Origin of the sequence: Bacillus sp. PSXD-155, from assembly GCF_049310765.1 — a bacterium.
Taxonomy (GTDB): Bacteria; Bacillota; Bacilli; order Bacillales; family Bacillaceae_G; genus Bacillus_A; species Bacillus_A cereus.
Genome location: NZ_JBMOWC010000006.1, coordinates 115,064 through 288,559, shown reverse-complemented (window position 1 = coordinate 288,559; position 173,496 = coordinate 115,064). Strand labels below are relative to the sequence as shown.

Here is a 173,496-nt window from a genome sequence, read left to right as displayed (position 1 = left end):
TTGTCTTCGGCATAAATTACGATATGGATATCGAAGAGTGACCGCAACTCTTCGGAAAATGGGACTGTGTGTGAATCATAAAAAAGTATTACGAATCATGAGACAAAATCAGATTCTCTCAAAAGTTCGTCGAAAGAAAAAGAAATATATCAGTGGTGCGGAGCCAGTAGTAGCGCCTCATCGATTGGAACGCCAATTCGATGCATCCGCACCAAATGAAAAGTGGTTTACGGATGTGACATATCTATTATTTGGAGAGCGTACCTTGTATTTATCAACGATTATGGATGCCTTTAATCGTGAAATTATTAGTTATGTCATCAGCGAGTCCCAAGCACTGCCATTAGCAATGAAGACATTAAAACAAGCAATGAGAGGGCGAAAAGTAAAAGATGTCCTTCTTCACTCAGATCAAGGAAGTATTTATACAGCGAAGGAATTTCAAGCATATGCCAAAGAAAACGGCATTATCACCAGCATGTCCCGGAGAGGAAATTGCCATGATAATGCCGTCATGGAAAGCTTCTTTAGTCATTTAAAAAGTGAAGCTTTCTATTCACAAGAGATAACAAAAGTATCCAACACAACTGTGCGAAAGATTGTGCTAGAATACATTCATTACTACAATTGTGTGCGAATTCAAGAAAAATTAAACCACCTATCCCCTAAAGAATTTAGGGAACAAGTGGTTTAGGTGTTTTGATAGGTGTCCCGTTTTCGGGGTTCACTTCAATTGAGGGCGGTTTTCATTATTATACTAGGGCTTCTACTGTATGAAATGATTGTCCTTTCGTGCCAATAATACCGAAAATCGGTAAATCACTAAGCACCACTTCTTCTTGCTGTTTCATAAAAGATGACGTTAATTGTTTTATCTCTATCCAAACGTCATTAATACAAAGTACATTGGAATCGTTCTCTTGTTGGCGAGAAAAAATAGAATCTATTTTATATAAACCAGCATTTTGAAAAAGCATGTCAATGCGACTGAATGCATTCAAAGTAATGCTAATAACGCGTTGCCAATCTCCTTGCTTTTCCATATCATAGAATACAAAAAGGGCTTCTCCGCCTAGATTCGTAATTTCCTCCACTGTTGCTTGTCCACTTTCTTGATCAATGTCCGTCACAATTACTTTTGAGCCTTGTTTAGCCAACAAAAGAGCTGTATTACGTCCAATACCGATGCCACCGCCAGTTACGATAGCAACTTTTCCTGCAAGCTTCATTTTCATTACCCCTTCTATAAGTCTTACCGTCATTCAGTATACTCCTTTATGAGATTATTCTGCAAGCAAGAAAAATTGCTATTCGATTTGTAAACGTTTACTTTTTATCCTTCTTTTTTCTTACTCTTACGCTGATCAAGAACTAGACCGATAAAAATGAGAATGCCCCAAAAAATTATGCTACCTCCTGTCATCTCAACTTCCCCCTTATTATATAAAGTAAAACTTTAATCAGCCCCAAATGGTGAGATAAAGATATTATTTTTAATCATTATACCATTATCTTAATTTTCAATCTATTATAAATAGAAATGACACATTTTAGCTTTTCCTCACTGTGAATATTCACAATATACTTATAAAATAAAAAAAGACCCTTATATATATAAAAAGGGTTTTTTTTATTTTATTATACAAGACTTATTATTTTCGTCTTTGTAATTAAGTCCTGAAAACCGCAATTGTCTTTGCGGAACAACATCATATATACGTTACATATTAATGGAATTCCTAATAGCAATACGTTCGGTAATAACACTACAAAAAATCTTATAATTAATGTTTGCAACGTTAGCTTTTCACTCTTCAATGAAATTAATTTTATTCTCGTTACCTTTTTGCCAAGTGTAACACCGTTCCAAATAAAGGGTAATACAATAAAATATATCGCCATTAATATGAAAACTACTGCGAAATCATATCTAAAATCACCTAAGCTTATATTAAAGCGCTTAAACATAGCACTATAGTTTCCGGTCATAATAGCTACTACTGCACCATACATAACCGAGATTAAAAACATGTCAATTAGGGAAGCACCTATGCGATTCATTACAAGCGCTGGACGATGCATCTTTAACTTCATTTTATGTCGACTCCTTCATATCCTTCTTTACCCGTCTCATCGTACCACTTCTAAAAAACATTGTAAACTAGCGTTTCTCTTACTTTTCTTGTACAATTTGTTACAATAGCATTATAAAGGAGGTTCCCATATTGAAAAAATGGATAATCCTATTCATCGCCTTCCTATTAACTGGTTGTGCAGGAAACACAAGTCACTTAACTTATACGGTTAACGATGAATACGAACTCATACGTACTTCTGGAAATGCATTTGAACTTTTCCCCTCGCAAGATGCTGTATATGCCACACAATACATCCCTGCAAAAATTACAGACATTGCTTGGGATGATAAATACATTATTGCAAAACAAACTGAGGAAAAATCAGATCCAAATAACCCTGACGCAGCAATTGCAAATAAAAAAAGTGAACATTATTGGATTATTGACGTAAAGCACAATAAACGTTTCGGTCCCTACAATGAAAAGCAATTTAACGAACAAAAAGATGCGTTTAAAATTAAGGTGCCTTTTCAAAATGTAGATTCATACATAAAAGAAATAAAAAAACAGTCAGCATAATATTTGAGTGCTGACTGTTTTTCTTACATTATTTTAAAAACACCTTACTCCGAAAGTGAGATATTAAACGTTTGTGACTCTTTTACAACATCTTGTGTTTCAGAATCTCCTGCAAGTAAATCATCAGTTGTAAACTGAATATCCTTTACTTTGTCTTTTCCATCGTCAAGTATTAAACCAATAATACCATCTCTTGTTTCACCAGGCTTATAGTCTTCTCTTGACACATTTTTTGTACCAACTAACGTATCTTCATCATATAAAAAGTTTTGAGTCGCTACTTTAAAATGTTGCTTACCATTAATCATAACATCATTCATAGAGAAAAATTGCATATTTTTATTCCCGCTATTCTCCACTTTATATGTAATCTCAACATAACGAATTGTATTACTAATCTCTGTTCCACTTAGCGATGCATATAATTCTGCATCTTCTTGGCTTACTTTATCCCCTAATCTACGTTTTACTTCTTCAGGAGTTAGTGCCGTGTATACTTTCAATGTATTTTTTGCTTTTTCACTCATCTGTGATAAAGAGATTACTTTCACATCTTGTACGTGAATTTTCATTGGCGCTACTTCAAATGTTTGATTCACAGAGTGCATCTGCTCTAACTTGAAAGTACCCCATCCTGTTTCTTTCACTTTTTGTCCTACTTTTTTCAGCTCACGCCCACCATATTCTTTCGTTTCAGGAATAGATTCTTTCTTCTTCGGTTCAGCTTTCTTTTCTTCTTGATGGAAGCAACCACTTAACATAAGAAGAAAACTACATAAAACAAAAATACTTTTCCATGCTTTCATCATTTCATTTCTCCTAACACTATCATTCATGAATATAAAATTAGTCCCTTGCCTTGTAAACTATAGAAACAATGAAAAGTCCACAAAATGAACTTGTCAGTCCAGATACTATTATACCTCCAATTTGGAAAATATGAAAATAGGGATCTAGGAACGCATGCACGATAAATATAATAGTTGCCACAACAATTACTGAAATCCAATACTTTCTTTTTTCCGAAGCTAAAATAAGATCTTTACCCATTCCATTTCTATACTTCCATAAAACGTATACTAATAATAGAAAACCAATACATGTACTTCCATGTTGCATATATTTATAAACAGGGATACCGTACCATTCTCTTTGCAATAATGGTATTTTCATAACAAAATAGCCTGTCTTATGAGTGAATGCATCCCAAACAACATGCGTTAACATACCGAATAATGCTGAATAACAAAATACAAAAAGATCCTCCCATGTATGAAGCCCCCATCTCTTGTCTATTGCATATGTATAGTAGCCAGCAAATGGTTTAGGTAAATGTGTTATAAAAGGCTTTTTTAAAACGTAATGATATATACATGCTAATAAGAAGACAAGTGGTAAATTTAAATATAAGAACCCAAGCCACGTATGCCCAATAACACCATACGGTCTAAAGTGTAAAAAATATTCAAAGTCAGGCGCCATACTACCTAATATAAGAGCCGTTACGGAAATATGTTTAGAATGCTTTTTAGCCAAAGGAAGAACCGCTGCTGGATGTGCAAATGTAAACGGCATGTTTTAACTCCTTCTCACATTTTCAATAGAATACCATCTATCATAACGAGAGAATAGATCTTCATGCAATATTTATTTTCACATTGGAATATGATAGTTTAAATGATATAATCCACATAAAATATTCAGAAAATAAGGAAGGGATTCAGGTGTCATTAACACTTGTATTTGCTGCCTTTTTAGATTCAAAATCCGTTATGAATTGAGGTTTATATATTGATTGACGTACCCTTTTTACAAAATGTCACATTAAAAAAAGAAAATATCCCTAGTTTTTCCGCATATCCTTACTGCTTACCCGCTATCCGAACATTACAATCACTAGCTTTCCATCCAAATGTAACATTCATTATTGGAGAAAACGGAACGGGTAAATCAACATTACTTGAAGGAATTGCAATTGCGTTAGGTTTTAATGCAGAAGGTGGAACGAAGAATTTCCGCTTTAGCACAAACGATTCACATTCATCTTTACATGAATATCTACGAATTTCCAAAAGTTTCAATACACCAAGCGACGGTTTCTTTCTTCGCGCTGAATCATTTTATAACGTCGCTTCTTATATTGATGAAATAGATGCTATAAAATCTTATGGCGGCGTTTCACTTCACGAGCAATCACATGGTGAATCATTCTTTTCCTTATTTATGAACCGTTTTTCAGGACAAGGTTTATACATTTTAGATGAGCCTGAGGCCGCTCTATCACCTATGAGACAACTTTCCATGCTCATTCGAATGCATGAACTAGCGGAACAAGGTTCACAATTTGTTATTGCGACGCATTCTCCTATTTTAATGGCTTACCCTGAATCTACTATATACTCTTTAACACAAGAGGGGATTCACGAATCCACATTAGAAGAAACCGAGCATTATCAAACGACGAAACTTTTCTTTGAAAATCGTGATCGATTATTTCATCATCTATTTGAGTCATAAAAAAAGAAGCAGCAATAGCTGCTTCTTTTTTATAGTGCTTCTATAAATAAGGCAACCCCGATACCGCCACCGACGCATAAAGAGGCAATTCCTTTTTCTAACCCACGTCTTTTTAATTCGTGAATTAAACTTACCGTAATACGAGCCCCTGTACAACCAATTGGATGCCCAAGTCCTACGCCACTACCGTTTACGTTCACTTTTTCACGGTCTAAGCCTAACTCTTTCTCTACAGCTAAATATTGAGCCGCGAAAGCTTCATTAATTTCAAGTAAATCTGCATCTTCCAATGACCAATCTACTTTTTCTAAACCTTTACGAATTGCTGGTGCTGGTCCAATACCCATAATTTTTGGATCTACTCCAGCTACTGAATATCCAACAATTCTAGCTAACGGTTGTAAACCTTTTTCTTTCGCTTTTTCTTCGCTCATTAATACTAGAACTGCACTCCCGTCATTAAGGCCAGATGCATTTCCCGCAGTCACTGATCCATCTTTACGGAATGCCGGCTTCAATCCAGCTAATTTTTCAGCTGTAATATCTGCACGTGGATGTTCATCCTTCGAAAATACAACTTCTTTTCTACGCTCTTTTATTGTAATAGGAACAATTTGATCGTCAAAGTATCCAGACTCGATTGCCTTCAGTGCCAATGTATGACTGCGAAGAGCAACTTCATCTTGTTCCTCTCTTGTAATTTCATATTGTTCAACTAAATTTTCCGCTGTTTCACCCATCATAATATGGTGAATCGGATCTTCTAACACTTCCCACACCGTGTCACGAATTTCTCCGTGCTGTAGACGTTGTCCCCAGCGGTGCTGTTTCAATGCATAAGGGCTCGAACTCATCGCTTCTACTCCACCTGCAACAACAACATCACTTACACCTAACTGGATTTGCATTGCAGCTGACATAATTGCTTGCATACCTGAAGAACATTGACGTTGGATTGTATATCCCGTAACTGTGTCAGGAAATCCTGCCGCTAATGCAGCTGTTCTCGCCGTATTTGCTTCATCAGTTCTTTGAATACAATGACCTAAAATTACTTCATCAACTTCATGTGGTTCTACCCCGCCTCGTTTTACAGCTTCCTGAAGTACAGGAACAGCTAATTCTACTGGCGTTACATTTTTTAGCGCTCCTCCAAAAGTTCCAATTGGCGAACGAACTGCAGCTGTAATAACAACATTATGCATTTTGTACTTGCCCCTCTCTTATGTACCCTAGTAAGTTTTTAGGTGAAATTCCATAAGATGTATATCTACAACTATCATACTATAAACATACTAAAAAATCAAAATATTTAATATAATAAAAATAGAAGGAATTAACCTTCTATTCTGTCAGTGCATATAAAAACTTTTGTAAAATTTTCTCTGTCGTTTCATTCAATTTTGGCAACTTATCTACTGGAAAATATTGAAGTTTCAACCCTTCATGATCGAGCTTTAATTCCCCACTCACATGATGTGCCTGATACAGATGAATGACATTGAAAATTTCATCGCCATTCGGATAACGGAAATATACTTCTTTTCCTGATAGAACACCAAGAAATTGCATTATTTTTGCAGTTAACCCCGTTTCCTCAAATAACTCTCTACGTGCCGTTTCTTCTGTCGTTTCACCCAGTTCCATCGCCCCGCCAGGTACACCCCAATCATATGTATCTGAACGATATTGAAGCAATACTTCTTGATTATCATTTAATATAATGATTGCTGATCCTACGAGAATAAGCGGTCTTGTACCAACGACTTTTCGTAACTCTTCAATATACCCCATATGTAAATTCCCCTTTCCCTAACCTCCCTTATCATAACAAAATTTCTCTCTTTTTGTTCATGTAATTTTAAAGAAAAAAAGGAAGCTTTCGCCTCCATTTTTTCACCTTTATTTCTTAAAACTTTCATATTTTACAGCTTCAAAAGCTTCCTCAATTTCATCATTACGATAATGGACATATGTAAAACGGCCCAATTCTACTAACCTTGCTATTTCCTGTAACGCTTTATGCTGCTCATATGTTTCTTTCAGCTTAATATGTACATAAAACTTCATTAAAGGATGTTCATATAAAGGTTCTCCCACCTCTACATATACATCTTCAACCCCTTGTACAACTCTTACATAACTCGCAAATTGATAAAGTGCTTCTCTGTCTGAAACGATTTTTAATGTATACATATATTCTCCCCCTTTCCTTTACTATATCAAAAAGACGACCACACAATGTTATAGAACTATGAAATTTTTTCGACTTGTCATCTATATATTCAATAAAGAAGGCGTTTATCCATACATGACATCTTTTTCCCACATATATTATAGGAAGAACTTTTTTCATTTGAGGTGTTCCTTATGGATCCATACGTCAATATATGTATTTGTATTACTCCCGGTGCCGATATTTCTGATGACCGCATCGCAAAAGATTTAGCTGTTGCAGAATCAATTTGGCACCCCATTACATTTCAAATTCAAGAAGTAATTGTATTAAATGAACTTTTCCGTTTTTTTGACCGTGAAATCAGTTATAAAAATTCCATTCAAAGTCAAGAAAAGTTGGCATCCTTTTTCCAAACATGTGTAAATGAAGCTCCTGAATGCGACCTTTATATTTGTTATATTGGCAGTGATTATTTCAAAGAAACAGCAGTAATTGCCTGCGCTTATTCTTTAGCAAAACAACAGCAACTTACTGGCTATATCGTTTTAACAAATTCGGCTGCCCCTATGAAAAATATATATACGCTCGCTCACGAAATCGGTCATATTTTATTTACAAGACGTATTCATGGAAAACTTACTCATGCAGATCCTCATTCTCCAACCGGCTCGGAGCACCACCCTTCTCCAACAAATCTTATGTATCCGATAGTCCCTCGTCCAGAAAACGTTCATATTCATTCCTTATTAACAACAGAACAAAAAGCGCTCTCTTTACAAAGCTCTTTACTACAAAGAAAAAAACAGTAACCCTCATGTTACTGTTTAAAACAACTTGTTCCAATCAACAAACCAAATTCCGGCTGCTAGAAATAAAAATAGACAACTAAATGTAAATGTAAATGTAATCCCTCTAAAAATCCCTATATAATATTTCTTTGGAAATAATTTTTGGTATATCCAGAGCAGCCGCTTTCCTATTAAACCGAAAAACAGAATATATCCTGATGTGTAATCTAATATATTAATAAAATAGTCAACATATATCCTTTTTATAAAAGAGTTATTGTTAGGTTAACCTTAGAAAACTACTACTCAATTTACCTATAAATAATACTGTCTCTCTTTTTATTCGTATACTTTCCTTTTTCTAATTTTATATGAATTTTCAAAAGCATATAAATAACAATGAAAAGAATTATTTGTTGTACATACATTCCAATAATACTTGATAAATCTATCATTACGAATACATATTCCAATGCAATTGGAACTAGTAAATACGCCAAAGTAAACCAACCACCAAATTTAATATTTACAATAGCTGCAAATAGAACTACTATTCCAACAAGAATGAAGCTTTCTGTCGCAGTAAATTTAATAAATGTTGTACCATAAAAATTATTTAATAATGCAATACTGAAAATTGATAAAAACCATATCGCACCACTTATATACATAATTAAAAATTCAGTTCTTTTACGCTTAAATGAGGCTGTTCTCATGCCACATATTAATAAACTAATTCCTACAAAAATCATAATTGGATATCCGATTAATTCAATTAAAGAATAAGACAAACGATGGTCGACTTCACTAAAAAATACACTCTTCATCATCGTGAATGCTAATAAATTTATAATGAAATAAAGCAATAATTTATAATTCCCTTTTTTATCAACTTCCATCTCTTTGGCAAGTTGATTTGCATACTCTTTTGGAGCATGACCGAATATATCATTTACACTCTTCCCTCTCTTTTCTCCTTCTATTAAATGAACTTCCGCATCTTCTATAAAGAAAATAATATCAGCTTCTCTAATGCCCTTTGTTCGTAAATACCCTTGAGTATCATCTAAAAACTTTTGCCCTTCATTCGATAGCACTTTTATCACCCCCTTATTTAACCATTTCTCTTCTATTCGTCTTCATCATAATTTCAAAGAAAATTAAAATAAACAAACTTCCGTATAAACATATAATTTGAAATAACATTGGCATGAGATCTTCAGATGTAAATGTTTTAAACATTAACATAATAGAAAGCGGAATGATTAAATATAAGTTTTTAAACCATCCTTCAAAATATATATTTATAGCTACTGTGATCATAAAAATCCCACCAGCTACTATATAACTTTGGACTTCGGTGAATGTGAGCATTTTTGTAGGATATATCACATCTAATATCGTAACAGCTCCTAATAAAAACAATGGAGCAATCATAACTAAAGACCACATGGAAAACCATGTTTTTGTAAAGCTTGTGACGAAGGTCATTTTGCGAAGTAGAAAATTAGGACCTATAACAACTAAAATCAATGAAAAACTGTAACCGATACACTGAATAAGTGAAATCTGTAACATTCCATTATTCACTATTAAGATAGAAGCAATAATCCAAAAAGATACGATATTCATTACTGTAAAACCAATTTGCTTCCGCGTTTCCTGTCTATCTCTTTCCATCACTTTTACAAGTTCATTTGCATATTCTTTCGGTGAGCTTCCGAAAATATCTTCTACACTCTTCCCCTCACTCTCACCTTCTATTAAATGAAGTTCTGCGTCTTCTAAAAAGTTTTCAATATCACTTTCTTTCACACTCTTTGCCGTCAAAAATAATCTCATATCTAACAAAAACTTTCGTGCTTCACTTGATAACATTATTTTCTCCTTCCCTTCCCTTCAAGTAGACGTTCTACACTACTTTGCATCGCTTCCCAGCGATCCATAAATTCATCAAGTGCTTCCTCGCCTTTTTCTGTTAATGTGTAATATTTTCTCTTTGGACCAGATGGAGATTCCTTCATTACGCTTGTTATTAATCCTTCTTTTTGCATTCGTATTAATAACGGATAAATACTTCCCTCACTCGCCATTGTAAAACCATACTTTGCTAGCTTCTCACTCATTTCATAACCGTATATTTCGCCTTCAGAAATAATAGCAAGTAAGCATCCTTCTAAGATCCCTTTCAGCATTTGACTTGTCGACATAATTCAAATCCTCCTACTATCTTGTTTTACAAGATAGATAAGCGTAAGTATCTTGCTTTACAAAATAGTATAGCAAAGACTATTTTGCAAAACAAGATAGCTAACGATATTTTTTCCAAATGTTTGCAGGATTTTCATTATAACCTCTCTAAATAGAGCACTATGAAAACTTTATTATGAAGGGATGTTTTTCATCATGGTTACAAATCGAGTTGTCTTTTTAACAGGTGCTGCGAGTGGTATTGGATATGAAATGGGAAATGCTTTTGCAAAAGAAGGTGCAAAAGTTGTGATTACTGATCGTCTTGAAGAACGTGCGAAAGAAGCTGCTGAGCAATTGCAAAGTGAAGGTTTTCAAGCTATCGGTTTAAAATGTGACGTTACATCTGAAGAGGAAATTACAGCATCAATTTCTCAAACAGTTAGTCATTTCGGTTCATTAGATATATTAATTAACAACGCAGGAATGCAACACGTTTCACCCATTGAAGACTTTCCAACGGAAAAGTTTGAGCTACTAATTCAAATTATGCAAATTGCTCCGTTTATCGCAATTAAGCATGCCTTTCCGATTATGAAACAACAAAAATATGGTCGTATTATTAATGTCGCTTCTATTAACGGCCTTGTCGGGTTTGCTGGAAAAGCTGCCTACAATAGTGCAAAACATGGCGTAATTGGATTAACAAAAGTTGCCGCTTTAGAAGGTGCTACGCATGGTATTACTGTTAATGCCCTTTGCCCTGGTTATGTCGATACCCCTCTTGTACGTAATCAACTACAAGACTTAGCTACTACACGAAATGTACCACTTGAAAATGTTTTAGAAGATGTTATTTATCCACTCGTCCCACAAAAGCGCTTATTACAAGTACAAGAAATCGCTGATTATGCTATGTTTTTAGCGAGTGAAAAAGCTAAAGGTATAACTGGTCAAGCTGTCGTTATCGATGGTGGCTATACTGCTCAATAAAAAATAAAGTTTGCTCAAGAAGAGCAAACTTTATTTTTTATTGCGAGGATCTTCGTACTTTAGTAATTGTCGCGGGAGCTTCTCAATTGCAACAATTACCCCCTCTAATTTACTTTCAATACGGTGGAGTAAATATAATGTTACAACAATTGGAAACCCTACATTACCTATCATCTTGATCCACTCTTCCATCCTCTTCTCCTCCTTTCATTATATAAGTAAGAGAAAACAATGCATTTAGGCATAAAAAAACAAGCTATTATGTATTAGCCTGTTTTTCAAATAATGATGCAATTTCTCTTTTATAATCCCCGCTTATAATACCTTTCTCAGTAATAATTCCTGTAATTAATTCGTTCGGTGTTACGTCAAATGCAGGGTTATAAACATTCGTTCCAATTGGTGCTACTTGTTTTCCAAAGATTTTCGTAACTTCTGTTTCATCTCTTTCTTCAATAATTATTTCGGCTCCAGTTTCTTTCCTAACATCAAATGTTGACAGTGGTGCAGCAACATAAAATGGGATATCAAAGTGCTTTGCTAAAATAGCTAAATTCATTGTCCCTATTTTATTTGCCGTATCTCCATTTGCGACAATTCGATCCGCCCCTACAATAATTGCATTTATTTCTTTCGTTTGAATAGCATGAGCTGCAGTATTATCTGTAATAAGGGTCACATCAATATTTGCTTGCTTCAATTCCCAGGTCGTTAAGCGACCACCTTGTAAAACTGGTCTCGTTTCACACGCATATGCATGTAAACGCACACCTTTCTCTTTTCCAATATAAAAGGGAGCTAATGCAGTTCCATATCTGGCAGTTGCGATACTTCCAGCGTTACAGATTGTTAAAATATTATCGCCATCTTTAAAACATGTTAACGCATATTCCCCAATATTTCGGCACACCTCTTCATCTTCCTGCTGAATGCGAAGCGCTTCTTCTTCTAATGTTTTTTGTGCTTCTTTTATTGTAGTAATCTCTCGAATAGATTCTCTCATACGATCAATTGCCCAAAATAAATTTACTGCTGTCGGGCGTGACGTTCCTAAATAATTACAATCTCTATTAAACTTCTTTTGAAATTCTTCAATATGTACAGTTTTATATTTTTTTGATGCAAGCGCCAAGCCAAATGCAGCTACAATTCCAATTGCAGGCGCTCCTCGTACTTCTAACATTACGATGCTTTTCCAAACCTCTTCAATAGTCGTCAATGTTTTGTATTCTGTGCTATGCGGCAATTTCGTTTGATTTAATACCGCAATTGCATCACCTTTCCAGCTTACAGATCTCGGAACAGTAACAATTGTACTCACGCTTTTACGCCCCCTGAAACTGTCTGTTGAAATAATGTTCGAAACAGTTGAATATCAGCACTTTTAGATTCATATTTTATTAGTTCTTTACCTAAGGATAGCGCTTGTTTCTTAGCTTGAATTCTTGTTTCTTTATTTTCTATTTCATCTAAATCTGCTACATGAGCTAAACCAATTGTTCTACGAATCAGTTCACATCCGGCAAATCCAACTGCATCAGTAAAGATATTTTGCAAAATAATTGGTAACCATTGTTTTTCTTTCGTATATGCTTCTACACCTTCTCCAATCCATAATTTTGTAAAAGTTTCTACAAAATAACTCCACGTCTTTTCTATATGGAAAAATAGTACACTTCTTTTTTCTTCTTCTCTAGATAAAGCATTTAGTAATAGATTTGCAATAAATTGACCTATGTCAAATCCAAATGGGCCATATGTCGCAAATTCTGGATCAATCACTTTCGTTTCAGAAGGTGACGAAAAAATACTACCAGTATGTAAATCACCATGAATAAGAGTTTCTTTCCTTGTTAAGAACTTATATTTATATTGTGCTACTTTTAGTTTTAAAGTTTTATCACTCCAAAGTTCATCAACCACGAGCTGTAAATCTGGCTCATAATCATTTGTATCATAATGTCCAAACGGATCTGTAAACACTAATTCCTCTGTAATTTTACAAAGGTCCGGATTTACAAAGGTACCTTCTAGTACCCTCTTCTCTTCTGACTGTAAACCAAAATCTGAAGTGTAAAATAAAACATGTGCTAGAAAACGGCCGATATGCTGGGATAAAAGCGGATATTCTTCTCCGTCTATTAATCCTTTTCTTGTAATTGTTAGTCTTGATAAGTCTTCTATTACCGTTATCGCTAACTCTTCATCATGACTGTACACTACTGGAACATAATCCGGTACATACTGCGCAAAAATTTGTAATGCCTTGCTTTCAATCGTTGCTCTTTTTATAGACAATGGCCAGCTTTCACCAACTACTTTCGCATAAGGCAGTGCTTGTTTTATTATAATTGATTTCTCTCCATCATCTAATTTGAACACGTAATTTAAGTTTCCGTCTCCAATTTCATGACAAACTACATTTGCCTTCGCTTCAAAATAGCCATGATCTTTCGCATATTGTACAGCTGTTATTTCTGTTAATGAATAATATCCCATCGTCTTCTCCCCCTTTTTAAATTCAGAGGTTTTTCTAACATAGAAAAACCTCTTTCCACTAAGAAAGAGGTTTGAAGTTTATCTTCTCCCCTCTTATCTGCCAGAAAGTTTTACTTTCTGCTGGAATTAGCACCGTGCCTTTTGGCGTAATAAACGCCCCATTTCACAATGGTATTACGGTCGGTTGCTGGGCTTCATCGGGCCAAATCCCTCCACCTGCTCTTGATAAGAGTTGTATAATTTTTTGAATTTTTAACTTTATGTTGAAGACTATACCAAGAATAAAAATCACTTGTCAACATTTTATTTGTATAATTCTGGACGGCGATCCGCAAAAACTGGAATTCCTTTACGTACTTCTTTAATTTTCTCGAATTCAAGCTCTCCAAATAAAATTGATTCCTCTTCATTCGCCTCTACTACAACTTCACCCCAAGGGTCCACAATTAAAGAATGACCCGCAAATACATTATTTGGATCCTTTCCTGCTCTATTACATGCAACAACATAACACTGATTTTCAACTGCTCTTGCTTGCAATAGCAAACGCCAATGTGCTAAACGAACTAATGGCCATTCAGCTACAACAAATAATACTTTTGCCCCTTTAGCAGTATGGACACGCATCCACTCTGGAAAACGAATATCATAACAAATTGTTCCAGCGCATTCAACATCATCCAGCTTAAATTCGCCCGTACCATTACCGGCTATTAAATATTTATGTTCATCCATAAGCTGAAATAAATGTACTTTACTATATTCGTTGACTAGCTGTCCTTCATTATTTACAACATACATCGTATTTGTAACGCCTTGCTCTGTTTGCTTTGCTATAGAACCACCAACAATATGTACATCATATTGCTTCGCCCATTCTATTAACTTTTCTTTCGTTTCCACTCCATCCCTATCTGCAATTTCAGAAAGTCTCGTTAAATCATATCCTGTTGTCCATAGTTCTGGTAAGACGATAACATCTGGCCTTTCCTTCATAGCTTCGCTTATTTTATTTTTAGCATTCTCAATATTTTTTTCTACATCTCCAAAAACAATATCCATTTGAATACATGCGACTTTCATTTTTTCAGCCCCATTCTTATTTTTTTCTTTACAAAATACTGGAAAGATTATATCATTTGTCACTAGAATTGTAACAACTTTCAAAAGAGGTGGAAAGTATGAAATTATTTCAACCTTCTGAGATAGTAACATCATTGCCAACACAATTTTTCGCTTCACTTGTTGCAAAAGTTAACAAAGTCGTTGCAGCTGGTCATGATGTTATTAATCTAGGTCAAGGTAATCCAGATCAACCAACACCGCAGCATATCGTAAAAGCTTTACAAGATGCTGCCGAAAAGACCATTCATCATAAATATCCGCCATTTCGCGGACATGAAAGTTTAAAAGAAGCCGTGGCAACATTCTATCAACGTGAATATGATGTAGTAGTAAATCCGAAAACTGAAGTTGCTATATTGTTTGGTGGAAAGGCTGGATTAGTAGAATTACCAATTTGTTTTACAAACCCTGGTGATACGATTCTCGTTCCAGATCCAGGCTATCCAGATTATTTATCTGGGGTTGCCTTAGCAAAGGCACACTTTGAAACCATGCCGCTTATTGCAGAAAATCATTTTTTACCGGATTATAAAAAAATTGACGACTCTATCGCTGAACGGGCAAAGTTAATGTTTTTAAACTATCCAAATAACCCTACAGGTGCTACTGCATCAAAAGATTTTTTTGATGCAACTATTCATTTTGCTAATAAACATAATATATTAGTCGTTCATGATTTTGCTTACGGCGCTATCGGATTTGATGGTCAAAAACCTGTTAGTTTCTTGCAAGCAGACGGTGCTAAAAATACAGGTATTGAAATTTACACTCTATCGAAAACTTTCAATATGGCTGGATGGCGTATTGCTTTTGCAGTAGGGAATGAAAGTGTCATTGAAACCATTAACTTATTACAAGATCATATGTATGTTAGTATTTTTGGTGCAGTTCAAGATGCTGCCCGCGAAGCACTATTAAGTTCACAGTCTTGCGTAATAGACCTTGTAAATAGTTACGAATCTCGACGAAACGCTCTTATTTCGGCTTGTCAATCAATTGGTTGGAATGTAGACATTCCAACAGGGTCATTCTTTGCATGGCTTCCTGTTCCAAAAGGATATACCTCTGAGCAATTTGCTGATATTTTACTAGGAAAAGCACATGTTGCAGTTGCTCCTGGTGTTGGATTTGGTGAACATGGCGAAGGGTATGTCCGTGTTGGTCTCTTGCATACAGAAGATAGATTACGAGAAGCCATTAATCGAATTGATAAATTAAATTTTTTCAAAAAGTAATTGACAACATGAAAAATATCTGACAAAATTCAGTTATCTTAAAAATTTAAACATTTCTAAATACTTCTTATCAAGAGCAGGTGGAGGGACGAGCCCGACGAAACCCGGCAACCGATCTACAATCGTAGACACGGTGCTAATTCTCGCAGCATTATGCTGACAGATAAGGAGCTGGTTGTAAAAAAACCTCTCCTTAGCTGAGAGGTTTTTTTATTTAACTAGGAGGTTATAACAATGAGCGGAATTATAGCGACGTATTTAATCCATGATGATTCACATAACTTAGAAAAAAAGGCTGAGCAAATTGCACTTGGTTTAACAATTGGCTCTTGGACTCATTTGCCACAATTATTGCAAGAACAATTAAAGCAACATAAAGGCAACGTCATTCATATTGAGGAATTAGCTGAACATGAACATACGAATTCGTATTTACGTAAAAAAGTAAAACGCGGAATTATTAAAATCGAATATCCGTTATTAAACTTCAGTCCAGATTTACCAGCAATTTTAACGACTACATTTGGAAAGCTATCCCTTGATGGCGAAGTAAAATTAATTGACTTAACTTTTTCAGAAGAATTGAAAGAACATTTTCCTGGTCCAAAATTCGGGATAGATGGGATTCGAAACCTTTTACAAGTGCATGATCGTCCCCTTTTAATGAGTATTTTTAAAGGAATGATTGGACGAAATATTGGGTATTTAAAAACGCAATTACGTGATCAAGCAAGTGGTGGTGTAGATATAGTAAAAGATGATGAAATATTATTTGAAAATGCATTAACACCACTTACGAAACGCATTGTATCTGGAAAAGAAGTTTTACAATCCGTATATGAAACATACGGACATAAAACGTTATATGCCGTAAATTTAACAGGACGAACTTTTGATTTAAAAGAAAATGCGAAACGTGCAGTGCAAGCTGGAGCTGATATTCTATTATTTAACGTATTTGCTTACGGACTAGATGTACTGCAATCACTTGCAGAAGATGATGAAATCCCAGTTCCTATTATGGCACACCCTGCTGTAAGTGGTGCTTATTCAGCATCTAAGTTATATGGAATTTCATCTCCATTATTACTCGGAAAGCTACTACGCTATGCTGGGGCTGACTTTTCATTATTCCCATCTCCATACGGAAGTGTTGCGCTAGAAAAAGAGGAAGCTCTTGCTATCTCAAAATATTTAACTGAAGACGATGCATTTTTCAAGAAGAGCTTTTCTGTTCCATCTGCTGGTATTCACCCTGGTTTCGTTCCCTTTATTGTACGAGATTTCGGTAAAGATGTTGTTATTAATGCTGGCGGCGGGATACATGGACATCCAAATGGAGCGCAAGGCGGTGGTAAAGCTTTCCGTACTGCAATTGATGCTACTTTGCAAAATAAACCACTCCATGAAGTAGATGACATAAATTTGCATAGTGCACTACAAATATGGGGAAATCCCTCTCATGAGGTGAAATTATGAGTATTCAAGTATTTTGTGATTTCGATGGCACGATTACAAATAATGATAACATTATGTCCATTATGGAAAAATTCGCACCACCAGAAGCTGAAGAAGTAAAGAATAGAATTTTATCACAAGAGCTATCTATTCAAGAAGGTGTTTCTCAATTATTTCGATTAATACCTACTCATCTGCACGATGAAATTATTCAATTTTTAATAGAAACTGCTGAAATTCGTAATGGTTTTCATGAATTTATACAATTTGTAAATGAAAATAACATTTCTTTTTACGTTATATCAGGTGGAATGGATTTCTTCGTCTATCCACTCTTACAAGGACTCATTCCAAAAGAGCAAATTTACTGTAATGAAACAGATTTTTCAAATGAATACATTACGGTGAATTGGCCTCATCCTTGTGATCATCATTGTCAAAATCATTGCGGATTATGTAAATCATCACTCATCCGAAAATTAAGTGATACGAATGACTTCCATATTGTGATTGGAGATTCAATTACTGATTTACAAGCTGCGAAACAAGCAGATAAAGTATTTGCTCGTGACTTCCTTATTACAAAGTGTGAAGAGAATTATATTGCTTATACACCGTTTGAAACATTCCATGATATTCAAAATGAATTAAAACATTTGTTGGAGGTGAAATCATGAAACAACTTTTTCGTCAATGGTATGACTTAAGCGAGATAAAAAAAGAATTAACAACTCGAAATTGGTTCCCAGCAACAAGTGGTAATATTTCTATAAAAGTTAGTCATGAGCCACTTACTTTTCTCATTACAGCAAGCGGTAAAGATAAAACAAAAACCACTCCAGATGATTTTCTATTAGTAGATCATGTAGGAGTTCCCGTTTTAGAGACTGAATTACGCCCTTCAGCAGAAACAATATTGCATACACATATTTATAACAATACGAATGCCGGGTGCGTACTTCATGTTCATACAACTGATAATAATGTCATCACAAATTTATATAGTGATGCAGTTACCCTTCAAAATCAAGAAATTATTAAAGCTCTCGATATTTGGGAAGAAGGTGCAACAATTCACATTCCTATTATCGAAAACCATGCCCATATCCCAACGCTTGGAGAAAACTTCCGAAAGCATATACAAGGTGATTCGGGAGCGGTATTAATCCGTAACCACGGTATTACCGTATGGGGCCGAGATAGCTTTGATGCAAAGAAGAGATTAGAAGCTTATGAGTTTTTATTCCAATTTCATATAAAACTATTATCAATTCAAGGAGGCGTTTCTAATGGCGCAAATTCGTATTCATGAAGTAAATACTCGTATTGAAAATGAAGTGGAAGTATCTAAATTTCTACAAGAGGAAGGCGTTTTATATGAGAAATGGAATATTTCTAAACTTCCTACTCATTTAAATGAAAATTATTCTTTAACAGATGAAAACAAAGCTGAAATATTAGCTGTTTTTTCAAAAGAAATCGCTGATGTTTCAGCACGTCGAGGTTATAAAGCACATGATGTAATTTCACTTTCAAATAGCACACCTAACCTTGACGAATTATTAATTAATTTCCAAAAAGAACATCATCATACAGACGACGAAGTCCGCTTTATCGTCAGTGGTCATGGCATTTTCGCTATTGAAGGCAAAGATGGGAAATTCTTTGATGTTGAACTTGAGCCAGGCGATCTAATATCTGTTCCAGAAAATGCAAGACATTATTTTACCTTGCAAGATGATCGTCAAGTTGTAGCTATTCGTATTTTTGTGACAACTGAAGGCTGGGTTCCAATCTATTAAGGTAGTTAGTTGAATAAAAGGACTTGGATCCCCTTTTCCAAACTTTTATTCACTCTACATATATACATCCTCCTATGGAACAGGCTTATTTCACTTTTGAAATAAGCCTGATTTTTTATTTACTCAAAAGTACCATTTCATCACAAATTTAACGTCTTGATTTTTCAAGTGTATTTTTCGAACATTTATTGAAATTTTTCTGAAAATTCTGTTTTACATGTGATATACTACAATTAACTAAGAAGGAAAATAATATCGCAAACAGAGGGGGATAATCATGAGCTTACTTATCGCACTTATACTTGGAGTTACATGTGGAGCATTTCCTGTTATTTTAGGAGCTATTATGGAAGAGTTAGAAATTGGTGTTTTAGGATTTGTTGCATCTTGTGTAAGCGCTTTATTTTTTGGTTTATTCGGCGCTATTCCTGTTTCAATTCTGTGTGCTTTTTATATAATACGCCATGCTCGTACAAAACAATTTGGTCCTAATCACATCGCACAAATTATCCCATTCCCGGTTGAACGATGTCGCCGCGCTTCTAACTTATAATGACTAAATAAATAAAAGTCCTCAAATGAGGACTTTTATTTATTTTCTTCTAGAAATTGAAACAATTCTTGTAGATGTAGGGCATCTTCACCATAGCTAACAGATACATGAAATATACCGTCAATCTCAGCTTGCATATAAAGATCCACTCCATCACGATCATATTTCAATGCCAAATAAAACTCCATTTCTTCTAACATCTTTTTAGAGGTTCGAATTACATAATGCCCCTTCTCATCTCTTCCATATTCAAAGTCTGGTTCAAAATCATATTTTTGTTTAAAAGCTTCTTTTTGTTTTTCATTAATTTGCATACAAGTAGCTCGCTGTACAGTATCAATCATCTCATCAAACTTTTGAAGGTCCACCTCGTTTACCCCCTTATATATTTTTTATATAATACTTGTGTTCCACTATTTTCTTCGCCATCCTTAATTAACTCTTCATACAATTCTTTCGCCAAACTTAAGCCTGGGACTGGTAATTGTAATTTTTCTGCTTCCTCTAAAGCAATTTTCATATCTTTCATAAAATGCTTTACATAAAATCCTGGCTCAAAGTCTCCTTTTAACATTCGAGGAGCTAAATTACTTAATGACCAACTACCTGCTGCCCCTGTTGAAATACTCTCTAACACTTTATCTGGATTCAATCCAGCCTTCTTCGCGTAAGCAACAGCCTCACATACTCCAATCATATTGGAAGCAATCGCAATTTGATTGCACATTTTTGTATGTTGTCCACTCCCAGCTGGTCCTTGTAATTGAATGTTTGTTCCTAACTTTTCAAGTAAAGGTAAGCATCTATCATATATTTCTTTCTCTCCACCTACCATAATTGCGAGTTTTGCTTCTTTCGCACCAACATCTCCTCCTGAGACAGGTGCATCTAACGTATATATATTTTTGCTTTTTGCAACTTCATTAATACGTTTTGCTAAAGTAGGTGTAGATGTCGTAAAGTCAATTGCTATCGTACCTTCTTTTGCATGTTCTATAATTCCTTCTATACCAAAATACACTTCTTCTACATCATGTGGATATCCAACCATTGTCATTACAATATCAACTTGCTTCACTAACTCTTTTGGCGTATCACACCATTGTGCACCATCTTGCACTAAAGAATCTGTTTTTGCTTTCGTTCTATTATATACATATACTTTATGACCATCTTGCATTAAGTGATAAACCATACTTTTTCCCATTACGCCAATACCAATGAAACCTATTGATAAAGTTTTATGTTCCATTTTCTCATCCCCTTTGTTCTAATAAATCATTTACCATCTTTCGGAACTCTTTATTAAAGTCATCATCCATACTATTTTTTACATTTGAAAATAACATAACAAAAATTCCTTTTTCTTTATTAAAATTATTGAAAGTGTTCCAACCAGATAATACACCATGATTATGAAAATAATCTGGATATATATAAAAACTAAATGCATATTTCCGTTCTGCTGAAGGCGAAAACATTGCTTGTATACTTTGTTCAGAAAGAAGTTTTCCATTTATAATTGCTTCGTCTAACTTCTTCATATCTCCAACTGTCGTATACATCTCACCACAACCATATAGCCAATCCATGCCTAACTTCTGCGCTGGTACAAGCTCTTGATTTTTTTTCACATAACCCTTTGTAAAATTTTTATCTCCAGGTACCATATTTCCCATACCGGATTCATGCATATCTGCTTTTACAAATATGTTTTCTTTTATGTAATCTCCTAAAGGTTTTTTCGAGATATGTTCTATTATATAAGCAAGAACCATATAATTATAATCTGTATATCTCCAACCTGTTCCTGCAGGAAATTCTAAATTTTGACGTCCAATCCAATTAATTAACTGTAAACGGGAAGTAGCATTCACATTTCCTTTCGCATGTTCAGGTAAACCAGAGGTATGGGTTAATAAATGATATAGTGTAATATTTTTATTCTCCGGAAATGAAGGAATATATTTATTTACATTATCTTGAATATTCAATTTACCTTGTTCTTGCAACTGTAAAATAGATGTGGCAACAACTGTTTTCGTAATAGAACCAATACGATATTTTGTTTGAGGCGTATTTTCTATTTTATTTTGAACATCAGCATACCCATATCCTTTATTCAATATAACACGCTCTTTATCTGTTACCAAAACTGTTCCATTAAATTGCTTTCCGACTAAATATTGATCTAATTTTTGAGATATGCTAGCATAATCAATTTGTTGCTCTTCTTTTTCTTCTATATTCCCTTGTACTTCTGATTCAATAGTAGGATTCACTTTAGTTGTTAATACAGTGTTTTCCTTTATATTGGGGCTAACAAGAAAATAGTATACTCCGCCGCCAACTATAGCAGACAGTGAAGCCATCACCATTACTTTTTTTATCATATTGATCCTCCATAATTCCTTCGCTAAAAATTGTCCCCCTATTCTATTATCAAACAATAAAAAAAAATCGCAACAATTTGTTGCGAAAAATTACATTTTTTCTTTTCTATACACACATACTTGATTCTTCCCATTTTTTTTCGCTTCATATAATGCAATGTCCGCTCGTTGCATTAATTCTTCTCTTGTAGTTCCTTGTTCATATAACGCAACTCCAAAGCTAGCTGTTAGCTTCGAAATTCCAGTGAATTGCTTTGTTTCAATGAAGAATCGTAATGACTCCGCAACTTGAAACGCTTCCTTTTCTACTGTATTTGTCACTAATATAATGAATTCTTCTCCTCCCCATCTTGCAAATACATGTTGTTGCTCCACTTTAGATTTCATAAGCTCTGCAAGTTGTATTAATGCCAAATCACCAAAATCATGACCATATGTGTCATTAACCGTTTTAAAATTATCTATATCAAATAAAATGATAGCTATTTTCTCATCACTACGTATTACCTTTTCCCACTCTACCTCTAGTATTTGTTGAAACTTTAAACGATTATAAATCTCTGTCAATGAATCTACCATAGCAAGTCTTTCTTGCTCTTGATAGATTTCATCTAATTCTGTAATTTCCGTGCACTTTACAATAAATCTTGATAAATCTTCTGGCAATGGTGTCGCACGTAATAAAAAAGTGGATACTACCCCTTCATAATTTAGCATCTTAATTCTTCTACCATTTGATAAAGTATCGTCTAACCATGTTATATCATGCGTCGTTGAATAGTATCCACTTTCTCTAATAAAATGTTCAGCAAATACTAAATGTTGCTCACGATAGGCAAACAGATTTTCATATCCAAAAAAAGCTAAAAAATTTGTATTACAATCAACAATCTCATCATCTTCTACTATAAATAATAGATCATTTTGAAAATCAAACATCGTTTGAAGCAATTCCTGCTGCAAACCGACTTGCCTTACTAAAGAAAGTTGATACAAACTCTTATTCACTTCCTCTAACACTGCTTGCGGAGTTACAGGAGCTATTACAATATTACGTATTCCTAATGCAAGTACATCTGTGAATTCTTTTGTTATTTGTTGATCCCAAATGACAATGAATGTACTGTGCGGAGTATACATATTCTTTATATATTTTATTTGAGAATAATCTGTTACATACGTAATGATAATGTGTGGTTTCGTTCTTTGAAATAATAGTTCGCCCTCTTCAAAACTATTTGCTATAAACATACATTTTGGATGGATATTTTCTACCGTTTGTTGATGCTTACATCCATTTTCTATATAAAGGACATTTAACTGCAGATCTTGTAACACATTTTGGAAAACCGTATTCTCTAATAAAAAATGTAGTATGTTCATCACTAGTCTTCACTCACTTCATATATCTTGTTCTACTGAATTCCTCACAAACTTTTTTAAAAGACTGTTCTCCAATAAACTTTAATTTGTGAGAGATACATATTAACAAGCTAATTGAGAATGTTATCTTCGCTTTTCACTCTATAAATTCCTTTTTTAGTGTATGATTGTAGGAATTGTATCGTTTGTATGAATGCCCTAGCTTATTTTTAAAACTTGACAATTAAAATAAAGATATTATATTCTTAAATTCGATAACTTACAAAATGTAAGTAGTGTATATTATTTTTTTGAAAATAATTCGATATACAATTTGGAGGATATACAATGACAAACGACAACTTTTTTAACGTTCTATATGAACGCACATCTACACGTGCATTCAACCCAAATAAAGAAATCTCATCTACAGAATTACATGAGATTTTAAAAGCCGCAGCACAAGCACCTTCCGCTTGGAACTTGCAACACTGGAAATTCCTCGTTTTTCAAGGTGAAGATGTACAAAAACGATTACACCCAATAGCTTATAACCAACAACAAATTCTTGATGCTTCTGCAGTAGTCGCTATTTTAGGTGATTTAGAAGCTTATAAAAATGTTGAGCCAGTATATGGTCCAATTGTAGAACAAGGATTTATGAAAGAAGAAGCAAAAGAACGCTTAGCTAAAAATATTGAATCTGCATATGCTCGTGAACAATTCCCAAGAGATGCTGCCTTTTCAAATGCATCTTTAGCAGCAATGCAACTTATGCTTGCAGCTAAAGCAACTGGTTGGGATACTTGTGCTATTGGTGGCTTCAATCCACAAGCACTGACAGACGAATTTAACGTTTCATCTCGTTACGTTCCAATTATGCTTATTACAATTGGTGAATCAACTTTAAAAGGCCACCCTGCACCTCGTATGAGCGTAGAGCAAGTGAGTGAGTGGGCAAAATAATAAAAAACGAAGGTAACTACATTGCCTTCGTTTTTTTATTTCCTGTCATACTTTTGTAATATTACTACAAATCATTCGACATTTATACTTATGGAAAAGTATATTCTATTCCCTTATCATAAATAAACTTGACGTTTTGTGTCGAATTTTGTTTAGGTGTTGAAATATACCCGTGTATTTTTGTTACAATTATGATACAATGATAACAAATAGATAACAAGAGAGGGATTTTCATTGAGTTCATACGGAAGCTTTATCGCACTTTTATGTTACATAGTAACTGTACTGCTTCTATATTTTATTGGTGATGCCGCAAACATCTCCATTTTACAATTCCCAAAAGAAGAAGCATTCCAATTAGAATCAGAAAAACATACTGCACGATCCATTGTACCACTACTCCTAGCTCTTCCTGTATATATCATCGTTTTATATAAAAGTAAAAAAGTGTAAAGGCTACCTATTTCATTTATTTTGGTGGTTTTTACATTTTTTGTTATATTTCCCCTATTTTAAACATCATTCCATACTAAACACCCAGCTAGTCATTTAAAATGAGAAAATCCCCTAGAAAAAATTCCACTCTCTGTCCAGTCACTCACTACCGAACTTACATAGATTATAAGTGTGAAGGGGGTGATGAGGATTATGTTTGGATCATTTGGATGCTGTGATAACTTTAGAGACTGTCATCATCATGAAAGAGAGTGCAGACATCATGAGAAAGAGAAAGAGAAAGAAGTAGTTAGACCACAACAACCAGCTGTATGTAACGTACTTGCTAGCATTTCAGTTGGAACAGAACTTTCTCTTTTAAGCATTAAAGGTATCGGATCTTTCAACAATGTAATTTTTGAAGGTTTCGCTAACGGTGTTGCTCTTTTCTCTGCTTTAGCTCGTAACAATAATGATAAAGATAATAAAGACGACAACAAAGATGATAAGAACCGTCAACGTAATACTTTTAATGGCATTTTACGTGTATGCCCAACTGATATCGTTGCAATCGCTATCTAATTCTGTCTCTTATCCTCGATAGTAAGCAAATAAGATTTACTTTTCTCATAGAAAAAACCTGAGACCGATTTCAAATCGACTCAGGTTTTTTTATTGATTATATGCTTTTAACTAGTTCAACAACTTCTTCAGCAGTTGACATCATTAATGCTTTTTCTGCTAATGTTTCCATTTCTGCTTTTGACAACTTGCTTAGCTGTGTTCTTGCAGGAAGAATAGATGTTGCACTCATACTGAACTCATCTAATCCTAATCCTAATAATAATGGGATAGCAAGTGAATCGCCCGCCATCTCACCACACATACCAGCCCATTTTCCTTCTTTATGAGCAGCATCGATAACCATTTTTACAAGACGTAAAATAGATGGGTTATATGGTTGGTATAAGTATGATACTTGTTCGTTCATACGGTCTGCAGCCATTGTGTATTGGATTAAATCATTTGTTCCGATAGAGAAGAAGTCAACTTCTTTCGCGAATTGATCTGCTAATACTGCTGAAGCTGGGATTTCAACCATCATACCAACTTCAATAGAATCAGAAACAGTTGTACCCGCTTCTACAAGTTTCGCTTTCTCTTCTAATAAAATCGCTTTCGCTTGACGGAACTCATCAAGAGTTGCAATCATTGGGAACATAATTTTTAAGTTACCGTATACGCTAGCACGAAGTAATGCACGAAGTTGTGTACGGAACACATCTTGCTCATCAAGACATAAGCGAATTGCACGGTATCCTAAGAATGGGTTCATTTCTTTTGGTAAATGTAAGTATGGAAGCTCTTTATCTCCACCGATGTCAAGTGTACGAACAACGACTGGTTGACCTTCTTTTACACCTTCAAGAACTGCTTTATACGCTTCGAACTGCTCTTCTTCTGTTGGAAGATTGTCACGGCCCATGTATAAGAATTCTGTACGGTATAAGCCAACGCCTTCTCCGCCATTATCGATAATGCCTTGTACATCATTTGGTGTTCCGATATTTGCAACAAGCTCAACGTGATGTCCGTCACTTGTTACAGTAGCTTGGTCTTTTAATTTAGCCCATTCAGCTTTTTGCTCTTCAAATTTCGCTTTCTTTTCTTCAAACGAACGAAGAGTTTCTTCTGATGGGTTTACAATTACTTCTCCATCTAAACCGTCAATGATAACGATATCGCCGTTTTGGATTTTTTCCATAACAACTTTCGTACCAACAACAGCTGGAATTTCCATAGAACGAGCCATAATTGCAGAGTGAGATGTACGTCCACCAATATCAGTAGTGAAACCTTTTGCATACTTACGGTTTAACTGAGCTGTATCAGATGGTGTTAAATCTTCAGCAATGATGATTACCTCTTCAGAAATTGTACCAGGATTTGAGAAGTTAATTCCTAGTAAATGTGCAAGAACGCGTTTTGTTACGTCACGAATGTCCGCAGCACGTTCTTTCATATATTCGTTATCCATGTTTTCAAACATAGAAATAAACATTGATGCAACTTCATCCATTGCAAATTCAGCATTTACTTTTTCGCTATTTACTTTATCTTTTACTGGGTTTACTAGTTCTGGATCATTTAACACTAATAAATGTGCTTCAAAGATTGCAGCTTTGTCAGCACCTAGCTCAGCAAATGCGTGGTCCTTAATAGCTTCTAATTCAGTTTTTGCTTTCTCAAGCGCAGCGTCTAAGCGTGCAATTTCTGCAGCTTCGTTTGTAATTGATTTCTTTTCGATGTTAAATTCAGGATTTTCAAGTCTGAAAGCCTTTGCAATAGCAATCCCACTTGATGCAGCGATCCCTTGAATGTTAAGAGTCATTATTCTCCTAATCCTTCGTTTTTCATAGTTTCTTCGATAGCTGCTAGTGCTTGAGCTGCATCATCACCATTTGCAGTGATTTTAATTTCTGCGTTTTGTTGAATGCCTAAAGACATAACGCCCATGATTGATTTTAAGTTAACGTTCTTTCCGTTATACTCTAAGTTAATGTCAGAACCGAATTTGCTTGCAGTGTTTACAAGTAGAGTTGCTGGACGAGCATGAATTCCTGAGTCGCTAGTTACTTTAAAGATTTTTTCCATGATTATTTATCTCCTTTAAATTACAGTTTTTTTTAGTTGTATAGACGTGAGTACTACATCATCTATTGTATATAATAGGCGATGTTCGGTCAACCACATCGCCTATTATAATTATAAACATTTTGCGTCAAATTCCTACTGAATGTCAATAATAGCAGTTTCGCCCTTCTTAACATTTCCATCTTTTTTCAATTCGACTTGTTGCCCTTGTTGTAAGTTTGTAAATACAATTGGTGTAATGATAGATGGTGCATTTTCTTTTACAAATGCAAGATCTACTTTTAATAATGGTTGGCCTTGCTTCACTTTATCACCTTGTGCTACAAGTGCCTCGAATCCTTCACCATTTAATTTTACAGTATCAATACCAAAGTGGATTAAAATTTCTTTTCCGCCTTCAGATTGAATACCAATCGCATGTTTTGTAGGGAATACATTGACAATTTCACCGTTAACTGGAGAAACTACTGTTCCTTCAGTTGGCTCAATTGCAAATCCGTCTCCCATCATTTTTCCTGAGAATACTTGGTCAGGTACTTCTGTAATTGGTAATATTTTCCCTTCAATTGGTGATACAATTGTTTCATTTTCATCAACTTTTTGAGGAGTTTCTTCCACTTTTACAGGTTCTTCTTTTTCAACATGAGGTGTACGACCTGACATTATATCATGAATTTGTGATTTTAATGTGTCAGATTTCGGTCCGAAAATAGCTTGAATGTTATTTCCAACTTCAAGTACACCAGCTGCTCCAAGTTCTTTTAAGCGGTCTTTGTTTACATTCTTTTGTTCGTTAACTTGAACACGTAAACGAGTAATACAAGCATCTAAAGAAGCAATGTTTTCTTTACCACCAAGTGCTACTAATACTTCACGAGGAAGTTCGCCTGCTTCTGTTTTTCCTGCACCGTCATTCGCATTTGCCTCTTCACGACCAGGTGTTTTTAGATTCCATTTACGGATTGCAAAGCGGAATCCGAAGTAGTAAATAACTGCTAGTACAAGACCAACAATAATTACCCACCACCATGCTGTACGGCCTGGTAGTACACCGAATAATAGGAAGTCAATTAAACCACCAGAGAATGTCATACCAATTTTAACACCTAAAATTTGCATTGTCATAAATGATAGACCAGCAAATACAGCGTGAATTCCGAATAATACTGGCGCTACGAATAAGAATGAAAATTCAAGTGGCTCTGTAATACCTGTTAAGAAAGATGTTAATGCTGCAGAACCTAAAATACCTGCTGCTAATTTTTTATTTTCTGGACGTGCTTCATGGTACATTGCTAAAGCTGCTGCTGGAAGACCGAACATCATGAACGGATACTTACCAGTTGTAAATGTACCTGCTGTTAATTCTACACCGTCTTTTAACTGTGCCATAAAGATTTTTTGGTCACCACGGATTAATTCGCCAGCTGCATTTGTATACTGACCGAATTCGAACCAGAACGGTGAATAGAAAATGTGATGTAGTCCAAATGGAATTAATGAACGTTCAATTAAACCGAATATAAATGCTGCGATTGTTCTATTTGCATCAATCATTTGATGTGAGAACGTGTTTAAGCCACCTTGAATGTATGGCCAAACGAAGCACATGATAATACCTACTATTAAAGAGAATGTTGCAGTTGCGATCGGTACGAAACGCTTACCTGCAAAGAAACCTAAGTATGATGGTAATTCAATGTTGAAGTATTTATTATAGCAATATGCCGCTACTATACCGACGATAATACCACCAAATACCCCTGTTTGTAGCGTTGGAATACCTAATACGTTTGCATACGCTGGATCTGCAAATCCAATTTTTACTGGGTCTGCTCCAGAACTTGTTACTTTCACTAGCTTATCTACTTCTAAGAACACACTCATCGTTTTGTTCATAATTAAGTAGCCGACGAATGCTGCTAAACCAGCTACTCCATCTCCACCAGCTAAACCAATTGCTACCCCAACTGCGAATAATAATGCAAGGTTAGCGAAAATAATATCACCAGATTGTTCCATAATTTTTGCAACCATTACGAACCAATCTGCTTTTAAAGCAGGAATAACATTTGTTAACTGTGGATTTTGAAATGCATTACCAAATCCAAGTAAAATACCTGCTGCCGGTAAAATCGCTACTGGAAGCATTAACGCTTTTCCGACTTTTTGAAGAACACCAAAGATCTTCTTAAACATGGAAACCCTTCCTCTCTTATCTATATTGATACCTTCCGACAAACGCCAAAAAGACATGAGGAAAAAAAGATAGAACGATAGCTATACAAAGGGTAGTATATCCCTTTCTCTAGCTTACATTCCTTACTTTTCTCCACTCATGCCTGATCGAATCAGTAACACGTGTCAAAAATAGGTTTACGTATAAGTTCACTATAATTAAGGCAAACGTTTTCGTTACTCACCTTAATGTGTTTGTCGAAATTTGTATAACTTTGCAATAGTTATTATACATAACTATTGTAAGCGATTCAATCATTTTTTTTAACGTTTTCATTTTAGACAAAAATATATGACTTATTACACATGCTCTGCCTTGACTAAGCGTTGCAAGTGCATCGTTAAATAAATACTTTCAGCTTCATATACAGGTAGTTGCAACTCTTTTTGCATGACCTTAACTAGCTTCCAAGCTACGTTATAGCAAACTGGATACTCCGCCTTTAATAAATCAGCAAAACTTTGCGATTCTTCTACTTTTTCTCCTTTTTTCACCCTCTCAATAGCATATTGGAGATGACGAATAAGGCGTAAATAATGAATGCTCTCTTGATCTAATGTAATTTCTAAGTTTGTCTCAATTAAAGATACAAGTTGTGCAATGAGACGGGAGTTTTGATTAACTGAAGATAAATCAGAATTTGTAAGCGAACTGTAAATGTGAAGTGCAATAAAACCAATTTCTCCTTCTGGCAATGTAATTTGCAAACGAGAATTTAAAAGTTCTACAACACCTTCCGCAATTTCATATTCCTCTGGATAGAGCATTTTTGTTTCAACTAAAAAAGGATTATCAATTGTAAGTCCTTGCTTTAACCTTTTAATTGCAAATGAAATATGATCTGTTAACGCAATATGAATATGTTCATTTAGTGGAGATTTCGCTTTTTCTTGAATGTACAGCATAATATCGTTCATCAATTCAATTAATTTTTCACTAACATGCGGCACTAATAATTTATATTGTTCACGATCACGTTCATTTTTTAAGACAAACATTTTTTCGATTTGTTCTTGCTCCAATACATCTTTCGCTTTTTTCCCAAATCCAATTCCTTTACCAATCACTACTACTTCCTCGTGTTCAGGATGGCTAGCAATGATGACATTATTATTTAAAACTTTTTTAATTTCTAGATAATTATTCATATAACACCACCCTCGTACTTAAATAGCCTACTTTTATGTTACAGAATATTCTTCTTTGTCGTCAATGTAAAACATCTGCCATTTAATAAAAATTCATTTTTTAGACATGTTTATATATGATGCGTATAATGTAAGAGCAACTGTACATAGAAAGGAGATAACAGCATGATTAAAATGTTTGTAAGTGATATCGATGGTACAATGATGCAACACGGAGGTCTTATTGATGAACAAGATGTTGCGGCACTACGCAGCCTCGCCGAGCAAAATGTTATTCTTTGCTTCGCTTCCGGAAGACTTGATAATGAAATTGCAGACTTAATGAAAGCTGTAAATACAAATTTTCATCGTATTAGTGTAAATGGTGTTTTTGTATATACACATGAAAATAAACAACTATTATCTGCAACTTTTGATTCCAGCATACTTCCCGATTTGTTAGCTATGACGAATGAAAATCCTTATTTCCGTTATGTAAGTGATGAGCATAATTATTACATTGAAGAGAAAACACCTTTTATTCAAGAACTTGAACAACAAGTAACAATGACTTCTGTTGAAGAACCAAACTTACTACAGAAGATTGATGATACAATTTTCCCAAATAAAATTTCTGTCGGTGGAACAAAGGAGAGCTTACAACTCCTTCAAAAAAAAATTGATGAAAAATTCCACGGGAAAGTTAGTACTTTCATCTCAGCAGAACAATGTTTAGATGTAATGCCACCGAATGTTAGTAAAGGCTCTGCCATTTCTGTTTTATTAAATGAGTTTCAAATAAAACCTGAGGAAATTGCTTGTATAGGGGATTCTTACAATGATATTCCTATGTTTTCTTTAACTCCTCACAGTTTTGCTATGTCGCAAGCAGATGATGCAGTAAAAAAACACGCTCACTATGTAGTAAATCACGTCAAAGATGCTGTTAACCACGTAATTGCTCATAATAAAAATACGACTCATTCCTTATAAGGATGAGTCGTATTTTTATTTCTTTACATGTTATCCATTTTCATTTCGACTGTACTTCACAAACTGAAATATACTATTTGTTACGTGCGATATTCGTAATAAATTTATAACGATCTCCACGATAAATACATTTCACGTACTCTAGCGGTATCTCACCTTCTGAATATGACCATTGACGCATTACAAGTACAGGCGCCTTTTTAGGAATATGCAGATGTTCAGCTTCATTTTCCGTCGCAACAGAAGCTTCAATTGACTGAGTAGCGCTAACAAGTTTAAAGCCCAGTTTTTTCTCTAAATGTTCATATAAAGATTGTTGCAATATCTCTTCGTTAATATCTTTTACAAGAGCTGGCGACAAATATGTCGTCTCAAAAGCAATCGGTTCATCATCAGCTAAGCGAATACGCCTCACTTCATAAACCGATTCCCCCTCCTGTATTCTCAACCGGTCTGCTATTTTAGCAGTAGCTGGAACTAGGCGGAAACTAAGTAATTGACTACTTGGGTTCATTCCACGAGAAATCATATCTTCTGTGAATCCCGTCATTCCTTGCAATTTTTGTTCCACTTTCGGAAGTTGGACAAATGTTCCAATTCCACGCTTCCGATATAAATAGCCTTGTTCCACTAAATTATTAATCGCCTGTCTGATTGTCATACGACTCACTTCGAACTTATCACAAAGTTCATTCTCAGATGGGATTTTATCTCCCGGCTTCCATTCGCCGTCCTCAATTAGCTGTTTCACCCACTCTTGAATCTGATAATAGATCGGAAATGGTGAATACTTGTCGATGTTCATCAGCAATCGCCTCACTGCATAAAGATAGAGCTTCTTGATCTGCGATTACGGTTACATTCGGATGACGTTGTAAAACTGTAGCCGGACACTCTTCACTATATTCACCTTGCAATAATTCTTTAACAGCTTCTGCCTTTTTAGAACCCATAGCAACAAGTAGAACTTGTTTCGCTTTCATAATGCTTCCAATTCCCATTGTAATCGCATGAGTTGGCACATCTTCTTCTTTTTCGAAGAAGCGAAGGTTTGCTTGGCGTGTAGATTCTGTTAATTCAACAATGTTCGTTGGAGAATTAAACGGTGTTCCTGGCTCATTAAATCCGATGTGACCGTTTTCACCGATTCCAAGAATCTGTAGGTCAACTGGGTTAGCAGTTAGAATGCCCTCGTAACGTTTGCACTCTTCCTCTAAATCACTTGCCATCCCGTTTGGTACATAAGTTTGTTTAAATGGAAGATGATCAAACAACTGTTCTTGCATGAAATAGTGATAGCTGTTTTTATCTTCATGTGGTAAATTTACGTACTCATCTAAGTTTACAGTGGTTACACGGCTTGTATCAAGTTTATTTTTTCGCATTTCTGCATAAATACCTAATGGAGAGCTTCCTGTAGCCATTCCTAATGTTGGATTTTCTTTTGTTTTTACAACTTCTTCAATTAATTTATAACCTGCTTCGGCTAGTTCTTCTGGAGTTTTTACAACAAGAATATTCATTTAATTACTTCCCTTCCTTCATATGAATTCCTAAACGAACCGTATCATATACATGTAAATCTTCATTCATCACAACAAAGTCTGCATCTTTTCCTACTGCTAATGCACCTTTATTATTTAATCCAAACTCTTCTGCTTGGTTAACTGATGTCATCAGTACTGCATCTTCGATTGAACAACCCGTAAATTCAATTACATTTCGGAAAGCTTGATCCATTTTTAGAATACTACCAGCTAACGTTCCATCTTCTAATCGAGCACTACCATCTTTTACATGTACTGGCTGTCCGCCAAGCTCATATAATCCATCTTCAAGACCTTTTGCGCGCATTGCGTCAGTAATAACACTTACTTTTTTCGGTCCTTTTAACTTATATGCTAATTTCACCATATCAGGGTGAATATGAATACCATCTGTAATTACTTCAACCATTACATCTGGATTTAATAACACATGACCAACAACTCCTGGTTCACGGTGATGTAATCCACGCATTTGATTGTATAAATGTGTCGCATGTGTAATCTTTCTATTTTTTAGTTGCGCATCAATTGCATCTGTATGCCCCATTGTGCCCACTACACCAGTTTCAGCAAGATATTGTTCAAACTCTAATGCTCCCTCTTCTTCTGGCGCATATGTTACTAATTTAATTAAATTCCCACTTGCTTCTTGCCATTGTTTAAATTGCTCAATATTTGCAGGAACGATATGTTCAAGTGGTTGTGCACCTGCACGTTTCTTTGAAACATAAGGTCCTTCTAAGTGAATATATTCGAAATGTGCTCCTTTTTCTTTTGCTTCTTTCGCAGCGGTTAGCGCTGCTTCAATTGCCTCTGGAGCTTGTGTCATTGTTGTTGGAAAGTAAGTTGTAACCCCTTCTTTTAACATTTCTTTACCTAGAGTTACTAACCCATCGCTATTTGCATCCATCGCATCAATATCGTATCCACCATGAATATGAACATCGATCATACCTGGAATTACAATCTTCCCTGTAGCATCAAAAACAGTTTCATTTTCTTGTGGTACATATTGAGCCATCAAACCAATTTCTTTAATGGTTTCTGCGTAACGGATAAATCCGTTTTCCACTATTTCTTGACCTGTGTAAATTTTGGCATTGATGACAATTTGCGTTTTCATTTTCATCGATCCTTTCCCATGAAATACCTACTTGTTATTATTACCTTATTCGCCTAGTTCCATCTTAATATATGCACGAGTAGTTGTCTATACATTCTAATGAAATTTCCTTTTTATTCAACAAAAAAGGAAATTCCTTACGTCCTTTATAATTATAATATATATTATTCATTTTTCCAAAAAGGGACAGTATCCACCCCTAATATAGAAATCACTTCAACAACGGCATTAACCCGCTAGACTCTAACATAACATGTTCACCATCTGTTTCTATTTCTACTGTACGTTTATTCGTTCTATATACCATTATACCGTGCCTTTTTAAGCGTTTTACTACACTTTGATGAGGATGTCCATACGGATTACTACTCCCGTAAGACAGAATAGCAAACTGCGGTTCCACTTTTTTTATAAACGTTTCACTGGTTGAAGTATACGAGCCGTGATGCCCCACTTTTAAAACATCTGCATGTACATCAAATCGTTTTAATATTTCATGTTCTGTCCGTACATCCGCGTCACCCATTAATAAAAAATCCGCTTTTCCATATCGCACCTTTAAAACAATTGAGGATTCATTATTTTCATCTTTTGATTTCCCATTGTTTAATACTTGTATAGAAACATGTGGATCCAGCGGTATATATTGCCCTTCCTTTACTGAAACGAAAGGTATCCCTCTTTTTTTAATATTATTCCGATATGTATGATAAGTAAGAGAACTATATGTTTTTCCGCTATCTAATATAAGCGATACCGGCATTTGCTCTACAATTGGAATTAGCCCCCCTATATGATCCATATCAGGATGGGTACTGACAATTACATCTAAATGATTAATCCCTTTCTCAATTAATTTCTGAATAATAACCTCTCCTGCTTCATAAGGTCCTCCATCAATTAACATTGTTTGTCCGTTTGGCATTATGATAAGTGTTGCATCACCTTGTCCCACTTTTAAAAAGCTCACTTTCATTTTACTAAGATGTTGCCGATGCATATGTAAAGGAGACGTAGTATGAATAGACATCATATACCTTTTAGCTGATGCGCTATTTAAAGAAAAACATAATAAAACAGAAACTAATAATAGAATAATCCGCATACCTCTCATAACTCGTCTCCTTTTTTCATTTAGTATGGCACTGTAAATAATTGATATACAAAAAAAGCTTAGCAAAATGCTAAGCTTTTATTTCGATATCTCTTGTAAGGAACCGAAGAATAAATCCGCTTCATTCATTTGTTCATTCTCTTCAGAAAGCGGCGGTAAATCATCTAATGTTTTCAATCCAAATGTGTCCAAAAATTCTTTTGTTGTTCCGTATAAAATAGGACGCCCTGGTCCTTCTGCTCTTCCCATCTCTTTTATAAGTAAATGTGAAACCAACGTTTGTAACGCCTTATCGGTTTTAACTCCTCTAATCTCTTCCATTTCAGTCCTTGTGATTGGTTGACGATATGCAACAATCGCTAACGTTTCAAGGGCAGCTTGTGAGAGCGAAGCAGCTGTTGGTGTATCTATTAATTTTTGATAATATGAAGCATGTTCTTTCTTTGTAGCAAAACGATATACTTTTGCATACTGTACAATTTGCAAACCACGGTTTGCACCTTCACATTCTTGTTGCATTTCTTCTAAAATATTAATTACTTCATTCATTTCAATTTCAAGAACTTTCGCTATTTGTTCTGGATAAATCCCTTCATCACCAGAAACAAATAAAAGGCCTTCAATAATTGACTTTTGTTCTTTCCTATCCATTTCACGAGCTCCTTCCTTCTATTTCCCCATAAAAATACACATCAAAAAACCGAATCACAATCAATGCGTTCGGTTCAATATTTTTTCTCTTGCTCCAAACGATACATTAAAACATAGCATGAGATAAAGTGTTTCTATCCCAATTTCATATACTTGCTCTATGCAGATTTATTAGAGCTTGATACGAAAATTTCATCAAAATTATGTTCTTGCTCAATTATGATTTGTTGATTTTTCATAAGTTCCAGAACTGCTAAAAATGTCACAACCATTATTTCACGTTCATCATCAACAAACAAATCATGAAAACTTTGGCGACCACCCTTTATTTTTAATTGCTTTAAAATATCAGTCATTCGCTGTTCAATTGGTATTTCTTGACGAGTAATACGTGTTGTTACAGGTTTTTTTGCCTTTTTACGGCGCATTAATTTTTGAAATGCCGCTAGCATATCATATAACGTAACATCAAGAGGCAAGCTTGTCTCTTCTTCTTGTTGCAACGATGTAAAGTCAATTGGTGGACGTGTATATAGCTGTGCTCTTTCTTGTTCTCTTTCTTTTAACTCAGTAGCAACTTGCTTATATTTCTTATATTCAATTAACCTCTCCATCAATTCTTGACGAGGATCATCTATAAAATCATCACCGTTATCAAGTACATCTTCTTCATGTTTCGGCAACAACATTTTACTTTTAATTTGTAATAACGTTGCGGCCATTACTAAATACTCACTTGCAACATCTAATTGCAGTTCTTTCATCGTATGCACATAAGATAAATATTGCTCTGTAATATCTGCTACAGGAATATTATATATATCAATTTCATAACGATGTATTAAATGTAACAATAGATCTAAAGGCCCTTCAAAAGCCTCTACTTTAAAATTATATTGCACAAAGCATCCCACCACATTTTTTCTATAACAACATAAGTATAGAGCATACTCATGTTCTATCCAACCTTTTTAAGAAATTTAATTAAAAATAGACCGATGCCTATGTCATCATGCCCACCACTTCATATGATAACAGTGTAGTAAGAACAATGTAGGAGGTCAAAAAACTATGGGTCACGTTGATTGTGGTTTTAGCGGTGGGTTCGCATTACTTGTTGTACTGTTTATTTTGCTAATTATTGTAGGAGCAGCTTGCTTCTGCTAATATGAACAATAACGGCTAGGGGGAAATCTCCTAGTCGTTTATTGTTCATATTTCTATGATACACTTATATGTATAACCGTTAGATAGGGGCGAGAAAACATGTATCCTACCGAATACATACAATTTTTAATTCATTTCCAAGGAGATTACGACTATTTTGAATGCCACGAAATACTAGAAGAGTACTGGAAGACAAAACCAAGAGGAAATCGTGATCATTACTTAGTTGGTCTCATTCAAATTGCCGTTTCTTTATACCACCAAAGACGTGCTAACTGGAATGGTTCCACAAAAATGATGAAAAGCGCAATCACAATTTTAGAAAAAAGCGGTGTGTCTTTACAACGTTTAGGAATTAATCAAGTACAACTTCTTTCCTTGCTCAATGAAAGATTGCAATCTATCCATAAAAAAGAACGTTTTGTACCTTTATTTTTACCCTTATCAGATCCATTGTTAGAGAAGCAGTGCATAGAGTTATGCAAAAAACAAAACCTCTCTTGGAAAGACTTGAATGCTATTCCAAGTGAATATATTATACACAAGCACACTTTGCGTAATCGCACAGAGGTCATTACTGAACGAAACGAACAATTACAAAAAAGAAAGCAGAGATAATAAACTACTTATCCCTGCTTTCACGAATGTATATTTTGTTCTAGCCCTTTACATTTTTCGCAAAAACTTGCTGTTTGCTCATTTCCGCAAATTGTAAACTCAAGAAATTTACTCTTTAACTCTTGCACCATCTTCGTTCCAATCCCCACATGACGGTGAGACGGATTTACACTTAAATGCTGAATTTCTAATACTTGATTCTCTTTTTTTACAATCCCCATTATTCCAACAAAATCTTCATTTTCTTTCCACAAATACAATTGCCAATCATCTTTTGCTTCATATTCTTTCATTGTCAATTGTAATGTTTTCACATCTTTTTCAGTTGGCATAAACGAAAGAAGCCCCATTGCAATTTTTTCATAACTTTTTTTAAAACGAATTAACATAACCCTTATCCCTTCTCACAAAAGTTACAAACTAGTAATCCCCTCAATCACTCTTTTCATATCACATTCATTTTACAATATTTTCAACAGAGTGAGAAGAGTCTAAAACAACTTGATAATCATACAAAGCGAAAAGAAGAAAGTCAAATCTATGTTTCAGCACTATTCCTTTAATAAATAGAGTGAAAAAAAGAAAATTTTATATAGAATGAAAAGAAACATATCATTCAACATCACTTCATTCATAATTACCCTAAAGCAGCACAATTCTAGCAAAATTAATATAACAAAAAATATTTGTTGAAACATATAATGTAATGTATTCTATGTAATTTGTTAAAGGTTTGTTCTCACAAGCAATATATTTTAGCAACAATACTACTTGTATGATGCTGTAGAAGAAGTACTCAATCTCATTAAAAATAAAAAAGAGAGCAAAAGCTCTCTTTTCCCTTACCTTACCTTATTCTTCCCAAACTTTAACTTCTTTCATTACATCGCCTTGACGCATTTTTAATACTGTTTCAATACCGCTTGTTACTTTACCAAATACAGTATGAACGCCATCTAAATGTGGCTGTGGCTCATGAACAACAAAGAATTGGCTACCGCCTGTGTTACGGCCAGCGTGAGCCATAGAAAGTGATCCTACAAGGTGTCTATGAGGGTTTCCATCAGTTTCACATGGAATAGAGTAACCTGGACCACCAGCACCTGTACCTGTTGGGTCTCCACCTTGGCTTACGAAGCCAGGAATAACACGGTGGAATGTAACACCGTCATAAAATCCTTGCTCTGCTAATTTTTTAAAGTTTTCTACTGTTTTTGGCGCTTCTTCTGGGAAAAATTCCAATTCGATTTTTTCACCGTTTTCCATTAATATGTATCCTAAAGTTTTCATATGTATATGTCTCCTTTCAACTATCTCAGCACTATATTACCACATTCATGACTAGAAACAAAAAGAATCCGACAATCTAGATACTTCTTTTTTGAAATGTGGAAAAAGCTAGGTGACAAATAAGAAATATATACTATAATAACTTTGTTGCCCGAAAATTTTAGAAAGAGAAAGGGAGCGGTTTTTCGTGAAAACGAAATTATTAGCTCTGCTATTAGCTGTAACGGTATTTATGATGCCAACAGCTTCATTTGCAGACATCATCGAGGGAGAATCAATTGTTACACTAGGAGAGAACTTATCCGAACAACAAAAACAAGATCTGTTAAAAGAAATGAAAGCACCGAAAGATGCTACAATTATCACTGTATCTAATGCGGAAGAACATAAATTTCTAGAAGGCATTGTTCCAAAAGCACAAATTGGTACGAGAGCAATTTCTTCTTCTATGATTACATACACAAAACCAGGATCTGGTCTTATTGTACGATCAAAGAACATTAACTGGGTAACAGATGCAATGTACACTAACGCTTTGATTACAGCAGGTGTAAAAGATGCAGAAATTCAAATTACTGCACCTTTTAAAGTTTCAGGAACTGCAGCTTTAACTGGATTAATGAAAGCATATGAAACTGCGTCCAATAAACCAATTCCGGAAGAAGTTAAAAAAGTAGCGAATGAAGAAATGGTACAAACAGCCCAGCTTGGTGATAAAATTGGTGAAGAAAAAGCAGTTCAACTTGTTGCAAAAATTAAAGAAGAAATTGCAAAAGAACAGCCAAAAACAACAGAAGATTTACGTTCATTAATTAAAAAAATTGCTGATCAACTCGGCATTACATTAACAGATGAACAGTTAGATAACCTAGTAGCGTTATTTGATAAAATGAAGAATCTTAATATCGATTGGAATCAAGTTGGTAGTCAATTAAACAAAGCAAAAGAACACGTTTCTGCCTTTTTAGGATCTGAAGAAGGACAAAGTTTTCTAGATAAAGTGAAAGATTTCTTCTCAAGTATCATTGATTTTGTTAAATCTTTATTCAAGTAAAAAAGAAGCCCGCGAGTGACGGGCTTCTTTTTTATACAAGTAACGGTAATTTCATAACAGCCTCTTCAACCGAACGCACTATATGATTTGCTTTCTCCTTTACATATGGATGGGCATGATGAAGAGTAAATGAATGCGGGGTTACTTCAAACATAGAAATATCATTGAAGGAATCTCCAATACAAGCAACTTCATTTGCTTCAATTTGCAAATGGTCCATTAGTCGCTTTAGAGCACTCCCCTTACTCACGCCTCTTGGCATAATATCAACATAGCGTTTACCTGATATAAAAACTTCCGCTTCGCCTTGAAACATATCTCGTAGCTCTTGATCTAACGTCACAATTTTCTCTTCTTCTCCAAAAACAAACAATTTTGCAGGGTGTACAGTCTTACCAAACTCTTCTTCTAACGCTTCAATTTCAGCGATATGCACGCCCATATACATTTCGAAATTATGGTGATGTTCATTTTTCCTTTTTGTATATCGTTGCTCATTTGCACAAACAATATCCGCTAGTCCTTTTTTATGTATATATCGATATATTTCCTGGGCAACAGTATTTTCAAAACTCGATTCATGAAATAAACTCCCATCTGGAAGTAACATTGTCGCTCCATTTAAGCCAGTTGTGTAATATGGGAATGAAAACCTTTTTACAACTTCATCAATTCTGTGTGTAAAGCGGCCAGAGGCAAAACAAATATTTGTCCCTTTCTCAGCTAACCAACACAGCGCACGTTCATCTTCTTTTTGCATATGATTCACATCGTAAACGAGCGTGTCATCTAAATCACTTACAAATAATTTAATCATGTCCTCTTCCCCTTCCATACACAATATCTACTCTAAGTGTACACAAAAAATGTTTGATTTTTGTTAAAAAACAATAAATTTTTACTAAAAAAAATAAACGGGTGTATAATCCCGTTTATTTTTGTCTTTTTACATTTTGAGGTCTTACAATACTTGGTCGTACTTTTAAACTAGACATCGTTGGACGGAGTAAAATTTTTGTTAACGCGCCCCAATCAAATGGTAAAAACGGCCATAAATAAGGTGTTTGTAAACTTTTTATAGACGTTAAAAATAAAATTAATATCGTCATACCAATTACAAATCCCATCTCATGGAAGAGACCTGTTAAAATAATAACAAACAATTTCCCAACCTTATTCCCTAATCCTAATTCATAACTCGGTGTTGCATATGCACCAATCATCGAAACCGCTACATACAAAATTACTTCTGGCACAAACAAACCTACATCAATTGCAATTTGACCAATTAATATGGCGGAAATCAACCCTGCTGCAGACGATAACGGCGTTGGAGTATGAATGGCTGCCATCCTTAAAAACTCAAGTCCCACCTCTGCCATTAACACCTGTAATAGGATTGGTAAATGCGTCATCTTAGTCGGTCCAATAAAAGCAAGATTTGCTGGCAAAAGAGTTGGATCAAATACAAACACTAACCAAAATGGTAATAAAAATAACGAGAATATAACACCTAAAAAGCGCACCCAGCGTAAAAATGTACCGACAGCTGGATTTTGTCTAAACTCTTCTGCGTGCTGTAAATGATGAAAATATGTTGTCGGTGTAATCATAGCACTTGGTGATGTGTCAACGAGTACTAACACATGTCCTTCTAGTAGATGATTTGCTGCTACATCTGGCCTTTCTGTATATCGAATAAGCGGGAATGGGTTATAGCTTTGCTTTACAACAAATTCTTCTACTGTTTTATCCGCCATCGTAATTCCATCTACATCGATGTTATTTAATTCTTGTTTTATAATCTTTACTAAATCTGGATTTGCAACATCTTGAACGTATGTAATACAAATATCCGTTTGTGATCTATCTCCTACTCGAACCATTTCATTTCGAAGTCGTGGATCTCGAATTCTCCTACGAATTAACGCTGTATTTACAACGATATTTTCAACAAATCCATCCCTCGCACCGCGTACTACCTTTTCGGTATCTGGTTCTGTCGGTGTTCGCCCTGGATAACTACGAACATCAATCGCGAACGCTTCCGTTTCCCCTTCCACAAATATCACAATGAGCCCTGATAATACTTGGAGCATTACCTCATCCATCGTTTTCACTTTGCTTACTTGTTGATGGATTAAGCGATTCTCTAAAAGCTTCACTGTATCTTCTTCTACATCCCTTATCTCATTTGTATCCACCGCTTCTTCTAAAATAGGGATAATATAATTTGTATCACAAAGTCCGTTTACAAATAACACACCGATTTCTTTATTCGAAATTTGAAATTTACGAATGCCAACATCGTATGTAACGCCTAGTCCAACTGTCTGCTTTAAATAATTTTCATTATCACTTATGAAAGTTGATATAGGGATATCCACTTTTTTAGGCTTCGTCATAAAAACCACTCCTTTCCAAAATTAATTGAATCGCTTTTCTAGTAATAGGTGATCCCCTCTCCCATTCATCATTCCCGCACATCTTACCAATGTCACCGACTCCAACGATGACAGGAACATTCAAGTCATCTAAACAATAAATTGTATCTCCGCTAATTCTGCCAATTTCACCATCTGGAAGTCCAAATTTATCAACACCGTATTCGGTTAAATTTCCGTTCCGATCTACACTTACATCTACACGTGCCCATTCCCAATGATGCGTATTAGACGCTACCGCTAAAATACCGAGCACATCAATTTGTTTATGGGTAGCTACATATTTTAAAGCCTTTTCACCAGATCCTTCTCCAATAAATCCACTGTCATCAAACATGACAAATACAGGGTCATATGGCGTTTGCATAATAAGCTCAACAACTTTTTTCCCTGTCAATTTGGTTGGATTACTTTGTGATGCTGAAATACACCTTCCCCCAAATTCCTTTGTTAAAAGCTCAATTGTCCGCTTTGCATATTCATCTCCATCTGTGACCAAAACAACCCTTCGTCTCATTTGATTTATCCTTTCGGTTTACATATAAGTGCTATAAAAAACGAAAACAATATCGCTGCGGAAATGCCCGCAGACGTTAAACTAAACATGCCAATACCAATTCCTAAATATCCATGTTTTTCTGCTGCATGCATTGCTCCGTGCAATAGTGAATGTCCAAAACTTGTAATAGGGACTGTTGCTCCAGCACCTGCAAACTTTATTAGTTTATCGTACAATCCAAATCCATCTAAAATTGCTCCGATGACTACAAAAGTTGCCATTAAATGAGCTGGTGTTAACTTTGCGAAATCTAACAATAGTTGCCCAATTACACAAATAGCTCCACCTACAAGAAATGCATATATAAAATCCACAATTCACTCTCCTTTAACTCTCTCAAATACGACACCATGTGCAATTGTTGGAATCGTTTCTTTCTGTTGCATCATTATCGGGCTTAATAATGCGCCAGTGGCAACGACAAAAATTCGTTGTAAATTCCCTTTTTGCATCTCGTGTAATAAATGGCCATATGTGACAACTGCTGAACAAGCGCAACCACTACCACCTGCAAACACTTCTTCTTGACTTGATTCATAAATCATTAATCCGCAATCATTGTATATATGTCCAAGATCGTAACCTTCCTCAAGTAAAAGTTGTTTTGCAATCGGTGTCCCAACAGCTGATAAATCACCCGTAACAATCAAATCATAGTCATCGGCACTTCTTCTTAAATCTTCAAAATGCTGTTGAATTGTATGAGCTGCTGCTGGAGCCATCGCTGCCCCCATATCCAAAGGATTTGTGATTCCTAAATCTTGCACTTTTCCGATTGTAGCCGCCGTAATTTTAATTGTACTTTTTTCATTACTAATTAATATAGATCCTGCACCAGTCACAGTTGAATTTGCTGTCCCTGGTTTTTGCCCACCGTACTCTGTTGGATAGCGAAATTGTCTTTCAGCCGTTGCATTATGACTACTTACTGTAGCTAAGACACGATTTGCAAATCCACCGTCTATAAAAGCTGATCCAACTGCTAAAGTCTCCATAGACGTCGCACAGGCGCTAAACATTCCTAAAAAAGGAATGCCCCACTTACGCGCAACATAATTTGCTGTCACTGTTTGATTTAATAAATCTCCCGCTAAAAAGAAATCAATTTGCGATGTTTTTATATTCCCTTTTTGCACTGCTTGTTGAATTGAGTCTGACATTAATCTTCGTTCGGCGAGCTCCCAATTTTCCTCTCCACAATGCAAGTCATCATATGAAATATCAAAATCTTTTCCAAGAGGGCCCTCAGCTTCTTTCGGACCGACAGCAGTACCCGTTGCATTCACATATATATCGTTTTGAAATACCCACGTTTGTTTTCCGGTCAACCTCATACTAGCCCCTCCTTTAAGACATAAAAATTTTAAAGGTATACCTTATTAACCCAATGATATATGCACCAACAACCCCAAATACAATCACACTTCCTGCCAGTTTAAACATATTTGTCGCAATCCCTAGAACAATCCCTTCACTCTTATGTTCTAAGGCAGCGCTCGCCATAGAATTTGCAAATCCTGTTACCGGTACCGCTGATCCTGCTCCAGCAAATTGACCGATTTTATCATATACACCACATCCTGTTAAAATCGCGGATAATAAAACAAGCGTTGCAACAGTTGGGTTTCCTGCCTCTTGTTCACTGAAGTGAAAATAATGTATATAAAATTTCATCAATACTTCTCCAACTGTACAAATGAGTCCACCTACAAGAAATGCTTTGATACAATTTAGTAAATAGTTTGGCTTTGGATGATACTCCTTCACTTTATTTATGTAATCATCCTTCAATTTCTGACTTGTCATTTATATACTGCCTCCTACTTTACGAAATAAATCCAGTGAAACAACGAGCCTATTACTTTCCCAAGTACAAGAGCAACGAGTAAAACAATAATCTTCCCCTCTATCCCTACTCGTTTCGCTAAAATAGGTAGAACATTTAACACCTCTGTTAATGCCGCAGCGAGCATTCCAATGAACGTACCACAAAATAGCCCTAATATAACGAGCCAATATTGCGACGTTTGAAATGTAATGTTTTTCAAACTGCACCAAGCCCCTGTTAAAGTACCTGCAATGACTGCCCACTCAAAATATTGAATATGCTTTCCACTTCTCGTTAATTGAGCTAAACGGGGGATTATACCAAGTACAGCTAAAAATGCGACATATCCGCTACCTACCGCTATCCCTCCAGCTAAACCAATTAAAATAACAAATCCAGACTCAATCATCGGCAAGTTGTTTCATATTATCCTTGTTTTCATTAACGATTACATATTGATCAAGCGACTGTTGGTATTGAAACATCTCAACTTCTAACGGACTCGGCTCTTCATTAATTCGTTTTTGAAATACATGATTAAAGAATAGAACCATCCCTAAGCCAAGACCTACAGAATAAGGAATTTGAAATAAAAGTGGTTGTGCATTAAATTCTCCAGTAATCATGTAATATAACCGTTGATGTACTTGTTGCATACTTACATCCTCATGGAAATAAATGATTGCAAGAGCTGCTCCAATAAAAAGTAATAACCATACAAGTCCAAAGAAAACTGGGTGCACTTTCTTTTTTTCATAAATAATTTCAACAAGAGTTTGTCCAGAACCGAGTAAATTAATTTGTATGTGATCTGCTTTTCGCCTAATAATCTCAATTATCTTCATAACATCAATTACAACATGTGTCTTATCGTGTGCTGTTATTTTGTAAACAATCTCATTTTGTAACGCTTCAACTACGAAAGCATCTCCAGCAAGCTGAGCAACATCACCTAGCTTCACTTCATACGAAGGAGAAACTTTTAAACGATTGCGCATTTTAATATAAATCGTTTGTTCCAACTTTCATTCACCCCTTCACTCTTCCTCGTAGTTGTAGTATGGTTATTGAATTTTTTTCTAATACAATTTTTTCATAAAAAAACATCTGCACCATTTTGGTACAGATGTTTTTTTACTTATGCCTTTTTCTTAAATAAGTTTGCAATACTTAATGCAAGCCCTCCCCAAATGACTACTATTCCAATAACCATCATCATAATCGCTGATCCACTCATTATGAAACACCTCGATCTTTCCATTCTTTTTCAAGCTTGGCAGAATCCGAATGAATTTGTGCATCCCATTTTTTCAGGCCAATGATTATTGCAACTATGAGGAATGCTGCTGCTATCGACCAACCATACGTTACAACAAACTCAGTCGGATAATCGCCGTAGTTCTTTTTAATATTTTGGATTGTACCATCAATTAGCATATACCCTAACATAAGCGGAGTAATAACGAGTAAACTCACTCTCCAAAACGTTCCTAATTTAATATCAGATACAAAGTTTGCATGATTTTGATACACTGGTAAACGGCGTAAAATGAGCCCTATCGTAACTACTTCCGCAAGTGCAATTGTAATTAATCCGAAATTATTAGCGAAATAGTCGACAACATCTAAGAACATAAGTCCACCACGTGTTGCAAAAACAAGAGAAACTAACACGAGAAGGGTTCCCATAATTCCAATAGTTTTTTCCCGACTTAAACTGAATTTTTCAGATACAGCGGCAAAGCATACTTCCGCGAGTGAAATAAGTGATGTAATTCCAGCAACCGTTAACGATAAGAAAAATAAAACACCAAACAACGGTGACATCGGCAATTCATTAATAATTTGTGGAAATACTACGAACGCAAGCCCAACGCCAGCACTTGCCACTTTATCAACTGGTACTCCCATATTATTTGCCATAAATCCAAGAGCTGCAAAGACCCCAATACCTGCTAATAATTCAAATCCTGAGTTTGCAAATCCAGTAATAAAGGCATTATTTGTTGTATCCGAATTTTTTGGTAAATAACTAGAATACGTAATCATAATTCCAAATGCTAAAGATAAACTAAAGAATATTTGGCCGTAAGCAGCAAGCCATACTTTCCCATCAAAAATACGACTCCAATCTGGTTTAAAGAATGCATCTAGTCCTTGCATAGCACCTTCCATCGTCACTGCACGAACGACGATAATAAGGAACATAACAACTAATAAAGGAATAAATATACGGTTAACAACTTCGATTCCTTTTTTAACTCCTTTAAATGCAACGCCAAGCACAATAATCCAAACGAGAGCTAACGGAATTAATACTTCTGGTACAAGTCCTCCAAATTGTCCTGGCTTATCTGCAACATGTAAGTACTCTTTAAATAAAAATGATTGCGTGTCTTTTCCCCATGCTCCAGTAATTGCAAAGTATGTATACGATATAGACCAAGCAATAATCACTGCATAATATGTTGAAACAATAAATGTTACGCACATTTGCCACCATCCAATAAATTCTGCACGCGGGCTAATACGGAAAAATGTAAGTGGTGCTGAGCCACGATGACGATGACCAAGGGCAAACTCAAACGCTAACAACGAAATACCAGTCGTTAATAATGCAAATAAATACGGTAAAAAGAATGCTCCTCCTCCATTTTCATACGCTGTATAAGGAAAACGCCATATGTTTCCTAATCCAACGGCAGATCCGACCGCTGCGAAAATAAATCCAGCTCTCGTTCCCCATTGTTGCCTCGTTTCCATGTTTCCTTCCCCCTTTATGACAAGTTCATACTTGGATTATATTTTAAATTGACTAAATTATCAATAAATTCTGTTAATTTTTGCGAAAATTAACATTTCTCTCCTATTAACTGCATAAAAAAATCGAATAGACAATTATTCGTCTATTCGATCTTTCATCTGTTTTAATATTTTCTTTTCAAGTCTTGAAACTTGTACTTGCGAAATGCCTATGCGCTCGGCTACTTCTGACTGTGTTTGATCTTTATAGTAACGCAAGTATACAATTAAGCGCTCTCGTTCATCTAGTTCTCTAATCGCTTCTTTTAAAGCAATTTTATCGAACCATTTCGTTTCAGATTGATCTGCAATTTGATCTAAAATAGTGATTGGATCTCCATCGTTTTCATATACAGTTTCATGTATAGATGAAGGGGCCCGGCTCGCTTCTTGTGCTAGAACAACTTCCTCTGGCGTTAGTTCTAGTGCCTCTGCCACTTCATTAATCGTTGGAGCCCTTCCGAATTCTTTCGAAAGCTCATCTCTCATCTTTCGAATTTTGTTTCCTGTTTCTTTTAAAGACCTACTAACTTTCACTGATCCATCATCGCGTAAGAAACGTTGTATTTCACCAATAATCATTGGAACTGCATATGTTGAAAATTTCACGTCGAAAGATAAATCAAATTTATCTACCGATTTCAAGAGCCCAATACATCCAATTTGAAATAGGTCGTCTGGTTCGTATCCTCGATTAAGAAACCGCTGTACAACCGACCAAACGAGGCGCATATTACTTTGAACGATTGTATCTCTCGCTTGTTGATCTCCATCTTGACTTTTTTGAATTAACGCTTTTAGCTCGTGGTCCTTTAACTGAGGTTTCTTCTTCTCATTTTTGACCTCTATGTCCATAGGCTATTCTCCTTAATTGCATAGAGCGTTACTATTTGATAAGTATTTTGTCAAATGGATTGTTGTCCCGAAAGATTCGTTTGAAATAACTTCTACTTCATCCATAAAATTTTCCATGATAGTAAATCCCATTCCGGAACGCTCTAATTCAGGTTTAGTTGTAAAAAGGGGTTGTCTCGCTTCATCTAAGTTAAAGATTCCAATCCCTTCATCTCGAATCGTGAGTTTCACCATTGCTTCTTCCAAAATTACAGAAATATAAACAATACCTTCTGCATTTCCTTCGTATCCATGAATAATTGCATTTGTAACCGCTTCTGACACAACTGTTTTAATCTCCGTTAATTCTTCCATCGTTGGATCTAGTTGTGCAATGAAAGCCGCCACTGTAACGCGAGCGAATGATTCATTTTGACTTAATGCTGAAAATTGAAGGTTCATTTCATTTCTCATCTATGCCACCCCCAACGTCGCGAGCGCGTGCGCTTCACTTTCTTCTAAGCGAACGATTTTGAATAAGCCCGACATTTCAAATAAACGCTTAACAGGCGGTGAAATTGCACAAACAACCATTTCTCCACCTAATCCCTTTACGTGTTTATATCGGCCTAATATAACACCTAGACCAGAACTATCCATAAACGATAAGTTCTCTAGGCTCAAAACAATATGATGAACACCATGTGTCTCAATCATATCTGTTACTTTCGTTCGCAACTCTTCAGCCGTATGATGATCTAATTCACCCTCTAGTCTCACACATAGGACGTCACGTTTTACTTCTAATTGCATGGAAAGACTCACACGATTTCCTCCTTATGCTCAAACTTTACTTATTCACATACATAAAGATTTTCGTGATATAAAATAAGAATCCTTCCTGCTGACAAAAGAAGAACTATTTCGTCATAAAGTGAAACCTTTCAGCATTATTCACTTAGATACGAATAGAAAAGCGGCAAAATATTTGCCGCTATTTTGATGTTGAAAACATCCCAAAACTTCTTTTAAATAACTCCCACCAGCTCGCTGCAGCAACATCTTCTTTTGCTATAATTGTTTGTTTTAATAAAACATCTTTATCTTTTTTTATAACAAGTGTGCCAAGCGCGTCACCTTTTTTAATCGGTGCTTTTACTTTCTTTTCAGCAATTACTTCTTGTTTTACCTTGTCCATATTCTCGCCCTTCTTCATAAGAAGAGAAACATTATCTGACGCAACTAAATCTACTTTTTCTTTTTTCCCTTTTCCTACTTGAACTGTCTTAATTTTTTCGCCGCGCGTATACAATTTCTTTGTCATATATTGTCCAAATGCATAGTCAAGGAGCTTTGTCACTTGGTTGTTCCGTTCTTTTGATGTTGGTACTCCCATGACAACTGAAATGACACGCATTCCATTTTTTTCAGCCGATGCTGTTAAACAATATTTCGCTTCTGTCGTAAAACCTGTTTTTACTCCATCTACGCCAGGATAAAAACGTACTAGTTTATTCGTATTAACGAGCCAAAACTTTTTATCCGTATCTTCACGTAAATAATCTTCGTACTTACCTGTGTATTTACGAATAAGTGGATACTTCATCAATTCTCTCGCCATTATAGCCATATCATTTGCTGTCGAATAATGGTCTTTGGCCGGAAGACCTGTTGGATTTTGAAAATGTGTATTTTTCAGCCCTAAATCTTTCGCCTTTTTGTTCATCATATTTACAAATCCTTCTTCTGAACCTGCGATGTGCTCGGCTACTGCAACAGATGCGTCATTTCCAGATGCAATTGCAATACCCTTTAACATCTCATTTACAGTCATCTCTTCCCCAGGTTCTAAAAAGATTTGCGATCCACCCATTGAAGCTGCATGTTCGCTTGCTCTAACTTTATCGGTCAGTTTTAGTTTTCCTTTTTCAACTTGTTCCATAATTAAAAGCATTGTCATAATCTTTGTCATACTAGCAGGTGGTAATTTTTCATTTGGGTTTTTATCAAATAAAACTTTACCTGTATCTTGCTCAATTACGATTGCTGACGACGCTTGTTCCGCTAACTTCGGCGTTGTTTCTTCTGTTTTCTCCTGCTTCGTTTTTTCAGATTGCGCAAAACTCACTGAAGTTCCAGAAAGCAATAACATGAAACAAACAAGTATTCCAAAAACTCGCTTCATGACTAACCCTCCATTCTATATCAGACCTATTTTTTCCAATTCCCCTTTTTTTAATACCAATTTTTTCTATTATTTTCAGTTGACAAATACATTCGCCCCCTATATTGTATTAAGTGTATTACACATAGTAGTACACTTAATACATATGAGGAAGGAGACATTGCTCTTGCATATTCAACTTGACCCAAGAAGCAACACTCCGATATGGGAACAAATTGTTCAAAATATAAAAGAACTCGTATTGAAAAACATGTTGGCTCCAAGTGATAAACTTCCTTCTGTACGCGAACTCGCTTCTTTACTCGTTATAAATCCAAATACAGTGAGTAAAGCGTATCAAGAGTTAGAGCGACAAGGAATTATTGAAACGTTACGAGGAAAAGGAACATTTGTATCCCAATCGATTACCCCAACATTAGACGAAAGGAAAATCGCTATGGTTGAAAAGCAATTTCATCAATTACTATTAGAAGCCTCTTATCTTGGTATTACGAAAGATAAAATTCATGATTGGATAGATTCATACTATAAAGAGATTGGAGGGAATACGGATGTTGAAAGTGACAAGCTTGAAGAAAACAATTGATAATCAAACAATTTTAGACGATGTTTCTTTCACATTACAAAAAGGTAGTATCGTCGGATTACTTGGAAGAAATGGTGCGGGGAAAACAACTTTATTACGAACGATAGTCGGCATTTTAGACCCAGATGAGGGAACTGTTACATATGAAGATATCGACATTCATAAGAATCCTGAAACGAAACAAAAAATCGTATATGTCCCGGATTCTACTAACATACTGAACGGTTATACAGTAAAAGAAATCGTGAAGTTTTATAAAGCAGTTTATACCGCATTTGATGAACCATATTTCTACGAACTACTAGAACGTTTCAACTTACCAAACAAACGAATTCGTAGTTATTCAAAAGGAATGAAGGCACTGCTTGCCATCATTTTAGCTGTTGCTGCACAGGCAGAATATATTATTTTAGATGAACCAACAAACGGACTTGATCCTATCGTTAAAAGACAGATTTTACAGTTTCTCGTTGGAGAAGTTGCAGAAAAAGAGATTACCATTTTCATATCTACCCATCATTTAGATGAAGTTGAACAAATTGCAGATACAATCATCATATTAAAAGGACATACCGTATCTTCTATTACATCACTAGACGATGCAAAATCACAATTTGCTAAAATTCAAGTTGCTTATGAACGATCATTACCTCAAAAACTAGAAAACTTAAGCAATATTAAAATATTAAATCAAACGGGAAAAGTATATACGATTTTAATTGAAGGAAATGTAGCTGTAACGCTTGAGAAGTTTTATAAAGAGCAACCTATACTCATTGAAGAATTAACAATGTCACTTGAAGATATTTTTATCACTACATTTGAGGAGGATTCACATGTTTCATAAAGCTTTATGGATGAGGCAATGGAAGCAAGGAAAATATATAATTCTATTATTCTGGTTAACTAGTTTATATCAACTACCTTATAAATATTATCAAGAAGCGCAAATGCAACTAAAACTATCAAAAATGAAGTTTGGTGACTATGCATATTACTACTCCTACTATTTTCAGACATCTGATGGTGCCGTCTTCTTTCAAGGAGCTACTCTAATTGCACTCGCTTGTCTTTTAATTGGATGGGAACGTAATAATCAATCAACTGATTTTCTATTCTCGATGCCTTTTAAACGAAAGGATATTTTTTTAACAAAATGGTGGCTTGGTGTTTTGAATATTATTATAGTACAAATTGTTTGCTGGATTAGCATGTACGGAATAAAGAACATGTCGTTTCACAATGAGTATCAAACCTTTGCTCCGTTCTATAGTTACTTTCTATATGCTACCGTTGTACTTATCGCTATTTATACATTCACCTTATTTATCGGGACTTTTACTGGACATATATTTTCTCAAAGTATTTTAACTATCATTCTATTATTTTTACCATACGGTTTTGGATGGTTAATTTCCGGATTCATTTATTCACACGCACAATGGTCTGTAGATGCAATCGGAGAAATAGAGCTCCATACTCATGAGTACTTACAACATATAGGTATCATTTCACCATTAGAATATTTTTCTATTACTTATGATTACCACCCGATAGAAACATTTGATGACTATGGCAATAAACTTCCCAGTGTATCACAGGACAATCCTACGGAGCGTATTTCTGTACCTTCTCCTTGGACACTATTAACACCATTTTCTTACATCATTACCTTTTTATCAATAGCAACCTTTCTATACACACGTACACCGAACGAACAAAGTGGAAAAATACTATTGTTTCCTAACTTGCAAAAATGGTTCATAATTTGCACTGTTCTATGCTTCGGACTACTTGGTGGTAGAATATTAGGCGGACGAGATGCACTTCTGTCTTATTATGTTGGATTTTTCCTATTCGCTACCATAAGTTACTTCATTTTTACACGTCTATTAAAATTGAAGTTTGCTTTTGTAGGGAAATAAATATGCATTAAGGTGGTGGATACATGTTTCCAAAAGCATCTTAGATGTGAAACTATAAACACGGAACAATGACATTAAATAGAAGCTGACGAAAAAGGTATATAATGACAAAAGAAATATGTTATGAATTATTTAACTCTTATATGAACTAAATAAAAAAGGCATTGCACAAGAGCAATGCTTTTTTATTATATATCCCGATCTAAATAAAGAGGTTATTTCACATTCTCTCTCCTATCCCCATACACCATCTCTTCTTTCATCCCAAATCCATCACCATTTTGCACAATTTGCTCTGTCGGTGCAACTACACTTTCGGCAATTTTCCATTCCCCACGCTCTTTTACGAATACTTGTAGAAAATAGTTCATGCCATCTAATTGATATGCATTTTCTTTTTTCACATTATAGTGAATCGCAATGTAGTACACTTGAATGTTTTCTTTCCCTATTTTTGATACGTATTGCGATAGTCTCGGTATATAAAGTGCTGCTTTCTGAAAAGATAGTTGCTTCGCTTTAACAAGCGATGAACTTGTTACATTACGTAATGTGTCCCGATTACGAATATTATCGCTATGGTGGAATAATACTGCGTTTTGCATAGAACGAACCCATAATTTCGAATATAAGACTGTATTATCGTTTTCGATGTACTTCACTTCTTTTCGCACCACTTGGATAGGCGTATCTGCGTACGTGAATGTTTGAAAACAGAAAAAACTACCAAATAAAATGGTAAGTGCAGCAATATATTTCATAATCTTTCCTCCGATCTTTTAATTAAAGTATCGGAGTTTCAAAATATTTTTATTCAAAAGAAAAAGGATAGGAGTGCTTTCGCTTCCTATCCTCATTTATTATAATACGCGGCCAAATAGTTCTAAGACCATTTCTATTTCTTGGTCGCTCCAACCTTTAAATCTCTCTTTATAATATTCTTTACGCACAGCTTCAAGTTTTTCAGTTACTTCTCTTCCGTGCTCTGTAATTTCTAAGTACACGATTCGACGATCTGAATTAGAACGTTTTCTTTCTACTAATCCTTTTCGTACGAGACGATCTGTAACAGCTGTAATATGACTGGAGGTTACGTTTACTTCACTCGCAATTTGCGAAGCCATCTGTGGACTGTTTAAAAATAACGCACGTAATACAGAAAATTCATTATATGGCATATGTTCTGCAAAACGTGTATTAATATCATTTTGTAATAAACGTATCATTTTTCGAAATGATGCAGATAAATCTAAAATCAGCGTTTCTCTTTTTTCGTTCAATAGCCTCGTCCCTTTTTTATCATATTTACACATATTATAATCTATAAATACCTATGTTGTATATGCTTTCTTTCCTCAACATTCTCATTTATGTAACTTTTTTCATATAAATTTCTTTTTTGTTCACACATATACATATAAAAAGGATGGTGATGGAAAATGCAGGGTGGAATGAATCCTTATTTACACAACGTACGCACTGCTAATACTGGTAAAGAAGCTACTATTACTGTACAAGGAGAAGGTGTTGTAAAAGCAAAACCGAATGTTGTTATATTAACACTCGGCATTCGAACAGATGATAAAAATGTAAAACAGGCTCAAGAAGAAAATGCAGTGCAATCCAAACAATTGCTGGATGCACTTAAACAGCTTGGTATTGCCGATAAAGATATAGAGACGATTTCTTATACAATTACTCCTCAATACGAATATGTAAATGATAAAGCATTGCTGCAAGGATACCGTGTAGAGCATTTGTATGAAATTACCGTTTTAAATGTACAAAAAGCTGGGGAAGTATATGATATAGCCGTTTCAAATGGCGCAAATGTAGCAAAAGGTTTACGTTTCCGAGTATCTCATCCAAATAAATATTATGAGCAAGCTCTCATTCAAGCTCTGCACCAGGCAGTAGAAAAAGCTCGTGCTATTGCGAGTACATATAATTTAAATATTAATCCCGTTCCCCTCTCATTCGTTGAAGAATCTGCCCAATTACCAAGGGAGGTTACGTCTTATGCTACTTTACATGCGCAAGCAGCTCCACCTATTCAATCGGGAGAGTTAGAAATTATTTCAACAATACGGGCAATTTTTACGTATTTATAAATAATTTCATTTATAAGTAAACGTTATCATTTTCCTTGTTGTAAAAACATGATGTTCTGATATAATAAAGGACGGTGAGCTCTTAAGAAAGAGATATCACGGGTGGGAGAGGGATATGAAAAAGAAGGTTTAACATGAAAGGAATACTTGAAAGAACATTTAAATTAGGTTTACACGAAACATCACCAAAACAAGAAGTTTTAGCTGGAGTTACGTCATTTTTCACGATCGTATATATTATGATTGTAAATGCGTCAATTTTATCCGATGCTGGCATTCCTCTTGAAGCTGGAATTTTAGCAACTGTTTTCAGTTCATTTGTCGGATGTCTACTCATGGCATTTTGGGCAAATGCACCTGCTATTCTTGTCCCTGGTATGGGTGTAAATGCATTCTTCACGTACACAGCTGTGCATACGCTTGGACTAACTTGGCAAGAAGCATTGGCTGCTGTCTTTATCTCTGGTATTATTTTTGCAATTGCCGCTTTTACACCAATCGCTCGCGTGCTATCAGTATCAATTCCAAAGTCATTAAAGGAAGCGATTACTGTCGGCATCGGATTATTTTTAGCGTTTATCGGATTGCAAAAAGGTGGTTTAGTCGTTTCGAACCCAAATACTGCTGTTGCAATGGGTAAATTAAGTAACCCTGTCGTTCTTGCGACCGTGCTTACTCTTATCGTTGCACTTGTACTATTTATTCGTAACGTACGTGGAAACTTTTTATGGACGATTGCAATAGGAACTGGTATTGCATGGCTATTTGGCCTTGTTGATACAAGTCAAATCGGAAATAGTTCATTCTCATTCGCTAATTACGGCGATGTGTTTGGAGCTATGTCATTTGGCAAACTTTCTTCCTTACCGTTTTGGATTGCAACATTCTCCTTAAGCATGGTGCTTATTTTTGAGAACATGGGACTTCTGCACGGTTTATTAGAAGATGACCGTAAATTCCCACGTGCTTACCAAGCCAATGCAATTTCAGCAATGACATGTGGTCTATTTGGCACAAGCCCTACCGTATCAACAGTAGAGAGTGCCGCAGGTATTACTGCAGGCGGAAAGACAGGTCTGACGTCTATCGTTACGGGGTTGTTATTCTTTGCATCATTGTTTGCACTTCCGTTTGTCAAACTAATTCCTGATAGTGCCATTGCACCAATCTTAATTATTATTGGCGGCCTGATGATTACAAGCATTCAGCAAATTCCTCTGAACGATTTTTCAGAAGGATTTCCAGCGTTCTTAATTATCGTCATGATCCCGCTCACATATAGTATCGCTGATGGCATTGCGTTCGGATTTATTGCTTACCCTATCTTAAAAGTTGCTCTTGGAAAGCGTAAAGAAGTCGCACCATCTATGTATATCATTACATGCTTATTCTTAGCTATGTTTGTATTACATGCTATTGGTTAAGAAAAAACACCGGGGAAATCCTCGGTGTTTTTTTACTTAAACCATCCTTTTTTATAAAACCAGGCCATCATTCCGCCGCCAATTAATGCCATTAGAAGAAGACAAATAAAATAACTATATTGTCCACCAAGCTCTGGCATATGCGTAAAGTTCATTCCATATACTCCCGCAATAAATGTTAATGGCATGAAAATAGTCGAGAATACAGTTAATGTTTTCATAATGTTATTCATATGATGTGAGTTTAATGAAAAATAACTATCCCGAATATCCGCCGTTAACTCTCGACTTGCCTCAATCATTTCCGTAAGTTTAAGTAAATGATCATGTATATCTTTAAAATAAATCTCATGATCACTTATACCGTAAAAACGAGTAGAATTCAAAATACGATACAATAAATCACGCATTGGAATAATTGTACGTCTTAACTTAGATAAATCTGCCCTAATATCAAATACTTCTTCTAGCACGGCTCCTGCTGTCTCACCTGTTAAATTATCATCAATCGCATTTAAATGATCTTCAATGTAATATACAGGTGCGAAATAATCATCTACAATTTGATCAGTGATCGTATGTGCTACATGTAAAGGTCCTTTCTTAATCCGCCTCTTCTCACCAAGTGTTTTCCATACCCTTTCAATTGCATTATTATGAGAAAAATGGAAAGAAACAATATAGCGATCACTAACAAACAAATCAATTTCATGTGGTTCTAGCCCATCTTCTCCAAACGCGTGAAGAACTAAAAAGTTATATCCATCATAAAAATCAACTTTTGGCCTCTGTACATATTCTAGACAGTCTTCAATTGCAAGGGGATGGAACTTAAAATGGTCTTGCAGAATATATGTATACTCTTCTTTCGTTGGCTTATATAAATCTAGCCAATACCATACAATATGGTCTTTCTTTGTTTCTTCTAGAGAAACATCATATAATACTTCATCTGTTTTTGTTACTGCACAAATTCTAATCATAATTTCACCCATTATTATTATAAACAAAAAATAGTAAAAAAAGCCAAGGAGAAATCTCCTCAGCTTTTTTTTATTACTTCGTTACGATACCGTGTACTAAAGTTGGTGCATCTACGTGTTCTTTAGAGATCTTCATGTTCTCATAAATTTTCGCTTTTACATCTTCAACATTTTCGCGGTTTGCGTAAATTGTAACAAGGGATTCACCTTGCTTCACGCTATCGCCTACTTTTTTGCGCAGCATTAGACCAACTGCTAAATCAATTTCAGACTCTTTCGTTGCACGTCCTGCTCCTAAAAGCATTGCTGCTGTTCCGATTTCGTCTGCAACGATTTCTGATACATATCCGTCTTCTTTCGCTTCCACTTCAATTTTAAATTGTGCTTGTGGCAATTTAGAAGGGTCATCAACAACAGATGCGTCGCCGCCTTGCGCTGATAAGAACGTTTTAAATGATTCTAGCGCTTTTCCGTTGTTCATTACTTCAATTAGCTTTTCACGTGCATCTTCTAAAGATGAAGCTTGTCCAGCAAGGTACACCATTTGACTTCCAAGTGTTAAACATAGCTCTTCTAAATCTTTCGGCCCTTTACCTTGTAATGTATCAATTGCTTCTTGTACTTCTAATGCGTTACCGATAGCTTCACCGAGTGGTTGACTCATATCAGAAATAACTGCCATCGTATTACGACCAACGTTATTACCGATGCGTACCATTGCTTCTGCTAAACGTTTTGCATCTTCATCCGTTTTCATAAATGCACCTGCTCCAGTTTTTACATCAAGAACAATTGCATCTGCACCAGCAGCAATTTTTTTACTCATAATCGAACTTGCAATAAGCGGAATTGAGTTTACTGTTGCTGTTACATCACGAAGTGCATATAACTTTTTATCAGCAGGTGTTAAGTTACCACTTTGGCCGATAACAGCGATTTTGTTTTCATTTACAAGACGCATGAATTCATCGTTTTCAATTTCCACATGGAATCCTGGAACTGCTTCTAATTTATCAATTGTACCACCAGTATGTCCTAAACCGCGTCCAGACATTTTCGCTACTGGTACACCTAAAGCAGCTACTAATGGACCTAATACAAGTGTCGTTGTATCACCAACACCACCTGTCGAATGCTTATCTACTTTTACACCTTCAATAGCTGATAAGTCGATTGTATCACCGCTATTTACCATTGCCATCGTTAAATCAGCACGCTCTTGATCGTTCATATCTTGGAAGAAAATTGCCATTGCAAGTGAACTTACTTGATAATCAGGAATATCACCATTTGTATATCCTTCAACAATAAAGTTAATTTCTTCTGTCGTTAATGCATGTCCGTCACGTTTTTTTGCAATTAGGTCCACCATTCTCATTGTGAAGTCACCCCTTCATTTGTTTTACGATTGCTTTTACTAATGCTAAGAAGTTAGCTTTAACACGTTCTGTCGTTTCAATTACTTCATCGTGGTGAAGTGGCTGATCTAAAATACCAGCTGCCATATTTGAAATACAAGAAATACCTAATACTTTCATACCAGCATGACGCGCTACAATTACTTCAGGTACTGTTGACATACCAACTGCATCTCCGCCAAGTGTACGAAGCATACGAATTTCAGCAGGTGTTTCATATACAGGACCTGTCATTCCCACGTATACACCTTCTTGTACTTTAATATTTAAGTCTGCTGCAACTTGTTTCGCCATTTCGCGAAGTTCTACTGTATATGATGTAGACATATCAGGGAAACGTACGCCCATTTCAGAATCATTCGGTCCGATTAATGGATTCGTACCCATGAAGTTAATGTGGTCTGAAATTAACATAAGATCGCCTGGCTCAAATGATGTATTTACACCACCAGCTGCGTTTGTTACAACTACTGTTTCTACACCTAGTTCTTTCATAACACGAACTGGGAATGTTACTTTTTGCATGTCGTATCCTTCATAGAAGTGGAAACGTCCTTGCATTGCTACTACTGTTACACCTTGAAGTGTACCAAATACTAGTTGACCTGCATGGCCTTCTACAGTTGATACTGGGAATTCAGGGATTTCACTGTACGGTACTGTTACTGCGTTCTCAATTTCGTCTGCTAATACACCTAGTCCTGATCCAAGGATTAGTCCTACTTGTGGTGTCTCTTGAAATTTCTCTTTTAAGTATGAAGCTGATTTTGTAATAAGTTCACGATTCATTTGTTTATCCCCCTATTTCTTTAGCTCATTTAAGAAGCTTGTTCCGTATTCTGGCATTTTCACACCGAAGTTTTCTGCTACTGTTGCACCAATATCAGCAAATGTTTGACGAAGTGGTAACTCTTGTCCGCCTTCTTTCATGCTTGGGCTATATGCTAATAATGGTACATATTCACGTGTATGGTCAGTACCAGGGTGAATTGGATCATTACCGTGGTCTGCTGTAATTAATAATAGATCATCTTCTTTTAGTTTTGCGAATACTTCTGGAAGACGTGCATCATATTCTTGCAGAGCTTCTCCGTATCCTTGTGGATCACGGCGGTGGCCGAATAATGCATCAAAGTCAACTAAGTTTAAGAAGCTAAGACCTGTAAAGTCCATATTTAATGTATCTACAAGCTTATCCATTCCATCCATGTTAGACTTCGTACGAAGTGATTCCGTTACCCCTTCGCCATCATAAATATCAGAGATTTTACCGATAGCAATTACATCGTAGTCACTATCTTTTAATTCGTTCATTACTGTACGGCCGAATGGTTTTAATGCATAGTCATGACGATTTGGTGTACGTGTAAAGTTTCCAGGTTCACCAACGAATGGACGAGCAATAACACGACCTACCATGTATTTCTCATCTAATGTTAATTCACGTGCAATTTTACAGATTTTATATAACTCATCAAGTGGCACTACTTCTTCGTGTGCTGCAATTTGCAATACGCTATCAGCAGAAGTATAAACGATTAAAGAGCCTGTTTCCATTTGCTCTTGACCAAGTTCATCAAGAATCTCAGTTCCAGAAGCTGGCTTATTACCGATAATTTTACGGCCTGTTTTTTCTTCTAATTCATCAAGTAATTCTTTCGGGAATCCTTCCGGGAACACTTGGAATGGTGTATCAATGTAAAGGCCCATGATTTCCCAGTGACCTGTCATTGTATCTTTACCAGTAGATTTCTCTTGCATTTTTGTGTAATATCCAAGTGGTTTCTCTACTTTAGAGATACCTTTCATTTCTCGAATGTTACCAAGACCTAATTTCACCATGTTAGGCATTTGTAACCCATTCATATGTTCAGCAATGTGACCAATTGTGTCAGATCCTAAATCACCAAATTGCTCAGCATCTGGTGCTTCACCGATTCCCACAGAGTCCATTACGACTAGGAATATACGTTTATATTTATTCATAACTGCGACCTCCTATAAGTTCAGTTCTACTTCTTGTAGTATGTTCAAAACGCTATAAAGTGAAACTGTTATCCAAAAGAATTCTCATTGTCAAACAGTACTTCTTTAAATCATTTTCTAACCTATTTCGTTTACTTGAAACGATTCAAAAACATTTCTAGTTTTTTCTAAGTCAGATGTCAGACATCTGATACTGATATCATAACATGTTTACGCTTTCTTTTTAATACATTTTCGTAGAATTTCTCATTTTCTTCACACTTCTATTGTAATCCATTCTGCAACGAAGTGCTAATTTTTTTATGATTTATTTCTTCATATTAAAAATAAAAAGTAGCTCTAAAGAGCTACTTTTTATTTTACTTCTATTGTTTCTTCTTTATGTTCATGCAATTCGCCTTTTCTTACATGTACTTTCACTTTGTAAGCACCGTTCTCTTTGAAAGTATGTTTCGTTTCATACTCTCCTTTATTCCCTTCTTTCGCTGGAATAAATTCGTGTTTTTCAACACCATCTTTCCAAATCTCTAGTTGTACTTCAGCACCAGTTAGAGCTTCTTCTTTTTGTTTTAAATGAACTTTCATTGTAGATTCAGCATTTGCCTTTATGTCTCCAGCCATAAGATGGATCATTGTGTCACTTTTATGATCTCCATGTCCTGCACTGTGATCACTATTTTCTTTTTTCGCATCTTCTACTTTCGCATTTCCTACAGCAACTTTTACTTCTGGCATAACGTGCATTTCACGTGCATTTGTGTGAGCGATAATATGGTATACTCCATCCGTTTCAAATGTTTTCTCTACTGCATAAACACCTTTTCCTTTATGCTTGCCATCTAACATCTCGTGCTTTTCGTCGCCATCTTTCCAAATTTCAAACTTTACATCATCGGCATCCGTTACTTTTTCTTTCCCCTGTGTAACAAGTGCTTGTACTTCTGTTTTTTCACCTGGTTTAATTTCTTTCGGATTTGTTTGGACTGCTACTTTTACAGCTTCAAGTTTCTGTTCTTTTTTCGGTTCTTCTTTGTTTGTATTACAGCCAGCCAACGCTAGCATCGCGATAAATAAAGTTATAATCAGTTTTTTCATCATCATTTCCTCCTTTATACTTTATTTAGTATAGAGGAAATACATTGTAATATTCCAGTCTTCTGCTGAAAACAATATACGAAATGTTTGTGAAGTTTCTGTGAAACGGTCTTCCCCTCTTAATCTATGAAAAAAAGAGCATAGTAACTATGCTCTCGGATGAAACTGTTTATATACATCTTTTAATCTAGTTTTTGAAACGTGCGTATAAATTTGCGTCGTTGAAATATCTGCATGGCCAAGCATTTCTTGTACAGCACGTAAATCTGCTCCATTTTCTAATAAGTGCGTAGCAAACGAGTGACGCAACGTATGAGGTGTAAGCTCTTTTTCAATATTTGCTTCTTTCGCTAATCGTTTTAATATTTTCCAAAATCCTTGTCTTGATAATCGATTACCATGATGGTTTAAAAAGAGTGCATCTACTACTTTTTTCCCCATTAATTCTCTTCTTCCTTTTTCAATATACTTTTGAATCGCTTCCGTTGCTAAACTTCCTAGTGGAATAATTCTTTCTTTATTCCCTTTCCCTATGCAACGAACAAATCCCATCGTTAAATGTACATCTTCTAAATTGAGTGCAATCAATTCTGAAACACGAAGTCCTGTCGCATACAGTAACTCTAGCATCGCCTTATCACGAATACCAAAAGCACTTGTCATTTTTGGTGTTTGAAGTAACGCCTCTACTTCATCAACTGATAATACTTTTGGTAATTTCCGTTCCCCTTGTGGCGTTTCAATATGTACGGATGGGTCATGTTCTACCGCTCGTTCACGAAGTAAAAATTGGTGGAACGAACGAATTGATGCGATATGACGCGCCAATGTTTTCGAAGATTTTCCGTTCTCTTTTAAATACTGCAAAAAGTTAACAATGTGTAAACGGGTCACTTCATGAAAAGTTTTCGTCTGTTCCACATTTTGCAAATACTTTACGTAGCTTTTTAAATCCCGTTCATACGATACTACTGTATTCTTTGCTAATCCTTTTTCGACAACCATATAATGAATAAAATCTTTTAATTGATCTTCCACTCTACACTACTCCCCATTTTCATAGAAAAACATCATTCTATTTACGAAAGCATCCTTTGCCGGTTCTTCATTCCCTGATACTTTTTCTACAGTCTCTTCTTTAGGTTTTTCATAACGATGATAGCTTTCATATTCTTCATTTATCCATAGTATAGCGAAATAAAACAAAATCGTACAACTTGTAAATAATAAAAATACTTTTATTCCATCAAAAGTTAATTTTAAAGCTCGGCGCATTGTAAATTCCTCCAAAATATAAGTTATTACAACATATGCCAAGCTTTCACCAATTTATACCTTATTCAAATAAAAAACCTCTTCCTAGATAAATAGGAAAAGGTTATTTTTCATCCGTTTCATTTTCTTGACAATTTTTACAAATCCCATGGAATGTTAAACGATGATCTTTCACCTTAAAGCTCCAGTCTCGTTCTACTTTCCTTTCCACTTCACCAAGTAAATCTTCTTGTATTTCTTGTACAGCACCACATTGTGTACAAATCAAATGATGGTGGAAACGCTGCGCACCTTCTTGGCGTAAGTCATAGCGTGAAACACCGTCTCCGAAGTTAATCTTATCGACAACTTTTAACTCAGATAATAGTTCTAAAGTTCGATAGACGGTTGCTAATCCGATCTCTGGCGACTTTTCTTTTACAAGGAGGTAAACATCTTCTGCGCTTAAATGATCTTCTTCATTTTCTAGCAGCACACGAACTGTTGCTTCACGTTGCGGTGTTAATTTGTAGCTCGCTGCATGTAATTGCTTCTTAATTCGTTCAATTCTTTCTTCCATTCGGTACTACTCCCTCCTCGCCACTCTTACACCATTATATCAGAAGAAGGGCTTCTGTCAAAAGAAAAAACAATAAAAACAAATTGATAATTATTCTCAAAAAGTATTTATTTTTTATTAATAGCCTCAACGACTTCTTTCATTAAAACTGGTGATGCGTAAGCCTCCACACTAGAAGCAAGTGCTAACACCACTCCAATTACGAGAAAGAAGCATGTATAACGGATTAATAATGGTAATAGTGGCTCGGTTATTTTTCTAATAAATTGATGCCTAATCATCCGTAAAGAAAAACTTGCAGCAATGGTTGTCATAACGAGAAAGACTGGAATGATAATTAAATTTTGTGGCAAAACAGATACAAATGCTAATAATAGTCCATTCCATCCATGCTGACTTACTAAAAAACCAACTGTAAATCCAACGACAACTCCTTTTACAAATAATAAAATAAAAATAAGTGGTAAGCCAATAATTGAAATTCCTAAAATCCAAATAAATCCGATGTATTTTAATTGCGAAAAGTAACTTTCTCGAAACATTTCGCCCGCAATGGCAAATTCTCCTTTAGAGACTTGTCCAAAAAAACGTTGTAAATAAAATGATAAATCTTGTTTTTGATTGATTTGTAAACTATTCACGAGAATGGCTCCGAATATTACTCCCATCAATAATAAAACAGCGTTAAATATATATAATGAAGAGTTTTCCTGTATGTGAGACATTACACGGTCTTGCCAATTTTTTCGCCACATTTTTCTTCCCTCCGTTCACACTCTTATTAAAAATGTATGAAAGAAAGAAAAAAGTATGACGAATTAACATTGAAATTCCGCTCTACTTTGCTAAACTAAAAAGTAGAGAATAGGAGGGATTTCTCTTGAAACCATTATTATTAGATTTTCCAACATTATTTCAAACTGAACGCTTGCAAGTTCGTAAACCATTTCCAGGGGATGGTGCAGAAGTATATGAAGCAATCCAAGCTTCTCTAGAAGACTTAGTACCGTGGATACCAATTAACGCTGAAACAGAAGAGAGTGCTGAAGAAATTGTTCGCGAAGCTCACGGACAGTTTTTACTTCGTGAAACACTTGATTTTCACTTATACGATAAAGTATCTGGTACATTCATCGGAGCAATTACACTAAAGCCTGAAAACTGGGATATTCCAAAGTTTTCACTTCACTTCTGGCTACATAGTGCCTATACAAAACAAGGCTATATGACCGAAGCTGTTAAAGGTGCAATTCAGTTCGCCTTTGATAAACTAGGCGCTAGAAGAATTGAAATTCGTACTGATGCAACAAATATAAATGCATGTAGCTTAGCAGAACGTTTAGAATTCATTCTAGAAGGTACAATGGAAAATGATTTCCTAGCACCAGATGGTAGCTTACGTGATGCACGTGTATATGCAAAAATCAATTAAAAAACACTCGCCTTTGGCGAGTGTTTATTTTTGTAATTGTAAATATTGTACTGCAAACATCGTCTTCGCATCATGAATACGAAGATCTTTCATAAGAGTAATCGCTTCTTCTAACGATACTTCCATTAATTCTACAAACTCATCTTCATCTAACTCAGCTTTATTTTCTTTTTTTGTCAAACCTGTCGCTTTATATACATATAAAATTTCATCTGCGAATCCTGGAGATGTATAGAAAGAAGTAATGAGCTCCATATTTTCACATACATATCCTGTTTCCTCTTCTAATTCACGAACTGCTGTTACCTCAGGTTTTTCACCAGGTTCTAACTTGCCAGCCGGAATTTCTATAATCGCCTTTTCAAGTGCTTTACGATACTGCTCAACAAGCACAATTTTCCCCTCATCAGTAATAGCAATAATAGCAACTGCACCAGGGTGATTTACAATTTCACGTTTACTCATTGCTCCATTTGGTAATACTACATCATCAACACGAACTTTTATAACTCTACCATCAAAAATTGGCTCAGTTTTTACTGTTCTCTCTGCAAGATTACTCATACTACTTCATCTCCCTGTTCTATTTCCTATTCTTTCCTCATACATTTTACCACATTGAAAGGAGCGTGATAGAAATGAAAGTTTATATTTTACCAAATCGCGTCACTTTAGTCGGAAAAGCATGGCAAATTCGCCATAAGCTAAAGCAATATAGCAAAGAGTATACAACTGTACAAGAGTGGATTACAGCAAATAAAGTGAAACATTAATCATGCTTTTACGGGCAGTTAATGCGAAGCGGAAAGTAAACGTTTGTCAACCTCTTTTCCCTCTCGTACAATAAAGGTAAGGAGGTTGACCTATGAAAAAACGTCAATTAGGAAACTCAGATTTGTTTGTTACAGAAATGGGCCTTGGCTGTATGTCTCTCGGTACATCTGAAACAGAAGCTATGCATATTATCGATGAAGCGATCGATTTAGGAATTAATTTTTTTGATACAGCAGATTTATATGATTACGGATTAAATGAAGAATTTGTTGGAAAAGCCTTGAAGGGAAGAAGAGACCAAATTGTACTTACAACGAAGGTTGGAAATCGTTGGACAGAAGAAAAAAATGGCTGGTCTTGGGATCCTTCTAAAGCTTACATAAAGACTGAAGTAAAGGAAAGTTTACGTAGACTTCAAACTGATTATATTGACCTTTACCAACTTCATGGCGGAACAATTGAAGATCCAATAGATGAAACAATTGAAGCTTTTGAAGAATTGAAAAAGGAAGGTATTATTCGCCATTACGGTATTTCTTCTATACGCCCAAATGTCGTTCGTGAATATGCAAAACGCTCAAACATCGTTAGTGTACTAATGGAATATAACCTTTTAAATCGTCGTCCAGAAGAATGGTTCCCCCTTCTAAATGAACACCAAATTAGCGTCATTGCCCGCGGGCCACTTGCAAAAGGAATTTTAACTGACAATAATGCAAGAAAGATAGAAAGAGTAAAGGAAAAGGATTATCTCTCTTATTCTTACGATGAATTACATGCAACTCTAGCAAGTGTAAAAGAAATGATTGGAGAACGCTCTTTAACAGGAACAGCTATTCAATATTGCTTACATAATAAGACTGTTGCAGCTGTTATACCTGGTGCAAGCTCTCTTCAACAATTACAGGAAAATATACGAGCTAGTCAACAGTTACCTTTAACGAAAGAAGAATATATACAACTTCAAAAAATTGTTAAATATGACACATATGCTTTGCATCGTTAAAAATATCGAATTACCGATAAAACAGAAGACTGTCTCCAGTATTAGGAGACAGTCTTTTTTATAACGTATCATATTTATCAGGATTCGTTCCTACATGTAAATCACGATTCAACGTGTTAATTTGACGTATCTCTTCTTCAGTTAGTGCAAAATCAGAAATAGTAAAGTTTTCTTTAATACGAGATGGTGTAACAGATTTAGGAATTGTAACAATCCCGCTTTGAATATCCCACCTTAATATAACTTGTGCAGTTGTTTTTTCATATTTGTTAGCAATAGCCTGAATGATTGGATGCTGGAATACTTCTCCGCCCCTCATTAACGGACTCCATGCTTCCATTTGAATTTGCTCATCTTGACAATAATTTCGCAACTCAAATTGCGTCAACATCGGATGAAGTTCCACTTGGTTTACCATCGGCTTCACTTTGCAATTTGGTAATAATAGTTCTAAATGATGTTTATGAAAATTAGAAACACCAATCGCACGCACTTTACCTTCTTCATACAATTTCTCTAAAGCTCGGTACGTATCAACATACTTCCCTCTTACCGGCCAATGTATTAAATATAAATCTACATAGTCCATTTGTAATTTTTTTAAACTCTTTTCAAACGCCTCTAGTGTCTCCTCATATCCTTGATCGTCGTTCCATACTTTTGTTGTAATAAATAGGTCTTCTCTTGGAATTCCTGATTCACGTATCGCCTCTCCGACACCGCTTTCATTTTCATATACAGTCGCTGTATCAATCGAACGGTATCCAACCTCTAACGCTGTTTTTACTGCTTGTTTTACTTCGTCTCCTTCTTTCGCTTTATATACGCCTAGACCAATCATCGGCATTTTCACGCCATTATGAAGTGTAGTTGTTGGAATATGCACAGTCGTCTCCCTTTCATTGTTACATTATTTATAAGCCATAACTTTATTTCAACAATATTCATCCAAAAAGTCAAAACATACGTACAGTTTACATAACACTTTTATATAGCTAAAAAATAACGTGAACTCATTCATTCACGTTATTTTCTCTCCATTCTTTCGCTTTTTTATCCACATTGCGCACAAACTCATTTTTCCCTTCCGTATATAACGTGCCATCATATGTATACTTTTCGGCTAATTCTTTCTTTAAGGTTGCATATGCCTCTGCTTCTTCACAATGAGCCATCATATAATCACGAAACGCTAAATGCCTTACTATCTCTGGATTTCCTTTTTCAAACACGTGTAAATGATACGAACGTTTTTCCTCAGTTCCATGAATAAAATATCGGCGTCTTGAAATACCATTTTCCCCTTTTACGATGTAACCAAGCTCTATAAATCGTTCATTCCACCCATCTACTCTTTCGATATTTTCTACTTCCATGATTATATCAATAATAGGTTTAGCTGCCAGTCCGGGCACTGACGTACTTCCAATATGATGCATTTTCACCGTTTCTGGCATCGCTGATTTTAATCTTTCAGCCTCCATTTGAAATTTTTCAATCCAATGGTTTTCATGTGGAACAACGACAATTTTTCTCATTCTAACTCCCCTTTTCTTACAAGCTCGTCAAAAAATGATCAGTGGTATTTCACTGATCATTTTTTTATTATTTAAAGTCTTTCCAAGTAAGGTTACTTTCACTTAGCAGTTCTTCAAATGATTTATTCTTTTCACGTTCTTTTTGTTCTTGGCGCTTTCTTTCCAGTTCAGCTGCCTCTTTTTCCTCTTCTCTCACTTGCAACTCTTTCTTCTTACTCTTTAATTGTTGCATGAGTGAATCATTTAATTGATCGCCTAATGTAAGTGTTTCTTTCTTTGGTTGATTCACTTGCGATTGTCTTTGCATTTGTCTTTGTTTCTTTTTCTTCATGCTACTCACCTTTTACTTTTTTCTCCATTATAGTAGATACACGATGAAATCGACAATAAAAAAGGGTCTTTACTCTATTATTCACTTTTTGTAAATATGTTAATTTTTCGAAAATACTAAATTTTTATGTAGCTATAATCCTATGAATCTATTAAAATTATGTCGTATGATGTCAGATTATAAAAAGAGGAGAATTATATTATGTGGAAAAAAATTATTCCTGCCGTTGCTGTTTTAAGCACTATTACTTTTTCAAGCGTATTTGCCGCTCCCCCATCTCAGAATCCAGCTGAACAAAACCGCTACATAGACGTACAAATGCTTGGTATTAATGATCTCCATGGACAACTAGATACTGTTAAAAAAATCAATAATAAAGAAGCTGGTGGCGCTGATTACTTAGCTACTTATTTAAAAGAACGTAAAAAACAAAACCCTAATACACTTCTCGTACATGCTGGTGATATCGTCGGAGCTAGTCCACCAGTTTCAGCATTATTACAAGATGAACCGACGATTGAATTTTTAAATGATTTAAAATTTGATGTTGGTACAATCGGAAACCATGAATTTGATGAAGGCATTGATGAAATGAAACGCCTCATTTACGGTGGATATCATGAAAAAACAGGGAATTTCAAAGGGGCTAACTTCCCCTATGTAGCTGCTAACTTCTATAACAAATCAACTGGCCGCTTATTTTTACCACCATTTACTGTAAAAATGGTAGATGGTGTTCCTGTTGGATTCATTGGTGTTGTTACAACTGATACACCAAATGTTGTTATGCCTACGATGCTTAAAAATGTACAAATTACTGATGAAGTAGAAGCAATTAATAAATCAACACAACAATTAAAACGCCTCGGCGTTAAATCGATCGTCGTTCTTGCTCATGTCGGTGGAACAACCGATGAGTCTGGGGTAACAAATGGCGATCTTACTCGAATTGCAAATGAAACAGACCCAGAAGTTGATGTTATTTTCGGTGGACATAGTCATACGTATGTAAATGGTACAGTAAATAATAAACTAATTGTCCAAGCAAATTCATACGGAACGGCTTTCTCAGACGTGGATGTAACAATTGATCGTAAAACAAAGGATATTGTAAAGAAAAAAGCTGAAGTTGTTACAACGTATCATGAAGGTGTAGAACCTGATAAACAAGTAAAGAAAAAACTAGATCAATATAAAGAAAAAATCGCACCACTTGTAAATGAAGTGGTCGGAAAATCTACAGCACCTATCGACCGTAAACAAAATGATGCTGGTGAGTCCACTCTTGGAAATTTAGTTGCCGATGCTCAGCGTCAAACGATGCAAACTCAAATCGCCCTCATGAATCCTGGTGGCATTCGTAATGACTTAGATGCTGGTGATATTACGTGGGGTGAGTTATACGGCATTCAACCTTTTGGAAATCAATTGATTAAAGTAGATTTAACAGGTCAAGACATTCGCGATATTTTAAATCAGCAATGGCAAAAAGGAACAACAAGAATGCTTCAAATTTCAGGTATTCAATATACGTGGGATGCAAATAAAACAAACGGTGAAAAAGTTACAAATATACGTTTAACAAACGGAGAAGAATTATCTCCATCTAAAACGTATAGCGTAGTCGCAAATGCCTTCTTAGCTTCTGGCGGTGACGGATTCGTATCATTTAAAAATGGTAAAAATGCAGAAACTGGTCCAAACGACTTTGAAGCGTTAGTCGATTACGTAAAACAATTAAAAGAACCAATTCAGCCAGTTATTGATGGAAGAATTCAAAAAGTAAATTAAGTGTTTCTCTAATAATAAATTTTATTTTTCACGCCATAAAGGATTTGTACTGATCCTCTATTTTATACGTAATATACATCATAAAAAGGATACTCGTTCTTCCAATGAACATAGTATCCTTTTCTTTAATTATCAAAATGTGATGTTTTGTCAACTTCATATTGCTGTAAAAATTGTTGCAACGCCTCTTCTACAAGTTTAGACTTTTGAATTCCTTTCGATTCTGATATAAGGTCCAATCTTGCTAATATTTCTGTATTAATAGAAAAGGTTCGTCTCTTTTTCTCTGTACTCTTACTCATAATTGGTGCAATTACTTCGCCTCTTTTTCTTAGTAACTCATAAATGCTTTGTAATTGCTCGTAAATTAATAATTGATAATCTGTTTTCTCATATTGAAGGGCGGTCGCTTCTTGGAGTTGTAAGTGACGTGGTTCTTCTCCATCTCCTACAAAAATACGTTTCTTCTGCTCTCCATCATATTCGTATCCAATCAATCTTAATTTCTTCGATAATGTATACGGGCTTATTTCAAGACGTTTTGCTATAATAGCGATGGATTCACGTCTGTTTAAACCATCTATAATTTCTCCAATCGTCACAATTTCCCTCCTCCCGTGTTGAAATGACACTAGTATGGTATGTTACAATGATTTTATTTTCTAACAGTATATGCAAAATGAATAGCCTGTGCGATTCATACGATTTCACAAAAGGAGGTTTTCAATATGCTTTTTCGTAGCTACACCCCTCAGTTCTATAACGAAAACAAACAACTCATTCCTAATAGTATCGCTACGATAGAAAGCGTTATGATAAATAATCGAAAACAAACTCTCCTTATGCGTGGACAAAACGTAGAGCAACCTATTTTATTATGCTGTCACGGCGGACCTGGGATGGCACAAATCGGATTTATTCGCCATTTTCAAAAAGAATTAGAGAAGCAATTTATTGTTATTAATTGGGATCAGCGCGGGGCTGGTAAATCCTTTTCAATGAAAGATTTCGGAGCAAATTTCACAATTGAACAATTCGTTTCCGATGCAAAAGAAGTGATTCAATATGTACTTAAAAGGTTCAACAAACAAAAACTATTTCTCGCTGGTCATTCTTGGGGAAGTATTATTGGGCTTAACATAGCACATCAATATCCAAAGTATATCGAGGCTTACATCGGTATTGGGCAAATTGTACATATGAAACAAAATGAAGAATTGCTATATCAACATTTAATTCATTCTGCAAAAAAACATGATCATAAAAAAGCATTAGCTTCCCTTTTAAAATTAGGCAAACCACCATTTTTAGATACGAGACGTCTCATTATTCAAAGAAAGTGGCTTGGCACATTTGGAGGCGCAATCCAAAACGGATCTTCCTTTTCTTTCATACGAAAAGGTTTCTTTTCTCCTGAGTATACGCTATTAGATTGGTTCAAGTTTCTCGCAGGAAATTTAAAATCTGGCGTTTTATGGGAAGAAATGCTGACAATCGATTTCTTTTCTTCTATCTCAAGTTTATCTATTCCAGTTTATTTTTGTTCTGGTCGCTATGATTATCAAACTCCTTATGCACTTGTTCAGGAATATTGCGATATTATTGAAGCGCCTATAAAAAAGATGATTTGGTTCCCAAATTCAGCACATTCTCCTGATTTAGAAGAACCAGAATTATTCGCTAATTCTTTGCAATCAATTAAACAAGAGCTAGCTTTTCAGCATTAGTAACAAAAGGCTCTTTTACATTTCATAGAAAACATTTTATAATAATATGTCGCAAGTATGTATAAACATAGCAAAATGTTTCATATTTACTTGTCTTAACAGAATAAAAATTTAGGGAGATTACATTTATTATGAACGCTGTACTCGTCGCAGTAGCAATTATGCTATTGCTTAGTTTGTTACGTGTCCAGGTCATTGTCGCCATCATTGTTGGAGCTTTAACAGGCGGAATTATCGGCGGACTCGGTATTTCAGAAACGATTAACACTTTTACAACTGGTCTTGGAAACAGTGCTCCAATCGCTTTAAGTTATGCAATGCTTGGTGGTTTCGCTATTTCCCTTTCCAAAACAGGACTTCCAGATGCTATGATTCAAACTGCATTAAAATGGATTGGCAATGAACAAGACACGAAAAAACAAGTTTATTCTAAAATACTTATTTTATTCATTATTTTAACGATGGCTTGTTTCTCACAAAATGTGATTCCTGTTCACATTGCTTTCATCCCCATCTTAATTCCAGCACTTTTAAAAGTATTAAATGAGCTGAAAGTGGATCGCAGACTTGTCACATGTATTATTACATTTGGATTGATTACTCCTTATATGTGGATCCCTGCAGGATTCGGAAAAATTTATCATGACGTATTACAAACCAACGCTGCGCAAAGCGGCCTTACATTTGATGTCACACTTATTCCAAAAGCAATGACTATTCCAGCAATTGGTATGATTATTGGATTATGTGTAGCGGTATTCATTACGTACCGAAAACCTCGTACGTATGAAACAGAACAAATTCATACTACCGAAAATGAAATCGTTCCCTATACAAAACGTAGCATTACTTTCGGGTTATTATCTATCATTGCTACATTAACTGTTCAATTAACAACAGAATCAATGATTTTTGGTGCTTTAGCAGGTATTATCGTCTTATCGGTTAGCGGCAGTCTACCACTTAAAGAAGCAGATGCGATATTAACAAGCGGAATGCGTATGATGTCCTTTATTGGCTTTGTTATGATTGCTGCCGCTGGATTCGGCGCTGTTCTTCGAAAAACAGGACATGTTGAATCTCTGGTGCAAACGAGTGCACATATAATCGGAAATAATAAACCACTCGCTGCATTTCTTATGCTCGTTATTGGACTTCTCGTTACAATGGGAATTGGTTCATCCTTTTCAACCATCCCTATCTTAACAACCATTTTTGTACCTCTTTGCATTCAGCTTGGATTTAGTCCAATGGCCACAATTGCAATTATCGGTACAGCCGGAGCACTAGGTGACGCAGGATCTCCAGCATCGGATAGTACCCTTGGACCAACATCCGGTTTAAATGCTGATGGTCAGCACCATCATATATGGGATACATGTGTACCCACTTTTCTACATTACAATATACCGTTACTTATATTTGGTTTTATTGCCGCAATTACATTATAAAAAGGTGCGTATAAAACGCACCTTTTACTTTTTTATTTTTCCTTTTAATTGTTGAAAAGCTAATTTTCCATTATCTTTGACATAGCTTTCAATTGCCGGTAGTGATGAACCTATCCATTCACACTCTATGCTCCCATTAGGTCCAACAATTTTTAATTTATCTGGTATATGTATATTTAGAAATCTCGCTGACCGAATTAACTCAATAGCAATCTGATCACTTGAGGTTACAATTCCATCTATATACGGATTGTTTTGCAATAATGTAATAAATTGTTTATTTGTATACCCTTGTACACATTCTTCTCGATAAGAGATTCCTTCATCCCAAACAGCGTCTAAAAACCCTGCTATATAATCTTCCATTTCTTCACTTTCTTCTCCCTCACCGAAATATGCAAGAAAGTGACACCCTTTCTCTTTTAATAAAGAAACAGCTCTCTGTCCACTTTCATAATAATTTCTATGTGATTGTTGCTCATCGATCACAACAAACGGAAATGGAATTTCTCCTACACTTTTAAAAACTGCTCTCGTCAAAATAACACCTGCAATGTTATTTTGCTTCAGCATATGTATGTATCTATCTTTATTCTCTATATTACAAATAATGATTTGATAGCCTTCTTTATATGCTATTTCCTCAATACAATGTAGCAAAGTGATGTTTGATTGGTTACATAAATTATCTACAAGTAATGCAATTATCGTTGAATTCTCTTTAAATAGTGGCTTCGCTGCACTGTTTGGCCTATAACGTAATTCTTCAATTGCTTCCTTTACTTGTTTTACTGTGTCCTCATGAACGTATCCTTTTTCATTAATAACTCGTGAAACGGTTGCGACTGAAACACCTGCCAATTTTGCAACATCACGTATAGTTGCCACATCGTCACCCCTTAATATGGTAATAGATTACAATTTTACGGTAACCTAAATTACACTATCCGTCAAGATTAATAACTCATATTTCTGAAAATTGTTACATCATTTGACTAAATGATACTCCAACTGAATTTCATGTAAAATTGGGATATTATCATATCCAATACGTGGAATTTCTTTCTTTATTTTTCGTGCCTTCTCTACCGCATTCACATATAAATTAGTCATTACAAAATTACGTTTTTGGTAAAATCGTAACGCATTCATATTATCATTTGTTGTAATAAGCCAAACCTGTCTGCACCGCTCTTCTTCTGCAACTTGTAATACACAATCCACAAGTTTCGTCCCTATTCCTTTTCTTTCTTCAAAGCTATCTAGCGATACAATTTCACACATATTTCCGGTCACTTCATACGTTATAATTCCGATTATTCTGTCATCTGAGAGCGCAACAAATCCTGGCAACTCTTCTAACTGATGTCCCTTACCACGTGAAACCATCAATGAACTTCCCCAGTTCTTACACATGAACATTCGGATTGTTTCTTTCATCGCTGGCGTAATTTTTTGTATATGCAGCATTTCCTATTTCTCCCCTTTTATATCATTGTGATACAATATAAGTGTATCACATGTAACGGTATTTGGAGGATGAGGTAAAGTATGAAACGTTTTTTTGCAGCATTGTTTACTATACTAGGTGCAATAACTGCCCTTGGGATTTTCTTTACAAATAAAGTGATGTACTTAAAGAAAAAAACAGAGGAAGAAGTACTCGAAAGAGAAACGAAAAAACATTTTCGTATAGAGGATTTTGATGCTCTTCATAAAGAAGAAATTCATATCCCTTCACAATTCGGATACGACCTTCACGGATATTACATTCCTGCTGGTCATTCCAATAAGTTTATGGTTTTTTGCCACGGTGTAACTGTAAATAAAATAAACTCTGTAAAATATGCAAACTTATTCTTAAAAAGGGGATATAATGTCCTCATTTACGATCATCGTCGTCATGGTAAAACTGGCGGAAAAACAACAAGCTATGGATACTATGAAAAGCATGATTTGAAATCCGTAGTTGACTGGCTAAAAAACCGTTTTGGAACCAATATTACACTTGGTATTCATGGTGAATCTATGGGAGCCGCAACAATTCTTCAATACGCAGGACTTGTAGAAGATGGCGCTGATTTCTATATTGCAGATTGTCCTTTCTCTGATTTTCACGGACAATTACAGCACCGTTTAAAGGTTGAATTCCATTTACCAAAATGGCCTTTATTACCTTTAGCAAACGCATTTTTAAAAGTTCGTGACGGTTATACAATTCGTGAAGTTTCACCAATCGACTGTATAAAAAACATTAACAATCCCGTTCTCTTTATTCATAGTAAAGATGATGACTATATTTTAGCTGATATGACAAAAGCGTTATATGAAGCGAAAGAAAATAATAAGCAACTTTATATTGCAGAACACGGTGCACACGCTTGCTCTTATAACGAAAATAAAGAAGAGTACGAAGCAGCCATCGATCAATTTTTAAACACATATGTGAAAGAAACAAAAAACAGGCTTGCATAAGCCTGTTTTTTTATTGCGCTAAAACGTCTGTAACTTGTTCCATATTTTCAGAAATCCATTGCATTGCATCATCTAACGTTGGAAATTCTGTCGTTTGAAATGTTACTTCATCTTGAAGTAACCAAACATCCTTTACCTCTTGCCCTACACCTGCAATGGACCAATGTAACAAACTATATGGATGATTATCATTCAAAAATGATGCCCACGTGCGCTCATTTGCAATGTTTCGTAATGTATGTAATTGTTTATCCATCTCTCGTCACCTTACTCTAGTCAGTTATGAAAACTATTATAACACTCTCTTCTTTCTCAAACAAAGTGCTCTTTTTTCCCCGCTATTTGTGGGCAGTAAAACTCCCACCTCAAAATTCGGCTGAAACAAAGAAGTTAGGCGGGAGATTAACTGCCCCTAAAAGCCCGATTGGTTCAAATAATAATTAGTGGGGGATGCCTCCCCCACTAATTAAAGTTTCACTTTATATTGCCAAGCACTTCCCTTGATTATATGATGAAATTAAGCGTTTGGGAAGGAGGGATAACGTTGGCAAAAGTACAAATTAAAGTAAATGATAATGGCTCTTTTCGCGTTACAGGGGACGTAGAATTAGTCGACTCACAAGGGAATGTATTCCCAGCAAAACCGGCATTTTCTTTATGCCGTTGTGGTTTATCAAAAAATATGCCTTATTGCGACGCTTCGCATAAAGGTAAATTCGAGTCTGTTGTTAGAGCACCAGAGGCAGAATAATTTTACATGTGACATGCACATTTTTTTGTGCATGTTTTTTCTTTTTAGCAACTCCGTTATATCCCTTCTCCTTACAACATTTCTAATACTTTTATTTCCATTCCAGCCTACATATATTTTCACACAATTCTTCACATTCGAATATTTTTTACTAGCCTTTTATTTTTTTTGTGCTATAATTTGAGCAAACAGCATCCTTCGGGGTCGGGTGAAATTCCCAACCGGCGGTGATGAAGTGAAAACTTCTAAGTCCGTGACCCGTTTTCAACTCGAAAACGGTGGATCTAGTGAAACTCTAGGGCCGACAGTATAGTCTGGATGGGAGAAGGATATGTTTCTAGTTTTTTATATAGTGAATACACTTTTATTTCAGTATGCATATTTTTAAAGATTCATTTTGATTCTTTATATATGTTTAATTTTCTATACTTATTTTTTATACTGAAATAAAAAGAGACAACTAGCGTTTAAAAATTCGATATTTTGCTAGGTTTCTTTCCTATGCTTTCGTATTCAAACTATATTTCTAGAAATCACGTCTCCCAAACCCCAAGGATATTAAATCCTTGGGGTTTTTTGATTTTTTTAGGAGAGGTGAAGAAAATGACAGATCAAGAATATATGAGGATTGCCCTGCTGTTAGCAGAAGGAACATCAGGACAAACAAGTCCAAATCCTATGGTTGGTGCTGTTGTTGTAAAAGATGGAAACATCGTTGGTATGGGGGCTCATTTACGAGCTGGTGAAGAACACGCAGAAGTTCATGCCCTTCAAATGGCTGGTCAGAACGCCAAAGACGCTACCGTTTATGTAACACTGGAACCGTGTAGCCACTTTGGAAAAACACCACCTTGTTGTGAATTGCTCATCGAAAAAGGAGTTAAGCGTGTTGTAATTGCTACTCTCGATTGTAATCCGCTCGTTTCTGGTAACGGAAAAAGAAGATTAGAGGAAGCTAGAATTGAAGTAACTACCGGTGTTCTTGAAGCAGAAGCAGTTTTATTAAATCGCTACTTTTTTCACTACATGAAAACGAAACGCCCTTTTGTAACAATCAAAACAGCGATGAGCTTAGATGGAAAAACAGCAACTGTAACTGGTGAAAGTAAGTGGATTACAGGTGAAGAAGCACGTGCTGATGTTCACCAATATCGCCATATACATGATGCAATTCTTGTTGGAGTGAATACAGTTATAGCTGATAATCCTCATTTAACAACAAGAATTCCAAATGGTGGGAAACATCCTATTCGCGTTGTTTTAGATACCCATTTACGAACACCACCATCTTCTCATGTTATAACAGATGGTTTAGCACCGACATGGATTATTGTCGGTAAGGATGTAAAGAAAGAGAAGATATCTTCTTATGAATCTAAAAATATAGCTATATTCCAAATGGAAACGAAGCATATAGAAATCGAGGACCTTCTTTCCTTTCTTGGAGAAAAACAAATTCTTTCTCTATTCGTTGAAGGTGGCCAATCGATTCATGCAAGTTTCTTAAAAACAAACAATTTTAATGAAATTGTAACCTATATAAGCCCGAAATTAATTGGTGGGAAAGATGCTCCTACTTTATTTGGAGGAAATGGTTTTTCAAAATTACAAGATGCGCTTTCCTTGAAAATTCAAGAGATGAAACAAATTGGTGATGATATAAAAATCGTTGCGAATGCCCGAAACGAGGTGACAAAATGTTTACAGGAATTGTAGAAGAATTAGGAACGATAGCAAACATGCAACAAAGTGGAGAAGCGATGAAATTAACGATTCATGCAAAGAAAATTTTATCAGATGTTCACTTAGGTGATAGTATCGCGGTTAACGGTATTTGCTTAACTGTAACAAGCTTTACAACTACTTCATTTACAGTTGATGCAATGCCTGAAACGATGCAGTCGACATCACTTCGCATGCTTAAACCGCACTCTAAAGTAAATTTAGAGCGAGCAATGGCTGCAAACGGACGATTCGGTGGACATTTCGTTTCAGGACATATTGATGGCATCGGAACGATTTTAAATAAAAAACAACATTACAATGCCGTCTATTACAAAATAGCAATTTCTGATGAACTGCTGCGCTATTGTTTGCATAAAGGATCCATTGCTGTTGATGGAACGAGTTTAACGATATTTGATATAGACGAATCTTCCATAACGATTTCACTCATCCCGCACACAGTAAGCGAATCTGTCATTGGAGAAAAAAATGCCGGAGATATCGTAAACATTGAGTGTGACATGATTGGTAAATATATCGAACGCTTTATTACTAAACCTACAAAACGAGTAGGTTCAATGACTGAAAGCTTTTTACAAGAAAACGGATTTCTATAAGGGGGAAGCACAATGTTTCATCGTATTGAAGAAGCTCTAGAAGATTTAAAACAAGGTAAAGTCGTTATCGTATGTGATGATGAAAACCGAGAAAATGAAGGCGATTTTATTGCTTTAGCAGAGTACATTACACCAGAAACAATTAATTTTATGATTACACATGGCCGTGGTCTCGTTTGTGTACCGATTACAGCAGGGTACGCAGAACGTCTACAATTAGAACCAATGGTATCTCATAATACAGATTCACATCATACTGCGTTTACAGTGAGCATTGACCATGTTTCTACAACAACAGGGATTAGCGCTCACGAACGTGCAACTACGATACAAGAATTGTTAAACCCCGCATCAAAAGGCGCTGATTTCAATCGACCTGGACATATCTTTCCATTAATTGCGAAAGAAGGCGGTGTCCTGCGTCGTGCAGGTCATACAGAAGCTGCTGTTGATTTAGCGAAGCTATGCGGTGCCGAACCAGCTGGAGTTATTTGCGAGATTATAAATGAGGACGGCACGATGGCACGTGTACCTGATTTAATAGAATGCGCAAAACAATTTGATATAAAAATGATTACAATAGAAGATTTAATTGCTTACCGCCGCCATCATGAAACACTTGTGACGAGAGAGGTGGAAATTACATTACCTACAGATTTCGGTACTTTCCACGCAATTGGCTATTCTAACTCATTAGATACGAAAGAACATATCGCACTTGTAAAAGGTGATATTTCAATAGGTGAACCGGTACTTGTGCGTGTTCATTCTGAATGCTTAACAGGAGATGTATTCGGTTCACATCGCTGCGATTGCGGACCACAACTCCATGCAGCACTTGCTCAAATTGAGCGTGAAGGAAAAGGTGTTCTTCTTTATATGAGACAAGAAGGAAGAGGCATTGGGCTTCTTAATAAGCTTCGTGCTTATAAATTACAAGAAGAAGGATTCGATACTGTAGAAGCAAATGAAAAACTCGGCTTCCCTGCTGATCTTCGTGATTACGGTATCGGAGCACAAATATTAAAAGATTTAGGTTTACAAAGTTTACGATTATTAACGAATAACCCAAGAAAAATTGCTGGCTTACAAGGTTACGATTTAGAAGTAGTCGAGCGTGTACCGTTGCAAATGCCAGCAAAAGAAGAGAATAAATCGTATTTACAAACGAAATTAAACAAATTAGGACACTTACTAAACTTATAATTAAAGGAGAGATTTATTATGGTATTCGAAGGTCATTTAGTTGGTACAGGATTAAAAGTTGGAGTTGTTGTTGGACGTTTTAACGAATTTATTACAAGTAAGTTACTTGGCGGCGCTTTAGACGGATTAAAGCGTCACGGTGTAGAAGAAAATGATATTGATGTTGCTTGGGTTCCTGGTGCATTTGAAATTCCTTTAATCGCTAAAAAGATGGCTAGTAGCGGAAAGTATGATGCTGTTATTACATTAGGTACTGTAATCCGAGGTGCTACAACTCACTACGATTACGTTTGTAATGAAGTAGCAAAAGGTGTTGCGTCTTTATCACTACAAATGGACATCCCAGTTATTTTCGGCGTATTAACGACAGAAACAATTGAACAAGCGATTGAACGCGCAGGTACGAAAGCTGGTAATAAAGGATATGAATCAGCTGTTGCTGCAATTGAAATGGCTCACTTATCAAAACAATGGACATAAAAAAAGAGGCTGCGGCCTCTTTTTATTTTTTCACCTTTTTTTGTACATCTTTTATTAATTCATTCATCGTTTTTCCTTCTGTTTTTATATGAAGAGCTTGTGCTGTTCTCCATACATTCTCTCTTTTTTTCGCTTCTTCTATAATAGTAATTTCTTTTCTAACTTCCTTTAAATCTTTTCCTTCCGTTTTCAATCCAAAATGTTCAGCTTTCGTTCGAAAGTGTTGTTCGATTCTTTGTTGCATCTCTTTTTGTTCAGGATTTTCAGCAGCCTTAACTGGATCAGAACTTATTGCTTTTATTAAAATTAAACAAGTCATAATCGCTAATATGTATTTGTACATGTAAAATCCTCCAACCCAATATAAATTACATATTTACTATGTACAACTAGGGCTTGGAAAATTCGTCCACAAAAATTCTTTTTTCCGCTCAAAAACCAATAATATCAAGCGTTCACAACTATTTATTACATTTTATTTACAAAAAAAGCAAACCCTTTTACAAGTTTGCTTTTTCATCTATCTTATAATGCACATTCTTCAATCTCAAATCCTAAATCTGCAATCATACCCCAGTCCGCAGTCGGCTCTTGTCCAGCTGTCGTTAAGTAGTCCCCGACAAAAATAGAATTTGCTGCAAATAAACCGATTGGCTGTACAGAACGTAAATTGATTTCACGTCCTCCAGAAATACGAATTTCTTTTGTTGGGTTTACAAAACGCATCATTGCCAGTACTTTTAAACATTCTACTGGCGTTAACTCTTTTTGCCCTTCAAGAGGTGTCCCCTTTACAGCAACAAGGAAATTACAAGGGATAGAATCTGCATCTATACGTTGTAATTCAAATGCAATTTCAGCACGCTCTTCAATTGTTTCTCCCATGCCAAAAATCGCTCCAGAGCATGGAGAAATACCAGCTTGTTTTGCTTTTTGAACTGTATCAACACGATCATCATACGTATGAGTTGAACAAATACTATCGTAATTATTTTCATGTGTATTTAAGTTGTGGTTATAACGGTGCACGCCTGCTTCCGCTAAACGTCCTGCTTGATCTTCATTTAAGAAACCTAAACAACAACAAATCTTCAAGTCTGTCGTTTCACGAATTTCCTTAACTGCTCCAATTACGTGATTTACCTCTTTATCCGTCGGACGACGACCAGACGCTACAATACAATATGTACCTGCTTTACGGCGTATTGCTTCATGTGCCCCTTCTACAATCTTTTCCTGCGTTAACCATGCATATTTATCAATCGGTGCTTCTGAAATAATAGACTGTGAGCAATATCCACAATCTTCAGGACATAATCCAGATTTCGTATTAATAATCATATTCAATTTTACTTTCTTACCAAAGTGATGATGACGAATGATGTAAGCTGCATTCATAATTTCTAGAACTTCTGTATCATCAGCTTCTAATATCGCTATTGCATCTTCTTTCGTAATCATCTTCTCTTCCACTACGTCGTATGCAAGTTTTTTCCAATCCCTTTTTGTTTGTACTTGTTTCATTTCATCTCTTCCCCTCTTTTGTTATATGCATAAATAAAGCATGATACGTTGCCTTTATCCCTTCATTTCCCGTGAAGTCTCTTTCGTATATGCGCAGCATCGCACGAAAGAGTGAGGGACTTTGACAATATGATCCTTCATTGCTATTAGTCGCTCCTACTTTTCGAATAGAATGTAGAAACTCCTTAACTTCTGTAAAACTCTCTATGTAACATGTTTCAGAAACATGCACATCCCCTGTTTCTATCTTGCATATATGAAGCAACTGATCTTTCGAATAAAAACGTTGACCAATCGATGTTTCATTTTTTATATTTCTTTCTTCTTTCGCACGTTGGAACGAAGCATGCAATTCTTGAAATGTTTCATGTCCAAACGTTGAAAAGAGTAATATCCCATCTATAGACAAATGTTGAAATAAATTTCTTAACACTTGTTGTAAATTATTTAACCATTGAAATGTAGCATTTGAAATAATGACATCATATGATTCTTCTAATCGTAATCGCTCAATATCTTCACAGTGAAACGTTACATTTTTTACATTTTGTCTAGTTTGCGCAATTGCAATCATACTTTCAGCAAAATCAACTGCTGTAATATGTGCTTTCGGAAATAACTTTGATAATTGCTCTGTTACATACCCCGTCCCGCACCCCAGTTCTAAAATACGTATTGATGCCGTTTCACTATATCGTTCCTTTAAGATTGAAAGTAATGAATGTGCCATCTTTTTTTGTACATTTGCATATCGATCGTAAGATACGGCTGCCCCATTAAACCGTTTTTGTAGTAACGTTTTGTTGATCATGTCGTATCCCCTCTATAAATTGAATTATTTCATTTGCGCAATATTCAAAATTCGTCACACATAACGCATGCCCTGCATCACTTACTACTTTCAGCTCGCTGCTGCTATTCTCCGTCATACTACGTGCCGCAGACAATGGGCATATTACATCCTGTTCTCCGTGAATAAGTAGTATAGGTACTTTAATTTCTTTTAGTTCTTCTCTCATATCTGTTTCTATTAAATAATCCAAACCTAGTTGTAAAGACTGAATAGAATCACCTTTAAAACGGTCTACAATGTCTTCAAAGTTTTTATTCTCTTTTAGCTCATCTTTCGTAAACATATTTTCATAAAACCGCTTGAGCGTATCTTCTTTCCTTCTCGCCAAATTCCTTTTCAGCCGTTCTACATGCAAAGCATTCCATCCGTTACTGTAGTCGCTCGTATTTGTAAATTTAGCAGTACCACCAATTAATACGATGCCTTTTGCCTGAATCTTTTTATAAGCTTCAACTGCTGCTAACGCTCCTAGTGACCATCCAACTAAAATTACGTTGTCATTATGCGCTACATCTACAATTCGTTCCGCAAATTCACTTCGTTCTTTCACATTACGCCAATCTATGCTTTGAACAGGGTATCCTTTAAAATACGGAAATACTAAATCCCAAATATTCTCTTCCATTCCCCATCCTGGGATAAAAATAATCTTTAGCTCGTTCATACGAAAATCTCCTCTTCTTTCGCAATGTTAATAATTCGATCAATAGCCCATTTTAAATCATCTATTGTATGTTGCGATGTAACTGCAAAGCGAATTCGAGAGCTATGAACCGGCACAGTTGGCGGACGAATTGCAATAGCCGCAATCCCTGCCTCTTGCAACCTTTTACTAAATCGTAAAGCATGTTCATTTGAACCGACTACAATCGGTACAATATGAGTTGAACTATTCCCAATATCAAAACCAGCATCCCTTAATTTAGTTCTGAAGTATTCTCCGTTTGCTATAAGGTTCTCTCTTCTTTCGTTATCTTCTTTTACAATTTCAATTGCTTTTTGCACTGCTCCTAACGTACTTGGTGGTAAAGCTGTAGTAAAAATAAAGCTTCTCATCATATTTTGTAAATACTCTATATAAATTTCATCACCTGTCAAATACGCACCATAACACCCTAAAGCCTTGCTAAACGTCCCCATATGTATATCAATTTTTTGAGCAAGATTTTTTTCTATATGAGATAACCCAGCTCCGCCGATTCCATATATTCCACTCGCATGTGCTTCATCGACTATAATGATTGCCCCGTATTTCTCTTTCAGCTGTACTAAATCTCTCAAATAAGCAGTATCACCATCCATACTAAAAACGGTATCAGTTACGATTAATTTCCGCTTTTCAGGTGACGCTGTTTTCAACAGCTTCTCTAAATGATCCAAATCATTATGACGATACCTTTTATGCTCTGCCCCGCTTAATATGATTCCATCAACAATACTTGCGTGATTTAACTTATCACTAAAAACAATATCGTGCCGAGAGGCTAAAGAAGATATGGCACCTATATTTGCCGTATACCCACTATTTACAATTAAAGCTCTTTCAGTACCTTTCCAGTCACATATGCTTCTCTCAACCTCTTCATATAATGGATGATTTCCTACAACGAGACGAGAGGCAGTCGCTCCAGTTCCACATCTTTTTGTACAGGCAATAGCAGCTTCTTTTAACCTTTCATCTCCAGCTAACCCTAAATAATTATTTGACGCTAAATTTAACATCCTTTTTTTATCTCGAATAAGCCAAGTCTCTTCTGCCTTCTCTGTTACATATAAATTTCGATACTGCCCTTGCTCATGTAATTGTTGTAATTTAGATTGAAGATGCGCCCGCCACGTTTGATTCATTTTGGATAAACTCCTCTAATTTTGAAATCATAATATATTCTTTTGCAGATTCCAATACTTCTTCTTTCGTAAACTCACCTTCAAAGAATGGTAATAATCCTAAAACTGGTACCCCGCTCAGCTCTTCAATCATCTCTTTATTTTCTTGCACTCTTTCCATTTCACATTCTTTGCAACCTGATAAAATGACACCCGCTACGGTTAAGCCATGCGCCTTTGCGTAAGCAATCGTTAACACTGTATGATTTACTGTTCCTAATGTAGGACGAGCTACTACAATAAGAGGCAACTGTAATTCTGTTGCAAAATCTATTACTAAAGCATCTTCTGTATATGGGACAGCAAGCCCACCTGCTCCTTCTACAAATAAGCTATTAAACTCTTTTAATAGTTCATTATAGTAATCAGTAATTTCTTTTAACTTTACTACTCTTCCAGCTCTTTTCATGGCAAGTCTCGGAGCAAGTGGTTCTTCAATAGAATAAGGGCAAATTTCATTTTCTTGTGTCGGTACACCTGATAGTACTTTTAACCTTGCCGCATCTCCCTCAGGGTTTGATGCAACATGCCCACTTTGTAACGGTTTATATACCCCTACGTTATATCCTAATTCTCTAAATACACCTGCTATAGCACCTGCAACTACTGTTTTTCCAACTTCAGTATCAGTTGCTGTTATGAAAAAACCACTCATTATTCTCCCTCCGTAACATCTGAGATTGCCTTATATAAAATGCGTAACATATCATCAATCTCTTCAAAAGTAGAAGCAAGTGGTGGCATAAATACAATCGTGTTACCTAGCGGTCGTAAAATCATACCCAGCTCTCTTGAGCGTTTACATACTTGAACACCGACTCTTTCTGTCCAGTCAAACGCTTCTTTCGTTTCCTTATTCTTCACAAGCTCAATACCAACCATTAATCCGCACTGACGAATATCACCTACATGTTTATACACAAAGAGCTTTTCTAATTGCGCTGTCACATAATCCGTTTTACGTGCCACTTCTTCTATTAAATTTGTTTTTTCATATAGTTCTAGATTCGCGATTGCTACGGCACACCCTAACGGATTACCTGTGTAGCTATGTCCATGGAAAAATGTTTTTTGTTCTTCATATTCTCCTAAGAAGGCATTATATATTTCATCTGTCGTTACCGTAACTGCAATTGGTAAATATCCACCTGTTAAACCTTTCCCAGCAGTTAAAATGTCTGGCGTCACATTTTCATGTTCACACGCAAACATTTTCCCTGTACGCCCAAATCCAGTCGCTACCTCATCTGTAATAAATAATACATTGTACTTTGTACATAAATCGCGCAGTCCTTTTAAATATCCTTTTGGCATTGTAATCATTCCGCCAGCACCTTGCATTAATGGCTCTACAATGATGGCAGCTACTTCTTCATGCTTTTCTTTCAACAATTCTTCCATTTCTTCTAAATGGCTTTTTACAATTTCCTCCTTATTATTTCCGTAAGGAGAACGATATGTATATGGATACGGCATTTTAATCGCATCAAATAAGAGCGAACTATACACTTGGTGAAACAAGTCTATTGCTCCTACTGAAACAGCTCCAATTGTATCACCGTGATATGCTTCTTTTAATGTAACGAATCTTTGTTTCTTTGTTTTCCCTTTATGCTGCCAATATTGGAAAGCCATCTTAATTGCAATTTCAACAGCGGTAGAACCTGAATCAGAATAGAATACCTTCTTCAATCCATCTGGTACAACCTCAATAATTTTTTCTGCTAATAAAATAGATGGAACGTTAGCAAGTCCTAACATAGTAGAATGAGCAATTTTATTTAATTGCTCACGAATTGCTTCATCTAATTCCGGTACTTGATGTCCGTGAACATTTAACCATATAGATGAAACACCATCCCAATATTCATTACCATTTACATCGTATAGTTTTCTTCCCTCTCCACGTTCAATAATGACAGGATCTTCTTCTAAATAATCTTTCATTTGTGTAAATGGGTGCCATACGTAAGCTTTATTTTTCTCTGCTAATTCTTCATATGTATAAGATGATTTTTCAATCGTTCTACTATTTATTGTCACAATTGTCACCCCTAATGTTAACTTGTTTATAAATATAGTTAACATTAAATCCGAATGACTGTCAATTATTTTAAAATCAAATAGTTCTTAAAAAAGAACAACTTATCATACGATAAGTTGTTCTACTTTCCATGCTGTATCTTTCCAATTTCTAAAATAATTTCTTCATCTTTTTTCCCCTCTGTATCAATTCCAAGTTGCTTCGCATGCTCAATTAATAAATCATGACGCTGCTCAAATCTAGCCTTATTTACTTCTTTCGTAATTTCTTCTTTTGTTTTCCCATCACTAGAAACCCCTAGTTTCGTAGCTGCTTTCTCCATCGACTTCTTCTCTTCCGCTTCTTTCGCTTTCTTCACTTCTGACTGCTGTACTTGCTTTTGCTTCGCTTGCTCTGATTCAGCTGCAAAAACTGTGTAAATGCCAGCACTTCCGCCAATGACTAGTAAGGTGGTAAAAAGAATTATTTTTTTCTTCACTCTTTCCTCCCCTTTCAAATTCATTATAACGCACATTTTTTAGTGTTAAAACCTATCTCCTTTATTTCCCTAAAAAAATATCACATATTTTTATTGACATGTATGATGAATATATGATAAAAATTTAACTAACATCATATGAATCGGCGTTGATAGGATTTAGTAGTATTTCGATTTCTGATTTCAGAGAGCTGGTGGTCGGTGCGAACCAGTACAGAGCGAATTATGAATTACCCCCTGGAGCTTCTTTTACGAAACGTGAGGAGTAGTGAAAGACGGTTATAGACCGTTATGTCTAAAGAGTGGTGAAACGACACTGTTTCACAATTTAGGGTGGTACCGCGAATTTTTCGTCCCTGCATATATTGCAGGGGCGTTTTTTATTTTATAAGCGCATATCATATAACCCTTTATTTTGTGACGCATTCATTTCACAAGCTAGGGTGGTACCGCGATTTCTTCGTCCCTGCATAATTATATGCAGGGACGTTTTTTTATCCAATCATTTCCGTATCATATAGAAGGACTAACAATTACCGTTAATTTGTCACAAAATTCTAAATTTTAGAAGGAAATATGCAATATTGGCGAATTTTATATAAAAAAGAGCTATTTTACATTACTTAGGAGGGGAAAACAATGGTTTCAAAAATTGAGTCTGTTCTTTTAACAATTTTTATCTTTTTCTGTATTGGTTTTAGTGTTATTCAATTAGAAGTTTCACCACACATCCCAATTTTATTTGGTATCGTTCTTTTATTAGCATTTGGATTCCTGAAGAGAATCTCTTGGTCTACTATGGAGAAAGGGATGATTAGTAGTATTTCAGCTGGTATTCCATCTATATTTATTTTCTTACTTGTAGGCGTATTAATTAGCGTTTGGATCGCAGCTGGAACTATTCCGACTTTAATGGTATACGGCTTCCAGCTTGTATCTCCAAAAATTTTCGTTCCAACTGTTTTTGTTGTTTGTGCAATTGTTGGAACGAGTATCGGTAGTGCTTTTACAACTGCTGCAACTGTAGGACTTGCTTTTATGGGAATGGGTACTGCCCTTGGATACGATCCAGCTCTTATTGCTGGTGCAATTATTTCTGGTGCATTCTTCGGAGATAAAATGTCTCCTTTATCTGATACAACAAACTTAGCGCCTGCTGTAACGGGTGTAGATTTATTTGAACATATTCGTAACATGCTTTGGACAACAGTTCCAGCTTTCATTATTGCTTTTATCGCATTTTTCATTTTAGGAAGCGGATCTGGTGGAAACGTTGATTTCTCAGCATTTATTAACACACTAGAAAAAAATGCAACGATTTCTATCGTTACACTGATTCCTATTTTATTACTGTTCCTATTCGCATTTAAAAAGGTACCCGCAGTTCCAACATTACTTGCAGGAATTGTGGTAGGAATTATTATTCTCTTTATTTTTAAACCTAGCACTTCTTTAGCTGATTTAATTAAAATTATGCAAGACGGTTACGTTTCTAAAACTGGTATCAAAGATATTGATAGCTTATTATCTCGCGGTGGCCTGCAAAGTATGATGATGTCAATTGCTCTTATTTTCCTAGCTCTTTGTATGGGAGGATTATTACAAGGAATGGGTATTATAGCGCAGCTGATGAATATTATCTCTAGCTTCGTAAAAACTAGTACACGCTTAATTATTTCTACTGCTTCAACTGCAATTGGTGTAAACTTCTTACTTGGTGAGCAGTACTTATCCATCGTTTTAACAGGACAAGCATTTGCTAATAAATACGATGAAGTCGGTTTAGAACGTCGTAATTTATCACGAGTATTAGAAGATGCTGGTACAGTAATTAATCCACTCGTACCATGGGGTGTAAGTGGCGTATTCTTAACAAACGTTCTTAGCGTTCCAACATTCGATTATCTGCCATACGCAATCTTCTGTTTAGCATGTCCAGTCGTAACCATTATTGTCGGTTTTACTGGATTCGGTCTTTCATGGAAAAAAGAAAAAGCAGTACCAGTTTCATAATATAACAAAAAGGATTACCAAATCGGTAATCCTTTTTATATTTCTTGACTATCTATTCGCTTTCTTTCTTCTAAATAACATAAGTAATCCCGCTCCAACAAATGCAAGACCAGCTCCAATTGTAGTAGCAATACTTGCACCTGTTTTCGGTAAATCACGTTCATCTTTTTCAGCTTCTTTATTTTCACTTACAGTTGTTGTTTCTTTTGTATTTTGATCATCTGTTGTAGTTTGTCCAGATCCAGTATTGTTTCCATCTTGCTTTGGTTCATTACCATTATTACCTTCTTCTGTTGGTGGTGTTGGGTTTTCTCCATTACCTGTTGGCGGTGTCGTTGGGTTTTCTCCATCACCTTTCGGTGGTGTCGTCGGATTTTCTCCACCACCTGTTGGCGGTGTTGTTGGATTTCCTTCACCAGTTTCTTTATCATCATTTTTCTTCGTTATATCAATTGCATATTTCGCAAATTCATTTTCAGATTGTCCAACATATGAAATCTTTCCATCTTTCTTTATATACTTTTGTGCATTTGGTGAAGAATCAAATGTTGTATTTAATTTATCTGCAACAATCGGTTTAAATGTCCAATTTTGATCAGCTGCTGAATCAATATCTTTTATTTTTTGCATATACTTCACAATGATTTGACGTGTTTCATCTTGTGATTGGTATACAACTTCCCCTTTACTTACACCTGGGAACGTTTGGCTACTTCCACGATAGTTATTTGTAGCGACGATGAACTCTTGCTTGTCAGCTACTGGCTTACCTTCATATGTCATATTTACAATACGATTAGCATTTGCATTTACAACTTTTCCATCTTTATCGTATTTCGCCGGTTGTGTTACATCAATTTCGTATTTTAAGCCATCTAAAATATCGAAGTTATATGTAGGATAGCCTATATTTACTAACGGCTGTTCTTCTGTTTTCTTTGGATCAATTTGATTAAACTGACCTGCAGACATTTCAAGCCATTCTTTCACTTGTGCCCCATTTACTTTTACAGCATATAACGTATTTGGATACACGTATAAATCTGCAACGTTTTTAATTGCTAACGTTCCAGCTGGAATATCAGTATAATATGTCGCACCGTTTCGGCCACCTGCTTTAAATGGTGCTCCTGCAGATAAAACTGGAATATCTTTAATCTTTTCGTATTCTGGTTTTTTAAGTTCTTGTTCTACATACCATTTTTGCGCATTTGTCACAATTTGTACGGAAGGATCATCTTGTACTAATGAAAAATAACTATTAATTGGTGCTTTCGTTTCACCTACATGTGTATTTACATATTCGATTGTCTTTTCATGTTCATCTTTAATTTCATTAACTAATTTTTGATCAGATGCTACTAATGGATTACCTTTACTATCAGCAATCGGACGAAGTTGCGGCTTAGACTGATCTTTTTGCACTTCCCATTTTCCGTTTACCTTTTTCAATTGCATATCAATAATACCTAAGTTACTACCAAAAACACCCGGCATTACAACTGGAACACCATTAAATACATCCTTCACTTCAGTATGTGAATGTCCCATTAATACTGCATTTACGCCAGGAACTTCTGTCGCTAAATAAAACGATGAATTTTCCATTCCTTCGTTGTATCCACTCTTATCAACACCTGAATGCGCTAGTGCAACTATAATATCCGCACCTTGCGCCTTCATTTCCGGAACTAATTTTTTCGCTGTTTGCACAATATCTTTTGCTTTTACTTGTCCTTCTAAATTCGCTTTATCCCAATTCATAATTTGTGGTGGAACAAATCCCATTACACCAATTTTCACTATTTGTTTTTGGCCTGCTTCATCCACTACTTCTTTCTCTAAAATATGATATGGTTTATCAAAGTAATGCTTGTCATTCTCATCATTACCATCATGGTCATCTATATAGACATTCGAGTTAATAACCGGGAAATCCGTTTTTTTAATCACTTTTTTTAAATACTCTAAACCGTAGTTAAATTCATGATTCCCAAGAGAGATGACGTCATACTTCATTAAATTCATTACACGATATAATGGATGTGTATAACTAGGATCCACAGGATTCTTCGGATCTTTTATTTTATTTGCTACATAATCTCCAAGTGGTGTCCCTTGTAATGCATCCCCATCATCAAATAGGACAGAGTTCTTCACTTCTTCACGTGCTTTATTAACGAGTGTTGCCGTTTGTACGAGACCTACTTTATTATCTGTTTTCGTTTGATAATAATCGTAATTCATTAAGTTAACGTGAATATCTGATGTTTCCAGAATTCGTAAGTTAACTGTACTCTCCCCAGTGTTCTCATCTGCATGAGCTGTTGCTGGCATTACTTGCGGTGCTATAACACCAATCGCAAGAGTTGCTCCAGCTAGCATTTTTTTTGACTTTTTCACAAAAAATCCCCCTTATACAATTACCAGAAATAATGAAATGAATCCCTATCTGTCTCTAACCACATACCTTTTTTCTTCTATTAGAGACACAATTTTCATTTCACCCTGCGCTAACGAGTAGTCCCCTTAAACGCTCGATTGATGAAGACTAACAATTAATAGGAAATAAAGCTCCCACTAATTAAAATTTCACCTTATCTGACATTATCATATATAAAGTTCTTTCCTATCGTCAATATTTTTTGACAAACTTCAACAAATTTTCTGTAAAGTTATTATAAACTTTTCATAAACATATAATATGCCCTTACATTGCTAATACTGCTGAATATGATACAATTACCAATTACAAGGAGGATGAATTTATGAAAAAAGTCATCTTAACAATTGTTTGTCTCCTCCTTCTGATCATTTCTTATTCTTATTTTGAAAAGAACGACGAGACAAAACAAAATGAACCCGAAGAAAAAACAGAAAAAACATCTACTCCAAGTTGGATTGATAAGCAAACAAACGATTCATTTTATCATCTCGTACTAGGTGATTCGCTCGCCAAAGGATATGGATCAACACAAGGTGGATTTGCTGAATTAGCCTCTAAACAAATAGAAGCACAAATTCATAAACCAATTACTGTAGAAAACCTTGGGATAAACGGTCTTACAACAGATCGTCTCGCTAAAAAAGTTCAATCAGAAGATGTAAAGCAAAAAATTAGAGCAGCAAATATCATTACCATTAATATTGGAGGAAATAATTTATTTCGCTTAAATCGTGATGTCGGTGTTATAGACGGTATTAAAATGTTAAATAAAGAAAAAGCTCATTTTGAAGCGGATGTAAAAAATATTGTAAAGACAGTCCGAGATCAAAATCCGGATGCTTTACTCATTCTTTCTGAACTCTATAACCCGTTACAACTCGATGACTCCATCGCAAGTTATGCAGATATGTTTTTAGACGGCTGGAATGAATCCGTTTATTCCATTGCAAAAGTGAATCAACCATCTATCGTTTTGCCAATTCGCAAATTAATATCGAATGATAAAAAAGAATTGCTCTTTGACCAAGTACATCCAAATGATAAAGGCTATACGATTATTGCCGATTCATTTACAAAAAAAGTATTGGCCTACAAATATTAAAATTCCCATGAAACAATTCTATTTTTATAACATGTCTTTTTTGTTACAATGAGAGTGGAAGGGGGCCTTTATATGGAATCACGCGAGTGGGAACGTATTGTTGATCATCTTCTTTCGCTAGTGCCTCTTTTTTATCGCAAATTTATGCTTCCTGGAGAATTCTCTTCTCAAAGACATATGCCGCCATCACATACACAAGTATTACTGCTTTTGCATGAAAACGGCACATTAGCAGTTTCCGAAATCGGCAAGCGGCTAGCGATTTCACGGCCTAACATGACACCTCTATTAAACAAACTTATTCAAGAAGAACTAATAGAGCGTCATTATAGCGAAAAAGATCGACGGGTCATTTTAATTTCTCTAACAGCTGAAGGGAAATTATTAGTAAATCAGTATCAGCAATTCATTTTAGACAAACTAAAAGAAAATTTCCAAACATTATCTGAGGAAGAGCGCGAAAAGCTCATTCATTCTCTTCAAACCATTCAAAATTTAATTTTGAAAACAAACGTATAAAGCTGCTTCTAAATAGAAGCAGCTTTATGATTCGTAATAATTACCATAGTACACATTGGAATATGGCCATGTTGTTAAATATGGTTTTTTTTCCTGTGTAGGCTGTTGTTGTGGTAATTGTGGTATTTGCTGTAATTGTTGTTGCCGATATAATTCGTATTGTCTACTCGTATCATAAACCGGATAATAATTTACATATGGATATACTTGAGGTACGTAATAATAATACATTATCCTCTCCTCCTTTTTCTTAAACATATTCAAAGGAGAAAATGAATGTGACATTGTTTATAATTGTACAAGTGGTTCTCTCACTCGTTTCTTCCTTTTCTTCAAGCGTAACTTACGGTTCTTTTCGTATAAATAATGCACAACGAAATATGAAATGAGACCAAACACAACTCCTAAAATCGTCATTCCAATTAATACATACACTTCACTTTGTAATAAGCTCTTTAATATCGTAAAAATATGACTTGAAAACAAGTCCGATATCGTAAATGGTTCATGATGAATTTTCTGTACATGAAATGGATAAATTATTTTTCCTAGCGCATACGCAAGCGGAAATAAAAATACTGGGAGAAACGATATTTTCCCAATAATATTGCCAATAACTGCCGCAGGAAAAGATCCCTTTGCTAACCTGACGATTGGATAAAATATTACATATACGAGCGATGCCGTATAAATGACTAACATTTCTAAGCCGAATCCTATAGCAAACCCTAACGATACTTTCTTTGCGCCTTCTGGCGATCGAAGCAACTTATAATATTGAAACTTTAATATTCTCCACATCCGCTGAAAAAACGAATATGTTTTCTTAGTTGTTTTCACCCTCATCATCTCTTTAACTATATTTTTATATGTAGTATGTCCTTACACACTCTGAAAAACAAATTTAGTTTTCTCTTTTATTATAAATGATATCGAAATGGTTAACTAAATATACATATGACATTTCACTATAAAAAAATACGTGTATCAACTTATTTCTACGCTGAAACCAAAAAAGCACTTGTTGCCTTTAATCGACAATCAAGTACTTTCAGTTCATATTGTTTTTAATTTGCACTAGATTTTATCTTAACCTTAAAACTTGTATATCTTGACAATTAATATCCATTTTCTTTTCTGTTCACTTCAAATATATTTTGCTCTGGCTGTATTAGTATTTATGTTTTTATAGCTGTACAGTAACAGACACTTAAAAAACATGATTGCATAAACTACCCCTTTAAAGCTAATATCTCTTCTCTATTATAGTCAATCATTGCTAAAAAGTACTCGTCAAAATTCTCAAATCTATCTATTTCTTCACCCGCAAACCAAATTATTTCTCCTGGTCTAGAAGAATTAGGTAAACATAAAACAAATAAATCCCTATCAAATTCCGAAACTGCTATTGGTAATAGCTCCTGCCTTAAAACACCGCTTTCTTCTAAAACAACATCATCTATAGCTTCTAATAGTACCTGAGCATAATCCATTATAGCTGATTCCTTTAATTGCTCCGTACCAAATAAATCCACCGTTTGATAAAAAACTGCCCATCCATTGGCATATTGAAGAAATTCTCTATACATTAAATCAAGTTTATATCCCAATTCTTGTTCAATAATGCGAATAGATTTTTCATTTGCTCCCACCTCCGGAAAATGGTGTGGCCATATTTTTTCTACATCTTGTTTCATTAGCTCCTGCTTCACTAAAATCATTGTAGCTATCTTATCTTTCCAATTATTCATCGTCTACTCCTCCTCTACAAACTTAAATTTTGTAGGTTTATAACCAATTGAATATTTATTAGCCTGTCTACCTATGCTCATATTAACTTTTGGGTAAAGGTCTAACCAACTATGAGGATCCGGTTTCCCCATCCAAGTTGTATCAGGAACATGACCAACATATCCTTTGTATGTTTCTCCATTATCAGCAGCTCGCTTACCTTCTAGTCTTGCCGCACGTAAGTCTTCTTGTCTTAATTTACCTTTAGTTGATACCTTTCCTGTTGGCGATAAAGCACTAGCTTCAACCGTACCCTATGTTTTAACCTTAAAATAAAAAGCACTTGTTGTCTTTAATCGACACCCAGTGCTTTAAGTTCATCTGTTTTTAAATAGTATAGATTTTCAAGTTTTGTAGTAACAGTTTGACAGCCTTTATATGTCATGACAACTACTACGTTAAAACTTACGATTTTGTATGAGTTCATTAGTTTTATATCCATTCCATGTGTTTATATTCATCATCCAGTAAAATGTCATCTCGCCTAAGCTCGTACTTCGTTTTTCTATTCTATCATTGCACAAAGTACTCCATGATGGTACAACCATCATGGAGTATGTACTTTTTAATAGCTTATTCTTTCCACTCCAATAATAAATTCTTTTCTGTTACTTGGCCTTATGTACTTATATATCCTTTCAACTTTAAACATTAGATGCTCTTAATTACCTCATTAACAGATTCACTAAACATATCTGGGTCTTCATTTTTTATATCAATCAATAATTCTTTAATACTAATCGTAATTGATGGATCAAATCCCGAAAGTACTTTTCCATATGCTAATCTTACTTGAGGATGATTAAGAATTCTATAATGTAAAATTTCTACCCATTCTTGAGCTGAGCTAATCATCTTTGGAAAAGCTTTAGCAATACATACAAGTCCTTCTTCTATGTTATTTTTATATAAGCTCTCTATTCCATAAATCAAATCAAACATAACATCAAATTGCTCAGTCTCATCATCCAGAACTAAACATAAATCTGTAATAACAGAGACGTCGTTATACGCTATTACTTCCATTAATGACTCATTAAAATCTCGTATCTCATTCTCCCTTTCTAATAAACGATTATCGTATAATCTTTTTAAATGACTCTTTATATCCAAAGATAATCGTCCTTTCCATGTTTTATTTATCAAATAAATGTGGATAAAGCTCTTTGTTTCTTTTTATAACTCCTCGTAAACCTTCTCTTATCTCAGCAGTATATAAACCATCTTTTATATACATTCTTCGAGCATCCAAACTAGTATGAGCTAAAGTTTAAATACTCCTTTGATTTTATCTTGATAGACCATATACATTTCACGATATCTCCACCAGTTTCTTCATTTTAAAATGTTTCTTTTATCGTAATTCATTTATTTTCTTGCATAACTTAATCCTCTCGAACTAAATAGTTTTTATTCTTATCTTCCCAGTATCTATACTTATAGAGTACTTGTTCATCAAATCGCTGTAAATAACCTTCCCACTTATTCGGAATATATTCTTCAAAAGATATTGATTCCGGATAAGTGGAATAAAAAATTAAACGATCAAAATCTATGAAGAAACATTGATTATAATCATAATAGGCTTCTTCTCTATTAGTTCTTAGTTCCCTTAAAAATTCTAACCTAATATCTTCTGTAAATCTTTCATATTTTTCTATTCTTTCTAAAAAATTAGCTATTGTAGTCTCATTTAAAATACGAATGCCTTTTCTTTCTTCTCGATATTCACTAGGAGCGTACCCAGCTTGATCATAATCTAAATACCATAAATCCGGTTCAGTTATATACCAACTATCGACTAATGGGGGGAGGTAATTCTTATGCAACACCTTGAAATACATATTTCCCAATGCATTGTCGTCATATTTGAATATTAATTTAAGATCATAAGTTTTTATGTGAAACTTTTTAGATTACTAAAAAACCTTGAAAGACATATAGCCAATCAAGGTTTCAATAGAATTTTACCCAATTCCATAGTATAGATTATTGATTCTTTTATTTTCTTAAAATATATACTTATATGCATAAAGTTTTATGCTAGTAGATATATAGCTGTACTAATCACTAAAATACCTTCTTAAAAATCTACTTTTTCTCCCGAATCAGTATAAACAAAATACTTTTTATTATTTTCATTTAGTAAAGTAATATCTGTGCCAATTGGCATATTAAAAATATTCATTACCGCTGGTTCTATTTCAATAATAGTTCCCCAATCACAAACTGACATATTTGATGCATCAGCAAGATATTCATCTGTATCTATTTCTGACAAAAATCTCCATCCATTATCGATAGCATTAACTGGTTGTTCTTTAATACACCATTTCACATTCCCTTTATTTTGTAAAATATTCTTAGATACAACGCTACCACCTAATCCACTACTCTTTTTCAAACAATCATCTCCAAAACTTTTTTCATATCATCTGTTCCACGTTCTTCAATTAAATCCCTTAATGAATATCCATATTTATTTTCATCATTAATATTCGGTCGTTTTCCCAAACATTTTACTATTAAATCATTTCCCTCCTTTGTTCTTTTTTTTAATACTTCTTGACATAAAGACCATATTGCAGAATTACCAAATTTTTTATCTTTTAAATTCAAATCTACCCCCATATCAACCAGCCTACAAGCTACTTCAACCGCACCTGGACAATTAATATTTGCTGCTAAATAGTGAAACTCATTACAGTCATCATTAGAAATTATATTAACCTTTGCACCATTATCCAATAGAAAGTTTGCTATATCAAACTTTCTACTAATTAATGATTTTTCAAGTAAACTAATACCATTTTTATCAATTGAATCTACAATCTCTTCAATACAGTTTCCCTCAATTTTTAGCTTCTCTAAAAATAATTTAAGATTCCCGAATTTTATAATAGTCCCATAATCAGCTTTATTAATATCCATTTATACTATCACCCTCTCATTCATACTTATGACTTCGGTTAGTACTTGGCAATTCCGGTCGATAGTTTTCAGGGTTTCTATACCACTTTAAGAACTCTTCTTTTGTAATAATCTCGTTCATATACAATTCATGCATATCAGAATATTTCTCTCCTGGTATATGCCCCATATCCCATTGACCACTTCTTGTTTTAGATTTATCCCAAATTATTTCTACACCTGATGGATCATAAACTTTCCCATCGATAGAATCTTTCGCATTTTCCCACACTTCTTCAACCTGACCTTTTCCATAACTAGGCCTGCTTTTACTATATGGTTTTTTAGTAACGATACTATCCTCTGTAGCTTTTACAGTATCCTTAACTCCATTGACTTTCTCCACAGGTACTTTTTTAGCTTTATTCACAGCCTCAGCAGCCTTAGCAGTCATTTTAACTCCTTTACCTACTTTAGCTATCTTTCCAAAGGGTGTAAGCCCTGCTACTGCCATTCCTCCAGCAAATACTCTATCCAAAGTAGATAGTTTTTCGCCAGTAGATGGATCAATCCCATCCCAAGCACGACGAATATCATACTCACCACTTATTTCACCTACTATATCCCTAGCAAGTTTTTCACCATCAAAATCCTCTTTTTCTGACGATAGTGGTCCACACATCGCTCCTTGTTCCATTGTAACATCTTGATTATCTGTATTGCGGAATTTTTCAGCAATTCTTTTCAAATCTTCCTCTACTTTTACAAGTGAATGAATAGATGCAAAAGCTTTTGGTCTCGCATCATTGAACAGTTGAATGAACTGTTGATTAGAGGCACCAATCCACTGAAAACACAACTGATCTATTTCATTACATAAATTATTATGTATAGATTCTAATGCGATTCGGGTATTACTTGCACGATTCGCAACTTCTTCTAGCATTTCAGGTGTTACTTTAATTTGAACCATTTTTTTCCTCCCTCTCCCCATTAAAATTATGAGACAAAAAGAAAAAAATGTAAATATAGAAATTTCAGAATATCTAAAAATCTTCATGTTACATAAAACCTACTTAACGGCAAACGAAGCCTATGTGTATGTGAAGTAAAGGGCCTTCCTGGTAAACTAGGCACAAATGGTTATACAAAAAATTTAGTAGCTGTTTCTCTAATAGATATCCTCCCTCTATCCATATAATTAAGTACATTCAGTATATACTCAAAGTAATATCTTTTTACCGTATTTACTTTCTCTTCTAAAAAGAATTTAACCATAAAAAACACCCCAGTTTTTATTCGTATCTAGCAACTGGGGTGTACATCCTTTAGGAAAGCTCTTCTATATTTTTAAATAAACTCACTAATAATGCTTTTTGCGCATGCAATCGATTACCAGCTTGCTCAAAGACGATAGACTGTGGTCCATCTATAATTTCTCCTGTTACTTCTTCTTCACGATGGGCAGGTAAACAGTGTAAGAAACGATATGTTTGCTTCGCATGCTTAACAAGTTCGTTATTGATTTGGTAAGGTTGAAATAAAGAATATTTCTCTTCTTCGCCCTCTTGCCCCATGCTCATCCAAACGTCAGTATAAATGAAATCTGCTTCATTCACCGCTAATTCAGGATCATGCAAAACTTCAATTTCAGCTCCTGTTTCTTCAGCAATCGCTAACGCTTTTTTTACAATCTCCTCATTCGGTTCATACCCTATAGGCGTTGCAACAGTCATATGCATTCCAACTTTTGCACTCGCTAGCAACAATGAATGACATACATTATTTCCGTCACCTACGTAAGCTAATTTTATTCCTTTAAATGTATTTGTTTCTTCATATATCGTCATGAGGTCTGCCAATGCTTGACAAGGATGATGGTCATCCGTTAATCCATTAATAACAGGAATACTCGATTCTTTTGCAAGCTCTTCTACATCCGCGTGTGAGAATGTACGTATCATGATCCCGTCAATATACTGCGATAATACTTTCGCAGTATCTGAAACAGTTTCTCCTCTTCCCATTTGCATCTCTTTCCCACTTAAAAACATACCATGTCCCCCGAGTTGTACCATTCCCGCTTCAAAAGATACACGAGTACGAGTTGAATGCTTATCAAAAATAAGCCCTAATATTTTGCCTTGTAATAAAGGCTCTTGCTTATTCTTTTTTAAATATATAGCGAAATCAATTAAAGAAATAATTTCTTCTTTCGTTAATTCTTCTAGTGTTAAAAGATCTTTCGTATTTAATTTCGGTACTTGTACAGTTGACATGCAACTTCCCCCTTATATGATTGATACGTTTTTTGTACAAACTACTTTTTTTATTATATATACTGCCTGTTCTAACTCTTCATTCGTGACAATGAGTGGCGGTAATAGTCTTATAACATTAGGCCCTGCTTGTAATACGAGAAGTCCTTCGTTTTCTAGTTGTTCTATAAAACTTGCAACTTCATACTTACACTCAATCCCAATCATAAGCCCCTTACTACGTATATTTTGAATACATTCGACATGTTGTAATTCCTCTTGCAACTTCTCTAATACGTACTCGCCCTTTTCTTGTACTCCTTTTAAAAACGATGGTTTTTTACTCACTTGCAATACTTCTTTCGCTGCAGCCATCGCGATGTAATTCCCGCCAAAAGTTGAACCGTGTGATCCTGCAGTAAACGACGTTCCGAGCTCTTTCCCGCCAATCATCGCTCCGACAGGAATCCCATTCCCAAGTGCCTTTGCAACGGTAACGATATCAGGCTCTATTCCCACTTGTTCATAAGCGAATAGTGTTCCAGTTCTTCCTATCCCCGTTTGAACTTCGTCTATAATAAATAAGGAACCGAACTTATTACATAATGTTTCAATCTCTTTCAAAAAAGATAGATCAGCAGGTATTACTCCTCCCTCTCCTTGAACAACTTCTACCATTACCGCCGCAACTTCTTCATTCATTACTTCCTCTAATGCTTTAATATCGTTAAAAGGGATATGTAAAAAAGATGGAAGTAATGGACCAAATCCTTCTTTTACCTTATCTTGGCCTGTTGCACTCATCGTTCCAAATGTTCTACCGTGAAAAGACTGCTGGCATGTTACGACGAGAGATTTTCCAGTATGCTTACGGGCTAACTTTAAAGCCGCTTCATTTGCCTCTGCCCCACTATTACAGAAAAACACATAATCTAATGCTCTATTTTCTGTTAATAATGACGCAACTTCTTCTTGTAAGCTGTTTGTAAACAGGTTAGATATATGCCATATATCATCAAGTTGCTCTTGTACACCTTTGAGAACAGTAGGGTGACAATGTCCTAAATTACATACGCCAATTCCTGATGTAAAATCTAAATATTGCTTACCTTTATTATCAATAACTTTCGTTCCAGTTCCCTTTACAAACTCAATAGTTCTTCTGCCATACGTTTGAAAAAGATGACTCGTCATGCAATACTCACACCTTTCGTTACCGTCGTTCCAATACACTCTCCCGTAACCTCAGTAAAATCTTTTGTACCATTCACAATACTTATCTTTTGCACTCCCATTTTTAATGATGCTAGTGCCGCCTGTACTTTCGGAATCATCCCACCTGTAATAACACCTGTTTCTATAAAAGTTGCAATTTCAGATTCATCCGTTTCCTTTACCAAATTCCCTTCATGTAATATTCCATCTACATCCGTAATAAAAATCAGCTCTTTTGCCCCTAACGCGGCCGCAATCCCAGCTGCAACATTGTCCGCATTTATGTTATAAATTTCATTACCATTTACCCCGATTGGAGCAATAACAGGAATATACCCCATATTTATTAATCCTTTTAATAAGGCTGTTTCTACATAACTTACTTCTCCCACATATCCTATCTCCTCGCTGACAGGTTGAACTTGAAGTAAATTACCGTCACACCCTGAACAACCTACAGCAAGTAAATTATGCTTTTGTAAATTCATTACGAGTTTTTTATTCGTACTTCCGCATAGCACCATTTGAACAACATCCATAACTTCTTTTGGTGTTACGCGTAATCCATCTCTTTTTTCTACGTTGATGTTACAATCTTTTAATTTGGCATCAATTTCTGGCCCACCACCATGAACAATCACTACTTTATACTTCTGTTGCAATTTCTTTATACAATCAAAAAACACAGCATTTAATTGATTCAACATACTACCGCCGCATTTCACTACAATATAATCGCTCATCTTCTCTCTCCTTATGTACGATAACAAGCATTTATTTTCACATATTCATAGCTTAAGTCACAGCCCCAAGCTGATCCTGTCTCTTCACCTAAGTGTAAGTACACATTAATGACTATTTCATCTTCTTGTAATCTCTCTTTCATTTCTTCTTCAGAAAATATTTGAGGCTCACTATTTTTTAATACCGATATAGATTGAAGAGTAATGTCAATTGTGTTCGGATGAATAGCTACTTCACTTTGTCCAATACTGCTAATAATTCGCCCCCAGTTTGGGTCTTCACCATGTATTGCTGTTTTCACAAGACTCGAACCGACTATTTGCTTTGCAATTTTTTTTGCCTCTTCATTCGTTTGAGCTCCTAGCACATTTACTTCTATTAACTTCGTAGCTCCTTCACCATCTTGCGCAATTTTTTTCGCTAAATCTTCACATACTTGCTGTAAAGCACATACGAAAGTTTCCCAATCTGTATGTTCCATATTTATCGGCCTTGTTTCTGATAATCCACTTGCCATAACGATGACCATATCATTCGTAGAAGTATCTCCATCTACCGTAATTTGATTAAATGTATGATTCGTTATTTGTGATAACGCTGTTTGCAATACGTCATGCTCTATATGAGCATCTGTCGTAATAAAACTAAGCATCGTTGCCATATTCGGATGAATCATCCCTGAACCTTTTGCAACACCCGCAATCGCCACTTTCTTCCCATCAATAATCATTTCATAGCAAGTTTCTTTCGTTATAAGATCCGTCGTTAAAATTGCTTCAGAAAAACAATATGCTTCACTTTCTTCCTTCGTCGGTATAAGAGTTGCAACTCCCTTTCGGATTATATCCATCGGCAGTGGAACACCAATTACACCTGTTGAAGCTACTGCAACGTAATTTTCTTTCATCCCAAAATGTTCCGCCCCTAATGCGCGCATCTCGTATGCGTCTTGTAATCCTTTCATTCCAGTACAAGCATTTGCATTTCCACTATTAACGATAATTGCTTGTAACTTCCCTTCTGCCGTTATACTATCCTTCGTTACTTGCAAAGGAGCTGCTTGTATTTGATTCGTTGTATACACAGCGGCACATGATGCTGGTACATCACAAACGATGGCACCTAAATCCTTTTTCTCCTTTTTTAAACCATTTGCAGTACCAATTGCCGAAAAGCCTTTCGGCGTTACAATTGAACCATTTTCTAATTTTGTAATAGACGCTACTTTAATCATCATGTCCCCCTTATACATAAAGCGGCATATGTTGTAAACCTGTTGTCTCTTCTAGTCCCGCTATTATGTTTGCATTTTGAATCGCTTGCCCAGCCGCGCCTTTCATCATATTGTCTATAACAGAAACGACCGTAACTCTTTCAGCTCTTTCATCGTAAGCTATGCCAATATCACAATAATTTGAGCCTCTCACTTCTTTTGGACTTGGAAATTTCCCTTGCGTACAAATTCGGATGAAAGGCGATTGTTCATACGTTTCTTCATACAATTTTTGAAGTTGCTTTATTTCCATCTTTTGTTTTACTTTTGCATAAAGTGTAATCATGATTCCTCGTGATATCGGTATTAAATGTGTGCTAAATGTAATTGGCTGTGATCCACTATTCCATTCTGTAAGCATTTGCTCAATCTCTGGAACGTGCTGATGCTCATTCACTTTATAAATGTGCAAGTTATCATATAGCTCAGGAAAGTGAGTCATTGTTGTTGGTGTTTTACCTGCTCCTGATACCCCTGATTTCGCATCAATAATAATCGAATCTTCTTCAATCATGCCGCTACGTACTAACGGCGCTATCGCTAGCAATGTGGCTGTAGCAAAACATCCTGGGTTTGCAATTAAATTTGCCTTTTGAATCCCAGTCCTTTTCCATTCACTTAACCCATACACTGCTTTTCTAAGAATTTCTTCTTTCGCTGCTGGCCTTTTATACCACAGTTCATATGACGAAGAATCTATCATACGAAAGTCTCCAGATAGGTCAATTACTTTTAAACCTTCTGCTAATAACTTGGGAGTTAACTCCGCCGATACTCCTGCTGGGGTTGCTAGAAATACGATTTCTGCTTCTTTTCCTATCGTCTCCACATCAATTTCTTGTAACGTATGAAAAAGGACATTTCGAAGATGCGGATATACATTTGTTATACACTCACCAACTTGTGAAAAAGAATGGAGAGATGCTATCGAAAAATATGGATGTTGTTCTAATAAACGAATTAACTCAATGCCCCCATATCCAGTGGCTCCAATAATTGCGACTTTCATAAGTTCCTCCTCATATCGATTCTTTAAATTAAGTATGATTATAATATTGTATATTTATAGAGTCAATTAAATATTTATAAATTTTTAAATCTAAAAAAACTTAATTTTATTAGAAAAATAATATACTCAACCGAATTTTTATACAAAAATAGTGCATAGTAGTTTTTTTATTTCACTTCAAGTACAATAAAACAATACATACGTACATACAGGCGGGGAAAAATATGAACGAAAAATTAATTGAGAAAATGATTATAAAAAGTTTTCAACAATATCAATGCAGTCCAATATCAAAAGAAGATCAGGAAATGCTAGTGAAACATATTCAAACGGTGACTCATTCAAATATTGAAATTGATTTATACGAGGAAATTGAGGATATTGTTTATGATTATGTAACTGGAAAACAATAAAAAATAGGAGATTTCCATATGGAAATCTCCTATTTTTTACTTAATGATTTACCTGCTACACGTTCAAATAAACCTGGGAATAAAGCATAAAGTTTCGGGCCAATTCCCATCCACTTCGGTAAGTTTACTTCACGTTTTTTCGTGTGCATCGACTTTACGATTTGTTCTGCTACGTATGTTGGTTTTAACATGTAACGTCCCATATTCTTTACATATGTACCAGATTGATCCGCTATTTCAAAAAAGTTTGTATCTATCGGACCTGGATTAATTGCTGTAACATAAATATCTGTATTCGCTAATTCCATGCGTAAACTATTCGTAAATCCTAATACGGCATGTTTCGTTGCTGCATAAGCACTCGATTTCGGAGTTGCAATTTTTCCAGCAAGTGAAGCAATATTAATAATATGTCCTTCATTCTTGTTTACCATATAAGGTAGTACCGCTTTCGTACATGCTACTAATCCAAATACATTTACTTGGAACATATCTTTTACTTCACCCATTGACGCATCTTCAAACGTTTTAAAAATACCAAATCCCGCATTGTTTACTAATATATCAATACGTCCCACTTCTTGTAATACCTTTGAAAAAACAGACTGTACTTCCATCTCTTCACTTACATCTAATACATAATAATAGCAAGACGTATTATAAGTTTCTTTAATTTTGTCTACTAACGCTTGTAGTTTCTCTTCTGTTCGAGCCATTAATACTGGAGTCGCTCCCTGTGCTGCAACTTGCATTGCAACTTGCTCACCAATCCCACTAGAAGCACCTGTAATGACGATTACTTTATTTTGTAAACGTCCTGTCATTGCTGTCACCTACTTTGCATAATAAATCAATTGTTGCGATGACTCATCAATCATCACTTGTTGATTATATGCTAAATAGTCCAATTGTCCAACCGTTTCTGAAATAGTAAGTGGTAATTGTTCTTTATATAATACCGGAAATAGTTTTACACATACTTCAAATGCTGTCATTGGTTTTTCCTTTAATAACTCAAGTACTTTAAAAGCACGTGTTTCTTGCTTTTGTAATCTCGTTTCAATAAGTTGTTTCACATTTAGAACATCTTCCCCATGCCCTGATAAAATGCGTGAAATATTCATTTCGCTTAAACGCTGTAATGTTTGATTATATTGTAGTAATGGGCGTGCCCGTTCTGTTTGCCCTTCATATGGTGGTTCTAGTATTGGATTCGAAGAAATATGACTAATGAGAGCATCTCCACCAATTAATATTCCATCAGATTCTCTATATAAAGAAATATGAGTAGAAGCATGACCTGGTGTTTCAAGCACTGTAAATCCAGGCAAAGAATTAATACGATCTCCTTCTCTCACAGTATGCGTTAACGATCTATTACAAGAATATTTAAGTGTCCTCGTCGTCAATAACGACTCGTCTTTCAAAAATGCTACTGGCACACCAAACTGTAAGGCCGTCTCTCTAAAAAATTCATGATACCGCTTTAAAAACTCTGGATTTTGTGTGATCCAAGGCTCATTCCAAGGATGTCCAATAATATTCGTCTTCTCAGAAAATATATTTAAAAGTCCACAATGATCTGCATGATGATGCGTAATGACTACTGTTTCAATATCTTCTATCGTATGTCCTAATGTACCTAATTGACTTTCTAACGCATTTCTTGCCTCTTCTGTATTCGTCCCTGTATCAATTAATGTTAATGTCTCCCCCTCAACTAAAAACACATTCACAGTTTCCACTGCAAATGGTACAGGAATCTCCATTCGGTGAATCGCCGTCATGCTTAGCCCCCCTGTCTCTTTCCGGTTCAAAAATGAATACTTCTTCAGTTTACAACTTCTATATATATTTGTCATTATTTTCAGATAAAAAGAGGTGTTTCCTATAAAAAAACGAATGTATGTACATTTATAAGAATTTCTAACCAAAATTAAAGGAGGAACATCATGTCTATTCAAAACATTTCCTTTCTCGGTGCAGGCTCTATTGCTGAAGCTATTATTGGTGGCTTGTTACATGCAAATGTTGTTAAATGTGAACAAATTACTGTAAGTAATCGTTCTAACGAGACAAGATTACAAGAGCTACATAAAAAATACGGTGTCAAAGGTACTCATAATAAAAAAGAATTACTTACTGATGCAAATATTCTTTTTCTAGCAATGAAACCAAAGGATGTTGCAGAGGCGCTTATCCCTTTTAAAGAATACATAAATAATAACGTGCTTATTATTTCATTACTAGCAGGTGTTTCTACTCACTCAATTAGAAAACTACTTCAAAAAGACGTTCCAATTATTCGTGCAATGCCAAATACATCCGCAGCCATTTTAAAATCAGCTACCGCTATCTCCCCTTCGAAACATGCAACAGCGGAACATATTCGCACTGCAACATCTTTATTTGAAACGATTGGTCTCGTCTCTGTTGTAGAGGAAGAAGATATGCATGCTGTCACTGCATTATCCGGAAGTGGACCTGCTTATATTTATTACGTAGTGGAAGCTATGGAAGAAGCTGCAAAAAAAATTGGTTTAAAAGAAGATGTTGCAAAATCACTTATTCTTCAAACGATGATTGGTGCTGCTGAAATGCTAAAAGCAAGTGACAAACACCCTTCTATTTTGCGAAAGGAAATTACTTCTCCTGGCGGAACTACCGAAGCAGGTATTGAAGTATTACAAGAACATAAATTTCAACAAGCACTTATTTCTTGTATTACACAGGCAACGGAACGATCACATAATCTTGGAAAAACATTAGAACAACTAACAAAAGAAAAATAAAAAAAGGAGCTCAAGTTTATTTGAGCTCCTTTTTCTATAATTACACTTAGTTATTGTTCTTCCCAAAAATCTCTTCTTGCAGGCGACGACCAGTCGGCGTTGCTGCAAGTCCACCTTCCGCTGTTTCACGAAGTGCTACTGGCATCGTTTGTCCGATTCTAAACATTGCCTCAATTACTTCATCACATGGAATTGTACTCGTTACACCAGCTAATGCTAAATCTGCTGAAATCATCGCATTTGCAGCTCCTGCTGCATTACGTTTTACACAAGGTACTTCTACAAGTCCTGCAACAGGATCACACACTAAACCAAGCATGTTCTTTAATGAAATTGCCATCGCTGTAGCTGCTTGATCTTGTGTTCCACCAGCCATCTCAACTGCAGCTGCAGCCGCCATTCCACTTGCTGAACCAACTTCAGCTTGGCATCCTCCTGCAGCACCAGAAATACAAGCGTTATTCGCAACAACCATACCGAAAGCTCCTGCTGTAAATAAGAATTCAATCATTTCTTCACGTGTAGGCTGCAATTTTTCTCTTAGCGCAAATAGTACACCTGGCACTGTTCCAGCAGACCCTGCTGTTGGTGTTGCACAAATAATTCCCATCGCTGCGTTTACTTCATTTGTTGCAACAGCTTTGCTTACTGCATCCAAAATCGTATCTCCAGATAAGCCTTTTCCACTCTTCATATACGCTTGAACTTTTACAGCATCTCCACCAGTTAAACCAGTTGGTGATTTCACGCCGCGAATACCACGTTCTACTGCTTGTTCCATCACGACTAAGTTCTTTTCCATACCAGCAATTACTTCTTCACGTGAAATACTTCTTGTTTCCATTTCACATTGAATCATAATTTCTGCGATTTTTACATTTTGTTCTTTAGCTTGCGCCACTAGTTCCGCTGCGTTCCGAAACATGGTGTGTCCCCCCTGCAATTAATCCATAATAGTTACTTGACAAATATTTTGTTGCGCTTTTATTTCTTCAATCACTTCATCTGCTAATAATTCATCTGTTTCAATAACCATAAGCGCTCTTCTTCCTTTTTCTTTACGAGAAACACTCATTGTACTAATGTTAATCTCGTTTGTAGCAAGGATTGAAGCTACTGCTGCAATAGCACCAAAGCGATCGTTATTTACAATAAGTAGTGCTGGACTTGTGCCTGATAATTGAAGATCGAATCCGTTTAATTCTACAACTTCAATTTTACCGCCACCAATTGAGCAAGCAACAACTTCAATTTCTTCTTCACCTTTATACAAACGAATTTTCGCTGTATTTGGGTGAGGTGCATTGGCATCTTCTTCAATGAATTCCACTTCAATTCCGCGCTCTTTTGCTATTTCTAGCGCCTCTGGAATACGTAAGTCATCTGTTTCAAATCCTAATATTCCACCGATTAGTGCTACATCCGTACCATGCCCTCGATACGTCTTTGCAAATGATCCATATAACGAAATGCTTACTCTTTCTGGTTCATGACGAAACAGCTGGCGAGCAACTTGCCCCATTCTTGCCGCGCCTGCTGTATGTGAACTTGATGGTCCAATCATAACTGGACCGATAATATCAAATACTGAGCGATACTTCATCATAACTCCCCCTAAACCTCTATGCAAAAATTTATTCTACTATTCTATTAACCTGCTACATCTGTCGCTTTTCCAGTTGTACCACGAATTTGTTCTGCTGTATGAATTGGATAATTTTTAAATAAAAGTAATCCAATATAACCTGAAATAATACCAGTTATAATAATACATAAGAATCTTAGCATTATTTTCATTAAAAAATGATATAAGATAATCCACAATAAAGTCTGGTAGCAATCCAAAGTTTAACACAGAAGCCATTGCAAGGATAGCATAAACAAGCGATATCTTTCCTATTATAATTCTCATGTTACTCTCTCATGGTTTAGTCAACTTCACTTGTTACGATAATAACTAAAAAGCATGTGACTTATCATAAATTATAATCTGCCCTCATTATAGCTTGTTTTTTATAAAACGCTTACTTTTGTTGAATTTTAAAAGTTCTGAATAAAAGTCCATTCCTACTATTTGTATCACTTGTATGTCATCTGACTTATATAACAGTTTTTCTAAATAATCATTATTTCGTATTTTTATCGTATATATTCAAACCATTCTAATTTTCTGTATCATCCAAGTATAAGTATAAAATAATAACAGTTTTATTTTTAAATTTTTTTAGACATAAAAAAATGGTAACCCATCGTTACCATTTTTTACAAAATTATTATTTTTCTACTGGGAATGATTTCAAATCTGTCGCTATTTCTGTATTAGAAAACAACTCTCTTGCCTCTTTCAATAATTCCTTATATGTATCTCCTTGATAGCGAGAACTAATGTGAGTTAAGATTAATCGCTTCGCATTTGCCTGAAGTGCAATGCTCGCAGCTTGCTTAGATGTGGAATGAAAATAATCATGCGCTTGTTGCTCATCTTCTGCTGCGAAAGTCGCTTCATGGACAAGTACATCTGCATCTTGCGCAAGCTCCCTACTCGCTTCGCAATATCGCGTATCACCTAAGATAGTAATAATTCTTCCTTTTTGAGGTGGGCCGATAAACTCATTTCCATTTAATATCGTGCCATCCTCTAATTCAACTACTTCTCCATCCTTTAAACGTTTAAAGATTGGACCTGGTTTCACACCCATCTCAAGCAACTTATCAACTAAAAGAGCACCTTGTATATCTTTCTCTACAATACGATATCCAAAACATTCTATACCGTGTGACAATCTTTTCGTTTCTACATAAAATTCATTATCTTCAAATACGGTACCTTCTTCTGTTATCTCCACAACTTCAAGTGGATATTTCACATGTGTCGTACTTACCGATAATGCCACTTCAATAAATTGTTTAATTCCTTTCGGTCCATACACCGTTAAAGGCGTAGTTCCTCCTTGAAATGAACGGCTACCTAATAAACCAGGCAATCCAAAAATATGATCGCCATGTAAATGCGTAATAAATATTTTTTCAATGCGGCGCGGACGTACAGATGTATGTAATATTTGATGTTGCGTGGCCTCGCCACAATCAAATAACCAAGTTTGTCCTCGTTCTTCTAACAATTGTAAAGCAATTGCTGAAACGTTCCTTCCTTTTGAAGGAACACCTGCACCAGTTCCTAAAAATACAAATTCCACTTTCTTTCCTCCAGCTCTAAATATACTCTATCTCTCATCTTACGGAATGTTATTTCAAATGGCAAATTGAATTTACATAACCAATCATCTAGACAACTATATAACACGAACATTATACTTAAAAAATTTAGCAATCGTTCGTGTTTTGTGTTAAAATGATTATACTACATTTTAAGGGAGCGTTTTATTATGAAAGAAGTATTTCGTTTACAAACTGATTTTTCATCTTCATTTGATCGCTGGGTAAGTTCTTTCGTGTCTGATCACCCAGCACAATTAGAATGGACAACTTTAAAGGAATTAATCCATGAATATACAACATCACATACAAATGATACGTTACCAGCATATATTTCTTCAGCTTTAACATATTACGCCCAACGCGTTTCAACTACAAACAGTTCAGAGATTGTTATTTTTGAAAACCCTACAATCTCGTAATCTATAATAAAAAAGCACTGGTTACAGTGCTTTTTTATTTATACTTATTTAGCAAATGATTATATTCCGTCCAAAAGTCTGTATACATACTTTGATCAAACTCATCTAAAATTATCTTTTCACTTGATTTATTGAATAATTCTTTTGCTTGTAGCGCAAAAGAAACAATTTGTTTTCTATATTCATTTTCATTTACTTCTATATGAAGCCCTTCATAGTATATAGCCTTTTGATCAGTAGAAATAACTTTGACAAAATTCTTTAAAACCACATTTTCACCTATATGGTTTATAGTCCAATGAATTGAAATTGGGCATCCTAACATGAGCATAGTGCCACATCCGTGCAAAATAAGCCCCTCTTCATTTTCAATATCACAAATATATTCTTTATCTAAAGTTCGTAACAGAGCTAAAGCTGATTCACTTATTCCCCATTCCTCATCCATACCTGTTTGTGTAATAATCGTTCCATCCACATTTAAATAAATTTCCCCGTGAGAACATAAATCTTCCTGCTCATTAAACAACCACTTTTGATTCTCAATATTTATAATAAAATTTTGTGGTATCATTACAAATTCCCCTTTTATAAAAATATTTATTTTCCACATTATTTATAATTAATATCATGTATTTCATCCCATATATCTATTATAAATTCATTTAATATTTTAAAAACACAGATAAAAAAGATATTGACACTACGATTTTACAGTGCTAACATTCAACATGTAATTGAATATGGTCTCTGTTAGGTGAGGCTCCTGTATAGAGAAACGCTGCTGCCCAAAAATGTCGAGAGACGCCAATGGGTCAACAGGAAAGGTCGGAATGAAGGCCTTTTTTAACGTAGCTGGTTTCAGTACCTATGCTATACAGTGCTAAAACTCAACGAGGGAGAGGTGCATGTATTTTGTCATACACAAAAACTGTTTTTATTTATGTCTACTAGCAGTCTTTGTTGTGGACTCTTTTAACTGCGAATTCAGACCTTTACTCGTTTTGAGTAAAGGTCTTTTTACGTCTATATGCACCTTACTATGAAACAAACATAGCATATTCAGAAACTACTAAATTGTACGGAGGTGAGGAACAGTTGGCAATTGATGATTCGGCCCAGATACCCATACGTTTTACATTCATATTTCATCATGTAGGTAGGAAAGAAACTGTTCCTCACCATTTCAAATAGTTAGGTAACAGATTGTTTCCTCCTTCATGACAGAGGAGGAACTACCGATGTTTAATTTACAAAGACAAGAAACAAAGCATGCTTATGAGCAAGATAGCATGAAAACAAATAACGAATTATTAGTGGAGATTGCAACACAAGATGTACTCTCTGCGTTAAAACTTCTAGAAACAACACAAGATGGATTATCTAAACAAGAAGTGGCTCGTAGACTTTCTTTATACGGTCCGAACGAAATAGCTCATAATAAAATGGCGCCGTGGTACATTCAATTTCTGCTGGCATTTAAAAATCCATTTATTTTCGTTTTATTAGCTCTTGGAGCACTCTCCTTTTTCACAGATGACATACAAGGAACAATTGTCGTATCTGCAATGGTACTACTTAGTGCAACGATTCGGTTTTCCCAAGAATTTCGTTCTCAAAAAGCTGCCGATAAGTTAAAGGCTATGGTTCGAACAACTGCGAGCGTATTTAGAATAAATGGATTTGTACATGAAACAAAAAATGTAACGAATTTAAATCGAAATTACACAACAGAAATTCCAATTGAGGAACTTGTACCTGGCGATATTATTTCCCTTTCAGCTGGTGATATCGTTCCAGCTGATGTGCGTGTTGTATCCGCTAAAGATTTATTTGTTAATCAATCTTCTTTAACAGGGGAAGCACTTCCTGTAGAAAAATACGAACACTGCTACCATACAGAAAATAAGCATATCTTACCGAAAAACATGAAAAAAAATTACAATCCACTCGATATGGAAAACCTTTGCTTCATGGGAACAAATATTGTAAGTGGTAGCGCAAAAGCTGTTGTCATCTCAACAAGTACCGATACGTATTTCGGCTCTTTAGCAAATAAGGTAATCGGAAAGCGTGTAGAAACAAGCTTTGATAAAGGTGTAAACAAAGTAAGCTGGCTCTTAATTACATTCATGCTTATTATGGCGCCTATCGTCCTTCTCATTAACGGATTCACAAAGGGAGATTGGCAAGAAGCTTTCTTCTTCGCTATTGCCGTTGCTGTTGGCCTTACACCTGAAATGTTACCAATGATTGTAACTGCTAATTTAGCTAAAGGTGCCGTTAACATGTCTAAACAAAAAGTAATTGTAAAACAGCTAAATTCTATTCAAAACTTAGGTGCTATGAACATTCTTTGTACAGATAAAACCGGAACTTTAACAGAAGATAAAGTTGTCCTTGTTCGTCACTTAGATTCTAATGGAAATAAATGCAATCGTGTCTTGCAATTTGCCTATTTAAATAGTTTCTATCAAACTGGATTGAAAAACTTAATAGATAAAGCTGTTATTAAGCATACAGAGGAAAACAATACATTTGACCCATCAGCTTTTCAAAAGCTAGATGAAATTCCATTCGATTTCGCCCGCCGGCGTATGTCAGTCATCGTAAAAGATATTTCAGGTGAACATACAATGGTTTGTAAAGGTGCCGTAGAAGAAATTTTATCAATTTGCAACTACACTGAAGTGGATAAAAAAATCGTTACACTCACTGAGGAAATACGCTCAAATGTCAAAAAACTAAGCGAGACATTGAATAGTGAAGGTATGCGGGTTATTGCTGTGGCTTATAAAAAAGATAGAAACATAAATGATAAAGAGTACGCAGTAAAAGACGAAACTGATATGATTCTCGCTGGATATATCGGCTTTTTAGATCCCCCGAAACCATCTGCAGCAGCTGCAATTCAAGCATTACAAAAGCATGGTGTACAAGTGAAAATTTTAACTGGCGATAACGAAATTGTTACACGAAAAGTTTGTAAAGAAGTTGGATTAGATATCGGCGAACCAATCCTCGGTTACGAGATTGATTCTTTACCAGATAAAGCATTAGCAAAACTTGCTGAAGAAACGACTGTATTTGCGAAGCTTAATCCAATGCAAAAATCTCGCATTATACACGCATTACAAGGAAACGGACACACTGTAGGTTACATGGGAGACGGCATTAACGATGCTGTAGCATTACGTGAAGCTGATGTCGGAATATCTGTTGATACTGCTACTGATATTGCGAAAGAAGCTTCTGATATTATTCTACTCGAAAAAAGTTTAACTATATTAGAAGCCGGGATTGTAGAAGGACGTACTACATTCGGAAATATTTTAAAATATATTAAGATGACAGCTAGCTCTAACTTCGGTAATGTGTTTAGCGTGTTAGTAGCAAGTGCTTTCATTCCTTTTTTACCGATGCTTGCCATTCATCTTTTAATTCAAAACTTACTTTATGATATTTCACAACTTTCTATTCCATGGGACAAAATGGATAAAGAGTTTCTAGAAAAACCCCGAAAATGGGATACTGCAAACTTACGAAACTTCATTATTTGTATCGGCCCAATTAGTTCCATATTTGATATTATCACATACGTAGTCATGTGGAATGTATTTGGCGCAAATACACCGAGCGAGCAATCATTATTCCAGTCCGGTTGGTTTGTGGTTGGATTGTTAACACAAACTTTAATTGTTCACATGATACGAACACAGAAGATTCCATTTATTCAAAGCGTTGCATCAACACCCGTCGTTTTATTAACCGCTCTTATTATGGCAATCGGGATTTATATTCCATTCTCACCACTTGGTGCAGCCGTTGGTTTACAAGCATTGCCACTTAGCTACTTCCCTTGGTTAGTAGGAATACTATTAGGCTACGCTTTTTTAACACAATTCCTGAAAAAGCTTTATATTAAAAAGTTTCATAGCTGGTTGTAAAAATAAGAATGAGTGGGTATTCCCCGCTCATTCTAAAAGACATAACACATATTTATATATGGAGGTGACCATGATGGTATGGTACGACATTATATTCAGATTAGTTATAGCAATTATTGTAGGAGCTTGCATTGGAATGGAAAGACAATGGAGACATCGAATGGCTGGGTTACGAACAAATGCTCTCGTATCACTTGGTGCCTGTATATTTGTTTTATTATCCGTCATGCTTGATCATGATGCTAGCCCCTCCCGCATTGCTGCTCAAGTCGTTAGTGGCATTGGCTTTTTAGGGGGTGGCGTTATTATCCGCGATGGTTTTAGTATTAGAGGGCTAAATACGGCAGCTACTTTATGGTGTGCAGCTGCTGTCGGTACTCTTACAGGCGCCGGTTTCCTCGTTGCAGCTATATTAGGTGCAGCCGGCGTGTTACTAGCAAATATACTTCTTCGCCCAATTGCTCTTTTTATGAATAAAAAATCAAAAGAAGAATCACCTGAACAAACGAACTACTTACTTTCCCTTACTTGTTCAGAGGAAAATGAAGCACATATTCGTTTTTTACTTATGCATATGGTAAGTACAGAAGGGCTCGGTTTAAAAGAGTTGTATAGTGAAGATGTAGATTCTAATCAAAAAGTTTGTATACAGGCTACATTACATTGCAAGACAAATGCAGCTATCTTAATTGAAAAAATAGTAAGTAGAATGCTATTAGAATCTGGCGTTACTGGAGCTGGATGGAAGACTTCTTTAGATTTAGAAGCGAGTTAAATAGGAAAGGTGTCATGATTTTTACTCCTTCATGACACCTTCTACATAAATTTATTTTCTAACTTTTGTTGAAACGACTTCTCTTGCTTACGTAGTAGTTGACTACCTCGTTGTAAAAGCGGTGTTCCATACTTATCATTAATTTGATCAATGACAGCAAGTAGCGGTTCTTTTTTTGCATCCTCTTCAAATGAAAACAAATCTAATTGTTTCACCGATTCTGTCTTCCACTCTATTTCAGTAGCTGTAACACCTAGTAAACGAACGGAATCACCATCCCAATGTTGCTTCCATAAACGGGATGCTGCTTGAAAAATATCGCGTTCTTCCCAAATCGCATTTTTCAATTGCTTACTCCGTGTTACTGTTCGCCTATCATGGTATTTAATCATAATTTGAATATTATAGCTGACAAGGGTTCGCTTTTGTAACCTTTTACTCACTGACTTTGATAAACGTTCTAACATATCAAGTAATTCTTTCTCTTCATCCATATCCTTTGAAAAAGTCATCGAGTTACCGACACTTTTATGCTGTCCCATTTGACTCGGATCCACTTCCCTATCATCCATACCTTTTGCACGCCTTTGCAAATCAACACCGTGCTTGCCAATTTTAGCGCGAATGATATGCTCGTCTCCCTTTGCCAACTGTTCAATTGTCTGTATATGAATATCATTTAATTTTTCAGCTGTTTTCTCACCAATTCCATGCATTGCTCCAACTGGACGTGGCCAAATCAGTTCTGGAATATCGCGTTTTCGAAGCACGGTAATACCAAGTGGTTTTTTCATATCTGAAGCGGTCTTTGCTAGGAAAAGATTTGGAGCGATTCCAATACTACACGGAAGCTGCAACTCTGTTAATAGTGCTTGTTGAATCATCTTTGCTATTTCAAGAGGAGAACCAAGTGCGTAGCAATCTGTAATATCTAAATATCCTTCATCTATTGAGACTGGTTGTATCTTTTCTGTAAAACGGGAAAGGACTTGAAACATTTGAAATGAAGCTTCGCGATATAATGTGAAATTAGGACGCCTTACAACTAATTGCGGGCATAACCTTTTCGCTTCCCAAAGGGGCATCGTCGTACGTATTCCGTATTCTCTCGCCTCATAACTACATGTTATAATAATTCCTTTTCTCTCTTTTTCATTTCCAGCAACCGCTAATGGCTTTCCTTGTAATGATGGATCATGAGCAATTTCAACAGATGCGAAAAAGCAATTCATATCTACATGTAAAATTACACGACCATTTTTCGGATACATTTCTCGCATAGTACTCACTCCCTAATCAGAACGTTCGTTCTTTTATTATATCAAATTTTGCACAATAGTTATAATAATTACTTGTTCTTTTTTATAATCCATATAAAGGGGATACACATGTGAAAGAGGCTGATTATGGTGAAATTAACTATATGTTCCTTGTAGTTATATTAATCATCATAATTATTTACTCCTTCCAATTTTCAACATGAATACGTTTGGATTTTTCTCTCGTCTAATATTATATACTGCTATGATTTTTCTTGTATTGGCTTATACGCCTTGTAAAAACAATCGAATCAAAATAAAAAGCGTGTAAATCACAATTGATTTACACGCTTTTTCTATTCTATTACTTCGCTACTTCTTCAATAATTGCAACAACTAATTCTGCTGTTTTTGCTAACTCTTCAACAGGAATCTTCTCGTTTGTTGTATGAATTTCTTCATAACCAACTGCCAAGTTAACTGTTGGGATACCGTGTCCTGCAATTACGTTTGCATCACTTCCGCCACCACTTTGGTGAAGAGAAGGTGTACGACCAATTTTTTCAGCTGCACGTTTTGCAACTTCTACAACGTGATCGCCATCAGCAAATTTAAATCCTGGGTACATAACGTTTACTTCAACGTCTGCATGACCACCCATTTCTTTTGCAGTTGTTTCAAATGCTTCTTTCATTTTCGCAACTTGTGCTTCCATTTTCTCATTGATTAAAGAACGAGCTTCTGCAAAGATTTGTACATGATCGCAAACGATATTCGTTTGTGTACCACCTTCAAAACGTCCAATGTTTGCAGTCGTTTCAGAGTCAATGCGACCAAGTGGCATCTTCGCAATTGCTTTCGCTGCGATAGTAATTGCAGATACACCTTTCTCCGGTGCTACACCAGCGTGAGCTGTTTTCCCGCGAATAATTGCGTTCACTTTCGCTTGTGTTGGAGCTGCAACAACGATTTCACCAACTTTTCCATCACTATCTAATGCGTAGCCATACTTCGCTGTAATACGCTCACGATCTAAAGCTTTTGCACCAACAAGACCTGATTCTTCTCCGACTGTAATAATAAATTCAATTTTACCGTGAGGGATATTTTTCTCTTTTAAAACACGGATAGCTTCGAACATTGATGCTAATCCAGCTTTATCATCCGCACCTAAAATTGTTGTACCATCTGATACGATATATCCATCTTTAATAGAAGGCTTAATTCCATTACCAGGAACTACTGTATCCATATGAGAAGTAAAGTAAATTGTATCAACACCATCTTTTGTTGCTGGTAAAGTACAAATTAAGTTACCTGCACCATGACCCGTTACAGCCATTGTGTCATCTTCAAATACTTCTACACCTAAATCTGTAAATTTCTTCGTTAATACTTTGCAGATTTCTGCTTCAAATTTCGTTTCAGAATCTACTTGTACTAATTCCATAAATTCATTTACTAAACGTTCTTGATTAATCATAAGACTGCGCCTCCTGCACTACCATTATGTATGTAACACTATTAATTATAACAGAATTTCGCAAAAGTTTCGAAATACAAGACAAAAAACAGATGGTTTACATGTCTAGATAACCATCTGCTTTCTATTACTCATTTAACAATACCCAGCGCATATGATCCTCCCACACGCCATTTACCATTAACATCTTCCTAGACACGCCTTCATATTGAAAACCTATCTTCGTCACTACTTGTATAGATGCTAAATTACGAGGCATAATCGGAGCTTCTATACGATGTAACTGAAATTCCCCAAAAGCAACTTGAATTGCTTTTCTAAGCGCTTCTGTCGTATACCCTTTGTTTAACTCTGCTTTATCTAATTTATAACTGAGTACACAAGATTGATAAATGCCACGAACGATTAAATTAAATGAAATACACCCAATTATTTTCGTATCATCACCCTTTTTAAAAATCCATAGTCTGATGATTTTCCCTTCTTCGAACTCTTTTCTATCCTTTTGCAACTTTTTCTTTTGATAATCTAGCGTAAAAAAATCATCCGGTCTATACTCTTCCCAAGCTTTTAAAAATTCACGATTTCTGTCGTAATATTGAAGAACTGTTTCAGCATACGACTCATCAATTTCCCTTAAGTATAAACGATCTGTTTCGTATATTTTCATCATCGTATCTCCATTCTTCAGCTTGCCCAACTAAAAATTAACAATATACCCTTTTACTATATTCTCTACACACACTCAAATTTCCTGTTATATTTTGCAACCCTTTCCCGAATTTTGTCCTTACTCTCCCCTTGTCCATAATTTCATTTCTCGTTACAATGAAATTGTACTGATTTGCAAGGAGGTATAACGATGCATAAAAAAGCTCAAAAAATTATGGTTTATGTGATGCTAATTTCTATGCTTGTAACAACATTACTTGCTGGCGCGAGTATGTTTTGGTAAAAAGGGCGATGTGTTCGTCCTTTTTTTACTTTTTACACATGACAAAATAAACCATCTCGACATCGAGATGGTTTATTTTATATAAAACACAATCGCTACAATACTAAAGGAAAATGACATTACAAGTGCTATTACAAAACTTGTATATTGTTTCTGCTGAAATGCCCCAATAACAAAAGTGAGATTAAGTAATGCCATACATACAATCGCTACAAGATAAGAACATATATTAAAAGTTGCCAATATGAATGTAATAACAAATAGAAATCCCATAAAAAACTGCATATACGAAAGTTTTGGATTCAAGTACATATGAGCAACCCCTTTATCTAATTTTATCTTTCTATACTTTCATTAACGCATGGTTATGTACACATGTCAAGACAACTTATTACAATAGAAAAAGCCAACCTTTTCGTTGGCTTCTTCATATGCAACGGCTCCTTTTTCTTTTGCCAATTGCTGAAATGATTTTTTCGATTTCACAATCCATACTTTCGTTCCAATTGGAATACGATCAAACAAATATTCCACATCATTTTTCTTCATTCTTATACATCCTTGTGAAATATACTTTCCAATTGAACTCGGTTGGTTTGTTCCATGTATTCCATATTTACTTCCATCAGTTCCCCTTGCATTAAATCCAATCCACCTTGATCCAAGTGGATTTTTTGGCGATCCACCTGGAATATCCTTCGCAATGTAATACGGATCCTTCGCTTTCATTACAACATCAAAAGTTCCTTCTGGAGTTAATTCATTCGTTTTCCCTGTCGCTACTGGAAAAACCTTTTGAATCTTTCCATCGTCAATGTAAGCTAATTTATTCGTTGCTTTATTTACAATAATAAAAGGATCTCCGGCACGTGGATTATCCCCAAGAGGCCAAATCGGTGATAAAGAAAGACATAATATGATAGAGAGAAGATACGGCATAGATAATTCCTACCTTCTATATAAGTTCTTTTATATTATCCTTTCCCTTAAAGCGACTTTTAATGAGTAAATATTGTTCCATTTCATACACAAGTTGAACAAGTTTCGCACGTATCTCAAATTCTTCGCGTGTAGCTGGCAATGGCATGTCTCTAAATAATTCCCTCATTTCTTGAAGCTGCCTTAAGGAAATAACGCCTGTACTCTCAGGGCTAATAGCATTACCAATGTTTTCAACAACATCTGCAATCATGTCAGCTTGTTCATACGTCCACGATAAAGAAGCTGCTAATGGTATCATTCGCTCTAAAATTTCGAATTGTTGCATACGCATATTAAAATAACGATAGTAATAATCATCTTCTCGCATAAATGCATTCTCAAGTTTTTTAAACGATAAATCTCTTGCTTCATTTAACATATTCTCGGTTTCAATGAGTTCTGCTCCACTCCAACTACTTTCCCGATTTCGTAAATACACAACCATTTCAAACAAAATCGTTTTAAAATTACTCTCTATTTTATCCTGATACTCTTTTAGCTTATTTTCACTACTCGGCATATACATATTTACTAATAACGCCACGCTAATTCCTATTGTTAATATAGCAATTTCATTTCCAACTATAAGCCATGTAATTTGCTTCAATGAATATAGATGCATAACAATAACTGAACTCGTGACAATACCTTCTTGAATTTTAAGCATTACTGCAGTCGGAATAAATGTAAGTAACAATATGCTAATTGCAAGTGGTGTATAGCCGATCGTTTCAAAAATACAAAACGCGAATACCATTGATAATACACACGCTAGAAAACGATGTAACGACACTTGAAGCGATTTGCGCTTCGTATTTTGTACACATAAAATAACTAAAATACCTGCTGAACTATAAAATTCTAATCCTAATAACTGAGCAATAAAAACTGCCGCGCCTGTCCCTATTGCTGTTTTTACTGTACGGTATCCAATTTTGAACATATCATTGCTCCTATATGTATAAACGTATTTACAGCTAGTATAAAAAAAGGATGACACAATGTCATCCTTTTCTACTTATTATTCACATAACCTTTTCATATTACAATATTTTTTGTAAAAATTGTTGCGCACGTTCACTTTTCGGCGCTGCAAAAAATTCTTCTGGCGCACTATCTTCTACAAGCTTTCCTCCGTCCAAGAAAAGAACACGATCTGCCACTTCTTTTGCAAAGCCCATTTCATGTGTAACGATAGCCATCGTCATTCCTGTCGTAACTAACGATTTCATAACTTCTAACACTTCTTTCACCATCTCTGGATCTAGCGCCGATGTCGGTTCATCAAATAACATAACTTCCGGTTCCATCGCTAACGCTCTTGCAATTGCTACACGTTGCTTTTGTCCTCCCGACAAACGATTCGGATACGTATTTTTTTTATCTACTAATCCAACCTTTTCTAAAAGTTTCTCAGCTTTCTTTTCAGCTTCTTGCTTCGTTACCCCTTTTACATTGATAGGAGCATACGTAATATTTTCTAATACAGTCATATGAGGAAATAAGTGAAAATGCTGAAATACCATACCGACATTTTCACGAACATGCATAACATTCGTTTTCGGATTCGTTACTTCTTCCGTTCCAATCCAAATGTGACCATCCGTTGGTGCTTCTAACATATTCATACAACGTAAAAATGTTGATTTTCCTGATCCAGAAGGTCCTATAATTGCAACTACTTCCCCTTTTTCAATCGTTGTTGTAATTCCTTTTAATACTTCGTTTTTACCAAATGATTTATGAAGGTTTTCAATTTTAATCACTTTTCTTCATTCTCCCTTCAATTGCCTTCCCGACTAATGTAAGAATAATGACTAACATATAATAAATCAGTCCAACAAAAAGTAATGGTTCAAGATATTTAAATGTCTCACCGCCTACGATGTAAGCACGACGCATTAAATCAGTCGCGCCTATTACTGTTACTACAGCTGATTCTTTCGTAAGTGTCGCAAATTCGTTCACAAGCGCTGGTAATATATTTTTTAATGCTTGAGGGAAAATAATATTTCTCATCATTTTTCCGTATGGTATCCCTAAAGCCATTGCTGCTTCTGTTTGTCCTTTATCAACTGCTTGAATACCAGCACGAATTACTTCTGACATGTATGCACCTGAATTCAAGCTAAATGCAAGTACAGCTGCTAAGAATGCTGGTATTTCATAACCAATTATTTGCGGGACACCGAAATAAATAATCATTAATTGCAATACAAGTGGTGTACCACGAAAAATTGATGTATAAAAATCTGCTGCTATATTTAATGCTCGTATTCTAGCAATTTTACAAAGTGCTAATAACGTTCCTAAAATAAATCCTGCTAAAGCTGATACCGCTACAATTTTCAAAGTAACTTCTAAACCTTTTAGTATATATGGTATCGAAGGCGTAATCGCCGAAAAATCTAAGTTCATTCTTTTCATTCCCCTCACAGAAAAGTGAAAGGCAGCTTATTTTCCGCTGCCAAACCATTTCTTCACTAATTTATCCATTTCTCCATTTTCTTGCATTTTTTTAATTACTTTATTAAATTCAGCTGTTTTATCACTGTTTTTCGGAAGGGCAATTGCTGCTCCAACTTCTTCTGGCGCTTCTTTAATTTCAATTCCTTGTAAATCTTTCATTTTCTCTAAATAATTTTTAGCAACTGTGTCTTCTATAATTGCAGCGTCAAAACGACCAGCTTTAATTTCTTGTACGATTTCTGGTATACGGTCACGTCCCTCAACTTGGAAATCTACTTGTTTTTTAAATTCTGCCGCTTTCTCTTCTTGAATAGATCCTGTTTGTACCCCTACTTTTTTCCCTTTTAAATCCTCTACAGATTTAATGTTAGAATCCTTTTTAGAAACAACCATATTTTTCGCAACAAAATAAATATCTGTAAAATCAACATTATTTTTACGCTCTGCAGTTGGCGTCATGCCTGCCATTACGAAATCAACTTTTCCTGAACTAAGAGATGCTAATAAACCACCAAAATCCATATCTTTCACTTTCACTTCATACCCAAGTTCTTTTCCGATATATTTAGCAACATCAACATCAAAACCAATAATTTCATCACTTTTTGAAGCTTCCACGTATTCATATGGTTTATAATCTGCTGAAGTCCCCATTACGAGTACTTTCTTATTTCCTTTTGTTTCTTTCGATTCCCCATTACTACAAGCGCTGAATATACTTACAATTAAAATAAGTGCAAACGATATTGATACTAACTTCTTCATCTTTCTTCCCCCTAATGATGTATATTTAAAAGTTTAATAGAATATTTATTCGATGTTTGTATTGTATCAGCACTTTTATTTTTATGCAATATATAAAATAAAAATAAATAATAAAACAATATAAACGCTATTTGTTATGTATAAAATGATGCATAAAACAACATAACTATGCATATCTCTGAAATTTTAATAATAAATAAAAAAGGCGGCACATCCACTTGATTGTGGATGTGCCGCCTTTTCTCTTATTTTTTATAGTTCTTCACAATTCTCTTCAAAATATGATTGTAGTTTCGCAATAACTTGCATCGGTTCATGACCTTCAATTTCATGACGCTCTACCATCGTTACAATTTTTCCATCTTTTAATAAAGCAAATGATGGAGAAGAAGGTGGGTACCCTTCGAAATATTCACGCGCTCTTGCTGTCGCTTCTTTATCTTGACCTGCAAACACCGTTACAAGGTGGTTAGGACGTTTATCATAATGTACGGAATGCGCAGCAGCAGGACGAGCAATACCACCTGCACAACCACATACAGAGTTTACCATTACAAGTGTTGTTCCATTTCTTTTAAACGCTTCTTCTACCGCTTCTGGCGTCGTCAATTCTGTATATCCAGCAGAGACAATCTCTTCACGCGCTTGGCGGACAACATCATTCATAAAAAAGTTAAAATTAATCACTCTTTTCCCTCCTCTAAAACTACCTATTTGTATCTTACCAGTTAATGTTTATGAAATACAAGTAAGTTTACTTGTATTTAAGTATAGAAAAGGTGTTAGAGCAATTGCTCTAACACCTTTTCTTTAATGACCACGATGTTTTTGCTTTGCTTTTTGTACTTTAATTAAACGTCTTCTTTCTTTTTCAGCTTCTCGCTTCTCCTTAGACTGCACTTTCTTTTCTTGTTTATGCAATTCATAAGATAAACTAATCGCCTCTTGCGCCTTAGTAAAACGTTTAACATTTGTTTCTTTTGCTGCTTGTCGTATGATACGCTTTATGTTTTTAGGACGCTGTTTTTCTTTAACTTCTACACCACATTTTGCAAAATGCTGAAAATGCTCTAAAAGTGAACCATTCACAAACATAAGCACTTCTTCATCTGACGGTTCCGCTCCAAAAATATACCTCGCTCCATACAATTTCCCTTGTTCTTTGCATGTAATAATTCCAACAAAAAATTGGCCATCGTGATATACTGTCAAATCCATTGACAGCCCCTCCTTTAAAAAATTAGAAATACGGGACATCCCGGAGGGGAAGGTTACTGACATGAAATCATGCGTCTGGACTACCAACCAGAACTGTGTTTTTGTATTTCTTTCACTATTATTATATCTTTTTTTCCATAATCTTCATATATTCAGCAATCATTTTTTTATGCGATCCTACAATATAGTCAGGTAGTTCTGTTACTGAAAAGAATTTAAGCTGAACTGCTTCTTCTTTATTCATAACAAAATCCCCTTCGTATTCATCCGTATAATAGGCGGTTGTTACAGATTGAAATTCATCACCGTTTGCTAATTTTGTAAAGTAGTTCGCTCCAGAAAATACATTGATTAGTCGCAAGTTCTTCACTTTTATTCCTGTCTCTTCATATACTTCACGATAAGCTGTTTCTTCTGGTGATTCACTAAGCTCCATTAGCCCGCCAGGTAGCCCCCATTTTCCGTACGGCTCTGTCCGCTGCTGCAATAAAACATATCCATTTTCATTTATAACGAGTACAACAGCACCAACTAAAATTAAAGGGCGATGACCAACTATTTTTCGTAATTCTTCTACATATCCCACCGTATCGCCTCCTTTTTCGTTGTCCACACTATTGTATCATATGTACGAAACGACAAAATGCGTATATTTTTCATTTTTTTAACAAAATATTTATTTTATGTGATTCATCTACTGTAGCTAACATAATGGATTCGACTTCTGTACTCTCCTCTAGAAATTCTCTCGCCCACGCTTCTGTTTTTCCTAATAATGCAAGAACATCTTTCTGAATCCTCCCATCCTTTACTAATACAAAAGAAACTGGAGATTTTCTTCCCGCCACTTTAAGATCAAGCCGCGAAACTGCTTCATATTCTGGATACCGAAATATAGAAACGACACCGTTCGCTTCCCATAATGCTAATTTAATCGTTTGAATATCGCTCACATTTCGCATGCGAAGTTCCGAAAACAAATATTCCACGGTAATTCTCGCCTTTTTCAAATTGCTAAAATCAATGGAACCATTATGTATAAGAATGATAGGTGCTGGCTCTAAAAAGCGTCTCCATCTATCCCATTTCAGCATTAAAACTGAGCTTATAATATGAAGTACAACGAGTATGAACGTTGTAATCATCGAGCCCAGTAACCCTACTTTTTCATCAGACAATGCGTTAGAAATATTCCCACCAAGCAATAACACTAATACAACATCTAAAAAACGAAGTTGTGCGATAGACCTTTGCCCCATTGCTTTCGCAACTAATATTAAAAATATGTATGCTATAATAGCCCGAATAACCCATTCACTATTAGAAAGATGCCGTGCTCCTTCAAAAATATGCATATGCATCACTTTGCACTCCTTACCCGTCTCAAACTGCTATCCTGTTTTAGTTTGCAACGTTTATGAGCATATATGTAAAAAAAGCTGGTTCGTTTAAAAACGAACCAGCTTTTTTTACTTAACTGAAAACATATATTTTTTATAAGTTTTCCGTACCGATAGTATGAGCCCCATCATAATCATATTCGAGAATAAGGAACTTCCCCCATACGATAAGAAAGGTAATGCAATACCTTTTACAGGCATTAATCCAACGATCATACCGATGTTTTGGAATATTTGAACTGTTAATATACCGATCGATCCAGCGCATAATAATGTACCAAATAAATTATCAGCGGAATAACCAATAATAATTGTTCGATATAGTAGTAATAGGAACAAGAAGACAACTAACGCTGCTACGATAAATCCACCTTCTTCGGCAATTGTAGCGAAAATAAAGTCAGTATGCTTCTCTGGGATATAGACGCTTCCTCCCCCAAACCCTTTACCTTCCATTCCTCCACTACCTACAGCTAAAATCGATTGTTGCGTTTGATAACCTTGATCTGCATTTTCAAATGGATTTAACCAACCTACAATACGCGACTGTTGGTGAGGTTTTAGTAAAGTAACTAAATTATTATAGAAAAAATCTTGATACTTAAAGAAAATAAATATTAAAGCAGATAATATGGTCAACGGAATAACTGTACATAATGCTATCAATTTCTTTTGAATACCTGACATAAATAAAATACATGCAATAGCAGCAGCATATAAGAACACCATACCTGTATCAGGTTGACTATATACAACCGCCATAGGTGGAAGTGACACTAGCATAATTTTACCTACTAGCTTTAAATCTGTTTGGAATGTCCTTGCCATATACTGTGCATTATGTTTTACTGCTATACTCGCTACTACAAGTAGCAATGCAATTTTGAAAAACTCAGACGGCTGAATTTGTCCAAATACTGGAAAAACAAACCATCTTTTTGCACCTAATTTTTCAGGTGTAAAACCTGATGGTGGTAATACTTTCAAAAGAATAAGTGAAGCAAACCCAGCAATATAAAGCGGCCAAGATAATTTTTGTAACTGATCTAAATCAATGCTTGCAACAAGAAGTAACAATACAACCCCAATTATGTAGTTAACACCTTGTTTCATAGCAAAGTTTGCAGCTCCATACTGTCCCGTTTGCTGACTGCTATATATAGCAGCTATACTCGTCACACATAGTGCACACAAAATTAAAATTAATTTTACATCTAAACTTTTTAGAAACTCGGTACTTCTTTTCATGACATCCTCCTGAAACATTGTTACGGCAAAAATAAAAAACCAGGAGTCAACATTCTTCATGTTTTGACGACTGATTACACATTATCTATAAAACACTTATATAGAATAACTCTCTTTTTCATACAATACAATATATTATACTACAGTTTCATCAGTAAGATTTGCCAAAAAAATTATTCTTTTCTTATTTTATATCCATATACCATATATCAGCAATGTATTTTCGTAAATTCCTAATACATAATCGTTTATTGTAAGATTACTGGGAAAGGTATTTATACATATAGTAGGATGTAGATGAAGAAATAAGATAATAAAAAGCTCGCATAAGCGAGCTTTTTATTAATATACAGATGTATTATTTTCTGACATGTTTTCCAAAATTTCTTTAACACGTCCTAAGAACTTACCACAAATTAAACCATCAAGTACTCGGTGATCAAGTGATAAACATAAGTTAACCATGTCACGAGCACCGAACATACCGTTATCCATAATTACTGGGCGCTTTACAATTGATTCAACTTGTAAAATAGCCGCTTGTGGGTAATTAATAATACCCATAGATTGAACAGAACCGAATGATCCTGTGTTATTAATTGTAAATGTTCCACCTTGCATTTCGTCTGCTTTTAACGATTTCGTACGTACTTTTCCTGCAAGTTCTGTAATTTCACGAGCGATACCTTTAATTGTTTTCTCGTCCGCTTGCTTAATTACTGGTACAAATAGTTCTTCCTCTGTTGCAACAGCGATAGAAAGGTTAATATCTTTCTTCTGAACAATTTTATCGCCAGCCCACATTGAATTGATTTGAGGATACTCTTTTAACGCTTGTGCTACTGCTTTTACGAAGAAAGCAAAGAACGTTAAGTTAAAGCCTTCACGCTTCTTAAAGTCACCTTTGATTGAGTTACGGTATGACACAAGGTTTGTCACATCTACTTCAATCATCATCCAAGCATGTGGTGCTTCATGTTTACTACGTAACATGTTTGCTGCGATTGCTTTACGCACACCTGTGACTGGAATTTCGATATCTCCAGGCATTGTAGGTACAGAAACTGGTTTCGCAGCTTCTACTTTTTGCGCTACTGGTGCTGCTTTTGGTGCTTCTGGGCGAGCTTCTACTACCGCCGCTACAGCTTCCTCTTTCTTCGCCGCACCTGCTTGCGGAATATTTCCAGATTCCACTAGCTTTAAAATATCTTTACGAGTGATACGGCCGTTTGCTCCCGTACCCTCTACTAGATCTAAATCAACGTTATGCTCACCCGCAAGTTTTAACACAGCTGGTGAAAAACGTGGTTTTCCATCAGTTGGTTGTTTTACTTTCGGTGCTTTTCCAGGCGTAATTGCTGCTGCCTTTGGTTCTTCTTTCGTTTTTTCCTCAACAGCTGTTGCTGCTACTTCGTCTGCGCCTTCTACTTGAATCACACAAACTACTTCACCTACAGCTAACGTATCACCTTCACCAGCGATTAACTCTTTCACAATACCAGTGAAAGAAGATGGTACTTCAGCATTTACTTTATCAGTCATTACTTCTGCAAGCGGATCATACTTGTTTACGTGATCGCCAACATTAACGAGCCATTTACTAATTGTGCCCTCTGTAACGCTCTCCCCGAGCTGAGGCATTGTAATATTTTCTACAGCCATGTATAGTCCCCCCGATTAAAATTCCGCAAGTTCACGCATTGCTTTTTCAACTTTATCTGGATTTACCATAAAGAATTTTTCCATTGTTGGTGCATATGGCATTGCTGGAACGTCTGGACCTGCAAGACGTGCGATTGGCGCATCTAAATCAAATAGACAGTTTTCAGCAATAATTGCTGCCACTTCACTCATAATGCTTCCTTCTTTATTGTCTTCTGTTACAAGAAGAACTTTACCTGTTTTAGAAGCTGCTTCAATGATTGCTTCTTTATCTAATGGATATACAGTACGTAAATCAAGAATGTGTGCAGAGATGCCATCTTGTGCTAACTTTTCAGCTGCTTGAAGAGCAAAATGAACACATAATCCGTACGTGATAACTGTAATATCATCACCTTCACGTTTTACATCTGCTTTTCCGATTGGTAATACGTAGTCATCCTCCGGCACTTCACCTTTAATTAAACGATATGCACGTTTATGTTCGAAGAATAATACTGGATCTTCATCACGAATGGCTGCTTTTAATAAGCCTTTTGCATCATATGGTGTAGAAGGGATAACGATTTTTAAACCTGGCTGGTTTGCAAACATCGCTTCTACAGATTGTGAATGATACAATGCACCGTGAACACCCCCACCAAATGGTGCACGGATTGTAACTGGACAAGTCCAATCATTATTAGAACGATAACGAATTTTTGCTGCCTCAGAAACAATTTGGTTTACTGCTGGCATGATGAAATCAGCAAACTGCATTTCAGCGATTGGACGCATACCATACATTGCTGCACCAATTGCTACCCCAGCAATTGCAGATTCTGCAAGCGGTGCATCAAGCGCACGATCTTCACCAAATTGATCATACAAACCGTGTGTCGCTTTAAACACGCCACCTTTTTTACCAACATCTTCTCCTAAAACGAATACTTTCTCATCGCGTTCCATTTCTTCGCGCATTGCTAATGTAATAGCATCAATATAAGACATTACAGCCATGAAACGTTCCCCCCTATTCTGCGTATACGTGCTTCAATGCATCTTCAGGTGCTGCATACGGAGCATTTTCTGCATATTCTGTTGCTTCATTTACGATATGCATAATTTCGTCTAACATTTGTTTTTCCGATTCCTCAGTTAACACACCAGCTTCTTTTAAATAAGCCGCGAATGTTATAATTGAATCTTTTTTCTTTGCTTCTTCTACTTCTTCTTTATCACGATAAACACGATCATCATCGTCACTAGAATGTGCTGTTAAACGATATGATACTGTTTCAATTAAAGTTGGGCCTTCACCACGACGACCGCGATCTGCTGCTTCTTTTACAGCTTTATATACTGCAAGCGGATCGTTTCCGTCTATTGTATATCCAGGCATACCATAACCAATTGCACGATCTGATACGTTTTTACATGCTAATTGTTTTTCAACCGGAATAGAGATTGCATATTTGTTATTTTCACACATAAAAATAACAGGTAGTTTGTGTACACCAGCAAAGTTTGCCCCTTCATGGAAGTCACCTTGGTTTGAAGAACCTTCTCCAAATGTAACGAACGTTACTAAATCTTTCTTCTCCATTTTTCCAGCTAGTGCAATACCAACTGCATGTGGTACTTGCGTTGTTACTGGAGATGAACCTGTAACAATACGATTTTTCTTTTGACCGAAGTGACCAGGCATTTGACGACCACCAGAGTTTGGATCTCCAGCTTTCGCGAAAGCAGACAACATAAGCTCTTTAGCTGTCATACCAAATGCTAGTACAACACCCATATCACGATAGTATGGTAATGCATAATCTTTCTCTCTATCAAGAGCGAACGCCGCTCCAACTTGTGCAGCCTCTTGTCCTTGACAAGAAATTACGAATGGAATTTTACCAGCGCGGTTTAATAACCACATACGTTCGTCGATTTTACGTGCAAGTAACATCGTACGGAACATTTCTAATACTTGCTCATCACTTAAGCCAAGCTCTTCATGGCGCTTTTCTTTTACTTCTGCCATTTTTCATAACCTCCTAAATCCACATTTTTATGCGTGTAACGCTCTTCCATCTACAGCAAGTGCTGCTTCACCAATCGCCTCAGATAATGATGGATGCGGATGAATTGTATGTGCTACTTCCCAAGGTGTTGCATCAAGTACTCTTGCAAGACCAGCTTCAGAAATCATATCTGTTACATGTGGTCCAATCATATGAACACCAAGAATGTCATTTGTCTCTTCATCAACTACAAGTTTTACGAAACCATCTGATTCTCCGTATACAAGTGCTTTTCCGATTGCGCGGAATGAGAACTTACCTACTTTTAACTTATAGCCTTTTTCTTTCGCTTCTTGTTCTGTTAAGCCAACAGAAGCAACTTCTGGACTGCTATATACGCATTTTGATACCATAGAGTAATCAATTGGTGTAACTTCTTTCCCTGCAATATGTTCTACTGCAGCAATTCCTTCATGAGAAGCAACGTGAGCAAGTTGCAGGCCACCAATTACATCTCCAATTGCGTAAATATGCGATTCTTTCGTTTGATAAAACTCATTTGTTTGAATGTATCCTTTTTCCACAACGATATCTGTGTTCTCTAAGCCAATATTTTGCGTATTCGCTTGTCTTCCTACAGATACAAGCATTTTTTCTGCTTTAAATTCTTTATTTTCGCCGTTGTGTTCAGCTTGGATTGTTACTCCATTATCTTTTACCAATGTTTCTGGTAATACTTTTGCACCAGTTACCACTTTAATACCTTTTTTCTTGAATAGACGTTGCATTTCTTTTGAAACGTCTTGATCTTCTAGTGGTAATATCGTTTTTGCATACTCTAATACTGTAACTTCTACACCGAAGTCAGCAAGCATAGATGCCCACTCAATACCGATTACACCGCCACCAACGATAATAATCGAACTAGGAAGCGTTTCCATTTTTAGGGCATGATCCGAAGACATTACGTATTCTCCATCTAATTCTAAACCTGGTAATGAATTTGGACGAGAACCTGTTGCAACAAGTACATTTTTTGGAATTAACATTTCATTCTCTTCTCCACTTGCAAGTTCAACTGAAATTGTCCCTGGCATAGGAGAGAAAATAGACGGGCCAAGAATACGACCAATACCTTCAAACACATCAATTTTACCTTGTTTCATTAAATGTTGAACGCCTTTATGAAGCTGCGTTACAATCTTCTCTTTACGCTCTTGTACTTTCGCAAAGTTTAGTTCTACATTGCTTGCAATAACTCCGAACTCTTCGCTTTTTTTAGCAGTTGCATATACTTCCGCACTACGTAAAAGAGCTTTACTAGGAATACATCCTTTGTGTAAACAAGTACCACCAAGATTTTCTTTTTCGACTAGTGCTGTTTTTAAACCTAATTGTGATGCACGAATTGCAGCAACATATCCACCAGTACCGCCGCCAACGATGACTAAATCATATTCTTTTGCCATTATCTCAACCCCTAGCTACCGTTTCTTTTTCACGTACAACGTATTCTTTTGGAGCTTCTTCTTCACGTAATACACGAAGTGCTCCTTCTGCTAACGCTTCTAACTCATCTTCGCCTGGATGTACGATAACATCTGCAATCCAGTCCACTCGCTCTTTTATTTCATCGACAAGAATTTTACTGTATGCCAGTCCACCAGTTAATACGATTGCATCGATTTTCCCGTGAAGTACAGCGCTAGCTCCGCCAATCTCTTTTGCAACTTGATATGCCATTGCTTTATAAATAAGAGTTGCTTCAGGATCACCTTTTTCAACCATTTGCTCTACTTTAATCGCATCATTTGTACCGATTAAACTTACAAGTCCACCTTGTCCGACAAGTTTTTTAATCATTTCATCACGGTAATACTCACCAGAGAAACACATTTCTACTAGTTGCCCTACTGGTACTGTACCAGCGCGCTCTGGACTAAATGGTCCTTCTCCGTTTAAACCGTTATTCACATCGATTACTCTTCCTTTTTTATGAGCACCAACTGTAATACCGCCACCCATATGTGTAACTAATAAATTTAAATCCTCGTATTTGTGATTTAACTGTTCAGCTACTTTACGAGCAACTGCTTTTTGATTTAATGCATGGAAGATACTTTTGCGTTCCATACCAGCAATACCACTTATACGAGCAACCGGCTCCATCTCATCTACAACGACAGGATCCACAATGAATGCAGGAATGTTTAATCCAGAAGCAATTTCATATGCTAAAATGCCTCCAAGGTTTGAAGCGTGATGACCGCTAAAGCCATTTTTCAAATCTTCTAACATCGCATCGTTTACTGTATACGTACCGCCTTCGATTGGACGAAGTAATCCACCACGCCCACAAACAGCGTTTAATTTTGAAATGTTAATACCATGAGAATGTAGAACTTCTAAAATCGTTTCTTTTCGAAACTCATATTGGTCGATAATTCTCTTATATTTTCCAATCTGTTCTACGTCATGACGAATCGTTTCTTCTAGAACGGGTCTTTCATTATCAAAAACACCAATTTTTGTGGATGTACTACCTGGGTTAATAACAAGAATTCGATTTACAGACAATGTTGCTACCTCCACTAATAAATTCAAAAGGAAGCGGAAACCTCATAAGAGGTAACCACACCTTTTGTAAAAGTTATATATGAATGATTAGCGACGGCTAATAATATCGTGACCGTTGCGTAAGTAAGTGCTACGAGAATTTTTCAAGCTTGCAATGCGCTCTTCAGCTAGACGATCTGCCGCTACATAAGTTGCTATGCCATCGCGTTTTGAAATTTCGATTACTTTTGCAATCGTGTCATAAATAGACTCAACACGTTTTAGTGCACGTTCTCTATTGTATCCATATAATTCGTCTGCTACGTTAATTACGCCACCTGCATTAATTACATAATCTGGTGCGTATACAATACCCATTTCATGAATGATGTCACCGTGACGATCTTCTTTTAATTGGTTATTTGCAGAACCTGCGATTACTTTTGCTTTAAGTTGTGGAATAGTTTCATCATTAACTGTTGCGCCTAATGCACATGGTGCGTAAATATCGCATTCCACACCGTAAATTTCATTTGGTTCAACTGCTGATGCACCGAATTCTTCTACAGCACGTTGTACAGCTTCTTTATTAATATCTGTAACGATTAATTTTGCTCCTTCAGCGTGTAAATGTTTGCATAGATGATACGCTACGTTACCAACGCCTTGAACAGCAATTACTTTTCCTTCTAAATTGTCAGTACCGAAAGCTTCTTTTGCAGCTGCTTTCATACCACGATAAACACCGTATGCAGTTACTGGAGATGGGTTACCAGAAGAACCGAATGATGGTGAGATACCTGTTACAAAGTCAGTTTCTTCGTGGATAATATCCATATCATCTACTGTTGTACCAACATCTTCAGCTGTAATGTATCGTCCGTTTAGTCCTTGGATATAACGTCCTAGTGCACGGAACATTGCTTCGCTCTTATCTTTACGAGGATCACCGATAATTACTGTTTTCGCACCACCTAAGTTTAAACCAGCTGCTGCGTTTTTGTATGTCATCCCTTTTGCAAGACGCAATGCATCTTCAATCGCCGCTTCTTCAGAATCATATGTCCACATTCTTGTTCCTCCAAGAGCCGGTCCAAGTGTTGTATCATGAATTGCAATAATTGCTTTTAAACCAGATTCTTTATCTTGACAAAATACCACTTGCTCATAATCATATTTTTCTAAGTATTCGAAGATTTCTAATGTCATTGTCGTTTCCCCCTAATGTTTTACCCTTTTTGGTTTATTTTGAAGCAGTCGCAACTGCCAATGCTAATGAATATACTTTTGTTTCTGCTGAATCAGCACGAGATGTTAAAACAATCGGTGCTTTTGCGCCAGCAATCATTGCTCCTACTTTTGCATCCGCAAAGTATACGAGTGATTTATATAGCACATTTCCAGCTTCAATCGTTGGGACGAGTAAAATATCTGCCTTACCTGCTACATCACTTACTATGCCTTTATGCTCTGCTGCAATTTGTGATACTGCATTATCTAAAGCAAGTGGTCCATCAACGATACAATCTTTAATTTGTCCGCGGCGATTCATTTGTGTTAACATCGCTGCATCAATTGTCGCCTGCATCGCTGGATTCACAACTTCTACTGCTGCAATTGGTGCCACTTTTGGCAAGTCGATTCCTATTGCCCGGGCAACTTCTACAGTATTTTGTATAATAGCAGCTTTTTGTGTTACATCAGGTGCGATGTTCATCGCTGCATCTGTAACGAAAATAAGACGATCATAATTTGGAACTTCAAATGCTGCTACATGTGAAAGTACGCTACCTTTACGTAGGCCCCACTCTTTGTTTAACACAGCCTTCAAAATATTCGCTGTTGGGATGTTACCCTTCATAAGCACGTCTGCCTCACCATTTCTCACAGCTTTAACAGAAAGTTCTGCAGCCTCTGCATTAGACATTGCTGCAATCACTTCAACATGTTCTGAAGTTTGTAAACCATGTTCTTGTAGCATCCCCATTATTTTTTCTTGATTTCCATATAGACGAAATTGAGCTAGCTGTAATTTAATTGCTTTCGCTACAGCTTCAATTACTTCATGATCTTCAGCTACTGCTACAGCTACAGTTTTTTTAGGCTTTCCCGCTGCTTGATCAATTAAGTATTCTAACTTCATATTTTGTAATCAACCCTTTCCGTCGTCCCTCGTCTATTTATAAAGCAAATACCGTGCCAACTTTTAAAAGTGGTCTTACCAATAATGAAAACGCATTCAAAATGCAGTAAAATCAATACTTTGGAAAATAACGAAAGATTCTGTCTTATTTTGTCACTTTTTGTATACCATGCAATAAATTGCACGGTGCGCAATTTATTGCATGCTATTTTTTGCATGGTCATACTTTTCTAGCTTATAATATAAATTTCGAACGGAAATTCCTAACGCTTTTGCAGTTTGTGTTTTATTCCCATCAAATCTCTCCAAATATTCATGAATAATATTCCCTTCAAACTCTGTTACTAAATGTTCAAGTGGCTTTTCTTCTAATTCAGGTAATAAATGAGATTGCTTTGACTCCACCTGCTCTTCATTATGTAATGGTGGTAAATGTTGTACATCAATATAGATCTCGTTATAATTCATAAAAATAATCGCTCGTCCTAAAATATTTTCAAGTTCTCTCACATTTCCTGGCCATTCGTATGATTGTAAATATAAAATAGCTGAATCAGTGAGCCCTTCTACATTACGACCATAATCTTGATTAATTTTTTGAATCAACCTGTCCGCAATTTTCGGTATATCTCCTTTACGTTGACGAAGAGATGGAATTTGAATTGGAATTTTATTTAATCGATAATATAAATCCTCCCTAAACTTCCCTTCTAGAATAGCCTTTTCTAAATTCACATGTGTCGCTGCAATTACTCGAACATTAATGGGTATCGCTTTCGTCCCACCAACTTTTACAATTTCTTTTTCCTGCAATACACGAAGGAGTTTCGCTTGTGTATTTGCAGATAACTCCCCTATTTCATCTAAAAAAATACTACCGTTATTCGCTTCCTCAAAGAACCCACGTTTCCCGCCTCTTTTCGCTCCAGAAAACGCCCCTTCCTCATAACCAAATAATTCACTTTCTAACAACGTCTCCGAAATGGCCGCACAGTTTACACGGACGAATTTATTGTATTTTCGATTACTTCCATTATGGATTGCATGTGCAAACAATTCTTTACCAGTCCCAGATTCACCGCGTAACAGTACCGTTGCTGGTGTATTCGCTCCTAGCTTCGCCTGTTCGATAGCTGCCGTTGTTTCATCTGAATTTCCGACAATATCATCAAATGAATATTTTGCTTCTAATGTGCGAATAATTTGCCTTGCTCTATTCAATTCATTTGTTAACTTTTGAATTTCCGACACGTCACGGATAACGCCAACGCTTCCTTTCAATATTCCATCCACAATAACTGGCGCTACGTTTACAATTACATCGCGCTTTTTTTGCCCAATCTTCATATGTATTCCGCGCACCGCACGACGCGTTCGAAGTACTTTCATATGCATACTTTCGCCTTCTACAATATCAGTTGTAGCAGGCTTCCCAATAATATCTTCTTCTGTTAGACCCGTTAATTTCGTATATGCCGGGTTAATGACTAAACCTCTTCCTTTTTCATCCACAACCGAAATCGCTTCTTCAGATGAGTTGATAATTGCCTCTAATAGTGTTTGAATTTCTTTTAAGTCTGTAACTTCTTCCGCTAAATCTACAACTTCTGTTATATCTTTAAAAATTGCAAATGCCCCTTGTACCTCTCCGCCTTCTTTTAATATCGGTATACGCGTTGTAATAATTTTCTTTCCATTCTCTAATGTTAGTTCATAATTTACTTCTATTTGTTTCGTACGTATAATGCGAAGTAATTTACTAGTGGGAATGACTTCTAAAATATATTTTCCTATCGCCTCTTCTTTTTTATATCCGATAATACGCTCCGCACTTTTATTAAAAAGACGAACTTGTCCCTCTCGATCAATTACGATCATGCCGTCATGCGTAGAATTTAAAATTAATTCTCCTTGTTGCGTTTGTTCCTCTAACCGCCCAATTAACCCTTCCTTCTCATGCGCTAATCCTGTAACAATTTTTGCAATATCACCTGGTATAAGAAGAGTGTCTTTTTTCTTTTTTTCCAATAAAACTTTATGTACATCATCTTCACCTGTCATATCAAATATTACATCGATATGCATAGAAAGAAATGGAGTTACACTTTCTCCAATTGCAATTCCATATTCCTTAGCAATTTGTAATCCTTTTGCCAACGGATTTATATCAATAATCCCTATAATTTGAAATATATTCGAACTATGTAACAGATTCAGCAGTGCGCTCCCGCCTTCACCTGCACCAACAATTAATACTTTTTGTTTCATATATTACACTTCCTCTCGAAGTAACTCTGCAAATTTTTTCACACCCTTATCTTACTCGTTCAGCACCCTCTTGACAAACCACCTTTCCGTATAACATCATTAAAATATACGAAATAATCTGAAAAGGAGAGTTATGTATGCAGCGTTACGTTGCTCTACTATTAGCACTCATCCCTATTTCATTAGCTGTGTTTGGTATAAAGTTAATGAGAGATACTGTATTCGGGATTCTATTTCCACCAATCTCTATACTGTGGTTACAATTTTTAATCGGTGCTCTCTGCTTCGGGCTCGGGTTTTATATCTTCGGTGGCTTCGTCTTGCACCGAGACCGTAAACGAAATAAAGTACAAGCTCGCTTTAGAAGATAGGAAGGCCCCACTATTTATAAATAAAAAAATGAGACCGTTACACGCGGTCTCATTTTTTTATTGGCAACAACGTTCTTGCCGTTTCAGGGTAATCAGTAATAATCGCCGATATATTCATATCAAAATATTTACGCATAAGCGTTTCTTCATTAATTGTATAAGGGCGAACCTCTACACCACTTTCCATCGTTAGTTCGGCAATAGCATCTTGAAGATAACGATAATTCGGATGTACTGCTGTAGCTCCCATTTTTTTTGCGTATGCCCACGGACTATGCAAACCTTCGCGATATAAAATAGCTGTTTGAATATCAGGAGCCATCATATGGCACCGTTTCATACTGTAGTGATTAAACGAAGAAAATACAACGCGATCCTCTAAACTAAATTTCCGTACAAGCGTTATAACTTCTTCCTCTAAACCTCTGTATGGAATTTTATTATTTTTAAGTTCAATATTAAGTAGCAAACTCGTTCGTTCAAGCCATTCTAATACCTCTTCTAAAAGTGGTATTTTACAAAACCCTACTTTATCACCAAATTTATAACTTGCATCTAACTTGCATAAATCCTCATATACATAATTCCGAACCGCACCTTTTCCATTTGTTGTCCGGTCCACCGTTTCATCATGAATGACGACAACTTTTCCATCTTTCGTTAATTGAACATCAAGTTCAATTCCATCCGCTCTAAAAGACTCAGCCGCTTCAAATGAAATCATTGTATTTTCTGGGTACGTTCCAGCCGCACCACGATGTGCAAATATAAGAGTCATCCTCACTCCCCCAATCTTATGCTATACTATACGAAAAAGGAGGTACTTCTATGAGACCATTACAAATTTCTCCAGATACTGCAGTCCGCTTATCAAAAGCACTAGGTGTTCCACTTGAACAACTCATGCATATGCCGCAGCACATTTTAATTCAAAAGCTAGTTGAATTAGAAAAACAAAATAAAGACGAAGAGTAATACAGTCCTGTTTTGCAGGGCTTTTTATTGCCCTCCATTATACCATGGATACTTTCCCTACTAAAATTCTTTAATAGATGTACTTCGGTGCAATTTAGCCGTTCCTTCATCATTTAATAATGAATCATATCTTTTCTTTTTTGTTACAAGTCATAAAGAAAGCAGACTATTTATTTATAAGTCCCCATTGCATCCTTAAAACACGATAATACAAAACTAGAAAGCCTTTATATTATTTTTTATTGAACGTGCGGAGCATCCCCTGATTCGTATAGTTCTTTCGCCTTTTCCTCCCCGAATGTAGTTAAAATATAATGTTGCTCTTCTAACGCATCCATTGCTCTAGTTGCTTTACAAACGCTATCTTCTTGAGCATCCGAGAAATAATTGTGATCTTCTACAATTTTACTAAAATCTTTTTTCACCCATCTATCAGCAATTGCTAAAAGCTCATTTTTCTTCGCAAAGCTACTCTTATTTATGATTTCTTTTAACTTTTTAGCATTATTTTGAACCATTGGGATAGAGCCCGATTTTCGTTCTGCCACCACTTTTTGATGAGTCATGTGATGCATCGCTATAATGACTTCGCTTTCAGTAGAATTTTCAGTAACATACACATCAACAAAGACTCCATCCACCTCTCTACCTACTATCGTTTGGTCTTCTTTTTTGTCTATTTGAGCACTCACCTCTTTATCTGCTGGATTATCGGCAAGTTCTAACATTCCAAATGTAACTGCTACAGCGAGAACTCCCATAGCTGCTACTATTCCTAACCAAGTTAAAATTTTATTTTTCATTCCCCTTCTCCCTATCTATACCTATTTAATTACCTTATAAAAAACTCACTTATATGTAATATTACTAAAAATAGGTTTTATTTTCCATGGTATGAAATAATCTCTTTTTCTCAACAAAATAAAAAGACCAACGAATCATAAAATTCATTGGTCATTGAGTGAAAAGTTTATTGGTTTTAAAATTGATATTAAGTATAGATTTCAAGAATTTGTCGACTTAGCTAAAGAGTAAACCCTTACTATCTTTACTCTCAGCTAGCTTTATGTTCAAGTCTCAGCTTATCCGCAACCATTGCGATAAACTCAGAGTTCGTAGGTTTTGCTTTTGACATGGATACTGTATAACCGAATAAGGACGAAATAGAATCAATATTCCCACGGCTCCAAGCTACTTCAATCGCGTGACGAATTGCTCGCTCCACACGGCTTGCTGTGGTATTATATTTCTTTGCGATATCTGGATACAATACTTTCGTAATCGATCCTAATAATTCGATATCGTTGTATACCATGGAGATTGCTTCTCGTAAATACATATATCCTTTAATATGAGCGGGTACACCAATTTCATGAATGATACTCGTAATACTCGCATCTAAATTTTTCGGTTTTCCATCTACTGTTGTTGCTGATCGGAATGATGGTAGTGGACGTTTAATCATAGCATTTGCTTTACCACTCACTTGACGAATATGACTCGTTAAATTCTCCATATCAAATGGTTTTAATATGAAATATGAGGCACCTAAGTCAACTGCTTTTTTCGTCACATCTTCTTGCCCGAATGCTGTCAACATAATTACGCTAGGCTGTTTTAACCTTTCAATATGTCGCATTTTTTCCAATACAGCTAAACCATCTAAGTGTGGCATAATAATGTCTAAAACGAGTACATCAGGTTGCTTATCTGTTAATAAGTTTAAACACTCTTGACCATTATAAGCAGTACCGATTACTTCCATATCATCTTGAGCAGCTACATAGCTCTCTAACATTGATACTAGTTCTTTATTATCATCCACAAGACATACTTTAATTTTCTCCACAGCTTTTCCTCCCTTACCGAATCGATTCTCCGACATGTGTATCCTTCTAGGCTACATGAATTGTTCGACAATTGTGTGAAAATTCCCTTTTAAAGTTTCTTACTTTCCGATAAAATCACAAAAAAATATGTTTATCGCTCATTTATTCCCTTTCGCAACACATTCCATCATAGAAATACAACGAAACGTTCAACCCTTTTCTTTTATTTTACAACAAAAAACACCTCTTGCGGAGCTTTTACAAAATTTCAACGAATTTTTCAACAGAAAAAGCGAGCTAATATGTATTAGCTCGCTTTTTTCTCTTGATCATAAATATTAATTCCAGCTTGATGTAACATCCATTCAATATGAACACCATATCCTGATGTTGGATCATTTACAAATACATGTGTAACAGCACCAATTACTTTTCCATTTTGTACAATTGGACTTCCACTCATTCCTTGTACGATACCGCCCGTTTTCGCTAATAGACGTTTATCTGTTACTTTTATTACCATACCCTTTGTAGCTGGGAATTTTTGCTGCACTGTACTAACGACTTCAATATCAAACGCTTCTACTTTATCTTGATCAATAACTGTTAATATTTTTGCCGGTCCTTCTTTTACTTGATGAGATAATGCGATAGGCATTGCTTTATCCATTATACCGTTTTTCATATTCGTATTTAATTTTCCAAAAATACCATATGGACTATTAATTGTAATATTGCCAATCACTTCACGATCTGGTGAAAATCTTGCTAATTTCTCGCCTGGATTCCCATGACTGCCTCTTTCAATTGATGTAACTGTCGAGCGCATAATTTGTCCATCTTCGACTTGAATCGGCTTTTTTGTATCATTATCAGAAATAACATGACCAAGCGCCCCGTATTTCATAGAATCCGGATGAACAAATGTCATCGTTCCAATTCCAGCTGCCGAATCACGGATATACAAGCCAATTCGATAAGACGCTTCACCATTGTCTTTTTGCGGCGTTAGCTTCGTGCGAATATATTTTCCATCTCTTAGCAATACAAGATTAAGCGGTTCACCTGTTTCTCCACTATTATGAATAAACGGTGCTACATCACTCATTCTTTCAATGGTTTTACCATTAATTTCAGTAATCATATCTCCAATTTGTACACCTGCTGTTTCACCAGGAGATATTTTACCTTTTTCAGTTTGAATTAAATGATGGCCTACAACAAGTACACCTTTTGTATTTAATTTCACACCAATTGATTGTCCACCTGGAATCACTTTAAAATCTTTTAACACTTTCACATTTACTTTTTTCACTGGAAAACCCGCAAGCTGAAATACCATATCAGCTTCACCATTTTGATGAGAATTTACCATAAGTCCTTGTTTTTGTTCATTCGAACTCACTGTAAATACATGACGATTTGTGGATGAAGCTTTGAAAACTGGTAATGATGATATTTCTGATTGTTGTCCTTCAAAAACAACAAGTTGTTTCGGTGATGAAATAAACGTTCGAAGCGGTTTAAAACATCCAATAAAAACTAAAGAAACAAGGAGACAAAGACCTATTATTTTTCGAAATTTTTCTAATTTCAACTTGTTCACTCTCCTCGCTCCTACCCCACATTCAGCCTCTTGGCTTCACTTTTTAATCTCTCCTTGCAATGCTTTATTTATAACCGGAAGAATTAAGAAATCGTCATTTGAGAAAAAAAGCTATCCATTACTGGATAGCCTCTGCTGTCTGTTTAAAATGATGCGCTTGCGTAAGTAATTCTTTCGCATGCTCCGTCGTTAAATCTGTGATTTCCACACCAGAAATCATTCGAGCTATTTCTGTTACTTTATCCTCCATAGTTAAAACAGTAACTGATGTAATTGTCCGATCATTCGCTACTTGTTTTCGAATAAATAAATGCGAATCTGCCATTGAAGCTACTTGAGGTAAGTGCGTAATACAAAGTACTTGCGAGTTTACTGATACTCGATAAATTTTTTCAGCAATAGCCTGTGCGACCCGGCCACTTACACCCGTATCCACTTCATCAAAAATAACAGATGCAACCCCTTGATGCTTAGAAAAAATGCTTTTTAAAGCTAAAATGATACGAGATAACTCTCCGCCAGAAGCAACCTTTGAAAGTGGTTTTAGCGGCTCTCCTGGGTTCGTCGAAATATAAAATTCCACATGATCGTAACCATCTGCCGTAAGTCTTACCGGTGCACCTTCCACAAGGGGTTCTTCTGCATTTCCTTCTCTCTTCATAATTCTCACTTCAAATTTCGTTTTTTCCATATATAATTCTTTTAATTCCTGATGAATTGCATTTGTAAGGTGTTCTGCAAGCTCATGACGCATATTACTTAACAACGTTGCTTCTTTCAGAATAACACTTTCTAATTCCTTCAACTGTTTCTTCGTCGTTTCAATATGAACGTCTTTATTTTCAATTGTAAATATTTCTTGTTCAATTTTATCTGCATACGCTAAAATCTCTTCTACAGTATTTCCATATTTTCTCTTTAGCATACGAATTTCATTCAAACGTGTTTCGATTTCATCTAAACGATTTGGATCATATTCCATCATATCGAGCTTTTCTCTCAGTTGATATGCAACCTCTTCTAATAAGTAATAGCTATTTGCAATTGAATCATGATTCTCTTGATACATTTCATCTAAATGTGTAATACTTTCCATTTGTCCCATTGCGCTTCTTACATTATCTAATCCTTGTCCGTCAGCACTCAATGAACGATATGCATCACCTAATGCTTTATAAATCTTTTCAAAATTAGAAATTTGCAATCGTTCCTCAGTTAATTCATTTTCTTCATCCATCTTTAAATCGGCTTTGCGAATTTCTTCATGCTGAAATTGAATTAAATCTAAGCGATGTGCCATCTGTTGTTCATTTTCACTTAACGATTTCAATTGTTTTTTTAATTTTTCATAGTCAGCGTATACGTTTTGATATATGTCTAGTTGTTTAACGATTCGATCCCCATCAAAGTGATCAAGCATAAACAGATGTCGTTCTTCATTCATTAAATCTTGCGTTTCATGCTGTCCATGAATATCAACAAGTGTTTTCCCAATTTCTTTTAATATGCTAAGTGTAACAAGCTTCCCATTTACACGACATACACTCTTCCCGTTCGCAGCAATATCACGCTTTAAAATAATCATGCCATCTTCTATTTCTATATCTAACTCTTCTGCCTTTTCAATACATGGATGCTTATCATCTTCAACATAAAACAGCCCTTCAATCTCAGCCTTTTCTGTTCCATATCGAACAAATTCTGCTGACCCACGGCCACCTACAAGTAAACTAATCGCATCAATAATAATCGATTTTCCGGCCCCTGTTTCACCGCTTAAAACCGTTAAACCTTTTTGAAAAGAAATATTTAATGCTTCAATAATAGCAAAGTTTCTAATCGATAATTCCGATAACAATGCCCCATTCACCTCGTTATAAAATAATCCCTTACTAAAGGATTTTCTCATTTCTTCATTCAAATAATCATGCTATATATTTGTATGTATATACTCTTCTAACCCGCTTCATTGTACCAAACATTTGTTTTACGGGTCAATCCATCTATTTTCTAACTTTATGCAAACAAAATATTATATTACAATTGAAAAATCATATTTTTGACCAATAAAAATATCTTGTTCACTTCCCACTTTACGATGGAAAGCAAACAAGATTTTTTGTTACAACATATTTAAGAAACGATCAGAGACAACACCTGTATCGTCAGGTGTACGGCAAATAATTAAGCAAGTATCATCACCACAGATGGTTCCGATGATCTCATCCCACTCTAAATGATCAATAAGTGCTCCAAGTGAATGAGCGTTACCAGGCAATGTTTTTAGCACAAGCATATGTCCTGCCGTGTCTAATTTTACAAATGAATCCACTAGATTTCGTTTTAATTTTTGTAACGGGTTAAATCGTTGATCTGCTGGCAAGCTATATTTATAGCGCCCATCATGTAATGGCACCTTCACTAAGTGCAGTTCTTTAATATCGCGCGATACTGTTGCTTGCGTTACATTAAATCCCTCATTACGTAAAATATCAACTAATTCATCTTGTGTTTCAATTTCTTTGTTTGCAATAATTTCCCTGATTTTAATATGGCGCTGACCTTTATTCATACATTTGCACCTCACACTATCTCTTACCATAGTTTAAACATTGGTATACTTCACTTATTTATGTTAACTTATAATTCGTTTCTTGTACACAATTGTTTTTACAATCATTATACAATTACAGCAAAAAGAGGAACAACATATGTTATTCCCCTTTCCCTTTTTGTTTTAGAACGTCATGCGCTTCTGTAACAACTTGCTCTATAGAAATCGGAGAATGATTTTCGCCATTCTCACGTTCACCATGCCATTTCAGATGAATTAAAAATTCAATATTACCATCCCCACCCGTAATTGGTGAGAATGTTAAACCTTCCACATCATAGCCCTCTTTTAAAGCAAACTCGACAATCATCTCTACAACAGCTTCATGTACTTTTCTATCACGAACGATACCTTTTTTCCCAACTTGCTCTCTTCCAGCTTCAAACTGCGGTTTAATTAACGCTGCTACATCTCCGTTAGGCATAAGCATTGTTTTTAAAACTGGCAGTATAAGCTTTAATGATATAAATGAAACATCAATACTTGCAAATTGAGGTAAACCACGTTCTAAGTCTGCTGGTGTCACGTAACGGAAGTTTGTTCGTTCCATTACAACAACACGCTCATCTTGACGTAATTTCCACGCTAGCTGATTGTATCCTACATCTAATGCATAAGATAATTTCGCTCCATTTTGAAGCGCGCAATCTGTAAAGCCACCAGTTGATGAACCAATATCTATCATAACTTTATCTTGTAAATCAAGATGAAATGTCTCTAATGCCTTTTCAAGTTTATAACCACCACGACTTACATACGGCATAACTTGTCCCTTCACCGTAATCTCAGTATCTTGCGAGATTTTCTCTCCTGGCTTATCAAGTCTCATCTCATTTGCATATACGAGTCCGGCCATAATGGCGCGCTTTGCTTTCTCACGCGTTTCTATAAGTCCTCGCTCTACTAATAGTACATCTACTCTTTCTTTTTTTACGCTCATTTGTTACGCCCTTTTTTGTTTTGATGGAATCATTGTATGAATACGGTCTACAACAGCATCTGTCGTTAAACCAATTTCTTCTAATAATTTTGTTACACTTCCGTGCTCTATGAAGCGGTCTGGAATACCCATTCGTTCAACTAATGCACTATGGTAACCATTTTCAGATGCAAATTCAACTACTCCTGTTCCAAAACCACCGATTAAACAAGCTTCTTCAATCGTTAAAATCGGTATATTCTTCCCTAGAAGATCATGTAAATATGCTTCATCCATTGGTTTAATAAAGCGAGCATTCACTACTTTCACTGAAACCCCAGCTTTTTCAAGACGCTCAGCTGCTTCCATTGCCATTGGTATTGTCGTACCAAACGTTAAAATAGCTGCTTGTGTACCCTCTTTTAACGTCTCCCACGTACCGATTGGAATCGCCTTTAATTCTTCATCCATATGAACGCCAAGTCCATTACCACGAGCATAACGCAATGCGATTGGTCCATCTTCATATTGCATCGCCGTATAAACTAAATGTTGCCCTTCATTTTCATCTTTCGGCATCATAAGCACCATATTCGGCAAGTGACGTAAGAATGAGATATCAAATACGCCTTGATGCGTTTCACCATCTGCTCCTACTAATCCCGAGCGATCTATTCCGATGAAAACATTTAAATTTTGGCGGCATATATCATGAACAACTTGGTCATATGCTCTTTGTAAAAATGTCGAATAAATTGCTAAGAATGGCTTCATTCCTTGCGTTGCCATACCTGCTGCCATTGTTGTAGCGTGCTGTTCTGCAATACCTACATCAATCATACGATCTGGGAATTCTTTTTGGAATTTCTCAAGTTTTGATCCAACAGGCATTGCAGGTGTAATTGCTACGATACGCTCATCCGCTCTCGCTAGCTTAAGTACTGTTTCACTAACGACAGCACTCCATGCTGGTGCAACTTCTTTTGGCTTAACGAAGTCACCTGATTCAATTTTATAAGGTCCTGTTCCATGCCAAGTTCCAATAACGTCACTCTCAGCCGGTTTATAACCTTTTCCTTTTTTCGTAATAACGTGAACAAGTACTGGGCCTTTTGTTTTCTTTGCATATTGCAACGTTTCGAATAACTTTTCATAATCATGCCCATCGACTGGACCTAAATATGTAAAGCCTAACTCTTCGAAAAAGACACCAGATACTAGTAAATATTTAAGACTATCTTTTATTTTCTCTGCTGTCGCAGCCACTTTCCCGCCAACTGCTGGGATTTTCTTTAATATATACTCTAATTCATCTTTTACCCAGTGATATTTTCCTGCGGTACGTAAACGACCGAGTACATTATGAAGCGCACCAACGTTTGGTGCAATTGACATTTCATTATCATTCAAAATAACAATCATGTCTGTTTTTTCATGTCCAATATGGTTCAATGCCTCTAAGGCCATTCCACCTGTTAAAGCACCATCTCCAATAATTGGTATAACATATTCTTTCGTTTTCTTTAAATCACGTGCCAGAGCCATTCCCATTGCAGCCGATAACGAAGTCGAGCTATGACCAGTTTCCCATACATCATGCTCACTCTCGCAACGTTTCGGGAAACCACATAGACCTTGATATTGCCTTAATGTACCAAACTCTTTCGCGCGTCCAGTTAAAATTTTATGTACATAGGATTGATGTCCTACATCCCATAAAAATTTATCTTGCGGGCTATCAAATAATTTGTGCAGAGCAATTGTGAGTTCTACTACACCTAAATTAGGTGCAATATGTCCACCTGTTTGAGAGAGCTCTTCAATTAAAAACTTACGAATATCCTCACTCAATCCCTCTAGTTCACTGATAGACATATCTTTCAAAAAACTAGGGTTTTGAATTTGCGTTAGATCCACATGGATCACTCACTTTCATTTCATAATCTGTCAACATGTCAAATATTATAAAAAACATTTACACAAAACAAGAAATTCTCTTTTCTATTTTTCGTCTTGTCCCGCTATTAACCAGTCTATTGCGCCTTAATCCTATTATAAACCATATTTCTTTAGGCGATGAAAAAAATAGCCGCTAACACGAAGTGATAACGGCAATGTAATCTACATATATTTTTGCCAATAACAAGAAAAGAAAAACCTTTTCCTACATTTATATCATAAAATGATGAATGACTCAACAAATGAAAACGCTGTTATATTAGTTATTACGTTTTGCAATCAAATCGCAAATAGATAGTAAATATTCATCTTGTAATTGCAAGGAGCTAATTGCACCTTTTGCTTCTGCAATTGTTTCTTCTAAAATATCCTTTGCTCTATCTACAGTAAACAACGTCGTATATGTGCTCTTTTCATTAGAAAGATCGCTACCAATCGGTTTTCCAATCTCTTCTTCGGTGCCTTCGACATCTAAAATATCGTCTCGAATTTGGAAAGCTAGACCGATATATTTAGCAAACGTAAGCAACTTTTCTTCTTGCTCTTCTGTCGCATCAGAAAGTATCGCACCCGCAAGTACAGCAAATTCAAGCAGTTTTCCGGTCTTATGTTTATGGATGTACTCCAATTCATCAATCGTAAGGCGTTTCCCTTCAGCTTCCATATCTGCCACTTGTCCGCCAACCATTCCTTCTGGTCCTGCTGCTTTTGCAAGTTCAAGTACAAGTCTTACTTTTTTTTCTGCAGAAATTTCTTTTTGCTCATATGCCATAATAACTTGAAAAGCATACGTCAATAAGCCATCTCCTGCTAAAACTGCCATCGCTTCACCAAATACTTTGTGATTTGTGGGCTTTCCTCTTCTTAAATCATCATCATCCATACAAGGTAAATCGTCATGAACTAACGAATATGTATGAATCATTTCAAGAGCACAAGCTGCACCTACTCCAAGATTTCTTTCTTTCCCAAACGCTTGTAATGTTGCAAACAAAAGTAACGGGCGGAGACGTTTTCCACCCGCTTCTAAAGAATATGCCATCGCTTCACGAAGTACATTTGGACATTGTAATTCATTTGCATAGCTTACAAGTTTCTCTTCTACGAAAGTTTTACTTTCCTTCAAAAAAGTATCAAAAGCAATCGTCACTATGCTTCATCTCCTAAAGCAGTAAACGGTTCAAGCTCTCCATCTTCCCCAAGAATAACTGCCATTTGTTCTTGTACATTCTTCAACTTCTCATCACAAAGCTTAGATAATTCCATACCCTCTTTAAAATAAGAAATCGCTTCTTCTAAAGGTACGTCACCTTGTTCTAGCTTAGAAACAAGATGCTCAAGTTGCGAAATTGCCTCTTCAAAGCTTAATTTATTTTCCATTATTCAATTCACGCTCCTCTATGCCTGATACGCTACAATCTAGTATTCCATCTTGTAATTGAACTGAAACAGCATCTCCAAGGCTTACATCTTTCACACTTTTTAACACTTGCTTCTCTTCATCATATACAAGCCCGTACCCTCTCATCATTACTTTAAGCGGACTTAACGCTTCAAGTTTTTGAGCAGCTCTTACAAAGGCAAATTCTTTCGTTTGAAGTAACGTTTGCATTTCACGTTGTAATTGCTTTTGCAACGTTTCAACAGCTACCTTCGTTTGAATAATTTTTTGAGATGGGTGGTGCTTCTCTAAATAAAATGAAAGTTGCTTTAACTGATTCACCTTTTTATCAATATAGCGCTCTTTCGCTAAAACAAGCTGTTCTAGCGCTCTATCTAATTGCTCTTCCTTTTGCTCATATACTTGTCTTGGATAACGGAACGCATACGATTTTTGCAACACTTGTAGTTTTTCTTCTTTTTTATGTACTAACTCTTTCATTGCTCTTTGCAATCTCAGAGTTCTTTGTAATACCTTTTCTTGTAACTCTATAATATTAGGTGCTGCTAGCTCAGCTGCTGCAGTCGGTGTTGGCGCGCGTAAATCTGCAACAAAATCTGCGATTGTAAAATCCGTTTCATGGCCTACTGCCGAAATAATAGGAATTTCACTCTTAAAGATTGCTCTTGCAACCATTTCCTCATTGAAAGCCCATAATTCCTCAATAGAACCTCCACCACGACCAACGATTAGTACATCTATCTCTCCCATTTCATTCGCTGTACGAATCGCTTGTACAATCGAGGGAGCCGCTGACTCCCCTTGTACAAGTACCGGAAATACAATAACATTCCCAATTGGATAACGACGTTTAATCGTTGTTATAATATCACGAATCGCTGCTCCTGTTGGCGACGTAATCACACCTATCGTTTTAGCGTAAGGAGGAATTGCTTTTTTATAAACTTGAGAAAAAAGTCCTTCTTCTTCTAAGCGAACTTTTAACTGTTCGTACGCTAAATGTAAATTTCCGACTCCGTCAGGCTGCATGTCTTGAATATAAATTTGATAAGAACCACTCGCCTCGTAAACAGAGATTTTCCCCTTCACGAGTACCTTCATCCCATTTTCAGGTTTGAATTTAATATTACGATTATGACCCGCAAACATAACCGCTGCGATTCTTGCATTTTCATCTTTCAATGTAAAATACATGTGGCCACGGCTATGATTTTTAAAGTTGGAAATTTCACCTTTTAACCAAACAGACTGCAAATGCGGATCATATTCTATTTTTGTTTTTATATAGCGTGTTAACGCTGTAACGGTTAAATATTGCTTCTCCATTTCTCTCTCCTCATAGCCGACTCAAATTATTTACAAACGACACCTGCACGTTTGGCAGATTCAACAGTATTATGAAGAAGCATTGTGATTGTCATTGGACCAACACCCTTTGGCACAGGTGTAATGTAACCCGCAACATCTAACACGTTGTCAAAGTCAACATCACCACAAAGTTTTCCTGTTTCTAAACGGTTAACACCAACGTCAATTACAACCGCTCCTTCTTTAATATAATCCGCTGTTATCATTTTAGGTCGTCCAACAGCTACGATTAAAATATCAGCTAACTTCGATAACTCTTTCATATTTTGCGTCTTAGAATGACAATATGTGACAGTTGCATTTTCATTTAAAAACAATTGCCCCACTGGTTTACCGACAATATTACTTCTTCCAATTACTACTACATGTTTTCCAGAAATATCAAGATTTGTTTCTTTTACTAATTCTACAATACCATGCGGTGTACATGGAAGGAATGTATCTTGTCCCGTCATCATACGTCCCACGCTGATTGGGTGAAATCCGTCTACATCCTTTTCTGGTGAAATTCTTTCAATGATAGCTTTTTCTTCAATATGTTTTGGTAAAGGTAATTGCACTAATATGCCATTAATACGGTCATCGCCATTTAAGCGATCGATTTCAGCAAGCAAACGTTCCTCAGTAATTGTTTCAGGAAGTTCAATTAGCTCTGAGTAAATCCCTACTTGTTCACAGCCTTTTTCTTTTCCTTTCACATAAGAACGAGATGCTGGATCTTCTCCAACTAAAATAACTGCTAATCCTGGTACAATACCTTGCTCTTTCAACTTCACAACTTCTTCTGTTAATTGTGCTCGTTTTTTCTCCGCAACTTCATTTCCTTTGATGATTACTGCTACCATTTTAAGATTCCCCCTTAAAGAATTTACAGTGTATCTTTTATATTAGATAAAACGCCGTTAATAAAACGACGAGATTCCTCATCCCCAAATGTTTTGGCAATTTCAATTGCTTCGTTAATTGTTACGTTGTGTGGAATTTCTTCCATGTATTTCATTTCATACACAGCTACACGTAAAATACTGCGATCAACAATGCTAATACGCTCAAGCTTCCACTTTTTTAAGTTTTGACGAATCGCTTCATCGATTGCTTCTTTATTTTCTACAAAACCTACTACAAGTGACTCTAGAAACTCATTTGTTTCTTCGCCTTCATCTAGCGTGTTTTCCACTGCTACTTTCGGTTCTAATTCACCTGTAATATCCATTTGGTATAATGCTTGCATTGCTCTTTCTCTAGCCGTCCTACGTTTCATTGTAACTCTCCTTTATGCTTCAAGTCTTTCCTTATACTTTGTTATATTATTATAATTTATAAGCCGTCAATTCACTTACTCTTACAGTTTTCATTGATTTTCCAACCTTATAATACAATGATAATAACACAATTTATCGTTTCACACACGGGTTACAAGGCTGAAAAATAATAAAAAGATTAACTTCAAGTTCCATATCTTATCACAATGTACGTTTTTTGGAAAAACGACACATTTTCTTGTTTATTTCTTATTTTTTGAAATAGTATAATAATTAGAGGGTTGTAATTTGTGAAGAAATGAAACGATAAAAAAGATGCCTATGTTACTAGGCACCTTTTCATTCTTACACTGGTTCGATTTCTGTTTTTTGTGTTTCGAATGTTACGCCAACGATGTGAACATTCACTTCTTTTGGCTCAAGTCCTGTCATCGTAAAGAGTGCTTGGCGAATATTGTCTTGAATCTTTTGTGCAACAACTGGAATTGCTACACCAAAATACATTACAACATAAAGGTCAACGATAATATCTTCGTTTGCTAATTCAACCTTTACACCTTTACCATGATTTTTCTTACCTAACTTCTCAACAACATCTGTAGCAAAATTACCGCGCATTGCCGCTACACCTTCTACTTCAGCAGCTGCAATACCTGCAATTACTTCAATTACTTCTGGTGCAATTTCTACTTTACCAAGAGTTGTATCTTGACCCATATCTAACATATGTTCAGCCATGAAAAAAACCTCCTTTAATGTATCACTGCGTCACAAGTTCATGCTCTTCCAAAAATTTCGTATTAAACTCACCTTTTACAAAATCAGGATGATCTAGCAATTGCAAATGGAACGGGATTGTTGTATGTACGCCTTCAATGACAAATTCACTAAGTGCGCGCTTCATTTTTGCAATTGCCTCTTCACGTGTTTTTCCGTGAACAATTAATTTAGCAACCATCGAATCATAGAAAGGTGGGATTGAATATCCCGGATATACAGCTGAATCGACGCGAATACCAAATCCTCCTGGTGGTAAGTACATTTCTACTTTACCTGGAGATGGCATAAATTTTTTGGCAGGGTTTTCCGCATTAATTCGACATTCAATTGCCCAACCATTAAATTGTACTTCTTCTTGCTGTAACGATAACTTTTCTCCTGAAGCAACAAGAATTTGTTCTTTAATTAAGTCCATTCCCGTTACCATTTCAGTAACCGGATGCTCAACCTGAATTCTCGTATTCATCTCCATGAAATAAAAGGTTTTCGTTTTATATTCATAAATAAACTCAACCGTACCAGCACCTGTATAATCAACCGCTACCGCCGCTTTAACTGCCGCTTCACCCATCTGCTTGCGAATATCTTCATCAAGTGCAGGTGATGGACTTTCTTCTAATAGTTTTTGCAAACGGCGCTGAATTGTACAATCACGCTCTCCTAAATGAATGGCATTTCCGTGTGTATCTGCCATTATTTGAATCTCAACATGGCGGAAATCTTCAACGTACTTTTCTAAGTATACACCAGGGTTCCCAAAAGCGGTACTAGCTTCTTGCTGTGTAATTTGAATTCCTTTTATAAGCTCTTCTTCATGGCGTGCAACACGAATACCTTTTCCGCCGCCACCTGCAGTCGCTTTAATAATAACTGGATATCCAATTTGATTAGCAAGCTCGATCGCTTCTTCGGTATTTTTAATAATCCCTTGTGAACCTGGTACAATCGGAACCCCTGCTTCTTTCATTGTATCACGAGCAACGTCTTTTGTGCCCATCTTTGAAATAGCTTCTGGACTTGGACCGATAAAAATCAAGTTACATTCACGGCATAACTCTGCGAAATCTGCATTCTCTGCTAAAAATCCGTATCCCGGATGAATAGCATCGCAGCCTGTTAACTTCGCAACGCTAATAATGTTCGTCAAATTTAAATAGCTTTCTTTCGAAATCGTTGGTCCTACACAATACGCCTCGTCTGCAATCTGTACGTGAAGTGACTCTTTATCTGCTTCTGAATAAATTGCAACTGTTTCAATATCCATTTCTTTACAAGCACGAATAATTCGTACAGCAATTTCCCCACGATTGGCTATTAATACTTTTTTTATCATCACAAAGACTCCCTTATTACGCTTTTACAAGAAATAGCGGTTGTCCATACTCAACAAGCTGTCCGTTATTAACAAGAATTTCAACAATTTCGCCCTCTACATCAGCATCAATTTCGTTAAATAACTTCATAGCCTCGACAATACATACGATAGAATCTTTCGATACTCTATCCCCAACACTTACATATGGAGGTGTATCAGGTGAAGAAGAAGAATAGAATGTACCTACCATTGGTGAGGTGATCTTATGTAGGTTTTCATCTTGAACAGTTTTCTTCTCTTCTTGTTTTGGCGCTTCTGCTTGCGCTGCTGCTACTGTCGTTTCAACTTCAACAGGCGCTACTGGTTGCATAGCTTGTTTTGCTGCAGGTGCTTGCACAGCAACAACTTCATTACCACGCTTTTTCATTTTGATTGTTGTACCGTCTTTTTTGTATTCAAATTCATCAATATTAGAGCTATCAATTAATTTAATTAATTCACGAACTTCTTGAATTTTAAACATGTAAAATCCACTCCCATACTCTTGTTTGTCCCGTTTTTACAGATTCTCGTCACGAAAACTAGATTGACTGTAAAAATACGATGTATTCTATTAGAAAATATATTTCATTAACTAATAGAAATATTTACTATTTCCATCTTACGATAAATTTTTTAAACATTCCAATTTATATTTCTTTATAATAAATCGAAACTCCTGTAAAAATATTATTCCAATAAAAATTTAATACCTAGTAATAATACCAAGTTTCACATGAAATTGGCAAGACCACTTCTTAAAAAACATTCACTACTTTAGCAAAACGTTACACAGCAAACATGCCATTCCCTCTCCACTCTTCACTACACCTATAGTCAATAACATATTTTTACCAAATATTATTTTTTTGTTTACACGCCGTTCATCATTCCTTCATATAAGAATAGTATGTTCAAAGTGTAGAAAATATATTGTGTCGAGGTGTGGAAATATGATATGGCTCATTCTCTTTTTACCTGCTGTAATCGTTTGGGCATGTGTTCTTTGCATCCACGTCAAATCCGGAAAAAGTAATCATCAGTACCATGAACCATTAATCTTTTACTCGCAACGTGTTTCTCCATTCCGAGTTGAACATAGTAAAAATAACTACAAAGACGAAATAGAAAAAAGCTATCGAAAATGATAGCTTTTTTCTATTCACACATTTACTTACATACTCTATTTTACTATTTGCATACCCTTTGCTTAGTAAAAGATAATAATCCGCAGGGAAATCCCTGCGGATTAAAGTTTCACTTATTTCGCTGGTGGATCAAATTTCACACCTACATCTTTTGATCCGCCTTCACTTCTTACAAGTTGAATAATTTTATTTGCTTCTTTCTGTGAATGTTTTGCCGCTTTAACCGTTACTCTAATGTCAGTACCATCAGCTCTTACAAGAGCATCTGGATATCCTCCTTGAGATTTAATTACTGTCTCAAGTAATTCTTGCTTCGTTTCCATTGTCGTAATGGCATCAAAATTTTCTTTTGCTTTATTCTTTTCTGTTGCTGAAGCTTTTGTTGAACTCATCACTTCTTGTAATTTTGCTTTTTGTTCACTACGCTGATCTTCCATTTGCATACGTAAAGCTGTGAAATTCTCATCACTTGATTGAACTGATACATTGCCCTCTTTTTTACTTGTTTCTTTTTTTGCATTTTCTTTTTTGTCTGTTTCTTTATTTGTTGTTTCCTTGCTTGTATTTTCTTTTTTCGGAGTTTCTTTAGGCGCTTCGTTTGTTACTGCTTTATCAGTACCTTGTTTTTCTTGTCCAATCTTTTCACCTGTTGCCGGCGATGCTGTATTCATTTTGTCAGGAGTTGTCACGTAATACACAGATAGTACAACAACTAAACTTAACATCGTTAATAACCAAACTGTTTGTTTTTTTAACACTTTATTTCCTCCCTATCAATTTTTCGGTGAAACTGAAACGCGATGGGCCGGTACATCTAGCAGCCTTATCACAGCTTCTTTTACCATTGCTTTAACTTGTATATTATCCACTCCCTTTGCTACGACAAGAACACCACGTACTTTCGGCTTCTCTGTTCGTAAAACAACAGGAGTTTCTTTATCCCCTTCACGTATAATGACAGTCTTTTCATCAAGAGACTCGTCCTCTACTTCTCTCTTACCGCCTGTTTTATCTGTTTCACCTGTTGTTTGTGAGCGTTTCACTGTATTTTTTTCTAAAATTTTTTCTTCAGATGAATCTAAATTCACTTTAATCGTTACGTCTTTTACTCCTGCTATTTCTTCTAAAGCAGTTTTTAATTCTTGTTCATACGCTTTTTCATATTTTTCTACATTTGACATACTATCATTACTTTTTTGTCCGAAAGTTGGTACGTCTTTTTCTTGATTTTGAGTTTTTTGTTCTTTAAATACAGGTACTTCTTCTTTTTTACTTGAAAAGAGACTACTAGAAAACATAAGCAAAATTCCAAGTATGAGTAGGACAAGTAAAAACTTAGGTGTTACCTTTTTACCCTTCTCGTTGCTTTCTTTTTGATCCCCATTCAATAAGTTTCGAAAAAATGAGAACTTCGAATTTTTATCTTTATTGTCCATTTACTCTACCTGTCCTCCCTTCCATTTGAACTTGGATTTGTTTACCCTCTAGTTGCCACCTGCTTGAAAAGAAATCTTTCATTTCTACATTCGTTTCTTCCACTTTTTTTGGCGGCTCTTTCGTGTTAATTTCAATTGGCTTTACTGTTTCGATTGCATCATTTTTACTACGTTCTTTTTCTTTCAACGTCACAACAACAGATTGAATATCTTTCGCTGACTTTACTTCTTCTGTATTTTCTGCTGCGACTATTTGTATTTCAGAGACAGTCATACCATACTTTTTCTCAAACTCTTTTCCTACTTCTTTTTTCATTTTGGTAGCCATCTCTTCTAAACTATATGCACGTGTTAGAGCTTGTATTTCTTTTTTCTTCGAATCTATTGAATTTTTTACAGATCCTTCTGCTACGTACTTTTCTTCATTAAAATTTGCAATTACTTCATTTACATCTGTCTGCAATAGTTTAAAAAGGGGCGTTAAAATTAATACAACTAACAAAAGACTTACAACGAATTTAACGTATTTTTGCAAATTCGAATTTGGAAGAATAAGATGAAGCATTGTTGCTAAGAGCAAAAAAACGATAATATTTCTGATCCACTCTGTAACAAATTGCATACTCTTCACCTCCTACCGCATCATAAGTGTAATATTCCCCGCAGCAATAATAATTGTAATACTTAAAAAGAACATAAATGATACGATAGCTAAGCAAGCAAATACGTAAATGATGCTTCGTCCAATAATGTCTAAACATTGAATAATTGCTCCGCCGCCAACCGGTTGCAATACTGCTGCTGCGAATTTATAAATAAATGCAATACAGAAAATTTGAATCGCTGGAAAAGCAACAATTAAGCATAAAATGACGAGCCCAATAATTCCGACTGTGTTTTTCAATAATCCTGATGCGCTAATAACAGTATCTGCCGCTTCTGTAAACATCCTTCCAACTACTGGAATGAAGTTTCCTGTTACAAATTTAGCAGTTTTCACAGCTATTCCATCAGCAACAGCTGTTGCTGTCCCTTGTACAGATAATACTCCTAAAAAAATTGTTAAAAAGACACCGATAATCCCTACGCTAACGTTTTGCAGAAGCTTGGATAATTTCGTCACTTTATATTGATCACTCATTGTACTTACAATACTTAATATCGTTGCCAGTAATAAAAGTGGTAGAACGATATAATTCATAAGAAGCCCACTCGTATTCATTAAGAAAATGATAACCGGATGAAAAAATGATACAGATACAACCCCGCCCCCAGTTGCTATAAGCGCCAGCAAAATTGGCAATAACGCTAATATGAAATCTACCATTGTTTGTATCGTTTCTCTTGCATATGTCATAACGACATAAAAACTATTTAAAGCAAAAATAATAAGTACCATATACACAACAGCATCAGCAATTTTACTTACGCTACTTTTTGAAAAAGCGGATTGCAGTGATTGCAACAATGCACTAAAGATTGTGAGCATAATAAGTGTGCCAAGCAGTTTTCCATTAGCAGCAAGCTCATGAAATAAATATTTTAATAACCCTATCATCCACTCTTTTAGAGAGAATTCTTTTTCTCCCTTTACAAACTCCATAAAGCTCCCTTTTTGACTCTCTGGCAAATAGCCTCCATATTTTGTAACAAGCCCGTCCCAAAATTGCTTCACATCTTCAATTCCGAGCTTATCCAATTGTTGATCAACGACGTTTGTTTCTACAGGAGAAGCTTGTACAACAACCGGTAAAGAAAAGAAAAGGAAGCAAGCAAATAGCAGCTTAGCTCCAAACCTCCTCAACATTCACTCCCCCTTATCCCGTCGGTAAAAATCCGAGAATAGTTTCAATTACAACCGTCAAAATAGGAATCGCCATAACGAGAATTAAGATTTTCCCAGCAAGTTCAATTTTCGAAGCGATGGCACCTTGACCAGCATCTTTTGTAATTTGGGCTCCAAACTCAGCAATATAAGCAATTCCAATAATCTTTAGTAACGTTTCCACGTAGACGTTACTAACTTTCGCTTCACTTGCTACTCTCTCAATCATTTGTAAAATAGAATGAATTTGATCGATTAAAATAAGAAACATCACGCTACCTACGAACACAATAAATAAAGATGTAATACTAGATTTATGCTGATTCAAAACAGCAGCTAAAAACGTAGCAACGAGGCCTAATCCGACAATTTGTATAATTTCGATTCGAACCGCCTCCTTTACTGGAAGAGAAAGACACTTTTAATCTTGTCAAATAGCGTGTTAATTAAAAATGCAACATGAAATAAAATGACGACAAAACCGACAAGGATAACCCAATTTGCAATATCCTCCCGCTTTAATTCTTTTAGTACAGTATGAATGAAAGCTAAAACAATGCCGATTCCGGCGATTTGAAATATTAATCCAACATCAATGGACATCGCCTTTCTCCCCCCTATAGCAGTAAAATTACAATAAGTAGCCCTGCTAGTACCCCTAAGCTCTTAATCATTTTTTCGTATTGCAGTTGTAGCGCTTTCGCTTCTCCTTCTTCTCTCTCCAAATGTGTAATACATAAGCGAATATGTTTTTGTTGTGATTCACGATCATGTTGTCCGAGCGTTTCACCAAATTGCTGCAGTATTTCATACTCAGTTTGTTGAAATGCAGTTAACTTCCAGTTCTCTTTCAAACTATCTATCCACGCTTCTCTTACTGTTTGTTCCCCGCTTTGTAGTCTTCTGGCGAAACTTTGAAATATCCAATTTAATGGCTTTGGCATTTGTTTAACTAATCGCTCGGCAGCCTCAGATAAAGGTGTGTGTCCATACATAATTTCTGCTTCTAATGATTGAAGTGCTGATTTTAATAATCTAAGTTGCCTCGGCCTCTCACTATATCTTTTAGCGTATGAAAACCCGAAAAAGGTGCTGACCGCAACGATTAACACTGCACCGAATATTTTCACCATACGCCCTCAGCCTTTCTACTTGATAACACTGGTTTTCCATATTTATCTTTCACCTGCATGACCGTTCCTGGACCCCTCGCTTTTGACAACTCCACAAACCTATCAAATATACCAAGCTCTAGCACTGCCTTTAGCGATGGACGTCTCACAACATCCTCATAGGAAAATCCGTGTGCACTTATAAAAAGCTGAACACCTGCATGCACTGCCTCCATAATTGCTTCACTATCTTCTTTACGGCCAATTTCATCTACGATCAAAATATCAGGACTCATAGAACGAATCATCATCATCATTCCTTCTGCCTTTGGACACGCGTCTAACACATCGACTCGGGTACCAAAATCATATTGCGGGATCCCTTTCACACAGCCAGCAATTTCTGACCGTTCATCAACGATCCCCACTTTACAAGAAGGAATTTCCGAAGCACTTACTCCTTGACTCATGCAACGAGCTACATCTCTTAAAAGTGTCGTTTTTCCCGTTTGCGGAGGGCCAATTACCATCGTGTTTAACCATCTTTTTTCATACAAATATGGCAAAAGCGGTTCAGCAATCCCTATTTTTTGACGAGCAATACGAATATTAAAGGAAGAGACATCACGAATCATTTTCACTGCGCTTTTTTCTGTAATGACTTTTCCCGCTAATCCGATTCTATGCCCCCCGCGAAGTGTCACATACCCACGTTTTAATTCCTCTTCCATCGTATAAATTGAGAATTGACTTAACTTATTCAGTAAGTAAATAGCATCCTCTGCAGTAGTGATATAGTCATAAAAAAACACCTTTCCGTGTGCAATACACTCTAGCGGTCTTCCAATTCGAACACGAATTTCCTCTAAAGCATCGTATTGCTTACATTCTTCAATTAAGTACTTCATCGTTTTTGGTAAAACTTCTAATACCTCTTTCATCGGCTTCTCCCCACTATACTCGACTTACTATTTCAGTAATGCGATAAAAATACAGCAAATTCCAAGCGCTAGAAAAAAGAGCTTCAAGAAAGAAATTTCACTTGCTACACTCGCTATCCCAATTGTCATTGTTAAAATTAATACGGTAGGTCCAACAAACGCTAACATACCATTTATAAACAACGCTTTCTTCGCATCATTCACATAAAGCATAAGCAAAGCAGCAAATATCTCCGCACTACCTGAAAATAATCGAAGTGCTCCCATAACAAGCACGGATGTTTCCATTGCCGCTAGCCACTGTTTCATTCTTCCACCTTCTCCCGTAACAGTTACTAACTTCGTATTCTTAAAAAGAATATATTTGTACAACCATATGCAGAGGTTGTCTATTTCAGAAGTAAAAACATAATTTTTCTCTAAAGCCCGAATTAGAATCTGAATATTCATATTATTTTATGGTATATTATGGTACATTTAGTTTAAAAGGGGTATAAACCATGCAGCACGTTACTTTATTACCACTCGATTTACGCTATACAAATGTGATTTTCGAGCTATCAAGTGATCCACATATAAAAAATGCATTAGGGATAACGGTAGAAAACATCGAAGACACAAAAGCATTTCTTCTTTTCGCAATAGAAGAAGAACATCAAAAGAAATCCTTATCGAGAATGATTGTGAATGAAGAGAATGAAATAATTGGCCTCACCACACTTAAACATATTAATGATGAGAAGAAGCAATCTCACATTGGTAGTTGGCTCGGCTATCCGTACTGGGGAAAAGGCTATAACGAGGCTGCTAAAAAAGAAATCTTTAAAATCGCCTTTTTAGACTTACAACTTTCCTACGTATTTGCTGGTGCTAAAACGAATAATACCCGCTCGTTAAAAGCACAAGAAAAACTACCTTATATTTCATTGCATGTGGAAAACAAGTTTCCAGACGAATACGCTGCACTAGAGAAAGAAGTAAAGTCAACTTGCTCTTTGCATGTCGTGTCACGTGAAAATTTTTTAAACTGGTTGAGATTACAGAATGAGGGGGAAAAATATGAAGACATTGAAAATTAGTTTAACCGTTGTAGTAGAATTAGCTCTTATTTATCTTTTTTCCTTATTGGTCGGTTGGTCATTTATAGAGACATTTTTCCTTGGTAGTTTAGCAATATTTGCAATTATGTGGTTAATTATTATGAGTAACCATAGAAATAACATTACAGATCACGCAATAAGTAAAACATTAACTGGTGTTGAGACTGGCGAAATAAAACCATTTCAAATTGTTTTGACTCCATCTATTATGGGTACTCTTTCACTTGTTTTAGTCAGTTTTATTATAACAGCTATTTACTATCTACCCTATTTCCTATAAAAAAAGCACTCGTGAATTATCACGAGTGCTTTTCTACTATGCACGAGAAACGTATTTACCTTCACCAGTGTTGATGATAAGCATTTCGCCTTCGTTAATGAAGATTGGTACCTGTACAACAAGACCAGTTTCTAATGTAGCTGGTTTTGTTACGTTAGAAGCAGTATCACCTTTAATACCAGGCTCTGTTTCTGTAACTTGTAATTCAACTGTGTTTGGAAGTTCAACACCAAGTACTTCGCCTTGATAAGTCATGATTGCTACTTCCATGTTTTCTTTTAGGAATTTAAGCTCGCGCTCGATTTGTTTTTCACCAAGCTCGATTTGCTCATAAGTTCCGTTATCCATAAATACGTGAGCCTCACCACTTGCGTATAAGTATTGCATACGACGGTTTTCGATGTGTGCTTTTTCTACTTTCTCACCTGCACGGAATGTTTTCTCCTGAACAGATCCTGTGCGAATGTTACGTAGTTTAGAACGAACGAATGCAGCACCTTTACCTGGCTTTACGTGTTGGAAATCAAGTACTTGCCAAAGGGCATTGTCCACTGAAATTGTTAAACCTGTACGAAAATCGTTTACTGAAATCATGTAAAAAAATCCTCCTGTGTATTACAAAATAATAAGTTCTTTTGGTGATTTCGTAATTACTTCATTACCTTCACTTGTCACAATGATATCATCTTCAATACGTACGCCGCCAATACCTGGAATATAAATACCTGGTTCTACTGTTACAGCCATACCGGGTTCAAGTACTGTATCAGAACGGAACGCTAAACCTGGCGCTTCATGGATTTCAAGACCTATTCCATGACCAGTAGAGTGTCCAAAGTATTCACCATATCCTTTTTCCGTTATGTAATCACGCGTTAGCGCATCAGCCTCGCGACCTGTTAAACCAGCTTTAATACCGTTCACACCACGTAGTTGTGCTTCTAAAACGATATTATAAATTTCTTTTAATTTATCAGATGGTTCACCGACTGCAATCGTACGAGTAATATCAGAGCAATATCCTTTGTAATAAGCGCCGAAGTCTAATGTAACGAAATCTCCTGTTTCTATCACTTTTTCAGATGCCACGCCGTGCGGTAATGCCGAACGAAGACCTGAAGCAACGATAATATCAAACGAAGAAGATGTTGCTCCTTGTTTTCTCATGAAAAATTCAAGTTCATTTGACACTTCAATTTCAGATACTCCCGGGCGAATGAATGATAGAATATGCTCAAAGGCAGCATCTGCAATCTGTGCAGCTTCCTTTAATATCTTAATCTCTGAATCAGTCTTTATCAAGCGTAACTTTTCTACAAGTCCAGAAGTTGGGATAAATTCAGCATCAATCGCTTCCTTATGCGCTGAATAAGAACTATATGTAAGAGTATCTTGCTCAAAACCAAGCTTTTGAATTCCAAGCTCTTTCACTTGCTTTGCCACTTCATCAATGATTAATCCTGCGTGCTGTACAATCTCATATCCAACCGCTTGTTTACTTGCCTGCTCGACGTAACGGAAATCTGTAATAAATTGCGCACGATCTTTTGAAATAAGAACTACACCTGCTGTTCCTGTGAAGTTAGCCATATATCTACGACTATGTTCATTTGTTAACAAAATACCGTCAATGCCAGCCTCACCAAATGCACTTCGTAATCTTTCAATTTTCTCCATTACTTTATGCCTCCCTCAATTTCTCCATTAATGCAAATAACGCTAACTTATAGCCATAAAAACCAAATCCAACAATTTGTCCTGCACAAACAGCTGCCGTCACAGATTCGTGACGGAACGATTCACGCTGATGAATGTTAGAAATATGTACTTCAATAACAGGAATCGAAATGCTCGCAATGGCATCACGAATCGCATAGCTATAATGCGTAAATGCTCCCGGATTTAAAATGATCCCTTCATATATATCTTCCGCTTCATGAATAATGTCGATAATGGCACCTTCATGATTCGATTGGAAACATTCTAACTCCACTCCCATTGTTTCCGCTTCTTGCTTCATATCTGCTTCAAGTGTCGCTAGCGTGCCCTTTCCATATACATTTACCTCACGAACACCGAGGCGATTTAGGTTAGGACCGTTTACGAGGAGTAACTTTTTCATATTCTTAAAACTCCTTAATATTAAATATCTATACAATATTTTAACATAGGAGTTACTTATTTGAATAGTTCGTCTTCTCTCGCCCTTCTTGTTCTACTTTATTGCTATTTACTGCGTAAGAAACAGAATATGCTATAAACACACCATACAATATAAAAATACATATTGTCGTTACAATTGTCTCTTTTGGTAAATGGAGCGCACTTTTAATAACAGGAGCCATTAAACCCATCCCCAAAAACAGTAATGTCCACCAAAATAATCCATAAATAATTCCCACAATAATCCCTTCAAACTTCGCAAAAAATGCTTTATACAAAAAGGCAATCAAAATTGAAAGAAGTCCCATACAAACTATTCCTGACACATTCCCCCATACACCTTCCTTCCAACTTCCAAACGCAAATGGTAAAAGGAAATAATTCGGTCCCGCCTCCGTGAATGAAAATATATGAAGGAAATACCATATCCCGCCCCAAAAGATTCCACCAAACAAACCGATTTGTACAAAATTCCTTGTTCCTAATTGTTCTTGACTCACATCGACACCTCCGCTCAATAGTATGCCCGAAACTATTTTGAAGCATGTTTAAATCCTGCGAAATTTGTCTATAAAAAGAATAAGAAATGTCCGACTCTCATAACATTTTCCCTTGTCATCTACTTGTATTTGCCGATAAAATAAAGGAAACTCGGTGATTGTCTTATTTCAAAACGACAGAACCCAGTATGACAATTGCCTCTTTTTCTACATAAGAGAGAAACAAATACAGGTTGGTGTTAACATGGCAGAAGAGTCAAAACAAATATATGGCGGGCAAGCGGTCATAGAAGGAGTTATGTTTGGCGGTAGAGAATATACTGTTACAGCGGTTCGTCGTAAAGATAAATCGATTGAATTTTATCGATTACCACGCGTTCGTAATAAAGTATTATCTATCCTAAAAAAAATTCCATTTTTACGAGGTATTGCCGCTATTGTGGATGCAAGTGCGAATGGAGCAAAGCATTTAAACTTCGCTTCAGAACGATTTGACGTCCACCCAGAAGATGATGAACAAATTGCAAATAAAAAAGAAGAACAATCAAAATTAACGATGGTATTAGGAGTTGCAGCTGTTGGCGTTTTATCTTTCATATTCGGTAAAGTCATCTTCACAGCAGTTCCTGCACTATTAGCTGAATTAACGAGACCGATTTTCCCATCTCATACTGGGCAAATCATTGTCGAAAGTGTCATTAAGCTCATGCTATTATTGAGCTATATATACTTTATTTCTTTAACCCCACTTATTAAGCGGGTATTTCAGTATCACGGTGCAGAGCATAAGGTAATCAATGCTTATGAGAATAACCTTCCTCTGACTGTAGAATACGTTCAAAAGCAAACTCGCCTCCATTATAGATGCGGCAGTAGCTTTATTATATTTACAGTCATTATTGGAATGTTCGTTTATTTTCTAGTCCCTACAGATCCTCTTTGGGCACGAGTTATAAACCGAATTTTATTAATTCCAGTTGTACTTGGTATTTCTTTTGAAGTATTGCAATTTACAAATCGATTAAGAGATATTCCCGTATTACGCGTACTTGGATATCCTGGGTTATGGCTACAACTATTAACAACGAAAGAACCAACAGATGACCAAGTGGAAGTAGCAATTGCATCGTTTGAAGAATTATTACGTTTAGAGAACAAACAATAATTATTTAAAAATGGTGTTCAACTCCTTTCCTCATCGTTAATATACTAATTTTAATATACGTTTTTAGGAGGTGTCCCTTATGAACGGTCGTTCGTTTACTTTCGCTATATTTGTGCTTATTATTGGATTGGCAATATTCGGCCTTGTTTCATCTGTTATTACAAATCCCATGGGTGTATTAAGAAATATCGGGTACATGTTACTTGTTGTCGGTATCTTTTACTTGCTATACAAGATGTTTACAAATTCCAGTGGTTCCGCAAATTCGCAAAGCTCATATAAGCGTGCGGCAAAACAATCGAACCGCAAACATGGGAAACAAAATGTAGCACCCCTAGGCAATTCTTTCTTTAAGTCAAATACTTCTAATGACAAAAGTAAAAAAGGGAATTCTTCCACTTTGAAACGAAAAAGAAAACAGTCTCATTTAACTGTCATTGAAGGCAAAAAAAGTAAAAAGAAAGACCGTGCTTCCTTTTAGGAAATACGGTCTTTTTTTATACTTTGAAGCACTTCTTTTAAACTTTTCTCTCTCATACTTTCAATTCGAAGATGATGATTTTTAAATGGTAAATTCCGTGTCACATCATTAGGTACAACAACGCACGTTAATCCCGCTGCAACTGCTGCTCTCAATCCATTTAATGAATCTTCAAATACAACAGCTTCAGATGGCTTAATTCCTAATTCTTCTATTGCAACTCGATAAAGAGCTGGATCTGGTTTTACCTTCTCAACATCTTCTCTCGTTTTAATTACTTCAAAATATTCTCGAATCTGTAGCTCTTCTAAAAAATGAATAACCCATTCTCTAGACGAACTAGAAGCTAGTGCGATTTTTAATCCCATTTCTTTCGCTTCTTCTAAATATTCTTTTACCCCGTCACGAGCTTCTGGTATTTTCATTTTCTCTTTATGTAAAGTTGCCACTTTTTCTTTTAATACACTTTTGTTAAACTTCTCTTTTAATTGATCATTTAAATATGCATAAAGTACCTCATCTGTTGTTCCAATGCATTTCGCAAATTCCTCTAAAGGTAGTTCCCCGCCGTATTCACGAACAGCATCTCTGAAAGAGTGAAACCATATCGTTTCTGTGTCCACAATTAATCCATCAAAATCAAAAATAATTGCTTTCATAATTCTCCCATCCTTTTCGAATTGAAATAAAAAAGGAAACGCCATCCGTTCCCCTTAATTACTTTTCTCTTCATTTGCTTTTTGAACACCACGAAGTGTTTCCACTCGAACCTCATCTTGTTCAAAGTATTGTACTAAATCACCGATACGGTCAATTGATTCCCAACTTAAATGATGTTCAATTCCTTCTACATCATTATAAATTTTGCTTTCATCCACACCGATAATGCGCATAAACTGTTCTAACAATTCATGTCGATATACGAGACGTTCCCCGATTTTTTTACCTTTTGATGTTAATACAAGCCCTCTATATTTTTCATAAATTAGATATTCGTCTTTGTCTAATTTTTGTACCATTTTTGTTACAGAGGATGGATGTACACTAAGCGCTTCAGCAATATCAGATACACGGGCATAACCCTTTTCATCAATCAACAAATAAATTTGTTCAATATAATCTTCCATACTAGGGGTAGGCATCGGTTTCCTCCATCCAATTTCATTTTGCTTATTCCGTACGAAGCAATCAATAAAATGATACACCAGAAAGAATAACGTGACAAGGTGGAAACGAGCCTAAATCTGCAAAAGTGAAAAGAACCTGTATTCAAATACAAGTTCCTTTCATGTAAAATATTGAATTTCTGCGTCAGGAAAAAAGTGATGAATATATCCTCGAATCGTTTCCTCCAATACTTCTGCTTCATCTTTTTTATATACATATTTCCCAATTCCATATCGTCCCCATTTATACTTTCGCTTCTCTTCATCCATTTCAAGCTTCGTATTTGGATAACGCTCTTGAATAACCTTTTTCGCTGGTTTCGTAAAACGATGCTGAATTAATTCAAACGTTAAATTTGGTATCGTCATATCTTTCAGCGCATTGTACAGTCGCTCAAATAGTTCACGATATCCTTCTTCCCATCCTTCATGCATATAAAGTGGCGCGACTATAAAACCAAGTGGATAACCTGCACCTGCTACTTTACGTGCCGCCTCAATTCGCTCCTCAAATGGCGATGTCCCTGGTTCAAAATTTTTAATTACATATCGTGAATTTATACTAAACCTGAAACGAGTTTTCCCATTATGCTTTGCATCTAATAAATGATCAACGTGCGAATATTTCGTGACGAAACGTAAGCGCCCATATTCACTTTCTCCAATGAATTCAATCGCCCGCTTTAATGCATGTGTTAAATGATCAATCCCAACAATGTCTGATGTACACGCTGCTTCAAATCTTGTTATTTCAGGTGCCCTTTCATCCATATATTGCTTTGCCTTCTCAAATATTTCATCAAGATTGACATACACACGAACGTAAGGCTTACTCCCAAGTGTTGTTTGCAAATAACAATAATGACAATGTCCCATACACCCTGTTGCGAGCGGAATTGCATATTCAGCTGACGGTTTTGACGTATCAAACTTTAGCGTCTTCCTTACTCCAACGACAAGCGTAGCCTTTGCATTACGATACTTTTGCAAATCATTTTCTCCTGGCAAATTTCTAATTTGATTATGTGATGTCGTTTCACGAATTTCTAATCCCATCTTCGTAAACTTCTCATAAAGCTCTTTTCCAAGTGGATATTCAAGTGCCTTTGGTTCAAAGTAAACGAGTTTTGGCATAAATGGTTTCATGTGCTTCCCTCCCTCTCGTTAGTATGGGAAACGTTGAAAAATTAACACGCATTAAAGTTTTCCACTTCAGTAACTTGCGTTGCAAGTTACTGAATGTTATAATTTAGATAACAGCTACCTTGCAACGCAAGTTACCTGAGTAAAAGGTGGTGAAATCATGCACAGCCAAATGTTAAAAGGTGTGCTCGAAGGTTGCATCCTATACATCATTTCACAAGAAGAAGTGTACGGATATGAACTGAGCACAAAATTAAATAAACACGGATTTACATTCGTAAGCGAAGGAAGCATATATCCGTTATTGTTACGTATGCAAAAAGAAAAATTGATTGAAGGAACATTAAAAGCCTCCTCACTCGGTCCAAAACGAAAATATTATCACGTAACCGATAAAGGATTAGAGCAGCTTGAAGAATTTAAACAAAGCTGGGGAATGGTTTCAACTACGGTAAATAACTTATTACAGGGGGAGTGATAGGGATGAATGCACAAGACATGATTGAATTGAATAATAAAAAACGTGAGCTTCTAACTTCCGAAAACGAGGCTGCTTATGGTGATATGTTAGTATATCTTCGAATATCAAACGTACCCGAGCAACAAATGGAGGAACTGTTACTAGAAATATTAGATCACCTCATCAAAGCACAAGGAGAAAATAAAAACGCTTATGACATCTTTGGAGATAATTTACAATCTTATTGCGATGAACTTATATCAGCTTTACCAACTCAAACAAAGTTAGAAAAAACCTCTTTAATTGGATTTTCTATTAGCTTACTTCTTGCTATACAGTTTGGCATAAATGCAATTATTTCATTTTTTATGTTTCTATTTGAAAAAAACAATACATTATCAAGTCCGCCTTTTAGCATCCTTGGAACTACTTTGTCTGTTTCAATAATTATACTAGGTATACTATTTCTTTTATATTTATTAAAGCGTTACTCCTTTGATCAGAAAATGAATTGGAAAAGAAGAATTCTATTTGGATTCGCATTTGCTACTCCATTTTGTTCCGCTGTATTCTTAAATATTTATTTCCAAAAGCAACCTTATCTCATTTATCATCTAAATTTCTGGCAAAATGCTTTAATTGCTATCTTATTTTTTATTTTATATAAATTACTATATAAAAAATCAAATTTTTAACAGCCCTTCAAAAGGCTGTTTTTTCTTCTGTCTAATTTTACAAATTGAAAAATTTCATAAAGAAAATAAGAAAAATGCAAAATAATTAAAGTTAATTGTTGACGTGATGCTTTTATTATCGGTATCATAAATCTTCGTGAGCAATTATTTTTCGTTATACGATTTTTTTATTATTACTGAATTTTTGAGAGGAGAAATTAGATGTCAGTTAAGAAGAAAACGCAAGTACGCACCGGCAAAATGGTACGTGAACTAATGTTAGCAGACGAAGATGTAAATGCTTCGCTAATTATGGTATATAGTGAAAACGGTGTAAACGCAGAAATTAAAATCGAGGGCTTAACGCCGAAATGTAACGAAGAATTATTTTTGAGCGGAAACGTGGATTGGAACAAGAGTGTTATTTATAAAATTGTTGATTTCACTGGAAACGCTGAAGTTGGTAAAGTTACATTAACAGCGATGAACAAAAACAATGTTTCTCTAGAAATTGAACGCGTTATGTGGAGTAAAGAAAATAAAGAAGCTGCCGAGCAAGAAGAAACACAGGTAGAAGCAGCACCAAAAAAAGAAGTAGTTGTAGAAGCTCCAAAAGCAATTACACCTGCTCCTAAGCCTGTTACGCGTGTGGAAACACCTGCTATGGCACCTAAACCTACTCCGGTACCGAAGCCAGTAAGCGTAGAAGCAGCTGTAGAACTAGCTACTCCAGCGCCTGTAAAAAAAGCAGTCCCTACTCCAGTTACAAAGCAAGAGACAGCACCGGTTGCTCCTGCAAAACCGAAGCAGCCTGCTTTGACTGAAACAAATTCAAAACTACAAGAAAATTATGTTAAACTCGTGAAAAAGACAATTGAAGTTTGTCAAGATTACGAGCTTGGCATCGACATAGATGATTCTATTGAAAGCTTAAAAGAAGAACTACAAAGCCAAGGTATTAGCGTTACATTTGACAAAGAAATTATGGACGTTGTAAGTCGCCTTCGTTCTTTACAAGATAAAGGAATCAAAGTAGAAAAAGTACTTAATTTACTATAAAAAAATAAGAGGTGGCAATTGCCATCTCTTATTTTTTATAATTCCACTCATTACTTTCATACTTTTCTTTCGCTAACGTTTGAACTTCATGTAACTGTTCTTCTGTTAATTCATATGGAACAAGTTCTACATCCAATCCTTTTTCAAAACCAACTTCAAACGCTTTAATTAACTGTTCTATCGTAAATGTACGGTCTGTTAATTCATTAATTGCTACTGCTTTAGAAGAGAACATACTCTTCATACGTTCCTTCACACGTTCATTTGGGAATAAAAATAGATCATATAGTTCATCTAAATCAATTTCTAATGGAATCGATCCAT

Annotated in this window: 204 protein-coding genes, 4 riboswitches and 1 other annotated feature (1 of these 209 running past the window's edge); of the genes, 54 read left to right on the top strand and 150 right to left on the bottom strand. The window is 35.7% G+C overall.

All coding sequences use genetic code 11. The features are described 5' to 3' along the window. Positions 1-694, top strand: a 694-nt coding sequence (locus ACO6VI_RS09780) for an IS3 family transposase (protein ID WP_422422957.1), incomplete at its 5' end; no start/stop codon positions are given. A gap of 58 nt (positions 695-752) precedes the next feature. Here the strand turns inward: ACO6VI_RS09780 and ACO6VI_RS09775 are convergent. The 3 genes from ACO6VI_RS09775 to ACO6VI_RS09765 form a co-directional block, all read right to left on the bottom strand. Further along, complete coding sequence (locus ACO6VI_RS09775) at positions 753-1,262, bottom strand: SDR family NAD(P)-dependent oxidoreductase (protein WP_422423246.1); 510 nt, start codon at positions 1,260-1,262, stop codon at positions 753-755. 71 nt (positions 1,263-1,333) lie between these two features. After that, positions 1,334-1,423 (bottom strand): hypothetical protein, encoded by a 90-nt coding sequence (locus ACO6VI_RS09770; protein ID WP_000145638.1) that lies wholly within the window; start codon positions 1,421-1,423, stop codon positions 1,334-1,336. 215 nt (positions 1,424-1,638) lie between these two features. Beyond that, positions 1,639-2,094 (bottom strand): RDD family protein, encoded by a 456-nt coding sequence (locus ACO6VI_RS09765; protein WP_000769080.1) that lies wholly within the window; start codon positions 2,092-2,094, stop codon positions 1,639-1,641. 131 nt (positions 2,095-2,225) lie between these two features. Here ACO6VI_RS09765 and ACO6VI_RS09760 point away from each other — a divergent pair, with 131 nt between their 5' ends. Further along, positions 2,226-2,657 (top strand): DUF3997 domain-containing protein, encoded by a 432-nt coding sequence (locus ACO6VI_RS09760; protein WP_063548543.1) that lies wholly within the window; start codon positions 2,226-2,228, stop codon positions 2,655-2,657. Between the two features lie 44 nt (positions 2,658-2,701). Here ACO6VI_RS09760 and ACO6VI_RS09755 read toward each other — a convergent pair whose 3' ends face one another. Together ACO6VI_RS09755 and ACO6VI_RS09750 are read right to left on the bottom strand one after the other, a co-directional pair. Beyond that, complete coding sequence (locus ACO6VI_RS09755) at positions 2,702-3,466, bottom strand: hypothetical protein (RefSeq protein ID WP_000973900.1); 765 nt, start codon at positions 3,464-3,466, stop codon at positions 2,702-2,704. Between the two features lie 37 nt (positions 3,467-3,503). Then, the gene (locus tag ACO6VI_RS09750; protein WP_001116896.1) at positions 3,504-4,232 is read right to left on the bottom strand and encodes a DUF4184 family protein; all 729 of its coding nucleotides are present in this window, start codon (positions 4,230-4,232) and stop codon (positions 3,504-3,506) included. A 216-nt stretch (positions 4,233-4,448) separates the two neighbouring features. Here ACO6VI_RS09750 and ACO6VI_RS09745 point away from each other — a divergent pair, with 216 nt between their 5' ends. Further along, positions 4,449-5,174: an AAA family ATPase gene (locus tag ACO6VI_RS09745; RefSeq protein WP_000568005.1), complete on the top strand. Its 726-nt coding sequence runs from the start codon at positions 4,449-4,451 to the stop codon at positions 5,172-5,174. A 29-nt stretch (positions 5,175-5,203) separates the two neighbouring features. Here the strand turns inward: ACO6VI_RS09745 and ACO6VI_RS09740 are convergent, their stop codons facing one another. The 3 genes from ACO6VI_RS09740 to ACO6VI_RS09730 form a co-directional block, all read right to left on the bottom strand. Then, positions 5,204-6,379: an acetyl-CoA C-acetyltransferase gene (locus tag ACO6VI_RS09740; RefSeq protein ID WP_000552078.1), complete on the bottom strand. Its 1,176-nt coding sequence runs from the start codon at positions 6,377-6,379 to the stop codon at positions 5,204-5,206. Between the two features lie 139 nt (positions 6,380-6,518). Beyond that, positions 6,519-6,968, bottom strand: coding sequence for an NUDIX hydrolase (locus ACO6VI_RS09735; RefSeq protein ID WP_000540529.1), 450 nt, complete (start codon positions 6,966-6,968; stop codon positions 6,519-6,521). A 108-nt stretch (positions 6,969-7,076) separates the two neighbouring features. Further along, complete coding sequence (locus ACO6VI_RS09730; RefSeq protein ID WP_000288330.1) at positions 7,077-7,370, bottom strand: DUF3928 family protein; 294 nt, start codon at positions 7,368-7,370, stop codon at positions 7,077-7,079. A 174-nt stretch (positions 7,371-7,544) separates the two neighbouring features. On the opposite strand from ACO6VI_RS09730, the gene ACO6VI_RS09725 reads away from it, so the two are divergent. After that, complete coding sequence (locus ACO6VI_RS09725; RefSeq protein ID WP_000371606.1) at positions 7,545-8,162, top strand: ImmA/IrrE family metallo-endopeptidase; 618 nt, start codon at positions 7,545-7,547, stop codon at positions 8,160-8,162. A gap of 15 nt (positions 8,163-8,177) precedes the next feature. Here ACO6VI_RS09725 and ACO6VI_RS09720 read toward each other — a convergent pair whose 3' ends face one another. The 4 genes from ACO6VI_RS09720 to ACO6VI_RS09705 are packed head-to-tail and all read right to left on the bottom strand — an operon-like array spanning position 8,178 to position 10,351. After that, complete coding sequence (locus tag ACO6VI_RS09720; protein WP_422423251.1) at positions 8,178-8,408, bottom strand: DNA-binding protein; 231 nt, start codon at positions 8,406-8,408, stop codon at positions 8,178-8,180. Between the two features lie 44 nt (positions 8,409-8,452). Then, entirely contained in the window at positions 8,453-9,238 is a 786-nt protein-coding gene (locus tag ACO6VI_RS09715) for a DUF1129 domain-containing protein (RefSeq protein WP_161520093.1), read from the bottom strand. Between the two features lie 13 nt (positions 9,239-9,251). Then, complete coding sequence (locus ACO6VI_RS09710) at positions 9,252-10,019, bottom strand: DUF1129 domain-containing protein (protein WP_161520092.1); 768 nt, start codon at positions 10,017-10,019, stop codon at positions 9,252-9,254. Continuing rightward, a complete protein-coding gene (locus ACO6VI_RS09705; protein WP_000107977.1) occupies positions 10,019-10,351 on the bottom strand; it encodes a PadR family transcriptional regulator in 333 nt (110 codons plus the stop codon). Before ACO6VI_RS09705 ends, ACO6VI_RS09710 begins: the two co-directional genes overlap by 1 nt. Before the next feature lie 196 nt (positions 10,352-10,547). Between ACO6VI_RS09705 and ACO6VI_RS09700 the strand changes: the two genes are divergently transcribed. Further along, entirely contained in the window at positions 10,548-11,324 is a 777-nt protein-coding gene (locus ACO6VI_RS09700) for a 3-hydroxybutyrate dehydrogenase (RefSeq protein WP_161520091.1), read from the top strand. Positions 11,325-11,354: 30 nt separating this feature from the next. Here the strand turns inward: ACO6VI_RS09700 and ACO6VI_RS09695 are convergent, their stop codons facing one another. The 4 genes from ACO6VI_RS09695 to ACO6VI_RS09680 form a co-directional block, all read right to left on the bottom strand. Continuing rightward, positions 11,355-11,516, bottom strand: coding sequence for a YvrJ family protein (locus tag ACO6VI_RS09695; protein WP_000393338.1), 162 nt, complete (start codon positions 11,514-11,516; stop codon positions 11,355-11,357). A gap of 67 nt (positions 11,517-11,583) precedes the next feature. Beyond that, positions 11,584-12,645, bottom strand: coding sequence for an S-methyl-5-thioribose-1-phosphate isomerase (gene mtnA, locus ACO6VI_RS09690; protein ID WP_161520090.1), 1,062 nt, complete (start codon positions 12,643-12,645; stop codon positions 11,584-11,586). After that, the gene (gene mtnK, locus ACO6VI_RS09685) at positions 12,642-13,823 is read right to left on the bottom strand and encodes an S-methyl-5-thioribose kinase (protein WP_053563714.1); all 1,182 of its coding nucleotides are present in this window, start codon (positions 13,821-13,823) and stop codon (positions 12,642-12,644) included. Before mtnK ends, mtnA begins: the two co-directional genes overlap by 4 nt. A 90-nt stretch (positions 13,824-13,913) precedes the next feature. Next, positions 13,914-14,055, bottom strand: a riboswitch (SAM riboswitch). A 71-nt stretch (positions 14,056-14,126) separates the two neighbouring features. Continuing rightward, entirely contained in the window at positions 14,127-14,990 is an 864-nt protein-coding gene (locus ACO6VI_RS09680; protein WP_016512349.1) for a carbon-nitrogen family hydrolase, read from the bottom strand. 14 nt (positions 14,991-15,004) lie between these two features. On the opposite strand from ACO6VI_RS09680, the gene ACO6VI_RS09675 reads away from it, so the two are divergent. The 6 genes from ACO6VI_RS09675 to ACO6VI_RS09650 all read left to right on the top strand — a co-directional run bounded on the left by ACO6VI_RS09675 (position 15,005) and on the right by ACO6VI_RS09650 (position 19,996). Continuing rightward, positions 15,005-16,183 carry a pyridoxal phosphate-dependent aminotransferase gene (locus ACO6VI_RS09675; RefSeq protein WP_161520089.1) on the top strand — a complete coding sequence of 393 codons (1,179 nt, stop codon included), beginning with the start codon at positions 15,005-15,007 and terminating at the stop codon, positions 16,181-16,183. A gap of 64 nt (positions 16,184-16,247) precedes the next feature. Continuing rightward, a riboswitch (SAM riboswitch) is annotated at positions 16,248-16,353 on the top strand. 64 nt (positions 16,354-16,417) lie between these two features. After that, positions 16,418-17,662 carry a 2,3-diketo-5-methylthiopentyl-1-phosphate enolase gene (gene mtnW / locus ACO6VI_RS09670; protein ID WP_000014203.1) on the top strand — a complete coding sequence of 415 codons (1,245 nt, stop codon included), beginning with the start codon at positions 16,418-16,420 and terminating at the stop codon, positions 17,660-17,662. Further along, positions 17,659-18,318 (top strand): 2-hydroxy-3-keto-5-methylthiopentenyl-1-phosphate phosphatase, encoded by a 660-nt coding sequence (gene mtnX, locus ACO6VI_RS09665; RefSeq protein ID WP_000027487.1) that lies wholly within the window; start codon positions 17,659-17,661, stop codon positions 18,316-18,318. Before mtnW ends, mtnX begins: the two co-directional genes overlap by 4 nt. Beyond that, a complete protein-coding gene (locus ACO6VI_RS09660; RefSeq protein WP_000811341.1) occupies positions 18,315-18,953 on the top strand; it encodes a methylthioribulose 1-phosphate dehydratase in 639 nt (212 codons plus the stop codon). Before mtnX ends, ACO6VI_RS09660 begins: the two co-directional genes overlap by 4 nt. Continuing rightward, positions 18,931-19,443: a 1,2-dihydroxy-3-keto-5-methylthiopentene dioxygenase gene (locus ACO6VI_RS09655; RefSeq protein WP_000057317.1), complete on the top strand. Its 513-nt coding sequence runs from the start codon at positions 18,931-18,933 to the stop codon at positions 19,441-19,443. Before ACO6VI_RS09660 ends, ACO6VI_RS09655 begins: the two co-directional genes overlap by 23 nt. A gap of 277 nt (positions 19,444-19,720) precedes the next feature. Then, on the top strand, positions 19,721-19,996 hold the full coding sequence (locus ACO6VI_RS09650; protein ID WP_000054658.1) for a hypothetical protein: 276 nt from the start codon (positions 19,721-19,723) through the stop codon (positions 19,994-19,996). A 35-nt stretch (positions 19,997-20,031) separates the two neighbouring features. On the opposite strand, the gene ACO6VI_RS09645 is transcribed toward ACO6VI_RS09650, so the two are convergent. The 4 genes from ACO6VI_RS09645 to ACO6VI_RS09630 form a co-directional block, all read right to left on the bottom strand. After that, positions 20,032-20,364, bottom strand: coding sequence for a DUF3909 family protein (locus ACO6VI_RS09645; RefSeq protein WP_000365617.1), 333 nt, complete (start codon positions 20,362-20,364; stop codon positions 20,032-20,034). A 5-nt stretch (positions 20,365-20,369) separates the two neighbouring features. After that, positions 20,370-21,248, bottom strand: coding sequence for an NAD(P)-dependent oxidoreductase (locus tag ACO6VI_RS09640; protein WP_000400437.1), 879 nt, complete (start codon positions 21,246-21,248; stop codon positions 20,370-20,372). A gap of 4 nt (positions 21,249-21,252) precedes the next feature. Next, entirely contained in the window at positions 21,253-22,389 is a 1,137-nt protein-coding gene (locus ACO6VI_RS09635) for a serine hydrolase (RefSeq protein WP_141544807.1), read from the bottom strand. A gap of 90 nt (positions 22,390-22,479) precedes the next feature. Beyond that, a complete protein-coding gene (locus ACO6VI_RS09630) occupies positions 22,480-23,772 on the bottom strand; it encodes a GGDEF domain-containing protein (protein WP_161520108.1) in 1,293 nt (430 codons plus the stop codon). 327 nt (positions 23,773-24,099) lie between these two features. Here ACO6VI_RS09630 and ACO6VI_RS09625 point away from each other — a divergent pair, with 327 nt between their 5' ends. The 3 genes from ACO6VI_RS09625 to ACO6VI_RS09615 all read left to right on the top strand — a co-directional run bounded on the left by ACO6VI_RS09625 (position 24,100) and on the right by ACO6VI_RS09615 (position 25,734). Beyond that, entirely contained in the window at positions 24,100-24,717 is a 618-nt protein-coding gene (locus ACO6VI_RS09625) for a nitroreductase family protein (protein ID WP_000180387.1), read from the top strand. Positions 24,718-24,951: 234 nt separating this feature from the next. Continuing rightward, entirely contained in the window at positions 24,952-25,170 is a 219-nt protein-coding gene (locus ACO6VI_RS09620) for a hypothetical protein (protein ID WP_000100485.1), read from the top strand. Positions 25,171-25,365: 195 nt separating this feature from the next. Further along, positions 25,366-25,734 (top strand): DUF3915 family protein, encoded by a 369-nt coding sequence (locus ACO6VI_RS09615; RefSeq protein ID WP_088020460.1) that lies wholly within the window; start codon positions 25,366-25,368, stop codon positions 25,732-25,734. A 97-nt stretch (positions 25,735-25,831) separates the two neighbouring features. Here the strand turns inward: ACO6VI_RS09615 and ptsP are convergent, their stop codons facing one another. The 4 genes from ptsP to glcT form a co-directional block, all read right to left on the bottom strand. Continuing rightward, positions 25,832-27,544: a phosphoenolpyruvate--protein phosphotransferase gene (gene ptsP / locus ACO6VI_RS09610; RefSeq protein ID WP_000174207.1), complete on the bottom strand. Its 1,713-nt coding sequence runs from the start codon at positions 27,542-27,544 to the stop codon at positions 25,832-25,834. After that, on the bottom strand, positions 27,544-27,807 hold the full coding sequence (gene ptsH / locus ACO6VI_RS09605; RefSeq protein ID WP_000411080.1) for a phosphocarrier protein HPr: 264 nt from the start codon (positions 27,805-27,807) through the stop codon (positions 27,544-27,546). The genes ptsP and ptsH overlap by 1 nt, the downstream gene beginning before the upstream one ends. Positions 27,808-27,942: 135 nt before the next feature. Beyond that, complete coding sequence (gene ptsG, locus ACO6VI_RS09600; protein WP_061659903.1) at positions 27,943-30,006, bottom strand: PTS glucose transporter subunit IIABC; 2,064 nt, start codon at positions 30,004-30,006, stop codon at positions 27,943-27,945. A gap of 339 nt (positions 30,007-30,345) precedes the next feature. Further along, the gene (gene glcT / locus ACO6VI_RS09595; protein ID WP_001067322.1) at positions 30,346-31,194 is read right to left on the bottom strand and encodes a glucose PTS transporter transcription antiterminator GlcT; all 849 of its coding nucleotides are present in this window, start codon (positions 31,192-31,194) and stop codon (positions 30,346-30,348) included. Between the two features lie 165 nt (positions 31,195-31,359). Here glcT and ACO6VI_RS09590 point away from each other — a divergent pair, with 165 nt between their 5' ends. Beyond that, positions 31,360-32,166: a Cof-type HAD-IIB family hydrolase gene (locus ACO6VI_RS09590; RefSeq protein WP_000594250.1), complete on the top strand. Its 807-nt coding sequence runs from the start codon at positions 31,360-31,362 to the stop codon at positions 32,164-32,166. Between the two features lie 73 nt (positions 32,167-32,239). On the opposite strand, the gene ACO6VI_RS09585 is transcribed toward ACO6VI_RS09590, so the two are convergent. The 6 genes from ACO6VI_RS09585 to scpA all read right to left on the bottom strand — a co-directional run bounded on the left by ACO6VI_RS09585 (position 32,240) and on the right by scpA (position 37,503). Further along, complete coding sequence (locus ACO6VI_RS09585; RefSeq protein ID WP_014894892.1) at positions 32,240-32,971, bottom strand: GntR family transcriptional regulator; 732 nt, start codon at positions 32,969-32,971, stop codon at positions 32,240-32,242. Then, positions 32,901-33,689 carry a glucosamine-6-phosphate deaminase gene (nagB, locus tag ACO6VI_RS09580; protein WP_001024208.1) on the bottom strand — a complete coding sequence of 263 codons (789 nt, stop codon included), beginning with the start codon at positions 33,687-33,689 and terminating at the stop codon, positions 32,901-32,903. Before nagB ends, ACO6VI_RS09585 begins: the two co-directional genes overlap by 71 nt. Before the next feature lie 4 nt (positions 33,690-33,693). Continuing rightward, positions 33,694-34,836 carry an N-acetylglucosamine-6-phosphate deacetylase gene (gene nagA / locus ACO6VI_RS09575; protein WP_001987227.1) on the bottom strand — a complete coding sequence of 381 codons (1,143 nt, stop codon included), beginning with the start codon at positions 34,834-34,836 and terminating at the stop codon, positions 33,694-33,696. A gap of 211 nt (positions 34,837-35,047) precedes the next feature. Further along, positions 35,048-35,950: a ComEC/Rec2 family competence protein gene (locus ACO6VI_RS09570; protein ID WP_161520087.1), complete on the bottom strand. Its 903-nt coding sequence runs from the start codon at positions 35,948-35,950 to the stop codon at positions 35,048-35,050. A 78-nt stretch (positions 35,951-36,028) separates the two neighbouring features. Further along, positions 36,029-36,601 (bottom strand): segregation/condensation protein ScpB, encoded by a 573-nt coding sequence (gene scpB, locus ACO6VI_RS09565; RefSeq protein WP_000375171.1) that lies wholly within the window; start codon positions 36,599-36,601, stop codon positions 36,029-36,031. Positions 36,602-36,759: 158 nt separating this feature from the next. Then, the gene (gene scpA, locus ACO6VI_RS09560) at positions 36,760-37,503 is read right to left on the bottom strand and encodes a segregation/condensation protein A (RefSeq protein WP_001199751.1); all 744 of its coding nucleotides are present in this window, start codon (positions 37,501-37,503) and stop codon (positions 36,760-36,762) included. 169 nt (positions 37,504-37,672) lie between these two features. Here scpA and ACO6VI_RS09555 point away from each other — a divergent pair, with 169 nt between their 5' ends. After that, positions 37,673-37,768 (top strand): YjcZ family sporulation protein, encoded by a 96-nt coding sequence (locus ACO6VI_RS09555; RefSeq protein WP_000510194.1) that lies wholly within the window; start codon positions 37,673-37,675, stop codon positions 37,766-37,768. Between the two features lie 99 nt (positions 37,769-37,867). Further along, a complete protein-coding gene (locus ACO6VI_RS09550) occupies positions 37,868-38,386 on the top strand; it encodes a DUF309 domain-containing protein (RefSeq protein ID WP_161520086.1) in 519 nt (172 codons plus the stop codon). A 20-nt stretch (positions 38,387-38,406) separates the two neighbouring features. Here ACO6VI_RS09550 and ribT read toward each other — a convergent pair whose 3' ends face one another. Then, a complete protein-coding gene (gene ribT, locus ACO6VI_RS09545; protein ID WP_000908401.1) occupies positions 38,407-38,775 on the bottom strand; it encodes a GNAT family N-acetyltransferase RibT in 369 nt (122 codons plus the stop codon). Positions 38,776-39,238: 463 nt separating this feature from the next. Then, entirely contained in the window at positions 39,239-39,676 is a 438-nt protein-coding gene (locus tag ACO6VI_RS09540; protein WP_000853790.1) for a peptidylprolyl isomerase, read from the bottom strand. Positions 39,677-39,863: 187 nt separating this feature from the next. Here ACO6VI_RS09540 and ACO6VI_RS09535 point away from each other — a divergent pair, with 187 nt between their 5' ends. Continuing rightward, positions 39,864-40,730 (top strand): DUF1002 domain-containing protein, encoded by an 867-nt coding sequence (locus tag ACO6VI_RS09535; protein ID WP_000850513.1) that lies wholly within the window; start codon positions 39,864-39,866, stop codon positions 40,728-40,730. Positions 40,731-40,761: 31 nt separating this feature from the next. Here the strand turns inward: ACO6VI_RS09535 and ACO6VI_RS09530 are convergent, their stop codons facing one another. The 14 genes from ACO6VI_RS09530 to dacF all read right to left on the bottom strand — a co-directional run bounded on the left by ACO6VI_RS09530 (position 40,762) and on the right by dacF (position 51,382). Next, positions 40,762-41,565 (bottom strand): Cof-type HAD-IIB family hydrolase, encoded by an 804-nt coding sequence (locus ACO6VI_RS09530; RefSeq protein ID WP_161520085.1) that lies wholly within the window; start codon positions 41,563-41,565, stop codon positions 40,762-40,764. 97 nt (positions 41,566-41,662) lie between these two features. Further along, positions 41,663-43,135 carry a spore germination protein SpoVAF gene (gene spoVAF, locus ACO6VI_RS09525; protein WP_161520084.1) on the bottom strand — a complete coding sequence of 491 codons (1,473 nt, stop codon included), beginning with the start codon at positions 43,133-43,135 and terminating at the stop codon, positions 41,663-41,665. Continuing rightward, positions 43,122-43,691, bottom strand: coding sequence for a stage V sporulation protein AE (locus ACO6VI_RS09520; RefSeq protein WP_001254416.1), 570 nt, complete (start codon positions 43,689-43,691; stop codon positions 43,122-43,124). Before ACO6VI_RS09520 ends, spoVAF begins: the two co-directional genes overlap by 14 nt. Before the next feature lie 5 nt (positions 43,692-43,696). Continuing rightward, positions 43,697-44,047 carry a stage V sporulation protein AE gene (gene spoVAE, locus ACO6VI_RS09515; protein ID WP_000345907.1) on the bottom strand — a complete coding sequence of 117 codons (351 nt, stop codon included), beginning with the start codon at positions 44,045-44,047 and terminating at the stop codon, positions 43,697-43,699. Between the two features lie 3 nt (positions 44,048-44,050). Then, positions 44,051-45,067: a stage V sporulation protein AD gene (gene spoVAD / locus ACO6VI_RS09510; RefSeq protein WP_016080391.1), complete on the bottom strand. Its 1,017-nt coding sequence runs from the start codon at positions 45,065-45,067 to the stop codon at positions 44,051-44,053. Between the two features lie 13 nt (positions 45,068-45,080). Further along, positions 45,081-45,539, bottom strand: coding sequence for a stage V sporulation protein AC (gene spoVAC / locus ACO6VI_RS09505; RefSeq protein ID WP_000203808.1), 459 nt, complete (start codon positions 45,537-45,539; stop codon positions 45,081-45,083). Positions 45,540-45,553: 14 nt separating this feature from the next. Then, positions 45,554-45,970, bottom strand: a complete 417-nt coding sequence (spoVAB, locus tag ACO6VI_RS09500; protein ID WP_043352414.1) for a stage V sporulation protein SpoVAB — start codon at positions 45,968-45,970, stop codon at positions 45,554-45,556. Beyond that, positions 45,963-46,583, bottom strand: coding sequence for a stage V sporulation protein AA (locus tag ACO6VI_RS09495; RefSeq protein WP_161520083.1), 621 nt, complete (start codon positions 46,581-46,583; stop codon positions 45,963-45,965). The genes spoVAB and ACO6VI_RS09495 overlap by 8 nt, the downstream gene beginning before the upstream one ends. Positions 46,584-46,699: 116 nt before the next feature. After that, positions 46,700-46,798 carry a methionine/alanine import family NSS transporter small subunit gene (locus ACO6VI_RS09490; RefSeq protein ID WP_000016826.1) on the bottom strand — a complete coding sequence of 33 codons (99 nt, stop codon included), beginning with the start codon at positions 46,796-46,798 and terminating at the stop codon, positions 46,700-46,702. Further along, positions 46,798-48,324 carry a sodium-dependent transporter gene (locus tag ACO6VI_RS09485; protein WP_000450088.1) on the bottom strand — a complete coding sequence of 509 codons (1,527 nt, stop codon included), beginning with the start codon at positions 48,322-48,324 and terminating at the stop codon, positions 46,798-46,800. Before ACO6VI_RS09485 ends, ACO6VI_RS09490 begins: the two co-directional genes overlap by 1 nt. A gap of 135 nt (positions 48,325-48,459) precedes the next feature. Further along, on the bottom strand, positions 48,460-49,218 hold the full coding sequence (sigF, locus tag ACO6VI_RS09480) for an RNA polymerase sporulation sigma factor SigF (protein WP_000350729.1): 759 nt from the start codon (positions 49,216-49,218) through the stop codon (positions 48,460-48,462). A 12-nt stretch (positions 49,219-49,230) separates the two neighbouring features. Beyond that, positions 49,231-49,671 carry an anti-sigma F factor gene (gene spoIIAB / locus ACO6VI_RS09475; protein WP_001243398.1) on the bottom strand — a complete coding sequence of 147 codons (441 nt, stop codon included), beginning with the start codon at positions 49,669-49,671 and terminating at the stop codon, positions 49,231-49,233. Next, positions 49,672-50,022 carry an anti-sigma F factor antagonist gene (gene spoIIAA, locus ACO6VI_RS09470; protein WP_000059135.1) on the bottom strand — a complete coding sequence of 117 codons (351 nt, stop codon included), beginning with the start codon at positions 50,020-50,022 and terminating at the stop codon, positions 49,672-49,674. Positions 50,023-50,191: 169 nt separating this feature from the next. Beyond that, positions 50,192-51,382 carry a serine-type D-Ala-D-Ala carboxypeptidase DacF gene (gene dacF, locus ACO6VI_RS09465; RefSeq protein ID WP_098532734.1) on the bottom strand — a complete coding sequence of 397 codons (1,191 nt, stop codon included), beginning with the start codon at positions 51,380-51,382 and terminating at the stop codon, positions 50,192-50,194. A gap of 166 nt (positions 51,383-51,548) precedes the next feature. On the opposite strand from dacF, the gene ACO6VI_RS09460 reads away from it, so the two are divergent. Genes ACO6VI_RS09460 through ACO6VI_RS09450 form a run of 3 tightly spaced genes read left to right on the top strand, consistent with a single transcriptional unit; the run spans position 51,549 to position 53,893 of the window. Next, positions 51,549-51,968 carry a GntR family transcriptional regulator gene (locus ACO6VI_RS09460; protein ID WP_000548027.1) on the top strand — a complete coding sequence of 140 codons (420 nt, stop codon included), beginning with the start codon at positions 51,549-51,551 and terminating at the stop codon, positions 51,966-51,968. Then, on the top strand, positions 51,934-52,815 hold the full coding sequence (locus ACO6VI_RS09455) for an ABC transporter ATP-binding protein (protein WP_000922125.1): 882 nt from the start codon (positions 51,934-51,936) through the stop codon (positions 52,813-52,815). Before ACO6VI_RS09460 ends, ACO6VI_RS09455 begins: the two co-directional genes overlap by 35 nt. After that, the gene (locus ACO6VI_RS09450) at positions 52,805-53,893 is read left to right on the top strand and encodes an ABC-2 transporter permease (protein ID WP_000468508.1); all 1,089 of its coding nucleotides are present in this window, start codon (positions 52,805-52,807) and stop codon (positions 53,891-53,893) included. Before ACO6VI_RS09455 ends, ACO6VI_RS09450 begins: the two co-directional genes overlap by 11 nt. 215 nt (positions 53,894-54,108) lie before the next feature. Here the strand turns inward: ACO6VI_RS09450 and ACO6VI_RS09445 are convergent, their stop codons facing one another. Next, positions 54,109-54,654, bottom strand: coding sequence for a hypothetical protein (locus ACO6VI_RS09445; protein ID WP_000873787.1), 546 nt, complete (start codon positions 54,652-54,654; stop codon positions 54,109-54,111). Between the two features lie 99 nt (positions 54,655-54,753). Then, positions 54,754-55,173: a MarR family winged helix-turn-helix transcriptional regulator gene (locus tag ACO6VI_RS09440; RefSeq protein WP_001003307.1), complete on the bottom strand. Its 420-nt coding sequence runs from the start codon at positions 55,171-55,173 to the stop codon at positions 54,754-54,756. 159 nt (positions 55,174-55,332) lie between these two features. Between ACO6VI_RS09440 and ACO6VI_RS09435 the strand changes: the two genes are divergently transcribed. Continuing rightward, entirely contained in the window at positions 55,333-56,004 is a 672-nt protein-coding gene (locus tag ACO6VI_RS09435; RefSeq protein ID WP_001161449.1) for an SIMPL domain-containing protein, read from the top strand. A gap of 134 nt (positions 56,005-56,138) precedes the next feature. Then, positions 56,139-57,428 carry an NCS2 family permease gene (locus ACO6VI_RS09430; protein WP_000676248.1) on the top strand — a complete coding sequence of 430 codons (1,290 nt, stop codon included), beginning with the start codon at positions 56,139-56,141 and terminating at the stop codon, positions 57,426-57,428. 32 nt (positions 57,429-57,460) lie between these two features. Here the strand turns inward: ACO6VI_RS09430 and corA are convergent, their stop codons facing one another. From corA to spoIIM, 9 genes are all read right to left on the bottom strand, one after another. After that, positions 57,461-58,423 carry a magnesium/cobalt transporter CorA gene (gene corA, locus ACO6VI_RS09425; protein WP_002026281.1) on the bottom strand — a complete coding sequence of 321 codons (963 nt, stop codon included), beginning with the start codon at positions 58,421-58,423 and terminating at the stop codon, positions 57,461-57,463. A 61-nt stretch (positions 58,424-58,484) separates the two neighbouring features. Then, the gene (locus tag ACO6VI_RS09420; RefSeq protein WP_001243080.1) at positions 58,485-59,789 is read right to left on the bottom strand and encodes a pyrimidine-nucleoside phosphorylase; all 1,305 of its coding nucleotides are present in this window, start codon (positions 59,787-59,789) and stop codon (positions 58,485-58,487) included. Positions 59,790-59,796: 7 nt separating this feature from the next. Beyond that, a complete protein-coding gene (locus ACO6VI_RS09415; RefSeq protein WP_001078446.1) occupies positions 59,797-60,618 on the bottom strand; it encodes a purine-nucleoside phosphorylase in 822 nt (273 codons plus the stop codon). Between the two features lie 12 nt (positions 60,619-60,630). Then, positions 60,631-61,815, bottom strand: coding sequence for a phosphopentomutase (gene deoB / locus ACO6VI_RS09410; RefSeq protein WP_001046079.1), 1,185 nt, complete (start codon positions 61,813-61,815; stop codon positions 60,631-60,633). A 354-nt stretch (positions 61,816-62,169) separates the two neighbouring features. Then, positions 62,170-62,910 (bottom strand): FixH family protein, encoded by a 741-nt coding sequence (locus tag ACO6VI_RS09405; RefSeq protein WP_000733456.1) that lies wholly within the window; start codon positions 62,908-62,910, stop codon positions 62,170-62,172. Positions 62,911-63,057: 147 nt separating this feature from the next. Then, positions 63,058-63,948 carry a site-specific tyrosine recombinase XerD gene (gene xerD, locus ACO6VI_RS09400; protein WP_000390088.1) on the bottom strand — a complete coding sequence of 297 codons (891 nt, stop codon included), beginning with the start codon at positions 63,946-63,948 and terminating at the stop codon, positions 63,058-63,060. A 6-nt stretch (positions 63,949-63,954) separates the two neighbouring features. After that, the gene (locus ACO6VI_RS09395; RefSeq protein ID WP_001250432.1) at positions 63,955-64,185 is read right to left on the bottom strand and encodes a YqzK family protein; all 231 of its coding nucleotides are present in this window, start codon (positions 64,183-64,185) and stop codon (positions 63,955-63,957) included. Positions 64,186-64,288: 103 nt separating this feature from the next. After that, positions 64,289-64,744 carry a Fur family transcriptional regulator gene (locus tag ACO6VI_RS09390; protein ID WP_000392657.1) on the bottom strand — a complete coding sequence of 152 codons (456 nt, stop codon included), beginning with the start codon at positions 64,742-64,744 and terminating at the stop codon, positions 64,289-64,291. A 107-nt stretch (positions 64,745-64,851) separates the two neighbouring features. Next, entirely contained in the window at positions 64,852-65,469 is a 618-nt protein-coding gene (spoIIM, locus tag ACO6VI_RS09385; protein ID WP_013142149.1) for a stage II sporulation protein M, read from the bottom strand. A 155-nt stretch (positions 65,470-65,624) separates the two neighbouring features. Between spoIIM and ACO6VI_RS09380 the strand changes: the two genes are divergently transcribed. Beyond that, positions 65,625-66,176, top strand: a complete 552-nt coding sequence (locus tag ACO6VI_RS09380) for a GNAT family N-acetyltransferase (protein WP_000803479.1) — start codon at positions 65,625-65,627, stop codon at positions 66,174-66,176. A gap of 24 nt (positions 66,177-66,200) precedes the next feature. Here ACO6VI_RS09380 and ACO6VI_RS09375 read toward each other — a convergent pair whose 3' ends face one another. Beyond that, positions 66,201-66,740, bottom strand: coding sequence for an NUDIX hydrolase (locus tag ACO6VI_RS09375; RefSeq protein WP_000067041.1), 540 nt, complete (start codon positions 66,738-66,740; stop codon positions 66,201-66,203). Between the two features lie 74 nt (positions 66,741-66,814). Here ACO6VI_RS09375 and mciZ point away from each other — a divergent pair, with 74 nt between their 5' ends. Further along, complete coding sequence (mciZ, locus tag ACO6VI_RS09370) at positions 66,815-66,949, top strand: Z-ring formation inhibitor MciZ (protein WP_000870302.1); 135 nt, start codon at positions 66,815-66,817, stop codon at positions 66,947-66,949. Between the two features lie 92 nt (positions 66,950-67,041). Next, complete coding sequence (locus ACO6VI_RS09365) at positions 67,042-67,956, top strand: aldo/keto reductase (protein WP_000747210.1); 915 nt, start codon at positions 67,042-67,044, stop codon at positions 67,954-67,956. A gap of 58 nt (positions 67,957-68,014) precedes the next feature. On the opposite strand, the gene ACO6VI_RS09360 is transcribed toward ACO6VI_RS09365, so the two are convergent. From ACO6VI_RS09360 to ACO6VI_RS09350, 3 genes are all read right to left on the bottom strand, one after another. After that, positions 68,015-68,842, bottom strand: a complete 828-nt coding sequence (locus ACO6VI_RS09360; protein WP_161520082.1) for an aldo/keto reductase — start codon at positions 68,840-68,842, stop codon at positions 68,015-68,017. Between the two features lie 127 nt (positions 68,843-68,969). After that, positions 68,970-69,494 carry a GrpB family protein gene (locus tag ACO6VI_RS09355; protein ID WP_088020468.1) on the bottom strand — a complete coding sequence of 175 codons (525 nt, stop codon included), beginning with the start codon at positions 69,492-69,494 and terminating at the stop codon, positions 68,970-68,972. 67 nt (positions 69,495-69,561) lie between these two features. Beyond that, positions 69,562-69,825, bottom strand: coding sequence for a YqkE family protein (locus tag ACO6VI_RS09350; protein WP_000727561.1), 264 nt, complete (start codon positions 69,823-69,825; stop codon positions 69,562-69,564). Positions 69,826-70,026: 201 nt separating this feature from the next. Here ACO6VI_RS09350 and ACO6VI_RS09345 point away from each other — a divergent pair, with 201 nt between their 5' ends. Further along, entirely contained in the window at positions 70,027-71,616 is a 1,590-nt protein-coding gene (locus tag ACO6VI_RS09345; RefSeq protein ID WP_000265556.1) for a bifunctional metallophosphatase/5'-nucleotidase, read from the top strand. A gap of 125 nt (positions 71,617-71,741) precedes the next feature. On the opposite strand, the gene ACO6VI_RS09340 is transcribed toward ACO6VI_RS09345, so the two are convergent. Beyond that, positions 71,742-72,218 carry a ribbon-helix-helix domain-containing protein gene (locus tag ACO6VI_RS09340; RefSeq protein WP_000151933.1) on the bottom strand — a complete coding sequence of 159 codons (477 nt, stop codon included), beginning with the start codon at positions 72,216-72,218 and terminating at the stop codon, positions 71,742-71,744. Between the two features lie 126 nt (positions 72,219-72,344). Here ACO6VI_RS09340 and ACO6VI_RS09335 point away from each other — a divergent pair, with 126 nt between their 5' ends. Continuing rightward, the gene (locus ACO6VI_RS09335; protein ID WP_000898973.1) at positions 72,345-73,343 is read left to right on the top strand and encodes an alpha/beta fold hydrolase; all 999 of its coding nucleotides are present in this window, start codon (positions 72,345-72,347) and stop codon (positions 73,341-73,343) included. 131 nt (positions 73,344-73,474) lie between these two features. Next, complete coding sequence (locus ACO6VI_RS09330) at positions 73,475-74,794, top strand: Na+/H+ antiporter family protein (protein WP_000994810.1); 1,320 nt, start codon at positions 73,475-73,477, stop codon at positions 74,792-74,794. A gap of 24 nt (positions 74,795-74,818) precedes the next feature. Here ACO6VI_RS09330 and ACO6VI_RS09325 read toward each other — a convergent pair whose 3' ends face one another. After that, on the bottom strand, positions 74,819-75,682 hold the full coding sequence (locus tag ACO6VI_RS09325; protein ID WP_023522965.1) for a LacI family DNA-binding transcriptional regulator: 864 nt from the start codon (positions 75,680-75,682) through the stop codon (positions 74,819-74,821). A gap of 99 nt (positions 75,683-75,781) precedes the next feature. Beyond that, positions 75,782-76,264 (bottom strand): GNAT family N-acetyltransferase, encoded by a 483-nt coding sequence (locus ACO6VI_RS09320; RefSeq protein WP_063548584.1) that lies wholly within the window; start codon positions 76,262-76,264, stop codon positions 75,782-75,784. An 81-nt stretch (positions 76,265-76,345) separates the two neighbouring features. Between ACO6VI_RS09320 and ACO6VI_RS09315 the strand changes: the two genes are divergently transcribed. Beyond that, entirely contained in the window at positions 76,346-77,269 is a 924-nt protein-coding gene (locus ACO6VI_RS09315; protein WP_000819228.1) for an alpha/beta hydrolase, read from the top strand. Between the two features lie 10 nt (positions 77,270-77,279). Here the strand turns inward: ACO6VI_RS09315 and ACO6VI_RS09310 are convergent, their stop codons facing one another. Further along, entirely contained in the window at positions 77,280-77,525 is a 246-nt protein-coding gene (locus ACO6VI_RS09310) for a DUF2552 family protein (RefSeq protein WP_000360796.1), read from the bottom strand. A gap of 288 nt (positions 77,526-77,813) precedes the next feature. Here ACO6VI_RS09310 and ACO6VI_RS09305 point away from each other — a divergent pair, with 288 nt between their 5' ends. The 5 genes from ACO6VI_RS09305 to ribH all read left to right on the top strand — a co-directional run bounded on the left by ACO6VI_RS09305 (position 77,814) and on the right by ribH (position 82,048). After that, the gene (locus tag ACO6VI_RS09305; RefSeq protein WP_001151582.1) at positions 77,814-78,020 is read left to right on the top strand and encodes a CDGSH iron-sulfur domain-containing protein; all 207 of its coding nucleotides are present in this window, start codon (positions 77,814-77,816) and stop codon (positions 78,018-78,020) included. Positions 78,021-78,210: 190 nt separating this feature from the next. Next, positions 78,211-78,354: riboswitch (FMN riboswitch) on the top strand. Positions 78,355-78,623: 269 nt separating this feature from the next. Further along, positions 78,624-79,736 (top strand): bifunctional diaminohydroxyphosphoribosylaminopyrimidine deaminase/5-amino-6-(5-phosphoribosylamino)uracil reductase RibD, encoded by a 1,113-nt coding sequence (gene ribD / locus ACO6VI_RS09300; RefSeq protein ID WP_153592010.1) that lies wholly within the window; start codon positions 78,624-78,626, stop codon positions 79,734-79,736. Then, on the top strand, positions 79,718-80,362 hold the full coding sequence (ribE, locus tag ACO6VI_RS09295; protein WP_000493907.1) for a riboflavin synthase subunit alpha: 645 nt from the start codon (positions 79,718-79,720) through the stop codon (positions 80,360-80,362). Before ribD ends, ribE begins: the two co-directional genes overlap by 19 nt. Positions 80,363-80,374: 12 nt before the next feature. After that, complete coding sequence (gene ribBA / locus ACO6VI_RS09290) at positions 80,375-81,568, top strand: bifunctional 3,4-dihydroxy-2-butanone 4-phosphate synthase/GTP cyclohydrolase II (RefSeq protein WP_088020469.1); 1,194 nt, start codon at positions 80,375-80,377, stop codon at positions 81,566-81,568. 18 nt (positions 81,569-81,586) lie between these two features. Beyond that, complete coding sequence (gene ribH / locus ACO6VI_RS09285) at positions 81,587-82,048, top strand: 6,7-dimethyl-8-ribityllumazine synthase (RefSeq protein WP_000230896.1); 462 nt, start codon at positions 81,587-81,589, stop codon at positions 82,046-82,048. A gap of 22 nt (positions 82,049-82,070) precedes the next feature. Here the strand turns inward: ribH and ACO6VI_RS09280 are convergent, their stop codons facing one another. From ACO6VI_RS09280 to ACO6VI_RS09245, 8 genes are all read right to left on the bottom strand, one after another. After that, a complete protein-coding gene (locus ACO6VI_RS09280) occupies positions 82,071-82,391 on the bottom strand; it encodes a hypothetical protein (RefSeq protein WP_000280032.1) in 321 nt (106 codons plus the stop codon). 182 nt (positions 82,392-82,573) lie between these two features. Continuing rightward, positions 82,574-83,572, bottom strand: a complete 999-nt coding sequence (gene bioB / locus ACO6VI_RS09275) for a biotin synthase (RefSeq protein ID WP_000815858.1) — start codon at positions 83,570-83,572, stop codon at positions 82,574-82,576. Position 83,573: 1 nt separating this feature from the next. Further along, the gene (gene bioC / locus ACO6VI_RS09270) at positions 83,574-84,383 is read right to left on the bottom strand and encodes a malonyl-ACP O-methyltransferase BioC (RefSeq protein WP_078400485.1); all 810 of its coding nucleotides are present in this window, start codon (positions 84,381-84,383) and stop codon (positions 83,574-83,576) included. Beyond that, positions 84,349-85,089 (bottom strand): alpha/beta fold hydrolase, encoded by a 741-nt coding sequence (locus ACO6VI_RS09265; protein WP_001004157.1) that lies wholly within the window; start codon positions 85,087-85,089, stop codon positions 84,349-84,351. Before ACO6VI_RS09265 ends, bioC begins: the two co-directional genes overlap by 35 nt. After that, a complete protein-coding gene (gene bioF, locus ACO6VI_RS09260) occupies positions 85,086-86,273 on the bottom strand; it encodes an 8-amino-7-oxononanoate synthase (RefSeq protein ID WP_161520081.1) in 1,188 nt (395 codons plus the stop codon). The genes ACO6VI_RS09265 and bioF overlap by 4 nt, the downstream gene beginning before the upstream one ends. After that, positions 86,239-86,967 carry a dethiobiotin synthase gene (gene bioD / locus ACO6VI_RS09255; protein WP_000012479.1) on the bottom strand — a complete coding sequence of 243 codons (729 nt, stop codon included), beginning with the start codon at positions 86,965-86,967 and terminating at the stop codon, positions 86,239-86,241. The genes bioF and bioD overlap by 35 nt, the downstream gene beginning before the upstream one ends. Then, the gene (gene bioA / locus ACO6VI_RS09250) at positions 86,967-88,400 is read right to left on the bottom strand and encodes an adenosylmethionine--8-amino-7-oxononanoate transaminase (protein ID WP_003292002.1); all 1,434 of its coding nucleotides are present in this window, start codon (positions 88,398-88,400) and stop codon (positions 86,967-86,969) included. Before bioA ends, bioD begins: the two co-directional genes overlap by 1 nt. Before the next feature lie 77 nt (positions 88,401-88,477). Continuing rightward, entirely contained in the window at positions 88,478-88,834 is a 357-nt protein-coding gene (locus tag ACO6VI_RS09245) for a hypothetical protein (RefSeq protein ID WP_161520080.1), read from the bottom strand. A 140-nt stretch (positions 88,835-88,974) separates the two neighbouring features. Continuing rightward, positions 88,975-89,195: a binding site (T-box leader), on the top strand. Positions 89,196-89,473: 278 nt separating this feature from the next. Between ACO6VI_RS09245 and nhaC the strand changes: the two genes are divergently transcribed. Further along, positions 89,474-90,847 (top strand): Na+/H+ antiporter NhaC, encoded by a 1,374-nt coding sequence (gene nhaC, locus ACO6VI_RS09240; RefSeq protein ID WP_000253736.1) that lies wholly within the window; start codon positions 89,474-89,476, stop codon positions 90,845-90,847. Positions 90,848-90,895: 48 nt separating this feature from the next. On the opposite strand, the gene cpdB is transcribed toward nhaC, so the two are convergent. Then, entirely contained in the window at positions 90,896-93,250 is a 2,355-nt protein-coding gene (cpdB, locus tag ACO6VI_RS09235; protein WP_161520078.1) for a bifunctional 2',3'-cyclic-nucleotide 2'-phosphodiesterase/3'-nucleotidase, read from the bottom strand. 365 nt (positions 93,251-93,615) lie between these two features. On the opposite strand from cpdB, the gene ACO6VI_RS09230 reads away from it, so the two are divergent. Together ACO6VI_RS09230 and ACO6VI_RS09225 are read left to right on the top strand one after the other, a co-directional pair. Next, complete coding sequence (locus ACO6VI_RS09230; protein ID WP_000755838.1) at positions 93,616-94,395, top strand: GDSL-type esterase/lipase family protein; 780 nt, start codon at positions 93,616-93,618, stop codon at positions 94,393-94,395. Positions 94,396-94,467: 72 nt separating this feature from the next. Further along, positions 94,468-94,914 (top strand): MarR family winged helix-turn-helix transcriptional regulator, encoded by a 447-nt coding sequence (locus ACO6VI_RS09225; RefSeq protein ID WP_000445819.1) that lies wholly within the window; start codon positions 94,468-94,470, stop codon positions 94,912-94,914. A 24-nt stretch (positions 94,915-94,938) separates the two neighbouring features. Here the strand turns inward: ACO6VI_RS09225 and ACO6VI_RS09220 are convergent, their stop codons facing one another. The 14 genes from ACO6VI_RS09220 to argC form a co-directional block, all read right to left on the bottom strand. After that, positions 94,939-95,145 carry a hypothetical protein gene (locus ACO6VI_RS09220; RefSeq protein ID WP_016080355.1) on the bottom strand — a complete coding sequence of 69 codons (207 nt, stop codon included), beginning with the start codon at positions 95,143-95,145 and terminating at the stop codon, positions 94,939-94,941. Between the two features lie 57 nt (positions 95,146-95,202). Beyond that, on the bottom strand, positions 95,203-95,763 hold the full coding sequence (locus tag ACO6VI_RS09215; RefSeq protein ID WP_088020474.1) for a DUF2062 domain-containing protein: 561 nt from the start codon (positions 95,761-95,763) through the stop codon (positions 95,203-95,205). 383 nt (positions 95,764-96,146) lie between these two features. Next, positions 96,147-96,665 carry an SMI1/KNR4 family protein gene (locus tag ACO6VI_RS09210; RefSeq protein WP_097960772.1) on the bottom strand — a complete coding sequence of 173 codons (519 nt, stop codon included), beginning with the start codon at positions 96,663-96,665 and terminating at the stop codon, positions 96,147-96,149. Between the two features lie 332 nt (positions 96,666-96,997). Next, positions 96,998-97,132, bottom strand: coding sequence for a hypothetical protein (locus tag ACO6VI_RS09205; RefSeq protein ID WP_003271546.1), 135 nt, complete (start codon positions 97,130-97,132; stop codon positions 96,998-97,000). A gap of 224 nt (positions 97,133-97,356) precedes the next feature. Then, complete coding sequence (locus ACO6VI_RS09200; protein WP_000351980.1) at positions 97,357-97,818, bottom strand: Imm30 family immunity protein; 462 nt, start codon at positions 97,816-97,818, stop codon at positions 97,357-97,359. 272 nt (positions 97,819-98,090) lie between these two features. After that, a complete protein-coding gene (locus ACO6VI_RS09195; RefSeq protein ID WP_003271544.1) occupies positions 98,091-98,549 on the bottom strand; it encodes a hypothetical protein in 459 nt (152 codons plus the stop codon). A 239-nt stretch (positions 98,550-98,788) separates the two neighbouring features. Further along, positions 98,789-99,109 carry an immunity protein Imm33 domain-containing protein gene (locus ACO6VI_RS09190; RefSeq protein WP_000749724.1) on the bottom strand — a complete coding sequence of 107 codons (321 nt, stop codon included), beginning with the start codon at positions 99,107-99,109 and terminating at the stop codon, positions 98,789-98,791. Continuing rightward, complete coding sequence (locus tag ACO6VI_RS09185) at positions 99,106-99,636, bottom strand: ankyrin repeat domain-containing protein (protein ID WP_000353922.1); 531 nt, start codon at positions 99,634-99,636, stop codon at positions 99,106-99,108. The genes ACO6VI_RS09190 and ACO6VI_RS09185 overlap by 4 nt, the downstream gene beginning before the upstream one ends. 16 nt (positions 99,637-99,652) lie before the next feature. Further along, positions 99,653-100,588: a WXG100 family type VII secretion target gene (locus ACO6VI_RS09180; protein ID WP_000249939.1), complete on the bottom strand. Its 936-nt coding sequence runs from the start codon at positions 100,586-100,588 to the stop codon at positions 99,653-99,655. 355 nt (positions 100,589-100,943) lie between these two features. Further along, complete coding sequence (gene argF / locus ACO6VI_RS09175) at positions 100,944-101,894, bottom strand: ornithine carbamoyltransferase (RefSeq protein WP_097987636.1); 951 nt, start codon at positions 101,892-101,894, stop codon at positions 100,944-100,946. Between the two features lie 12 nt (positions 101,895-101,906). Further along, complete coding sequence (locus ACO6VI_RS09170) at positions 101,907-103,067, bottom strand: acetylornithine transaminase (RefSeq protein ID WP_097960770.1); 1,161 nt, start codon at positions 103,065-103,067, stop codon at positions 101,907-101,909. Beyond that, positions 103,064-103,831, bottom strand: a complete 768-nt coding sequence (gene argB / locus ACO6VI_RS09165) for an acetylglutamate kinase (RefSeq protein ID WP_023522977.1) — start codon at positions 103,829-103,831, stop codon at positions 103,064-103,066. Before argB ends, ACO6VI_RS09170 begins: the two co-directional genes overlap by 4 nt. An 11-nt stretch (positions 103,832-103,842) precedes the next feature. After that, positions 103,843-105,066, bottom strand: coding sequence for a bifunctional glutamate N-acetyltransferase/amino-acid acetyltransferase ArgJ (gene argJ / locus ACO6VI_RS09160; RefSeq protein ID WP_000598385.1), 1,224 nt, complete (start codon positions 105,064-105,066; stop codon positions 103,843-103,845). A gap of 10 nt (positions 105,067-105,076) precedes the next feature. Next, positions 105,077-106,114, bottom strand: a complete 1,038-nt coding sequence (argC, locus tag ACO6VI_RS09155; protein WP_023522978.1) for an N-acetyl-gamma-glutamyl-phosphate reductase — start codon at positions 106,112-106,114, stop codon at positions 105,077-105,079. Between the two features lie 224 nt (positions 106,115-106,338). Here argC and ACO6VI_RS09150 point away from each other — a divergent pair, with 224 nt between their 5' ends. Continuing rightward, on the top strand, positions 106,339-106,527 hold the full coding sequence (locus tag ACO6VI_RS09150) for a YqzH family protein (RefSeq protein ID WP_001003222.1): 189 nt from the start codon (positions 106,339-106,341) through the stop codon (positions 106,525-106,527). 29 nt (positions 106,528-106,556) lie between these two features. Here the strand turns inward: ACO6VI_RS09150 and ACO6VI_RS09145 are convergent, their stop codons facing one another. Together ACO6VI_RS09145 and ACO6VI_RS09140 are read right to left on the bottom strand one after the other, a co-directional pair. Beyond that, positions 106,557-107,351, bottom strand: a complete 795-nt coding sequence (locus ACO6VI_RS09145; protein WP_097960769.1) for an SDR family NAD(P)-dependent oxidoreductase — start codon at positions 107,349-107,351, stop codon at positions 106,557-106,559. Positions 107,352-107,360: 9 nt separating this feature from the next. Next, a complete protein-coding gene (locus tag ACO6VI_RS09140) occupies positions 107,361-108,314 on the bottom strand; it encodes an MBL fold metallo-hydrolase (RefSeq protein WP_000125135.1) in 954 nt (317 codons plus the stop codon). A 165-nt stretch (positions 108,315-108,479) separates the two neighbouring features. Between ACO6VI_RS09140 and proI the strand changes: the two genes are divergently transcribed. Beyond that, complete coding sequence (proI, locus tag ACO6VI_RS09135; protein WP_000027242.1) at positions 108,480-109,319, top strand: pyrroline-5-carboxylate reductase ProI; 840 nt, start codon at positions 108,480-108,482, stop codon at positions 109,317-109,319. A 46-nt stretch (positions 109,320-109,365) separates the two neighbouring features. Here proI and sdaAA read toward each other — a convergent pair whose 3' ends face one another. The 4 genes from sdaAA to rnz all read right to left on the bottom strand — a co-directional run bounded on the left by sdaAA (position 109,366) and on the right by rnz (position 112,516). Further along, entirely contained in the window at positions 109,366-110,244 is an 879-nt protein-coding gene (gene sdaAA / locus ACO6VI_RS09130) for an L-serine ammonia-lyase, iron-sulfur-dependent, subunit alpha (RefSeq protein ID WP_000489461.1), read from the bottom strand. An 18-nt stretch (positions 110,245-110,262) separates the two neighbouring features. Next, the gene (gene sdaAB, locus ACO6VI_RS09125) at positions 110,263-110,922 is read right to left on the bottom strand and encodes an L-serine ammonia-lyase, iron-sulfur-dependent subunit beta (RefSeq protein ID WP_000877449.1); all 660 of its coding nucleotides are present in this window, start codon (positions 110,920-110,922) and stop codon (positions 110,263-110,265) included. Between the two features lie 47 nt (positions 110,923-110,969). Further along, entirely contained in the window at positions 110,970-111,107 is a 138-nt protein-coding gene (locus ACO6VI_RS09120; RefSeq protein ID WP_000943432.1) for a hypothetical protein, read from the bottom strand. Positions 111,108-111,592: 485 nt separating this feature from the next. After that, a complete protein-coding gene (gene rnz, locus ACO6VI_RS09115; protein ID WP_000397454.1) occupies positions 111,593-112,516 on the bottom strand; it encodes a ribonuclease Z in 924 nt (307 codons plus the stop codon). Between the two features lie 189 nt (positions 112,517-112,705). On the opposite strand from rnz, the gene ACO6VI_RS09110 reads away from it, so the two are divergent. After that, positions 112,706-112,957: a DUF3932 family protein gene (locus ACO6VI_RS09110; protein ID WP_000665709.1), complete on the top strand. Its 252-nt coding sequence runs from the start codon at positions 112,706-112,708 to the stop codon at positions 112,955-112,957. A gap of 34 nt (positions 112,958-112,991) precedes the next feature. Here ACO6VI_RS09110 and ACO6VI_RS09105 read toward each other — a convergent pair whose 3' ends face one another. After that, positions 112,992-113,531 (bottom strand): hypothetical protein, encoded by a 540-nt coding sequence (locus ACO6VI_RS09105; protein WP_000613045.1) that lies wholly within the window; start codon positions 113,529-113,531, stop codon positions 112,992-112,994. A gap of 168 nt (positions 113,532-113,699) precedes the next feature. Then, positions 113,700-113,867: riboswitch (M-box (ykoK) riboswitch) on the top strand. Positions 113,868-114,198: 331 nt separating this feature from the next. Here ACO6VI_RS09105 and mgtA point away from each other — a divergent pair. Beyond that, positions 114,199-116,904, top strand: a complete 2,706-nt coding sequence (mgtA, locus tag ACO6VI_RS09100; protein ID WP_063548614.1) for a magnesium-translocating P-type ATPase — start codon at positions 114,199-114,201, stop codon at positions 116,902-116,904. Between the two features lie 73 nt (positions 116,905-116,977). Beyond that, a complete protein-coding gene (locus ACO6VI_RS09095) occupies positions 116,978-117,679 on the top strand; it encodes an MgtC/SapB family protein (protein WP_000262338.1) in 702 nt (233 codons plus the stop codon). Between the two features lie 41 nt (positions 117,680-117,720). Here the strand turns inward: ACO6VI_RS09095 and ACO6VI_RS09090 are convergent, their stop codons facing one another. The 3 genes from ACO6VI_RS09090 to ACO6VI_RS09080 all read right to left on the bottom strand — a co-directional run bounded on the left by ACO6VI_RS09090 (position 117,721) and on the right by ACO6VI_RS09080 (position 121,094). Next, positions 117,721-118,959 (bottom strand): DNA polymerase IV, encoded by a 1,239-nt coding sequence (locus tag ACO6VI_RS09090; RefSeq protein ID WP_001208854.1) that lies wholly within the window; start codon positions 118,957-118,959, stop codon positions 117,721-117,723. 343 nt (positions 118,960-119,302) lie between these two features. Then, on the bottom strand, positions 119,303-120,421 hold the full coding sequence (locus tag ACO6VI_RS09085) for a tripeptidase T (protein WP_000609803.1): 1,119 nt from the start codon (positions 120,419-120,421) through the stop codon (positions 119,303-119,305). 127 nt (positions 120,422-120,548) lie between these two features. Further along, a complete protein-coding gene (locus ACO6VI_RS09080) occupies positions 120,549-121,094 on the bottom strand; it encodes a GNAT family N-acetyltransferase (protein ID WP_001987197.1) in 546 nt (181 codons plus the stop codon). A 189-nt stretch (positions 121,095-121,283) separates the two neighbouring features. Here ACO6VI_RS09080 and prli42 point away from each other — a divergent pair, with 189 nt between their 5' ends. Next, positions 121,284-121,376: a stressosome-associated protein Prli42 gene (prli42, locus tag ACO6VI_RS09075; RefSeq protein WP_000549037.1), complete on the top strand. Its 93-nt coding sequence runs from the start codon at positions 121,284-121,286 to the stop codon at positions 121,374-121,376. A gap of 72 nt (positions 121,377-121,448) precedes the next feature. On the opposite strand, the gene ACO6VI_RS09070 is transcribed toward prli42, so the two are convergent. From ACO6VI_RS09070 to ACO6VI_RS08980, 19 genes are all read right to left on the bottom strand, one after another. Continuing rightward, the gene (locus ACO6VI_RS09070; protein WP_000281167.1) at positions 121,449-121,688 is read right to left on the bottom strand and encodes a DUF3894 domain-containing protein; all 240 of its coding nucleotides are present in this window, start codon (positions 121,686-121,688) and stop codon (positions 121,449-121,451) included. A 66-nt stretch (positions 121,689-121,754) separates the two neighbouring features. Beyond that, a complete protein-coding gene (locus tag ACO6VI_RS09065) occupies positions 121,755-122,315 on the bottom strand; it encodes a L,D-transpeptidase (RefSeq protein ID WP_001146564.1) in 561 nt (186 codons plus the stop codon). Between the two features lie 16 nt (positions 122,316-122,331). Then, the gene (locus ACO6VI_RS09060; RefSeq protein ID WP_000472671.1) at positions 122,332-123,300 is read right to left on the bottom strand and encodes an aromatic acid exporter family protein; all 969 of its coding nucleotides are present in this window, start codon (positions 123,298-123,300) and stop codon (positions 122,332-122,334) included. Positions 123,301-123,400: 100 nt separating this feature from the next. Next, entirely contained in the window at positions 123,401-124,123 is a 723-nt protein-coding gene (locus ACO6VI_RS09055; protein ID WP_000590203.1) for an amino acid ABC transporter ATP-binding protein, read from the bottom strand. After that, positions 124,116-124,775 (bottom strand): amino acid ABC transporter permease, encoded by a 660-nt coding sequence (locus ACO6VI_RS09050; protein WP_001046915.1) that lies wholly within the window; start codon positions 124,773-124,775, stop codon positions 124,116-124,118. Before ACO6VI_RS09050 ends, ACO6VI_RS09055 begins: the two co-directional genes overlap by 8 nt. A gap of 36 nt (positions 124,776-124,811) precedes the next feature. Continuing rightward, on the bottom strand, positions 124,812-125,591 hold the full coding sequence (locus ACO6VI_RS09045; protein WP_000737678.1) for a transporter substrate-binding domain-containing protein: 780 nt from the start codon (positions 125,589-125,591) through the stop codon (positions 124,812-124,814). A 252-nt stretch (positions 125,592-125,843) separates the two neighbouring features. Then, on the bottom strand, positions 125,844-126,257 hold the full coding sequence (locus ACO6VI_RS09040; RefSeq protein ID WP_001979317.1) for a BrxA/BrxB family bacilliredoxin: 414 nt from the start codon (positions 126,255-126,257) through the stop codon (positions 125,844-125,846). A gap of 144 nt (positions 126,258-126,401) precedes the next feature. Beyond that, complete coding sequence (locus ACO6VI_RS09035; RefSeq protein WP_000366603.1) at positions 126,402-126,809, bottom strand: YjdF family protein; 408 nt, start codon at positions 126,807-126,809, stop codon at positions 126,402-126,404. Between the two features lie 121 nt (positions 126,810-126,930). After that, positions 126,931-127,395 carry an NUDIX hydrolase gene (locus ACO6VI_RS09030; protein ID WP_000542551.1) on the bottom strand — a complete coding sequence of 155 codons (465 nt, stop codon included), beginning with the start codon at positions 127,393-127,395 and terminating at the stop codon, positions 126,931-126,933. A 70-nt stretch (positions 127,396-127,465) separates the two neighbouring features. Beyond that, positions 127,466-128,170, bottom strand: coding sequence for a DUF421 domain-containing protein (locus ACO6VI_RS09025; protein WP_000550963.1), 705 nt, complete (start codon positions 128,168-128,170; stop codon positions 127,466-127,468). A gap of 108 nt (positions 128,171-128,278) precedes the next feature. Then, complete coding sequence (locus ACO6VI_RS09020) at positions 128,279-129,457, bottom strand: FtsW/RodA/SpoVE family cell cycle protein (protein ID WP_000831181.1); 1,179 nt, start codon at positions 129,455-129,457, stop codon at positions 128,279-128,281. A gap of 342 nt (positions 129,458-129,799) precedes the next feature. Continuing rightward, positions 129,800-131,119 (bottom strand): dihydrolipoamide acetyltransferase family protein, encoded by a 1,320-nt coding sequence (locus tag ACO6VI_RS09015; RefSeq protein WP_023522987.1) that lies wholly within the window; start codon positions 131,117-131,119, stop codon positions 129,800-129,802. A gap of 15 nt (positions 131,120-131,134) precedes the next feature. Continuing rightward, positions 131,135-132,118 carry a 3-methyl-2-oxobutanoate dehydrogenase subunit beta gene (gene bfmBAB / locus ACO6VI_RS09010; protein ID WP_000290071.1) on the bottom strand — a complete coding sequence of 328 codons (984 nt, stop codon included), beginning with the start codon at positions 132,116-132,118 and terminating at the stop codon, positions 131,135-131,137. Between the two features lie 13 nt (positions 132,119-132,131). Next, complete coding sequence (gene bfmBAA, locus ACO6VI_RS09005) at positions 132,132-133,133, bottom strand: 3-methyl-2-oxobutanoate dehydrogenase subunit alpha (protein WP_000852551.1); 1,002 nt, start codon at positions 133,131-133,133, stop codon at positions 132,132-132,134. Positions 133,134-133,160: 27 nt separating this feature from the next. Continuing rightward, positions 133,161-134,582, bottom strand: a complete 1,422-nt coding sequence (gene lpdA / locus ACO6VI_RS09000; RefSeq protein WP_001051295.1) for a dihydrolipoyl dehydrogenase — start codon at positions 134,580-134,582, stop codon at positions 133,161-133,163. Between the two features lie 4 nt (positions 134,583-134,586). Then, complete coding sequence (gene buk / locus ACO6VI_RS08995; RefSeq protein ID WP_000115781.1) at positions 134,587-135,690, bottom strand: butyrate kinase; 1,104 nt, start codon at positions 135,688-135,690, stop codon at positions 134,587-134,589. Between the two features lie 87 nt (positions 135,691-135,777). Further along, positions 135,778-136,878 carry a leucine dehydrogenase gene (locus tag ACO6VI_RS08990; RefSeq protein ID WP_000171355.1) on the bottom strand — a complete coding sequence of 367 codons (1,101 nt, stop codon included), beginning with the start codon at positions 136,876-136,878 and terminating at the stop codon, positions 135,778-135,780. Between the two features lie 34 nt (positions 136,879-136,912). Beyond that, positions 136,913-137,812, bottom strand: a complete 900-nt coding sequence (gene yqiS / locus ACO6VI_RS08985; protein ID WP_023522989.1) for a phosphate butyryltransferase — start codon at positions 137,810-137,812, stop codon at positions 136,913-136,915. Between the two features lie 195 nt (positions 137,813-138,007). Next, a complete protein-coding gene (locus tag ACO6VI_RS08980; protein WP_023522991.1) occupies positions 138,008-140,080 on the bottom strand; it encodes a sigma-54 interaction domain-containing protein in 2,073 nt (690 codons plus the stop codon). A 137-nt stretch (positions 140,081-140,217) separates the two neighbouring features. Here ACO6VI_RS08980 and ACO6VI_RS08975 point away from each other — a divergent pair, with 137 nt between their 5' ends. Then, entirely contained in the window at positions 140,218-140,451 is a 234-nt protein-coding gene (locus ACO6VI_RS08975) for a DUF2627 domain-containing protein (RefSeq protein ID WP_001190211.1), read from the top strand. A gap of 49 nt (positions 140,452-140,500) precedes the next feature. On the opposite strand, the gene ACO6VI_RS08970 is transcribed toward ACO6VI_RS08975, so the two are convergent. Further along, positions 140,501-141,229: a glycerophosphodiester phosphodiesterase gene (locus tag ACO6VI_RS08970; protein ID WP_000172589.1), complete on the bottom strand. Its 729-nt coding sequence runs from the start codon at positions 141,227-141,229 to the stop codon at positions 140,501-140,503. Between the two features lie 50 nt (positions 141,230-141,279). On the opposite strand from ACO6VI_RS08970, the gene ACO6VI_RS08965 reads away from it, so the two are divergent. Then, entirely contained in the window at positions 141,280-141,426 is a 147-nt protein-coding gene (locus ACO6VI_RS08965; protein ID WP_001247671.1) for a YycC family protein, read from the top strand. A 239-nt stretch (positions 141,427-141,665) separates the two neighbouring features. Here the strand turns inward: ACO6VI_RS08965 and ACO6VI_RS08960 are convergent, their stop codons facing one another. The 15 genes from ACO6VI_RS08960 to accB form a co-directional block, all read right to left on the bottom strand. Next, a complete protein-coding gene (locus ACO6VI_RS08960) occupies positions 141,666-142,229 on the bottom strand; it encodes a PRK06770 family protein (protein WP_000790987.1) in 564 nt (187 codons plus the stop codon). A 251-nt stretch (positions 142,230-142,480) separates the two neighbouring features. Next, positions 142,481-143,275 (bottom strand): sporulation transcription factor Spo0A, encoded by a 795-nt coding sequence (spo0A, locus tag ACO6VI_RS08955; RefSeq protein ID WP_011110369.1) that lies wholly within the window; start codon positions 143,273-143,275, stop codon positions 142,481-142,483. Between the two features lie 287 nt (positions 143,276-143,562). Next, positions 143,563-144,861: a SpoIVB peptidase gene (gene spoIVB / locus ACO6VI_RS08950; RefSeq protein WP_063548618.1), complete on the bottom strand. Its 1,299-nt coding sequence runs from the start codon at positions 144,859-144,861 to the stop codon at positions 143,563-143,565. A 118-nt stretch (positions 144,862-144,979) separates the two neighbouring features. Beyond that, the gene (gene recN / locus ACO6VI_RS08945; RefSeq protein ID WP_000947734.1) at positions 144,980-146,719 is read right to left on the bottom strand and encodes a DNA repair protein RecN; all 1,740 of its coding nucleotides are present in this window, start codon (positions 146,717-146,719) and stop codon (positions 144,980-144,982) included. Between the two features lie 264 nt (positions 146,720-146,983). Next, a complete protein-coding gene (argR, locus tag ACO6VI_RS08940; RefSeq protein ID WP_001032580.1) occupies positions 146,984-147,433 on the bottom strand; it encodes an arginine repressor ArgR in 450 nt (149 codons plus the stop codon). A 142-nt stretch (positions 147,434-147,575) separates the two neighbouring features. Further along, on the bottom strand, positions 147,576-148,415 hold the full coding sequence (locus ACO6VI_RS08935; RefSeq protein ID WP_000111874.1) for a TlyA family RNA methyltransferase: 840 nt from the start codon (positions 148,413-148,415) through the stop codon (positions 147,576-147,578). 3 nt (positions 148,416-148,418) lie between these two features. Next, on the bottom strand, positions 148,419-150,311 hold the full coding sequence (dxs, locus tag ACO6VI_RS08930; protein ID WP_000366452.1) for a 1-deoxy-D-xylulose-5-phosphate synthase: 1,893 nt from the start codon (positions 150,309-150,311) through the stop codon (positions 148,419-148,421). A 301-nt stretch (positions 150,312-150,612) separates the two neighbouring features. Next, complete coding sequence (gene ispA, locus ACO6VI_RS08925; protein WP_000150374.1) at positions 150,613-151,503, bottom strand: (2E,6E)-farnesyl diphosphate synthase; 891 nt, start codon at positions 151,501-151,503, stop codon at positions 150,613-150,615. After that, positions 151,503-151,733: an exodeoxyribonuclease VII small subunit gene (xseB, locus tag ACO6VI_RS08920; protein WP_000428423.1), complete on the bottom strand. Its 231-nt coding sequence runs from the start codon at positions 151,731-151,733 to the stop codon at positions 151,503-151,505. The genes ispA and xseB overlap by 1 nt, the downstream gene beginning before the upstream one ends. Then, positions 151,723-153,081, bottom strand: coding sequence for an exodeoxyribonuclease VII large subunit (gene xseA, locus ACO6VI_RS08915; RefSeq protein ID WP_000415244.1), 1,359 nt, complete (start codon positions 153,079-153,081; stop codon positions 151,723-151,725). Before xseA ends, xseB begins: the two co-directional genes overlap by 11 nt. Positions 153,082-153,107: 26 nt before the next feature. Next, positions 153,108-153,968, bottom strand: a complete 861-nt coding sequence (folD, locus tag ACO6VI_RS08910) for a bifunctional methylenetetrahydrofolate dehydrogenase/methenyltetrahydrofolate cyclohydrolase FolD (protein ID WP_000226732.1) — start codon at positions 153,966-153,968, stop codon at positions 153,108-153,110. 23 nt (positions 153,969-153,991) lie between these two features. Next, positions 153,992-154,384, bottom strand: coding sequence for a N utilization substance protein NusB (gene nusB / locus ACO6VI_RS08905; RefSeq protein ID WP_000830247.1), 393 nt, complete (start codon positions 154,382-154,384; stop codon positions 153,992-153,994). Between the two features lie 346 nt (positions 154,385-154,730). Then, on the bottom strand, positions 154,731-155,123 hold the full coding sequence (locus ACO6VI_RS08900) for an Asp23/Gls24 family envelope stress response protein (RefSeq protein WP_000807630.1): 393 nt from the start codon (positions 155,121-155,123) through the stop codon (positions 154,731-154,733). Positions 155,124-155,145: 22 nt separating this feature from the next. After that, entirely contained in the window at positions 155,146-156,498 is a 1,353-nt protein-coding gene (gene accC / locus ACO6VI_RS08895; protein ID WP_000592870.1) for an acetyl-CoA carboxylase biotin carboxylase subunit, read from the bottom strand. Between the two features lie 16 nt (positions 156,499-156,514). Then, positions 156,515-157,003 (bottom strand): acetyl-CoA carboxylase biotin carboxyl carrier protein, encoded by a 489-nt coding sequence (gene accB / locus ACO6VI_RS08890; RefSeq protein ID WP_000472863.1) that lies wholly within the window; start codon positions 157,001-157,003, stop codon positions 156,515-156,517. Between the two features lie 469 nt (positions 157,004-157,472). Here accB and ACO6VI_RS08885 point away from each other — a divergent pair, with 469 nt between their 5' ends. Beyond that, positions 157,473-157,667 (top strand): hypothetical protein, encoded by a 195-nt coding sequence (locus ACO6VI_RS08885; protein ID WP_002000935.1) that lies wholly within the window; start codon positions 157,473-157,475, stop codon positions 157,665-157,667. A 113-nt stretch (positions 157,668-157,780) separates the two neighbouring features. Here the strand turns inward: ACO6VI_RS08885 and ACO6VI_RS08880 are convergent, their stop codons facing one another. From ACO6VI_RS08880 to ACO6VI_RS08840, 9 genes are read right to left on the bottom strand one after another with little or no spacing between them, the layout of a single operon-like run. Continuing rightward, positions 157,781-158,425, bottom strand: coding sequence for a SpoIIIAH-like family protein (locus tag ACO6VI_RS08880; RefSeq protein WP_000914710.1), 645 nt, complete (start codon positions 158,423-158,425; stop codon positions 157,781-157,783). 15 nt (positions 158,426-158,440) lie between these two features. Next, positions 158,441-159,103 carry a stage III sporulation protein AG gene (gene spoIIIAG / locus ACO6VI_RS08875; protein ID WP_000368890.1) on the bottom strand — a complete coding sequence of 221 codons (663 nt, stop codon included), beginning with the start codon at positions 159,101-159,103 and terminating at the stop codon, positions 158,441-158,443. Beyond that, positions 159,093-159,725: a stage III sporulation protein AF gene (gene spoIIIAF / locus ACO6VI_RS08870; RefSeq protein WP_001161037.1), complete on the bottom strand. Its 633-nt coding sequence runs from the start codon at positions 159,723-159,725 to the stop codon at positions 159,093-159,095. The genes spoIIIAG and spoIIIAF overlap by 11 nt, the downstream gene beginning before the upstream one ends. A 12-nt stretch (positions 159,726-159,737) precedes the next feature. Beyond that, on the bottom strand, positions 159,738-160,910 hold the full coding sequence (spoIIIAE, locus tag ACO6VI_RS08865) for a stage III sporulation protein AE (protein WP_000946113.1): 1,173 nt from the start codon (positions 160,908-160,910) through the stop codon (positions 159,738-159,740). Positions 160,911-160,920: 10 nt separating this feature from the next. After that, positions 160,921-161,304 carry a stage III sporulation protein AD gene (spoIIIAD, locus tag ACO6VI_RS08860; RefSeq protein ID WP_077393170.1) on the bottom strand — a complete coding sequence of 128 codons (384 nt, stop codon included), beginning with the start codon at positions 161,302-161,304 and terminating at the stop codon, positions 160,921-160,923. Positions 161,305-161,327: 23 nt separating this feature from the next. Continuing rightward, positions 161,328-161,531 carry a stage III sporulation protein AC gene (gene spoIIIAC, locus ACO6VI_RS08855; protein ID WP_000020914.1) on the bottom strand — a complete coding sequence of 68 codons (204 nt, stop codon included), beginning with the start codon at positions 161,529-161,531 and terminating at the stop codon, positions 161,328-161,330. A gap of 14 nt (positions 161,532-161,545) precedes the next feature. Then, on the bottom strand, positions 161,546-162,061 hold the full coding sequence (gene spoIIIAB, locus ACO6VI_RS08850; protein ID WP_000238703.1) for a stage III sporulation protein SpoIIIAB: 516 nt from the start codon (positions 162,059-162,061) through the stop codon (positions 161,546-161,548). Beyond that, positions 162,055-162,981: a stage III sporulation protein AA gene (spoIIIAA, locus tag ACO6VI_RS08845; protein WP_000665907.1), complete on the bottom strand. Its 927-nt coding sequence runs from the start codon at positions 162,979-162,981 to the stop codon at positions 162,055-162,057. Before spoIIIAA ends, spoIIIAB begins: the two co-directional genes overlap by 7 nt. A gap of 27 nt (positions 162,982-163,008) precedes the next feature. Next, positions 163,009-163,290 carry a YqhV family protein gene (locus tag ACO6VI_RS08840; RefSeq protein WP_000816050.1) on the bottom strand — a complete coding sequence of 94 codons (282 nt, stop codon included), beginning with the start codon at positions 163,288-163,290 and terminating at the stop codon, positions 163,009-163,011. 191 nt (positions 163,291-163,481) lie between these two features. Here ACO6VI_RS08840 and ACO6VI_RS08835 point away from each other — a divergent pair, with 191 nt between their 5' ends. Together ACO6VI_RS08835 and ACO6VI_RS08830 are read left to right on the top strand one after the other, a co-directional pair. Beyond that, a complete protein-coding gene (locus ACO6VI_RS08835; RefSeq protein ID WP_023522996.1) occupies positions 163,482-164,060 on the top strand; it encodes a GNAT family N-acetyltransferase in 579 nt (192 codons plus the stop codon). Continuing rightward, positions 164,041-164,361, top strand: a complete 321-nt coding sequence (locus ACO6VI_RS08830; RefSeq protein ID WP_063548620.1) for a hypothetical protein — start codon at positions 164,041-164,043, stop codon at positions 164,359-164,361. Before ACO6VI_RS08835 ends, ACO6VI_RS08830 begins: the two co-directional genes overlap by 20 nt. A 36-nt stretch (positions 164,362-164,397) precedes the next feature. Here ACO6VI_RS08830 and efp read toward each other — a convergent pair whose 3' ends face one another. From efp to ACO6VI_RS08810, 4 genes are read right to left on the bottom strand one after another with little or no spacing between them, the layout of a single operon-like run. Continuing rightward, positions 164,398-164,955: an elongation factor P gene (gene efp / locus ACO6VI_RS08825; protein ID WP_000626513.1), complete on the bottom strand. Its 558-nt coding sequence runs from the start codon at positions 164,953-164,955 to the stop codon at positions 164,398-164,400. Positions 164,956-164,976: 21 nt separating this feature from the next. Then, positions 164,977-166,038, bottom strand: a complete 1,062-nt coding sequence (gene pepQ / locus ACO6VI_RS08820) for a Xaa-Pro dipeptidase (RefSeq protein ID WP_000411057.1) — start codon at positions 166,036-166,038, stop codon at positions 164,977-164,979. A gap of 4 nt (positions 166,039-166,042) precedes the next feature. Continuing rightward, on the bottom strand, positions 166,043-166,483 hold the full coding sequence (gene aroQ, locus ACO6VI_RS08815; protein ID WP_000735140.1) for a type II 3-dehydroquinate dehydratase: 441 nt from the start codon (positions 166,481-166,483) through the stop codon (positions 166,043-166,045). Positions 166,484-166,535: 52 nt separating this feature from the next. Beyond that, positions 166,536-167,024, bottom strand: coding sequence for a YqhR family membrane protein (locus tag ACO6VI_RS08810; RefSeq protein WP_063548622.1), 489 nt, complete (start codon positions 167,022-167,024; stop codon positions 166,536-166,538). A gap of 244 nt (positions 167,025-167,268) precedes the next feature. Between ACO6VI_RS08810 and ACO6VI_RS08805 the strand changes: the two genes are divergently transcribed. Together ACO6VI_RS08805 and ACO6VI_RS08800 are read left to right on the top strand one after the other, a co-directional pair. After that, positions 167,269-168,189: a DUF1385 domain-containing protein gene (locus tag ACO6VI_RS08805; protein WP_063548624.1), complete on the top strand. Its 921-nt coding sequence runs from the start codon at positions 167,269-167,271 to the stop codon at positions 168,187-168,189. Positions 168,190-168,268: 79 nt separating this feature from the next. Beyond that, positions 168,269-168,670, top strand: coding sequence for an SA1362 family protein (locus ACO6VI_RS08800; protein WP_001014463.1), 402 nt, complete (start codon positions 168,269-168,271; stop codon positions 168,668-168,670). Here the strand turns inward: ACO6VI_RS08800 and ACO6VI_RS08795 are convergent. The 3 genes from ACO6VI_RS08795 to splB form a co-directional block, all read right to left on the bottom strand. Continuing rightward, the gene (locus tag ACO6VI_RS08795) at positions 168,667-169,329 is read right to left on the bottom strand and encodes an HAD family hydrolase (protein WP_053565474.1); all 663 of its coding nucleotides are present in this window, start codon (positions 169,327-169,329) and stop codon (positions 168,667-168,669) included. The two genes, ACO6VI_RS08800 and ACO6VI_RS08795, sit on opposite strands and share 4 nt — an antisense overlap. A gap of 54 nt (positions 169,330-169,383) precedes the next feature. Continuing rightward, complete coding sequence (mntR, locus tag ACO6VI_RS08790; RefSeq protein ID WP_001143080.1) at positions 169,384-169,812, bottom strand: transcriptional regulator MntR; 429 nt, start codon at positions 169,810-169,812, stop codon at positions 169,384-169,386. Positions 169,813-169,956: 144 nt separating this feature from the next. Then, positions 169,957-170,982 (bottom strand): spore photoproduct lyase, encoded by a 1,026-nt coding sequence (gene splB, locus ACO6VI_RS08785; RefSeq protein WP_000802109.1) that lies wholly within the window; start codon positions 170,980-170,982, stop codon positions 169,957-169,959. A gap of 157 nt (positions 170,983-171,139) precedes the next feature. On the opposite strand from splB, the gene ACO6VI_RS08780 reads away from it, so the two are divergent. The 3 genes from ACO6VI_RS08780 (at position 171,140) to ACO6VI_RS08770 (ending at position 173,172) form a co-directional block, all read left to right on the top strand. After that, positions 171,140-171,457, top strand: a complete 318-nt coding sequence (locus ACO6VI_RS08780; protein ID WP_000556083.1) for a PadR family transcriptional regulator — start codon at positions 171,140-171,142, stop codon at positions 171,455-171,457. A gap of 5 nt (positions 171,458-171,462) precedes the next feature. Further along, positions 171,463-172,134 (top strand): DUF1129 family protein, encoded by a 672-nt coding sequence (locus ACO6VI_RS08775; RefSeq protein WP_422423189.1) that lies wholly within the window; start codon positions 171,463-171,465, stop codon positions 172,132-172,134. 201 nt (positions 172,135-172,335) lie between these two features. Continuing rightward, positions 172,336-173,172, top strand: coding sequence for a hypothetical protein (locus ACO6VI_RS08770; protein ID WP_000111894.1), 837 nt, complete (start codon positions 172,336-172,338; stop codon positions 173,170-173,172). Positions 173,173-173,200: 28 nt separating this feature from the next. Here the strand turns inward: ACO6VI_RS08770 and ACO6VI_RS08765 are convergent, their stop codons facing one another. After that, a protein-coding gene (locus ACO6VI_RS08765) for a lipoate--protein ligase family protein (protein ID WP_000514081.1) crosses the window boundary here: on the bottom strand, positions 173,201-173,496 show its 3' end. It continues 541 nt past the right edge of the window; only the last 296 of its 837 coding nucleotides appear in the window; the start codon falls outside the window, past its right edge; it ends in the stop codon at positions 173,201-173,203.

Excerpts from the sequence above, each read along its gene's own strand:
- ACO6VI_RS09750 (WP_001116896.1), bottom strand. The coding sequence starts at position 4,232 with ATGCCGTTTACATTTGCACATCCAGCAGCGGTTCTTCCTTTGGCTAAA.
- mntR (WP_001143080.1), bottom strand. The coding sequence starts at position 169,812 with ATGCCTACCCCTAGTATGGAAGATTATATTGAACAAATTTATTTGTTG.
- mtnK (WP_053563714.1), bottom strand. The coding sequence starts at position 13,823 with ATGGGATATTATTCATTAACAGAAATAACAGCTGTACAATATGCGAAA.
- ACO6VI_RS09080 (WP_001987197.1), bottom strand. The coding sequence starts at position 121,094 with ATGATGAAAATATACGAAACAGATCGTTTATACTTAAGGGAAATTGAT.
- scpB (WP_000375171.1), bottom strand. The coding sequence starts at position 36,601 with ATGGATAGGAAAGAACAAAAGTCAATTATTGAAGGCCTTTTATTTGTT.
- ACO6VI_RS09315 (WP_000819228.1), top strand. The coding sequence starts at position 76,346 with ATGAAACGTTTTTTTGCAGCATTGTTTACTATACTAGGTGCAATAACT.
- ACO6VI_RS09215 (WP_088020474.1), bottom strand. The coding sequence starts at position 95,763 with ATGATGAGGGTGAAAACAACTAAGAAAACATATTCGTTTTTTCAGCGG.
- ACO6VI_RS09345 (WP_000265556.1), top strand. The coding sequence starts at position 70,027 with ATGTGGAAAAAAATTATTCCTGCCGTTGCTGTTTTAAGCACTATTACT.
- spoIIIAC (WP_000020914.1), bottom strand. The coding sequence starts at position 161,531 with ATGTCCATTGATGTTGGATTAATATTTCAAATCGCCGGAATCGGCATT.
- ACO6VI_RS09105 (WP_000613045.1), bottom strand. The coding sequence starts at position 113,531 with ATGATACCACAAAATTTTATTATAAATATTGAGAATCAAAAGTGGTTG.
- ptsH (WP_000411080.1), bottom strand. The coding sequence starts at position 27,807 with ATGGAAAAAATCTTTAAAGTAACTAGCGACTCAGGAATTCATGCTCGT.
- ACO6VI_RS09355 (WP_088020468.1), bottom strand. The coding sequence starts at position 69,494 with ATGAGAAAAATTGTCGTTGTTCCACATGAAAACCATTGGATTGAAAAA.
- ribE (WP_000493907.1), top strand. The coding sequence starts at position 79,718 with ATGTTTACAGGAATTGTAGAAGAATTAGGAACGATAGCAAACATGCAA.
- nagA (WP_001987227.1), bottom strand. The coding sequence starts at position 34,836 with ATGAAAACGCAAATTGTCATCAATGCCAAAATTTACACAGGTCAAGAA.
- ACO6VI_RS09445 (WP_000873787.1), bottom strand. The coding sequence starts at position 54,654 with ATGAAATATATTGCTGCACTTACCATTTTATTTGGTAGTTTTTTCTGT.
- ACO6VI_RS09350 (WP_000727561.1), bottom strand. The coding sequence starts at position 69,825 with ATGAAGAAAAAGAAACAAAGACAAATGCAAAGACAATCGCAAGTGAAT.
- proI (WP_000027242.1), top strand. The coding sequence starts at position 108,480 with ATGTCTATTCAAAACATTTCCTTTCTCGGTGCAGGCTCTATTGCTGAA.
- ACO6VI_RS09650 (WP_000054658.1), top strand. The coding sequence starts at position 19,721 with ATGAGCTTACTTATCGCACTTATACTTGGAGTTACATGTGGAGCATTT.
- dacF (WP_098532734.1), bottom strand. The coding sequence starts at position 51,382 with ATGAAGCGAGTTTTTGGAATACTTGTTTGTTTCATGTTATTGCTTTCT.
- mciZ (WP_000870302.1), top strand. The coding sequence starts at position 66,815 with ATGAAAGTTTATATTTTACCAAATCGCGTCACTTTAGTCGGAAAAGCA.
- ACO6VI_RS09220 (WP_016080355.1), bottom strand. The coding sequence starts at position 95,145 with ATGTATTATTATTACGTACCTCAAGTATATCCATATGTAAATTATTAT.
- ACO6VI_RS09060 (WP_000472671.1), bottom strand. The coding sequence starts at position 123,300 with ATGTTCAAAATTGGATACCGTACAGTAAAAACAGCAATAGGGACAGGC.
- ACO6VI_RS09660 (WP_000811341.1), top strand. The coding sequence starts at position 18,315 with ATGAAACAACTTTTTCGTCAATGGTATGACTTAAGCGAGATAAAAAAA.
- ACO6VI_RS09045 (WP_000737678.1), bottom strand. The coding sequence starts at position 125,591 with ATGAAGAAGTTAGTATCAATATCGTTTGCACTTATTTTAATTGTAAGT.
- spoIIIAF (WP_001161037.1), bottom strand. The coding sequence starts at position 159,725 with ATGCAATTTGTTACAGAGTGGATCAGAAATATTATCGTTTTTTTGCTC.
- bioC (WP_078400485.1), bottom strand. The coding sequence starts at position 84,383 with ATGATCAACAAAACGTTACTACAAAAACGGTTTAATGGGGCAGCCGTA.
- xseB (WP_000428423.1), bottom strand. The coding sequence starts at position 151,733 with ATGGAAAATAAATTAAGCTTTGAAGAGGCAATTTCGCAACTTGAGCAT.
- spoVAF (WP_161520084.1), bottom strand. The coding sequence starts at position 43,135 with ATGACGAAGCCTAAAAAAGTGGATATCCCTATATCAACTTTCATAAGT.
- ACO6VI_RS09735 (WP_000540529.1), bottom strand. The coding sequence starts at position 6,968 with ATGGGGTATATTGAAGAGTTACGAAAAGTCGTTGGTACAAGACCGCTT.
- aroQ (WP_000735140.1), bottom strand. The coding sequence starts at position 166,483 with ATGAAAAAGTTACTCCTCGTAAACGGTCCTAACCTAAATCGCCTCGGT.
- ACO6VI_RS09490 (WP_000016826.1), bottom strand. The coding sequence starts at position 46,798 with ATGAGTGGATCAGCGATTATGATGATGGTTATTGGAATAGTAGTCATT.
- bioD (WP_000012479.1), bottom strand. The coding sequence starts at position 86,967 with ATGAGTGGTTTTTTCATAACAGCAACTGATACTGAAGTTGGAAAAACA.
- ACO6VI_RS08840 (WP_000816050.1), bottom strand. The coding sequence starts at position 163,290 with ATGAAACAGTGGCTAGCGGCAATGGAAACATCCGTGCTTGTTATGGGA.
- mtnW (WP_000014203.1), top strand. The coding sequence starts at position 16,418 with ATGAGCGGAATTATAGCGACGTATTTAATCCATGATGATTCACATAAC.
- ACO6VI_RS09040 (WP_001979317.1), bottom strand. The coding sequence starts at position 126,257 with ATGAATGATGTTGTCCGCCAAGCGCGTGAAGAGATTGTCTCTGCTGGA.
- ribT (WP_000908401.1), bottom strand. The coding sequence starts at position 38,775 with ATGTTAATTCGTTTTAAAAAAAGTTATGAAAAAATTGCAATGGGGCTT.
- ptsP (WP_000174207.1), bottom strand. The coding sequence starts at position 27,544 with ATGACTCTTAACATTCAAGGGATCGCTGCATCAAGTGGGATTGCTATT.
- ACO6VI_RS09775 (WP_422423246.1), bottom strand. The coding sequence starts at position 1,262 with ATGACGGTAAGACTTATAGAAGGGGTAATGAAAATGAAGCTTGCAGGA.
- lpdA (WP_001051295.1), bottom strand. The coding sequence starts at position 134,582 with ATGGCAAAAGAATATGATTTAGTCATCGTTGGCGGCGGTACTGGTGGA.
- ACO6VI_RS09725 (WP_000371606.1), top strand. The coding sequence starts at position 7,545 with ATGGATCCATACGTCAATATATGTATTTGTATTACTCCCGGTGCCGAT.
- ACO6VI_RS09695 (WP_000393338.1), bottom strand. The coding sequence starts at position 11,516 with ATGGAAGAGTGGATCAAGATGATAGGTAATGTAGGGTTTCCAATTGTT.
- spoVAD (WP_016080391.1), bottom strand. The coding sequence starts at position 45,067 with ATGAGGTTGACCGGAAAACAAACGTGGGTATTTCAAAACGATATATAT.
- ACO6VI_RS09150 (WP_001003222.1), top strand. The coding sequence starts at position 106,339 with ATGAACGAAAAATTAATTGAGAAAATGATTATAAAAAGTTTTCAACAA.
- ACO6VI_RS09280 (WP_000280032.1), bottom strand. The coding sequence starts at position 82,391 with ATGTACAAATACATATTAGCGATTATGACTTGTTTAATTTTAATAAAA.
- ACO6VI_RS09640 (WP_000400437.1), bottom strand. The coding sequence starts at position 21,248 with ATGGAACATAAAACTTTATCAATAGGTTTCATTGGTATTGGCGTAATG.
- corA (WP_002026281.1), bottom strand. The coding sequence starts at position 58,423 with ATGGGTGAAATTATGATTAGAATTTGTGCAGTAACAAAAACAGATGAA.
- ACO6VI_RS08935 (WP_000111874.1), bottom strand. The coding sequence starts at position 148,415 with ATGAGCGTAAAAAAAGAAAGAGTAGATGTACTATTAGTAGAGCGAGGA.
- ACO6VI_RS09110 (WP_000665709.1), top strand. The coding sequence starts at position 112,706 with ATGAAAGAAGTATTTCGTTTACAAACTGATTTTTCATCTTCATTTGAT.
- bfmBAA (WP_000852551.1), bottom strand. The coding sequence starts at position 133,133 with ATGGCAGAAGTAAAAGAAAAGCGCCATGAAGAGCTTGGCTTAAGTGAT.
- ribD (WP_153592010.1), top strand. The coding sequence starts at position 78,624 with ATGACAGATCAAGAATATATGAGGATTGCCCTGCTGTTAGCAGAAGGA.
- argR (WP_001032580.1), bottom strand. The coding sequence starts at position 147,433 with ATGAATAAAGGTCAGCGCCATATTAAAATCAGGGAAATTATTGCAAAC.
- ACO6VI_RS08830 (WP_063548620.1), top strand. The coding sequence starts at position 164,041 with ATGAAGACATTGAAAATTAGTTTAACCGTTGTAGTAGAATTAGCTCTT.
- ACO6VI_RS09330 (WP_000994810.1), top strand. The coding sequence starts at position 73,475 with ATGAACGCTGTACTCGTCGCAGTAGCAATTATGCTATTGCTTAGTTTG.
- ACO6VI_RS09035 (WP_000366603.1), bottom strand. The coding sequence starts at position 126,809 with ATGGATTTGACAGTATATCACGATGGCCAATTTTTTGTTGGAATTATT.
- accC (WP_000592870.1), bottom strand. The coding sequence starts at position 156,498 with ATGATAAAAAAAGTATTAATAGCCAATCGTGGGGAAATTGCTGTACGA.
- ACO6VI_RS09365 (WP_000747210.1), top strand. The coding sequence starts at position 67,042 with ATGAAAAAACGTCAATTAGGAAACTCAGATTTGTTTGTTACAGAAATG.
- mtnX (WP_000027487.1), top strand. The coding sequence starts at position 17,659 with ATGAGTATTCAAGTATTTTGTGATTTCGATGGCACGATTACAAATAAT.
- bfmBAB (WP_000290071.1), bottom strand. The coding sequence starts at position 132,118 with ATGGCTGTAATGTCTTATATTGATGCTATTACATTAGCAATGCGCGAA.
- ACO6VI_RS09020 (WP_000831181.1), bottom strand. The coding sequence starts at position 129,457 with ATGAAAAGAAGTACCGAGTTTCTAAAAAGTTTAGATGTAAAATTAATT.
- ACO6VI_RS09520 (WP_001254416.1), bottom strand. The coding sequence starts at position 43,691 with ATGAGACGAAGGGTTGTTTTGGTCACAGATGGAGATGAATATGCAAAG.
- prli42 (WP_000549037.1), top strand. The coding sequence starts at position 121,284 with ATGCATAAAAAAGCTCAAAAAATTATGGTTTATGTGATGCTAATTTCT.
- ACO6VI_RS09120 (WP_000943432.1), bottom strand. The coding sequence starts at position 111,107 with ATGCTAAGATTCTTATGTATTATTATAACTGGTATTATTTCAGGTTAT.
- deoB (WP_001046079.1), bottom strand. The coding sequence starts at position 61,815 with ATGAATAAATATAAACGTATATTCCTAGTCGTAATGGACTCTGTGGGA.
- ACO6VI_RS09550 (WP_161520086.1), top strand. The coding sequence starts at position 37,868 with ATGTATCCTACCGAATACATACAATTTTTAATTCATTTCCAAGGAGAT.
- ACO6VI_RS09065 (WP_001146564.1), bottom strand. The coding sequence starts at position 122,315 with ATGCCGTATCTTCTCTCTATCATATTATGTCTTTCTTTATCACCGATT.
- ACO6VI_RS09085 (WP_000609803.1), bottom strand. The coding sequence starts at position 120,421 with ATGATTAATCAAGAACGTTTAGTAAATGAATTTATGGAATTAGTACAA.
- ribH (WP_000230896.1), top strand. The coding sequence starts at position 81,587 with ATGGTATTCGAAGGTCATTTAGTTGGTACAGGATTAAAAGTTGGAGTT.
- ACO6VI_RS09420 (WP_001243080.1), bottom strand. The coding sequence starts at position 59,789 with ATGAGAATGGTGGACCTAATTGCAAAAAAACGTGACGGACATGCATTA.
- ACO6VI_RS09675 (WP_161520089.1), top strand. The coding sequence starts at position 15,005 with ATGAAATTATTTCAACCTTCTGAGATAGTAACATCATTGCCAACACAA.
- spoVAB (WP_043352414.1), bottom strand. The coding sequence starts at position 45,970 with ATGATTGAGTCTGGATTTGTTATTTTAATTGGTTTAGCTGGAGGGATA.
- spoIIIAA (WP_000665907.1), bottom strand. The coding sequence starts at position 162,981 with ATGAAAGAGGTATTAGAAGTTTTACCAAAAACGATGAAGTACTTAATT.
- ACO6VI_RS09430 (WP_000676248.1), top strand. The coding sequence starts at position 56,139 with ATGAAAGGAATACTTGAAAGAACATTTAAATTAGGTTTACACGAAACA.
- ACO6VI_RS09765 (WP_000769080.1), bottom strand. The coding sequence starts at position 2,094 with ATGAAGTTAAAGATGCATCGTCCAGCGCTTGTAATGAATCGCATAGGT.
- ACO6VI_RS09070 (WP_000281167.1), bottom strand. The coding sequence starts at position 121,688 with ATGTACTTGAATCCAAAACTTTCGTATATGCAGTTTTTTATGGGATTT.
- ACO6VI_RS08780 (WP_000556083.1), top strand. The coding sequence starts at position 171,140 with ATGCACAGCCAAATGTTAAAAGGTGTGCTCGAAGGTTGCATCCTATAC.
- sigF (WP_000350729.1), bottom strand. The coding sequence starts at position 49,218 with ATGGACATAGAGGTCAAAAATGAGAAGAAGAAACCTCAGTTAAAGGAC.
- bioA (WP_003292002.1), bottom strand. The coding sequence starts at position 88,400 with ATGTTAACTATATTTATAAACAAGTTAACATTAGGGGTGACAATTGTG.
- ACO6VI_RS09635 (WP_141544807.1), bottom strand. The coding sequence starts at position 22,389 with ATGATAAAAAAAGTAATGGTGATGGCTTCACTGTCTGCTATAGTTGGC.
- mgtA (WP_063548614.1), top strand. The coding sequence starts at position 114,199 with ATGTTTAATTTACAAAGACAAGAAACAAAGCATGCTTATGAGCAAGAT.
- spoIIIAE (WP_000946113.1), bottom strand. The coding sequence starts at position 160,910 with ATGTTGAGGAGGTTTGGAGCTAAGCTGCTATTTGCTTGCTTCCTTTTC.
- spoIIIAB (WP_000238703.1), bottom strand. The coding sequence starts at position 162,061 with ATGGTGAAAATATTCGGTGCAGTGTTAATCGTTGCGGTCAGCACCTTT.
- ACO6VI_RS09225 (WP_000445819.1), top strand. The coding sequence starts at position 94,468 with ATGGAATCACGCGAGTGGGAACGTATTGTTGATCATCTTCTTTCGCTA.
- ACO6VI_RS09395 (WP_001250432.1), bottom strand. The coding sequence starts at position 64,185 with ATGCGCCGAGCTTTAAAATTAACTTTTGATGGAATAAAAGTATTTTTA.
- ACO6VI_RS09025 (WP_000550963.1), bottom strand. The coding sequence starts at position 128,170 with ATGCATATGCATATTTTTGAAGGAGCACGGCATCTTTCTAATAGTGAA.
- ACO6VI_RS09265 (WP_001004157.1), bottom strand. The coding sequence starts at position 85,089 with ATGAACGAGCTAAAGATTATTTTTATCCCAGGATGGGGAATGGAAGAG.
- ACO6VI_RS09140 (WP_000125135.1), bottom strand. The coding sequence starts at position 108,314 with ATGACGGCGATTCACCGAATGGAGATTCCTGTACCATTTGCAGTGGAA.
- ACO6VI_RS08775 (WP_422423189.1), top strand. The coding sequence starts at position 171,463 with ATGAATGCACAAGACATGATTGAATTGAATAATAAAAAACGTGAGCTT.
- ACO6VI_RS09455 (WP_000922125.1), top strand. The coding sequence starts at position 51,934 with ATGTTGAAAGTGACAAGCTTGAAGAAAACAATTGATAATCAAACAATT.
- glcT (WP_001067322.1), bottom strand. The coding sequence starts at position 31,194 with ATGAATAATTATCTAGAAATTAAAAAAGTTTTAAATAATAATGTCATC.
- argB (WP_023522977.1), bottom strand. The coding sequence starts at position 103,831 with ATGAGCGATTATATTGTAGTGAAATGCGGCGGTAGTATGTTGAATCAA.
- sdaAB (WP_000877449.1), bottom strand. The coding sequence starts at position 110,922 with ATGAAGTATCGCTCAGTATTTGATATTATCGGTCCAGTTATGATTGGA.
- ACO6VI_RS09415 (WP_001078446.1), bottom strand. The coding sequence starts at position 60,618 with ATGAATCGTGAACTTATTACAAAATCAGCTTCATACTTAAAAGAGAAA.
- ACO6VI_RS09590 (WP_000594250.1), top strand. The coding sequence starts at position 31,360 with ATGATTAAAATGTTTGTAAGTGATATCGATGGTACAATGATGCAACAC.
- ACO6VI_RS08800 (WP_001014463.1), top strand. The coding sequence starts at position 168,269 with ATGAACGGTCGTTCGTTTACTTTCGCTATATTTGTGCTTATTATTGGA.
- spoVAC (WP_000203808.1), bottom strand. The coding sequence starts at position 45,539 with ATGACAAGTCAGAAATTGAAGGATGATTACATAAATAAAGTGAAGGAG.
- splB (WP_000802109.1), bottom strand. The coding sequence starts at position 170,982 with ATGAAACCATTTATGCCAAAACTCGTTTACTTTGAACCAAAGGCACTT.
- ACO6VI_RS09730 (WP_000288330.1), bottom strand. The coding sequence starts at position 7,370 with ATGTATACATTAAAAATCGTTTCAGACAGAGAAGCACTTTATCAATTT.
- ACO6VI_RS09710 (WP_161520092.1), bottom strand. The coding sequence starts at position 10,019 with ATGTTATCAAGTGAAGCACGAAAGTTTTTGTTAGATATGAGATTATTT.
- ribBA (WP_088020469.1), top strand. The coding sequence starts at position 80,375 with ATGTTTCATCGTATTGAAGAAGCTCTAGAAGATTTAAAACAAGGTAAA.
- nhaC (WP_000253736.1), top strand. The coding sequence starts at position 89,474 with ATGGTTTCAAAAATTGAGTCTGTTCTTTTAACAATTTTTATCTTTTTC.
- sdaAA (WP_000489461.1), bottom strand. The coding sequence starts at position 110,244 with ATGTTTCGGAACGCAGCGGAACTAGTGGCGCAAGCTAAAGAACAAAAT.
- ACO6VI_RS09335 (WP_000898973.1), top strand. The coding sequence starts at position 72,345 with ATGCTTTTTCGTAGCTACACCCCTCAGTTCTATAACGAAAACAAACAA.
- ACO6VI_RS09205 (WP_003271546.1), bottom strand. The coding sequence starts at position 97,132 with ATGAACTCATACAAAATCGTAAGTTTTAACGTAGTAGTTGTCATGACA.
- ACO6VI_RS09180 (WP_000249939.1), bottom strand. The coding sequence starts at position 100,588 with ATGGTTCAAATTAAAGTAACACCTGAAATGCTAGAAGAAGTTGCGAAT.
- ACO6VI_RS09625 (WP_000180387.1), top strand. The coding sequence starts at position 24,100 with ATGACAAACGACAACTTTTTTAACGTTCTATATGAACGCACATCTACA.
- ACO6VI_RS09740 (WP_000552078.1), bottom strand. The coding sequence starts at position 6,379 with ATGCATAATGTTGTTATTACAGCTGCAGTTCGTTCGCCAATTGGAACT.
- ACO6VI_RS09485 (WP_000450088.1), bottom strand. The coding sequence starts at position 48,324 with ATGGAAACGAGGCAACAATGGGGAACGAGAGCTGGATTTATTTTCGCA.
- ACO6VI_RS09050 (WP_001046915.1), bottom strand. The coding sequence starts at position 124,775 with ATGAACTTAGATTTTTCGGCGATTACGCCTTCGATACCATATATACTA.
- ACO6VI_RS08965 (WP_001247671.1), top strand. The coding sequence starts at position 141,280 with ATGAGACCATTACAAATTTCTCCAGATACTGCAGTCCGCTTATCAAAA.
- nusB (WP_000830247.1), bottom strand. The coding sequence starts at position 154,384 with ATGAAACGTAGGACGGCTAGAGAAAGAGCAATGCAAGCATTATACCAA.
- folD (WP_000226732.1), bottom strand. The coding sequence starts at position 153,968 with ATGGTAGCAGTAATCATCAAAGGAAATGAAGTTGCGGAGAAAAAACGA.
- ACO6VI_RS08805 (WP_063548624.1), top strand. The coding sequence starts at position 167,269 with ATGGCAGAAGAGTCAAAACAAATATATGGCGGGCAAGCGGTCATAGAA.
- ACO6VI_RS09655 (WP_000057317.1), top strand. The coding sequence starts at position 18,931 with ATGGCGCAAATTCGTATTCATGAAGTAAATACTCGTATTGAAAATGAA.
- ptsG (WP_061659903.1), bottom strand. The coding sequence starts at position 30,006 with ATGTTTAAGAAGATCTTTGGTGTTCTTCAAAAAGTCGGAAAAGCGTTA.
- ACO6VI_RS09015 (WP_023522987.1), bottom strand. The coding sequence starts at position 131,119 with ATGGCTGTAGAAAATATTACAATGCCTCAGCTCGGGGAGAGCGTTACA.
- spoIIIAG (WP_000368890.1), bottom strand. The coding sequence starts at position 159,103 with ATGGACAATAAAGATAAAAATTCGAAGTTCTCATTTTTTCGAAACTTA.
- ACO6VI_RS09705 (WP_000107977.1), bottom strand. The coding sequence starts at position 10,351 with ATGTCGACAAGTCAAATGCTGAAAGGGATCTTAGAAGGATGCTTACTT.
- spoIIM (WP_013142149.1), bottom strand. The coding sequence starts at position 65,469 with ATGTCTCACATACAGGAAAACTCTTCATTATATATATTTAACGCTGTT.
- ACO6VI_RS09700 (WP_161520091.1), top strand. The coding sequence starts at position 10,548 with ATGGTTACAAATCGAGTTGTCTTTTTAACAGGTGCTGCGAGTGGTATT.
- ACO6VI_RS09195 (WP_003271544.1), bottom strand. The coding sequence starts at position 98,549 with ATGTATTTCAAGGTGTTGCATAAGAATTACCTCCCCCCATTAGTCGAT.
- ACO6VI_RS08795 (WP_053565474.1), bottom strand. The coding sequence starts at position 169,329 with ATGAAAGCAATTATTTTTGATTTTGATGGATTAATTGTGGACACAGAA.
- ACO6VI_RS09630 (WP_161520108.1), bottom strand. The coding sequence starts at position 23,772 with ATGAACATACTACATTTTTTATTAGAGAATACGGTTTTCCAAAATGTG.
- ACO6VI_RS09090 (WP_001208854.1), bottom strand. The coding sequence starts at position 118,959 with ATGCGAGAAATGTATCCGAAAAATGGTCGTGTAATTTTACATGTAGAT.
- ACO6VI_RS09570 (WP_161520087.1), bottom strand. The coding sequence starts at position 35,950 with ATGAGAGGTATGCGGATTATTCTATTATTAGTTTCTGTTTTATTATGT.
- ACO6VI_RS09530 (WP_161520085.1), bottom strand. The coding sequence starts at position 41,565 with ATGGAAGGGGAAGAGGACATGATTAAATTATTTGTAAGTGATTTAGAT.
- argF (WP_097987636.1), bottom strand. The coding sequence starts at position 101,894 with ATGTCAACTGTACAAGTACCGAAATTAAATACGAAAGATCTTTTAACA.
- argJ (WP_000598385.1), bottom strand. The coding sequence starts at position 105,066 with ATGATTAAAGTAGCGTCTATTACAAAATTAGAAAATGGTTCAATTGTA.
- ACO6VI_RS09095 (WP_000262338.1), top strand. The coding sequence starts at position 116,978 with ATGGTATGGTACGACATTATATTCAGATTAGTTATAGCAATTATTGTA.
- yqiS (WP_023522989.1), bottom strand. The coding sequence starts at position 137,812 with ATGAAGTTAGAATACTTAATTGATCAAGCAGCGGGAAAGCCTAAAAAA.
- ACO6VI_RS09755 (WP_000973900.1), bottom strand. The coding sequence starts at position 3,466 with ATGATGAAAGCATGGAAAAGTATTTTTGTTTTATGTAGTTTTCTTCTT.
- ACO6VI_RS09450 (WP_000468508.1), top strand. The coding sequence starts at position 52,805 with ATGTTTCATAAAGCTTTATGGATGAGGCAATGGAAGCAAGGAAAATAT.
- ACO6VI_RS09145 (WP_097960769.1), bottom strand. The coding sequence starts at position 107,351 with ATGACAGGACGTTTACAAAATAAAGTAATCGTCATTACAGGTGCTTCT.
- ACO6VI_RS09185 (WP_000353922.1), bottom strand. The coding sequence starts at position 99,636 with ATGGATATTAATAAAGCTGATTATGGGACTATTATAAAATTCGGGAAT.
- ACO6VI_RS09435 (WP_001161449.1), top strand. The coding sequence starts at position 55,333 with ATGCAGGGTGGAATGAATCCTTATTTACACAACGTACGCACTGCTAAT.
- ACO6VI_RS08980 (WP_023522991.1), bottom strand. The coding sequence starts at position 140,080 with ATGAAACAAAAAGTATTAATTGTTGGTGCAGGTGAAGGCGGGAGCGCA.
- ACO6VI_RS08990 (WP_000171355.1), bottom strand. The coding sequence starts at position 136,878 with ATGACATTAGAAATCTTCGAATACTTAGAAAAATATGATTATGAGCAA.
- bioB (WP_000815858.1), bottom strand. The coding sequence starts at position 83,572 with ATGAAACAAGTACAAACAAAAAGGGATTGGAAAAAACTTGCATACGAC.
- ACO6VI_RS09390 (WP_000392657.1), bottom strand. The coding sequence starts at position 64,744 with ATGGAAGAAAGAATTGAACGAATTAAGAAGCAATTACATGCAGCGAGC.
- ACO6VI_RS08975 (WP_001190211.1), top strand. The coding sequence starts at position 140,218 with ATGCAGCGTTACGTTGCTCTACTATTAGCACTCATCCCTATTTCATTA.
- ACO6VI_RS08770 (WP_000111894.1), top strand. The coding sequence starts at position 172,336 with ATGTCAGTTAAGAAGAAAACGCAAGTACGCACCGGCAAAATGGTACGT.
- ACO6VI_RS09770 (WP_000145638.1), bottom strand. The coding sequence starts at position 1,423 with ATGACAGGAGGTAGCATAATTTTTTGGGGCATTCTCATTTTTATCGGT.
- ACO6VI_RS09555 (WP_000510194.1), top strand. The coding sequence starts at position 37,673 with ATGGGTCACGTTGATTGTGGTTTTAGCGGTGGGTTCGCATTACTTGTT.
- accB (WP_000472863.1), bottom strand. The coding sequence starts at position 157,003 with ATGTTTAAAATTCAAGAAGTTCGTGAATTAATTAAATTAATTGATAGC.
- ACO6VI_RS09540 (WP_000853790.1), bottom strand. The coding sequence starts at position 39,676 with ATGAAAACTTTAGGATACATATTAATGGAAAACGGTGAAAAAATCGAA.
- ACO6VI_RS09170 (WP_097960770.1), bottom strand. The coding sequence starts at position 103,067 with ATGACGAGTCATCTTTTTCAAACGTATGGCAGAAGAACTATTGAGTTT.
- ACO6VI_RS09405 (WP_000733456.1), bottom strand. The coding sequence starts at position 62,910 with ATGAAAAAACTGATTATAACTTTATTTATCGCGATGCTAGCGTTGGCT.
- ACO6VI_RS09320 (WP_063548584.1), bottom strand. The coding sequence starts at position 76,264 with ATGCTGCATATACAAAAAATTACGCCAGCGATGAAAGAAACAATCCGA.
- xseA (WP_000415244.1), bottom strand. The coding sequence starts at position 153,081 with ATGGAGAAGCAATATTTAACCGTTACAGCGTTAACACGCTATATAAAA.
- ACO6VI_RS08835 (WP_023522996.1), top strand. The coding sequence starts at position 163,482 with ATGCAGCACGTTACTTTATTACCACTCGATTTACGCTATACAAATGTG.
- efp (WP_000626513.1), bottom strand. The coding sequence starts at position 164,955 with ATGATTTCAGTAAACGATTTTCGTACAGGTTTAACAATTTCAGTGGAC.
- ACO6VI_RS09210 (WP_097960772.1), bottom strand. The coding sequence starts at position 96,665 with ATGAATAATTGGAAAGATAAGATAGCTACAATGATTTTAGTGAAGCAG.
- ACO6VI_RS09375 (WP_000067041.1), bottom strand. The coding sequence starts at position 66,740 with ATGAGTAATCTTGCAGAGAGAACAGTAAAAACTGAGCCAATTTTTGAT.
- spoIIAB (WP_001243398.1), bottom strand. The coding sequence starts at position 49,671 with ATGAGAAATGAAATGAACCTTCAATTTTCAGCATTAAGTCAAAATGAA.
- ACO6VI_RS09585 (WP_014894892.1), bottom strand. The coding sequence starts at position 32,971 with ATGAACATCGACAAGTATTCACCATTTCCGATCTATTATCAGATTCAA.
- argC (WP_023522978.1), bottom strand. The coding sequence starts at position 106,114 with ATGAAAGTCGCAATTATTGGAGCCACTGGATATGGGGGCATTGAGTTA.
- ACO6VI_RS08970 (WP_000172589.1), bottom strand. The coding sequence starts at position 141,229 with ATGACTCTTATATTTGCACATCGTGGTGCGGCTGGAACGTACCCAGAA.
- ACO6VI_RS09615 (WP_088020460.1), top strand. The coding sequence starts at position 25,366 with ATGTTTGGATCATTTGGATGCTGTGATAACTTTAGAGACTGTCATCAT.
- ACO6VI_RS09230 (WP_000755838.1), top strand. The coding sequence starts at position 93,616 with ATGAAAAAAGTCATCTTAACAATTGTTTGTCTCCTCCTTCTGATCATT.
- ACO6VI_RS08960 (WP_000790987.1), bottom strand. The coding sequence starts at position 142,229 with ATGAAAAATAAAATTTTAACTTGGTTAGGAATAGTAGCAGCTATGGGA.
- ACO6VI_RS09310 (WP_000360796.1), bottom strand. The coding sequence starts at position 77,525 with ATGGATAAACAATTACATACATTACGAAACATTGCAAATGAGCGCACG.
- nagB (WP_001024208.1), bottom strand. The coding sequence starts at position 33,689 with ATGAATATTCTTGTTGTAAAAACTCCAGAAGAACTAGCCGAAGCAGGT.
- ACO6VI_RS08900 (WP_000807630.1), bottom strand. The coding sequence starts at position 155,123 with ATGGCTGAACATATGTTAGATATGGGTCAAGATACAACTCTTGGTAAA.
- bioF (WP_161520081.1), bottom strand. The coding sequence starts at position 86,273 with ATGAATCAAACGTGGCGGGCGCATCTTCAATCTAAATTACAACAATTA.
- ACO6VI_RS08885 (WP_002000935.1), top strand. The coding sequence starts at position 157,473 with ATGATATGGCTCATTCTCTTTTTACCTGCTGTAATCGTTTGGGCATGT.
- pepQ (WP_000411057.1), bottom strand. The coding sequence starts at position 166,038 with ATGGAGAAAATTGAAAGATTACGAAGTGCATTTGGTGAGGCTGGCATT.